At 69.3% G+C, this 230,686-nt stretch carries 191 protein-coding genes and 3 pseudogenes (2 of these 194 only partly in view); 84 read left to right on the forward strand and 110 right to left on the reverse strand.

The window, feature by feature from the left end:
* The 4 genes from CRP45_RS06130 to CRP45_RS06145 form a co-directional block, all read right to left on the reverse strand.
* Positions 1-48, reverse strand: partial view of a hypothetical protein gene (locus CRP45_RS06130; RefSeq protein ID WP_097244139.1) — the beginning only. The gene continues 180 nt to the left of window position 1, outside the view; the window shows 48 of its 228 coding nt (coding positions 1-48); its start codon is at positions 46-48; its stop codon lies beyond the left edge, outside the window.
* Complete coding sequence (locus tag CRP45_RS06135; protein WP_097244140.1) at positions 23-235, reverse strand: hypothetical protein; 213 nt, start codon at positions 233-235, stop codon at positions 23-25. The genes CRP45_RS06130 and CRP45_RS06135 overlap by 26 nt, the downstream gene beginning before the upstream one ends.
* 272 nt (positions 236-507) lie before the next feature.
* Entirely contained in the window at positions 508-792 is a 285-nt protein-coding gene (locus CRP45_RS06140) for a hypothetical protein (protein ID WP_097244141.1), read from the reverse strand.
* Positions 793-835: 43 nt separating this feature from the next.
* The gene (locus CRP45_RS06145; protein WP_097244606.1) at positions 836-1,255 is read right to left on the reverse strand and encodes an Hsp20/alpha crystallin family protein; all 420 of its coding nucleotides are present in this window, start codon (positions 1,253-1,255) and stop codon (positions 836-838) included.
* 149 nt (positions 1,256-1,404) lie between these two features.
* Here CRP45_RS06145 and CRP45_RS06150 point away from each other — a divergent pair, with 149 nt between their 5' ends.
* Positions 1,405-1,722 (forward strand): MerR family transcriptional regulator, encoded by a 318-nt coding sequence (locus CRP45_RS06150; RefSeq protein WP_067780335.1) that lies wholly within the window; start codon positions 1,405-1,407, stop codon positions 1,720-1,722.
* A 452-nt stretch (positions 1,723-2,174) separates the two neighbouring features.
* On the opposite strand, the gene CRP45_RS06155 is transcribed toward CRP45_RS06150, so the two are convergent.
* The 4 genes from CRP45_RS06155 to CRP45_RS06170 form a co-directional block, all read right to left on the reverse strand.
* On the reverse strand, positions 2,175-2,621 hold the full coding sequence (locus tag CRP45_RS06155) for a peptide deformylase (protein WP_097244143.1): 447 nt from the start codon (positions 2,619-2,621) through the stop codon (positions 2,175-2,177).
* A gap of 261 nt (positions 2,622-2,882) precedes the next feature.
* A complete protein-coding gene (locus tag CRP45_RS06160) occupies positions 2,883-4,910 on the reverse strand; it encodes a M13 family metallopeptidase (protein ID WP_245909943.1) in 2,028 nt (675 codons plus the stop codon).
* A 176-nt stretch (positions 4,911-5,086) separates the two neighbouring features.
* A complete protein-coding gene (locus CRP45_RS06165) occupies positions 5,087-5,464 on the reverse strand; it encodes a hypothetical protein (RefSeq protein ID WP_097244145.1) in 378 nt (125 codons plus the stop codon).
* Positions 5,461-6,045 (reverse strand): TetR/AcrR family transcriptional regulator, encoded by a 585-nt coding sequence (locus CRP45_RS06170; RefSeq protein WP_097244146.1) that lies wholly within the window; start codon positions 6,043-6,045, stop codon positions 5,461-5,463. The genes CRP45_RS06165 and CRP45_RS06170 overlap by 4 nt, the downstream gene beginning before the upstream one ends.
* Before the next feature lie 92 nt (positions 6,046-6,137).
* Between CRP45_RS06170 and CRP45_RS06175 the strand changes: the two genes are divergently transcribed.
* The gene (locus CRP45_RS06175) at positions 6,138-6,788 is read left to right on the forward strand and encodes a response regulator (RefSeq protein ID WP_097244147.1); all 651 of its coding nucleotides are present in this window, start codon (positions 6,138-6,140) and stop codon (positions 6,786-6,788) included.
* Between the two features lie 55 nt (positions 6,789-6,843).
* A complete protein-coding gene (locus CRP45_RS06180; RefSeq protein ID WP_097244607.1) occupies positions 6,844-8,595 on the forward strand; it encodes a sensor histidine kinase in 1,752 nt (583 codons plus the stop codon).
* Between the two features lie 185 nt (positions 8,596-8,780).
* Here CRP45_RS06180 and CRP45_RS06185 read toward each other — a convergent pair whose 3' ends face one another.
* Positions 8,781-9,434, reverse strand: a complete 654-nt coding sequence (locus CRP45_RS06185; RefSeq protein ID WP_097244148.1) for a PAS and ANTAR domain-containing protein — start codon at positions 9,432-9,434, stop codon at positions 8,781-8,783.
* Between the two features lie 248 nt (positions 9,435-9,682).
* Between CRP45_RS06185 and CRP45_RS06190 the strand changes: the two genes are divergently transcribed.
* Positions 9,683-9,988: a hypothetical protein gene (locus CRP45_RS06190; RefSeq protein WP_097244149.1), complete on the forward strand. Its 306-nt coding sequence runs from the start codon at positions 9,683-9,685 to the stop codon at positions 9,986-9,988.
* Between the two features lie 43 nt (positions 9,989-10,031).
* Here CRP45_RS06190 and CRP45_RS06195 read toward each other — a convergent pair.
* Positions 10,032-10,560, reverse strand: a pseudogene (locus CRP45_RS06195) (ferredoxin reductase domain-containing protein); the annotation flags it as partial.
* Positions 10,561-10,568: 8 nt separating this feature from the next.
* Between CRP45_RS06195 and CRP45_RS06200 the strand changes: the two are divergent.
* The 4 genes from CRP45_RS06200 to CRP45_RS06215 all read left to right on the forward strand — a co-directional run bounded on the left by CRP45_RS06200 (position 10,569) and on the right by CRP45_RS06215 (position 13,357).
* A complete protein-coding gene (locus CRP45_RS06200) occupies positions 10,569-10,943 on the forward strand; it encodes a hypothetical protein (RefSeq protein ID WP_097244608.1) in 375 nt (124 codons plus the stop codon).
* A gap of 105 nt (positions 10,944-11,048) precedes the next feature.
* Entirely contained in the window at positions 11,049-12,386 is a 1,338-nt protein-coding gene (locus tag CRP45_RS06205; protein WP_097244150.1) for a wax ester/triacylglycerol synthase family O-acyltransferase, read from the forward strand.
* Between the two features lie 81 nt (positions 12,387-12,467).
* Positions 12,468-13,049, forward strand: a complete 582-nt coding sequence (locus tag CRP45_RS06210) for a hypothetical protein (RefSeq protein ID WP_143861360.1) — start codon at positions 12,468-12,470, stop codon at positions 13,047-13,049.
* Complete coding sequence (locus CRP45_RS06215; protein ID WP_097244152.1) at positions 13,046-13,357, forward strand: transcriptional regulator; 312 nt, start codon at positions 13,046-13,048, stop codon at positions 13,355-13,357. Before CRP45_RS06210 ends, CRP45_RS06215 begins: the two co-directional genes overlap by 4 nt.
* A 38-nt stretch (positions 13,358-13,395) precedes the next feature.
* On the opposite strand, the gene CRP45_RS06220 is transcribed toward CRP45_RS06215, so the two are convergent.
* A complete protein-coding gene (locus CRP45_RS06220) occupies positions 13,396-14,166 on the reverse strand; it encodes an IclR family transcriptional regulator (RefSeq protein ID WP_097244153.1) in 771 nt (256 codons plus the stop codon).
* An 83-nt stretch (positions 14,167-14,249) separates the two neighbouring features.
* On the opposite strand from CRP45_RS06220, the gene CRP45_RS06225 reads away from it, so the two are divergent.
* The 4 genes from CRP45_RS06225 to CRP45_RS06240 all read left to right on the forward strand — a co-directional run bounded on the left by CRP45_RS06225 (position 14,250) and on the right by CRP45_RS06240 (position 18,076).
* Complete coding sequence (locus CRP45_RS06225; protein ID WP_281256165.1) at positions 14,250-15,128, forward strand: amidohydrolase family protein; 879 nt, start codon at positions 14,250-14,252, stop codon at positions 15,126-15,128.
* Positions 15,129-15,257: 129 nt separating this feature from the next.
* Positions 15,258-16,601 (forward strand): MFS transporter, encoded by a 1,344-nt coding sequence (locus CRP45_RS06230; RefSeq protein WP_097244154.1) that lies wholly within the window; start codon positions 15,258-15,260, stop codon positions 16,599-16,601.
* Between the two features lie 89 nt (positions 16,602-16,690).
* The gene (locus tag CRP45_RS06235; RefSeq protein WP_097244155.1) at positions 16,691-17,344 is read left to right on the forward strand and encodes an MspA family porin; all 654 of its coding nucleotides are present in this window, start codon (positions 16,691-16,693) and stop codon (positions 17,342-17,344) included.
* Positions 17,345-17,413: 69 nt separating this feature from the next.
* Positions 17,414-18,076: an MspA family porin gene (locus CRP45_RS06240; RefSeq protein ID WP_097244156.1), complete on the forward strand. Its 663-nt coding sequence runs from the start codon at positions 17,414-17,416 to the stop codon at positions 18,074-18,076.
* Between the two features lie 584 nt (positions 18,077-18,660).
* Here the strand turns inward: CRP45_RS06240 and CRP45_RS06245 are convergent.
* From CRP45_RS06245 to CRP45_RS06255, 3 genes are all read right to left on the reverse strand, one after another.
* Entirely contained in the window at positions 18,661-20,166 is a 1,506-nt protein-coding gene (locus CRP45_RS06245; protein ID WP_245909944.1) for an acyl-CoA synthetase, read from the reverse strand.
* A 14-nt stretch (positions 20,167-20,180) separates the two neighbouring features.
* Positions 20,181-21,023: a p-hydroxycinnamoyl CoA hydratase/lyase gene (locus CRP45_RS06250; RefSeq protein ID WP_067783033.1), complete on the reverse strand. Its 843-nt coding sequence runs from the start codon at positions 21,021-21,023 to the stop codon at positions 20,181-20,183.
* A gap of 106 nt (positions 21,024-21,129) precedes the next feature.
* Entirely contained in the window at positions 21,130-21,606 is a 477-nt protein-coding gene (locus CRP45_RS06255; RefSeq protein WP_245909945.1) for a MarR family winged helix-turn-helix transcriptional regulator, read from the reverse strand.
* Between the two features lie 109 nt (positions 21,607-21,715).
* Here CRP45_RS06255 and CRP45_RS06260 point away from each other — a divergent pair, with 109 nt between their 5' ends.
* The gene (locus tag CRP45_RS06260) at positions 21,716-23,176 is read left to right on the forward strand and encodes an aldehyde dehydrogenase family protein (RefSeq protein WP_097244157.1); all 1,461 of its coding nucleotides are present in this window, start codon (positions 21,716-21,718) and stop codon (positions 23,174-23,176) included.
* Between the two features lie 63 nt (positions 23,177-23,239).
* Here the strand turns inward: CRP45_RS06260 and pcaC are convergent, their stop codons facing one another.
* Genes pcaC through CRP45_RS06295 form a run of 7 tightly spaced genes read right to left on the reverse strand, consistent with a single transcriptional unit; the run spans position 23,240 to position 29,811 of the window.
* Positions 23,240-23,623 carry a 4-carboxymuconolactone decarboxylase gene (gene pcaC, locus CRP45_RS06265; protein ID WP_179830772.1) on the reverse strand — a complete coding sequence of 128 codons (384 nt, stop codon included), beginning with the start codon at positions 23,621-23,623 and terminating at the stop codon, positions 23,240-23,242.
* Positions 23,613-25,820, reverse strand: a complete 2,208-nt coding sequence (gene pcaD, locus CRP45_RS34475; RefSeq protein WP_097244158.1) for a 3-oxoadipate enol-lactonase — start codon at positions 25,818-25,820, stop codon at positions 23,613-23,615. Before pcaD ends, pcaC begins: the two co-directional genes overlap by 11 nt.
* The gene (gene pcaG, locus CRP45_RS06275) at positions 25,813-26,358 is read right to left on the reverse strand and encodes a protocatechuate 3,4-dioxygenase subunit alpha (RefSeq protein WP_097244159.1); all 546 of its coding nucleotides are present in this window, start codon (positions 26,356-26,358) and stop codon (positions 25,813-25,815) included. The genes pcaD and pcaG overlap by 8 nt, the downstream gene beginning before the upstream one ends.
* Positions 26,351-27,079: a protocatechuate 3,4-dioxygenase subunit beta gene (gene pcaH, locus CRP45_RS06280; RefSeq protein ID WP_097244160.1), complete on the reverse strand. Its 729-nt coding sequence runs from the start codon at positions 27,077-27,079 to the stop codon at positions 26,351-26,353. Before pcaH ends, pcaG begins: the two co-directional genes overlap by 8 nt.
* Entirely contained in the window at positions 27,079-27,831 is a 753-nt protein-coding gene (locus CRP45_RS06285) for a CoA-transferase subunit beta (RefSeq protein ID WP_097244161.1), read from the reverse strand. The genes pcaH and CRP45_RS06285 overlap by 1 nt, the downstream gene beginning before the upstream one ends.
* The gene (locus CRP45_RS06290; RefSeq protein WP_097244162.1) at positions 27,828-28,643 is read right to left on the reverse strand and encodes a CoA transferase subunit A; all 816 of its coding nucleotides are present in this window, start codon (positions 28,641-28,643) and stop codon (positions 27,828-27,830) included. Before CRP45_RS06290 ends, CRP45_RS06285 begins: the two co-directional genes overlap by 4 nt.
* A complete protein-coding gene (locus CRP45_RS06295) occupies positions 28,636-29,811 on the reverse strand; it encodes a 4-hydroxybenzoate 3-monooxygenase (protein ID WP_097244163.1) in 1,176 nt (391 codons plus the stop codon). The genes CRP45_RS06290 and CRP45_RS06295 overlap by 8 nt, the downstream gene beginning before the upstream one ends.
* A 164-nt stretch (positions 29,812-29,975) precedes the next feature.
* Between CRP45_RS06295 and CRP45_RS06300 the strand changes: the two genes are divergently transcribed.
* From CRP45_RS06300 to CRP45_RS06310, 3 genes are all read left to right on the forward strand, one after another.
* A complete protein-coding gene (locus CRP45_RS06300) occupies positions 29,976-31,199 on the forward strand; it encodes a lipase family protein (RefSeq protein WP_097244164.1) in 1,224 nt (407 codons plus the stop codon).
* 105 nt (positions 31,200-31,304) lie between these two features.
* Entirely contained in the window at positions 31,305-31,901 is a 597-nt protein-coding gene (locus CRP45_RS06305; protein WP_245909946.1) for a PadR family transcriptional regulator, read from the forward strand.
* Between the two features lie 3 nt (positions 31,902-31,904).
* Complete coding sequence (locus CRP45_RS06310) at positions 31,905-32,384, forward strand: nitroreductase/quinone reductase family protein (RefSeq protein WP_097244165.1); 480 nt, start codon at positions 31,905-31,907, stop codon at positions 32,382-32,384.
* Between the two features lie 6 nt (positions 32,385-32,390).
* Here the strand turns inward: CRP45_RS06310 and CRP45_RS06315 are convergent, their stop codons facing one another.
* The 3 genes from CRP45_RS06315 to CRP45_RS06325 form a co-directional block, all read right to left on the reverse strand.
* Entirely contained in the window at positions 32,391-33,404 is a 1,014-nt protein-coding gene (locus CRP45_RS06315) for an Acg family FMN-binding oxidoreductase (RefSeq protein ID WP_097244166.1), read from the reverse strand.
* Between the two features lie 136 nt (positions 33,405-33,540).
* The gene (locus tag CRP45_RS06320) at positions 33,541-34,425 is read right to left on the reverse strand and encodes a dihydrodipicolinate synthase family protein (RefSeq protein WP_097244167.1); all 885 of its coding nucleotides are present in this window, start codon (positions 34,423-34,425) and stop codon (positions 33,541-33,543) included.
* Entirely contained in the window at positions 34,422-35,222 is an 801-nt protein-coding gene (locus CRP45_RS06325) for an aldolase (RefSeq protein ID WP_097244168.1), read from the reverse strand. Before CRP45_RS06325 ends, CRP45_RS06320 begins: the two co-directional genes overlap by 4 nt.
* Before the next feature lie 101 nt (positions 35,223-35,323).
* Between CRP45_RS06325 and CRP45_RS06330 the strand changes: the two genes are divergently transcribed.
* The gene (locus CRP45_RS06330) at positions 35,324-35,866 is read left to right on the forward strand and encodes a helix-turn-helix domain-containing protein (RefSeq protein WP_097244169.1); all 543 of its coding nucleotides are present in this window, start codon (positions 35,324-35,326) and stop codon (positions 35,864-35,866) included.
* A gap of 28 nt (positions 35,867-35,894) precedes the next feature.
* Here the strand turns inward: CRP45_RS06330 and CRP45_RS06335 are convergent, their stop codons facing one another.
* Entirely contained in the window at positions 35,895-36,893 is a 999-nt protein-coding gene (locus CRP45_RS06335) for a zinc-binding alcohol dehydrogenase family protein (RefSeq protein ID WP_097244614.1), read from the reverse strand.
* A 251-nt stretch (positions 36,894-37,144) separates the two neighbouring features.
* Between CRP45_RS06335 and CRP45_RS06340 the strand changes: the two genes are divergently transcribed.
* Positions 37,145-37,594, forward strand: coding sequence for a pyridoxamine 5'-phosphate oxidase family protein (locus CRP45_RS06340; RefSeq protein ID WP_097244170.1), 450 nt, complete (start codon positions 37,145-37,147; stop codon positions 37,592-37,594).
* Positions 37,595-37,599: 5 nt separating this feature from the next.
* Here CRP45_RS06340 and CRP45_RS06345 read toward each other — a convergent pair whose 3' ends face one another.
* Positions 37,600-38,265 (reverse strand): maleylpyruvate isomerase family mycothiol-dependent enzyme, encoded by a 666-nt coding sequence (locus CRP45_RS06345; protein WP_097244615.1) that lies wholly within the window; start codon positions 38,263-38,265, stop codon positions 37,600-37,602.
* Between the two features lie 264 nt (positions 38,266-38,529).
* Between CRP45_RS06345 and CRP45_RS06350 the strand changes: the two genes are divergently transcribed.
* Entirely contained in the window at positions 38,530-39,450 is a 921-nt protein-coding gene (locus tag CRP45_RS06350) for a universal stress protein (protein WP_097244171.1), read from the forward strand.
* A gap of 27 nt (positions 39,451-39,477) precedes the next feature.
* Here CRP45_RS06350 and CRP45_RS06355 read toward each other — a convergent pair whose 3' ends face one another.
* The 6 genes and pseudogenes from CRP45_RS06355 to CRP45_RS06380 form a co-directional block, all read right to left on the reverse strand.
* Entirely contained in the window at positions 39,478-40,206 is a 729-nt protein-coding gene (locus tag CRP45_RS06355; RefSeq protein WP_245909947.1) for an SDR family oxidoreductase, read from the reverse strand.
* A gap of 40 nt (positions 40,207-40,246) precedes the next feature.
* Positions 40,247-41,962, reverse strand: a complete 1,716-nt coding sequence (locus CRP45_RS06360; protein WP_097244616.1) for an ABC transporter ATP-binding protein — start codon at positions 41,960-41,962, stop codon at positions 40,247-40,249.
* A complete protein-coding gene (locus tag CRP45_RS06365; protein ID WP_097244173.1) occupies positions 41,959-43,767 on the reverse strand; it encodes an ABC transporter ATP-binding protein in 1,809 nt (602 codons plus the stop codon). The genes CRP45_RS06360 and CRP45_RS06365 overlap by 4 nt, the downstream gene beginning before the upstream one ends.
* The gene (locus tag CRP45_RS06370; RefSeq protein ID WP_097244174.1) at positions 43,764-44,774 is read right to left on the reverse strand and encodes an alpha/beta hydrolase; all 1,011 of its coding nucleotides are present in this window, start codon (positions 44,772-44,774) and stop codon (positions 43,764-43,766) included. The genes CRP45_RS06365 and CRP45_RS06370 overlap by 4 nt, the downstream gene beginning before the upstream one ends.
* Before the next feature lie 123 nt (positions 44,775-44,897).
* Positions 44,898-45,764, reverse strand: a complete 867-nt coding sequence (locus CRP45_RS06375; protein ID WP_097244175.1) for an AraC family transcriptional regulator — start codon at positions 45,762-45,764, stop codon at positions 44,898-44,900.
* A gap of 80 nt (positions 45,765-45,844) precedes the next feature.
* A pseudogene (locus CRP45_RS06380) lies at positions 45,845-46,312 on the reverse strand (aldehyde dehydrogenase family protein); the annotation flags it as partial.
* Between CRP45_RS06380 and CRP45_RS33695 the strand changes: the two are divergent.
* The gene (locus tag CRP45_RS33695; RefSeq protein ID WP_179830713.1) at positions 46,244-46,390 is read left to right on the forward strand and encodes a hypothetical protein; all 147 of its coding nucleotides are present in this window, start codon (positions 46,244-46,246) and stop codon (positions 46,388-46,390) included. The pseudogene CRP45_RS06380 and the gene CRP45_RS33695 sit on opposite strands and share 69 nt — an antisense overlap.
* Here the strand turns inward: CRP45_RS33695 and CRP45_RS06385 are convergent.
* The 5 genes and pseudogenes from CRP45_RS06385 to CRP45_RS06400 form a co-directional block, all read right to left on the reverse strand.
* On the reverse strand, positions 46,387-47,088 hold the full coding sequence (locus CRP45_RS06385) for an alpha/beta fold hydrolase (protein WP_097244617.1): 702 nt from the start codon (positions 47,086-47,088) through the stop codon (positions 46,387-46,389). The genes CRP45_RS33695 and CRP45_RS06385 overlap by 4 nt on opposite strands.
* A gap of 104 nt (positions 47,089-47,192) precedes the next feature.
* The gene (locus CRP45_RS35250; RefSeq protein WP_425436922.1) at positions 47,193-47,924 is read right to left on the reverse strand and encodes a flavin reductase family protein; all 732 of its coding nucleotides are present in this window, start codon (positions 47,922-47,924) and stop codon (positions 47,193-47,195) included.
* Between the two features lie 45 nt (positions 47,925-47,969).
* Positions 47,970-48,329: pseudogene (locus CRP45_RS35255) on the reverse strand (FAD-binding oxidoreductase); the annotation flags it as partial.
* Between the two features lie 13 nt (positions 48,330-48,342).
* Entirely contained in the window at positions 48,343-49,830 is a 1,488-nt protein-coding gene (locus tag CRP45_RS06395) for a phytoene desaturase family protein (protein ID WP_097244177.1), read from the reverse strand.
* Positions 49,827-50,243, reverse strand: coding sequence for a nuclear transport factor 2 family protein (locus CRP45_RS06400; RefSeq protein WP_097244618.1), 417 nt, complete (start codon positions 50,241-50,243; stop codon positions 49,827-49,829). Before CRP45_RS06400 ends, CRP45_RS06395 begins: the two co-directional genes overlap by 4 nt.
* 125 nt (positions 50,244-50,368) lie before the next feature.
* On the opposite strand from CRP45_RS06400, the gene CRP45_RS06405 reads away from it, so the two are divergent.
* From CRP45_RS06405 to CRP45_RS06425, 5 genes are all read left to right on the forward strand, one after another.
* Positions 50,369-50,932 (forward strand): PadR family transcriptional regulator, encoded by a 564-nt coding sequence (locus CRP45_RS06405; protein ID WP_097244178.1) that lies wholly within the window; start codon positions 50,369-50,371, stop codon positions 50,930-50,932.
* Positions 50,933-51,021: 89 nt separating this feature from the next.
* A complete protein-coding gene (locus tag CRP45_RS06410) occupies positions 51,022-51,960 on the forward strand; it encodes a GlxA family transcriptional regulator (protein WP_097244179.1) in 939 nt (312 codons plus the stop codon).
* Positions 51,957-53,279 carry a DJ-1/PfpI family protein gene (locus tag CRP45_RS06415; protein WP_097244180.1) on the forward strand — a complete coding sequence of 441 codons (1,323 nt, stop codon included), beginning with the start codon at positions 51,957-51,959 and terminating at the stop codon, positions 53,277-53,279. Before CRP45_RS06410 ends, CRP45_RS06415 begins: the two co-directional genes overlap by 4 nt.
* Before the next feature lie 61 nt (positions 53,280-53,340).
* Entirely contained in the window at positions 53,341-53,781 is a 441-nt protein-coding gene (locus tag CRP45_RS06420; RefSeq protein WP_097244181.1) for a GNAT family N-acetyltransferase, read from the forward strand.
* Positions 53,782-53,847: 66 nt separating this feature from the next.
* Positions 53,848-54,603, forward strand: coding sequence for an ATP-grasp domain-containing protein (locus CRP45_RS06425; protein ID WP_179830773.1), 756 nt, complete (start codon positions 53,848-53,850; stop codon positions 54,601-54,603).
* A gap of 124 nt (positions 54,604-54,727) precedes the next feature.
* Here CRP45_RS06425 and CRP45_RS06430 read toward each other — a convergent pair whose 3' ends face one another.
* Complete coding sequence (locus CRP45_RS06430) at positions 54,728-55,066, reverse strand: histone-like nucleoid-structuring protein Lsr2 (RefSeq protein ID WP_067782923.1); 339 nt, start codon at positions 55,064-55,066, stop codon at positions 54,728-54,730.
* 1,179 nt (positions 55,067-56,245) lie between these two features.
* Here CRP45_RS06430 and CRP45_RS06435 point away from each other — a divergent pair.
* Together CRP45_RS06435 and CRP45_RS06440 are read left to right on the forward strand one after the other, a co-directional pair.
* On the forward strand, positions 56,246-80,683 hold the full coding sequence (locus tag CRP45_RS06435; RefSeq protein ID WP_097244183.1) for a non-ribosomal peptide synthetase: 24,438 nt from the start codon (positions 56,246-56,248) through the stop codon (positions 80,681-80,683).
* Positions 80,677-81,468 (forward strand): FkbM family methyltransferase, encoded by a 792-nt coding sequence (locus CRP45_RS06440; RefSeq protein WP_097244184.1) that lies wholly within the window; start codon positions 80,677-80,679, stop codon positions 81,466-81,468. The genes CRP45_RS06435 and CRP45_RS06440 overlap by 7 nt, the downstream gene beginning before the upstream one ends.
* 11 nt (positions 81,469-81,479) lie before the next feature.
* On the opposite strand, the gene CRP45_RS06445 is transcribed toward CRP45_RS06440, so the two are convergent.
* Positions 81,480-82,904, reverse strand: a complete 1,425-nt coding sequence (locus CRP45_RS06445) for an MFS transporter (RefSeq protein WP_179830774.1) — start codon at positions 82,902-82,904, stop codon at positions 81,480-81,482.
* 121 nt (positions 82,905-83,025) lie between these two features.
* Between CRP45_RS06445 and CRP45_RS06450 the strand changes: the two genes are divergently transcribed.
* Together CRP45_RS06450 and CRP45_RS06455 are read left to right on the forward strand one after the other, a co-directional pair.
* Positions 83,026-83,925, forward strand: a complete 900-nt coding sequence (locus CRP45_RS06450) for a LysR family transcriptional regulator (protein ID WP_097244185.1) — start codon at positions 83,026-83,028, stop codon at positions 83,923-83,925.
* A gap of 37 nt (positions 83,926-83,962) precedes the next feature.
* On the forward strand, positions 83,963-84,601 hold the full coding sequence (locus tag CRP45_RS06455) for a hypothetical protein (RefSeq protein ID WP_097244186.1): 639 nt from the start codon (positions 83,963-83,965) through the stop codon (positions 84,599-84,601).
* Between the two features lie 92 nt (positions 84,602-84,693).
* Here CRP45_RS06455 and CRP45_RS06460 read toward each other — a convergent pair whose 3' ends face one another.
* A complete protein-coding gene (locus CRP45_RS06460; RefSeq protein ID WP_097244187.1) occupies positions 84,694-85,374 on the reverse strand; it encodes a TetR/AcrR family transcriptional regulator in 681 nt (226 codons plus the stop codon).
* On the opposite strand from CRP45_RS06460, the gene CRP45_RS06465 reads away from it, so the two are divergent.
* Positions 85,373-85,780, forward strand: coding sequence for a DUF6463 family protein (locus CRP45_RS06465; RefSeq protein ID WP_097244620.1), 408 nt, complete (start codon positions 85,373-85,375; stop codon positions 85,778-85,780). The genes CRP45_RS06460 and CRP45_RS06465 overlap by 2 nt on opposite strands.
* A 9-nt stretch (positions 85,781-85,789) precedes the next feature.
* On the opposite strand, the gene CRP45_RS06470 is transcribed toward CRP45_RS06465, so the two are convergent.
* Complete coding sequence (locus tag CRP45_RS06470; RefSeq protein WP_245909948.1) at positions 85,790-87,166, reverse strand: aminotransferase-like domain-containing protein; 1,377 nt, start codon at positions 87,164-87,166, stop codon at positions 85,790-85,792.
* Positions 87,167-87,271: 105 nt separating this feature from the next.
* Here CRP45_RS06470 and CRP45_RS06475 point away from each other — a divergent pair, with 105 nt between their 5' ends.
* The 11 genes from CRP45_RS06475 (at position 87,272) to CRP45_RS06525 (ending at position 99,989) form a co-directional block, all read left to right on the forward strand.
* Complete coding sequence (locus tag CRP45_RS06475) at positions 87,272-88,120, forward strand: nitrilase-related carbon-nitrogen hydrolase (protein WP_097244189.1); 849 nt, start codon at positions 87,272-87,274, stop codon at positions 88,118-88,120.
* Positions 88,121-88,133: 13 nt separating this feature from the next.
* A complete protein-coding gene (gene hydA, locus CRP45_RS06480; RefSeq protein WP_097244190.1) occupies positions 88,134-89,555 on the forward strand; it encodes a dihydropyrimidinase in 1,422 nt (473 codons plus the stop codon).
* A gap of 9 nt (positions 89,556-89,564) precedes the next feature.
* Entirely contained in the window at positions 89,565-90,590 is a 1,026-nt protein-coding gene (locus CRP45_RS06485; protein WP_067782883.1) for a TIGR03842 family LLM class F420-dependent oxidoreductase, read from the forward strand.
* Complete coding sequence (locus CRP45_RS06490) at positions 90,587-91,915, forward strand: aspartate aminotransferase family protein (protein WP_097244191.1); 1,329 nt, start codon at positions 90,587-90,589, stop codon at positions 91,913-91,915. Before CRP45_RS06485 ends, CRP45_RS06490 begins: the two co-directional genes overlap by 4 nt.
* Positions 91,912-93,420, forward strand: coding sequence for a CoA-acylating methylmalonate-semialdehyde dehydrogenase (locus CRP45_RS06495; RefSeq protein ID WP_097244192.1), 1,509 nt, complete (start codon positions 91,912-91,914; stop codon positions 93,418-93,420). The genes CRP45_RS06490 and CRP45_RS06495 overlap by 4 nt, the downstream gene beginning before the upstream one ends.
* A 26-nt stretch (positions 93,421-93,446) precedes the next feature.
* Complete coding sequence (locus CRP45_RS06500; protein ID WP_097244193.1) at positions 93,447-94,904, forward strand: NCS1 family nucleobase:cation symporter-1; 1,458 nt, start codon at positions 93,447-93,449, stop codon at positions 94,902-94,904.
* 277 nt (positions 94,905-95,181) lie between these two features.
* Complete coding sequence (locus tag CRP45_RS06505) at positions 95,182-96,300, forward strand: alpha/beta hydrolase (protein ID WP_097244194.1); 1,119 nt, start codon at positions 95,182-95,184, stop codon at positions 96,298-96,300.
* Positions 96,301-96,426: 126 nt separating this feature from the next.
* A complete protein-coding gene (locus CRP45_RS06510; protein WP_097244195.1) occupies positions 96,427-97,077 on the forward strand; it encodes an ABC transporter permease in 651 nt (216 codons plus the stop codon).
* A complete protein-coding gene (locus tag CRP45_RS06515) occupies positions 97,070-98,257 on the forward strand; it encodes an ABC transporter ATP-binding protein (RefSeq protein WP_097244196.1) in 1,188 nt (395 codons plus the stop codon). Before CRP45_RS06510 ends, CRP45_RS06515 begins: the two co-directional genes overlap by 8 nt.
* On the forward strand, positions 98,254-99,027 hold the full coding sequence (locus CRP45_RS06520) for an ABC transporter permease (RefSeq protein ID WP_097244197.1): 774 nt from the start codon (positions 98,254-98,256) through the stop codon (positions 99,025-99,027). Before CRP45_RS06515 ends, CRP45_RS06520 begins: the two co-directional genes overlap by 4 nt.
* Positions 99,024-99,989, forward strand: a complete 966-nt coding sequence (locus CRP45_RS06525; RefSeq protein ID WP_097244198.1) for a glycine betaine ABC transporter substrate-binding protein — start codon at positions 99,024-99,026, stop codon at positions 99,987-99,989. The genes CRP45_RS06520 and CRP45_RS06525 overlap by 4 nt, the downstream gene beginning before the upstream one ends.
* A 74-nt stretch (positions 99,990-100,063) precedes the next feature.
* Here CRP45_RS06525 and CRP45_RS06530 read toward each other — a convergent pair whose 3' ends face one another.
* Positions 100,064-100,630 carry a DUF6968 family protein gene (locus CRP45_RS06530; protein WP_067791836.1) on the reverse strand — a complete coding sequence of 189 codons (567 nt, stop codon included), beginning with the start codon at positions 100,628-100,630 and terminating at the stop codon, positions 100,064-100,066.
* Between the two features lie 186 nt (positions 100,631-100,816).
* Here CRP45_RS06530 and CRP45_RS06535 point away from each other — a divergent pair, with 186 nt between their 5' ends.
* Positions 100,817-101,035, forward strand: a complete 219-nt coding sequence (locus CRP45_RS06535; RefSeq protein WP_143861361.1) for a hypothetical protein — start codon at positions 100,817-100,819, stop codon at positions 101,033-101,035.
* A 400-nt stretch (positions 101,036-101,435) separates the two neighbouring features.
* Here the strand turns inward: CRP45_RS06535 and CRP45_RS06540 are convergent, their stop codons facing one another.
* On the reverse strand, positions 101,436-102,659 hold the full coding sequence (locus CRP45_RS06540) for an alkane 1-monooxygenase (protein ID WP_097244199.1): 1,224 nt from the start codon (positions 102,657-102,659) through the stop codon (positions 101,436-101,438).
* A 528-nt stretch (positions 102,660-103,187) separates the two neighbouring features.
* On the reverse strand, positions 103,188-104,498 hold the full coding sequence (locus CRP45_RS06545) for a lipase family protein (RefSeq protein WP_143861362.1): 1,311 nt from the start codon (positions 104,496-104,498) through the stop codon (positions 103,188-103,190).
* Positions 104,499-104,771: 273 nt separating this feature from the next.
* Here CRP45_RS06545 and CRP45_RS06550 point away from each other — a divergent pair, with 273 nt between their 5' ends.
* Positions 104,772-105,377 carry a ClpP family protease gene (locus CRP45_RS06550; RefSeq protein ID WP_097244201.1) on the forward strand — a complete coding sequence of 202 codons (606 nt, stop codon included), beginning with the start codon at positions 104,772-104,774 and terminating at the stop codon, positions 105,375-105,377.
* Between the two features lie 73 nt (positions 105,378-105,450).
* Positions 105,451-106,044 (forward strand): ClpP family protease, encoded by a 594-nt coding sequence (locus tag CRP45_RS06555; protein WP_067791844.1) that lies wholly within the window; start codon positions 105,451-105,453, stop codon positions 106,042-106,044.
* A 5-nt stretch (positions 106,045-106,049) separates the two neighbouring features.
* On the opposite strand, the gene CRP45_RS06560 is transcribed toward CRP45_RS06555, so the two are convergent.
* Positions 106,050-106,418, reverse strand: a complete 369-nt coding sequence (locus CRP45_RS06560) for a helix-turn-helix domain-containing protein (RefSeq protein WP_097244202.1) — start codon at positions 106,416-106,418, stop codon at positions 106,050-106,052.
* A gap of 131 nt (positions 106,419-106,549) precedes the next feature.
* On the opposite strand from CRP45_RS06560, the gene CRP45_RS06565 reads away from it, so the two are divergent.
* Together CRP45_RS06565 and CRP45_RS06570 are read left to right on the forward strand one after the other, a co-directional pair.
* Positions 106,550-107,209 carry a class I SAM-dependent methyltransferase gene (locus tag CRP45_RS06565; RefSeq protein WP_097244203.1) on the forward strand — a complete coding sequence of 220 codons (660 nt, stop codon included), beginning with the start codon at positions 106,550-106,552 and terminating at the stop codon, positions 107,207-107,209.
* A gap of 121 nt (positions 107,210-107,330) precedes the next feature.
* On the forward strand, positions 107,331-110,660 hold the full coding sequence (locus CRP45_RS06570; RefSeq protein ID WP_097244204.1) for a serine/threonine-protein kinase: 3,330 nt from the start codon (positions 107,331-107,333) through the stop codon (positions 110,658-110,660).
* 13 nt (positions 110,661-110,673) lie between these two features.
* Here CRP45_RS06570 and CRP45_RS06575 read toward each other — a convergent pair whose 3' ends face one another.
* Positions 110,674-111,258: an HdeD family acid-resistance protein gene (locus CRP45_RS06575; RefSeq protein WP_097244205.1), complete on the reverse strand. Its 585-nt coding sequence runs from the start codon at positions 111,256-111,258 to the stop codon at positions 110,674-110,676.
* Positions 111,259-111,364: 106 nt separating this feature from the next.
* Positions 111,365-111,778, reverse strand: a complete 414-nt coding sequence (locus tag CRP45_RS06580; protein WP_067791859.1) for a VOC family protein — start codon at positions 111,776-111,778, stop codon at positions 111,365-111,367.
* A gap of 197 nt (positions 111,779-111,975) precedes the next feature.
* On the opposite strand from CRP45_RS06580, the gene CRP45_RS06585 reads away from it, so the two are divergent.
* Complete coding sequence (locus CRP45_RS06585) at positions 111,976-112,950, forward strand: glycosyltransferase family 9 protein (RefSeq protein WP_097244206.1); 975 nt, start codon at positions 111,976-111,978, stop codon at positions 112,948-112,950.
* A gap of 4 nt (positions 112,951-112,954) precedes the next feature.
* Here the strand turns inward: CRP45_RS06585 and CRP45_RS06590 are convergent, their stop codons facing one another.
* On the reverse strand, positions 112,955-113,272 hold the full coding sequence (locus CRP45_RS06590) for an ArsR/SmtB family transcription factor (RefSeq protein ID WP_084483433.1): 318 nt from the start codon (positions 113,270-113,272) through the stop codon (positions 112,955-112,957).
* Between the two features lie 183 nt (positions 113,273-113,455).
* Between CRP45_RS06590 and CRP45_RS06595 the strand changes: the two genes are divergently transcribed.
* Both CRP45_RS06595 and CRP45_RS06600 read left to right on the forward strand, forming a co-directional pair.
* Entirely contained in the window at positions 113,456-114,154 is a 699-nt protein-coding gene (locus CRP45_RS06595) for a M23 family metallopeptidase (protein WP_097244207.1), read from the forward strand.
* A gap of 223 nt (positions 114,155-114,377) precedes the next feature.
* Complete coding sequence (locus tag CRP45_RS06600) at positions 114,378-115,388, forward strand: class-II aminoacyl-tRNA synthetase family protein (RefSeq protein ID WP_179830775.1); 1,011 nt, start codon at positions 114,378-114,380, stop codon at positions 115,386-115,388.
* A gap of 72 nt (positions 115,389-115,460) precedes the next feature.
* On the opposite strand, the gene CRP45_RS06605 is transcribed toward CRP45_RS06600, so the two are convergent.
* On the reverse strand, positions 115,461-115,787 hold the full coding sequence (locus CRP45_RS06605) for a hypothetical protein (RefSeq protein WP_067791872.1): 327 nt from the start codon (positions 115,785-115,787) through the stop codon (positions 115,461-115,463).
* Between the two features lie 262 nt (positions 115,788-116,049).
* Between CRP45_RS06605 and CRP45_RS06610 the strand changes: the two genes are divergently transcribed.
* Positions 116,050-116,385, forward strand: coding sequence for an RNA polymerase-binding protein RbpA (locus CRP45_RS06610; protein WP_067791875.1), 336 nt, complete (start codon positions 116,050-116,052; stop codon positions 116,383-116,385).
* Between the two features lie 79 nt (positions 116,386-116,464).
* On the opposite strand, the gene CRP45_RS06615 is transcribed toward CRP45_RS06610, so the two are convergent.
* The 7 genes from CRP45_RS06615 to CRP45_RS06645 all read right to left on the reverse strand — a co-directional run bounded on the left by CRP45_RS06615 (position 116,465) and on the right by CRP45_RS06645 (position 137,142).
* Positions 116,465-117,247, reverse strand: coding sequence for an ABC transporter permease (locus tag CRP45_RS06615; protein ID WP_097244621.1), 783 nt, complete (start codon positions 117,245-117,247; stop codon positions 116,465-116,467).
* A gap of 172 nt (positions 117,248-117,419) precedes the next feature.
* Positions 117,420-118,412, reverse strand: coding sequence for an ATP-binding cassette domain-containing protein (locus CRP45_RS06620; protein WP_067791878.1), 993 nt, complete (start codon positions 118,410-118,412; stop codon positions 117,420-117,422).
* Between the two features lie 16 nt (positions 118,413-118,428).
* Positions 118,429-132,078: an amino acid adenylation domain-containing protein gene (locus tag CRP45_RS06625; protein ID WP_097244208.1), complete on the reverse strand. Its 13,650-nt coding sequence runs from the start codon at positions 132,076-132,078 to the stop codon at positions 118,429-118,431.
* Between the two features lie 377 nt (positions 132,079-132,455).
* Entirely contained in the window at positions 132,456-134,180 is a 1,725-nt protein-coding gene (gene lnt, locus CRP45_RS06630; protein WP_097244622.1) for an apolipoprotein N-acyltransferase, read from the reverse strand.
* A gap of 2 nt (positions 134,181-134,182) precedes the next feature.
* Positions 134,183-135,781: an amidohydrolase gene (locus CRP45_RS06635; RefSeq protein WP_179830776.1), complete on the reverse strand. Its 1,599-nt coding sequence runs from the start codon at positions 135,779-135,781 to the stop codon at positions 134,183-134,185.
* A gap of 135 nt (positions 135,782-135,916) precedes the next feature.
* Positions 135,917-136,399: an FxsA family protein gene (locus CRP45_RS06640; RefSeq protein WP_097244209.1), complete on the reverse strand. Its 483-nt coding sequence runs from the start codon at positions 136,397-136,399 to the stop codon at positions 135,917-135,919.
* An 83-nt stretch (positions 136,400-136,482) separates the two neighbouring features.
* Complete coding sequence (locus CRP45_RS06645) at positions 136,483-137,142, reverse strand: response regulator (protein WP_067791887.1); 660 nt, start codon at positions 137,140-137,142, stop codon at positions 136,483-136,485.
* 118 nt (positions 137,143-137,260) lie between these two features.
* Here CRP45_RS06645 and CRP45_RS06650 point away from each other — a divergent pair, with 118 nt between their 5' ends.
* Positions 137,261-137,962: a DUF4132 domain-containing protein gene (locus CRP45_RS06650; RefSeq protein ID WP_097244210.1), complete on the forward strand. Its 702-nt coding sequence runs from the start codon at positions 137,261-137,263 to the stop codon at positions 137,960-137,962.
* A gap of 72 nt (positions 137,963-138,034) precedes the next feature.
* Here the strand turns inward: CRP45_RS06650 and CRP45_RS06655 are convergent, their stop codons facing one another.
* Positions 138,035-139,213, reverse strand: a complete 1,179-nt coding sequence (locus CRP45_RS06655; RefSeq protein ID WP_097244211.1) for a sensor histidine kinase — start codon at positions 139,211-139,213, stop codon at positions 138,035-138,037.
* A 111-nt stretch (positions 139,214-139,324) separates the two neighbouring features.
* Between CRP45_RS06655 and CRP45_RS06660 the strand changes: the two genes are divergently transcribed.
* Entirely contained in the window at positions 139,325-140,092 is a 768-nt protein-coding gene (locus CRP45_RS06660) for a TSUP family transporter (RefSeq protein ID WP_097244212.1), read from the forward strand.
* A 9-nt stretch (positions 140,093-140,101) separates the two neighbouring features.
* Here CRP45_RS06660 and CRP45_RS06665 read toward each other — a convergent pair whose 3' ends face one another.
* On the reverse strand, positions 140,102-140,758 hold the full coding sequence (locus CRP45_RS06665) for a TetR/AcrR family transcriptional regulator (protein WP_245909949.1): 657 nt from the start codon (positions 140,756-140,758) through the stop codon (positions 140,102-140,104).
* Between the two features lie 198 nt (positions 140,759-140,956).
* Between CRP45_RS06665 and CRP45_RS06670 the strand changes: the two genes are divergently transcribed.
* Together CRP45_RS06670 and CRP45_RS06675 are read left to right on the forward strand one after the other, a co-directional pair.
* Positions 140,957-142,495, forward strand: coding sequence for a TldD/PmbA family protein (locus CRP45_RS06670; protein ID WP_097244213.1), 1,539 nt, complete (start codon positions 140,957-140,959; stop codon positions 142,493-142,495).
* Positions 142,496-142,530: 35 nt separating this feature from the next.
* Positions 142,531-143,907 (forward strand): metallopeptidase TldD-related protein, encoded by a 1,377-nt coding sequence (locus tag CRP45_RS06675; RefSeq protein ID WP_097244625.1) that lies wholly within the window; start codon positions 142,531-142,533, stop codon positions 143,905-143,907.
* A gap of 69 nt (positions 143,908-143,976) precedes the next feature.
* Here the strand turns inward: CRP45_RS06675 and CRP45_RS06680 are convergent, their stop codons facing one another.
* The 3 genes from CRP45_RS06680 to CRP45_RS06690 all read right to left on the reverse strand — a co-directional run bounded on the left by CRP45_RS06680 (position 143,977) and on the right by CRP45_RS06690 (position 145,670).
* Positions 143,977-144,477, reverse strand: a complete 501-nt coding sequence (locus CRP45_RS06680; protein WP_067791900.1) for a DUF4333 domain-containing protein — start codon at positions 144,475-144,477, stop codon at positions 143,977-143,979.
* A gap of 233 nt (positions 144,478-144,710) precedes the next feature.
* On the reverse strand, positions 144,711-145,097 hold the full coding sequence (locus CRP45_RS06685) for a PPOX class F420-dependent oxidoreductase (RefSeq protein ID WP_097244214.1): 387 nt from the start codon (positions 145,095-145,097) through the stop codon (positions 144,711-144,713).
* Positions 145,098-145,121: 24 nt separating this feature from the next.
* A complete protein-coding gene (locus CRP45_RS06690; RefSeq protein WP_097244215.1) occupies positions 145,122-145,670 on the reverse strand; it encodes a PadR family transcriptional regulator in 549 nt (182 codons plus the stop codon).
* Positions 145,671-145,786: 116 nt separating this feature from the next.
* On the opposite strand from CRP45_RS06690, the gene CRP45_RS06695 reads away from it, so the two are divergent.
* Positions 145,787-146,506, forward strand: a complete 720-nt coding sequence (locus CRP45_RS06695; protein ID WP_097244216.1) for a VOC family protein — start codon at positions 145,787-145,789, stop codon at positions 146,504-146,506.
* Positions 146,507-146,522: 16 nt separating this feature from the next.
* Here CRP45_RS06695 and map read toward each other — a convergent pair whose 3' ends face one another.
* Positions 146,523-147,290 (reverse strand): type I methionyl aminopeptidase, encoded by a 768-nt coding sequence (gene map, locus CRP45_RS06700; protein WP_097244217.1) that lies wholly within the window; start codon positions 147,288-147,290, stop codon positions 146,523-146,525.
* A gap of 196 nt (positions 147,291-147,486) precedes the next feature.
* Complete coding sequence (locus CRP45_RS33700; protein ID WP_157107980.1) at positions 147,487-147,648, reverse strand: hypothetical protein; 162 nt, start codon at positions 147,646-147,648, stop codon at positions 147,487-147,489.
* A 433-nt stretch (positions 147,649-148,081) separates the two neighbouring features.
* On the opposite strand from CRP45_RS33700, the gene CRP45_RS06705 reads away from it, so the two are divergent.
* The 5 genes from CRP45_RS06705 to CRP45_RS06725 are packed head-to-tail and all read left to right on the forward strand — an operon-like array spanning position 148,082 to position 152,083.
* A complete protein-coding gene (locus CRP45_RS06705; protein WP_245910009.1) occupies positions 148,082-149,857 on the forward strand; it encodes a hypothetical protein in 1,776 nt (591 codons plus the stop codon).
* Entirely contained in the window at positions 149,854-150,045 is a 192-nt protein-coding gene (locus CRP45_RS06710) for a hypothetical protein (protein WP_097244219.1), read from the forward strand. Before CRP45_RS06705 ends, CRP45_RS06710 begins: the two co-directional genes overlap by 4 nt.
* Positions 150,042-150,431 (forward strand): hypothetical protein, encoded by a 390-nt coding sequence (locus CRP45_RS06715; RefSeq protein WP_097244220.1) that lies wholly within the window; start codon positions 150,042-150,044, stop codon positions 150,429-150,431. Before CRP45_RS06710 ends, CRP45_RS06715 begins: the two co-directional genes overlap by 4 nt.
* A complete protein-coding gene (locus CRP45_RS06720) occupies positions 150,428-151,765 on the forward strand; it encodes a hypothetical protein (protein ID WP_097244221.1) in 1,338 nt (445 codons plus the stop codon). The genes CRP45_RS06715 and CRP45_RS06720 overlap by 4 nt, the downstream gene beginning before the upstream one ends.
* 54 nt (positions 151,766-151,819) lie before the next feature.
* Positions 151,820-152,083 carry a helix-turn-helix domain-containing protein gene (locus CRP45_RS06725; protein WP_067792792.1) on the forward strand — a complete coding sequence of 88 codons (264 nt, stop codon included), beginning with the start codon at positions 151,820-151,822 and terminating at the stop codon, positions 152,081-152,083.
* Positions 152,084-152,261: 178 nt separating this feature from the next.
* Here CRP45_RS06725 and CRP45_RS06730 read toward each other — a convergent pair whose 3' ends face one another.
* From CRP45_RS06730 to CRP45_RS06765, 8 genes are read right to left on the reverse strand one after another with little or no spacing between them, the layout of a single operon-like run.
* Positions 152,262-153,206, reverse strand: a complete 945-nt coding sequence (locus CRP45_RS06730) for an ABC transporter substrate-binding protein (protein ID WP_097244222.1) — start codon at positions 153,204-153,206, stop codon at positions 152,262-152,264.
* A 24-nt stretch (positions 153,207-153,230) separates the two neighbouring features.
* Positions 153,231-153,938, reverse strand: coding sequence for a class II aldolase/adducin family protein (locus CRP45_RS06735; RefSeq protein WP_097244223.1), 708 nt, complete (start codon positions 153,936-153,938; stop codon positions 153,231-153,233).
* A gap of 16 nt (positions 153,939-153,954) precedes the next feature.
* Positions 153,955-155,124 carry an LLM class flavin-dependent oxidoreductase gene (locus CRP45_RS06740; RefSeq protein ID WP_097244224.1) on the reverse strand — a complete coding sequence of 390 codons (1,170 nt, stop codon included), beginning with the start codon at positions 155,122-155,124 and terminating at the stop codon, positions 153,955-153,957.
* Complete coding sequence (locus CRP45_RS06745; protein WP_097244225.1) at positions 155,121-156,221, reverse strand: LLM class flavin-dependent oxidoreductase; 1,101 nt, start codon at positions 156,219-156,221, stop codon at positions 155,121-155,123. Before CRP45_RS06745 ends, CRP45_RS06740 begins: the two co-directional genes overlap by 4 nt.
* Entirely contained in the window at positions 156,218-157,243 is a 1,026-nt protein-coding gene (locus tag CRP45_RS06750; RefSeq protein WP_097244226.1) for an ABC transporter substrate-binding protein, read from the reverse strand. The genes CRP45_RS06745 and CRP45_RS06750 overlap by 4 nt, the downstream gene beginning before the upstream one ends.
* Positions 157,240-157,992: an ABC transporter ATP-binding protein gene (locus tag CRP45_RS06755; RefSeq protein ID WP_245909950.1), complete on the reverse strand. Its 753-nt coding sequence runs from the start codon at positions 157,990-157,992 to the stop codon at positions 157,240-157,242. The genes CRP45_RS06750 and CRP45_RS06755 overlap by 4 nt, the downstream gene beginning before the upstream one ends.
* A gap of 37 nt (positions 157,993-158,029) precedes the next feature.
* Positions 158,030-158,884, reverse strand: coding sequence for an ABC transporter permease (locus CRP45_RS06760; RefSeq protein WP_097244228.1), 855 nt, complete (start codon positions 158,882-158,884; stop codon positions 158,030-158,032).
* Position 158,885: 1 nt separating this feature from the next.
* Positions 158,886-159,923 carry an NrtA/SsuA/CpmA family ABC transporter substrate-binding protein gene (locus CRP45_RS06765; RefSeq protein ID WP_097244229.1) on the reverse strand — a complete coding sequence of 346 codons (1,038 nt, stop codon included), beginning with the start codon at positions 159,921-159,923 and terminating at the stop codon, positions 158,886-158,888.
* 255 nt (positions 159,924-160,178) lie between these two features.
* On the opposite strand from CRP45_RS06765, the gene CRP45_RS06770 reads away from it, so the two are divergent.
* Both CRP45_RS06770 and CRP45_RS06775 read left to right on the forward strand, forming a co-directional pair.
* Positions 160,179-160,925 (forward strand): IclR family transcriptional regulator, encoded by a 747-nt coding sequence (locus tag CRP45_RS06770; protein ID WP_097244230.1) that lies wholly within the window; start codon positions 160,179-160,181, stop codon positions 160,923-160,925.
* 99 nt (positions 160,926-161,024) lie between these two features.
* Complete coding sequence (locus CRP45_RS06775) at positions 161,025-161,474, forward strand: SgcJ/EcaC family oxidoreductase (protein WP_097244231.1); 450 nt, start codon at positions 161,025-161,027, stop codon at positions 161,472-161,474.
* Positions 161,475-161,895: 421 nt separating this feature from the next.
* On the opposite strand, the gene CRP45_RS06780 is transcribed toward CRP45_RS06775, so the two are convergent.
* Together CRP45_RS06780 and cobN are read right to left on the reverse strand one after the other, a co-directional pair.
* Positions 161,896-162,570 carry a DUF8020 domain-containing protein gene (locus CRP45_RS06780; RefSeq protein ID WP_245909951.1) on the reverse strand — a complete coding sequence of 225 codons (675 nt, stop codon included), beginning with the start codon at positions 162,568-162,570 and terminating at the stop codon, positions 161,896-161,898.
* 159 nt (positions 162,571-162,729) lie between these two features.
* The gene (gene cobN, locus CRP45_RS06785) at positions 162,730-166,386 is read right to left on the reverse strand and encodes a cobaltochelatase subunit CobN (protein WP_097244232.1); all 3,657 of its coding nucleotides are present in this window, start codon (positions 166,384-166,386) and stop codon (positions 162,730-162,732) included.
* A gap of 323 nt (positions 166,387-166,709) precedes the next feature.
* On the opposite strand from cobN, the gene cobG reads away from it, so the two are divergent.
* A complete protein-coding gene (gene cobG, locus CRP45_RS06790; protein WP_097244233.1) occupies positions 166,710-167,891 on the forward strand; it encodes a precorrin-3B synthase in 1,182 nt (393 codons plus the stop codon).
* A gap of 154 nt (positions 167,892-168,045) precedes the next feature.
* Here the strand turns inward: cobG and ddaH are convergent, their stop codons facing one another.
* Positions 168,046-168,888 (reverse strand): dimethylargininase, encoded by an 843-nt coding sequence (gene ddaH / locus CRP45_RS06795; RefSeq protein ID WP_179830777.1) that lies wholly within the window; start codon positions 168,886-168,888, stop codon positions 168,046-168,048.
* A gap of 134 nt (positions 168,889-169,022) precedes the next feature.
* Between ddaH and CRP45_RS06800 the strand changes: the two genes are divergently transcribed.
* The 4 genes from CRP45_RS06800 (at position 169,023) to CRP45_RS06815 (ending at position 172,620) form a co-directional block, all read left to right on the forward strand.
* Positions 169,023-169,460, forward strand: a complete 438-nt coding sequence (locus tag CRP45_RS06800) for an Lrp/AsnC family transcriptional regulator (protein ID WP_067792778.1) — start codon at positions 169,023-169,025, stop codon at positions 169,458-169,460.
* Between the two features lie 150 nt (positions 169,461-169,610).
* Positions 169,611-170,246, forward strand: coding sequence for a precorrin-8X methylmutase (locus CRP45_RS06805; protein ID WP_097244234.1), 636 nt, complete (start codon positions 169,611-169,613; stop codon positions 170,244-170,246).
* Entirely contained in the window at positions 170,243-171,994 is a 1,752-nt protein-coding gene (locus CRP45_RS06810; RefSeq protein ID WP_097244235.1) for a precorrin-2 C(20)-methyltransferase, read from the forward strand. Before CRP45_RS06805 ends, CRP45_RS06810 begins: the two co-directional genes overlap by 4 nt.
* Before the next feature lie 101 nt (positions 171,995-172,095).
* Positions 172,096-172,620, forward strand: coding sequence for a PadR family transcriptional regulator (locus CRP45_RS06815; RefSeq protein WP_097244236.1), 525 nt, complete (start codon positions 172,096-172,098; stop codon positions 172,618-172,620).
* Here CRP45_RS06815 and CRP45_RS06820 read toward each other — a convergent pair whose 3' ends face one another.
* The 4 genes from CRP45_RS06820 to dprE2 form a co-directional block, all read right to left on the reverse strand.
* Positions 172,621-173,370, reverse strand: coding sequence for a cobalt-precorrin-6A reductase (locus CRP45_RS06820; RefSeq protein WP_097244628.1), 750 nt, complete (start codon positions 173,368-173,370; stop codon positions 172,621-172,623).
* On the reverse strand, positions 173,367-173,972 hold the full coding sequence (locus CRP45_RS06825; RefSeq protein WP_097244237.1) for a DUF8020 domain-containing protein: 606 nt from the start codon (positions 173,970-173,972) through the stop codon (positions 173,367-173,369). The genes CRP45_RS06820 and CRP45_RS06825 overlap by 4 nt, the downstream gene beginning before the upstream one ends.
* A gap of 96 nt (positions 173,973-174,068) precedes the next feature.
* On the reverse strand, positions 174,069-175,316 hold the full coding sequence (cbiE, locus tag CRP45_RS06830) for a precorrin-6y C5,15-methyltransferase (decarboxylating) subunit CbiE (protein ID WP_097244238.1): 1,248 nt from the start codon (positions 175,314-175,316) through the stop codon (positions 174,069-174,071).
* Between the two features lie 22 nt (positions 175,317-175,338).
* Complete coding sequence (gene dprE2 / locus CRP45_RS06835; protein WP_097244239.1) at positions 175,339-176,094, reverse strand: decaprenylphospho-beta-D-erythro-pentofuranosid-2-ulose 2-reductase; 756 nt, start codon at positions 176,092-176,094, stop codon at positions 175,339-175,341.
* A gap of 106 nt (positions 176,095-176,200) precedes the next feature.
* On the opposite strand from dprE2, the gene CRP45_RS06840 reads away from it, so the two are divergent.
* On the forward strand, positions 176,201-176,599 hold the full coding sequence (locus tag CRP45_RS06840) for a PPOX class F420-dependent oxidoreductase (protein WP_067781235.1): 399 nt from the start codon (positions 176,201-176,203) through the stop codon (positions 176,597-176,599).
* A gap of 16 nt (positions 176,600-176,615) precedes the next feature.
* Here CRP45_RS06840 and CRP45_RS06845 read toward each other — a convergent pair whose 3' ends face one another.
* Entirely contained in the window at positions 176,616-177,743 is a 1,128-nt protein-coding gene (locus tag CRP45_RS06845) for a M24 family metallopeptidase (protein WP_097244240.1), read from the reverse strand.
* Between the two features lie 149 nt (positions 177,744-177,892).
* Here CRP45_RS06845 and CRP45_RS06850 point away from each other — a divergent pair, with 149 nt between their 5' ends.
* Positions 177,893-178,858, forward strand: a complete 966-nt coding sequence (locus CRP45_RS06850; protein WP_097244241.1) for a 5'-3' exonuclease — start codon at positions 177,893-177,895, stop codon at positions 178,856-178,858.
* Between the two features lie 222 nt (positions 178,859-179,080).
* On the opposite strand, the gene CRP45_RS06855 is transcribed toward CRP45_RS06850, so the two are convergent.
* The 7 genes from CRP45_RS06855 to CRP45_RS06885 form a co-directional block, all read right to left on the reverse strand.
* Positions 179,081-179,800: a DUF4333 domain-containing protein gene (locus tag CRP45_RS06855; protein WP_097244242.1), complete on the reverse strand. Its 720-nt coding sequence runs from the start codon at positions 179,798-179,800 to the stop codon at positions 179,081-179,083.
* 159 nt (positions 179,801-179,959) lie between these two features.
* Positions 179,960-182,656 (reverse strand): DEAD/DEAH box helicase, encoded by a 2,697-nt coding sequence (locus CRP45_RS06860; protein WP_097244243.1) that lies wholly within the window; start codon positions 182,654-182,656, stop codon positions 179,960-179,962.
* A 3-nt stretch (positions 182,657-182,659) separates the two neighbouring features.
* Positions 182,660-183,607, reverse strand: coding sequence for a twin-arginine translocase subunit TatC (tatC, locus tag CRP45_RS06865; protein WP_097244244.1), 948 nt, complete (start codon positions 183,605-183,607; stop codon positions 182,660-182,662).
* 238 nt (positions 183,608-183,845) lie between these two features.
* Positions 183,846-184,103, reverse strand: a complete 258-nt coding sequence (tatA, locus tag CRP45_RS06870) for a Sec-independent protein translocase subunit TatA (RefSeq protein WP_097244245.1) — start codon at positions 184,101-184,103, stop codon at positions 183,846-183,848.
* Positions 184,104-184,205: 102 nt separating this feature from the next.
* Positions 184,206-185,237, reverse strand: a complete 1,032-nt coding sequence (locus CRP45_RS06875) for a 2-dehydropantoate 2-reductase (RefSeq protein WP_097244629.1) — start codon at positions 185,235-185,237, stop codon at positions 184,206-184,208.
* A 19-nt stretch (positions 185,238-185,256) separates the two neighbouring features.
* Entirely contained in the window at positions 185,257-186,192 is a 936-nt protein-coding gene (locus CRP45_RS06880) for a helix-turn-helix transcriptional regulator (RefSeq protein ID WP_067781326.1), read from the reverse strand.
* Between the two features lie 41 nt (positions 186,193-186,233).
* Positions 186,234-187,229, reverse strand: a complete 996-nt coding sequence (locus tag CRP45_RS06885) for a helix-turn-helix transcriptional regulator (RefSeq protein WP_097244246.1) — start codon at positions 187,227-187,229, stop codon at positions 186,234-186,236.
* Between the two features lie 88 nt (positions 187,230-187,317).
* Here CRP45_RS06885 and CRP45_RS06890 point away from each other — a divergent pair, with 88 nt between their 5' ends.
* Entirely contained in the window at positions 187,318-187,614 is a 297-nt protein-coding gene (locus CRP45_RS06890; protein WP_097244247.1) for an MTH1187 family thiamine-binding protein, read from the forward strand.
* Between the two features lie 85 nt (positions 187,615-187,699).
* On the opposite strand, the gene pafA is transcribed toward CRP45_RS06890, so the two are convergent.
* The 5 genes from pafA to dop all read right to left on the reverse strand — a co-directional run bounded on the left by pafA (position 187,700) and on the right by dop (position 192,888).
* Entirely contained in the window at positions 187,700-189,058 is a 1,359-nt protein-coding gene (pafA, locus tag CRP45_RS06895) for a Pup--protein ligase (protein WP_185757090.1), read from the reverse strand.
* Between the two features lie 330 nt (positions 189,059-189,388).
* Positions 189,389-190,159, reverse strand: a complete 771-nt coding sequence (gene prcA, locus CRP45_RS06900) for a proteasome subunit alpha (protein WP_097244248.1) — start codon at positions 190,157-190,159, stop codon at positions 189,389-189,391.
* Positions 190,156-191,004 carry a proteasome subunit beta gene (gene prcB, locus CRP45_RS06905; RefSeq protein ID WP_097244249.1) on the reverse strand — a complete coding sequence of 283 codons (849 nt, stop codon included), beginning with the start codon at positions 191,002-191,004 and terminating at the stop codon, positions 190,156-190,158. The genes prcA and prcB overlap by 4 nt, the downstream gene beginning before the upstream one ends.
* 14 nt (positions 191,005-191,018) lie before the next feature.
* A complete protein-coding gene (locus tag CRP45_RS06910) occupies positions 191,019-191,213 on the reverse strand; it encodes a ubiquitin-like protein Pup (RefSeq protein ID WP_067781199.1) in 195 nt (64 codons plus the stop codon).
* A 175-nt stretch (positions 191,214-191,388) separates the two neighbouring features.
* The gene (dop, locus tag CRP45_RS06915; protein WP_067781196.1) at positions 191,389-192,888 is read right to left on the reverse strand and encodes a depupylase/deamidase Dop; all 1,500 of its coding nucleotides are present in this window, start codon (positions 192,886-192,888) and stop codon (positions 191,389-191,391) included.
* 92 nt (positions 192,889-192,980) lie between these two features.
* On the opposite strand from dop, the gene CRP45_RS06920 reads away from it, so the two are divergent.
* The 9 genes from CRP45_RS06920 to yidC all read left to right on the forward strand — a co-directional run bounded on the left by CRP45_RS06920 (position 192,981) and on the right by yidC (position 203,269).
* Positions 192,981-194,186, forward strand: a complete 1,206-nt coding sequence (locus tag CRP45_RS06920) for a DUF418 domain-containing protein (protein WP_097244250.1) — start codon at positions 192,981-192,983, stop codon at positions 194,184-194,186.
* 135 nt (positions 194,187-194,321) lie between these two features.
* On the forward strand, positions 194,322-195,035 hold the full coding sequence (locus CRP45_RS06925; RefSeq protein WP_097244251.1) for a hypothetical protein: 714 nt from the start codon (positions 194,322-194,324) through the stop codon (positions 195,033-195,035).
* The gene (locus CRP45_RS06930; RefSeq protein ID WP_218841090.1) at positions 195,032-195,568 is read left to right on the forward strand and encodes an NUDIX domain-containing protein; all 537 of its coding nucleotides are present in this window, start codon (positions 195,032-195,034) and stop codon (positions 195,566-195,568) included. Before CRP45_RS06925 ends, CRP45_RS06930 begins: the two co-directional genes overlap by 4 nt.
* A 157-nt stretch (positions 195,569-195,725) precedes the next feature.
* Entirely contained in the window at positions 195,726-197,540 is a 1,815-nt protein-coding gene (locus CRP45_RS06935; RefSeq protein WP_245909952.1) for an AMP-dependent synthetase/ligase, read from the forward strand.
* Positions 197,541-197,580: 40 nt separating this feature from the next.
* The gene (locus CRP45_RS06940) at positions 197,581-198,774 is read left to right on the forward strand and encodes a PucR family transcriptional regulator (RefSeq protein ID WP_097244253.1); all 1,194 of its coding nucleotides are present in this window, start codon (positions 197,581-197,583) and stop codon (positions 198,772-198,774) included.
* Positions 198,775-198,932: 158 nt separating this feature from the next.
* Complete coding sequence (locus CRP45_RS06945) at positions 198,933-200,990, forward strand: CocE/NonD family hydrolase (RefSeq protein WP_179830778.1); 2,058 nt, start codon at positions 198,933-198,935, stop codon at positions 200,988-200,990.
* A 187-nt stretch (positions 200,991-201,177) separates the two neighbouring features.
* The gene (locus CRP45_RS06950) at positions 201,178-201,954 is read left to right on the forward strand and encodes a helix-turn-helix transcriptional regulator (protein ID WP_097244255.1); all 777 of its coding nucleotides are present in this window, start codon (positions 201,178-201,180) and stop codon (positions 201,952-201,954) included.
* Between the two features lie 28 nt (positions 201,955-201,982).
* Positions 201,983-202,279: a DUF6412 domain-containing protein gene (locus CRP45_RS06955; protein ID WP_097244256.1), complete on the forward strand. Its 297-nt coding sequence runs from the start codon at positions 201,983-201,985 to the stop codon at positions 202,277-202,279.
* 102 nt (positions 202,280-202,381) lie between these two features.
* Positions 202,382-203,269 carry a membrane protein insertase YidC gene (gene yidC, locus CRP45_RS06960; RefSeq protein WP_097244257.1) on the forward strand — a complete coding sequence of 296 codons (888 nt, stop codon included), beginning with the start codon at positions 202,382-202,384 and terminating at the stop codon, positions 203,267-203,269.
* Positions 203,270-203,276: 7 nt separating this feature from the next.
* On the opposite strand, the gene CRP45_RS06965 is transcribed toward yidC, so the two are convergent.
* The gene (locus CRP45_RS06965; protein ID WP_097244631.1) at positions 203,277-203,657 is read right to left on the reverse strand and encodes a nitroreductase family deazaflavin-dependent oxidoreductase; all 381 of its coding nucleotides are present in this window, start codon (positions 203,655-203,657) and stop codon (positions 203,277-203,279) included.
* A 51-nt stretch (positions 203,658-203,708) separates the two neighbouring features.
* Between CRP45_RS06965 and CRP45_RS06970 the strand changes: the two genes are divergently transcribed.
* Positions 203,709-204,239 carry an NUDIX hydrolase gene (locus CRP45_RS06970; protein WP_245909953.1) on the forward strand — a complete coding sequence of 177 codons (531 nt, stop codon included), beginning with the start codon at positions 203,709-203,711 and terminating at the stop codon, positions 204,237-204,239.
* A 199-nt stretch (positions 204,240-204,438) separates the two neighbouring features.
* Here CRP45_RS06970 and CRP45_RS06975 read toward each other — a convergent pair whose 3' ends face one another.
* The 5 genes from CRP45_RS06975 to CRP45_RS34480 all read right to left on the reverse strand — a co-directional run bounded on the left by CRP45_RS06975 (position 204,439) and on the right by CRP45_RS34480 (position 209,368).
* Positions 204,439-205,119, reverse strand: a complete 681-nt coding sequence (locus CRP45_RS06975; protein ID WP_067781173.1) for a TIGR00266 family protein — start codon at positions 205,117-205,119, stop codon at positions 204,439-204,441.
* Between the two features lie 78 nt (positions 205,120-205,197).
* Positions 205,198-205,566, reverse strand: coding sequence for an arsenate reductase family protein (locus CRP45_RS06980; RefSeq protein ID WP_097244258.1), 369 nt, complete (start codon positions 205,564-205,566; stop codon positions 205,198-205,200).
* 22 nt (positions 205,567-205,588) lie between these two features.
* Positions 205,589-207,124, reverse strand: a complete 1,536-nt coding sequence (locus CRP45_RS06985) for a glycosyltransferase family 39 protein (protein WP_245909954.1) — start codon at positions 207,122-207,124, stop codon at positions 205,589-205,591.
* 138 nt (positions 207,125-207,262) lie between these two features.
* The gene (locus CRP45_RS06990) at positions 207,263-208,141 is read right to left on the reverse strand and encodes a bile acid:sodium symporter family protein (RefSeq protein ID WP_097244634.1); all 879 of its coding nucleotides are present in this window, start codon (positions 208,139-208,141) and stop codon (positions 207,263-207,265) included.
* An 84-nt stretch (positions 208,142-208,225) separates the two neighbouring features.
* On the reverse strand, positions 208,226-209,368 hold the full coding sequence (locus CRP45_RS34480; protein WP_097244259.1) for a PucR family transcriptional regulator: 1,143 nt from the start codon (positions 209,366-209,368) through the stop codon (positions 208,226-208,228).
* A gap of 142 nt (positions 209,369-209,510) precedes the next feature.
* Between CRP45_RS34480 and CRP45_RS07000 the strand changes: the two genes are divergently transcribed.
* A complete protein-coding gene (locus CRP45_RS07000) occupies positions 209,511-211,055 on the forward strand; it encodes an acyl-CoA synthetase (RefSeq protein ID WP_097244260.1) in 1,545 nt (514 codons plus the stop codon).
* 648 nt (positions 211,056-211,703) lie between these two features.
* Here CRP45_RS07000 and arc read toward each other — a convergent pair.
* Positions 211,704-213,464: a proteasome ATPase gene (gene arc / locus CRP45_RS07005; protein ID WP_067781312.1), complete on the reverse strand. Its 1,761-nt coding sequence runs from the start codon at positions 213,462-213,464 to the stop codon at positions 211,704-211,706.
* 181 nt (positions 213,465-213,645) lie between these two features.
* On the opposite strand from arc, the gene CRP45_RS07010 reads away from it, so the two are divergent.
* A complete protein-coding gene (locus tag CRP45_RS07010; protein ID WP_097244261.1) occupies positions 213,646-214,176 on the forward strand; it encodes a WKL family lipoprotein in 531 nt (176 codons plus the stop codon).
* 76 nt (positions 214,177-214,252) lie between these two features.
* Here the strand turns inward: CRP45_RS07010 and CRP45_RS07015 are convergent, their stop codons facing one another.
* Positions 214,253-215,086, reverse strand: a complete 834-nt coding sequence (locus tag CRP45_RS07015; protein WP_067781156.1) for a tRNA (adenine-N1)-methyltransferase — start codon at positions 215,084-215,086, stop codon at positions 214,253-214,255.
* A gap of 82 nt (positions 215,087-215,168) precedes the next feature.
* Between CRP45_RS07015 and CRP45_RS07020 the strand changes: the two genes are divergently transcribed.
* Positions 215,169-216,077 (forward strand): RecB family exonuclease, encoded by a 909-nt coding sequence (locus CRP45_RS07020; protein ID WP_097244635.1) that lies wholly within the window; start codon positions 215,169-215,171, stop codon positions 216,075-216,077.
* A 65-nt stretch (positions 216,078-216,142) separates the two neighbouring features.
* On the opposite strand, the gene CRP45_RS07025 is transcribed toward CRP45_RS07020, so the two are convergent.
* The 10 genes from CRP45_RS07025 to metH all read right to left on the reverse strand — a co-directional run bounded on the left by CRP45_RS07025 (position 216,143) and on the right by metH (position 229,189).
* A complete protein-coding gene (locus CRP45_RS07025) occupies positions 216,143-217,309 on the reverse strand; it encodes a YeiH family protein (RefSeq protein WP_245909955.1) in 1,167 nt (388 codons plus the stop codon).
* Positions 217,309-217,443, reverse strand: a complete 135-nt coding sequence (locus CRP45_RS34920) for a hypothetical protein (protein WP_281256167.1) — start codon at positions 217,441-217,443, stop codon at positions 217,309-217,311. The genes CRP45_RS07025 and CRP45_RS34920 overlap by 1 nt, the downstream gene beginning before the upstream one ends.
* A 148-nt stretch (positions 217,444-217,591) precedes the next feature.
* On the reverse strand, positions 217,592-218,443 hold the full coding sequence (gene hisG, locus CRP45_RS07030) for an ATP phosphoribosyltransferase (protein WP_067781152.1): 852 nt from the start codon (positions 218,441-218,443) through the stop codon (positions 217,592-217,594).
* A gap of 48 nt (positions 218,444-218,491) precedes the next feature.
* Positions 218,492-218,755, reverse strand: coding sequence for a phosphoribosyl-ATP diphosphatase (locus CRP45_RS07035; RefSeq protein WP_067781149.1), 264 nt, complete (start codon positions 218,753-218,755; stop codon positions 218,492-218,494).
* Between the two features lie 117 nt (positions 218,756-218,872).
* Positions 218,873-220,690: a choline/carnitine O-acyltransferase gene (locus CRP45_RS07040; protein ID WP_097244262.1), complete on the reverse strand. Its 1,818-nt coding sequence runs from the start codon at positions 220,688-220,690 to the stop codon at positions 218,873-218,875.
* 153 nt (positions 220,691-220,843) lie between these two features.
* Positions 220,844-221,665: a class I SAM-dependent methyltransferase gene (locus CRP45_RS07045; RefSeq protein WP_097244263.1), complete on the reverse strand. Its 822-nt coding sequence runs from the start codon at positions 221,663-221,665 to the stop codon at positions 220,844-220,846.
* Positions 221,666-221,692: 27 nt separating this feature from the next.
* Positions 221,693-222,553, reverse strand: a complete 861-nt coding sequence (locus tag CRP45_RS07050; protein ID WP_097244264.1) for a HalD/BesD family halogenase — start codon at positions 222,551-222,553, stop codon at positions 221,693-221,695.
* A gap of 191 nt (positions 222,554-222,744) precedes the next feature.
* A complete protein-coding gene (locus CRP45_RS07055) occupies positions 222,745-223,443 on the reverse strand; it encodes an HAD family hydrolase (protein WP_097244265.1) in 699 nt (232 codons plus the stop codon).
* Entirely contained in the window at positions 223,440-225,140 is a 1,701-nt protein-coding gene (locus CRP45_RS07060) for a serine/threonine-protein kinase (protein WP_097244266.1), read from the reverse strand. The genes CRP45_RS07055 and CRP45_RS07060 overlap by 4 nt, the downstream gene beginning before the upstream one ends.
* A 452-nt stretch (positions 225,141-225,592) precedes the next feature.
* Entirely contained in the window at positions 225,593-229,189 is a 3,597-nt protein-coding gene (gene metH, locus CRP45_RS07065) for a methionine synthase (RefSeq protein ID WP_097244267.1), read from the reverse strand.
* A gap of 396 nt (positions 229,190-229,585) precedes the next feature.
* Between metH and CRP45_RS07070 the strand changes: the two genes are divergently transcribed.
* Positions 229,586-230,470 carry a PAC2 family protein gene (locus tag CRP45_RS07070; RefSeq protein WP_067781127.1) on the forward strand — a complete coding sequence of 295 codons (885 nt, stop codon included), beginning with the start codon at positions 229,586-229,588 and terminating at the stop codon, positions 230,468-230,470.
* 144 nt (positions 230,471-230,614) lie between these two features.
* Here the strand turns inward: CRP45_RS07070 and CRP45_RS07075 are convergent, their stop codons facing one another.
* Positions 230,615-230,686, reverse strand: the 3' portion of a protein-coding gene (locus CRP45_RS07075) for a hypothetical protein (RefSeq protein WP_097244268.1). Its footprint extends 276 nt past the window's final position; 72 of the gene's 348 nt are visible here — the last part of the coding sequence; the start codon falls outside the window, past its right edge; the stop codon is at positions 230,615-230,617.

A 230,686-nucleotide genomic window follows, 5' to 3' on the forward strand; every position in this document is an offset into this window, starting at 1 on the left:
CCCGAGGAAGTCGGTGTCGGCGTCAGGCGAGGCGATAGTCGTCGTCATCGGGTAGCGGGGTGATGAAGGCTTGATCGATTCGGTCGGTGGCGTCGGCGGCGTCGAAGGCGGCGCGGACGCGTTCGGCCAACGGGTGCAGCGCGCGGGTGTCCAGGCCGGTGTGGCGGTCGGCGTCGTGGACGAGGGTGCGTTGCTCGGCGTAGTCGGCGTCGTCGCGGGCGGGGATCGCGGTCATGGCCAACCTCCTTACGTCGTGCACTGGACACTCGGATGCAGGTGGGGCGGGCCCTGGGTAATCGCTCCGGACCCGCCCCGGTGAAGGAAGACGTGACTTGCGAGAGGTTGATCCGCGGCGCGGCGGTGTCGTGCGTTCCGGCGTTGCCACACTGGCGATGCGCGAATGTTCGCGTGCTACGCGGTATTCGAACGCGCCTGGTTGCCGGACGGTCGACGGCATCAGCGCCGCGGGCCGCATCATGTCTATGACATCACCTCACTTCCACCTGTTCACCAACCCGTGTGTTCGGTCCGGCGCGGAGGGCCGCGTTGGGTCGCGCGCATCCTCGGCGGCGCTCGTCCTGTCAATCTCGGTGTCCGCCAACCCCAATCGACGTCGGCCGGTGGGCGGGGCGCTCGGGTGCGAAGCCGCACCCACTCCGAAACCCGCTCGGGGGCAAGGGCTTCGCACAGGATCTCCTCGACCTCGGCGAACAACGGCTCGAGGTCGGGATCCAGCGCCAGCAGCCGCGCATCGATCCGGTCGCGAACACCGAAACCATCGGTGTCGATCATGACCAATACACCTCCGACACATCCCAGTCGAAGCCGCCCGGGCTCAGGCGTCGATCACCTTGTGGCCGTCGCCGTGGGCGATCTCGATCCGGCGCGGCTTGGCCGCCTCGGCGACCGGGATCGTCAACCGCAGCACCCCATCGGTGTAATCGGCGCGGATGCGATCGACATCGAGGGTCTCGCCCAGGAACAACTGACGGCTGAACACACCACGCGAGCGTTCCGCGGCGATCACCTCCCGATCCCCCGCCAACTCCGGACGCACCGCCCGCACCGTGACCACGTTGCGTTCGACGTCCAGATCCAGCGAATCGGGATCCATCCCCGGCAGATCGAACTCGACAACGAACCGATCGCCCTCACGCCAGGCGTCCATCGGCATCGCCGCGGGATGAGCCGCTGTGCCGAACACCTGCTGCGCCAGACGGTCCAGATCCCGGAACGGATCGGTACGCATCAGCATGATCGTCACCTCCAACCAACCGTCTACCAGATAGTCGGACACCGGATAATCTATGCCATCCAGTACAGATTTCTTATAGCACCATCAACAGCCACACGCAAGGGGATACCATAGAAAACCTAGAGCAACAGCAGTACCGAGGAGCAGAGTTGGATCGCCAACAACACCAACAGCCGGACCCGGCACGCGCGGTATACGCGATATCGGTGGCCGCCGACCTGGCCGGCATCGGCATACAAACCCTGCGCCTCTACGAACGACACGGCCTGATCACCCCAGCCCGCAGCGACGGCGGCACCCGCCGCTACAGCGGCAACGACCTCACCCGCCTACACCGCATCACCACCCTCGCCGCCCAAGGCATCAACCTCGCAGGCATCGCCCGCATCCTCGACCTCGAAGACGCCAACGCCCAACTCCACGCCGACAACCACCGCCTACGAACCAACAAACAACGCCAACGCTGACCCAGGGGATCGATCCCAGAGGGCGTGCCGCTGCGGCTGCTGACGACCTCGGCCACGATGGCGTGGATCCGCACGATGCTGGGTCGAAACAGTCGCTGCACTAGACGGAATCGCAGACGGCGATCGCGCCGCGCGCCGCACCACCGCCGTGGTACGCGCCGAGCACCCCAACCTCCGAAGACCGACCGGTCCGGCCTTCTCTCGCGCGCCCAATGAGATAGAGCCACTCATCCCAGGGGAGGTCGCGATGAGCCCTTTCGACTACAACAACCGCGACACGACAGCCGGCGACGTCATCGTCGGCCTCGCGGTACTACTCGTAGTCGTGGTTGTGGTTCTGTTGCTCTGAGACAAGGGCACGGCTCCCGGCGCGGGCCGAATGCGCGGGTCGAGGGACTTCACCGGGTCCAATCGGCATCGATGCCCGGTTTCGCAATAGCGGCGCGAATGATTCAGTAGCTCCAGTTCTTACCGGTGGCCCGGTACTGCTCGACGGGGATCGGTTGGATTCCGGGGCGCATGTGATCGAGGTAGAGCCGCCCGTCCAGATGGTCGATCTCGTGTGCGACCAAACGCGCGACTCCGCGCTCGAACACCGTCATCCGGATGGTGCCGTCGATGTCGGTGTGCTCCACGGTGATTGTGAGCGGTCGCGGTACCCTGCCGCGGAGGTCGAAGAAGCTGAGGCATCCCTCGTACTGCTCGTCTTCGACCCCGCCGGATTCCACGATGCGGGGGTTGAACAGTGTGAGGGTATCGCCGTCGGGCGTGCGTACGATCGCGGCGGCTCTGCCTATTCCGATCTGAGGCGCCGCAATGCCCATTCCCTTGCCGAACACGTGGGCTTGGGCGACGCGTTCGGCGGCCGAATTCAGTTCGGCGACAACGCGGCGCGCGATGCTGCTCTGGCTGCACCCTCACCGAACGCGGAGCTCGATCTGGCGGTGCGGGTGTCGGATCTGGCGTGGGCACCGGTGCCGCGCGGGCCCGCGCGACGGGACGACGGACAGCATGCTGGCCGACACGCTCGCGCTGCGAGTGCCCGTCGAGCGTCTGGGGCAGTGATGCCCATCGACGCCGACAACGCCCCTCGCAAATCGGTTCCGTACGAGGAGGAGTGCGAGAACTGGTAGACCCCCTCACTATGTGGATCCCTTGTCTCACATGGTGACTCGCTTGCGGGCTTCCAGATACATGCGGTCGGCGGGCTGGACATCGAACGCGGTGTAGAACTCCGGCATGTTGCGCGCCACCTGGTTGACGCGGAATTCGGCGGGTGAGTGCGGGTCGAGGCCGAGCATCATGGCCTGGTATTCCGGGCTCGCGCAGTGCCGCCATATGCGCGCGTAGGCCTGGAAGAGCGGGCGGTAGTCCGGATTCGTCACGCCGCGACGCTGTTCGGCCAATCGGTAGGCCGCCAATGCCGTTGTCAGTCCGCGCAGGTCGGCGAGGTTCTCGGTGACGGTGAGAGCGCCGTCGACGTGCTGGTCGGGGCTCATGCCTTCCGGTACCAGCGGGTCGTACTGGTCAACGACCAATTGGGCCTTGGCCTCGAAGGCGGCCTTGTCCTCCGGTGTCCACCAGTCCCGTAGAACGCCGTTCGCGTCGTATTTGGAGCCGCCGGTGTCGAAACCGTGGCCCATCTCGTGGGCGATCACCATGCCGATACCGCCGTAGTTGACCGCCGCGTCGGCATCCGGGTCGAAGAACGGCGGTTGCAGAATGGCCGCGGGCAGGCAGATGTGGTTGAGCTCCCAGCTGTAGCTGGCGTTCACGTCGGCGGGCGTCATGAAATCCCACTCGCCGCGATCCACGGGTCGCTCCAATTTTCGTAACTGCCACTGGAATTCGAAGCGGTCGGCGGCGCGCAACGCGGCGACGAAGTCGCCTCCCGGAATGGCCAGCCCCGTATAGTCGCGGCCGCGTGATGGCGCGCCGACCATCGCAACCACCTTGTCCACCTTGGCCACCGCGGTCTGCCGAGTCGCCTCGGACATCCACGAAGCCTCACCCAGCGCAGTCCGGTAGGCGCGCAAGAGATCTGAGACCAGCTCGTCGGCAAGCTTCTTGGACTCGGCCGGGAAATGGCGCGCGGCATAGGCGCGACCGAGCGCGTCCCCGAGTCGCTCCCGGACCACCCGCACCGCCGTGCGCCACCGCTCCGGCGGCTGCTGGGTTCCCTGCAACGTCCGGTCGTTCCAATCGAAGTGGGCCTCGGCGAATGCGGTCGACAGCGCCGGTGCGTAACGGGAGATCACTCTCAGCCGCAGATAGTCCCGCCACACGGCGATGTCTGTCTCGGCCCACAGCCGGGCGGCAACGGGCAGGTATCCGGGCTGGTCGACCACCACCGTCTCGAATCGCTCGGGCCGGTCGGTCACACCCGCGAGCCACGCGTCCCAGTCGAATCCCGGTGCCAGCTCACGCAATCCACTCCACGAGTACGGGTTGTACGACGACATGGCTTCGATGAAGAGCGTGAGATCCACATGCCCACCGGCGATTCCGTTCTCCAGCTCGTAGGTCCGCGTGGCGAGCCCGGTCGGCTCCGGTAGGCCCGCCGCACGCCCGATGCGCTCGAGGTAGGTGCGGTAGGCGACCTGCTGATCGGCGTATCGCGTGTCGCGGTAGAAGGAACCGTCCGGCATTCCGAGCCCCGATTGTGACAGGTAGACCCGGTGCCGGGTCGGGTCCTTGCGATCGGGCTGCACCCGCACTCCGATCAGCCCCGGCACGCCGAGCGCGGTGAGACGGCCCATCACCCTCGCGAGCTCGGGTTTACCGGCGGCGTTGTCGATCTCGGCGAGCAGATCCGCCAGTGGGCTGATCCCCGCCCGCTCCCGCGCGGCGGTGTCGAGACAGCCGGTGTAGACAGCGTGCAGACGCTGTTCATCGGTGCCCGCGGCGGCTCCCGACATGCCCTCGAGTATCTCGCGGAGCCGCTCCTCGGTGCGATCGGTGAGCTCGTCGAACACCCCGTAGCTGGGCTTGTCCGCCGGTAGCCGGAATTCCCGCAGCCACGCCCCGTTGACATGGCGGTACAGGTCGTCCTGTGGCCGGACCGCCGCATCCACCCCGGACAGATCCGGTCCGGACGACCGCTTCGGGGCGCTGGCCGAGGAACAGGAGGCGATCGACACCAGCACCGGCACCGCCGCGGCGGCAGCGAGGAACCGCCGCCGATCCAACCGATGTCGCCGAGATGACCCCGAATTATTCTCGTGCCCAATCATATTCGTAAGGCTAGGCGCCGATCGACGCTTCCGGATCGGGCTGCCGGATGACCGTCGCTAAACCTCGCGATGGACTCCCACCCTGACCCAACCCCGAGGCGAGGCTGCTTCGAAGAGTCAGGCGGCGGCATTCACACGGCACCCGCCAAGGCCAGCACCGCGATCGGAGCCAACAGCATCCACTGCGGAAGGCGCAGCAGCCGCCGAGGTCCCGGCAGCGCGGTCGCGACGACCACGAAAACCACCGTGTAAGCGGCGAAATGGAGAGCGGTCAGCAGCGCGACCAGCTCGGTGCCCGTCGGCTCGGCAACCGCCAGCGCGATGAGGGTGAGCGCGCTGAGCACGAGATCGACACTGACCCAATGCCATACGACGTGCAGTGTCCGCTTCGGGACGTCCGGTAGCGCGCTGTCGAGCAACGGCCGCACCGGATCTATGTGTCCGGCGACCACATGCACCCCCGCCACGGCGGCCGCGGCGACGCCCGCGCTCAGCAACCAACCGTTCATCTCGCACCGATCCCGGCGGTCACGATGCGGCCGAGCCGGTCGGCCAACGTCTCGGTGACCGGCTCGCCCAGCAGGCCGAGGTGAAAGAACACCGCACCGGCCAACGTGTCGAGCACCAACTCCACATCGACCTCGCCATCGAGTTCCCCACGGCCCCTGGCGCGGTCGAAGATCTCCACCATGCGCGCCTTGGCCGGAGCCAGGAACGCGGTGCGTACCCGCGAACGCAGCTGCGGGTCGGCGGCGAAATCGGCCAGCAGCCCCGGCAGGGCGGCGACCGCGGCCGGTGTGCTGAACTCCGCGATCAACGCCGAGGTCACGGCCGTGACATCGCCGCCCAACGTCCCGGTGTCGGGCACCGGACCCGTGTCCACGGTGGTGAACAGCGCCTCGTAGACCAGTTCCGGTTTGCCCGACCAGCGGCGGTAAATCGCGTCCTTGCCGACTCCGGCGCGCGAGGCGATCGCGGTGACCGAGGCCGCCGCGTAACCGGCTTCGATCACCAGCCCTTCGGCGGCATCGAGGATGGCCCGGTGGGTGCGCTGGTCGCGGGGCCGCCCGGCGGGTGTCTGCGTGCTCATACAGATACCTTACGGGTCTACCCGTTTGGTAATCAACGGCAGGACCGAGCCGGTGGTTTCGTAAGCTGGGACTACGGAAAGGGGTCGAGACGATGGTTCGGGTTTTTCTGGTCGACGACCACGCGATCGTGCGCCGCGGTGTGAGTGATCTGCTCGAAGCCGAGGCCGATTTGGAGGTGGTCGGCGAGGCGGGCAGCGTCGAGCAGGCGATGGCGCGCATCCCGGCGGCGCGTCCGGAGGTCGTCGTGCTGGATGTGCGCCTGCCCGACGGCAACGGCATCGAGTTGTGCCGGGAATTGCTGTCCCGGCATGCCGATCTGCGGTGTTTGATCCTGACCTCGTTCACCGACGAGCAGGCCATGCTGGACGCGATCCTGGCCGGAGCCAGCGGTTACGTCGTCAAGGACATCGGCACCACCGATCTCGTCGACGCCATCCGCGCCATCGGGGCGGGCAAATCGCTGTTGGACAACCGGGCCGCGGCGGCGTTGATGGCCAAGCTCCGCGCCGAAGCCGAAGCCGAGTCCGGGCCGATGGCCACCCTGACCGAGCAGGAACGCACGCTGCTCGCGCTGCTGGGTGAGGGGCTGACCAATCGGCAGATCGCCGCGCGCATGTATCTGGCCGAGAAGACAGTCAAGAACTACGTGTCCAGGCTGCTGACCAAACTCGGCGTCGAACGCAGAACCCAAGCGGCGGTCCTGGCCTCGAAACTGAACCCGCAGCCGAAAACCGGCTTCTAGACCGCCGAACCCCGCTCGAGACCAGGTCCATCTCGCGAGTGCCACAATGACCGGTATGCACGGTCGATCGCCCGACTCCGACCCCGGTGACCCTCCCCCGGTCATCGGCACCCTTGCGCAGTCTCGGCTGCGGGAACTGCTGGGCGAGGTCCAGGACCGCATCGCGGAGATCGTCGGTGTGCGCGACCAGATGGACCGGCTCATCGAGGCGATGCTCGTCGTCACCGCGGGCCTGGACCTGGACAACACACTGCGCTCGATCGTGCACACCGCCATCGAGTTGGTCGACGCCCGCTACGGCGCCCTCGGCGTCCGCGAGACCGACACCGACTCCCACCGGCTGTCGGAGTTCGTCTACGAGGGCATCGATGACCGCACCCGCGTACTGATCGGCGATCTGCCGCGCGGCCACGGCGTGCTGGGGTTGTTGTTCGAACAGCCCAAGCCGATTCGGTTGGCGGACATGTCCACTCATCCGTCCTCGGTGGGCTTTCCCGCCCACCATCCGCCGATGAGAACCTTCCTCGGCGTCCCGGTCCAGGTCCGCGACGAGATCTTCGGCAACCTGTATCTCACCGAAAAGGCCGGGGGCCAAGAGTTCACGGAGGACGACGAGGTCGTGGTCCAAGCATTGGCCGCCGCGGCGGGCATCGCGATCGCCAATGCCCGCCTCTACGAACAGTCCCGCACCCGCCAGCAGTGGCTGCAAGCCACCCAGGATGTCGCCACCATCGTGCTGGCCGGTGGGGAACCCGCCGAAGTCCTCGAATTGATCACCGCACGCGCCCTGACGCTGACCCAGTCGGCCTGCGCCTTCCTCGCCCTGCCCGAGGATCCGGACACACCCGCCGCCGAAGTCGACGAACTCGTTGTGGTCTCCGCGGCGGGCGCCGATGCCGAACAGATCGTCCACACACGAATACCGGTGCACGGTTCCCGCGTCGGAGCCGTCTTCCGCGACGAACCGACAACCACCGCCGAACCGAGTTCGGCGCCGGGGCTGGATCCGGCGAAATACGGTGCGCCCGTTGTCGCTCCGCTGCGAGCGGGTCAGTCGGTCATCGGCGTGCTGACCACGGTGCGGCCTGCCGAGATGCCCGCACTCGACGCGGCCGGGCATTCGATGATGAGCGGCTTCGCCGACCAGGCGGCGCTGGCGTTGGAGCTGGCCAACACCCAACGCCGGATGCGTGAACTCGACGTGGTCTCCGAACGCGACCGCATCGCCCGCGACCTGCACGATCACGTCATTCAGCGGCTCTTCGCCGTCGGGCTTTCCTTGCAAGGCACCGTGGCTCGCGCCCGCACCCCCGAGATCAAAGCTCGCCTCACCGACACCATCAACGACGTCCAGACCATCGTCCAAGACATCCGCCACTCCATCTTCGACCTGCACTCCAGCACCGCCGCCGAAGCACCGGTCCTGCGCAAACGCCTGCACGCCGTGGTCGCGGAAATGACCGCGGACACCGACCTGCGCACCTCCGTCCGCCTCGCCGGACCGGTATCCGTCCTCAGTCCCGCCATGTTCGACGACCTCGAAGCAGTGCTGCGCGAAGCACTCAGCAACGTGGTCCGCCACGCGGGTGCCACCGCCGTCTCGGTCAAACTCACCATCGCCGACGACGTCACCCTCGAAATCACCGACAACGGCATCGGCCTACCCGAACAACCCACCCGCCGTAGCGGACTGGCCAACATGGCCGCACGCACCCGCGAAGGCGGCAGCTTCACCGCCGAAAAGGATTCCGCCGGAGGAACTGTCATCCGCTGGTCGGTGCCGCTGCCTGCCGTGTCGACGAACTGAGCCGCCCGGTATCTCTTCCGAAAGGGCGGGCGGATCGGCGCGGGTTTGCTACGAATATGGGTGCGGCGCTTCCGCTCACCGTTCAGCCAGCGGTCAGCGGGTGGGCGCCGCTCGGATACGGCGGCATCGCCGGGGGCGGTCGAACAGTCGGCCCCGCCCGGCGATGCCGCGCCGGAAGCAACGTGTCAGGGACGTTCGTGCACGGTGAGCAGCAAGTGATCGAACCGGGTGCGGGTGCTCACCGAACCGCCGCCGAAATCGCGCAGCGCGCTCACCAGCTTCTCGGCGATGGTGCGCAGCTTGGTGTTGGTCTCCTGTGAGCGCCAGGCCAACACGTTGAACGCCTGCTCGGCGCTGATCCCATACACCAGCATCAGCGCGCCCTTGGCCTGTTCGATCACCGCCCTGGCCTCCACCAGCTCCGGCAGCGCCTCGTTGAGGACCGCGCGCCGGGTCTGGTCCACGCTGTCGGTGACGTCGACGTAGAAGCCCGCGGTGCCGACCAGCGCGCCGGTGTGATCACGCAACTGGTCGCCGACCACCAAGACGTGGTGCTCGATCCCGGTGGTGTCGATGATCCGGTGACGACTACAGAACGGCTGACCGGTCTGCACCACCGTGACGAGGGTGTCGGCGACCTCGGCGCGGTCGTCGGGATGCTTGTGCGCCAACAGCAGTTCGGTGGTCGGGACGACGCTGCCCGGTGCGTACCCGTGCAGGGCGGCGACCTCGTCGGACCATTCCCAGCGTTGGTCGGTGAACCAGAAGCGGAAGCTCCCGGCAAGGGGCGGCTGATCTGGGCTGGTGTCCAGCGCGTGCAGCCCGGCTGTTTCTGTCACCCGGAAAGTATCGCTGTCGCCCGCCGGGAGCGGGTGGATCGGGCCGAACTTCCCGCGGCAACACGAACTCGATCGCCTTTCACGCGGCAATGGGTTTCGTCGTCCACGACCCGATCACCGACTACAACGGCCCGGGACGCGACATGGTGACGTTCGTCCGCACCCTCGACTGAGCACCGACTCGGTCTGCGCGCCGAGCACGCGGCGGCGACTCAACGCGCTCGGTGCCAATCGGTTTGACTGTCACTATGACGGACAAGTGGAAGCGATCGACGGGTTCGACCGTGCGCGCCACCACCCTGCTCGGGTTCCTGTGCGGGCTCGTGGCGGTGGCGGTGTTCGCCTTCTGGTGGCAGGTCGGGCCGAACTCGGTCAGCTGCTACTACGCGAGCTACGAACCGGGTGACGACTCGAGGTACGGCGAGATGGCCGCGAAGATGTGGCCGACCCGCTGGTTGTGGATCGGCCTGCTCGCGGCCCCGACCGTGGCCGGTGGCCTGCTCGGCTTCCTCGGCACGCGACTCGGTCTGCGCCTGGAACGGCGGGCGCGGTAATTCTCGACGCTCCGCCGGTCCAGGGCGCGGAACCGGGTGCGGGCTAGGCTGGGGTGGCGGCCCAGCTGTCGGGGCCGAAGACCTCGTAGTGAATGTGTTCGGCCGCTACGCCCTTGCCCAGCAGCGCCTCTCGCATGCCGAGCATGAAAGGCAGTGGCCCGCAGAGGTATACGTCGGTTCCTTCGGCGATGGTGATCTCGCCGAGGTCGGCGCGGCCTTCGCGGAGTCCGTTTTCGGGGCGGCGGGCGCCGAGGTCCTCGTACCACCGGTGCATGACGGCGAACGGCAGGCGGTCGACGAGTTCGGCCAGTTCGGCGCGGTGGGCATGGCTGGCGGGTGCGCGATCGGCGTGGACGACCGAGATCGAGCGGGGATCGGCGGTGTCGGCGAGGTGGCTGAGCATGCCCATCATCGGGGTGCATCCGATGCCGGCGGAGATCAGCAGCAGCGGCGCGTCGTCGGTACAGGAAGTTCGACACCTCTCCGGCCCGGGCGACCGAACCGTCGGGCAGGGTGTGGGCGTCGACCCGCTTGACGGTGATGCGCCAGTCCCCGCTCGACGGCGCAACGGAATCCGACCGTGCTGTCGATCGGATTGCATCCCAGCGCAGTCGACTACAGCCGTTATCCGGGGATCGACGAAGCGACCCTGACCGCACGCATCGAGGCGGGCGAGTCCGAGCTCCGCGCCGCCGGATTCGACATCGTCTCCTGTCAGGTACCCGCGGACCCCGACGCGGCCGAGGCGGCGCTGCGGGAATGCGCTTCGGCGGGGTCGTTCCGCATCGCCATGATCGGTGCGGGCGTACGCATGGCGGCCGAGCACACCTTGCTGTTCGAGCGTCTCGTGAACGTCGTCGCCGAGATCGCCCCGGGGATCCGATTCTGTTTCAACACCGCCCCAGAGACCACCGTCGACGCTCTGCGCCGCTGGGTCGAGCCAGCCGATCGCTGACGACCGCTCCGCGACAACGCCGATTCGCCGAAACCGGGTTGGATCGCGCCGAGCGGGTACGCCAGGCGTGAACAACGAGAGACCAGATCTAGATGGGATGATCGGATGAGTGAGCTCGGTCCGTTGGATTCGGGATTCATGGAACTCGAAGACATCGATCAACACGTCAACCTCGGCATCGGCGCGGTGGCGATCCTGCGCGGAAGTCCCGGCCCGCGTGCGGAATTCACCGACCGGATGACCGAGCGGATCGACGTCAACCCGCGACTGCGCCAGCGACTGCAACGGGCGCCCTTGGACCTGCGCGCCCCGCAGTGGGTCGACGACCCGCACTTCGATATCGGCCACCACCTGCGCTGGGCGGCGCTGCCGCAACCGTGCGACGAGGCGGCGCTGTGGGAGATGGTGGCCACCGTCATGGAGCAGCGCCTCGACCGCGATCACCCGCTGTGGCGCGCCACCGTTGTCGAGCACCTCGACGGGGACCGGTGGGCGTTGATCGTCACCGCCCACCACAGCATGCTCGACGGCGTCTCGGGCATCTCGCTGTTCCAACGCTTCTGCGATCCGACCTCCGCTACCCCGACGCCGAACCGCGAGAAGACAGACGGCAACGGTGGCCGGGACTGGTGGGCGATGCTCGCCGACGGCCTGCGGCTGCCGGTTCAGGCGCCGGCCGCGCTGCTGCGCACGGTGCGCGCGGCGGCTCCGCTGGCGTGGAACGCGATCGTGCCCGAAAGCGGGTCCTCACTGACCGGACCGATCGGCCGCCAACGCCGCTACAGCGTCGCGCGGGTATCGCTGGCACAGGTCAAACAGATCGGCGCCGCGTTCGATGTGACCGTCAACGACGTCGCGCTCGCCGCGGTGACCGCCGCATTCCGGGCGATGCTGCTCGCACGCGACGAGGAACCCGACACCGAGACCGTCCGGATCCTGGCACCGGTGTCGGTGCGCACCACCGACGCCGACGGCGTGCTCGACAATCGGGTCTCGGCGATGCTGCCGCAGCTGCCGATCGAACTCGACGACCCCCTCGACCAACTCCGCACCGTGCACCAACGCCTGAACAAGCACAAGGCCAGCGGCGAAGCGGGCGCGGCGAATTCGATTCTGTCGCTTGCCAAATGGGTGCCCTTCGCACCCCTGGCCTGGGCGGTGCGCACCGCACTGCGCTTTCCGCAACACAGCATCGCCGGACTGGCCACCAACGTCCCCGGCCCCACCCGCCCCCTGCGGCTACACGGCCACGAAGTCCTCGAGATGTTCCCCTACGCACCCATCGCGATGCGGCTGCGCACCGCCATCGCGATCCTGAGCTACCGCGACCACCTCGGCTTCGGCATCACCGGCGACTACGACACCACCCCCGACCTCGACCTCCTCGCCCACACCATCACCACCACCATCGACCACCTCCACCAAAGCTGCCCCACCAACTGACACCCCTCCACGCAAAGACGCGGCGGTCAAGCGGGGTTGAAAAGTCTTGCGGCGCCATACTTTGCGATGCAAAGTGGAGGCATGAACTCTGCATCACAAAGTAATTCGGCTGCCGGGGCCGCTCGGCTCCTCGGCGACATGGAGACGCTGACCAGGCGGGGTTGGGCGTTGGCCGCTCCCATGTGGTTTCCGCTGCTGTGGGTGACGGTGAGCGTGCTCGCCTCGGTGCCGGCGGCACTACTGCTCGATCGGCACAACGGCGCCCAGTGGTACTGGATCGTCGTCACACCGATAGGCGTGGTGGTCTGTGCGTGGTACTTCCTGCGCAGGCCGGTGCAAGTGCCGGACGGGCGCGGCATGGCCGTCGCGCTGACCTCGGTCGCGATGGCGGTGACCGCCACGGGCATCGGCTGGGTGTACCGCGGCGAATGGGCGATCGTCGCGCCATGGCTGACGGTCGGGGTCGGACTTGCCGTGTTCGCGGTGGCGTTGCGATCGGCGACGACGGCGGCGGTCGCGGCCGTCACGATGGCGGTCTCGCTCGCGGTCGGGCTGATCGACCCCGCGCACGGTTACGCCTGGCTCGCGCTGGTCGTCGGGCTCGCGGCCGCGCTGGCGGCCGGGGTCGAGCTGCTGCGCGCGGAGGCGGGGCCGCGCGCATGAGCGAGCCGCATCCCGTGCTCGGCCTGGATGACACCGTGCACCAGCGCATCCGGCTCGGCATCCTCGCGCTGCTGCGCTCGGGTGTTGCCATGGAATTCGGGGTGCTGCGCGAGCAATTGCGGCTCACCGACGGCAATCTGAACCGGCACCTCAAAGTCCTCGAGGACGCCGCACTGATCAGCGCACGCCGCAGCACGGGCGGCGGGCGCCCGAAAACCTGGATCACCATCACCGAGTCCGGTCGCGGCGCCTTCGATGCCGAGCTCGCGGCCCTGCGCGCCCTCATCGCGACCGCCGAGCAAACCTGAGCCCAGATCATGTGGCGTGTCGGCCGCCCGACGCCCTTTCAAACCACCATGCGCGCCGGAGCCGCGGTGCCGAACATGCGGGAGATCCCCCGACCTGCCGCATGGAGAGCCGGAACCGCGGTCCGGGCCGACGCGTCGTTAGGGACGACGACAGACAGCGCCGCGACGATCCGCCCGCCCCCCGCGCGGACCGGCACCGCGATACCCGTGGCACATTCGTCGACGAACCCGGGGCAATAGGCAAGGCCGGTGCGCCGGATCTCGCCGAGGGTCGCGCGTAGCAGATCGGGGCTGGTGATGGTGTGTGGCGTCAGCGCCCGCAGCGGGCTCGCCAGCACCGATTCCTGGAGCTCACGAGGTCCGTGCGCGAGCAAAACCAACCCGCTCGAGGTCGCGTGCAGCGGGAGCCGCCCGGCGACGCGGACCCGGTTGCGGACGGCACGCGGCGCGGAGAGCCTTTCGATGTAGAGCACCTCGCGGTCCTGCAGCACGCCCAGTTGAACGCTGTGCCCGACCACGGCATGCAGATCGGCCATGATCGGATAGGCAACGTCGCGCAGGCCGAGGGTCGGCGCGGCGCGGGAGGCGAGTTCCCACATCCGCACCCCGACGCACACCCGCCGCTGCGCATCCCGGCGCAGCCAGCCGTAGTCGATCAGCTCGTTGACCAGACGCGAGGCGGTCGCCAGCGGCAGATCACTGCGTTCGGCCAGTTCGGACAGGGTCACGGCCCGGTGATCGGGGCCGAACGCCTCGTAGATGCGCACCACACGCGACAGCAAGGACTCGCCGCTCGAGGATCGGGCCACGCTGCCGCCTCCGTTCGTTCAATCATCAGCTTTACTGATATAGATGAGATGTGTACCACTCCGAGACGACCGAGGTCAATGCTGTGACCACCGCCATCGACCTCGACGCGATCACCGCCATCGATGTCCACACGCACATCCACGCCGACGACTGCGGCAACCTGGCCCTCGACACCGAACTGATGACCGCGGCCGAGGCGTACTTCAAGACCGACACCCCGCCGCGACCGACGGTCGACGAACTCGCCGCCCGCTACCGCGCCGCGCGCATGGCCGCCGTCGTCTTCACCGTCGACGCCGAGGCCGCGACCGGGCACCCGGCGCTGCCGAACGAGGAACTCGCCGCGGCCGCCGCCGCCCACCGAGACGTGCTGATCCCGTTCGCCTCGATCGACCCCGCGCGCGGGATCGCCGGGGTGCGCGCGGCCCGCAGGCTGGTCACCGAATTCGGGGTGCGCGGATTCAAATTCCATCCGAGCCTGCAAGGCTTCGCGCCCAACGACCGCAGCGCCTATCCACTGTTCGCCGAAATCGAAAGTCTCGGCGTCCCAGCCCTTTTCCATACCGGCCAGACCGGTATCGGCGCTGGATTACCGGGCGGGCGCGGGATCAAACTGCGCTATTCCGACCCGATGCTGCTGGACGACGTCGCCGCCGATTTCCCCGGCCTCACCGTCATCATGGCCCACCCGTCGGTGCCGTGGCAGGACGCGGCCGTCTCGGTCGCGACCCACAAGGCCAATGTCTACATCGACCTGTCCGGCTGGTCGCCGAAGTACTTCCCGGCGCAACTGGTGCGCGCGATCCGCGGTCAGCTCGCACGCAAGGTGCTGTTCGGTTCCGACTTCCCGATGATCACCCCCGAGCGCTGGATCCGCGACTTCGCCCAGCTCGAGATCGATCCTGCGTTGCTACCGAACATCATGAAAGACAACGCGATCCGCGCGCTTCGCCTGCGTTGACCGCGGTTTCACAGCCACCGAGGTGGACTGTGACCCAGTTCTCATTGAATGAAAAGATCCGTTGAGCGTGCCCCCGCTGTCGCCTTTCCTGATCGGCATTCAGTCACCTTTTCGAACAGGAGCGGGTTGATGCCCAACCAGCCCACAGAAATCAGCAAGCCGATCACTCCGGCCGCGGCCAAGCAGGCCGCCACCGCGAGTTTCATCGGCACCGCGATCGAGTGGTACGACTTCTTTCTCTACGGAGCCGCGGCGGCGCTGATTTTCGGGCCGCAATTCTTCCCGTCGAGCAATCCGGCGATCAGCCAGCTCGGCGCGTTCGCCAGTTTCGCGGTCGGTTTCCTGACGCGCCCGCTCGGCGGTGTCATCGCGGGCCATTTCGGTGACCGGATCGGTCGCAAGCGGGTGCTGTTGATGTCGCTGCTGCTGATGGGCGGCTCGACGGTGTTGGTCGGTCTGCTGCCCAATTACGCCCAGATCGGTGTAGCCGCACCGATCCTGCTGTTCATCCTGCGCCTGCTGCAGGGGCTGGCGGTCGGCGCGGAATGGGGTGGGGCCGCGCTGATGTCGGTCGAGAACGCGCCCGCCGGACGCAAGACGTTCTACGGCGCGGCGACCCAGCTGGGCGTGCCCGCGGGCGCGATCATCGCCTACTCGACGATGCTGCTGCTCTCGGCGGTCACCGGTGACGCCTTCGACGACTGGGGCTGGCGGATCGCCTTCGTGGCCAGCATCGTGCTCGTCTTCTATGGTTTGCGGCTGCGTCGCCAGCTGGCCGAAAGCCCGCTGTTCGCCCAGGAATCCGCGCACGGCAAGACCGCGCGCGCACCGATCGTCGAGGTGCTGCGCCGCTATCCGCTCGGCGTGCTCGTCGCGCTCTTCGCCTCCGCCGCGAGTCCCGCCGTCGGCTACATCGTGCTGACGTTCATCCTGTCCTACGGCACGAAAGAGATCGGCTACTCCCGCAATTCGCTGCTGATCGTGGTGATCGTGGTCAGCGTCGTGCAATTCGTCGCGATGCTGGTGCTGTCGGCCATGGCCGATCGCTGGGGCCGGAACAGGCTGATGGTCGTCGGTTCGGTCTTCCAGGCCATCGCGGCGCTGATCTTCTTCCCGATCTTCGATTCCGGCGTCGTCGCGCTCGCGATTCTGGCCTGTTCGATCGCGTTGATCGCCCAGACGACGCAGTACGCGCCGCTGCCCGCGCTGATCGCCGACCTGTTCCCGACCCGAGTGCGCTACAGCGGTTCCTCGATCGGCTACCAGTTCGGCGCCATCCTCGGCGGCTCGCTCTCGCCGATCATCGCCACCGCCATCTTCACCGGTACGGGCAGTTCGCTGCTGATCGGCGTCTATCTGGCGGTCCTGACGGTGGTGTCGGGCATCGCGATCGCGATCGCACACCTGCCCGCGCTGCAGGTACCCGAGCCCGAAGCCGCGACCGAAGTCGCTTCGGCACCGGTCAATTCGTGAGATCGCGCCGCGCGAAGCGGCCGAGGCAGGCGCCACGGGAACAGCCCTCGGCGCCTCGATATCCCATCGGAACAGGAAGTTCGAGAACTGTGATTCGTAGTAAAGCTGTGCTCACCGGCGGCAGTGTCGCCGCCGCGGTCGCCGCCGGGCTGCTCGCCACCGGCCCTGCCGCCGCCGACACCTTCGTGCCGTTGCCGGATGGTTCGAAACAGGGGCCGGGCGTCACGGTGACGCGCACCGGGGAGCGTGCGGTGATCTCACCGTCGATGGCCGCCAACGGCGCGGGCCGGGTGGTCTGGGTGTCGGGCACTGCCACCGCGGACGTCTCGGTGACGCCCGAGGGCGAAGTCGGCCCGAACAACGGTCCCGCCAATATCCCCGGGTCGAACAATTCGTCCACCCACGGCGCGTCGCAGCTGAACACCGGATACCTCGTCGGATGCCAGGTGAGCATCGCCGACGACGCGATCGGTGCGGGCGTATCGGGTGGGATCAGCACCGGCGGAGTCAGCGCGGGCGGGTCCATCGGGGTCGACCTCGGTCCGGGTGAGGTGAAGTTCGTCCAGATCGACTACAAGGACATCCCGAAGCCGGGGGTGTACTCGGTGGAATACCAGGACGCCGAGATCGAGATCCAGGGCTGTGCGGGTTTCGCGCAGGCCCGCGCGTACACCGTGGTCGAGATCATCGGCGACCACTACTCCAAGACCACGCTGTACGGCGCGCCGTTCAGCATCGGCTGAGATGTCGACACTCCGTCCTGAATTCCCCTCTCGCATCAGCGAATTCGACATCGATCGAAGGTAATTGTGATGTCCAACCGTAAGAATCTGTTTCGCCTGAACATCGCCGCGGCGACGACGGTCGCGCTCGGCCTGCTCGCAACCGGTACAGCCGATGCCGACACGTTCGTTCCGCTCCCCGGCGGGGAATTGGTGAAGACCCTCTCCGACGGCACCGTCGTCACGGTGCGCCTGACCGGTGAGTCGGCGACCATCAGCCCCTCGCTCGGTTCCACGCCGCTACACCGCAATGCCTGGGTGTCCGGTAGCGCGCAGGTCGACGTGGCCGGTGCGGGCGCCGACGGTGGGCTCATCCTGCCCGGGTATGTGGTCGGTTGCCAGGTGAATATCGCCGGCGGCGGCGTATCCGGTGGCGTCGACGGTTCGGTGAGCGGCGAAGGCCAAGGGGCCGCCGGCGCGAATTCCGGTGGCGAACTGTCGCTCGGCCCGGGCCAGGCCACCTCGTTCTACATTCTCGATCGGGAGAAGGCGGACGATTTCGGCGCCGAATCCCACAAGCCCTACAACATCTTCGGCGGCACCAGCGGGTCGGTCACCTGGGCGGACCAGACGATCGGACTGTCCGGTTGCGGCGGGTACGCGCAGGCGCGCGCCTTCGTCAGCGTCGAGATCATCACCGAGAGCGTCACCAGCTGGGTGACCCTGTGGGGGCAGCCCTTCAGCCTCGGCTGAGGTCGATACCCACTCCCCCCGACCGCCCCGGATGCCCTCGCAGCCGGGGCGGTTTCGTCGCATCCAGCGGATGGTGCAGCTCGCCGAGCACAGGTCACCATTGGTCGCCCCACCGGACCGAAGGTCACCCTCGGTCGGTTCGCCTGTGCACCCAGGTCGGGTGAATGAAGGTGACATCCAGTCTGTCTGGCGGGATGAAGGCGGCCTTCGGTCGGTTACCGCGCCGACAATTCTGGACCCTGCACCAGCCCCGGCGTGTCCGCCCCGGGCGCCCGCGCGCCCACCCCAACGCCAGCCCCGGCGCGTCCGTCCAGTGCCAGCCTCGGCACACCCATCCCCAGCACCAGCGCCAACGCGTCCGTCCCAGTACCAGCCCCGGCGCGTCCGTCCCAGTACCAGCGGCGGTGCGCCCATTCTGGTGCCGGTGCGTCCTTCCCGGTTCCGTGCCGGGCGCAGCCGGTTCCGCGCCGGGCGCAGCCGGTTCCGCGCCGGGCGCAGCCGGTTCCGATGCCGGGCACAGCGCACGGCCCCTCGATCCCGGGTGCGGATCGAGGGGCCGTGGGGTGCGGCAGCGAGCGGGTGGCTCAGCCGTACTGCTTCTTGACTTCCGTCTTGCGGATCTTGCCCGAGCCGGTGGTCGGCAACTCGTCCACGAAGACGACCGAGCGGGGAATCTTGAACCCCGCCAAGCGTTCCCGCAGGAAGGCGAGCAGTTCGTCGGCGTCGGGCTGTGTCCCTTCCCGCGCGACGACGACCGCTCGGCCCACCTCACCCCACTTCTCGTCCGGGACACCGATCACCGCGCAGGCCGCGACCTGCGGGTGATGGGCGATCTCGTTCTCCACCTCGGCGGGATAGATGTTCTCCCCGCCGGAGATGATCACGTCCTTGACCCTATCGACGATGTAGGCGTAGCCGTCGGCATCGACGGTGGCCACATCGCCCGAGTGGAACCAGCCGTCGCGCAACGCCTCCGCGGTGGCATCGGGCCGGTTCCAGTACCCGCGCATCACGTTGGGCCCGCTGACGAGGACCTCGCCGCGTTCCCCCGGCGCCACCTGCGCGCCCTCGGCGTCGACGATGCGTACATCGGTGAAGAACGACGGCACACCCGCCGAGCCGAGCTTCGCTTCGGCGTGCGCCCGATCCAGGACGAGCACGCCCGGCGCGGCCTCGGTCATCCCGTAGCCCTGGACGAAGCCGAGGCCGCGTTCGACGTAGCGGGCGATGGTGGCATGCGGCACCGGGGCGCCACCACACAACAGGATTCGCAGGCTGGACAGATCGGCGTCGGCCCAGCCCGGCTGCGCGGCGAGCGCGTCGAACATCGTCGGCACGCCGAACATCCAGGTGACCCGCTCCCGCTCGATCAGCTCGAGCACCCGCGCCGGATCGAACTTGGCCAGCAGCACCACTCGCCCGCCCTTGAGCAGGGTCGGCAGGCAGATCATGCCGAGCGCGGCCGCGTGGAACAGCGGCGCGGCCACCAGCGACACCTCGGCACCGGTGACATCGCTCTCGACGAGCACGTTGAGCGCGTTCCAGGTGAGGTTGCCGTGGGTGAGCACGGCGCCCTTGGGCCGCCCGGTGCTGCCTGAGGTGTACATGATCAGGCAGTCGTCGTCGAGGCCGACCTCGACCTCGATCGGTTCGGCCGATGCGGCGGCCAGTAGGTCGTCGTAGCCGCCTGCGCCACCGACGCGCACGATGCCGAGGGCCGCGGCGCCGGGCAGGGCCGCGACCGCGGCATCGTGCTCGCAGTGGTGCACGAGCACGCGCGCACCCGAATCGGTGAGTGCGTACTCGATCTCCGCCACGGCCGACCGGTTGTTCAGCGGCACGAAGACCGCGCCGAGCCGACCGGCGGCGAAGAGTATCTCCAGGTAGACGGGATGATTCGGGCCGAGGTACGCGACACGGTCCCCGGCGCCTACGCCGAGCGCACGCAGGACTTGCGCGGCGCGGTCGACCCGCTCGCGCAGCTGCGCGTAGGTGATCTGCCGATCGTCCGCGGTGACGGCGACGGCCGTCGGTGTCATCCGGGCGCGGCGCGCGGGCCACGACCCGAGTCCCCGATTCCGCACGTTCATCCCTCTCCTCGCGGCTATTTGGACGGGTCGAAGGCGCCGAGGCCGGGACGGTAGGTCTTGTCGTCGAGGAACTGACTCAGACCCTTCTCCCGGCCGCCTTCGACATCGAGTGTCCGCGACTGGTCCAGCTTGGCGTACAGGTAGTCCTCGGACTGCGCCCAGGTCATCTCGGCGGCGAACTTGTAGCCGACCTTGGCGGTGTGCAGCACCACCTGGTTGAGGCCGGCCAGCTTCAGCGCCAGCTCGCGGGTCCGGCCGCGCAGCCGATCGGCGGGCACCGCCTCGTTGACCAGCCGCATCTCGGCGGCGCGCGCACCGTCGAAGGGCTCGCCGGTCATGATGTAGTACAGCGAGTCGCGCTGGTTCACGGTGGCGGCCATGGCCTTGGTGACCACCGACCCCGGCGGAATACCCCAGTTCACCTCCGACAGGCCGAACTGTGCCTTCTCGTCGGCGATGGCGAGGTCGCAGGCGACCAGCGGGCTGAAGGCGCCGCCGAAGCACCAGCCGTTGACCATCGCGATGGTGGGCTTGGCGAAGTAGGACAGCCGCCGCCACTGCCATTCGGTGCTGGCCCGGCGCGCGCGGTGCTGCGCCGCGACCGTGCCGGCGGCCTCGATCTGGCGGAAGTACTCCTTCAGATCCATTCCGGCGGAGAAGGATTCACCCGCACCGGTGAGGACGAGCACGCGGCAGCGGTCGTCGTACTCGAGCACGTCGAGGGTCGCGCACATCTCGTCGTTGAGAGTCGGGTTCATCGCATTGCGCTTCTCGGGCCGGTTGAGCGTCACCCACGCGATGCCCTCGTCGAACTGCACGTCGACGGTGTTGCCCCACGGTTCGGTGCTGGTGTCCATCGCACATCCTTTATCAGTATTGCTGATGATTGCGGGGACAGGTCTACCCCACCGGATCCGGTCCGTCAATACCTGTTTCCACTCCCGGTATCGACGCCGGAATCGTTCAGGCGGTGGGCATTTCACCCAGATCGCGAGCGCCCGCCTCGGCGGCGAGGGTGGCGGTGCCGTGCGCGAGCACCGCGCGGAATTCCGCGCGACGGCGCGGGCTCAGACCGTCGAGCAGCTTGCCTTCGATCGCGGTGACCAGCGGCCCGGCTTCGCGCAGGACCTCGCGCCCGTGGTCGGTCAGGGTGGCCACCAGGACCCGCCGATTGGCCGGGTCGCGGTGGCGCAGGATCAGGCCACGCTCCTCCATCGTCTGCACCATGACGTTCATGGTCTGCGGACGCAGGAACGACCGGCGCGCCAGTTGCGCCGAGGACAGGCCGCTGCGGCGCTCCAGCACGGTCAGCGCGGTGTATTGCAAGGTGGTCAGCCCCAGCGGGCGCAGCGCGTCGTCCATCAGCGCGCGCACCGCCAGTTCCAGTTGCTTGATCAAGTAGAGCGTCGATGGTGCTTCGGATTCCGGCCGATCGGTCACCGGGCCATCTTTACACCGCGCGACCGTCCGGCAGCGCGTCCGCGCCCTTGGCTTCCATTCAATGAAAGTGCCGTAGTGGCACCGGCCACAGAAGGCCGATCGTGGCGCCATGCCCATTTCTCGTGCTCTTCTGATCGGCGGCAAGGAGGTTCCGGCCACGTCGGCGCGGACCACGACCGTGACCGATCCCTGGTCGGCCACCGTCTACGCGACGGTCGCGGCCGCCGCACCCGCCGATGTCACCGCCGCCGTCGACGCCGCCGACTCGGCGTTCACCGTGTGGGCCGCCATGCCGGCGTTCGAGCGCCGCGCGATCTTCCTGCGCGCCGCCGACCTGCTGGACGCGCGCGCCGAACAGGCCATCGCGCATATGGCGGGCGAGGTCGGCGGCGCGGCGCCGTGGGCAGGCTTCAATGTCATGCTCGCCGCCAACGTCTTTCGCGAGGCCGCCGCGGCGCTCACCGCGCCGCGCGGCGACGTACTGACCTCGGGCGCGCCGGGTGTGCTGAGCATGGCCGTGCGCGAACCGCTGGGTGTCGTCGCGGCGTTCGCGCCGTGGAACGCGCCGATCATCCTGTCGGCGCGAGCCGTCGCCGCGCCGCTGGCCGCGGGCAACACCGTGGTGCTGCGGCCCAGCGAGGCCGCGCCGATCTCGAGCGGGTTGCTCGTCGCCGACGTGCTGCACGAGGCGGGGCTGCCCGCCGGTGTGCTCAATGTGGTCACCAACGATCCCGCGGACGCACCCGAGATCGCGCGCACGCTGATCGGCGACGAGCGGGTGCGCGCGGTGAACTTCACCGGTTCGACCGGGGTCGGCCGGATCATCGGCACCCTCGCGGCCGAGCACCTCAAGCCCGCCGTGCTGGAGTTGGGCGGCAAGAACTCGATCATCGTGCTCGACGACGCCGACGTGGACTACGCGGTCGGCGCCGCGGTGTTCGGCGCGTTCGCCAACTCGGGCCAGATCTGCATGTCGGCCGACCGGGTGCTGGTGCACGAGTCGCTGGCCGCGGAGTTCACCGCGAAGTTCGCCGACGCGGTGGCCGGACTGCCGACCGGCGATCCGTCCGATCCGCGGACCGTCATCGGCCCGCTGGTGAATCCCGCTGCCGCCCAGCGCATCGCGGGCCTGGTGGCCGACGCGGTCGCCAAGGGCGCGATGGTACTGGCCGGTGGCGGCGAGCCGGAGGGGGCGCTGCACCGCGCGACCGTGCTGACCGGTGTCACCCCCGCAGCGAACCTGCACCACGACGAGGCCTTCGGCCCGCTGTGCGTCATCGACACCTTCGCCACCGACGCCGAGGCGGTCGCCATGGCCAACGACACCGAGCACGGCCTGTCGGCGGGCATCATCACCGAGAACGCCACCCACGGCCTGCGTGTGGCGGCCGGCCTGCGCACCGGCATCGTGCACATCAACGACCAGTCCGTCGGCGACGAGCCGCAGGCGCCGTTCGGCGGTGTCCGCAACTCCGGTTACGGCCGTTTCGGCGGCCGTTGGGGCATCGACGCGTTCTCCAACACCCGCTGGGTCACGGTAGCCACCGAGCAGCTACCGTTCCCCGGCTGAACTCGGTCGGCAGCGCGCGAAAGCCCGGCTCCTCGTGAGAGCCGGGCTTTCTGCGTGCCTGCCCTATTCGGCGGCGGATTCGCGCAACACCCGGTCGGCGATGGCGAAAGCACTGTTGGCCTTGGGAATTCCCGAGTAGGGGGCGGTGTGCAGGAGCACCTCGCCGATCTCGGCTTCGGTGAGGCCGTTGCGCAACGCGGCCCGCACATGCATGGCGAGCTCGTCGTGACAGCCGAGTGCGGTCAGCACCGACAGCGTTATCGCACTGCGGGTGCGGCGGTCGAGACCGTCGCGCGTCCACACACCGCCCCACGCGGCCGCGGTCAGGTATTCCTGGAACGGCCTGGTGAATTCGGTGGTTCCGGCCTCCGCCCGGTCGACGTGCGCGTCCCCGAGGACGGCCCGTCGCACGGCCGTTGCGGCGTCGGTGTTCGGATCACTGGTCACGAGAACTCTCCTGGAGGTGGTCGGCGATGGCGGTCAGGAACGGGCCGGGTTGTTCGACGGTGCCCAGGTGCGCGGCGTTGTCGATGATCCGGAACCGGGCACCGGGGATGCGCTCGGCGATCGCCTTGCCGTCCTCCGGCGGGAACGCCGGGTCTCGCGCCGTCGACAACACGAGCGTCGGCGCCGTGATCGCGGGCAGTTCGTCGAGCAGGTCGATCTCGGCGATCGCCTCGCAGCAGGCGGCGTAGCCTTCGGCGGGCGTATCGGCGGTGAGCAGTCGTTTCCCTGCGACGAACACCGGGTGCGCCGCGGCGAACTCCGGCGTGAACCACCGGCTCACACTGGCGGTGGCGATGGCGGCCATCCCCTCGGCCCGCGCCTGCGCGGCCCGAGTGCGCCAACCCTGCGGATTCCCCGGTCGCGCCGAGGTGCAGCAGGCGACCAGCCGCCGCACCCGCCGGGGCCGGTGCCGCGCAAGCCACAGCCCGGTCATCGCACCGAGCGAGATCCCGACGACGTGCGCCGACTCCACCGCGTGCCGATCGAGAACCGCTTCGAGGTCACCGCCGAGATCGCCGAGCGAGTACGGCCCGAGTGGGACCGGCGAATCGCCGTGTCCCCTGGTGTCACATCGGATTACCCGAAAACCCTTGTCGGCCAACGGCCGCACGTAGTCGTCCCAGATCGACAGGTCGCTACCGAGCGCGTTGACTAGCAACACCGCCTCGCCCGAGCCATCCCCGTAGCTCTCGCTCCGCAGCTCGACCGGCCCGGTTGTGCGCGGTCGGGCGCTGACGGCCGGCTCGGCACGTCGGCGGGCGGCGCCAAGACGCGACAGGTCCGTGTCGAGGCTCGTGTTCCCGGCGCTCTGCCGACCCGCGTGTCCGGCCAGCGCTCGGCCGACGAAGATCGGTGTACTGCCGAGGTAGGTGGACGGTTCGAGAAGCGCCTCGATCTCGCCGCGATCGAGCAACCCGGCCAGTCTCGGGTGCGCCCGCAACGCGTCGGCGAAGGTGAGCCTCCCGTCGGCTCGGGCCACGCACTCCCCAACCACCTCGTGTGCTGGCAGCCTGCCCAGCTGGGGAATCAGCGCGGTACTCACCCGTTCGGCCAGCAGCGCACCGCCGGTTGCCGCCAGATTGCGGCGCATCCGCACCGGGTGTATCCGCAAGCGGGACAGGCTGGTCCGCAGCCACCACACCGCCGATCCGGTGCTTCGGAGCAGTTCGGTGAAGGGCTGCCATTCGGCATGCCACGACCCCGCGCCGCGTTGCAGGTCGGGAGCGGCGGCCAACAGGGTGGCGACGAGACCGGGCGCCTGCGCGGCGGCGGCCACGGCGCAGACCGCGGCGATCGGGTTCCGTTTGTGCGGCATGGTCGAGGAACCACCGTGGCCGGGCGCGTGTTCGGACACTTCGCCGATCTCGGTTTGCGACAGCAGCGTGAGGTCGCGGCCGATCTTGGCCACGGCGGCGGCGAGAGTGCCGAGCGCACCGGCGGTTTCGGTGATCCGGGTGCGGTCGGTGTGCCACGGCAGTTCGGGTTCGGCGAGGTTCAGACGCCGCGCGAAGGCGGACGACGTCGCCGGACCGTCCGCGCCGAGGGACGCGAGAGTGCCTACCGCACCGCCCAATTGGACGGCGAGCTGTTCCACCCGTACCTGGGTGAGACGGTCGGCCGCCGCGCCGAGTGCCGACAACCATCCCGCGGTGGTGAGCCCGAAGGTGATCGGCAGGGCCTGCTGGAGCAGGCTCCTGCCGACAGCGGGGGTCGCGGCATGCTGTTCGGTCAGCCGCGCCAGCTGCTCGGTACACGCGGCGAGATCCGCGAGCAAGGCGTCGATGGAGCGCGCGGCGATCAGCATCGCGGCGGTGTCCATGATGTCCTGGCTTGTCGCGCCGAGATGGACGACCCCTGCCGCGGCCGGATCCGCGACCCGCGCGGTCAACGCTCGCACCAATGACGCCGCAGGGTTGCCGACTCCTGTTGCCGCCGTGCCGATTTCGGACGCGACGTAGAGCTCCGGCTTGCAGGCGTCGGCGATCGCCTCGGCGTGCTCGGCTGCGATCACGCCCGCGTCGGCGAGTGCCCCCGCCAGGGCTGCCTCGGTGTCGAGCAGGGCAGTCAGCCAGGCGGCATCGCCGGTCTCCGCGGCCACCGGGCCCGCGGCACGCAGCGGCCCGAACAGCTCAGACATCGAAGAACACCGTCTCGAGCTCACCTTGGAGGCGGATGTCGAAGACATACCCGTCGTCGACCCGCCGCGCGAGCAACCGCTCCCGGCGGGCCGGTTCGATCGAATTCAGCACGGGATCGGCGGCATTGGCGGCGCCGAACTCCGGAAAGTAGATCCGGGTGACCACGCGGTGCAGAAGTCCGCGGGCGAAGACCGACACGTTCAGATGCGGCGCTTGCATCGCCGCGCCGCGAGCCGGAACTCGCGGCGGGACAACGGTATGAATGGCGTACTCGCCGTCGCGAGTGTCACTGCGTCCGAAACCCATACGCGCCGAACGAGCTCGATCGAGCTCGGCGCGCGCGGTGTGGTCGACCTGCCAGGTCTCCACCAGCGCGTCGGTGATCGGCTCGCCCGCGCCGTCGAACACCTCGCCGCGGATCCACACCGCGTCCTCGGTGCCCACGGGCGCCGCGAATGCGCCGTCGGGCCAGGTCAATCCGATGTGCAGATAGGGACCGACCGTTTGGGACGGGGTCGAGAGCAGGTGTTCAGTCATCGTGCGGCTCCTCGAACGGGGTGGCATCACGCCCACGCAGGACGATGTCGAACTCGAAGTTCATCGCCCATTCCGGCTGTGTCCCTTGGAGACTGAACCGGGATATCAGGCGGTTTCTCGCCGCTTCCGGTACCGCGTTGAAGATGGGGTCCTGGGCGAACAGCGGGTCGTCGGGGAAGTACATCTGGGTCACCAGTCGCTGGGTGAACGCGCGGCCGAACACCGAGAAATGGATGTGCGCGGGCCGCCAGGCGTTGTCGTGGTTGCGCCACGGGTAGGCGCCCGGCTTGATCGTGGTGAACGAATAGCGGCCCTGGTCGTCGGTGAGGGTCCGCCCCGCGCCGCTGAAGTTCGGATCGAGGGGGGCGGGCCAGCGATCACCGGTGTGCCGGTAGCGGCCCGCGGCATTGGCCTGCCAGATCTCGACGAGCGAGTGCGGAATCGGTTTGCCGTCGCCGTCGAGCAGCCTGCCCGTCACGATGATGCGCTGCCCCAGCGCCTCACCCGCGTGCTGCCGGGTGAGGTCGGCGTCGTTCGGGCCGAGGCGATCCTCCCCGAACACGGGGGCGCTCACCTCGGTGAGCAGATGCGGCAGCACGACGAGCGGCCGGGTGGGATGCCGCAGCGCGGTGGAGCGGTAGGCCCGCTCGTCCAGAACCGGGTGGGTGCCCGGCGGGTCGGGACGGTAGACGATGCCGTCCGGCGAATCCGATCGGTTCATCACGCCTCCCGCAGCGTCCGCAGGGCCGACAGCTCGGCCACGGTAGGCGGCGCGGTGACCGACAACTCCGCCGCCACGCGGAGTTCCCATCCGGTCGCGGCGGCCACCTGATCAACAGTCACGCCGGGGTGCAAGGCGGTCAGGATCAGCTCACCGGTCTCCGGATCAGGCCGCAGGACACCGAGATCGGTGATCACCGTGGTCGGGCCCGCACCGCGAAGGCCGAGTCTCGCCCGGTCGCCGAGGCCGCGACCGTGTCCGACCGAGGTGACGAAGTCGACCCGGTCGACGAAACTGCGCTTGCTCTGGCGGGTCACCACGAACACCTCGCCGCACGAGGCCGCGATCTCGGGTGCGCCGCCCGCGCCGGGCAGGCGGACGGCCGGATCGGCGTAGGCCCCGATCACCGTCGTGTTGATATTGCCGTACCGATCCAGTTGCGCCGCACCGAGAAAGCCGATGTCGATGCGCCCGGCTTGGAGCCAGTAGTTGAACATCTCCGGCACACCGACCACCGCGTCGGCGGTGTCGGCGAGAATCCCGTCACCGATGGAGGCGGGCAATCGGTCCGGCTTCGCGCCGATCGCGCCGGATTCGTAGATCAGGACGAGATCGGGTGCGTGCATACGCCGAGCCAGATTGGCTGCGGTAGAGGGCAAGCCGATGCCGACGAAGACACGCTGACCACCGCCGAGGGCGCGCGCCGCGGCGATCGACATCATCTCGTCCGCGCTGTATTCGAGCGTTGTCATGCCGTCGCCTCCGCATCGGTCAGTTCTTTCAGCCACCGCTGGAACGCTTCTCGGTCGCGTCCGATCGGGTCCCACTCGGCGTAGGCGGCGTTGTCTCGTTCGTAGTAGCCCTGCGCGTACGAAGGCCACGCGCCGCCTGGGACGACGGCCACCGCGCCGATGACCCAGTGCGGCAACACGATCGCACCGGACGTCGGGGTCAGCTCGTCGACCAGTTCCTCGACGGTCACCAGGGCGGCGCGCGCGGCGAGCACCGCTTCCTTCTGCACGCCGAGCAATCCCCACAGCTGCACGTTGCCGTTCCGATCCGCCCGTTGCGCGTGGATGATCGTGACGTCCGGGTTCAGCGCGGGCACCGCGGCAAGCCGCTCCCCGGTGAACGGGCAGTCGATGAACGCGACGGTCGGGGTGACCCGCGCGAGATCGGTTCCCGCGTACCCGCGCAGCACCGCGAACGGCAGCCCGGACGCACCCGCCACATAGCGGTTCGCCATGCCCGCATGACTGTGCTCCTCGATCTCGAGCGCGCGCGGCCACTGCTGCTGCACCGCCTCCCGGAACCGGTGCAGCGAGCCGACACCCGGATTCCCGCCCCACGAGAAGACGAGCTTGCGCGCGCAGCCTGCCCCGATCAGCTGGTCGTACACCAGGTCCGGGGTCATCCGCACCAGCGTCAGATCGCGACGGCCCTGCCGGATGATCTCCTGCCCCGCAGCCATCGGAATGAGATGGGTGAAACCTTCCAGCGCGACGGTGGCGCCGTCGTGCACCAGCGCGCGCACGGCATCGGCCAGCGACATGATCTCAGCCATGGACGCCTCCCGCGATCGGCAGGCCGGCGTAGTTCTCGGCCAGTTCCCTTGCCGCCGCGGCGGAGTCCGCGACCCGGCGCAGCTGTGCGAGCTGTAGTTGCGCGTCGAAGTCGTCGCCGTGGCGGTGCAGCATGCTGGTCATCCACCAGGAGAAGTGCGTGCAGCGCCAGACCCGGCGTAATGCGGTGTCGGAGTAGGCATCCGCGAGTTCCGGCGATGCGTCGACGAGCAGTGCGACGAGAGCGTCGGCCAGCACGGAGACATCGGCGACCGCGAGATTGAGCCCCTTCGCCCCGGTCGGCGGCACGATGTGGGCGGCATCGCCGGCCAGGAACAGCCTGCCGTGCCGCATCGGCGTGGTGACGAAGCTGCGCATCGGCAACACGCTCTTCTCCAGCACCGGACCGGTTTTCAGGTCCCAGCCGTCGAGGTGCAGCCGGGACGCCAGCTGCTCCCAGATCCGGTCGTCGGACCACTCCTCGATCCGCTCGGCCGGGTCGACCTGCAGGTAGAACCGGCTGACAGTGTCGGAACGCATGCTGTGCAACGCGAAACCGTCCTCGTGCCAGGCGTAGATCAGCTCGTCCGTCGACGGCGCGACCTCGGCGAGCACGCCGAGCCACGCGAACGGGTAGGCGCGCTCCCAGCTGCGGCGCCCCGGCATGGCCCGCTTGCTCGGTCCGTGGTAGCCGTCGCAGCCGACGACCACGTCCGCGTCGATCCGCTGCGCGACACCGTCGGCGTCACGGAAGGTGACATAGGGCCGGTCGGTCGTCAGGTCGTGCAGCGCGACGGCATCGGCTTGGTAGAACGCCTGTTGACCTGCCTTTTCACGGGCGGCGAGCAGATCCTTGGTGACCTCGGTCTGCCCGTAGACGTAGACGGCGCGATTGGCCGACTCGACGAAGTCCAGATGCCTGCGCTCCCCCGGCCACTGCAGATAGATTCCTCGGTGCTCGATAGCCTCGGCCGAGAGGCGTTCGCCCACACCCGCTTTCCTGAGCACGTCGACGGTGCCCGACTCGAGGATTCCCGCGCGGATGCGGGAACTCACATGGTCGGCGGTCTGTCGTTCCACGATCACCGAATCGATGCCCGACAGGTCGAGCAGCTGCGCAAGCAGCAGCCCGGCCGGACCGGATCCGATAATCGCGACTCGGGTTCGCATGATGGTTCGAACTCCTCATCTGGGCTGGTAGGTGGGCCAAGAATGTCCCCGTGACCAGCCGTGACACCATGTGGTCTTCCATTCAATGGAAACCGGGCGCCGCCGCACCGCGCACCGATGATGTGCTGTGACCCACACCATTCCCGCACCAGGAGGAGCATCAGATGACCGGCCACCGACGCGGCGCGTTTCGGATCGCGAGCACCGCGCTCGCCCTCGCCGCCGCATTCACCCTCACCGCATGCGGCAGCTCGAACGACGACGCGGCACCGGTCCAGCTGACGGCCGAGGCGGGCCCGGCGGGCACCACGTTCTGGGACGTCGCCGACCAGCCGCCCGCCGATGCCGAGCCGGGCCAGATCCACTGGGTGCAACCACGATCCGACGCACCGGCGGGCGCGCAGGGCTGGAATGTCGTCTACGTCTCCGAGATCAGCCCCGGCGTCAAGGCCTACGTTTCCGGCGAGATCTACGCGCCGGTCGGCGGCTCCGACGGTCCGCGCGACCTGGTCCTGTGGAACCACGAGACCACCGGACTGCCCGACAACTGCGCGCCGTCGCGCCGCAGCCTCGGCGCGGGTGCGGAGTCCAGGGTGCCCGGCATCGAAGCGCTGCTCGCCCAGGGCAATGTGGTCGCGATGAGCGACTACCCGGGCCAAGGCCTGCCCGGACCCGCGTACTACATGGTCGGCGAGGTGAATGCCCGCGCCTCCTTGGACATGCTGCGCGCGGTCCGCACGCTGCCCGAGCTGAACACCTCGAACCGATACGTCGAATACGGCTGGTCGCAGGGTGGCGGTACCACCATGCACGCCGAGTCGGTCGCCCGTAGCTACGCGCCGGAACTCGAAGGCATGGGCGCCGGCCTCATCGCCCCCGCGGTCCGGATTCGCGACCTGACCCTGAACTCGATGAAGGGCCCCGAGAACGCGGGCTATGTCATCGCGACGCTGCCCGGTATCAAGGCCGCCAACCCGGACCTGCGCTACGCCGACTTCCTCCAGCCCAATGCGATGGAGATGCTGCCGGTACTCGCCGACGGCTGCTACGACATGTGGACCGCCGCTCAGCCGCTGCGCGACTACTACAAGCCCGAGGCGATGGCGGCGGGCGCTCCCTGGTCGAACGCGATGGCCGAGGCCGACGACTTCCGTCCCGCGGGCACCATGCCGTTCACGATCTACCAGGGCGCCGAGGACATCACCACTCCCGTCGAGCTCACCACCCGCGAGCGCGCCGCGCTGTGCGCGGCCGGTTCGGCGGTCGAATACAACGAATACCCCGGCCTCGACCACGAAAGCGTCGTCGCTCGCGGCGCCGAGGGGTTCCCCGCGTGGGCAGCCGACCGCTTCGCGGGCAACCAGGCGCCGAGCAACTGCCCCGCCTGAGGTCGGCGCGGCGACAACCCGGCGTGGCGGCATTCGGGCTGGCGTACTGGCGACCGCTTCGCTTATAGTCGAATTCGACTAGACGAACTCGACTAAAGGATGTCGGTGGCCCGAGAACTGCGCGCGCTGCAAACGCCGCTGACGATGGTCGTGCTGACCATGCTGGCCGAGCGGCCGCGACATCCGTACGAGATGAAGGTCGCCATTCGCGAGCGGCACGTCGAGGACGTGGTGAAGATGCGCGGCGGCTCGCTCTACGACGCGATCGGCAGGCTCGAACGGGCGGGGCTGGTGCGGCAGGCCGGGACGGCGCGCGAGGGATCCCGACCGGAGCGGACGGTATACGAGATCACCGAGCCCGGACGGCAGACGTTGGACGAACTGCTTGAGCGGTTCCTCACCGAGCCGGTGAACGAATACCCGCGCTTCGTCGCCGCGCTGGCCCACCTGCCCGCGCTCACACCGCACACCGCGGCGCGGTTGCTGCGCCGACGCGCCGAACGACTGCGCGAGGATCACGCCGACACCGCCCGCATGCTCGACGAGCACTCGACCGGACTGCCGCGCGCGGTGCTGCTGGAGGCCGAGTACGTCCAGCATCTGCGTGCCGCGGAGATCGCCTGGCTGGACGGCGTCGCTCGCGATATCGACGACGGAATGCCTTGGCCGGACGACGAATTCACCGAGAGCGACGAGGAGTAGATCATGACCAGCGCGAACGATCGCATGCGGCGGCGCATGAAGCCGTTCAACCGGGTGGTTGTCGCCCTGCAAGGCGTCGGCTTGGCCCTGGGCACCATGCGGGTGCTCTCGGTTCCCGGCCGAAAGACCGGAACACTGCGCACCACCCCGGTCTCGCCGCTGACCGTCGACGGCGTGACGTACGTGGTCGCGGGATTCGACGACGCGGACTGGGTGCGCAACGCGCGCGCCGCCGGGTGGGGCATGCTCGCGAAAGGGCGACGGAGACAGCGGGTTTCGTTGATCGAGCTGCCGGTCTCCGAACGCGCCGCGGTGTTGCGCGAGTTCCCGAGGAAAGTGCCGCACGGGGTGCGGTTCATGCTGAACGCCGGCGCCGTCGAGTCCGCGGACCCGGAGGCGTTCGCCGCGGCCGCACCGCGCTGCCCGGTGTTCCGGGTCGAACCGACGCGCGCCGCCGCGGCGCCCGCCGATTCCGGGCGGTGACATCGGTCAGGTCGCGGCGGTGTCGCGGAGGGTGAGGATCTCCTCGACCGGCCGACGCGGCGTCGGCGCGGGTTCGGTGGTGTCGGCGGGGGCCGCGCCGACCCTGATGACGACCTGCGGTACGCCCCCGCTGGAGAGCACCGACTGGATCGATTCCCGCGCCGAGGCGAGTTCGGTGATGTGGGTCAGCGCGCAGCTCGCCAGCCCGGCCGAGGTGCATTCCAGCAGCAGCGCGGACAGGGCCTCGCCGACGTGCAGCCAGTCCGCGGGAGTGTGCCCTGGCGAGCTGAGCACCAGCAGAGCGGCCTGGTCGTCGAGGTCGCCGCGCCGCTCGGAATGCGATGCGGAGGGGAACTTGCGGGCGATCGGCACGTGCGAGGCTTCGGCATCGGAGGTGAGCGCTTCGGCGGGCACCCCTTCCCGCGTTCCGGAATGCCCGGTCCACCAATGCAATTCGGTTTGGTAGTCCATGTCGTAGCGGCGGTTGGCTCCGGCGTGCTCGGAGGCGGCCGTCAGTAGCGGGCGGGCGCTGTCGTCGAGGACGTCGAGCTCGACCTCGTGCGGGCTGAGCAGCATCCGGGCGGTGTGCACCAGGTCCCCGAAGCCCGGTGGCGGGGTCAGCGGCAGCCGGTCGGTGCGGCGTCGCTCGATGGCCGCGGCGCGGGTGAGGACCCCCGGCGGCGGGTCGGGCCAGGGCCGGAAGCTGATCGTGGCCAGCAGGTCCGGGCGGGCGAGCACCGGCACGCGCTGGGTGTCGGTGTGCCAGCCGCGCGCGGCCAGCGCGGTGCGCAGGTGGTGCAGGACGGCGCCGCAGCTGATGACCAGCTGGCGTCCCTGCGGGTCGGCGGCGGTCAACAGGCGGTCGTCGTCGCGGAACAGGTGCAGCCGGGTGCCGTCGAACTCCCAGCGCCAGGGCTGGGTGTTGTGCACCGAGGGCGCGCGGACGGCCAGTCGCAGCGCCGCCAGCAGGGTGGGCATATCCGGCACGGGGGGTGCGGGAGTCGCGGTGCTGTCGGTCATGACTCCAGTGTCGCCGCGTCGCGGGTGTCGCGGAGACGGGAATTGTGCCGCTCTTCGAGGGCCGATGGTCACATTCGCCGGGTGCGCCCGAAAGGCCCGTCGGAGGGCCCGGCCGGACCGTGGCCGGGCCCTCGTGTCAGGCGTTGACGGCGGCGACGAGCGCGTCGAGTTCGCGCGCGGGCTCGGGCTCCAACGGCAGCAGCGGCCTGCGCGGGTCACCGGCGTCCAAGCCGGTCGAACGCAACGCGGACTTCACCGTGGTCGGTAGACCTCGGCTGACGAGCGCGGTCAGCAGCGGCTCGAGCTTGTCGAAAAGCGCTGTGGCGCTGTCGGTCTCCCCCGCCCGCAGCAGGCGCCAGAACTCCACGACCCGCTCGGGCACCAGACACGGTGCGGCGGTGCACCATCCGGCCGCACCGGCGGCGAAGGCACGCAGCGCCAACGGATTGCTTCCGTTGAAGAACGGCACGCGTCCGCCGCCCAGTTCGACGATCCGGTGCATGCGCCCGATGTCGCCGCTGGATTCCTTGATCATGGTGATGTTCTCGACCTCGTGGACGAGGTCGACCAGGAACTCCGGCGGCATGTCGATGCCGGTGGTCGCCGGGTTGTTGTAGACCATCACCGGCAGCGCGGTCGACTCCGCCACAGCGGTGAAATGCGCGCGCAGCTCGGCCCGTGTGAGCGACCAGTACGAGATCGGCAGCACCATCACCGCGGTGGCGCCGCTGCGCTCGGCGAACCGCGCGCGGCGCGCGGTGGCCGCGGTGGTCAGATCCGAGACGCCGACCACCGTCGGCACTCGTCCCGCCGTGTGTTCGACGCAGGCGGCGGCGACCTGCTGCCATTCGCGCTCGTCGAGGTACGCGCTTTCGCCGGTGCTGCCCAACGGCGCGATCGCGTCCACGCCGGCGTCGATCATCCGGTCGAGCAACCGCGCGAGCGCTGACGTGTCGACCCGCCCGGCCGCGGCGAACGGCGTGACGGGGTAGGCGACGATGCCTTCGATGGCGCGAGTCATTCGGTGGCTCCTGATGTTTCGATGACGTCCGGGTGGTTGCGCAGCGCTTTGCGCGCGTAGTAGGCGAAGTTGGCCTGGCTGCGCCGCGGTGTCAGCGTCCAGTCGTGCGCCTCCTTGGCCAGGCGCGGCGGCAGCGGCTTGATCTCGCCGGCGGCCATCGCGAGCAGTTGCAGCCGTGCCGCGCGTTCGATGAGGTGCGCAAGCGAACAGGCTTCCTCGATCGTCGCACCGACGACGAGCTGTCCGTGGTGAGCGAGCAGGATCGCCCGCTTGTCACCGAGGGCGGCGGAGATGATCTCGCCCTCCTCGTTGCCCACCGGAACGCCCGGCCAGTCCGGCAGGAAGGCGCAGTCGTCATAGAGCGGGGCGATGTCCATCTGCGACACCTGAAGCGGCACTTCGAGCATGGACAGCGCCGCACAGTGCAGCGGGTGCGTGTGCACGATGCAGTTGACATCCGGGCGCGCGCGATAGATCCAGCTGTGGAAACGGTTGGCCGGGTTGGCCATTCCCGCGCCTTCCAGCACGGTCAGATCCTCGTCGACCAGCAGCAGGTTGGCCTCGGTGATCTCGTCGAAACCGAGGCCGAGCCGCTGGGTGAGGAAGGTGCCCGGTTCCGTGCCGCGCGCCGAGATCTGCCCGGCCAGACCGGAATCGTGGCCGGCGTCGTAGAGCGCGCGGCAGGTGAGGGCGAGTTTCTGGCGGTCGTTCCAGTCGCCGGGTGACAGTTCGGTCTGCATGGACCTGGTCGCCATGGTCATCAGCTCGGACTTTCCGAGATTCATGGTGGTGGCCATCGACTACCTCCTTTTCGAAGACACTCGTTGACGATAGGACACTTTGTGTCATTCCGCTAGTCTTGTGTCCTGTTGTGACCGTCACCAGGGAGAGGAGACCGGTGGCCGCGTACCTGAGGGCGCACCGCAAACGCGCCGACCTGACGCTGGACGCGCTCGCGGAGCGAACCGGGCTGACCAAGAGTTATCTGTCCAAAGTCGAACGCGGACTGAGCACCCCGTCCATCGCCGTGGCGTTGAAGATCGCTCGCGCGCTGAACACCGATGTGGGGCAACTCTTCTCGGACGATCCCGACCCCACGCTGATGCAGGTGGATCGCGCCGCCGACCGCACCGGCGAGCCCGCGACCACGACCGCGCACTACCTCGCGGTCGCCACCCGCGTCGGCCGGAAGACCATGCAGCCGTTCGTGGTTCGTCCCACCACCGAGCAGGACACCAAGTACCTGGAACACTCCGGCGACGAATTCGTGTTCGTGCACAGCGGCAGCGTCGAGATCTCGGTCCCCGGCGAACAGATCGTGCTGCACGCGGGCGACAGCCTCTACTTCGCCGCGACCACCCCGCACCGGATCAGGTCGATCTCCGCCGAACGCGCCGAGCTCATCGTCGTGGTCGGCGACCGAGATGCGGACACCGACTGAGACGCAGGCCCCCGTTGCCGGAACAGGCTTATGGAATAAGGACCGCTGCTCCGTCGAATCGGCCGTTGGCCAGGTCGTTCAGCGCGTGGTCGGCGCGGTCCAGTGCGTAGCGGTGGGTGGAAACGTGCAGCCGGTGGTGTTCGGCGAAGGTGAGGAATTCGCGCGCGTGGGTCCGCGTGTTGGAGGTGACGCTGCGCAGTTGGCGTTCCCGGAACAGGTGGCGCTGGTAGTTCAGCGGCGGGATGTCGCTGAGGTGGATTCCGGCCAGCGCCAGGGTGCCGCCCGCGTCGAGCGCTTCCAGCGCGACGGGGACCAGTTCGCCGGCGGGAGCGAACAGGATCGCCGAGTCCAGGGGTTCGGGCGGGGCGTCGGTCGCGCCCTGCACCGAGCTCGCACCGAGCGCGTCGGCGAGCTCCCGCGCCGCCGCGCCGCGGGTCATCACGTGCACTCGCACGCCCTGGGCGATCGCGACCTGCGCGGTGAGATGCGCGCTTCCGCCGAACCCGTAGATGCCGAGCACTCCGCCCGCGGGCAACGCCGCACGCAGCAACGCGTGGTACCCGATGATGCCCGCGCACAACAGCGGCGCGACCTGCTCGTCGGTATAGCCCGCCGGTAGGCGCAGCGCGAAATCAGCTGGGACCGTGGCGTATTCGGCGTATCCGCCGTCGGCGTCCCATCCGGTGTAGCACGAATCCGGGCACAGGTTCTCCGCGCCGCGACGGCAGTATCGGCACACCCCGCAGGTGTGGCGCAGCCAGGGGATGCCGACTCGGTCACCGATCGCGAAATCGTCGCGGCCCGCCGGAACCGTGAGCACTTCGGCGACGACTTCGTGCCCGGGGACCACACCGGCGCGATGGACGGCCAGGTCACCTTCGACCACATGCAGATCGGTGCGGCACACGCCGCAGGCCAGCACCCGCACCAGCAGCTCGTCCGGACCCGGTTCGGGGATGGGCTCGTGCGCCATTCCCAGGGGATGACCATCCAGTGCGCCCGGCGTGCTCACCCGCCACGCCCGCATCGAGTTCCGTGCTCCCATGACAGGCTCCGTCCGCTCCTCCCGGTTGTGCCCCGAAACCCTTGGTCCTCTCGGCCTGCGACCTTCGGCCCTAACGACTAGCTCGGTGGGCCTGGTGCCATGGAACGATCGAAGCACACTCGGGCACGGATAGGGCAGCACGTGGGATCTTGCGAACCGACCGCCACGGTGAGATTCGCCGAACGGCGTTCCCGCCCCGCCGGTCGCCACGACATCGGGCAAGGCGCGCGACGGTGAGCGGCTCCCGAACCGACTGCGACGTGGTCGAATTGGCGCGCGAGGAGGCGTTGACACTGCTCGCGCGGGCGCCGTTCGGCCGCGTGGTCTACACCCGCGACGCGTTACCCGCCATCCGCCCGGTCAACCATCTGCTCGACGACGGTCTTCTCATCGTGCGTACCCGGCTCGCCTCGCAATTCTCGGCCACCGTGCGGAGCCGATCCGAGGTCGTGGTGGCCTACGAGGCCGACGACATCGACATCGACCGCCGAACCGGCTGGTCGGTGGTGGTGACCGGGATCGCCCGTCCGGTGACCGATCCCGCCCGCACCGCCCGCTACCAGCGGATCCTGCGGCCGTGGATCGGCGCACCGATGGACGGCGTGATCGAGATCGAGCCCACGCTCGTCTCCGGCATCAGACTCGTCGACAACCGCACCGACAGCGCGACCGCCGACGGGTAGTCGACTCACGAGTCTTCGGCGGGCCGATGCGGTGCACAGCGGGCTCGCAGGGTGGGCAGGCCGGAACCGGCGAGGTCGTCGCAATACGCGTGCCTGCCCGCCATGGCCATGGTCAGCGCGAGAGTCGTTCCCTGGACCAGCGGGCCCGCGCCCACAGCGAAGGCACTGTCGGTCCCTTCGAGGCGAAGACCCTCGATGATGCTGCGACTCGGCACGGCGAAGTCGCGGGCGGCGAAGAAGCGGGCCACTTCGAGGCACGCCTCGATCGAGGGTGTGCGGGGCAGTCCGAGTGGACGCCGGATGTCCTGGGCGTGGACGATCACCTCGCCGAGCCAGGCAGCGGTATGCCCCGAGGGGCCCGTGGTGCTCGTGCGGATCGCGCGGAACCGTTCGAGGGTTTCGGCCGGGTTCGCGCCGCGGTGCTCGGCCAGTCGCCGAGCGTTGTGCCGATCGAAGTCGAAGCGGGCGCCGACAACACTGATCAGCCAGCGGATGCGGCCGATGCTCGCCACCGCGGTGAGGTGGGCGACGACCTCCTCGACCACCCACTCTCCGCACAGCGAGGGCTGGGCCCACTGCTCGTCGTCCAGTGCGGCGAGATCCTCGGCCAAGGCGGCGCGCTCGGCGTGCACCATGGCCCAAAGGTCCTCGCGAGACACAACTTTCGACACCGGTCTTCCCTTCGCGTGCGGCCGGCGGAGCCGGCGAGCTGGTCGATCCGCGTCCCGGTCGGCGCGGGTCGTCGTTCTCGGATGCAGACGATCCGGCTCGGGAGAATTCATCGGTCGACCGTGTGCCATTGAGCCTTTCGACCGGGGTCCATCGGCCCTGGGGTCGGCGGATCGAGCCGATCGATACTGACATCGGGACCGGCGCTTCCGCGACGGCCCGCCCCGATGTGCGGGGCACACGGACCTGACCGAAAGGCAGCAGCGATGACGGGCCAACACCGACACGACCTACTCGACACGGCCTCGGCGGCGGTGGTGGTCGGGACCGACGGCTCGCCCGCGAGTTCGCACGCCGTGGCGTGGGCGGCACAGACCGCGGCCGATCGGGGACGTCGTCTGCTCGTCGTGCACGGCTACGATCTCGCCGCCACCCGCGCGGTGCTCGGCTCCTACGAGGTGCTGGTGCCCTCGGTCGTCGAGCACCTCCGCGAGCACGGGCGTCAGGCTTTGGAGAGCGCGGAGCGGATCGCCCGCGAGGAGCACCCGGATCTCGAGGTCACCACCGAACTGTCCGACCGCAATCCCGCCGAATTGCTCATCGAGTTGTCGTCCACGGCGCATCTGGTCGTATTGGGCGCGACTCCCGGGGTCGGTTCCTTCGCCCATCTGGGCTCGACGCTGCTTGCGGTGGCCAGTCAGGGCTCAGGGCGCATCGTTGTGGCGCGCCACAACGGCGTGAAGCAGCAGGTCCGGCGCGGCGGCCCGGTGGTGGTCGGCGTGGACGGCAGCCCGATCGGCGAACCCGCGATCGAGGCCGCGTTCGACGAGGCGTGCGCGCGCGGCGCCGAACTGGTGGTCGTGCACGCCTGGAGCGATTTGTCGGAAGGACAGTTCGCCGGGACCTGCTACCTGCAGATCCCGATCGCCGAACTCGAAACCGCCGAACACGCGCTGCTGTCGGAACGGCTGGCGGGCTGGCAGGAGAAATACCCCACCGTCGCGGTCACCCGCCGTGTCCATCTGTCCGGGGCCCGCAAACAGCTGATCGAATGGTCCAAGAGCGCGCAGTTGGTCGTCGTCGGCAGCCGCGGACGCGGCGGATTCCGTGGACTGCTGCTCGGCTCGACCAGCAATCACCTCGTCCAGCATGCCCACTGCCCGGTGCTGGTCGCCCACTCGAACTGACACCCTGCTCGGGACGCGTGCCGGTTCTCAGCGCCCGCCCGCGAGATCGAGGAAACTGCCCGTCGTGTAGGAGGCGGCCGCCGACATCAGCCACGCGATCGCCTCCGCGACCTCGTGCGGGTCGCCGCCCCGGCCCATCGGCAGGGTCGGGGCGAGGCGGTCGACACGATCGGGGTCACCGCCGAGTGCGTGGATGTCGGTGCGAATGTAGCCGGGGCGGACCGCGTTGACGCGGATGCCTTCGCCCGCGACCTCGGCCGCCAAACCGCGCGTGAAGGTGTCGATCGCGCCCTTGCTCGCGGCGTAGTCGACGTATTCGCCGGGCGCGCCGAGCCGGGCGGCGACCGACGACACGTTGACGATCGCGCCACCCGCACCGCCGTAGCGGCGCGACATCCGCCGGACCGCCGCCGCCGCGCACAGCATCGGGCCGACGACGTTGACCGCCATCACGCGGTGCAGCCGGTCGGCATCGAGATCCCCCACGCGGCACTGGGTTTCGAGCATCCCCGCATTGTTCACCAAACCCACGAGCGGCTCGTGACCCGTGTCGACGGCGACGAAGAGCGCGTCGATATCGGCCGGGCTGCTCAGATCGGCGCGAGTCGCCCTGGCACGTCCGCCCTCGGCGACGATCGCGCCGACCACGTCGTCGGCGCCTTCGGCATCGGTGCGGTAGGTCAGGTGGATGGCATGACCCTCGCGGGCGAGTCTGCGCGCGGTGGCCGCGCCGATGCCGCGGCTTCCTCCAGTCACGATGATCGTCCCTCGCCCCACGGATACCTCCCAATCGGACTCAACCAGTCACCACCGGCGCCATCGACACTCCCCAGAAATCCGCGTAGCGCCCGCCCAGCCGCAGCAGTTCCTCGTGACTTCCGTCCTCCACGATCCGACCGCCGTCCAGGAAGACGATACGGTCCGCGCGTTGAACGGTCCGCAGGCGATGGGCGACCATCACCACCGTCCGCCCCGCCATCAGCCGCTCGATTCCCTCGTGGACGGCCGCCTCGTTCACCGGGTCCAGCGCGGAGGTGACCTCGTCCAGCAGGACGATGGGCGCGTTCTTCAGCAGGGCGCGGGCGATCGAGACCCGTTGGCGTTCACCGCCGGACAGGAGCGCGCCGCCTTCGCCGACGTTGGTGGCCCAGCCGTCGGGCAGTCGCTCGATGACGTCGTCGAGCCGCGCCGCGGACGCGGCCGCGCGCACCTCGGCGTCGTCGGCGTCGGGACGGGCCAGGCGCACGTTCTCCTCGATCGTGCCGTCGAAGAGGTACACGTCCTGGAAGACGATGGCGATCCGCGCCATCAGGTCCTCGGTGTCGATCGCGCGCACGTCCACCCCGCCGACGCGCACCGCACCGGCGTCCACGTCGTAGAACCGCGCGAGCAATTGCAGCAGCGTGCTCTTGCCCGCGCCCGACGGACCGACGACGGCGAGCCGCTGTCCCTCGGGCAGGGTCAACGACACGTCGTCGAATACGGTGCGGTCGCCGTGCCGGAAGGCGACGGAGTCGAACTCGAGGTCGTGGCGTCGCGGGCGAACGGGTTCGCCGGGTTCCGGCAGCGGCTCGGTGCGCAAGACCGTTTCGAGCCTGGTCAGTTCGGCGCGTGCGCTACGGAGTTGGCCGCCCATGTCGGCCAGCGACAGCAGCGGGTCCGCGCAGCGGGCGGCGAGCACCAGGATGGTCAAAACCTCTGCCGCGCCGATGTTTCCGCCGAGCGTGAGGTAGGCGCCGAGCACCAGCAGCGCGGTGAACATCGCCTGCACCACGAGTGCCATGCCCACGACGCCGGGCAGCGTCGCCAGCGTCTGCCTGCGGGACGCGCGCCCGACTTCCCGCAGCGAGTCGTCGAGCAGCGCGAAGCGTTCGACGGTCCGTCCGCCCGCGCGCAGAACCGGTTGGGCTTGGAGGTATTCGATGACGCGACCAGTCGCCTCTTTGTCGCGTTCGTGCCGCTCGGCATCGGCCGCGGCCGTCGAGCGGCCGGTCCAGACCTGAGTCGCCGCGACGATCGGTACGGCCGCCAACGCGGCCACTCCGAGACGCCAATCGAAGGCGAGCATCACGACGACGATCGTCAGCGGCGTCACCGCGGCGGAGACCAGCGGCGCCAGCAGATGCGCGATGACGCTCATCGCCTGCAGCACACCGCGACTGGCCAGGACCGACACCTCCCCGACGCGGCCCCCCGTGTACCAGCCGATCGGTAGCCGGGCCAGATGATCGCCGAGCCGGTGGTAGACGCCACGCAACAGCGTGGTCCCGCCGCGGAACCCGGACAGATCGCTGGCATAGCGCAGCACCGCGTACACCGCGACCACGCTGCCGAACGCGATCAGCCAGGGCCACGCGTCCGCCGGGGTGTCGCCGAACAGGGCCCGCAGCACCGGGACAAGCAGCGCGTAGGACAGACCCTCGACGATCGCGGTCGTCGTCATCAGGGCAACGGTGCGACGCACCGGCCGGGCGTACTCGGGTCCGAGTACCCGCAACAGCATTCGAATCATCGGGGCCACTCTCCTAGCGGTGTCTCGGCGGCGGAGTTCGCGTGCGCGGCGCTGCGCTGGGATTGCCAGAGCGCGGCGAACTTTCCGTCGCGCGCCAGCAGCTCGGCGGGTTCGCCGCGCTCGACGATCGATCCGTTCTCCAGCACCACGACGGCGTCGGCGTCGGCGACCGTCTCCAGACGATGCGCGATGACCAGGATCGTCCGGTCGCCGCGCCACGTCGAAAGGGCTTGGCGCACGGCTTGTTCGGTGTGCGGGTCGGCGAACGCGGTCGCCTCGTCGAGCACGAGGACCGGCGCGTCGGCGAGCAGCGCCCTGGCGATCGAGAGGCGTTGGGCCTCACCGCCGGACAGTGCGGCGTCTTCGCCGAGCACGGTTTCGTAGCCGCGCGGCAGCTCGAGAATCCGTTCGTGAATGTTCGCCAGCCGAGCGGCGCGCACCACGTCGTCGAGGTCGGCATGCGGCACGGCCAGCGCGATATTGTCCGCGACCGACGCGCGCAGCAGCCGAACGTCTTGGAAGACGAAGGAAACCGTCCGATAGAGCTCCCGGCTGCCGAGGTCGCGGAGATCGACGCCGCCGAGGCGGACCGAACCATGGGTCGGGTCGAAGAACCGCGGCAACAGTTGCACCAGCGTGGATTTCCCGCTTCCCGACGGCCCTACGAGCGCGGTGAGCGTCCCCGGCTCGAGCACCAGGTCGATCCCGCGCAGCACCTCGTGACCGTCTTCGTAGCCGAATCGAACGTCCCGCAGTTCCACCCGGTGCCCCTGCGGCGCGACGGGGTGCGGGGGCTCCGGTAGCGACGGCACAGCGAGGACGTCCCTGATCCGGTCGACCGCGCGCCGGGCGGCCTGTATGTCGTCGAAACCGTGACCGAGGGCGGCCACTGGGGCGGTCAGGCCTAGTCCGAGCAGCAGGAACGGCAGCAGATCGGCCGGGGCCATACCACCGGAGGTGATCAGTGCCGTCCCGCCGATCAGCACGACGAGCAGCACGAATGGCGGCGACAGCGCCACCTGCATCCCGGCGGCGACCCCGGCGAGCCCGCGCACCATTCGCAGGAAGATGTCGGCGAAATCGTCTGCGGCCGTGACGAATTTGCGGTGCGCGCGTCCGGATCCGCCGAACGCCTTGACCACCGCGATCCCCTGCACGAACTCGACGACCGAACTCGCGATCCGTCCCATCGCCGCGTCGAAATCCGCCTGCTCGCGCAGCCGGGTCGGGGTCATCATGAGCGGGACCAGCGCCACCGCGAGCAGCACCGGGACGAGCGTGATGAGCGTGAGCCGCCAGTCGACGGTGAACAAATAGATCAGCGACACCAGCGGCAACACGAAGGCCGAGACGAGTTCACCGGGGGTGTGGGCGATGAACGGGTGCACGGCGCTGACGTCCTCCCCCACCACCTTCGCCAGCTCACCGGTCCGGCGCCGGGCGAACCAGCCGAGCGGTACCCGGCCCAGCCGCTCGGCCAACTGCCTGCGAAATGACAGCTGCACCCGGTCGTCGAGCAGATGTCCGATTCCCGCCGACGCGGCCGTGCACAGCAGCCGAACAAGCAGACCGGCCGCGCCCGCGATCACCACCATCCAGACGTGGTCGTGATCGATCGGGCCGGGCGACAACAGGACTCGGCCCAGTTCCGCGACGGCGAGCAGCGGCGCCAACCCGGCGACGGCGCCGAGGACCTGAAGCACGACGACGGCGGCGAAACCGCCCAGGTACGGGCGTAGCAGCCGGACCATGCTCGGTCCCGCCACGGGTCTTTCCCGCGTCTCGACGACTTCGGTGGTGGTCATCGCTTGCCGGTCTTCCGCGACACGACCGGCCGAGATTCCGCGAGGCGACCGCGGAGGAACTCGAAGATCTCCGCACGCGCCGCCTTGGCCTGCGGCACCACACCCGGCATCGCGAGGAATCCGTGTGGCGCACCGGGATGTTCGACGAGCCGCGCCCGGGTGCCGGACTCGAGCAGCCGTTCGGTGTAGCGGCGGCCGTGGTCGGCCAACGGGTCGAGGGTCGGCACCACGACCAGCGCCGGAGCCAGCCCGCTCAGATCGTCGGCGCGCAACGGTGACACGGCGCGAGCATCCGTCCCCGGTGGCACGGCCAATCGGTGAAGCAGCCGCAGCCGCGCCATTGTCAGCGTCGGGCTGTCCGCGTACCGAGTCATCGACTCGTAGTCGAGCATCGTCTCGGTCATGTCGGTGACGGGATTGACCAACACCTGTGCCTGGAGTTCCAGGCCGGATTCTCTGGCCCGGATCGCGGCCAGCGCGGCGATCAGGCCACCGGTGCTATCACCGACGACCGCGGTCCGCGCGGGATCGACGCCCCACTCCGCGGCGTGCCGCACCACGTGCAGCAGCGCGTCCCAGCCGTCATCGACGGCGTCCGCCAGCGGCGTTCCCGGTGCGAGCAGCCGGTGCTCGACCGAGACGACGACCGCGGGCAATCGCGCCGCGAAATAGTTGTTCGCCCAGTCGCATTGGGCCGCCGTGCCGACGAAACCGCCGCCGTGCACGTGTAGCACGAGCGGCAGTGCGCCGTCCACGGACGACGGTCGGTACTCCCGGACGGGCAGCCTGCGATCGGGCAAGTGCACCTCGCGCCAGCGGATCGTGGCGCCGCGATCCGGAAATCCGGTGATCACCCGCGCGATTCGGGACGCCCGCTTACGGTTCTCCGCCTCGCGGAAGGCGGCCAGTTCCTCGGCCGTCATCGCCGACCAGTCGGGCGCCTTTCCCAGGGCGTGCAGCAGCCGGACACCCAGTGGCGGCCGTTCGGTGCCGGTGACGTCGTTCATGTTTCCTCCAAGTGGGCGGTCGCCTGCCGTGCCGGCGCGCGGCTCGACAGCACCCCGCGCCGGGTACGACTGCCAGCATCGCCGCCGCGCCGCCGCGTGTATTGGAGAAATGTTCCGCTCTGGTCAGCGCTTGGGAGCCGCGCCGCGCGTCCCGATCCGATCGGGGTCGGCCCACGCGACGTCGTCGACCGCGAGCCAGGGCGCGACCGCGACGGCCGTGGGCGTCACGCCGGTGAAGGCCATGACGTCCCGATGAAGGTGGGATTGATCGACGTAGCCGCTTTCCGCCGCCACCAGAGCGGCGCTGTGTCCCGCGGCGAGGCGATGCACCGCGTGGTCGAAACGCACCAGCTGGGCGGCGCGCTTGGGGGTGAGACCGACCTGGGACCGGAACCGCGACCACAACCGCTTACGGCTCCAACCGATCTCGTCCGCCAGCCGCTCGACCCGAACCCGGCCGCGGCTCGACACCATTTGTCGCCAGGCGAATTCGACCTGCGGGTCGACCACTCGGCCGAGCCCGTGTCGCCGTCGAAGGGCGGTCTCCGCGATCGCGAATCGCTCGTCCCACGACTTGGCCGCGTGCAGTTGCTCCAGGATTCGCCCGGCGTCGGGGCCCCACAGCTCTTCGAGACCGACCACCGTCCCGCTCAACTCCGAAGCGGCGCCCAGCACCGCGTGCGCGACCGAAGGCGACAGCCGTATCTGCAGACAGTCGATATCGCGCCCGCCCACTCGAACGCTGCCGGGCGCGAGGCCGGTGACGATACCGCCGCTGAACCGCCTGCCACTGACCTCGTCGATGAGCAAGCCGTCACCGAAGTCGATGGCCACCGTGAGCGACGGGTACGGGACCACCTGCATATCGACGGGGTTTTTGGTGCGGCCGCGGAAACCGGCCATGCTGACTCCCGCCATCCGGCCGCGCGGTGCCGGGATCGCGATGTCCCACAAGGCCGCGGCGTCACGAACGGGATCGACAGGGCGCATGCCGCCATGTTACGAGGGCGGCGGGACGAGACCGAGATAGTGGGCCTTGCGCGCGGCAGCGATAGCGACTCTGCCGGTACTCAACCGCGCAGCGCGGACGCGAAGATGCCGGGCAGGGCGGAGACCCGCGGCTTCTTGGCGAAGTCGGTCAACCGGCGCAGCGTCGTGGCGCCGGTGCGGTTCGTCACGAACCACGGGGGCTTCGGCGACAGCGTGAACTCACCGTGCAGCACCGAGCGCGGCGACGGCCGGAACGGTCCTCGGACCACGGTGCGTTCGGGGTCGGCGATGAGCAACGCGTTGTGCACCACGCCGATTCCGCTCTGCACGTCGTGGATGCTGTGCCCGGGGAAGGCGCCCCAGCTCGCCCGGGCCGTGAGATAGCCGAGGCCGGTCCAGGCGTTGATCGCCACGGTGCCGTAGCGCAGTGTCGCGACGGCGGTGTCGAACTCGGCGCCCAAGGACTTCATCGTCCGAGGATGGGCGATGATGTTGACCCCGAGCGTCCCCTCGAACTCGTCGTTGCACACCCGCACCGCCTCGGCGACCCCAAAGCGGCCGCCGAGCTGTACATCGCCCTCCGCGCGGCCCGCCTCATGAACCCCGACCTCACCGCGACCCCCTAGCGGAAGCCTTCCGCGCGACAGGCCCGCGTGACGGCATCGACCCACACGCCCGGATCGGTCGACCACAGGTTGTGCGCGACGCCCGGCAGTTCCTCGAACTTGCCGCGCGGGACCAAGGCGGCGAGTTGCCGCAGCGGCCACGACGGCCGGATGTCGTGCTGCGCGGCGATGAACGTCATGGCGACATCGGAGTCGGCCAGCCGACGCAGCAGATCGGGTTCGTGGATCCACTCCACGAACGACGCCCCCAGTGCGGCGTGGACGCCTGGTTCCCAGTCGATTTCGATGTCGTCTTCCACGTGTCGCAAGGACTCGTACACCTGGGACCAGGTGCGGTCCTTCTGCAATCCGCGCCCCGCGACGCCGACCACCCCCCGAACTCGCTCCGGATGATCCAGCGCGTAACGCACCGCCAGATCCGAGCCCCAGGAATGGCCGAGCACCACCCAACTTTCGGCACCGGCGGCCCGCCGCACCGCTTCGATATCCGCGACCGCCTGAGCGAGATCGTGCGGTCCGCCCTCGGAACGCCCAACCCCTCTGGGTTCCGGATACCACGCCCGCATCCCGCGCGGCGCCAGCGCGTCGTCCTCCAGGTAGTGGACGCAACCCGGCCCACCGGACAGCACCACGACATCCGGCCCACGCCCCGTGACCCCTACGTGCAGCAAGGCCCCGTCGTCCCCCGGCACCCTCATCGATCGCATTTCGCCCCCCTACAGCTGCATCGGCCTCGCGACCTTATCGCCGTCCGAGCGAGGCCGCCAGCGCGCACTAGCTCACCGAGCTCAGGCGGTGGAGGTTACAGGTCGAGTTCCACGTCGCTGATCGGGTAGGCGACGCAGGAGTGGGTGTAGTCGAACTGTGCGTCGGACAGGCGGAGTTCGGCTTCCTCCGCGGTGTGCACGCGACCTTTCACGACGCGCACCCGGCACAGGCTGCATTCGCCCGAGCGGCAGGCGGCCTCGGGACGGAGGTTGTTGTCCTCCAACGCATCCAGCAGCGGACGATTGCGGGGTGTACGGAAGGACACACTCCCGACGGTCACGGTGACCTCGCCAGTCGGATCCACCTCGGCGGGCCAATGGGGTTGCGCGGTCGGGTCGTTCGGGGCGCCGTTGGCCTCGAAGCGGATGCGCTTGCGCGGCTGACCGAGCGCGGTCAGCTGGGTGAGGGCATACGGGTAGAGGGCTTGCGGGCCACAGACATAGACCATGCGGTTGTCGAGTGGGCCCGCGAGGGCGCGGATGGTGTCCGCGGTGAGAAATCCGGTGGCGCCGGTCCACTCGGCATCCGGCTCGGCGATGACGTGGTCGACGTCGATGCCGGGATGCCCGGCGGCGAGCGCGTCGAGTTCGTCGCGGAAGATCACGTCGGAGGCGTCGCGAGAGCCGTAGATCAGGTGGAAGGTGCGGTCAAGGCCGAGTTCGGAGATCTCGCGGATCATGCTCATGGCGGGCGCGACACCGGAACCGCCCGCGAGGAATACCAGGTCGTCGCCGTGGAAGAGCGGGTTGTGGTGGAAGGTGCCCATCGGCCCTGTGGTGGTGAGAACCCGGCCGACGTCGACGGTGTCGACGAGCAGATTGCTGATGCGGCCGCCGGGGACGCGGCGGACCGTGAGGTCGTAGTGATCCAGCCGGGTCGGGCTGGAGGAGATGGCGAATGGGCGGCTGGTGCCATCGAAGAAGACGTTGACGTACTGACCGGCCAGAAACGGCGGCAGCGCGGCCCGATCGAGACTCGCCAGCCGGAAAGTCTTGGTGGTCGGGGTCTCGTCGATGATCTCGGTGACCGCGAGTCGCAGTCGCTTGGGGTGGTAGGCGTCGACGGTGGCGCGGGTTTCCGCGAGGTGATCGCGGGTGTCGGAGGTGCGGGAGTCGATTTCGGCGAGGATCTCGCTCGCGCCGTCGAATCGTTCTGCCAGAGGGTGTTTCACGAGGGTGCTCCGTTCAGGCGGCTTTGGTGCGCAGCAGGCGACGGGCGACGCGGGCGCCCGCCTCGAGTGTGGGTTGGAAACCGCCGATACCGGCCCAGGAACCGGCCAGATGCAGTCCGGGAACGTAGGTTCGGCGTTCGCTGTCGCGGAACAGCCAGCCTTCGGTGGCGTCCTGGTCGTAGCCGTAGATCGCGCCGCCGGGATGGCCGAGGTAGCGCATCATCGTCAACGGCGTCGCGACGTCGACTTCCTCGATGGCGTCGCGGATGCCGGGGGTGATGGTCTCGCACAGGTCGAGCAAAGTCTCGGCGTAGGCGAACTTGGTGCGCGCGTATTCCGAAGGGGCGACGTTCTTCCAGATGTCCGCGTATTGCAGCGTCATCAGGCTGACGTGGGTGGCGCCGGAGGGCGCGAAGCCGATCGGCGCGACATCGTAAGAGCTGACGCAGATTCCACGCGCGGGCTCGAACGACCGCCAGGCGTCGTAGGTGCGATCGTCGTCGGCGTCCCTGTTGACGAAGGTGGTGCTCGTGGTGAAGCCCAGCTCGGCGGGCGTGGCGTCCAGACCCATGTGCAGCACGAACCCGGAGACGCCGATTCGCCTGGTCGCCAGGTCTTCTCGGACCGCGGCGGGCACGTCGATGCCCTCGAGCATTCCGTACGTGGTGGGCAGCGAGGCATTCGAGACCACGTCGGGCGCGGTCACTTCGGTACCGTCGTCGAGCCGCACACCGAGCACCCGGCCGCCCGCGGTGAGAATCGCCGCCACACCGGTGTTGAACCGCACTTCGCCGCCCGCGGCGAGGAAGGTGTCCAGGATGGCGGTGGACATCGCTTGCGAGCCGCCGCGCACGTGCCACGGCTTGAACTCGAAGTAGGCGAACAGCGTCAGCGCCAGGTCCTGGAAGCGCAGTTTCGACGGCGGCTGGCCGAGGTAGGTCCAGTACATGCCGAGCGCGGCCTTGATGCGGTCGTCGTCGAAATGCTCGTCGAGCACGTCCTTCAGCGGACGCAAGCCGTACTCGAACAGCACCGGATCGATCTGCTCGACCGGCATGCCGCGCATGGCGGCTATCTGCCAGAAGGTCACCTGCTTCAGCAGTTCGAAGAACTTCGCCGTCCGATCGCGGTTGCCGGGGAACTCCGCCTCGATCGCGTCGATCGCGGCATCCCAGTCGGCGGGCAGGGTCAGATCCAGCTGCCCCGGAATCACCGCTCGGTAGAGGTCGTGTTCCTGAACGAACTCCAGCTTGTCGGCGATGCCGAGTTGCTGGAACAACCCCTCGCGCAACGAGATCGGCTGTCCCTCGACGCCGACGCCGGACAGCTGGTGCAGCGCCACCTCGAACTCGAACCGGCCGCGGCGGAACGATGTGCCGCAGCCGCCTGGAATGTTGTGACGTTCCAGCAGCAGGGTGCGCGCGCCCGCGCGTTGCAGTGTTGCCGCAGCGGTCAGACCGGCATTGCCCGCGCCGATGACGATGGCGTCGTAGTCGGTCATGCGCCGGTCGCCTCTCGCTGGATTTGCGCGGCGGCCTCGGACCGGATGCGCTCGAACTGCTCCCCCATCCGCGCGGCCAGGGCCTGCGCGGCGGAGAGCGGGCGCACCATGACCATGAAGTCGTCGATCTTTCCGTCGGCGTCGAAGTGCAGGAAGTCGCAGCCGGTCAGCTGCTTGCCGTCGACCGTGGCCTCGAACACGAAGGCGTGGTCGCGCCCGTCGGCGTCGGCGATCTCGCGGACGTAGCGGAAGTCCTCGAAGACTCGGATCACTGCGCGCAGGATGGCCGCGGTGATCGCCTTGCCCGGATACGGCTTGAACGCCACCGGACTGGTGAACACGACATTGTCGGCCAGCAGCGCCTCGATGGCGGCCTCGTCGCGGGCCTCCACGGCTGCCCGGAAGGGATGCATGTCCCCGCCTTTCATATGCAACTAGTTGAGTAATACGTCCAAGGACGATAGTGCTTCCGTGCGACATAGTCCATAGTTGCTTAGTAAATAAATTGCTTAGTCGCGTCTGCTGGTATCTTAGGCGGATGGCGCTACGACACGCGGTACTCGCGGCCCTGCTGGAAGGCGAGGCCTCCGGCTACGACCTGGCCAAGGGCTTCGATGCCTCGGTGGCCAACTTCTGGATGGCGACGCCGCAGCAGCTGTACAAGGAACTCGAGCGCATGGCGGCCGACGGCCTCATCGAAACCCGGGTCGTGCAGCAGGAACGCCGTCCCAACAAGCGCCTGCACGCCATCACCCCGGCCGGACGAGCGGTCTTGCGCGAATTCATCGCGGCGCCCGCCAAACCCACCGCCATTCGCGACGAGATGATGGTGAAGGTGCAGGGCATGGACGTCGAGGACGCCCCCGCCGTGCGCGCCGCCGTCCTGGACAAGCTGGAGTGGTCGAAAGCCAAGCTGGCCCGGTACGAGCGGCTGCGCACCCGCCTGCTGGACGGCCGCAGCGAGCAGGCGTACCTGGAGGAGGCCGAGCGGGTCGGGCCCTACCTCACGCTGTTGCGCGGAATCTCCTTCGAACAGGAGAACATTCGCTGGGGCGAGTTCGCGCTGTCCGTGATCGACAAGAGGATCGCCGCGCACGCGTAAGCGCGAGCCGGATCAGGAGTGCCAGATCCGTCCGCCGTCCGGCGTTCCACGCCCTCGTCAGCGCAGGTCGTCCCGCTTAAGTTGGGTGCGTGAGTCCAGCACGCAGAGTGGTCGTCGTCGTCCTACCCGAGGTGAATTTGCTAGACCTCGCCGGTCCGGTGCAGGTCTTCGACGCGGCGACGGCACTGGGCGGCGCGTACCGCATCGAGCACGTCGGCGCCGATTCGCGCGTGCGGTCCGCCCAGGGTGTGGTTCTGTCGGACCTGGCGCCGCTACCGAGCACCGCGCCGGGAGATCTGGTTCTGATTCCGGGCCCGCGCCTTCGAAGCGACCGGCTACCGGTTCCGCGCGAGGTCGTCGACTGGTTGCGTGTGCAGGCGGAGGCCGGTGTGCGGTTCGCTTCGGTGTGCAGCGGTGCGGTGGCGCTCGGTGACGCGGGATTGCTGAACGGGCGGCGGTGTACGACCCACTGGGAGCTGCTCGACGCGATGCGTGCGCGTTATCCCGCTGCACGCGTGGCGGATTCGGTGCTCTACGTGCACGACGGGCCGGTGAGCACGAGCGCGGGAATCGCTTCCGGGATCGATCTGGCTTTGTCCCTTGTCGAACGTGACCACGGCGCGGCGCTGGCGGCGGCCGTGGCACGCCAACTGGTTGTCTACCTTCGGCGCGACGGCGGTCACGCCCAGCTCAGCCCGTTTCTGCGGGATCGGGCACACCTGAACGAAGCCGTGCACCGCGTGCAGGATCATCTGGCCCAGAATCTCGACTCCCGCCACACTCTCGCCGAACTCGCTGCCATAGCCCACCTTTCGCCGCGCGGGCTCAGCCGTGCGTTCAAGTCCACCATCGGGATCACGCCGTTGGAATATCGGCAGCGGCTGCGGCTGGAACTGGCCGCGAACCTGCTCGAGCAGACGGATCTGACGGTGCAAGCCGTCGCCGCGCGGTGCGGGTTCGGCGACGCGCGGCACCTGCGCCGGTTGTACGCGGCCCGATTCGGCACTACTCCGGCGGCGCGGCGATGAGGAAGAGGCTGACGACCGTGCTCGGAATCGTGCTCGCCGCAGCGACATTCGCGGGTGTGTGCGCGATCGGCGTCGGTATCTCGATGTCCCGCAACTACACCGTCGCTCCCGGGCAGGTTCCACCGCCGCGCCCGCTCCCCGAGGGCCGGATCAATGTCGCGATCGTGCTGGGACACCGCGGTTCCGTCGCGGCCGACGCGCTGGCGCCGTTCGACGTGTTCGCGCGGTCGACGGGGTTCACCGTGTTCACCGTGGCGGCGCATCGCGCGCCGGTCGCGCTGTCCGGCGGGTTGACGATCGTGGCCGACCGCACGTTCGACGACGCACCGCCCGCCGATGTCGTCGTCGTGCCGGCCGTCGCCGACGACGAGGAATCCGCTGCGCGCCAATATATTTCGACTTCGGCCGGGCGGGGCGCGCTGGTGCTCAGTGTCTGCGCGGGCGCGAAGCTCGCCGCCGCGAGCGGGGTGCTGCGCGATCGCACCGCGACCTCGTTCTGGGACGCGATCGACGGCCTCGCCGACGCGTACCCCGACACTCGGTGGGTGGCGGGGAAACGCTATGTCGAGGACGCGAACATCATCAGCACCGCAGGCGTCACCTCCGGCGTCGTCGGCGCGCTGAAGGTCGTCGAACGTCTCGCGGGCCGCCCGGAGGCAGCTCGGATCGGGGCGGAGGTGGCCTACCCCGGCTGGACGCCGGACGGGACGACCGATATTCCGGCGCACGGCAGACAACCGTCCGACCTGCCCTATGTCCTCAATGCGGCGTTTCCGTACTTCCAACCGCGGATCGGGGTCCGTCTCGGCAACGGCGTCGGCGAACTGGACCTGGCGGCGGCGGTGGAGGTCTACGCGGGCAGCTCCTTCGCCGCGCACCTCGTCCCGGTGGGCGACACACCGCACGTCACCTCGCGACACGGTCTCACCCTCTTCGCGCAGACCGCCGCGCGAGTCGATAGGGAAATCCGCCCCGGAACGGGTCGCCGCCCGGGCGAATTCGCCTTCGACCCACCGCTACGGGACCTCGCGGCGCACACCGACCGCGCCACCGCCAGAGTCGCCGCGAAGTTCATCGAGTACCCCGCCGGTCACCTACGGCTCGACGGTGCCCTATGGCCCTGGCGCCCAACGGTTCTGGCCGCGTTTACGCTGTTGACGTCGATCACCGTCGGCTTCGTGCCCGCGTTGATACGTATCGCGATATGTCCGAAGGGCGACGTTCGCCCGGAAGGACGTTCCCGCGATCACCGACCTCGTGGATCGGCTGGAGATAGATCAGCGCGCCGGACACCTCGGGTGGTTCGCAAATTCCGTTGAATGCGCGTGCGTGGTCGGGTACGAAGGGCGGGTGAGTGCATCAGCTGTTGTCGAGCGAACCGTGGAACTGCGCCGAATTACCGCGGAGACCGTGTACGAAGTGTGCAAACTCAGTGAGACGCTGTCTCCGGAGCAGCGGAAGATGGTGGCCGACAACGGCATATCGATCGCCGAGGCGCACTTCGCGGATGCCGCTTGGTTTCGCGGTATCTACTTTGGCGACGAGCCCGTCGGCTTCCTGATGCTCGACCTCGGTATGGACCCGGACGAACCCGGTGTTTCGTTGTGGCGCTTCATGATCGCGGGGCCGCACCAGGGCAAAGGGTATGGCCGCCGTGCGATCGAGGGTTTGGTGGCGCACTTGAAAGCGCGCGGCACCCACACCCTCTACACCAGCTACGGCCTCGGCCCAGGCAGCCCGGAAGGCTTCTACCGCGCGCTCGGCTTCGAACCCACCGGCGAGTTGGTCGACGACGAAACCGAGGCCGTCCTGCGCTGGTGAGCGCGATTCGGGGAATCGGCACGCCGAGAAATCGGCATTGCGGCATCGCGCGCGATCGAGGAGATGATGTTCAGCGTCGCATTCCTGCAATACGCCGGATCGGGCCCGATGCGGCACGAGGAGAAGCTGCTCGAGGACGGGTTGCGCCGGCGAGGTATTCCGGTCCGGTACTACACCGCCAAACGCATCCATCGCAGGCAATTGCCGTTGGGACCGGAGACGTTCATCGCGGGCGATATGGACGCGATGCACGGCGCCATGCGGCAGTTGCGCATCCCGGTTCCGCAACCCGACGACTATCCGCAGAGCCTGCGGGAGTTCCTCCGGCGCAGGGTCTGGACATCGACGCTGGGCGAGATCGAGCGCGCGGTCGAGAACGGGTCCGCCCCAGCGGTGTTCGTGAAGCCGTCGGAACGGCGAAAGAGCTTCACCGGAGCGGTCTGCTACTCCGAGCGAGACTTCGCCGCGCTGGGAAATGTCAGCCGACGACAGCGGGTGTGGTGTTCCGAGGTGGTCGCCTGGGTCGCGGAATTCCGCGTCTACGTGATCGATCACCGTGTCGTCGGCGTGGACCGATACGACGGCGACGAACCGGCGCCACTGGACATGGACGTGGTCGAGTCCGCGGTCGCGGTATACCACCGTTCCGGGGCGGCGCCGAGCGCGTACGGCAACGACTTCGGCGTGCTGGCGAACGGCGAGACGGCGCTTGTCGAGGCCAACGACGGCTACGCGCTCGGCGCCTACGACATCGACGCGGACCGGTACACCGAGTTGGTGCTACGGCGGTGGAGTGAGTTGGTCGAAGCCGCGAGCGGCTGAATCTTGCGAACCCGGTCGACCAACGAAAGCCGCTGAGCGGGGACGTCACCGGCACCGGCCGCCCACCGCTGACGGGGCCTGCCCTCCGCAGCGACCCGCGGAGGGCGGACTCTCGCCTAGCGACCTATGAAGCGGCCTTCTCGTACGCCGCGACGACCTCCGACGGAACCCGGCCGCGGCTGGGGACCTCGAAACCATTCGCCCTGGCCCACTTCCGGACCACGCCCGCCTCCGGCTTACGGACACCGCTCGGCTCGACGGGCTTGCTGCGGCGACGCCCGACCCGGCCGACTTGCCTGCCGAACGGCGTCCATTCCGCGAACACCTCCCGCAGGCGGGCCGCGTTCTCCTCCGACAGGTCGATCTCGTAACCGACACCGTCCATGCCGAACGACACCGTCTCCACCGCGGGCGAGCGACCGTCGTAATCATCGACAACCGTGACTACCACTTTGCGTGCCACCGAACATCCACTCCCAACTCATTGAACCGACCGACCGTCCCCTGACGAATCGGGAAAGCAACGCAAACCAGACAGGACGTAACCGCCGCTGTTCCGGAACCCCTCATCCAGACGCAGGATGCTACGCGCGTTCTTCCGCTGCGCAGAATCGAGGCCGCACGCAGTGGCTCGGAGCCCGGCGGCACCGCTTCGCCGACGGGAAGGGGTGATAGAGCACGGGCGTGCGCGAGTCGGTGAACCACGTGACGGGAAGCGCGGGTGTAGACGGCTGGGCTCACCGGTCGGCCGCAGTGGGACAGCGGGTTTCGCGGGCGGCCCAGGACGAGCGCTGGGTCGGCCTGGGTGCAGCCGGTCCCAGGAGCGCGAGCGAGCCCGCAGAGCCGGGTCTCGATCGACGGTTCACCCTAGGAGGCGGGCGCGGCGGCCGATCGGCCGGGAAGCCACGCGCATGACCGCACTCCACCGTCTCGCCGGTAAAGGGACAGCCGAAATACCTCGTCTTTCACCGACTTCGACGCGCCGGTGTTCGACTCGCGCCCGCCCACCGTTCACCGCTCCGCGGGCATTCGGTCGACCGATCGATTCACAGGGAGCGCGAGACATTTAACCAGGTATTCAGTAGCATTAAAACGTACGGTGCAGCGGGTTTCCTACACCGCGGCCGCAGCAGGTTTCCTGCACCATACCGGCGCGGGGACGTTGTGAGCATGTTGTCTTTTCGAACGAACGAAGGGGCATAATTATGTTCGAAGCGGCAGCCGAGCGGGCCCGAGTCGAACTTCGGAGCGACCGGGTCCGGCATGAGGATCGGCCTGGTCGACAACACGAATCGCACTCGAATTCAGACAAAACGTACGTAGTTCGACACGCTTGACGAGATCCGCAACGACACGCGCGGGCAGGCGTTTTCGGTCGAAACGGGCGGTCTAGCGGTGGCATCGTCGTACCGTCGTCAAAAGTTGTTGGAGAAAGGGTCGGGGGACAGGGGGTCGAAATAACTTTGTAAGGCGCCGACGCCTGAAGCCGTATCCCGTCGAGGAGCGGCTGCGGATCCGTGCTGCCATTCGCACTGTAGGTGAAGTTCATATCGAAGCGCATCTGCACGTTCGGAAATACCGGTCACGAGCGGGAATTTGTTGTGCCTGTTCTCGTGTCCGGAATTCGAGGAGGGGTTAGACGATGAGTTCGAATTCAGCCACGCCCGCAGACCGAGATCCGGATCTGATTGCGCTTACAAGGGCGCAGTACGGAATGTGGCTCGCTAACAACCTGCCGGGCGGCCCGAACGTCAATATCGCGCACTACGTCGAGATCGAGGGACCGATAGACTACCCCACGTTCACCGAGGCGGTAAACGTCGCAGGCCACGAGACCGAGTCGCTCGTGGCCCGTGTTGTCGAATCAGGCGGTCATCCCTATCAATTCGTCGATCGCAGCATCGTTTACGACGATCCGATACTCGACCTCAGCGCCGAAGACGACCCCTATGCGGCGGCGATGGAATGGATGCGGCGGGACTACAACACCAAGGTCACCGATCTGGCCAGGGACCGGCTCGCCGTGACACGCCTGATCCAGCTGGGCGAGGACCGGTATCTGTGGTACGCGCGCGCCCACCACCTGGTGATCGATGGTTACGGCGCGTTCAACCTTTTGAACCGGGTGGCCGAGCACTACAACGCGATGCTCGAGGGTAGGCCGCCTGCCCGGCTGGTGGCGGCCCGGCTGGCCGACATCATCGCGATGGAGCAGGAGTACCGCGCCGGCACCCGATTCGACAAGGACAAGGCGTACTGGCTCGACAAGGTCGCCGATCTGCCGCCGGCCACGAGCTTGTCCGGTCGCACCGCCAAATGGAGCGAGGACGACCGTTTTGCCGGCCGGCGACTGCCGTCACAGCTGACCGCCGGGCTCGACCGTTTCGCCGAGGATCTGGATGCCTCGCCCGCACAGGTGCTCGGAGCCGCCTTCGCCGCCTTCCTGGCCCGCATGACCGACACCGACGACGTCGTCCTGTCACTGCCGGTGACCGGACGGGTGACCATGCGCCTGCGCAACGCCGCCGCGATGTTGGCGAACATGGTGCCGATCCGATTCACCGTGGACGCGACGACCACCGTGGAAGGGTTGATTCGCGCGTCGGTGTCCGAGTTCGTCCTGGCGATGCGTCATCAGCTCTACCGCTTCGAGGATCTTCGCCGCGATTCCGACGCGTTGGACTCGGCCGCGACCTCGTTCGGCCCGATCGTCAACATCCTGTTCTTCGATTCCGAGATCCGCCTCGGTTCGGCGGTGGGCCGCTACCGCGCCCTGACCTCCGGTGCACTGGACGATCTACAGCTGAACCTCTACCGCTCCGGAGCCGATGGGCCCCTGCTCATCGAATTGCACGGCAACGCCAACCTGTACAGCCAGGACGAACTCGACCTGCACACCAGCCGATTCGTCGACTTCCTCGCGCACATGATCGCCGCGCCCGTCGACACCCCCGTGGTCGACATCGCCCTCGCCGATTCCGCGGAGCGCCAACGCATCCTCGGTGACCTCGCGGGCCGCGACGGCGTGGCGACCAGCGCGACGCTCGTCGACATGCTGACCCGGCAGGCCGCGGCTACCCCGTCCTCGGTCGCCGTCACGGCGGGCACGACCGCCCTCACCTACCGCGAGCTGGACGAGCGTTCGAACCGGCTCGCCCGCACGCTGATCGCCCGCGGCGCCGGGCCCGAATCGCTGGTGGCGATCGCGATGCCGCGCGATGCCGACCTGATCGTCGTGGCGTTGGCCGTGTTGAAGTCGGGCGCCGGATATCTGCCGCTGGATCTCGCGCACCCGGTCGATCGACTCGACTACGTGCTCAGCGACGCCGATCCGGTCGCGGTCGTGACAAAGCGGAGTCTGCGCGAGCGGGTGCCTGGAGATCCGGGCCGAGTGGTGCTGTTCGACGACGACCGGGAAGTCGAGAACGCGGATCCGATCACCGACGCCGATCGCATCCGCCCGCTGCGTCCGGACAACATCGCCTACGTCATCTACACCTCCGGGTCGACGGGGCGGCCGAAAGGTGTGCCGATCACCCATCGCGCGGTGGCCACCTACTTGACCAACGCGTGTGCCGATATCGGAATCCGCCGCGACGATGTCTGGACGCTGTTCCATTCATTCGCCTTCGACTATTCGGTGTGGGAGATCTTCGGCGCTCTGACAACCGGCGGTCGCGTTGTCGTGGTGGACAGCCCGACCACGCGTTCGCCGGACGACGTGGTGCGGCTGATAGCCCGCGAACGGGTGAGCGTCTTCAGTCAAACCCCCTCGGCCTTCGATCAATTCGTCACCGCCCGGGCGCGCTACGCGGATGCGGGCGAGCCCGACGGTGCGCTCGGGCTGCGGCTGGTCGTGCTCTCCGGCGAAGCGCTCGATCCGGCCGGCTTGGCCACCTGGTACGGGCGGAATCCGAATCTGCCCGTGCTGGCCAACAGCTACGGCATCACCGAAACCACCGTCTTCGTCACCTATCTGGAGCTGACACCGGATGTCGCCGTGCCTGGCGCGCCGAGCACGATCGGACAGCCGCTGCCGGGGTTGCGCGTCTACATTCTCGACGAGCACCTGCGCCCGGTGCCACTCGGCGCCTGGGGACAGATCTATGTCGCGGGCGGTCAACTCGCCCGCGGCTATCACGACCGCCCCGGATTGACCGCGGGACGCTTCGTCGCCGATCCGTTCGGCCGCCCGGGCGAGCGGCTGTATCGCAGCGGCGACATCGCTCGCCGAAACGCGAAGGGCGAGTTGGAATATCGCGGCCGTGCCGACCAGCAGGTGCAGCTGCGCGGATTCCGGATCGAGCTGGACGAGATCCGCGGTGCGCTGCTGAGCCACAGTGCGGTCGCGGCGGCGGTGGTCATCGTGCACCTGCCGGGGACGGAAGCGGCTCGGCTGGTCGCCTATGTCGTGCCCGCCGACGAAGCGGTCGTCGAACCCGAGGCGTTGCGCGCGCACGTCGGGTCGTTGCTGCCGGAGTACATGGTCCCCGCACACATCGTGGTCTTGCCGGCGTTGCCATTGACCGTCAACGGCAAAGTGGACTATCGGGCGCTGCCCGAGCCGGTCATCGATTCGGTCGCGGCGTACGTCGCGCCGAGCACCGTCGTGGAGAAGACCATCACCGAGGTCTTCGGCGAAGTTCTCGGTATCACGCGGATCGGTGTGCTGGACGACTTCTTCGAACTGGGCGGAAATTCGCTCACCGCGACCAGCGCCACGGTGCGGATCGCCGAACTGACCCGCTGCGAGCTGTCGGTGCGCGACCTGTTCGGCAATCCCACCGCCGCCCGACTCGCCGCCCATATCGACGGCGGGCAGCACTACAGCCGCCCCGCCCTGCGGGCACAGCCACGCGTCGAGCCGATCCCGCTGGCGCCTGCCCAGAATCGAATCTGGCTGATCAATCAGGTGGATCCGACCTCGGCGGCCTACAATATTCCGCTGGTGTTGCGGCTGACCGGACAGCTCGACGCCACGGCGCTACGTTCGGCACTGACCGACCTGCTGCGACGACACGAATCCCTGCGCACCGTGTACCCGGCAGTGAATGGTCAAGGGACGCAGGTGATTCTGCCCGCCGAGCAGGTCGCCGCCGACCTCGATCCGACCCCGCGAGTCATCGAGCCGGACGAGCTGGAGCACCGAATCCGGGAGTTGGCCGCGATCGGCACCGACGTGCGCCGACGTCCGCCGATCCGGATCGCGCTGTTCGCATCCACCGACCATCGACGACACACCTTGGTCGTCGTCCTGCATCACATCTGCTGCGACGGCTCGTCGCTGCCACCGCTGGCAGCAGATTTCGCGGCCGCCTACCGAGCGCGGTCGCAGGGATACGCACCGGACTGGGAACCGCTGAGTGTGCAATACGCCGACTACAGCATCTGGCACCGCGACGTGCTCGGCGATGAAAACGATCCGGACTCGCTCGCGGCACGCCAACTTCGCTATTGGACCACACAATTGGCGGGAATGGCGGGACCGCTCGAACTGCCAGCCGACCGTCGGCGCCCGGCTCGCCGATCCATGCTCGCCGATGTCGTCGACACCGTGATCCCGGCCGAGACACGCGTCGGGATCGAGCAGTTGGCGCGCGCGGCGAACGCCACCAGATTCATGGTCGTCCACGCCGCGGTCGCGGCGGTGCTCGCCCGGCTGTCGGGCTCGGCGGACATCACTGTCGGGACGCCGGTCGCGGGCCGGGGTGAGCGCGCGCTGGAACCGCTGATCGGCATGTTCGTCAATACTGTCCCGCTGCGCACCCGGATCCGCGGCAACGAATCGTTCGCCAGGTTTCTGACCCGGGTCAAAGACATCGATCTCGCCGGCTTCGCCCACAGCGACCTGCCCTACGAGCGTGTCGCGGAGGTGGTCGACGCGATGCCGTCGGCGGCGCGCGACCCGCTGTGCTCGGTGTACCTGGCCTTCGACAACATGGACCACCCGCGTCTGGAGCTGCCCGAGCTCACCGTGGAGATCCTGGAACCGGGACCGCAACCGGCGAAGGTCGATCTCATCGTCACCGTCGCCGAGAACTCGAGCGCCGCAGGTGATCTCGGCCTGCGGATCAACTTCGCCACGGACCTGTTCGATCGGACGACCATAGAGGATTTCGCCGGGCGACTGAATCGGTTCCTCGCGTCGGTCGTGTCGAATCCGGAGGAGTGCGTCGGTGTGGTCGACGTGCTGTCGGCGCGTGAGCGAGCCGCGCTGGTGCCCGCGTCGGGCGGCGCTGCCGAGCAGCCGCGGGTGCTTGCGGAGTTACTGACGGTCGAGAATCCGGACGCCGTGGCGATCGTGGCCGCGGAACGCACCATGACGTATGGGGAATTGGGTGTCCGGTCGAATCGGATCGCTCGGTTGTTGATCGAGTGGGAGATCGGTCCGGAAGACCAGGTCGCGTTGGTACTGGGGCGGTCGGCGGACCTCGTGGTCGGGATCTGGGCGACGGTGAAGGCCGGTGCGGCATTCGTGCCAGTGGATCCGCGCAATCCCGCCGAGCGTGTCGCGCTCATGGTCGCGAAGGCGCGGGTGGTGCTCGCGACGCAAGCCACCCGGGATCTGTTGCCTCCCACGGTACCCCGGTTGCTGCTGGACGATCCGGACAGCGAGATCCGCATCGCCTCGCGATCTTCCGACGCCGTGACCGATGCCGATCGAATCCGGCCCTGCCGGGTCTCGAACTCGGCGTACGTGGTGTACACGTCGGGGTCGACCGGTGAGCCGAAGGGCGTCGCCGTGACGCACGCCGGCTTGGCGAATTTCGCTGCCGAACAACGACAACGCTATCGGATCGACAGTTCCGCACGGGTGTTGCAGGTGGCGGCTCCTGGCTTCGACGCGCTGGTCCTGGAGCTGCTGATGGCCCATCCGAACGGCGCCGCGCTCGTGGTGTCGCCGCCGGATGTCTTCGCCGGAGACCGGTTGGCGGAATGGATTCATACGCAGCGGGTTTCGCATGCTTTCATCACACCCAGCGTGCTCGCGACCATGTCTCCCGACGGTACGGACTCCTTGCGGGATCTGGTGGCCGGTGGCGAGGCGGTGTCAGCGGAGGTGGCGGCGGCGTGGAGCCCCGGCCGTCGGTTGTTCAATGGTTACGGGCCCACCGAGACCACGATCATGGTCGCGATCAGCGACCCGCTGCGCGCCGATGCCCGCGTCACGATCGGTGGCCCGATTCGCGGCGTCGCGGCCCTGGTATTGGACGAGAATCTGCAGCCTGCGCCGGTCGGGGTGACGGGACAGCTGTACATCTGCGGCATTCACCTCGCTCGCGGCTACCTCGATCGGCCAGCGGAGACCGCTTCGGCGTTCGTGGCCGATCCGTTCGGCAAGCCCGGTTCCCGCATGTACCGTACCGGTGACCTCGCCCGCTGGACGCCCGAGCACACGCTGGAATACCTCGGGCGCACCGACTTCCAGGTGAAGATCCGCGGCCAGCGCATCGAACTCGGCGAGATCGAAGCCGTTCTCGCCGGGCATCCGACCGTGGCGACAGCGGTGGCGGTAAGCGTGGCGACGGAGAGCGGGCCGAAACTCGCTGCCTACGTCACGCCGGCAGCCGATGCCGTCGACGCCGCGCAGTTGCGGGCCCACACCGCACAACACCTGCCGTCGCATATGGTTCCGGACGCGCTGACAATCCTCGACGCGCTGCCACTGACGTCGGTGGGCAAGGCCGACCGCGCGGCGTTGCCCGCGCCGATATTCACCACCGAGACCGAATTCGTCGCGCCTCGAGACGCGGCCGAGCAGATCGTCGCCGATGTGTGCGCCGCCGTGCTCGGCCTCGATCGCGTCGGCGTGCTCGACAACTTCTTCGACCTCGGCGGCAACTCGCTGTCGGCGACGCGGCTGGCGGCGCGGTTGAGCGCCGTGTTCGGCGTCGACGTTCCGCTGCACACCGTCTTCGACGCGTCGACCCTCGCGGAATTCGCGCAGACTCTGCAAGCCATCGATGCACCCGGGCGAGAAGCGCTGGTCGCGCGGGAGCGACCGACGCGGATTCCGCTCTCCCCCGCCCAGGCTCGGATGTGGTTCCTCAATCAGTTCGACACGAGCTCGGCGCTGTACAACATCGCGCTGGTCGTGGACATGTCGGGACCACTCGACGTGCGCGCCCTGCGCGCGGCGGTCGCCGATGTGCTCGACCGCCACGAAGCGCTGCGCACTATCTATCCGGACAGTGACGAGGGACCGCACCAGCTGATCGTGCCGGTTCGGGCCGAGATGTCCGTGCTCGAGCCGATCGAGGTGGCGGCCGACGACGTCGAGGCGCACATCGCCGCGGCCGCCGAGGCCGGCTTCGACGTCACCCGCGAGGTGCCGTTCCGAATCACGTTGCTGCGCACGACCTGCGAGCAGCACACGCTGGTCCTGATCGTCCATCACATCAGCTTCGACGGATCATCGCTCGCACCGCTGGCCGCGGACCTGGTGACCGCCTACAACGCCCGCCTGCGGCAGCGGCCGCCGCAGTGGCCACCGTTACCCGTGCAGTACGCCGATTACGCGCTGTGGCACCGCGAATGGCTCGGCACCGAAGACGAGCCGAACTCCCCCGCCGCCACCCAGATCGAATATTGGCGCACGACACTGGCCGATCTGCCCGAAGTGCTCGACCTGCCCACCGACCGCCCGCGCCCGGCTCGGCAATCGTTCCGCGGCGCGACGGTGTCGGCGACGCTGCCCGCCGACCTCGGTCGCGACATAGTCGCGCTGGCCCGTAGCCACGACGTGACCGTCTTCATGGTGCTGCACGCCGCGTATGCCGCCCTGCTGTCCCGGCTGTGCGGAACCGGCGACATCGCGGTCGGCACGCCGATAGCCGGTCGGACCGAGCCGGGACTCGAGCGCCTGATCGGCATGTTCGTCAACACCCTTGTGCTACGCACCCACATCGAGCCCGGCGCGTCCTTCCTCCAGGTCCTGGAGCAGGTGCGGGCGAGGGATCTGGCAGCCTTCGACCACGCCGACATTCCGTTCGAGCGGATCGTCGAGGTGCTGAATCCGCCTCGCACCACGGCGCACGCGCCGTTGACACAGGTCGGATTCTCGTTCCACAACATCGAGATTCCCACCGTGGAATTCGAGGGCATGACGGTGTCGGCGCGGGCCGCCGATCCGAGCGTGGCCAAATACGATCTGCATCTCAACCTCGTCGACATGGCGGCGCACGCCGGTGAGCCGGGCGAGATGGCCGTCGAATTCGGTTACGCGACGGATCTTTTCGACGAGGCGACGATCACCGCCATGTTCGAACGATTCGTGCTGCTGCTGCGGGCGATGGTCGCCGATCCCGGCAGGCCGATCGGCGACGTCGAGCTGCTGACCGCCCAGGAAGCGTATGAGCTCGTCGGGCGAGAGACCGGGCGCAGGACCCCACTGCCGTCGACGACAGTCGCGGAGCTGTTCGCCGAACAAGCCGCCGCGACTCCGGACAGCACCGCCGTGCTCGACGCCGAAAGCGGCGCGCGGCTCAGCTATCGTGAGTTCGCGGGGCGGGTGAACGCGCTGGCTCGCGCGTTGGTCGCACGCGGTATCGGCCCGGAAACCATTGTGGCCGTGGCAATGCGGCGCTCGGTCGATCTGCTGATCACGCTGTATGCCATCCACGCGGCAGGCGCGGCGTACCTGCCCCTCGACCAGGACCATCCGCGCGATCGCGTGCGCGCCGTGCTGACCGCGGCGCGGCCGAGGGCGGTGGTCACCCGTCCCGGCGACGACGCGAATCTGCCCGATCACGTTCCGGTATGGACGCTCGCGGATCTCGATGCCGCACACGAGGATCCGTCGCCGTTGACCGACGCCGACCGGCTCGGGCCGCTGCGACCAGAGAATCTGGCCTATGTCATCTACACCTCCGGTTCGACCGGCGTACCGAAGGGGGTGGCGATAGCGCATGTCGCGGTGGTCAATCAGCTGCGCTGGCTGCGTGAGCACTACCACCTCGGCGACGACGTCATGCTGTTGCGCACTCCCGTCACCTTCGATCTGTCGGTGTGGGAGTTGTTCAGCCCCTTGGTATCCGGCGCGACGTTGGTTGTCGCGGGACCCGACGGCAGCGGTGATCCACACGCGGTGGCCCGGCTGATCGCCGAACATCACGTGACGACAGCCGATTTCGTGCCGTCGCTGCTCTCGGTGTTCCGGGAGACGGCCGACGGCCGCGACTTCTCGGATCTGCGGCGAGTGCTGTGCATCGGCGAAGCGCTGCCCGCCGAAACCGTCAGGCGATTGCGAGAGGTCAGCAACGCGGGCATCGAGAATCTGTACGGGCCCACCGAAGCCGCGGTCAGCGTCACCGCGTACCACGTCGACGGGATCGACGGGGTGGACGGCGCCGCCGTTCCGATCGGTACTCCCGAGCCGAATGTGACCGTTCACGTGCTGGATTCGCGACTGCATCCGGTGCCGCCGGGCGTGACCGGCGAGCTGTATCTCGGCGGCGTCCAGCTGGCCCGCGGATACCACCGGCGCCCAGGGCTGACGGCGGCGACGTTCATCGCCGACCCGTTCGACGGCGCCGACGGAACCCGCCTGTACCGCACCGGCGACCTGGTTCACTGGGGCAAGGACGGCACACTGCGCTACGTCGGCCGCGCCGACGACCAAGTCAAGATTCGCGGACTGCGCATCGAACTGGGCGATATCGAGGCCGCCCTGCTCGCGCACGAACAGGTCGGCGCGGCCGTCGCCCGGGTCCATCCCGGCCGCGACGAGCAACGCCTGGTCGCCTATGTGGTCACCCAGGAAGCCCTGGACGCCAAACAAATTCGACGCTTCCTGCTGGAGCGACTGCCTGCTTACATGGTGCCTTCGGCGATCGTCCGGATCGACGCCGTGCCACTGACGGCCAACGGCAAGGTCGACTATCGGGCCTTGCCCGAACCGGAGCCGAGCGACCGCGAGGCCGGCTACCGGGCGCCGCGTTCGCTGGTGGAACAGGCCGTGGCCGAGGTCTTCGCCGAACTGCTCGGCCTGCCCACGGTCGGCGCGGACGACGACTTCTTCGACCTCGGCGGGAATTCGCTGGTGGCCACGCGCGCGCTGAGCAGGCTCGGGGCCGTCGTGGATGCGACCGTGCCGGTCCGGACGATCTTCGAGGCACCCACCGTCGCCGAGTTGGCCGAACGGATCGCACAGCTGCGTGGTGTGCCCGCGCTGCCCGCCCCGACGCCGAAGCCGAGACCAGCGCGCGTGCCGTTGTCGACGGCGCAGGCCCGAATGTGGTTCCTCAATCAGTTCGATCCGGCTATGCCCGGTTACATTGTGCCGCTGGCTATTCGGCTCGAGGGCACGCTCGATGTCGATGCGCTCGCCGCCGCCGTCGGGGATGTGGTCGCCCGTCACGAGAGCTTGCGGACCATGTATCCGCCCGTCGACGGCACGCCAACGCAGGTGGTGCTCGACGCGGCCGACGTCGTGGCGAGCTGGGATCTGACCCCGCGGCGGATCGCGGAGAGCGAGCTGGAAAACCGGCTGGCGGCGTTCTCTAGCCCCGGGTTCGATGTTTCGAAGGGCGTGCCGGTTCGGGTCACGCTGTATCAGCTGTCGGATACGGCCTGGGTGGTCGCGGTGGCCGTGCACCACATCAGTTGTGACGGCTATTCGGTGGCGCCGCTGGCGACCGACATCGTGACCGCGTATCGGGCACGAACCAGTGGAAACCTCCCGGATTGGGCGCCACTCACCGTCCAATTCGCCGATTACGCCCTGTGGCAGCGCGAGGTGCTCGGTGCGCCCGACACCACGGACTCGCCCGTGTTCCGCGATATCGCCTACTGGCGAACCCGATTGGCGGGTATCCCGGAACTGCTCGAGCTGCCGACCGATCGGCCGCGCCCGGTCGAGCAGACCCACCGCGGCGCGGTGCTGCGGGTCGAGATCTCGGCCGAGTTGCACGGCCGGGTGGAGGCATTGGCCCAGCGGGCCAAAGCCACGATGTTCATGGTGGTGCACACCGCACTCGCGGTGCTGCTGTCGCGGCTGTCCGGCAGCGACGACATCACGATCGGCGTGCCGCACGCTGGTCGCGGCCACCGCGCGCTCGACCATCTCGTCGGGATGTTGGTCAACACCTTGGTGCTGCGCACCCGTGTCGGGCTAGAGCGGACCTGCGTCGAACTGCTGGATACGGTGCGGCACAACGACATCGAGGATTTCGATCACGCCACCGCGCCGTTCGAGCAACTGGTCGAGGCGCTGAATCCGGCACGGTCGACGGCACACGCGCCGTTGTTCCAGGTGATGCTCGCCTACCAGAACATGGCGCGGGCGCACGTGGAACTTCCCGGTCTCACCATCGAGACCATCGACCCGGGTGACAGCGCCGCGATATACGACCTGCTGCTGATGATGACGGAAGAGCACGGGCCCGACAACGAGCCGATCGGCATGACGCTGCGCCTGACCTACGCCACCGACCTGTTCGATGCCGACTCCGCGCAGCGTTTCGCCGATCGGTTCGTGCGCTTGCTCGATGGTCTCGCGACCGACCCCGATTCGCCGGTCGGCGATATCGATCTGCTCGATGCCGGCGAGCGGCAGCTGGTGCTCGACCACTGGAACGACACCGGCGACCCCGCCTCGACGGGCCGGACCCTGGTCGACGCCTTCACCGACCAGGTCGAACGCACCCCCGATGCCCCGGCGATTCGGCTTCCGGACGGCGAGGCGCTGTCCTACCGGGAGTTCGTCGACCGCGTCAACCGGTTGGCGAGGTGGCTCATCTCCCGCGGCGCAGGACCGGAAACCATTGTGGCGGTCTGTGTTCGGCGTTCGGTCGAGCTGGTCACCGCGCTGTACGCCGTGGTCGAAGCGGGCGCTGCCTTCCTGCCGATAGACCCGGACCAACCGACTAGCCGCATCGCCGGTGTGCTGGGCACGGCACGCCCGCTGCTGGTGCTCACCACCTCGGCGGACGACCACGGCCTGCCCGCCGGATTCGACTCCGTTCGCCTCGATCGACTCGAGATGCCCGACGTGTCCGGCGCCCCGATCACGGACGCGGAACGGCTCGCGCCGCTGCGGCCGGACAACGTGGCGTACGTACTGTTCACCTCCGGCTCCACCGGCGTACCCAAAGGTGTGTCCCTGACACACGCCGCGACCATGAGCCAATTGGCCTGGGCGCAGCAGCAGTGGCCGCACACGGCCTCCGATACGGTGCTGCACAAGACGCCGATCACCTTCGACATCGCCGTGTGGGAGTTGTTCTGGCCGTTGCAGGTCGGTGCGCGGATCGAGATGGCCGAACCCGGCGGGCACCGGGACCCGGCCTACCTCGCAGGCCTGATCGCGAGCCGCGACGTCAGCACGGTGCACTTCGTGCCGTCGATGCTCGAGGTCCTGCTCGAATCCCATGGCGATGCCGAATTCCCCTCCATCCGACGAATTTTCGTCGCCGGTGAGGCGCTGGCACAGCACACGGTCGACGCCGCGCTGCGCGTATTCCCCGAGGCCGAGGTGGTGAACTGGTACGGCCCTGCCGAGGCTGAGGTGGTCACGGCCGCGCGCTGTCTGCCGGGTGCGCGGACGGCGACGGTCCCGATCGGCGCGCCCGTGGCGGGCATGCGGGTCTACGTGCTCGACAAGCGGCTGCGACCGGTACCCGTCGGTGTCGTCGGCGATCTGTATGTCTCGGGTGTGCAGGTGGCGCGCGGATATCACGCGCGCGCCGACCTCACCTGCGCGGCCTTCGTCGCGCACCCGCTCGGGGCGCCCGGGGAGCGGATGTACCGCACGGGTGACCTGGTGCGGTGGACGCGCGGCGGCGAGCTGGAATTCCTGGGCCGCAGCGATTTTCAGGTGAAGGTGCGCGGTCAGCGAGTGGAACCGGGCGATATCGAAGCCGCGGCGTGCGCGCTGCCGGAGGTGGCCCGTGCCGTGGCCGTGGCGACCTCCGAACGCATCGTCGCCTACGTGACGCTGGCGCCCGCGGCGGTGACCGATGGGCGCACGCTCCGCGAGCAGCTCGCACATCTGCTGCCGTCGTATCTGGTGCCTGCCCACGTCGAGGTGCTCGACGCCATGCCGCTCAGCGCGAACGGCAAACTCGACCGCGCCGCCTTGCCCGCACCCACCTTCGACGACGGCGCGGAATTCGTCCCCGCACGCACCGAAAGCGAAGCGGCACTTGCCGATATCGTCGCCACGGTCACTGGTAGCGAGCAGGTGAGCGTGCTGGCGAACCTTTTCGACATCGGTGTGGACTCCCTGTCGGCCGTTCGGATCGCCACGCGGGCCGAGACGGCGCTCGGTGTCGAAGTCGGCATCCGCGACATCTTCGCGGAACCGACGATCGCCGGCTTGGCGGCACGGCTGGCGCAGCGGCCGCGGACGGCGCTGATTCCGCTCGAACCCAAGCCGCGCCCGGCGACTGTCCCGCTGGCCATGGCGCAACGCAGGCTGTGGTTCGTCAACCAGTTCGACACCGCCTCGGCGGCCTACAACATCAGCTTCACGGCCCGGTTGACCGGCGCGCTCGACACCGAGGCGCTGCGCGCGGCATTCGGCGACGTGGTGGCTCGGCACGAACCGTTGCGGACGGTGTATCCGGCCGTCGGCGGCGAGCCGTGTCAGGTCGTGCGGGATGTGGTGGACGTGGTCGACGGCGCGGCCCTGGATCCGGAGCCGGTCGCCGACGAGACCATGCTGGCCGAGCGGATACGGCAGACCGTCGAGATGGGCTTCGACGTCGCGCACACCGTGCCCCTGCGAGCACGGCTGTATCGAACAGGCCCCGACACGCATGTCCTCGTGCTCGTCGTCCATCACATCGCTGCCGACGGCGCGTCGATGGCACCGTTGGCGCGCGATATCTTCGCCGCCTACCGTGCGCGGGTGAAAGGCGCGGCGCCGCAATGGAAACCCCTGCCGGTTCAGTACGCCGACTACGCGCTGTGGCAGCGGGAGGTCCTCGGCGCCGAGGACGATCCGTCATCGATGATCGCCCGGCAGATCCCCTATTGGATCGACACTCTCGCCGACGCCCCCGAGGTGCTCGACCTGCCGACCGACCACCCTCGGCCCGCGACCATGTCGATGGTCGGCGGCAGTGTCCGCTTCGACATCCCGCAGCGGCTGCACGAGGAGGTCGTTGGGCTGGCCCGTCGCGAGGGCGTCACCGTCTTCATGGTGCTGCACGCCGCCCTCGCGATCGTGCTGGCGCGCACCGCGCACACCGACGACGTGTCGATCGGTACACCGGTCGCGGGCCGGGGCATCCCGGCGCTGGAGGACCTCGTCGGCATGTTCGTCAACACGGTGGTGCTGCGCACGCCCGTCCGCGACGACCGGTCGTTCCGGCAGCTGGTGGCCGAGCTGCGCGGCATCGACCTCGAGGCGCTCGCGCACGCGGATCTACCCTACGAGCGATTGGTCGATGTGCTCGACCGGCCACGGTCGACGGCGTACACGCCGCTGTATCAGGTGCTGTTCGGGTTGCAGAACACCGCCGCTGCCCGGTTCCAGCTGTCCGACGTCGATGTCGAACTGCTCGATCCCCATGTCGCCCAAGCCAAGACCGACCTCACGGTGTTGCTGACCGAGCGCCTCGACGGTACTCGACCGGCCGGGCTCGATGGTGAAATCGTCTATGCGACAGATCTTTTCGTGGAGTCTTCGGCGGCGGCGCTGGCCGAGCGGTTCGTGCGTGTACTGGACGCGGTCGTCGCCGATCCGACCCGGCCGATAGGCGGTATGTCGCTGATCGGCGCCGTGGAGGCCGAACGGCTGCTCCCCGCGCGCGGCGGTGCGGCCCCAGCGCCGCGTCTGCTGCCCGATCTGCTTGCCTCGGCCGTGGCGACGTCTCCCGAGGCGATCGCACTGATAGACGGCACCCGCACGCTCAGCTACGGCGAGCTCGACCACCGCGCCAATCAGCTTGCGGCGCAGCTGCTTTCCCAGGGCGTTGGGCCAGGCATGTGTGCCGCACTTGTCGTGCCGCGGTCGGCCGACTACCACGTCGCGATGTGGGCGATCACGAAGACCGGGGCCACGTTCGTGCCGGTGGACCTGCGTTATCCGCCGGAGCGGATCGCCTATCTGCTGGACGATTCCGGTGCCGAGGTCGGCGTCACCGTCGCGGCGGCGCGGCCGTCGCTGCCGGATGGCGTCCGCTGGTTGGTGCTCGACGACCCGGGCACCGCCGCCGAGATCGCCGCGCGCCCCAGCCACGCCGTGTCGGACGCGAATCGCCCTCGCCCGCTTCGGATCAGGGATACGGCATACGTGATCTACACGTCGGGGTCGACCGGCACACCGAAGGGTGTGATGGTCACCCACGAGGGGCTGGCGGCCTTCGCGGCCGAGCAATGTGAGCGGTATCAGGTGACGGCCACGTCGCGCGTGCTGCAAGCCGCGGCACCAGCATTCGACGCGGTACTGCTCGAAGCCTTGATGGCGCACGCGGCTGGTGCGGCGTTGGTGGTGTCGCCGCCGGAGGTGCTCGGCGGCCCTGCCATGGCCGAACTGATCCGGACCCATCGGGTGACGCACGCGTTCCTGACACCGAGTGTGCTGGCGACGATGTCGCCCGGCGAGGTGGATTCGGTGCGGATGCTTGCGGTCGGCGGCGAAAAGGTGGCGCCGGATCTGCTCGCCGCCTGGGCGACAGGGCGGCGGCTGCACCACATCTACGGCCCGACCGAGACGACGATCGTGATCACGATGAGCGACCCGGTGCGACCGGGTGAGGTTCTCACCATCGGCGGACCGATTCGCGGTGCCGAGGCGGTGGTACTGGACGCGCGACTGCGACCGGTGCCGATCGGAGTGCCAGGGGAACTGTACTTCTCCGGAGCCGCGCTGGCCCGCGGCTATCTGAATCGGCCTGGGACAACGGCATCCTCGTTCGTGGCGAACCCGTACGGTGCGCCAGGTTCGCGGATGTACCGGACCGGCGACATCGTCCGCTGGACCGCGCACGGCACGCTGCAGTACGTCGGCCGCCTCGATTTCCAGATCAAGATTCGCGGCCAGCGCGTCGAGCTGGGCGAGATCGACGCCGCGTTGCTGACCCATCCGGCGGTCGCGACCGCGGTCACCGTGAGTCGCCGAGGCCCGGGTGGGCACCCGGTGCTTGCCGCGTACGTCACGGCCGAACCCGCGGCGGTCGTCGAACCGAGCGCGGTGCTCGATCACGTGGCCGCCGTCCTGCCCGCACACATGGTGCCCGCGACGATCGCCGTACTCGATCACCTGCCGCTCACCTCGTCCGGCAAGGTGGATCGGGAAGCATTGCCCGAGCCGGTGTTCCAGACCACCGAAGACGCCGCCGTCGCCGCGTCGAACCATCTGGAACGCACCATTGCCGACGCCTTCGCCGACGTCCTCGGCGTGTCCACGGTGGGCGCGACGACCTCCTTCTTCGCGCTCGGCGGCGACTCCATCATGTCGATTCAGCTGGCCGCGCGCCTGAAGTCGGCGGGGATCACCGTGACGGCCCGGGATATCTTCGAGCACAAGACGGTTCGCGGGCTGGCGCGGGTCGCGCAGGCCGCCGAACGGGCCAGTCTCGTCGAGCTGCCCGGCGGTGGAGTGGGCGATATTCCGCGGACGCCGATCGTGTCCTGGTTCGTCGAGCAACTAGGCGCACCGGCTCGATTCGCGCAGTCGATGCTGGTACGTCTGCCGCGTGACGCGCGTATCGATGACGTGGTCTCGACCGTGCGGGTGATCATCGAACTCCACGACGCACTGCGGTCACGGCTCGATGGGCAACGCTGGGAGGTGCCGCCGCCGAGCGCCGCCGACGCCACCGGTTCGGTCTCGGTGCGCACCTTCGGCGCCGACGAGGCTCCGGGCAGCGCCGGTTTCACCGCCGTGGTGGAAGCGGCGGCCGCTTCGGCCTACGACCGGCTCGATCCGGCGGCCGGCAGGCTGATACACGTCGTATGCCTGCTGCCCGAATCCGGTGTGGATGCCGAGGGCCGGGCACTGATCGTGATCCATCACCTGGCCGTCGACGCGGTGTCGTGGCGAATCCTGCTGCCCGACTTCGTGACCGCCTGGCAGCAGATCGTTCGGGGGCGGGCGGTCGAGCTGGTGGCACCGGGCACCTCCCTGCGTCGGTGGGCGCACGCCTTGACCGCCGCGGCGGCCGAGCGAGCCGGGGAACTCGAGCTCTGGCAGCGGATCGCTTCGGCACCGGATCCGCTCCTCGGTCGTGCGGAGCTGGATCCCGCGCGCGATACGCAGGCGACCGTGCGCGGGCTGACGGTGTCGCTCCCTGTCGAGGTGAGCGCGCCGTTGCTCGACGAGGTGCCCCGCGCCGTGCGCGGCAGCGTCGAGGAGGTGATGCTGGCCGCGCTCACCGTGGCGCTGACTCGCTGGCGTAGCCGTCGCGGCGACGCGCACGCGGGCATGAAGGTCCTGCTGGAAGGCCACGGCCGCGAGGAGCAGCTCGCCGCTGGCGCCGACATCTCGCGCACCGTCGGCTGGTTCACCAGCCGATATCCCGTCGTGCTCGACTCGAGCGGCATCGATCCGGCGGACCTGCGCGCGGTGGTGAAATCGGTCAAGGACCAGCTTCGCACCATCCCGGACAAGGGCATCGGCTACGGCCTGCTGCGCTATGCGAACCCCGGCACGGTCGACCGGCTCGCCGCGCTGCCCGAACCGCAGATCAGTTTCAACTATCTCGGCCGGGTCGGCGTCGATCTCGCGACACTGTCGGATCTGCCGTGGGTACCCACCGACGAACCCTTCGACCGCCGAGCCGCCTTCGATCCGGGTATGCCCGCGACGGCGGTGCTCACGATCGATGTGAACGTCGTCGACGGCGCTGCCGGGCCGCGGCTTTCGGCCTACGTCGGCTACGCCGCACGGCTGCTCGACCACGACGACGTGGCCGAACTCACCGACGAATGGGTCGGCGCCATGACCGCGATCGCGGCCATGGCGAGCGAGGATTGGGGGCTGTCGCGGGCCGATGTTCCGCTCGTCGACCTCACCCAGCGTGAACTGGACGAGTTCGCCGACCGGTACGGACCACTGAGCGAGGTATGGCCATTGGCGCCGCTGCAGGCGGGGCTGCTGTTCCACGCCGAGATCGCCGCGGGCGGGATCGACGTCTATCTCGCGCAATCGGCGCTCACCCTGACCGGCACGGTCGACGAGAACCGGCTCGAGCGCGCCGCGCGGGCTCTGCTCACCCGCCACCCCAACCTTCGGGCCGCCTTCGCGCGCACCGCGGAAGGTGTTGCGGTGCAAGTGATTCCTACGGATCCGGTGGTGTCGTGGCGCAGCGTCACGCTGTCCGGGGACGCGGTGGACCCGCAGCAGGTGATCGACGCGGAGCGGGCCACCGGATTCGATCCGGCCGATCCCCCGCTGCTGCGGTTCCTGCTGATCACGGTGCGCCCGCACGAGTTCCGGCTGTTGGTGACCGCGCATCACCTGCTGCTCGACGGCTGGTCGTTGCCGCTGCTGTGGCGTGAGCTCATCGGGTTGTACGCCGTGGACGCGCAGCCGCAGTCGCTGCCCGCTGCCGCGTCCTACCGTGACTACCTGGAATGGCTCGGCCGCCGCGATCGCACCGCGAGCATCGAGGTCTGGCGAGACGCGCTCCGCCATGTCACCGAGCCGACACTGATCGCCGGTGCGCACACCGAGACATCCGCGACCATCCCGACCGATCTGACGATCGATCTCGATCACGATACGGCCGCGGAGTTGGCGGACTTCGCCCGCGCGCACTCGGTCACGATGGCGACACTCGTGCAGTTCGCGTGGGCAGTGGTGGTGAGCGACTTGCTCGACACCGACACCGTGGTGTTCGGCACGACAGTGTCCGGCCGTCCCGCCGACGTGCCAGGGGTCGAGTCGATGATCGGTCTTCTCATCAACACGATTCCGGTCGCCGTCGACGTGCGCCGGGACCGGACCATCGCCGAAACGCTGACCCTGCTGCAGGCCGACAACACCCGGCTGGTCGACCACCACTATCTCGAACTGCCGCAGATCCTGGCGGCTGTGGATGCCGTCGCACTGTTCGACACCCTCGTCGTGTTCGAGTCCTACCCGGTCGACAGCAGTGGACTCGGCGACGCCGAGATCGACGGGATGCGAGTGATCGCGGCGGAGGGCCGTGACGCCGCGCACTACCCGATCACCGTGCAGGCACACCACACCGACACCCTGCGGGTGCGCCTGCGCTACCAGCCGGATCGCATCGACGACGAGACGGCATCCGGTCTCGCCGCCCGGTTCGACATCGTGCTGCGCGCGATCGCGGCCGATCCCTTCGCGCGGCTGGATTCGGTGGATCTGCTGTCGGCAGCCGAGCGACGGGAGTTGGTGCCCGCCACGGGCGGCAGTCCGGCGGCGCCGCAGCTCGCCGCCGAGTTGTTCGCCGCCGGCGCGCAGGTGAATCCCAATGCGGCAGCGCTACTTTCGGGTCAGCGCACGATGCCCTACGCCGAGTTGGACGCCCGGTCGAACCAGCTGGCGCGGCAATTGATCGAGTGGGGCGCCTGTCCTGGCGAACGGGTCGCGCTGGCGCTGGGGCGGTCGACCGAGTTCGTGACAGGCCTGTGGGCGGTGACCAAAACGGGTGCGGCGTTCCTGCCGATCGATCCGCGCAATCCGGCAGAGCGCGTCGCACATCTGATCGCGGACGCCCGCGTGCGAGTCGCGCTCACCGTCACGGCGTCGCGGGATCTGCTTCCCGACACGGTGCGCCCGCTGGTCCTCGACGATCCGGACACCGAGGCCGCCATCGCGGCGAAATCCGCGGCGGCCATTACCGATTCCGAGCGCTTGCGGACGCCACGGATACAGGACACGGCGTATGTGATCTATACCTCGGGGTCCACCGGGCTTCCGAAGGGCGTCGAGGTGCCCCACGCGGGGCTGGCGAATTTCGCCGCGGTCGTGCGTGATCGCTTCGGTGTGGATGCCCGGTCGCGTGTGCTGCATGCCGCGAGTGTCGGTTTCGATGCGATGTTGCTCGAAGTTCTGCTCGCACACACCAGCGGCGCAGCGCTGGTAGTCGCGGAACCGGACGTGTTCGCCGGGGACGAGTTGGCCGATCTCATTCGCACGCAACAGGTTTCGCATACGTTCCTCACCCCGAGTGTGCTGGCCACCATGACGCCTGCCGGGATGGATTCGTTGCGTGTGCTGATGGCGGGAGGCGAGGCGGTGACACCGGAGTTGGTCTCGGTGTGGGCGCCGGGCAGGCGGTTGTCGAACGGATACGGACCGACCGAAACCACGATGCTGGCCGTGATCGACGACGCCTTGCTTCCCGGTGATGTGGTGACGATCGGTGCACCGATTCGCGGTGTCGAGGCCGTCGTCCTCGATCGGTGGCTGCGGCCGGTACCGGTCGGGGTGGTCGGCGAGTTGTACCTCGCGGGCATCCAGTTGGCCCGCGGGTACCTGAACCGCCCCGGCGCCACCGCCGGGTCGTTCGTGGCGAATCCGTTCGGCGCCCCGGGCGCGCGCATGTACCGCACCGGCGATCTGGCCCGCTGGCGAGCCGACCACACCGTGGAGTATCTCGGCCGCCGCGATTTCCAGGTCAAGATCCGCGGTCAACGCATCGAACTCGGCGAGATCGAAGCCGTACTGTCCGAGTATCCCGGCGTCGACCGCGCGGCGGTCGTGCCGCGCACCGATGCGAGCGGCACCGACCGGCTCGTCGGCTATCTGGTCGGCGACAGCGGCATCGATGCGAGCGCCGTCAAGGCCGCGGCCCGACAGCACCTGCCCGCGCACATGGTGCCCGACCTGCTCGTGCCGCTGACCGAGCTCCCGCTCACCGCGACCGGCAAGCTCGATCGGGCGAAACTGCCCGCACCGCGGTTCCCGGACGCACGGGAACGGATCGCCCCGCGCACCGAGACCGAACAGCGCATCGCGGAGGTCTTCGGCGAAGTCCTCGGTATCGACGCGGTGGGCGCGACCGACAGCTTCTTCGACCTCGGTGGCAATTCGCTCTCGGCGACGCGGGCGGTCGCGCGATTGCGCACGGCACTCGAGGTGAGCCTCGGTATCCGCGACCTCTTCGACGCACCGACCGTCGCCGAACTGGCCGCGCACCTCGGCGAAGCCGAGCGCCGAACCGCGGTACCGCTGGCACCGCGCCCCCGCCCAGCGCGAGTGCCACTGTCCCCGGCTCAGCAGCGGATGTGGTTCCTCAACCAGTTCGACACCTCGGTCGGCGGCTACAACATTCCGCTGGTGATCCGGTTGCGCGGTGAACTAGACATCGATGCGTTGCGGCAGGCATGCGCGCTGGTCATCGACCGCCACGAGTCGTTGCGCACCAAATTCCCGCTGATCGACGCGATGCCAGGGCAGGTCGTGGTCGACGCCGCCGAGGTGGTGCCCGCGCTGAACCCGATCCGGGTCGACGAACGGCAGGTGCTCGAACGGGCTGCTGCGGTGGTCTCCGCGGGCTTCGATGTGACCGAGGCGCCGCCGATACGAGCCGAACTGTTCGCCATCGACGAACGCGATCACACGTTGGTGATCTGCGTGCACCACATCTGCGCCGACGGTCAGTCGATGATGCCGCTGGCACGGGATGTGGCAGTGGCCTACGAGGCGAGTCGGCAAGGTAGGCAACCGAACTGGCCACCATTGCGGATCCAGTACCCGGACTACGCGTTGTGGCAGCGCGAGGTGCTCGGTGACGACCACGATCCGGAGTCGCTGGTCTCCAGGCAGCTGCGATTCTGGACCGACAACCTCGCGGGGCTGCCCGAACTGCTCGAGCTGCCGACCGATCTGCCGCGGCCACCGGTGGCGTCCATGCGCGCCAGCACGGTGGACTTCGACCTGTCCGCCGACTTGCATGTCCGCATCGGCGCGCTCGCACGCGCGCACAACGCCACGGTGTTCATGGTCCTGCACACCGCGTTGAACGTACTGCTGGCACGGTTGGCCGGCGTGGACGACGTGGCGATCGGCACCCCGGTGTCCGGTCGTGGCGATCGCGAACTCGACGAGCTGATCGGGATGTTCGTCAACACGCTGGTACTGCGTTCCCGGGTGTCGGCCCGGCAGCCGTTCGAGGAGTTGCTCGCCGCCACTCGCGAGACGGATCTGGCCGCGTTCGCGCACGCCGACGTGCCGTTCGAGCAGGTCGTGGAGGTGTTGAATCCGCGAAGGTCGACCGCGCACATGCCGCTGTATCAGGTGACCCTCGACGTCCAGGATCTCAGCGCGGCCGCGTTGGAACTGGCGGGGCTCACGGTCGAGCCGATCGAAGCGGGCTTCGACCAGGCCCGCGCGGATCTGAACGTCAAACTCGTCGAACAGTTCGACGCCGGGGGCGCACCGAGCGGCATGGCCTGCCGCTTGACCTTCGCCGCCGATCTGTTCGTCGAGCAGACGATGTCTCGTTTCGCGCGCGCGTTCCGCCGAATCCTCGAGCAGGCGACCACGAATCCGGCTGTGGCGGTGGGCGATATCGACATCGTCGACCCCGACCAGCGCCGCGAAGTGCTCGCGGCCTCCGGAGTCGACGGCGGCCCGGTCGCGGAAGTGACTCTGGCCGAACTGTTCACCGCCAAGGTCTCGGCCCAGCCCGATGCGATCGCGGCCACCGACGGCGTGTCGCAGATGAGCTATGCGGAGTTGGATCGGCGCGCGACTCGGCTCGCGACTCGGCTCGCCGAGCACGGTGTCGGCCCGGAAACCCTGGTGGCGGTGGCATTGCCGCGCTCCCTCGATCTGGTCGTCGGGCTGCTCGCGGTGGTGCGCGCGGGAGCGGGATATCTGCCGCTGGATACGGCCAACCCACCGCAGCGCTTGCGGTTCATCCTCGATGACGCGCGTCCGGCCGCGATATTGACTTCGGCCGAGTCTGCGAGGGACGTACCGGAATACGCGGCACCGACGATCCTGGTCGAAGAGACCCCAGACCTGGTCTCGGACCGACCGCTACCCGCGGCAGCGCGGCCGGATAACGTCGCCTACGTGATCTACACCTCCGGGTCGACCGGTACGCCGAAGGGGGTGGCCGTCAGCCATCGCGAAGCTGTCACCCTGTTCACCCACGCGGCCGAGCGATTCGACCTGCGCGCCGACGACGTGTGGACGCTGTTCCATTCCTACGCCTTCGATTTCGCGGTGTGGGAGATGTGGGGCGCGCTGCTGAGCGGCGGCCGCGTTGTCGTCGCCGACTACGCCACATCACGGTCGCCGGAGGCGTTCGTGGAACTGGTGGCGCGGGAGCGCGTCACGGTGGTGAGCCAAACACCGTCGGCGTTCTACGGATTCGTCGACGCCGAGCGTCGCTACCGCGAATCCGGTAGCGGCTGCGGCGATCTCGCGTTGCGCTATGTCGTCTTCGGTGGCGAGGCATTGGATCCGGCGCGGTTGACCGAGTGGTTCGCCGCACACCGGCCCGGATCGCCGCGACTGGTCAACATGTACGGGATCACCGAGACGACCGTGCACGTGACCTTCGCCGAGGTCGACGGTCCGGACGCCGCGGGGATCGGCACGCCGCTGCCTGGGCTGCGGGTGTATGTGCTCGACGACCGGCTGCAACCGGTGCCAGTCGGCGTCCGTGGCGAAATCTATGTTGCCGGAGGGCAACTCGCGCGCGGTTACCTGCGAGCGCCCGCATCGACGGCGAGCCGCTTCGTGGCGAATCCCTTCGATACACACGGCGGCCGGTTGTACCGCACCGGCGATGTCGGGCGCTGGCACGAGACCACCGAAGGACTCGAATTGACCTACCTCGGCCGGACCGACGCGCAGGTGCAGTTGCGCGGGTACCGGATCGAACTGGGCGAGGTGGAGTCGGCACTCCTGCGCCATCCGGCGGTGTCGCGGGCCGCCGTGGCGGTGCACCGCCACGAGCGCGAAGTGGATCAGCTGGTCGGCTACGTCGTCGGCAGCGACGGGCAGCGGCCCGATCCGGGGCAGGTCCGCGCGGGCGCCGCCGAAGTGCTGACCAGTTACATGGTGCCGTCGGTGGTCATGGTCCTGCCCGATCTGCCACTGACGGTCAACGGCAAGCTGGATCGGAAAGCGTTGCCCGCGCCCGACTTCGAGGGATCGGCCCAGCGGTACGTCGCGCCGCGCACGCACACCGAGAAGGTGCTCACCGAGGTGTACGCGCAGGTCCTCGGGACGCCGCGGGTCGGGGTGACCGACGGGTTCTTCGATTTGGGCGGCAATTCGCTGCTGGCCACGATGGCGGTGGCCGAGTCGAGTGCTCGCGGGGTGACCATCGAGTTGCCCTGGATGTTCGAGGATGCCACGCCGAAAGCCTTGGCGCGCCGAGCCGACGACGCGGACGGCGACTCCGGGCAGCAGGTGCTGCTCGCGCTGCGTGGCGGCGGAGCGGGACCGGCGGTCTTCGCCGTGCACCCGGCGGGCGGTCTTGCATGGTTCTACGGTGGCCTCGTCGAACATCTGCATCCGGATCGCCCGGTGTTCGGGTTGCAGGATCCCCACGTCGTATCCGGCGAGCCGGATGCGCGGTCGGTCGTCGAATTGGCCGACCGGTATGTGGCCGAGATTCGCCGCGTGCAACCGACGGGTCCGTACCACCTGCTCGGCTGGTCGTTGGGTGGGCAGATCGCGCACGCCATGGCGGTCCGCTTGCAGCGCGACGGCGACTCGGTCGGCCTACTGGCCCTGCTCGACTGCGCGGCCGACGCGGGCCGGCACTCGGCGCCGCCGACCGACGGACAGGCACCGGGACAGCTGATGGGCGATCTGCTCGGTGGCTGGCGAGAGCTGTTCGGCCTCGACGACGACGTGCTGGCGAGCAGCCATGAACAGGCGTGGAGCATCATCCGCGAACAGATAGTCGCGACCGGCCTGTTCAGCGCCGAGCAGACCGATCGGGTGATGGAGAGCTTCCGGACCGCGAGCCAGATCTCCGCCGCGCACCGGCCGGACGTGTTCGACGGCGACCTGGTGTTCTTCACCGCCGGGAAAGACCATCCTGACCACGACGGGCTCGTCCACACGTGGCGGCCCTACGTCAGCGGAGAGGTGCACAACGTCGTCGTCGACGCCCGCCACCTCGAGCTGAGCCATCCGCATGCCCTGGCCCTCATCGGCCCCGTCCTGGAAAGGTTCATGGAACGATGCTGACCACACCTTTGCAGCAACTGCGGCTCGACGACGGCAGAACGGTGACCTGCACCAGCCCGGCCGAGGCCCACATGTTGTGGGGCGAGACGACGTCGGCACGCGGGTTCTACCGGCGGGCAGCCGAACGCCTTCGACCCGGCGATATCGCCGTGGACATCGGCGCGAATATCGGCCTGACCGCGATGATGTTCGCCGACGTCTGCCCCGGGGTCCAGGTCGTCGCCGTCGAGCCCGTGCCGATGACCTATCGCTGCCTCGAGCGCAACATCGCAGCGCATGTCCCGGCCGGGATCCCCCTGGAGTCGGCGGTCGGCGCCACCCCGGGTACGCGGGCGTTCACCTGGTACCCGCGCGCTTCGGCGAACTCCGGCTTCTTCGCCGACCGCGAGGCGGACGACCAAGCCACCCGGATCTATTTGCGCAACTGTGGCCTCGACGACAAGGCCATCGCGCTCATCACCAAGGGGCTGCACGACGGCGTGCCGTTGGAGGTCGAGGTCACCACCGTCTCGGCCATACTCGACGAACACTGCCGCGACCGGGAGATCGGCCTGCTCAAAGTCGATGTCGAGCGCGCGGAGTTGGATGTCTTGCGCGGCATCACCGACACGGACTGGCGACGTATTCATGCCGTGGTCGCCGAGATCCACGACATCGAGAACCGCGTGCGAGAAGTCCGCGAACTGTTCGACCAGTACGGCATGTCGGTGCAAGTCCAGCAGGACCCACGGTTGATCGGAACCGAAATATTCGAGGTATTCGCGACCAGGCCGCGCGCCGACTGACGCCGGTCGCGTCAGACCGCCGGGTTGGTCCGCGGCCTGCGCAGCAGCAGGGCCGGCGCCAGGCCGGCACCGACCAGCAGCGCCGCGACCGCGAAGGTCCAGTGCGTTCCCCGCGCGATCTCCGCTGGCGTGCTGGCGGTGAGGTCCCGCGTCCCCGCGGCGCGCGCGAAGACCGCGCCCATGACCGACGCACCGGTCGTCAAGCCGAGGTTGCGGGAGAGGTTCAGCATCCCGGATACCAAGCCGCGCTGTTGTGCGGCAACGTCTTTCATGACCGCGGTGTTGTTGGCCGCTTGGAATGTCGCGTAGCTCGCGGTGCAGACGACCAACGGCAGCAGGTAACCGAGGACGCCCGCCGCGACGGGCATCACCGACAGGGTCAGCGCGGCCGCGATGACGCCGACGAGCCCGACGATCACCATCGTTCTCGACCCGAAGCGATCCGTGGCGCGCCCGGCGGGGACGCCGGTGAGCGCCGACACCGCCGGGCCCGCCGACATCACGAGCCCCACCGCGGCGGTGCCGAGACCGAGCGCACCGCCCAGGTGGAACGGGCCGACGACCAGAGTCGTCATCATGACGGCCGAGACAAGCGTGCTCGTCGTCAGCCCGACGGCGAGCACCGGATCGCGCAACATGCCGAGGGTCAGCAGCGGGAACGAGACTTTGCTCTCGGTGACCACGAACAGAGCGAGACCCGCACCGGCGACGCCGAGCAAACCGAGGGAGAGCAGCCCGAAGGACCCGGCGGTCACGGCGAGCGCATAAGCACCCAGCGTCACGGCCAGCAGGACGGTGCCCAGCGTGTCGAAACGCCGTGCCGAGGTTCCGGCCGCAGCATCGGCAGGCAACCGGAGGGTGAGCGCCAGCACGAGCAGCCCTACCGGAACGACGGCGAAAAATATTGCACGCCAGCCGAATACGTCGATCAGAACACCGCCAAGGGACGGTCCGAGCGCCGTACCGACGGCCGACATCGTGCCGAGCAACCCCATCGCGCTACCCGTGCGGTGTGCGGGCACCACCGCGCCGACCGAGGCCATCGCCAGCGCCATCATGCACGCCGCGCCGACCCCTTGCAGCGCCCGCGCGGCGATCAGCAGCGGCAGATTCGGGGCGAGCCCGCACAGCAGCGTCGCGACGGTGAACACCGCGATACCCAGCACCAGCAACCGACGGCGGCCGATCAGGTCGCCGAGCCGGCCGACCCCGACGATCAGCGTCGTGATGGCCAGCAGGTAGGCGATCACGATCCACTGAACCTCGGGGAAGGTCGCGTCGAGCGCCACCGCCATCGACGGCAGGCCCACGTTGGCGATGCTGATGCTCAGCGAAGGCAGCAGCATCGACAGCGAGAGCGCGGTGAGCACCAAGGCCTGTCCTCGACGGCCCACCGGCTCGTGCCGGACAACGGGAGGCGTTGCTGATCTGGACATGAAGGTGTTCCTCCTGGTTTCGACGGTGTTCCTCGAACGTAAGTTCCGTTCCAACCTGGCGGAAGACGCAAAGAAGTAAAGGCAACTGTGCACCGGACGCCAGGTATGCGATCCTGTTCGCATGGCGCGTCCCGATCTGAACCTGCTCGTCACCCTGGACGTTCTGCTCGAGGAGGGCAGCGTCACGCGGGCGGGTGAACGGCTCGCGCTGAGCCCGTCCGCGATGAGTCGCGCGCTCGCCCGGCTCCGGCGTGCGACCGGGGACCCGCTGCTGGTGCGCGCGGGGCGCGGCCTGGTGCCCACTCCCCGCGCCGTGGAATTGCGCGAACGTGTGCGCGGGCTCGTCCGGGAAGCCGAAGCGGTGTTGCGGCCGGTCGAGCGACTCGATTTGGCCACGCTGCACAGGACTTTCGCGCTGCGCGCCAGCGATGGGTTCGTGGAGAGATTCGGCCCCGCGCTGGTGGCCGAGGTCGCCGAAGCGGCGCCGGGCGTGCGCTTGCGGTTCCTTCAAAAGACGAAGAAGGACACCGCCCCCTTGCGCGAGGGCGCCGTCGACCTGGAAACCGGCGTCGTCGAGAGCGCCCCGCCGCCGGACGTGGTCAGCAAGCCGCTGTTCACCGACCGCTTCATCGGAGTTGTCCGCGCCGAGCATCCCCTCGACACCGGGAAGGTGACCGCCGCACGGTACGCCGCGGCGCGCCACGTGCACGTCTCCCGTCGCGGACTGACCGCCGGGCTCGTCGACGAGGCGCTGGAACCGACCGGCCACCGCCGCGACATCGTCACCGTCGTGGACGGCTTCGGCGCGGCGCTCGCGCTCGCGCGGGCCACCGACCTCGTCGCCACGGTCCCGGAGCGGCACACGGCGAACCTGCGGCAGGGGCTGCGCTCGTTCGAATTGCCGTTTCGCGCACCGGAAGTGACGATCTCGCTGCTGTGGCACGTCCGGCTCGACGCGGACCCGGCGCACCGGTGGTTGCGTGATCGCGTCTCGGCGGTGTGCCATTTCGAGGACGACTGACCCACCGATGTCGGCGCGACCTGCTACCTTCCGCGGCATGGTGATCGACGGAAGCTCCGCGCACGGAGCGGCCTTGACGGAGCGGGTGATCGAGGCGGTGCGGCGGGACCCCGGAGCTTCCGCGCTCTCGCACCAGCAGGTGCCGTGGGTGGTCGGCACGCCGCGACCGGTGGCGTCGGATGTGTTGGCGGAAATGGTTTTTCCCTCCGGGCGGCCGCTGCCGCCGAGCCTGCGGGCGTGGCTGGCCTTCGACGTCGGCTTGCTGGAGCGCTACGACTGGTTCGACGAGGACGGCGGCTTCGCACCACGGCGGCTCGACGAACTGGTGCTCGCCGAGCTCGGCGAGCCATGGGCCGAGTGCTACGCCCCGCTCGCCGAGCGTTTCGACGAGTGCTTCCTGCTGCCGGGCGGCTCGGATTCGCGCCGGTTCCTCGCCGTCGGCGAACCGGATTCGGAGGGCGAATATCCCGTCCTCGCCCTGGACGTCGACGACCTGCCGTTCGTCGGCCTGATGTATCCCGGCTTCGATGTCTACCTGGCCGATAGGGTTGGGCTCCTCCGAACGGAATTCCCTACCTACACGGCGCTTTTCGATCACGCCGTCTACAGCAGGCGGTTGCGTCAGCACGCGCGCACGTGGTTCGCGGGAGAAGCGTACGCCGAGTATCCGTTCTGAGTCGCCGTGCCGAATGTGTCGCAACGGCTCCGCGGCCGCCGACGCTACGTCGACGTGAATCCGCGGAAGGAACCCGACAGACCCGCGCGGCACTACGGACGCAAAAGGTACTCCCCCGCAAGCTGAATCGCTTCGAGCTTCGTGTATCCGGGATGGTCCGCGACGATGAAGTGGCGGCCGATGGCCAGCGCGAAGGTCAGCATGCACCGCGCCTCGATCTCGTCGGGATCGTCGAGGAACTCGCCGAACATCGTGCGCAGGAAATCCATTCGCCGGTTGTCGATGCGCCGCAGCCGCGCGGCGACGGACTCGTCGCGGTTGGCCCAAGCCCGGATCGCCAGGTCGATCCGATGCAGATCCTCGGAGAACGTCAGTTGACCGACGCGCCGAATACGGTCGGCCGCGTCACCGCCCTCGGCGTCGGCTTCGGCGATGACCTCCGTGGTGCAGCGGCGTTCCCACTCGTCGAGCATCTCCGCGATAAACGCGGCACGGCCGTCGAAGTGCCCGTAGAACCCGCCCTTCGTCACTCCCAGTGCGGCGGCGAGCGTTTCGACGCGGACCGCGTCGGGTCCCCCTTCGGCGAGCGCGTCGAGACCCGCCGCTATCCAGCGGGCACGGGGCGTGCGGGGCACAGCGGGAATCAGGTCACCTCCATTGATCGCTACTCGTTTATACGGTACCGTACAAACGAACTGTACGGGGCCGTATAAACGAGAGGTCGAACCTGTGAACGCCGGAAAGTCGTTGCTCCGCTGGGCGAGCGGGATCATGATCGTCCTCGGCACCGGTCATCTCATCTTGTTGACACTCTCCGCATGGAGCGACATCACCGGCTGGGTGGATCGCGGAGTGTGGGCGGCCGTCCCGCTCGGACTCAGCGACGAGGAGGAGACGGTCGAGTCCGCGCAGAACGCGCTGACCTTTTGGGCCGGCCCCGGCAGCTTCGCCGTACCGCTGATTCTGTTGGGCTGTCTCACTTGGCATCTCACGGGGCGCGGGGTGCCTGTTCCGGCTTGGGTCGGCTGGAGTCTTGCGGCCTGGTCCTTACTCGGCGGCATCCTGCTTGTACCCTCCCCGTACTTCGCGGGAACCGTCGCCGGGGCGCTCGTGGTCCTCGCGGCGCGCAAGCGAGATCTGTCGAGCGCGAAGCGAGATCGGGTGCCGGACCCGGCCTGAGCCTCGGCGCTATCCACCGTTCCGCGATCCCGGATCGAGCGAGAAGTACTCCGACTGCCGGGGGCGGGCGGCCAAGGCGAGGGCGGCGGCCACCTCGTCGATGCCGCCGGAGAGCGGCGCGATGGTGACGCGCACCGCCTCCGGGTGACCGCGATCGGCCACGAAGAACGGACCTCCGGGTGCGACGCGTATTCCGTTGGCCGCCAAGTGGATCAGGGCCGTGCGCTCGTCGGCGACCGGCAACCAGGCGTTGAGGCCCTGCCCTTTGGCGAGCCGTGCGCCGTGGCGCCGCAGCGCGTCGGCGAGGGCGCGGCGGCGGACTTGATACTGCTCGCGCGCGTGGTCGACCGTGCGGGTGACCGTGTCGTCGCGCAGCATCTCGTGCAGCAGACGCTGCAGGATGCGCGGTGTCCAGCCCGGCCCGAGGACGCGGGTGGCGACGATGCGGTCGATGATCTCCTCCGGGCCGGACAGCGCCGCGATCCGCAGGTCGGGACCGTGCGATTTCGAGTAGCTGCGCACGTGCAGCACGCGGTCGGGCAGCCAGCGGCCGAGGCTGATGTCCTCGGCGGGGACGACGGCGCCGGAGTGGTCGTCCTCGATGATCATGCAGCGGTGCTCGCCGCGGCGCAGGATCGCGACGAGTTCCTCGGCGCGCTCGGTGCTCATCGACGCGCCGGTGGGGTTCTGCGCGCGCGGTTGCAGGACCGCCGCGGTCGCGCCGGTCGCCACCGCCCGCGCGAATTCGTCGGGCAGCACCCCTTCCGCGTCCATTCGCACCGGAATGATCTGCGCGCCAATGGATTCCAGATAGTCGAGGATGTGCGGGAAGGTGGGGTCCTCGACGATCACCCGATCACCGAATCGGACGACGGCCTGCAGGCTGCGGGCGACCGCGTCCATGGCGCCGTCGACGACGGTCAGCGCGCCGGACCCGGTGGGCCAGTCCGCCTGCAACAACCGCCCGAGCTCGGGAACCACCGGCGCCTGGTGGTAGTCGGTGGTCTCGGCGTTGAGGGCCAGCCGGGACAAAATCGATCCGATCTCGGGCAGCAACGCCGGATCGGGTGTGCCGAGCGAGAGGTCCAGCCGGGCGGAGCTCGCGCCACGGGTCATGCTGTCGGTCCGGGACGACGCGGGCCGTGCCCCGCCGTCGGCGACGAACGTCCCGCTCCGACCGCGGGACACCACCAGCCCGGCCTGCGCCAGGGCCCGCCAGCCGTGACTCACGGTCGCGGGACTGACCCCGAGGCGGCTCGACAGCTCCCGCACCGTCGGCAGCCGGTCACCCGCGCGGAGCTCGCCGCTGGTGATCAGGCGGGCGATGGCGCCCGCGATCCCCGCGGGAGTCGGGTCATCGATCTGGATTCGGTCGTTCGTTTCCACGCCTCGATCACCTCGCGAGATTTACACTTTCGGCACCGACTGAAATATTCAGGAAATGTTTACCTTCGAAGATAACATAACCAACTTCGGTAGGGAGATCGACAGGTGACGACAATCAAGGCCGCCATCACCCAGGCGACGTGGACCGGCGACAAGAAGTCGATGCTGGCCAAGCACGAGGGTTTCGTCGAGCAGGCCGCCGCCGCGGGCGTGCAGGTCATCTGCTTCCAAGAACTGTTCTACGGACCGTATTTCGGCAACGTGCAGGACAAGAAGTACTACGAGTACGCCGAATCCGTGCCGGGACCGACGACGGAACGGTTCGCGGAGCTCGCCAAGGAGCACCGGATGGTGATGGTGCTTCCGGTGTACGAGGAAGACCAGCCCGGCGTGCTCTACAACACCGCCGCGGTAATCGACGCCGACGGCAGCTACCTGGGCAAATACCGCAAGCACCACATCCCTCAGCTGTCTGGATTCTGGGAGAAGTTCTACTTCCGGCCTGGCAATCTGGGCTATCCCGTTTTCGACACCGCCGTGGGCAAGGTCGGCGTCTACATCTGCTACGACCGGCACTTCCCGGAGGGCTGGCGCGCCTACGGATTGGCGGGGGCGGAGCTGGTTTTCAATCCATCGGCCACCAAACCGGGCTTGTCCGAACGGCTTTGGGAGCTGGAGCAGCCCGCCGCGGCGGCCGCGAACCAGTACTTCATCGGCGCGAACAACCGGATCGGCACGGAGACCGAGGAGTTCGGCGACGACGCCGTGACCTTCTACGGCAGTTCGTATTTCGTCGACCCGCGCGGCGTCTACGTCGGCGAACGGGCCTCCACCGACACCGACGAACTGCTGATCCGAGACCTCGATCTGGACCTGGTGCGCGAAGTACGCGGCGACTGGCAGTTCTATCGGGATCGGCGACCGGATTCCTACGACGCCATCGTGGCGCCCTGAACCAGGAGGGATCATGGCTACCACACTGATCACCGGAGGAACGGTCGTCTCGGCGACCGGGCGCGGCGCGGCCGACATCCTGGTCGACGGCGAACGCATCGTCGCACTGCTGGAGCCGGGCACGACGGCGCTCGGCGCGAACCTGGCCGAAACGGTGGACACCGTCGTCGACGCGACCGGCAAATACGTCATTCCGGGCGGCATCGACGCGCACACCCACATGTCGATGCCGTTCGGCGGCACAACGGCTTCCGACGATTTCGAGAGCGGCACCAGGGCCGCCGCGTGGGGCGGCACCACCACCATCATCGACTTCGCGGTGCAGAAGTTCGGTGAGCGCGTGCAGGATTCGTTGGACACCTGGCACAAGATGGCGTCGGGCCAGTGCGCGGTCGACTATTCGTTCCACCAGATCATCGGTGACGTCAACGACGAGTCACTGGCCGCGCTGCGCAGGCTGCCGGACGAGGGCATCACCAGTTTCAAGCTCTTCATGGCCTACCCCGGCGTCTTCTACAGCGACGACGCGCAGATCCTGCGCGCCATGCAGATCGGCGCGAACACCGGTCTGCTCACCATGATGCACGCCGAGAACGGGCCCGCCATCGACGTTCTCGTCGAGCAACTGCTGGCCGAGGGCAAGACCGACCCCTACTACCACGGCATCGCGCGCGCCTGGCAGCTGGAGGAGGAGGCGACGCACCGCGCGATCATGCTCGCCGATCTCACCGGCGCGCCGCTGTACGTGGTGCACGTGTCGGCGAAACAGGCCGTCGCCCAGCTGGCCGCGGCTCGGGACCGTGGCCGCAACGTCTTCGGCGAAACCTGCCCGCAGTACCTGTACCTGTCCCTGGAGGACAACCTCGGCGCGCCCGGCTTCGAGGGCGCGAAGTGGGTGTGCTCGACGCCGCTGCGCTCCCACCGCGAAGAGCATCAGGATCAGGTGTGGCAGGCGTTGCGCACCAACGATCTTCAAATGGTGTCCACCGACCACTGCCCCTTCTGCATGAAGGGCCAGAAGGACATGGGGATCGGCGATTTCTCCAAGATTCCCAACGGCATCGGCACGGTCGAGCACCGCATGGATCTGATGTACCAGGGCGTCGTCGAGGGCCGGATCACCCTGGAGCGCTGGGTGGAGATCACCTCGACCACCCCGGCCCGCATGTTCGGCCTCTACGGGCGCAAGGGCGTGCTCGCCCCTGGCGCGGACGCCGACATCGTGGTCTACGACCCCGACGGCCACACCTCCATCGGCCTCGGCAAGACCCACCACATGAACATGGACCACTCGGCGTGGGAGGGCTACGAGATCGACGGCCGCGTCGCCACCGTGCTCTCGCGCGGCAAGGTCGTGGTCGCGGACGGCGAGTATCGCGGCCGCAAGGGGGACGGGCAGTTCGTGCGGCGCGATCCCTGCCAGTACTTGATCTGAGGAGACGCCATGCAATTCGGAGCGGTACTACAGTGCGATCCCCCGGCGGCGCGCACGGTCCAATTGGCGAAACTGGCCGAGGCGCACGGGTTCAGCCACCTGTGGACCTTCGACTCGCACCTGCTGTGGCAGGAGCCGTACGTGCTCTACAGCCAGATCCTGCACGAGACCAAGCGAATCATGGTCGGCCCCATGGTGACCAATCCGGCGACCAGGGACTGGACGGTCACGGCGTCGCTGTACGCCACGCTCAACGAGGCCTACGGCAACCGGACCATCTGCGGTATCGGGCGCGGCGATTCGGCCGTGCGCGTCGGTGGCGGCAAACCAACCACGCTGCGCACACTGCGCGAATCGATCCACGTCATCAGGGAGCTCGCCAATTCGCGCGCCGTCGAATACGGCGGCAGCACCGTGCGGTTCCCGTGGAGTGTCGGCTCGACACTGGACGTCTGGGTGGCCGCCTACGGGCCGAAGGCGCTGGCGTTGACCGGCGAGGTGGCCGACGGTTACATCCTGCAACTCGCCGACCTCGACATCGCCGAATGGATGATCGGCGCCGTCCGGAAAGCGGCGCAGGCGGCGGGCCGCGACCCGGCTTCCATCAAAATCTGTGTTGCCGCACCGATGTACATCGGCACCGACCGCAAGCACATGCGCGACCAGTGCCGCTGGTTCGGCGGGATGGTCGGCAACCACGTCGCCGACATCGTCGCGCGCTACGGCACCAGCGGTGCGGTGCCGCTCGCGTTCACCGAATACATCGCGGACCGAACCGGTTACGACTACAACCAGCACGGCCGGGCGGGAAACGTACACGCCGACTTCGTCTCCGACGACATCGTCGAACGGTTCTGCGTGCTCGGCACCGCCGACGAGCACATCGCCAAACTCCGGCGGCTCGCCGACCTCGGCGTCGATCAGTTCGCGGGCTACCTGCAACACGACAACAAAGAGGAAACCATGCGCGTCTACGGTGAGACCGTCATTCCGCAACTGCGGCAAGCCATTACCGCGACGAAGGTGACGGCATGACCGCCGTGCGCGTCGACTTGGACGCGCGCGCCTACGAACTCGACCGCAGCCATGTGTTCCACTCCTGGTCGGCGCAGGCCGCGCTGCACCCGGTGGTGCTCGCGGGCGGGCGCGGCTGCCGGGTGTGGGACCACGCGGGCCGGGAGTACCTGGATTTCGCCAGCCAGATGGTCAATGTGAACATCGGCCACCAGCATCCGGTGGTCACGGCCGCGATCGCCGACCAAGCCGCGCGCCTGGCGACCATCGGACCGGCCACCGCGAATCTGCGACGCGGCGAGGCGGCCCAGCGGATCACGGCGCTGGCGCCGGACGGTATGGACAAGGTGTTCTTCACCAACGGCGGCGCGGACGCCAACGAGAACGCCATCCGGATGGCGCGCCTGCACACCGGCCGCGACAAGGTGCTCTCCACCTACCGCTCCTATCACGGCAACACCGGCGCGGCCGTCGTCGCGACCGGCGACTGGCGGCGGATGCCGAACGAATACGCCCGCGGCCATGTGCATTTCTTCGGCCCCTACCTGTATCGCAGCGAGTTCTGGGCGAGCACCCCCGAGGAGGAGAGCGAACGGGCGCTGCGGCACCTGGAGCGGGTCGTGCAGTGCGAAGGCCCCTCGACCATCGCGGCGATCCTGCTGGAGACCGTGCCGGGCACCGCGGGCATCCTGGTGCCGCCGCCGGGCTACCTGGCCGGCGTGCGCGCCATCGCCGACCGGTACGGCATCGTGCTGATCCTCGACGAGGTGATGTGCGGATTCGGCCGCACCGGACGGTGGTTCGCGTTCGACGGCTACGACGTGACACCCGATCTGATCACCTTCGCCAAGGGCGTCAACTCCGGCTACGTTCCCGTGGGCGGCGTCGTCATCTCCGACGCGATCGCCCGGACCTTCGACAACGTCGTCTTCCCCGGCGGCCTCACCTACAGCGGGCACCCGCTTGCCGCGGCGTCGATCGTGGCCGCCCTCGACGTGATGGCCGACGAGGGCATCGTCGCCCATGCCGAACGCATCGGCCGCACGGTGCTCGGTCCGGCGCTCGCGGAACTGGCCGACGACTGCCCGGTGATCGGCGAGGTGCGCGGCGAAGGCGTGTTCTGGGCCCTCGAACTCGTCGCCGATCGCGCCACCCGCGAACCCGTGTCGGCGGCCACCATCGCGCGCGTCAAATCCGACCTGATCGCCAGGGGCTACCTGCCGTTCATGGCCGACAACCGCATTCACGTCGCGCCGCCCTGCGTGGTCACCGAGGCCGAAATCGCCGAGGGCGCTGCGATTTTGCGTGACGTACTGACCGCCCTGCCAGCCGAGGAGATCCGATGACGAATCCCGCGACCGCCGATATCGTCGACCACTGGGTCGACGGCAAGCCGTGGACCGGCGAATCCGACCGCACCGCACCGGTTTTCGATCCGGCGCTCGGGGTCGCGCAGCGCAGCGTCCGGATGGCGACCGCCGAGGACGTCGGTGTCGCCGTCGCCGCCGCCGCGGCGGCGCTGCCAGGCTGGTCCGATTCCTCCGTAGCCACCCGGCACCGGTTCCTGCTGAACTTCCGCGAACTGCTCAACGCCCGCAAGGACGAACTGGCGAGCATCCTGACCGCCGAGCACGGCAAGGTGCTCGCCGACGCGGCGGGCGAGGTCGCCCGCGGGCTCGAGGTCGTCGAGTTCGCGCTGTCCATGCCGCATCTGCTCAAGGGCGAGTTCAGCCAGAACGCCTCGACCGGGATCGACGTGTACTCGGTGCGCGAACCGGTCGGCGTCGTCGGCATCATCAGCCCGTTCAACTTCCCGGCCATGGTGCCGCTGTGGTTCTTCCCGATCGCGATCGCCGCGGGAAACACGGTGGTGCTCAAGCCGAGCGAGAAGGATCCATCCGCCGCGAACTGGCTCGCCGAACTCGCGGCCGACGCCGGGCTTCCCTCGGGCGTGCTCAATGTCGTACACGGCGACAAGGAGGCGGTGGACGCGCTGCTCACCCACCCTCGGGTCGCGGCGATCTCGTTCGTCGGCTCCACCCCGATCGCCGACTACGTCTACCGGACCGCGGGCGCGCACGGCAAACGGGTGCAGGCGCTCGGCGGCGCCAAGAACCACATGCTCGTCCTGCCGGACGCCGACCTGGACCTGGCCGCGGACGCGGCGGTCAACGCGGGCTTCGGATCGGCGGGCGAACGGTGCATGGCGGTGAGCGTGGTGCTCGCGGTCGACACCATCGCCGACGACCTGGTGTCGCGCGTCGCATCGCGAATGACCGGCCTGCGCACCGGAGACGGCCGCCGCGGCTGCGACATGGGACCGCTGATCACCCGCGAGCACCGCGACCGCGTCGCCGCGTACCTCGACACCGCGGTCGCCGATCAGGCGCGGGTGGTGGTCGACGGCCGCGACAGCGCCATCGACGGTGACCCCAACGGGTTCTGGCTGGGACCGAGCCTGATCGACCGGGTTCCGGTGACCTCGGCGGTCTATCGCGACGAGATCTTCGGGCCCGTGCTCTCGGTGGTGCGGGTCGAAGGCTTCGAGCAGGCCGTCGAGATCGTCAACGCCTCGCCCTACGGCAACGGCGTCGCGATCTTCACCAACGACGGCGGCGCGGCGCGGCGCTTCCAGCGGCAGGTGAACGTCGGCATGATCGGCGTCAACGTACCCATCCCGGTCCCGGTGGCCTACCACAGCTTCGGCGGCTGGAAGGCATCGCTGTTCGGCGATGCGAAAGCCTACGGCCCCAACGGATTCGCGTTCTTCACCAGGGAGAAGGCGATCACCTCCCGCTGGCTCGATCCCAGCCACGGCGGCATAGACCTCGGTTTTCCGCGGAACAGTTAGCACCACCGAAGTACGAAGGACATCCGATGACAGACACTCGGGTACGGCCGCCCGCCGGCGCGCCGGGCAGTTCCACGCTGGTCAACGACGACTTGGCGCCGACCACCAAGGAGACAGCGACCTGGCGTACCTGGGACATCTTCTGTCTCTGGATGACCTCGGCGCACAGCATCGCCAGCTACGGGTTCGCCGTCGGCATGCTCGCACTCGGCATGACCGGGTGGCAGACCATGCTCGCCCTGTTCACCGGTGTGCTCGTGCTGTGGTTGGGCAGCAATCTGGTCGGCGTCGCGGGTCAGAAGGTCGGGGTGCCGTTCCCGGTCTTCGCCCGCGCCGCGTTCGGCGTGTTCGGCGCCAACGTCCCTGCCCTGCTGCGCGCGATCGTCGCGGTGTTCTGGTACGGGATCCAGACCTATCTGGCGTCGACCGCGCTGATGGTGCTGATACTCCGGGTGGCACCGGGATTGGCGTCGTGGACGGAGGCCGGTTTCCTCGGGTTGTCCACGCTGGGTTGGATCGCGTTCCTCGTGCTGTGGACGGTGCAGTTGGCGATCATCAACTACGGCATGGAAGTCGTGCGCAAGGCCTCGGACTTCGCGGGTCCCGCGGTGTGGATCGGCATGATCGCGCTGGCCATCTGGATTCTCGGAAAGGCCGAGTGGAGCATCGATTTCAACGCCCGCGCGGGTGCGCCGCTGTCGGGCGGTGCGACGGTGGCCGCGTTCGTGGGTGTCGCCTTCCTCATGGTGTCGTTCATGGCGGGTCCGCTCGTCAACTACGCCGACTTCGCGCGGTTCTCGCCGAGCAGGAAGGCGGTGCTACGCGGCAACGCGTGGGGAATTCCGTTCAACGAGACCGCGTTCGTCGTCCTGTCCATCATCATCTCGCTGGCCACGCTGAAGGTGTACGGGAAGGTGCTGACCGACCCGGTGCAGCTGGTCGCCGACATCGACAGCGATGTCGTGGTGGTCGTGGCCGCGGTATTGTTCGCGACGGCGACCGTCGGCATCAACGTCGTCCTCAACTTCGTCTCCCCGGCCTACGACATCTCCAATGCCGCACCGAGATACATCTCGTTCCGCACCGGCGGCATCATCACCGCCGTGCTCTCCATCCTGGTGATGCCGTGGAAGCTCTGGGAGAACCAGGATTTCATCATCTACTTCCTCGGCGGCGTCGGCGCGCTGATGGGTCCGGTGTTCGGCATCTTGATCGTCGACTACTACCTGGTGCGTCGGCAGCGCACGGCGGTCGCCGAGCTGTACTCCGACACGGCGGACGGGCGCTACTACTTCTCCCGCGGGTTCAACCCGAAAGCATTGACGGCTCTGGGCATTTCGGGGACGGTAGCGGTGATCGTCGCGCTGGCGCCGGATTCGCAGGAGGTGACGGCGCTGTCGTGGCCGGTGGGTGCGGCGCTGGGAGCGGTGCTCATGTACGCGTTCACTCGGGTCCGCCCGTCCGTGCCCGCGACCGCGGAGTGACCGGGTCCGCCGGGCCGCGGCAAGATCGTGCCGCACCGCACGGACGAATTCGTCACCGAGCACACGCGGTGACCGACACCGTCCGCCGGACGGCGGCGCAAGGCAGTCGGGTACCGGCGCGAGGCGGGCGGCGCGCATTCGCGGGCAATCGCCACCCTTCCGCGTTTCGAGTGGCAGCATCGATGGGACAGGTCATGAACCCTTCGGGTCGACCAACACCGGACCGCCGCGACGAGCCCGTCGCCCCGGACCAGAACCACGCGAAAGAGGTGCTCCCGTGCCGGTCGATCCCGTCAACCCGGTACCCGCCGTGCCGCGGGCCACGCGGATGGCTGCCGCGGCGGTCCGCGGCTTGCTCCGATTGCCGCATCGCACCAAGCGCGCACTCGCCGGTCCCGCGATTCACCGCGACGGCAACGAGCTCGACCTCGACGCGCAGCTGCTCCTGCGCATCACCCGCGCGCTGCCGAGGCCCGAGCCGGACCCGGTGCGGCTGCGGACCCAAGCGCGGCGGATGGCGGCGATCGGCGCGGGGCGGCGCGCTCCCGTTCGTGTCGACGACACCACCGTCGCCGGTTTCGCCGGGCCGCTGCGGGCGCGGTTCTACGACCCCGGCGCGGCGGACGCCCTGCTCGTCTACTTTCACGGCGGCGGCTGGGTCATCGGCGATCTCGACACCCACGACGGGCTGTGCCGGACGTTGGCGCACACGGCCGGGATTCGGGTCGTCGCAGTCGACTACCGGCTGGCGCCCGAGCATCCCTATCCCGCGGCCATCGACGACGCGGCGGCCGCGTTCCGCGACATCGTCGGCCGCGCGGACGAATTCGGCGTCGCACCGGAACGCGTCGGGGTGGGCGGCGACAGCGCGGGCGGGCACCTGGCGGCGGTGCTGTGCCAACGGATGCGCCGGGAAGGCGGGCCCGCTCCCCTGCTCCAGCTGCTGATCTATCCGCCCACCGACTTGACCGGAAAAGCGGAGTCCCGCAAGACATTCGCGGAGGGCTTCGCGCTGACCAAGGCCGACATCGACTTCTTCGACCGCTGTTTCCTGCCACCCGACCTCGACCGCACCCAACCGGATGTGTCACCCCTGCGCGCCGAAACCACGGCCGGACTCCCCCGGGCCGTCGTGATCACGGCGGGCTTCGATCCGCTGCGCGACGAAGGCGAAGCGTACGCGCACCGGCTGCGAACCGACGGTGTACCCGTCGTACTGCGCCGATTCGACGGCTACATGCACGGTTTCGTCAACAACGCGCTCGCCTTCGGCCCGGCAGTGCACGAGGTCGCGGCTCTGCTCGCCGACGACCTCCCCAGGGCAAGCGACATCTCGACCGACCCCGGAACGGGCGGCGGGCGAGACCGGGCGGCCATGGGTCCCTCCAGTTCGTGAAGTGCCGAGAAGTCCTCTCTGCAACGAATATGCCTTTCGCGCCGGGCGTTTCGGCCGTGCGGACCCACCGCGCCGGGTTAGGGTGCGAGATAGACTCCGGCACAACGCTGTACGGGAGGTTCGGCCCTGGAAGCACTGTGGACGTTCGTCGTCGATCGGCGACATCAGCTGCTCGTCGACTCGTATCTGCATGTCTCGGCGGTGATCCAGTCGCTGCTCGTGGCGGCGGTGATCGCCGTGGTGGTCGGCGTGCTCGTCTACCGCAGCCCGTTCGGTTCGGCGGCGGCGGCGGCCGCGGCGAGCGCGATCCTCACGGTGCCCTCGTTCGCGCTGCTCGGCCTGCTGATCCCGGTGCTTGGGCTCGGCGTCGGTCCGACGGTCACCGCGCTCGTGCTCTACGCGCTGCTGCCCATCCTGCGCAACACCATCGTCGGCCTCGCCGCGGTGGATCCGTCGGTGGTCGACGCGGCACGCGGTGTGGGGATGAACCGGATGCGCGTCCTCGCCGCCATCGAACTCCCGCTGGCATGGCCGTCCATCCTGACCGGGATGCGGGTCAGCACGCAGATGATCATGGGCATCCTCGCGCTCGCCGCGTACGCCAAGGGGCCCGGGCTGGGCAATCTGATCTTCTCCGGGCTGTCCCGGCTCGGCAGTCCCAATGCCGTACCGCAGGCGTTGACCGGCACGGTGCTGATCGTCGTGCTCGCGCTGCTGCTGGACGGCCTCTTCGTCCTCGTGGGACGACTGACCACCTCGAGGGGGGTTCGTGACTGACACCGAGACTGGCGCCAGCGCGGTGTCCGGCGTGCGGATCGTGCTCGACGCGGTCACCAAACAGTATCCGGGACAGCGTGATCCGGCCGTGGACGCGGTGTCGCTGACCATTCCGGCCGGTGAGATCGTCGTCCTCGTCGGACCGTCGGGATGCGGCAAGACAACGACCATGCGGATGATCAACCGGCTGATCGAACCGACCTCCGGCACCATCACCATCGGCGGACGCGACGCCGCGGGGATGAATCCCGATCAGCTGCGCCGCGGCATCGGGTACTCGATCCAGCAGGCCGGGCTCTTCCCGCACATGACGGTGGCCAAGAACATCGCGACCGTCCCCGGGCTGCTCGGCTGGGACCGCGCGCGGATCGCGGCGCGGGTCGACGCGATGCTCGACCTCGTCGGCCTCGATCCGGACACCTTCCGCGGGCGGTATCCGCGCCAGCTCTCCGGCGGGCAACAGCAGCGCGTCGGGGTGGCGCGCGCACTCGCCGCCGACCCGCCGGTGCTGCTCATGGACGAACCGTTCGGCGCGGTCGACCCGATCACCCGAGGGCTGTTGCAGGACGAATTGCTGCGTCTGCAAGCGGAACTCGGCAAGACCATCGTCTTCGTGACCCACGATTTCTCCGAGGCGGTGAAGCTTGGCGACCGGATCGCGGTGCTCGGCGACCGGTCCCGGATTCTCCAGTACGACACCCCCGCCGCGATCCTCGCCGATCCCGCGGACGAGACCGTTGCGGGGTTCGTCGGCGCCGACGCCTCGCTCAAGCAGTTGACGTTGACCCGGGTCGGCGACGTGGAACTGGGCGACTGCCCGACGGCCGGGCAGGACGAACCGGTGGAGACGTTGCGCGCGGCGCTGGCGGGCCGGGAGTGGCCGTGGGCGCTGCTTCTCGACGGGCGCCGACGGCCGGTGCGCTGGGTGTCGGCCGAGCAGCTGACGCACGCGCGGGCGCTGGGCGAGGTGGGCAGCCCGATCGGTCAGACGCTGTCGCTGCGGTCGACCCTGCAGGACGCGCTGGAGGCCCTGCTCGCCGAGCAGACCGCGACCGCGGTCGTCACCGACGCGCGCGGCGAGTACGCGGGACTGATCACGATCGACACGCTGGTCGGGCACCTGTCCGCGTTGCGGGCGCGGCACGGCGGGGATCGGTCCGCGGCCGAGGCGACGCCGTGACCGCCACCGTCACCGCCGCGTCCGCCCCCGCCGCCGCACGCCGAGCCGAGCGGCTGCGACTGCTCGTGCAGCCCGCGCTGGTCCTGGTGCTGGCCGTCGGCGTGCTGGTGTGGGCGTTCCGCAGGGACCTCACCGCCACCCAGCGCGCGAGCATCAACGCGAGCAATATCGCGACCGTCACCTGGCAGCACGTACTGCTCACCGCGACAGTGGTGCTGATCGTGGTGGCGGTGGCGGTGCCGCTCGGCACGCTGCTCACCAGGCCCGGATATCGCCGTCTCGCACCAATTTTCATCGGCGTCGCCAATATCGGCGCGGCCGCGCCCGCCATCGGTCTGATCGTGCTGTGCTACCTGGTGACACGCACCACCGGGTTCTGGATCGGGGTCGCGCCGATCGCCTTCTACACACTGCTTCCGGTGCTGCGCAATACGATACTCGGCTATCAGCAGGTGGATCGGACGCTCGTAGACGCGGGACGCGGCCAGGGCATGTCGGCGGCGACGGTCTTGCGGCGCATCGAGTTTCCGCTGGCCGTGCCGTACATCCTTGCGGGACTGCGCACTTCGCTCGTGTTGGCGGTCGGCACCGTCACGCTGTCGTTCCTGGTCAGTGCGGGCGGGTTGGGGATTCTCATCGACACCGGATACAAGTTGCGCGACAACGTCACCCTGGTGGTCGGCGCGGTGCTCGCGGTGGCGTTGGCCCTGCTCGTCGACTGGCTCGGCGCGCTGGCAGAACGCTTTCTCGGACCGAGGGGCCTGCGATGAGGTGGCTGAGTGTGCTCGCGGTGGCGGCGCTGACGCTTGCCGGATGCGGTCTGGAGTCGGGTGGCGCCGTACCGCTGCGCGTCGGACCCGGCAGCATCCAGCCGGTACCGGAACTCGAGGGGGTCACGATCACCGTGGGTTCCAAGGACTTCAGCGAGCAGAACATCCTCGGCTATCTCATCGAGTTCGCCATGGTGGCGGCGGGCGCCAATGTGCGCGACCTGACCAATATCCAGGGCTCCAACAGCCTTCGGGACGCGCAATTGCACGGCCAGGTCGACGTGGCCTACGACTACACCGGCACCGGCTGGATCAATTACCTCGGCAACGAGATTCCGGAGCCGAGCGAACTCGGGCAGTTCGAGGCGGTCCGGGACGCCGACCGCGCGGAACACGGGATGGTGTGGACGGCGATGGCGCCGATGAACAACACCTACGCCCTGGTGACCAGCAGTCGCACCGCCGAGCAGACCGGCGTCCGGACGCTGTCGGACTACGCGCGGCTGATCGAGACCGACCCCGCCGCGGCCGCCACCTGCGTCGGCACCGAATTCAACGTCCGGCAGGACGGTTATCCGGGAATGGCGCGCAAATACGACATCGACGTCGGCAAGGTGCGCAAGCAGATCATGCAGGACGCCCTCGTCTACCAGGCCACCGCCGACGCCGGCCAGTGCCGCTTCGGCTCGGTCGCCGCGACCGACGGACGCATACCCGCACTGAACCTCGTTCTCCTCCAGGATGATCGAGCGTTCTTCCCGAAGTACAACGCCGCGTTGGTGCTGCGCGCCGACTTCCACGAAGCACATCCGCGGATCGCCGAGATCATGACTCCCATCTCCGCACTGCTCACCAACGAGGTGATCACCGAACTGAACCGCCAGGTCGACGTCGACGGCCGCGAACCCGCCGAGGTCGCGCGCGACTGGCTGGTCGAGCAGGGCTTCGTCACCGCCGAGTAGCGCTGGGTGCTCGAGCCGCTGCTCCTGTGCAGTCGATCGGTCGAAAACCGGTGAGTGCCCGCCACATCGGGGCTCTACGAGAGGCGGCTGATCGGCCAGTCGCCGGGTAGGTCGAGCCAGGCGGCGATCATGCGGATCGCGGTGAGCAGCGCTTGGATTTCGTCGAGGCCGGAGGCTACGGCGTGGCGGCTGCCGTCGATGCGGAACGGGCACACGTAGAACTGGCTGTCGGAGGAGGAGACCGGGCGGCCGATGGTGATGGTGTGTGGGCCGTCGGCGGCGATCAAGGTGCGGATCGCGAGCAGATCGCCCAGCTCGTACTCCATTCCGGGGTCGTGGGTGATGTCGCTTCGGGTGGGTGGCGCGGGGAAGCCGAGTTCGGCGGGTCCGGCGACGGTGAATTGCGCGCCCGCCTCGTTCGCTTGCGTCAGCTGCGCGCCGATCTCCACCAGCGCGCGATACAACGCCGCCAACGCGTCCACCCCGGTGGCCCGCGACTCACCCCAGCCCTGAATTCGGAAGCCGCACACGTCACCTCCGGCGCCCGCGGCCGGGCGCGGCCTGCCGACTTCGATCAGAACCGACCGATCACCGTCTGCGACCATGCGTTTGGCAATCACCTCACCCAGGCGATCGATCACCGGTACACCTCCCGCCTTCCGGCCGATCCGCCGGACATGTTGCGCCCGTTCGTTCCACAGCGACGGTCCTCGTGATACCCGGCCAAAAGCGGGATTAACCGGCCGCCGCCCTTGTGATACGGAACCAGAAGCGCCAGTCACGTTTTGGTCACGGCCAGGAGGGGTACCACAACCGGCATGACTCCGATGAACGATCGACCTGCACAGATCGTCGGCATCGAACGCGGAACCGCCGTGCTCGGCGGCATCATCGCGCTGGCTCTCGGCTGCGGAGTAGCGGTCATGACCGGGTCCCTATCCGCGGCACTCGGTTCCTTCGCCGCCGTCTGCATCGGCATGATCGTGCTGGTGCCCCCGATCGGCCGACCATCCCGCCGACCAACCAATTCCGTTCGCTTTTCCTGACTTTCACCGGCGGTGCTCCGCGCTGACGAAACCCCGCAGTGCGCACCTCACCTGACGGCCCACCGCCGTCCTACCGGTCGAAGTCACGGGAACAGACCGAACCCCACCACGAACCGCCGACCACCATTCGACCACCGTCGACAGAGGATTCGACGGTGGTCGAATGGTGGCCCGAGCACTCCGATTCAGCTCCCCCAACCGCCGGCCGCCGATCCGTCGGTCGGCACGCGGCCCGTCCGAGCCGGACTTCGCGTGACCCGACTCGCTCAGAACCAGCCGCGGCTGAACCGATCCGGCATCGAGATCGCACCGCGCCGGTGATCGGTCAATGCCAGGAGCACGTCCCACGCCGGACCGATGGCAAGACAGTTGTCACGTGGCGCAGCACCGCATGCGCTTGTCACAGGCCCGACTGGTCATCGTCCTCGACGTCGACCGTGAGGGTACGTGCCGGGGTCAGCGGTGCGCGTAGCTGCGAGGACTCGGGTTTGGGGGTGCGTTTGGCGGGGCGTTTGCAGTTGACGAGACTTATATCGCCGTTGTAGTGGGCGAGGACCCGGTGGTCCATGACGGCGCGCCAGAGTGGGGGTATCGCGGCGAGGACGACCATGGTGGCGTAGCCAGCGGGTAGCTGGGGGGCCTGTTGCGAACTGCGCAGCGTTTGATAGCGGCGGCCCGGGTTCGCGTGATGGTCGCTGTGGCGCTGCAGGTGGAACAGGAAGATGTTGGTGACGAGGCGGTCGCTGTTCCAGCTGTCGCGCGGCGAGCAGCGCACGTAGTTGCCGTTCGGGCGGCGGGCGCGCAGCAGACCGTAGTGCTCGACGTAGTTCACCGTCTCCAGCAGGCAGGCGCCGATCAGCGCCTGCAGCGCAAGGAAGGGGATCACCATCGGGCCGAAGAGCACGATCATCGTCCCGAACAGCGCGAAGCTCATCGCCCATGCGTGCAGCAGATGGTTCTCCAGGGTGAACCACCGTTTGCCCTTGCGGGACAGGCGTTCCCGCTCCAAGGCCAACGCCGAGCGGAACCCACCGAACATACTGCGCGGCAGGAACTCCCACAGGGACTCGCCGAACCGGCCGCTCGCCGGGTCCTCCGGCGTCGCGACGCGCACGTGGTGGCCGCGGGTGTGCTCGACGAAGAAGTGACCGTAACCGGACTGCGCGAGAGCGATTTTCGCCAGCCACCGCTCCAGGTTCTCGACCCGGTGACCGAGCTCGTGCGCGGCGTTGATGCCGATACCGGACACCACGCCGAGGGTCACGGCAAGCCCGAGCTTGTCCGCGAGGCTCAATTCCGTTCTGGACCACAGGTATCCCGCGATCATCAGTCCGATGAACTGCATCGGCAGGAAAAGGTATGTGCACCAACGATAATAACGATCGTTGGACAATGCCTCGTAGTCCTCGTCACGTGGATTGCTTCCGTCGTCACCCACCGCCCAGTCGAGCAGTGGAATGGCCACGAACACGATGATCGGACCGATCCACCAAAACAGTTCCAGCCCAGTATGAGCCACCAATTGTGAGGGAAGTAGTGCGCACCCCGGTGCGATCAATCCGAATACCCAGAGGTACCGCTTGGGGTCGCGTGCTTGCGTATTTTTGAAGACAGTCATAGCCATCCCGCTGATCCAACAGAACAACACCCGACAGAGTGTGCCGCAGAAAACGGTTACGCTAAACTCGTCGCTCCAGGATAGCGGTTTTCCAGCAGCAATCCAGCAAACCGGAAAAATCGTCCCCTGACCGGGTGGTTTCGCAACCGATATCGCGCACCGGCGATCGGTCGCGGCGGACAGACCCGAGATCGGTATGCCGGACGACTTCTCGACCCGCGAACCGCGTGACGTACTGGGAAAACCCCGCATACGGCCAGCCGACCGGGAACGAGATCGACGAACTCGCCCCGAGCTCGAGCCGCTGTCAACGGCCACTGGAAGATGCGGGCGCGCGCAATCGTCGCGATATCGCAACGAAATGACGACTTTCCGTACACCGCGATAACCTCCCCCACGCGAAATCTCGGCAACCATGCCGCGCAGCCGATTCGCGCCGTTCTCCCCCGAACACGAACGAATGCGCGGCACAAACAGGACACCGTCCGCCCCAGCGGGATACGTCCGGTGCCCGAATGTGCCGCGCATCCGCTGCTACGGCAGCGCCCCGCAGTTGGTCGGGGCCGGAGCATCCGAGAGCCGATCCATGATCCACTGCTGGGAGGCGATCAGCGCCGGGAAGAACGCGAGCACGTGGGTGCCGACAATCCCGGACATGCTGGGGATCTGACCGTTCGCCTCCAGCTGAACCGGCACGCCGCGGCTGCACCAGCCGGCCGCCATGGCGTGGATGGGCGGGAACGGCGCGCCCTCGTCGTTCACCGCCGAGGCGACGAGCACGGGCACCTGCGGGGTGAGTCCGCCGACGATCTGCTCGTCGAATACCTGCTTCAACGCCGGGTTCTGGTCGATCACGGCGGTCAGCGGCTGCCCGCTCGCGGTCCACTGGGACGTGTGCCCGTGCAACTGGGCCAGACCCATGGGGACGGCGCACTTGCCGAGCGATTCGTTCAGAATCGCCTTGCCGGTGTCGTTGAGCTCGGCGTCGAGCACCGGACGGACCGACGGGTAGTTGGCGGCCATGCCGTTGAGGATCCAGGCGTATGTCGGCCCCATGGCGGCCCGGCCGTCGTTGTACCCGATGAAGAACTGGTCGTCCACGACAGGGCCGCCGACGTAGGCGCCGCGGACGTTCAGCTCAGGCGCGTAGTCCGGCTGGAGTTCGGCCGCGCCCGCGGAGGCCATGCCGCCCTGGGAGTATCCGTAGAGGATGACCGGCGCGTTCGGGCCGAGGCCGCTGCCCGGCAGCTGCAGCGCCGCGCGCGCGGAGTCCAGCAAGGCGTGCGCTTGCGACTTGCGGTTGAGGAAGTCGTGCACCGCGGGCGTGCCGAGGCCGTGGTAATCGGTGATCACCACCGACATGCCGCGCGACAGCAGCGTGGTGATTGCGAGCAGGTCGTACTCGAAGATCACGTCACCGGGCGGCTGGTAGGAGACGACCTGCGACAGCAGCTTCGAGGGCGCGCACTGATCGCCCTGCCCCTTGGTGCCGCCCGCGTACGCGACCAGCGGACGCTCGCCAGGACCGAGCCACGGCACCGCGGGCTCGAGATACGTGCCCACCACGGCGGTCGGCGCGTCTTGGGCATCGTTGCTGACGTACATCAGTCGGGTCGCGCGCGCCGGGACCATTCCGGGTTGTCCGGGAGCCGACAGCGCCACCACCGATGGTTCCGCGCGCAGGATATTGCCCGGTGCACCGCCGACCGGCGGCGGAACATAGAAATCGGCGACGGCTTCCGCCGCCGGATTCGTCCACGCGGGTGGTGCGGAAATCGCCCCGCCGCCGACCACGGTGAGGGTTCCCGTCAAAACTGCGGCCAAGCTGAGTATTCGACTCCTCACGATCCGATCCTTCCTTCGATTGGGAAGAGCCCTGGCATCTAGAATCGGATATCGAGATTATCCGTACTGCGGCCTTCAGGCAGGCACAACGCGCGCCGTATTTCCGTGAAAGGCGGTTCCGAGCGCCGATTTCCCGGCACGGCGCCGACAATCCCGCCGAAATCACATGTTTCGTGGCGTCATCCGAATACCCGCCTTCCGCGCTGCTGTGAGCAGATCCGCCCAGGGCAGCGACGGCGGATTTCCACCGTCCGGCTGGGGCACGGTGGACGCATGGCTCACGACGACAAGACCCCGCTGTTCAGCTGGCGCGCCAGAGAGCAACTGCTCGGCCGCCGCATCCTGGTGCTCGACGGACCCCTCGACGACGACAACGGAACGCTGCTTGCCACGCAGTTGCTGACCCTCGCCGCCGAGAACGACGAAGCGGGCATCTCGCTGTGGATCCACTCGCCGGGCGGCTCGGTGCCCGCCATGCTCGCGATCCGCGACGTCATGCGGCTCGTGCCGTGCGAGGTGTCCACGCTCGCTCTCGGATTGGCGTGCAGTGCAGGACAATTCCTGCTCTCGTCGGGCAGCCGAGGCAAGCGCTTCGCGCTGCCGCACGCCAGGATCCTGATGCACCAGGGTTCGGCGGGGATCGCGGGCACGGCCGTCGACGTGGAGGTCCAGGCCGACGACCTGCGCCACACCGTGGAAACGGTGCTGGGCCTGATCGCCGCCGACACCGGCCAGCCCTACGAACGGATCTACGAGGACTCCCTGCACGACCGGTGGTTCACCGCGGCGCAGGCCAAGGAGTACGGATTCGTCGACCACATCGTCGACAACTTCGGACAGGTCGTCCCCCAACGTCAGCGAATCGGGATCACGGCATGAGCGAACGAAGTGAGCGAATCATGTGCCAGCGTGCCGTGCACATGCCGGAGCCGAGCGCCAGCGAGGCGCAGGCATGAGCACCTACACCATTCCCAATGTCATCGCCCAGCATCCGCGCGGCGGCGAGCGCATCACCGACATCTACTCGCACCTGCTCGCCGAACGCATCGTCTACCTGGGCACGCCGATCGACTCCGGCGTCGCCAACGCGCTGATCGCCCAGCTGCTGCACCTGGAATCGGAGAGTCCCGAACAGGAGATCCAGTTCTACATCAACTGCGAGGGCGGCGACCTGACCTCCATGCTCGCGATCTACGACACCATCCAGCACATCGGCGCGCCCGTGCACACCACCTGCGTCGGCCAAGCCATCGCCGTCGGCGCGGTGCTGCTCGCGGGCGGTGCGCCGGGGCGCCGCGCGATGCTCCCGCACGCCAGGGTGGTGCTGCATCAGCCCGCGGCGCGCGGCCAGGGCGCGATTCCGGACCTGATCCTGCAGGCCGACGAACTCGTGCGGATGCGGGCCGAGATCGAGTCGATCCTGGCCAGGCACACCGGGCAATCGGTGGAGCGGCTGCGCCACGACACCGACCGGGACCGCGTCTTCACCGCGCAGGCGGCCATCGACTACGGACTGGTCGACACCGTGCTGCAGCCGCGGGGATGACCGGCTCAGGCCGCGCGGACCAGCAGGGTCGGCGCGGCCTCGGACCGCCGCTGGTAGGCGCGCTGCCGCCCGAGCAGTTCGTCGGCGACCTGCTCGGTCAGCCCGCCGAGGGTGGTGCCGAGCGCACCGGCCAACGCCGCGATCATCTCGCTGGACGGCTCCTTGCGCCCCCGCTCGATCTCCGAAAGGTACTGCGGCGAGATGCCCGCCCGGCCCGCGGTTTCCACGAGCGTCTCGCGCTGTTCCTGCCGCAGCGCGCGCAACCGTTCGCCGAGCGCCTCGCGCCACAGCGGTTCCGGAGCGGACGGCGCGGGTCGGCGAGTTCGGTCGTCGCGGCCACCGGGGATCGAGTGCAGTCTCGGATGCTCGGTCATGGGAGGAAGCGTACGTTTCGCACCACGGTGTTCGGCTAGTCATTACGCTGTGGGCGTACGGGATCGGCGCGGTCGCCGCCACCGCACCGGACCCTTGACCTCAACCCCGGTTCAGGGTGCACGCTGGGAGCATGACTCAGGCTCCGGAATTCTGGAACACCGTCTACGACAACGACACCGCCCCCTGGGTGATCGGGGAACCGCAACCGGCGATCCTCGCCCTCGAACGGGACGGCTTGATCAGCGGCCGGGTGCTCGATCCCGGCACCGGCGCGGGCGAGCACACCATCGCGCTGACGAAACTGGGCTACGACGTGCTCGGCGTGGATCTGTCACCGAGCGCGATCGCCTACGCCCGGCGCAACGCCGCGGACAAGGGCGTCCCGAATGCCCGGTTCGAGGTGGTCGACGTGCTCACGCTCGCCGATTCGGACGACGATCGGCTCGGCGTCTTCGACACGGTGGTCGACAGCGCCCTTTTCCATGTCTTCGGCACCGAACCCGACGCGCGTGGCGCCTATGTGCGCGGTTTGCACCGGGTGTGCAAGCCAGGCGGACTCGTGCACGTCCTCGCGCTGTCGGACACCGAGGAGGGTTTCGGCCCGCGCATCAGCGATTCGGTGATCCGGGAATCGTTCGCGGGCGAGGGCTGGGAACTCGAAGACCTCGTCCCCTCCACCTATCGCGGGCGGGTCACCGAAGTGGTGGCCGAGGACGCGGCCCGCCTCGACCTGCCCACCGAGGGCCCGGTCGACGTGGTCGCGTGGCTGGCGCGTATCCGGCGGATCTGAGCGGAGCCGGTCCGATGCGGTCCGCGGCCGTGGTCGCGGACCGATCCGGAGTTATCCTCGGGAAGCAGGAACCGACCCGTAGCGCCGGGTCACCAGAGCTCGCCCGGAATCGAGGCCGACGATGGCCGACATGCAGCCGACACAGCGCAGTCCGTCCTCCGGCGTCGTCGCGGACTTGAACACCGAAGGGTTCGAGGAGGCGGAGGAGATCGGGCGCGGCGGCTTCGGCGTCGTATACCGCTGCAGGCAACCCGACCTGGACCGGATCGTGGCCGTGAAGGTGCTGACCTCGGATCTCGACGCGGAGAGCATGCAGCGGTTCATCCGGGAACAGCAGGCCATGGGACGGCTGTCCGGCCACCCGCACATCGCGGACGTCTTCCAGGTCGGCACCACCGGCGACGGGCACCCGTACCTGGTCATGCCGTACCACGCGCGCGGCTCGCTGGAGCAGCGGATCAGGAACTTCGGCCCGCTCGATTGGACCGCGACGCTACGACTCGGCGTCAAGATGGCCGGGGCGCTCGAGGCCGCGCACCGGGTCGGCACCCTGCATCGCGACGTGAAGCCCGGCAACATCCTGATCACCGACTACGGCGAGCCGCAGCTGACCGACTTCGGCATCGCGCGCATCACCGGCGGCTTTCGGACGACGACCGGAATCATCACGGGCTCACCGGCTTTCACCGCCCCGGAAGTGCTGCGCGGTGAGCCGTCGACGCCCGCCTCCGATGTGTACAGCCTCGGCGCGACGCTGTTCTGCGCGCTGACCGGCCACGTCGCGTACGAGCGCCGCACCGGCGAACAGGTACTCGCCCATTTCCTCCGGGTCGCCGCGCAGCCGGTCCCCGATCTGCGCGCGGAGGGCATGCCCGACGATGTCTGCGCCGCCATCGAGCACGCCATGGCGGGCGACCCGGCGCAGCGACCGGAGTCGGCGCTCGCCCTCGGCGACGAACTGCGCTCGGTGCAGCAGCACCGCGGGGTGCCGGTCGACGTGATGGTGCTACCGATCGGTCCCGGCCCGCGGAAGACGCCGCCCGCCCCGATGGTTCACCACCGGGAACGACCCACCGCTCCCCCGACCCCGGCGACGAAGTATCGCCCGCCGACCCCGGCCCGGACGCCCATCATCAGGAAACGCCTGCTCGATCTGCTTCGCTCGGGTTCGCGCAAGCGGCTGACGTTCATCCACGCGCCGAGCGGCTTCGGCAAGACCACGCTCGCGGCCCAATGGCGCGACGAGCTCGCGAACGCGGGCACGCCGGTCGCCTGGCTGACCGTCGACGAGGACGACAACAACGCCGCCTGGTTCCTCGCACACCTGGTGGAGGCCATTCGCGGCCCGCGCCCCAACCTCGCCGACGACCTCGATCGCGTGCTCGAGGCCCATCCCGACGACGCCGAGCGGTACGTGCTCACCGCGCTGATCGATGATCTGCACTCGCACGACGACCGGATCACCGTCGTGCTGGACGACTGGCAACGGGTGACCGACGAATCCTCGCTGGCGGCCATCCGTTTCCTGGTCGAGCACGGTTGCCACCACCTGCCGATCATCGTCACGAGCACGTCCCGCTCCGGAGTTCCGTTGAGCCGGCTGCGCATCGACGGTGAGCTGGAGGAAATCGATTCGGGCGCACTGCGTTTCGATGTCGACGAGGTGCGGCACTTCCTGGCGGAGGCAGGGCTGCGCTTGTCGGACGCCGATGTCGAAGCACTGACGGAGACAACGGACGGCTGGGCCGCCGCGCTGCAATTGGCGGTGTTGTCGCTGCGCGCGGGCGACGATCCGGCGCACCTGGTCGACAGCTTGTCCGCCCACGCCGACATCGCCGAGTTCCTCGCGGAGAACGTGCTGAACGCGCTGGAACCGGACCTCCTCGAATTCCTCACCAGGACTTCGATATGCGGGCGAATCTGCGGGCCGCTCGCGTCCGCGGTCACGGGTGACGAGCACGGACGCGCGCTGCTGGAGGACGTCGAGGACCGCGGGTTGTTCCTGCAACGCATCGACCCGAATCGCGAATGGTTCCGCTACCACCAGCTTTTCGCGGGATATCTGCGACGCCGCCTGGAACGGGATCGTCCCGAGGAGATCGAAGCGCTGCACTATCGGGCGTCGGAGTGGTTCGCGCGGCACGAGTTGCTCAACGAGGCGGTCGATCACGCGTTGGCCGCAGGAAACCCGGACCGCGCCGCCGATCTCATCGAGCAAGGCGGCGGGTACCTGCTGGAGCGATCCAGGATGACGACACTGGTGGGCATCGTGGCCAAGCTGCCAGCACGGTCGATCCAGTCGCGGCCCCGTATCCAACTGTTCCTCGCCTGGGTGAATCTCGTCCTGCGCAAAACGGAACCCGGCGTCGCGGCGCTTGCCCGCTTCTCGGCCGCGCTCGACGAGGCCGAGTTGACCGACGCCGAACGAGCGGACCTGCACGCCGAGGCCGATGTGCTCGCGGGCACCAGGGAGATGTTCGCCGATCGAATCGAGGAGGGCGACCGCCTGATCCGCGCCGTGCTTGCACGCCTCGACGACTTCTCACCGCGGGTGGCCGGAGTGGCGGTCAACATCGCCGCCATCGCCGCGATCCACCGCTTCGACTTCGACGCCGCGCGCCGATGGCAGCAGCGGGCCGTGCCGTATCACGATGCGACGGGCCCCTTCCTCCGGGTGTACGGCCGCTGCTTCGCGGGCATCGCCGAGCGGGAGCAACTGCTGATCCCGGCGGCCGACGAGGCGTTCCGCGAGGCGGTGGAATTCGCGGCGACGACCATGGGCCCGCACTCGCACGCGGCGCGGCTCGCGAGCGCGCTGCTCGGCGAATTACGTTACGAGACAGGCGATGTGGACACGGCGGCGGAATTGCTTCTGGAGAGTCTCGGCTTGGCGGACGAAGGCGGCGGCGGCGTCGATTTCATGATCGCCACCTATGCGACGGGAGCGCGGGTCGAAGCCGCCCGTGGCGATCTCCGGGCGGCCGCGAATCGGTTGGCCGACGGTATGGCGAGCGCCGAGCGGATGGCGCTGCCGCGCCTCGCGGCCCGGTTGCGCAACGAGCGAATTCGATTGGGACTCGGCCTCACCCGCGGCGAGATCGAGCGCCTCGTTGGTCCGCGAGAACTCCGGCACGACGACGGCATCGCCACGCTCATCGCCGAGATCGACGAAGACTCGGCGGTTCGGCTGCTGCTCACGGCCTACCCGCCGGACCGGTACGACGAGGCGTGCGAGCGAGCGCGCGCCCTGCTGACGAGCATCGAGTCCGCACCTCGCCCGCTCGCCGCGGTGCGCGCCCGATTGCTGCTCGGCACCGCGCTACGCCGCGCGGGCCGGACGGAGGAGGCGGAGCGGGAGCTGTCCGCCGCGGTGTCGAGGTGTGACGAGGCGGGGCTCGTTCGTCTGCCGATCGATGCGACGCGTGACCTGCCCGGTCCCGACGCCCGCTGACCGCTTCAAGCGATCAAGCGGTGGCTTCGGTCAGACGCCCGAAGTCCTTGCGGACACCGAAGGCGGTGACGATCTCCATGATGCCGAGCACGATCAGCCAGATGCCCGCGACCAGAGTCAGGGTGGCCACCGAACTGACCGGCCAGATGATCAGCACGACACCGGCGATCGCGGTGATCACGCCGAAGAAGCCCTGCCAGCCGCGTCCTGGCATGCCGGGATCGGAGGCGGCGGCCACCAGCATGGCCACGCCGCGGAACAGCCAGCCGATACCGATCCACAGCCCGAGCAGCAGGATCGAGGCGAGTTCGTCGCGGAAGCAGAACACGCCGATGATGATCGACAGCACGCCGCTGAGGAAGTACAGCACCCGCATGCCCGCGCTCTTAGTCGCGCCGAAGGCGGCCACCAGCTGCAGTACACCGGAGATCACCAGGTAGATGCCGAAGAGGATGCCCGCGACCAGCAGGGTCTTGTCCGGCCACACCAGAATCAATACACCGATGATCACCGTGAGGACACCGGTGACCAGAACGGCTTGCCAGGCGCTCTTCGCGAGCGTCTGAACAGGTCCATCGACCACGCTGTTTGTCGTCATGACCAGATGTTATGCCGTGCGGCACAGGTTTTCTGGACATTTGCTACACACCGCACGGCGGATACTTCCCGCCGCCGACTCGCTCGAGCCCGCGGCGCGACGTCGATCAGTCCCCTGGCGCGACGATGTTCACCATCCACGCGACGCCGAACTTGTCGCGGCACATGCCGAATTCGTCGCCCCACATCTGCTTCTCCAGCGGAACGGTGACCACGCCGCCCGCGGTCAGCTTGTCCCAGTAGCCGCGCAGCTCGTCGGCGTCGTCGCCGCTGAGGCTGATCGAGATGCTGCTGCCCGGCTGGTATTCCATGCCGGGCGGGGTGTCCGACGCCATCAGCGTGAACCCGCTCGGCGTCTCCAACTGGCCGTGCATGACCAGTTCGGCGCCTGGCGATTCCTTGTCGCCGAACTCGCCGAAGGTGTTCACGGCAAGGGTGCCGCCGAACACTTCGCGATAGAACTCGAGGGCCGGGCGCGCGTTGTCGCCGAAGCCGAGGTACGGGTTGAGCTTGGAGACCATGGGATGCTCCTTAGCTGTAGTTGCCGCCACGTGCGAGGGTACTGCCGCACCGCCGAGAGTGGCGTGGATAACGCTCGACGGGCTTCACGTTTACCGCCCGAGCGCCATGGGAAGTCATCCGTAAGTGGCTCTCGTCGTTTGGACAGTTGCGGGGTGGGGGTCGCATTTCGTGAGTCTCGGGTGGCTAGGAGAAGAGGGTGGCGGTTGTACTCGTGCTACAGGCACGCGGACTCGGTGATCTGCTCACCGCGGTCCCGGCGCTGCGCGCGCTGCGTCGAGCCAAGCCGAGCGACCAGATCGTTCTCGCCGCGCCGCACCGGCTCAAGCCGATCGTCGACCTGATCACCTCGGTGGACTCCATGGTCCCCACCCCCGACGTGAGCGCGCTGCGCTGGGACGGACCGCCGCCGCAGCTGGCGGTGAACCTGCACGGGCCGAGCGCCGAGAGCGTCGTCGAGCTGGTCAAGACCGACCCGGCGCGGATACTGACCTACCGCAACCCGGCCTTCCCCGAACTCGAGGGCCCGATCTGGCAGCCGGACATGCACGACGTGGAGCGGTGGTGTCACCTGCTCGAATCCGACGGCATCGTGGCCGACCGGCGCAACCTGGGTCTCGTGCCGCCCGTGTCCACCAACAGCCGCCGCGACTGCGTCGTCGTGCACGTCGGAGCGGGCGCTCCCGCGCGGCGCTGGCCACCGGACCGGTTCGCCGCGGTCGTGCGGCACCTGCTTGTGCTCGGCCGCGAGGTGGTGCTCACCGGCGACGAGTTCGAGCGGGACATCGCGCTGAACGTCGCCGCACGGGCCGGACTCTCCCAGGCGAACGTGCTCGCGGGCGAGCAGAACCTCATCGACCTCGCGGCCACGGTCGCCGAGGCCGCGCTGGTCCTCAGCGGTGACACGGGCGTCGCGCGGCTGGCCACGGCCTTCGGCACCCGCACCGTCCTGTTGTTCGGTCCGACGCCGCCGCGCTGGGGCGGACCGCCCCCGCACCTGCTTGCCAGGCACATCGTGCTGTGGTCGGGTCAGATGGGCGATCGGTATGCCGATACGCCGGATCCCGGTCTGTTGCGTATCGGGGTGGGCGAGGTCGTCGGCGCGGTCGAGAAGCAGCTCAATCAGCGCAACTCCGCCGCGGCGCGCCGCCCGACCTACCGCAGGGTGGGCTGAGGACTCACCGCTCGGCGCGCGCTTCGCTCAGCGCGGCCGCGTACGCCGCCAGCGCGCTCGGCCAGAACTGTTCGAGGTAGTCGCGCGCGTCGCCGAGTCCGCGCGGATCGAGCGTGTACACCCGGCGGGTCCCCTCCGCACGCACCATGACCAGCCGTGCCGCCCGCAGCACCTTCAGGTGCTGGGAGACCGCCGAGCTGCTCACGCCGACCAGGTCGGCCAGCTCCCCCACCGACCTCGGCGCATGCGGCAGCGCCTCGAAAATCGCCCGCCTCGTCGGCTCGGCCAGCGCCTCCAGTGCCCGAACTCCGTTAGTCGCCACTTAAACATTGTGATCAACTAGCAATTAGCTGGTCAAGATCGCCTATTACCCAATATTCCCAGGTCGATAACGCAGGCTCGCTCTTCAGTTATCTCTTCGTGACACACGAGCTGGGCTTTTACCGATCTGTGACTGTAGCCACAAGATAACGATTCGACTATCACGGTCCGTTAGCTTCGAGTCATGCCCGTGACCGATCTGTTATCTGCTCTTCGGCCCGGCGCGACTCGCTCTCGCCGGCACCGTGTCGCCACCCGTGCGGTGGCCGTCTCCGCCGCCGTAGGCGCCTCTCTCGGCGTCCTCGCCGCGGCCAACCCCGATGAGGCGTCCGCACCCGCGGCCGCCGAGACCTCCGCGAGCTCGAGCGCCATCCAGTACGCCGCGTTCGACCCGGCTCCGGCGCCCGAGGCCGTGGCCTGGGGCGAGCACCGCGCCGCTCAGGAAGCTGTTCCGCCGCCGCCCGCTCCCGAACCCGTCCGCCCGCACACCGTCCGCCCCGTCGAAGGCCGGCTGACCTCCACCTTCGGCGCCCGCTGGGGCGCACAGCACAACGGGCTCGACTTCGGCGACCCGATCGGCGCCCCGATCTTCTCCGTCACCGACGGCATCGTGATCGAGACCGGTCCCGCCTCCGGCTTCGGCCTGTGGGTGCGAGTCCAGCAGGACGACGGCACCGTCGGAGTCTACGGACACGTCAACGACATCCTCGTCGAGGTCGGCCAGCAGGTCAGCGCGGGCGACGTGATCGCCACCGTCGGTAACCGTGGCCAGTCCACCGGACCGCACCTGCACTACGAAGTGCACGATCCCGCTCTCGGCCCGATCGACCCGATGCCGTGGCTCGCCGCCCGAGGCATCCACGTGGGGTTCGCCGAGGAGTGATCCTCCCTCGGGTTCGCGAGCCCGATGAGGGGCTCGCGAATCCCCGCCGGTCGTCACTCCCGGCAGCCATGCCCGCGAACAGCGCCGTTCGCGGGCATGTGCGTTCTCCCGCCGCTCCCCCCGCCCCGGGGTGGGCGGCGGAGTCGTCTGATACTCCGGTACGAGACGCGAATAGCGCTGCGGCGGGACGTGTTCCGGTGTCCGCGATTCCTACCTTCGGGACATGTCGACGACCGAACTCGCCGCCGTCAGCGGAGACGACCAGCCCGATCTCGCCCGCGACGCCCGGCGCCTGCACCGTCCCCTGCTCTGGTCCTCGGCCGCCATGGCCGCGCTCGTCCTGTTCTCGCTCGGCGGGATGATCGTCGACGACCGCACGCTGCTCGGGGAGTCCGTGTGGTTGAAGACCTTCAAGTTCGGGGTGGCGTTCGCGGTATACGAGATCACGCTCGCCTGGTTGTTGTCCTTGCCGCACAAAGGTTCTCGCGCCACCTGGTGGCTCGGCACCGTGTTCGCGATGACCGGAGTGCTCGATGTGGGATTCATCGTTGTCCAGGCCGCGCGCGGCACCTTCAGCCATTTCAACTCCTCCGACGACCCGGTCAACTCCATCGGCCAGATGGTGTTCGCCACCGGCGTGCCCGGCCTGTTCTTCGCGAACCTGCTCATCGTGCTGATCCTGTCCTGGCAGCGGCTGGTCGACCGGCCCACCGCCCGGGCCGTCCACGCCGGACTCGCGCTGGCCGTGGCGGGCATGGCGCTCGGGTACCTGATGGGGTTCACCGGCGAACAGCTCGTCCGTGACGCCGACGGGCAGGTCGTGGAGCTGGTCGCCGGCCACACCGTGCTACCGGAGGACGCCCCCGCCGCCGAACGCGCGATCCGCGACACCGCAGAAGGCATGCCGCTCACCCACTGGAGCACCATCGGCGGCGACCTCCGCGTCCCCCACTTCGTCGGCCTGCACGGCATCCAAGTCCTGCTGCTGGCCACCTTCCTGCTCACCCACCTGGCCCGCAGGCACCGCTGGCTCCGCCCCGAACCCACCCGCGCCGCCCTGATGGCCGTCCTCGCCCTCACCTACACCGGCGTGCTCGCCATCACCTTCTGGCAAGCCATGCGCGCCCAACCCCTCATCCATCCCGACCCCCAAACCCTCACGGCCTACGCCGCCCTCTTCAGCGCCGCCGCAGCCACCACCTTCACCATCTACCACCGCAGCCACAGGGCCTGAGGTGCTGGAACGGCGGTCGCTGATCACGGCCACGACATAGCGAGTGCCGCCGGTACGGAATCGGCGGTGGCGCTAGCGCAGGCGTTCGGCTTCTCTGGCCAAGGTGACGAGGGTGGCGCTGAGGGAGGCGAGTTCGGCGGTGTCGGCGCCTTCGACGATGGCGGTGGCGATGTCCTCGGCGGCGCAGCGGGCCGCGAACCAGCGGTCCGCGAGGTCGGCGGCCTCCTGGGCGCTGAGCACGACGGAGTCTTCCGGAATCCCGGTGCCTTTGAGGCTGTTGCGGTGTTCGTAGGCCCGTTGGCGGCAGGACTGGCGGCAGTACCGGCGACGGCGTCCGGCCTCCGACTCCACGATCTCCCGACCACACCACAGGCAGCAGGACAGCAAGCGGCGCGACATGAGGCAGAACACTAGTGCGTCGCGCGGCGAGATGGCCCGCAGACCCCCCGCCGTCGCAGGACCGCAACACAGGAAACCGCAGGACGCCCGCGTGGCGTGGCACGGCAGAGCCACCGACTACAATGGAACGGTTCACCGTCGCCGTGTCGGGAACTATTGACGCAGGCCCGTTCGTTGCACTAGAGGTCCAGCGAGCGCAGGACGCGTTCGCCGGGCACGGTCGCAGCGCAACAAGACTCGAGCACACAGGGAGAGGCACACCATGGCAGATCGCGTACTCCGGGGCAGTCGGCTCGGAGCGGTGAGCTACGAGACCGATCGCGACCACGACCTGGCCCCGCGTCGGATCGCCCGGTACCGCACCGACAACGGCGAAGAGTTCGACGTGCCCTTCGCCGACGACGCCGAGATCCCCCCGACCTGGCTGTGCCGCAATGGTCAGGAGGGCATCCTGGTCGAGGGCACCACGCAGGAGACCAAGAAGGTCAAGCCGCCGCGTACCCACTGGGACATGCTGCTGGAGCGTCGCAGCAAGGAAGAGCTCGAGGAGCTGCTCAAGGAGCGCCTCGAACTGCTCAAGACCCGCCGCCGCGCCTGACGCAGCCGAACGAAAAGGCCGCCTCCCGATCGGGAGGCGGCCTTCGTCGTGTTCGGTGACTTCGGTCTTGTTCGGTGACTCAGTGGCTGGCGACCTTGCGGTAGCGCAGCAGCGCCAACGGCATCGCCACGGCCAGGATCGCGACCGAGCAGATGATGGCGTACTCGACGCAGTGCTCGGCCGCCCACCCCGAGGGCGGTACGAACGAGGGCGGGGAATCGTTCTCGAACAACTTGCGACCCGACGCCGAGACCGCGGTGATCGGATTCCACTCCGCGATGGTCCGCAGCGGCCCAGGCAGCGTCTCGGCGGAGATGAAGGCCGACGAGATGAAGCTGAGCGGGAACAACCAGATCAGGCCCGCGGACTGGGCGACCTCGACGGTCGGTGAGAACAGACCGGTGACCGCCCCGACCCACGACATCGCGAACGCGAACAGCAGGATGATCCCGAAGGCCAGTGCGGCGTCGGCGATTCCGCCGTTGATCCGCCAGCCGACGATGTAGCCGCAGACGACCATGACGACCAGGCTCAGGATGTTCACGGCAAGGTCGGAGAGCGTGCGACCCATGAGCACCGCGAGCCGCGACATCGGCAGCGTGCGCATCCGATCGATGATGCCCTTGTGCAGGTCGCCCGCAAGGCCGACGGTGGTGAAGGCGGCATTGAAAGCGACCGTCTGGGCGAAGATTCCGGCCAGCAGGAACTCGCGGTACTGGCTGCCGCCCAGCGAGGCGCCGAAGATGTAGGCGAACAGGAACACGAACATCAACGGCTGGATCGTCGCGGTCACCAGCAGCGTCGGCACCCGGAGGATGGTCAGCAGATTGCGCCAGGCGACGATCGCGCTGTCCCGGAAGATCCGTAGTTTGGGTGGCGTGATCTCTTGGGACACAGGCTCTTTCGGTTTCGTCTGCGCGGTTTCCTCGGCTTTGTCGAGCTCGTCGCATACCACGGTGGAGGCACTCGTCACGGGGCCACCTCGCTGACGCGGGGCGCTGCCGCGGTAGTGGTTGTCGGTTCGCGTCGCTGAATCACGACATGATCTCCTCGGGTACGTCGTCGGTTTCCGATTCGGCGCTCGGCGTCGGCGCCGGTGTGCCGGTGAGGGACAGGAATACGTCGTCGAGACTTGGCCGGTGCACGCTCGCGTCCACCACGCACACCCCGGCGTCGTCGAGCCTGCGCAACGCCTCGACCATGGTGCGCGAGCCGTCGCCGACCACGACCGTCACCTCGTCGGTGCCGGTCTCGTGGTTCGGCTCGCCGACGCCGATCTGGGCGAGCACCGTCATCGCGGGCTTGGCCTCCTGGCCGGGCGCCAGGGTGACGGTGAGCCGGTCGCCGCCGATGGAGGTCTTCAGCTCGTCGGCCGAACCGCGCGCGATGACTCGCCCTCGGTCGATGACGGTGATGCGGTCGGCGAGCAGATCGGCCTCTTCCAGGTACTGGGTGGTGAGCAGCACGGTGGTGCCGTCGTCGACGAGATCGCCGATGACCCGCCACATGTCGAGCCTGCCGCGCGGATCCAGACCGGTGGTCGGCTCGTCGAGCACCACCACCGCGGGCCGGGCGACGAGCGCGCCCGCCAGGTCGAGGCGGCGCGCCATGCCGCCGGAGTAGGTGCCCGCGCGGCGGTGCGCGGCATGGTCGAGACCGAGCGCGCCGAGCAGTTCGGCCGCCCGGTTGGTGGCTTGGCGCGGTGACATGCCGTAGAGCCGGGCCACCATGCGTAGGTTCTCGTAGCCGGAGAGGTTGGCGTCGACCGCCGCGTACTGACCGGAAAGGCCGATCCGCCGCCGCGCGTCCGCCGGGTCGCGGAGCACGTCGATGCCGGCCACCCGCACCGAACCCGCGCACGGCTTCAGCAGGGTCGTGACGATCCGGACGGTGGTGGTCTTGCCCGCGCCGTTGGGCCCGAGCAGTCCCATCACCGTGCCCGCCGGAATCTCCAGGTCGATGTCGTCGAGCACCCGAATTTTGCCGTAGTTCTTGACGAGACCGCGCACCTCCACCGCGAGAGTCATGACCGCACCTCACTCACTAGGCATCCTCCTTCGTTGTGCCCGCGCCGCCGTCGAGCCGCCGGTTCAGTACCGGTCCGATCACGGCGAGCGACTCGGGTGCGGTCATGGCCGAATGGCGGCAGGGCAGTTCGTGGTCGTGGACGGTTCCGGTGACGAACGGCTCCCACGCCGCCGCGCACCGTGCCGGATCGGCCTGGTTGACCTCGTCGGCCGCGGCGGTGAAGAACAGCACGTCGCCGTCGAAGGTGCGCGGCTGGAAGCCGTGCGCCAGCACCGTGCCGTTGGTGTAGCCCTCGTACAGTCGCTCCAGGTGCTCGATGGTGAGCGCCGCGAACGCGCCGGGGCGCGAGCGCAGCAGTTCCGCCGCGTCGAGCAGGCTCATCGTGGGATCGAGTTCGTCGTCGTCCAGATCGCTGCCGAACTCCGCGATGATGTCGGCGACGCCGGGGATGGCGTGTTCGAGCAATTCGTCGGAGAGCTGGTAGCTGTCCATCATCGCCAGCAGCGCCACCTCGTCGCCGGATTCCTGCAGCCGCACCGCGATCTCGTGCGCGATGAGACCGCCGAGCGACCAGCCGAGCAGGTGGTACGGACCTTCGGCCTGCACCGACTTGATGTGCGCCACGTAGTAGTCGGCGGCCTCGCCGATAGTGGAAAAGCCCTCCTCCCCCGCGACGTGCGGTGATTGCAGCCCGTACAGCGGTCGGTCCGGCGACAGGTGCGCGAGCAGACCCGAGTAGCACCAGGACAGCCCGATCGCCGGGTGGACGCAGAACAGCGGAGCCTTGCGTCCGGGAGCGGTCGGCCGGATCGGCAGCACCGCACCGAGCGCACCGGCCATGGCCGTCGCCGCGCCGTCGGAACCGGCCAGCCGCGCGGCGATGGCGGCGGGTGTCGCCTCGCCGAACATCACCTGCACCGGCAGGTCGATGCCCTCGGCCCGCACCTGCGCGACGACCTTCGTGGCAAGCAGCGAGTTGCCGCCGAGCTCGAAGAAGGCGTCGTCCGCGCCGACCCGCTCCACCCCGAGCACCGACTCGAACGCCGCGCACAGCGCCGCCTCGATCGGGTTGCTCGGCGCCCGGTATCCGCCGGACGCGCTGAACACCGGTTCCGGCAGCGCCTTGCGGTCGAGCTTGCCGACCGGGCTCAGCGGGACCTCGTCGATGAGCATGATCGATTGCGGCACCATGTAATTCGGCACCAGCCCGGCCACGTGCTCGGTCAACTCGGCCGCGGTGAGCTCGGTTCCGTTGCGCGGCTTCACATACGACACCAGCGCCGTGCTGCCCGCGGGCGTGCGGTAGCCGATGGTGGTGGCGAACTCGACCGCGCGGTGGCGGGCCAGCGCGATGTCGATCTCGCCGAGTTCGATACGGAAGCCGCGGATCTTGACCTGGTGGTCGGTGCGGCCGACGTACTCGATCTCGTGTTCGCCCTCCGCCGCGCCGGACCACCAGCGCACCAGGTCGCCGGTGCGGTACATGCGCTCGCCCGGCTTGCCGTACGGGTTCGCGACGAACCGCTGCGCGGTCAGCCCGGGCCGGTTCAGGTAGCCGCGGGCCAGCGCGCTGCCCGCCAGGTGCAGCTCACCGGTGACGCCGACCGGCGAGGGATGCAGCCTGGCGTCCAGCACGGTCGCGGCGACGCCGCGGATCGGACCGCCGATGGTGATCGGCCCGCCGGGCTCCATGGGCTGGGAGATCACCGTGACGATGGTGGTCTCGGTGGGCCCGTACACGTTGTACAGGTTGCGACCCGGCGCCCACCTGGCGACCAGATCGGGCGGCAGCGCCTCGCCGCCGACCAGCACGTGCGCCAGATCGGTGACACCGGTCGGGTCGACCGTGCCAAGCGCCGAGGTCGTGATGAACGCGTGGGTGATCCGTTCCTCGATGAACACCTGTGCCAGCTCCGCGCCGCCGACCACTCCTGGCGGGGTGATCACCAGCGTCGCCGCGCCGCCGAGGGCGAGCAGCAGATCAAGCATCGCGGCGTCGAAGCTCGGCGTCGCGAAATGCAGGACGCGGCAACCGGGTTGGACGTCGAAGCGCTCCGCGGTCTCGGCGGCGAAATTGGACAGGCCGCCGTGGGTGACCATCACGCCCTTCGGGGTGCCGGTCGAACCGGACGTGTAGATCACGTACGCCGGGTTGTCGACCCGCAGCGGGCGCACCCGCTCCTTCTGCACGATCGCCTTGTCCGACGCCGCGAGCACGCCCGCGCGGAACCGCGGATCGTCCAGCACGATCCACTCGACGCCGTCGGGCAGCTCGTCGCGGTACTCGGCGAGCGTGATACCCATCGCCGCACCGGAATCGGTGAGCATGTGGGAGATGCGCCCGGCCGGGTACAGGGGGTCGACCGGCACGAACGCCGCGCCGGCCTTGGCGACCGCGAGCACCGAGGCGACCGACTCGACCGAGCGCGGAATGCCCAGCGCCACCAGGGTTTCCGGGCCGACGCCGTGTCCGATGAGCACGCGGGCCAGCCGGTTGGTCCAGCGATCAAGCGCGTCGTAGGTGACGTGGGTGCCGTCCGAGGACAGCGCCACGGCGGTGCGGTCGACGTTCGCCGCGGCCTCGAACACCTCCGGGAAGACGATCGGGCGGTCGGCTTCGATGCCGCGCACCGGAGCCAGCCCGGTCCACTCCTCGGGGGCGAGCAATCCCAGATCGCCGACGGCGGCGGTCGGCGTCGCCGCGATCGCGTGGAGCAGCCGCACCAGGCGCTTGCCGAGTCCGTGCGCGGTCCGCTCGTCGAACAGATCGCTCGCGTAGTTCACCGCGAGGGAGATACCGCCTGGCTCGCGCTGAGCGGTCTGCTCCTCGGTGAGGGTGAACTGCAGGTCGAACTTGGCGATGCCGGTGTCGCCGTCCTCGGCCTCGATGCGCAGACCGGGCAGTTCCAGGCTGCGCAGCGGCCGGTTCCGCACCGAGAGCATCACCTGGAACAGCGGGTGGTGCGCCTGCGAACGGGCCGGGTTGAGCACCTCGACGAGGCGTTCGAACGGCAGGTCGGCGTGCGCGAACGCGTCCAGATCGGTGTCGCGCACGCTGTGCAGCAGGTCGGTGAACCGCGCGTCCGGATCGAGGCGGGTGCGCAGTACAAGCGTGTTGACGAACATGCCGATCATCCGGTCCAGCGCCGGATGGCCGCGGCCCGCGATCGCGGTGCCGACCGCGATGTCGTCGGTGGCGGTCATCCGGTGCAGCAGCACCGCGAGCGCGGCGTGCAGCACCATGAACATGCTGACGTTGTTGGTGGTGGCCACCGCCTGCAGCTCCCGGTGGGTGACCGCGTCGATCGCGCATTCCACCGTGCCGCCGCGATAGGACGGCACCGGCGGCCGCGGCCGGTCCGCGGGCACGTTCAGCAGTTCGGGAACACCGTCGAGGGTGGCTCGCCAGTAGTCGAGCTGGTGGCGAAGCACCGAGTCGGGATCGTCCTCGGTGCCGAGCGTATCCCGTTGCCACAGCGTGTAATCCGCGTACTGCAGGGTGAGCTCGTCCCAGTCCGGCTGCTGTCCGGCGCAGGCGGCGCGGTAGGCAACGGCCACGTCCGCCGCCAGCGGCTCCAGCGACCAACCGTCCATGGCGATGTGGTGCACGACGAGGACGAGGACGTTGTCGGTCGAGGCGGCGGGCGGTGCCGTGCCGTCCGGATCGGGTTCGTCCGACACGGTGATCAGGGCCGCGCGCAGCGGCACGGACTCGCCGAGGTCGAAGCCCGGTGCGGCGAAGCTCCGGACCGCGTCGTCGACGCCGTCGGGGGTGACCGTCGCGACGAACAGCGTCACCGCCGCGTCGGCGGGATCCAGGACGACCTGGGCCGGTTCGCCGTCCACCTCGGGGAACACCGTGCGCAGCGACTCGTGCCTGGCCTGCACGTCGTGCAGCGCCCGCACCAGCGCGTCGACATCCAGCTCGCCGTGCATGCGCAGCACGACCGGGATGTTGTAGGCGCCCGCGCTGCGGTTCGGCCCGTCGGCGGCCGGGCCGACTTCGTTGAACCGGTTGAGGAACCACAGCCGCTGCTGCGCCGCGGACAGCGGAATACGGTCGGGCCGCTCGCGGCGCACCGGCTCGGGGCGCGCGTCCGCGCCGGACGGCCCGGACTCGAGCATGGCGGCGAGCTCGGCGACGGTCGGCGCGGAGAAGACGCTGCGCACCTCGAGCCGGGTGTTCGTCGCCGCCTCCAGTCGCGCGACGAGCTGGGTGGCCAGCAGCGAGTTTCCGCCGATGTCGAAGAAGCTGTCGCCCGCGCCGACCGTTTCCGCGCCGACCAGCTCGGCCATCACGGCGGCGACCAGCTTCTCCAGTTCGGTCTCCGGCGCGCGACCGTCGGACACGGCGGCGAACTGCGGCTCGGGCAGCGCCGCGGTGTCCAGCTTGCCCACCGGGGTGAGCGGGATCCGGTCGAGCACCGTGATGCTCACCGGAACCATGTGCGCCGGAAGCTGTTCGGCGACATGCGCGCGCAAGGCCTCGGTGTTCACGCCGGCGCGCCCATCGAGCGGCTGGACGAAGGCGACGATCCGATCGGCGCCCGCGATGTGGCGGACGTCGGTGTGCGCGAACCGCACGCTCGGGTGCCCGCCGAGCGCGGCGGTGATTTCGCCGAGCTCGATGCGGAACCCGCGCACCTTCACCTGGTGGTCGCTGCGGCCGAGGTAGACCAGCTCGTTCGCGGCGTTCCAGCGGACAACGTCACCCGTGCGGTACATGCGGGCGCCCGCCGGCCCGAACGGGTCGGCGACGAACCGGGCCGCGGTCAGTCCGAGGCGGTCGAAATAGCCTCGCGCCACGCCGAATCCGCCGAGGTACAGGTCGCCGGGCACGCCGACGGGCACCGGCCGCAGCCGGTCGTCGAGCACCGTGGCCCGCGCGCCGCGCACCAGCGTGCCGATGGTGATCGGCGCGCCGACGGTCACCTCGGCGGCGGTGACGACGACGGTGGTCTCGGTCGGGCCGTACCCGTTGAACATCAGCCGTCCCGGCGCCCAGCGGGCCGCCAGCTCCGGCCCCCACGCTTCGCCGCCGATCATGAGCGAACGCAGGTGCGGCAGCGGCCAACGTTCGTTGTCGATGGTGGACAGCGCCGCGGGCGTCATGAACGTGTGGGTGATCCGCTCGCGGTCCATCAGCGCGGCCAGCTCGTCGCCGCCGTAGATGTCCGGCGGGCAGATCACCATGGTCCCGCCCGAACCCACCGCGAGCAGCAGATCGAACACGGCGGCGTCGAAGCTCGGCGAGGAGAAGTGCAGCGTCCGCGCGTCCGGGTCGACCCGCATCCGGTCGCGGATCTCGTCGGCGAAGTTCGACAGCCCGCTGTGGGTGACCGCGACGCCCTTCGGCTTACCGGTCGAGCCCGAGGTGTAGATGATGTAGGCCAGGTCGGCGATCCGCACGGGCCGCGACAGTTCCGCGTCGTCGATCGGTCCGTCGTCCAACCTGTCGAGCTCGGCCGTCGTGGCCGGTTCGTCGAGCAACAGCCAGTCGGTCGATGCTTCGTCGCCCGCCGCGCGCAGCCGCCCGGCGTATTCGGACACGGTGACGCCGAACCGGCAGCCGGAGTCGGTCAGCATGTGCCGGACGCGATCGGCCGGGTAGTTCGGGTCCACCGGCACGAAGGCCGCGCCGGACTTGGCGACCGCGAGCACGGTGAGCACCGAGTCGATGGAGCGGGTCAGGCCGAGCGCGACCCGATCGCCGACGCCGATGCCGCGCCCGACGAGGGCACGGGCCAGGCGGTTCGAGCGGCGGTCGAGTTCGGCGTAGGTCATCGAGACATCGCCGGACCGCACCGCGTCGTGCCGCGCGTGCCTGCGCGCCGTCGCGGTGAAGTACGCCGCCAAGGTGAGCTGCGGCGTGGTCTGTCCGCCGGTCGCCGGGCTGAGCAGCCTGCGCTCGTTCTCGGTGCGCGCGTCGATCTCGCGGACAAGCGCACGCGGGTCAGCGGTGACCGCGTCCAGCACGCGCAGGAACCGATCGGCAAGGGTCTCGACCGTCTCGGCGTCGAAAAGTTCCGCCGCGTAGACGAACTCGAAGTCGCTCGCGCCGGTGTCGCGGGCCGCGACCCGCAGTTCCAGATCGAACTTGGCGCGCGCGATGTCGAGTTCCTCGGCGCTCAGCGCCAGCTCCGGCAGCTCCAGGGTCGGCGCGGGTCCGTCCTGAACGGTCAGCGCCACCTGGAACAGCGGTCGGTTCGCCCCGACGCCCATGACCCGGCCCAGTTCCTCGACGACGCGCTCGAAGGGCACGTCTGCGTTGGCCATGGCGGTCAGCTCGGTGTCGCGGTCGGCACGCAGCTGGTCGGTGAACGGCCGGTCCGGGTCCACGTCGGAGCGCAGCATCATGGTGTTCACGAACATGCCGACCAGTTCGTCGAGCTTGGTGTCCGTGCGGCCCGCGACCGGAGTGCCGATCACGATGTCGCGGCCGCCGGTGACGAACCGAAGCAGGACGGCGAGCGCCGAGCGCAGCACCATGAACATGCTGACGCCCTGCTCGCGGGCGAGTTCGGCGAGCGCGCGCTGGAGCGGTTCCGGCACGGCGAACCGCACGGTGCCCGCCTGCTGGGTCGGATCGAGCGGCCGTTGCCGGTCGTACGGGAGCGGCAACTCCGCGGGCAGGTCGGCCAGCTCGGTGCGCCAGTAGGCCAGCTGCGCGCCGGCGACGCTGTCCGGATCGCTCTCGTCGCCGAGGCAGGCCCGCTGCCACAGCCCGAAGTCGGCGTACTGCACCGGAAGTGGCGTCCACGCAGGCGCGTGGCCCGCGCGGCGCGCCGCGTAGGCCAGCGCGAGGTCGCGGGTCAACGGGCCGAGGGACCAGCCGTCTGCCGCGATGTGGTGCAGCACGATGCCGAGCTGGTAGCGCTGAGTACCGGTGCGCAGCAATGCGATTCGCAGCGGAGTGTCCCTGGTCAGATCGAAGCCGCCGCGCGCGAGTACACGCAGCGCGTCCTTCGCGCCCGCCTCGTCGACCTCGATCGGCTCCACCGAGGGCAGCGACCTGCCGATCGGCAGCACCAGCTGCTGGGCTCCCGCGCTGTCCTCCGGGTACACGGTGCGCAGCACCTCGTGCCGCTCCACCACATCGGTGAGCGCTGCGCGCAGCGCGGGAACGTCCAGATCGCCGTCGATTCGAATGACGAAAGCGATGTTGTAGGCGCTGGATTCGGGCGAGAATCGATTGAGGAACCACAGTCGCTGCTGCGGCAGCGACAGCGGGATGCGTCCCGGACGCGGGGTGTGCACAGCCAGCGCCACCCGTTGCGTCCGGGGCGCTTCCGCCAACTGCTCGGCCACGGCGGCGACCGTCGGCTCCTCGAACAGCGTCCGCACCGGCAGATCCACGCCGAACTCGGCGTGCAGCGCGGCCGCCAACCTGGTCGCCAGCAGCGAGGTGCCGCCGATGTCGAAGAAGCTGTCCTCGGCGCCCTCGACCGGGTGTCCGAGCACGGCGCCGAACACGCCGGCCACCCGGATCTCGGCCTCGGTGCGCGGCGCGCGCGACGGACCGGCGGCCGCGAACACCGGCTGCGGCAAGGCCTTTCGGTCCAGCTTGCCGGACGGGGCGACGGGCAGCCGGTCGAGCACCATCACCGAGGCGGGCACCATGTAGCCGGGCAGCTGCTGTCGCGCCGTCTCCAGGATCGCGGCGGGCGTCACGCCCTGCGCGCCGTGTTCGGCCGTCACGTACGACACCAGCCGCGGGTCGCCGTGATCGCCGGAATGCACGATCGTCAGCGCGAAACTCACGCCGGGGTGCGTGCGCAGCGCGTGGTCGATCTCGCTGAGCTCGACGCGGAAGCCGCGGATCTTGATCTGGTCGTCGGCCCTGCCGAGGAAGCGCAGCCGCCCTGCCGGATCGGCGACCACCAGATCGCCGGTGCGGTACATCCTTTCGCCGCGCCTTCCGTGCGGATTCGCCGGGAAGCGTTGCGCCGTCAGGCTGTAACGGCCGAGATAGCCGCGGGCCAGACCGGGACCGGACAGGTACAGCTCGCCGGGCGTGCCCGGCGGCACCGGGTGCAGGCGCCGGTCGAGCACGAACAGGCGCATGCCGCGCACCGGCATGCCGAGCGGCACCGGACTTCCCGCCGCCATCGGTCCCGACGCCGTCGCGGCGACGGTGGCCTCGGACGGCCCGTACATGTTGTGCATGCGGTGCCGCGCCGACCAGGTCGCCACGAGCTCCTCGGAGCACGCCTCGCCACCGACGATCACGGCCTCGAGCTCGTCGAGACCCTCGTCGGGCACGGTCGCCAGCGCGGCGGGGGTGATGAACGCGTGCGTGACGTGTTCGGTGCGCAGCAGATCCGCCAGTTCGGCGCCGCCGTACATCCCGGCCGGAGCGATCACGATGGTCGCGCCCGCCGCGAAGCCGAGCAGCAGTTCGAGCACCGACGCGTCGAAGCTCGGCGACGAGAAGTGCAGCGTGCGTGCGGAATCCGTGACGCCGAACTTGTGCATCTGCTCGCTGGCCAGCGAGGCGATACCGGCGTGGGTCACCACGACGGCCTTCGGAATGCCGGTCGATCCCGAGGTGTAGATCAGGTAGGCCGGGTGGCTGGTCCGTAGCGGGTAGTGCCGGTCTGCGTCGGTGATCGGCGCGGTGGAGTGGTGGTCGCATTCGGCGGCCAGCTCGGTCGACCCGAGCACCAGCCAGTCCACGTAGGACTTGCGGTGCCGCCCGCGCGGCGCGGGCCATTCGGGCATGGCGGCCAAGCACTCCGGAATGGTGAGGCCGAGAAACGCGCCGGAGTCGGCGATCATGTGCCCGATCCGCTCGGCCGGGTAACCGGGGTCGATCGGCACATACGCCGCACCGGTTTTCGCGACCGCCCAGACCGCGGCGATCGAGTCGAGGCTGCGCGGCAGTGCGATCGCCACCACGACCTCGGGACCCGCGCCGTGCTCGATCAGCACCCGCGCCAAGCGGTTCGACCGCTCGTCGAGCTCGCGGTAGGTGGTGTCCTGTCCGAGGTAGCGCACCGCGACGGCGTCGGGCAGCCGCTCGGCGGTGGCGGTGAGCAGGCGGGCCAGCGAGACCGACGGCTCGGCGGGTGCGGCCGAGATGGGCACCAGGTTGGCCGCTTCCTTGCGGTCGAGGATGTCGATGTCGCCGACCGGCACCTCCGGCGCGGCGACGGCGGCGGTGAGCAGGGCGACGAAGCGACGCGCGAACGACTCGACCGTTCGCTCGTCGAAAACGTCTACCGCGTAGCCGAATTCGGCGGTGAGCGGACCGTCGCCGAAGTTGTCGTGCACCTCGAGCTGCAGGTCGAACTTGGCGACGTCGGCCGCGAGCGGCAGCACCTGCGCCGTCACGTTCGGCAGCTCGATGCCGAGTTCCGGCGCGCGGTCGTAGGACAGCATCACCTGGAACAGCGGGTGCCGGGCGGCCGAGCGCTCCGGGTTGACCACCTCGACCAGCCGCTCGAACGGCACGTCGGCGTTGGCGAACGCGTTCAGGTCGGTCTCCCGGGCCACGTCGAGCATCCGGTCGAAGCCTGCTGCCGCGTCGACCTCGGTGCGCAGCACCAGCGTGTTGACGAACATGCCGACCAGGTCGTCGAGCGCCGGATCGGAGCGACCGGCGATCGGGGTGCCGACCGCGATGTCGGAGCTCGCGCACAGCCTGGCCAGCAGGGTGGCCAGCGCCGCGTGCAGCACCATGAACATGCTGACGCCGTGGCTGGCGGCGAGTTCGGCTGCGGCGCGGCGGGTTTCGGCCGAGATCGTGAACGCGACCCGGCCGCCGGCGGTGGAGCGGCGCATCGGGCGCGGACGATCCAGCGGCAGGTCGAGCTGATCGGGCAGGCCGGCCAGCGCCGAACGCCAGTAGGTCAGCTGGCGGCTCAGCGCGCTGGCCGGATCGTTCTCGTCGCCGAGCAGCTCGCGCTGCCAGAGGGCGAAATCGGCGTACTGCACCGGCAGCGGCGTCCACCGCGGCGCGGCGCCCTCCGCCCGCGCGGCCACCGCCGCCATCAGATCCTTGGCCAGCGGCGTCACCGACCAGCCGTCACCGCAGATGTGGTGCAGCACGATCAGGAACACGTGCTGCTGCGGGCCGGTCTTCCACAGGGCGACCCGGATCGGCGCCTGGCTGCGCAGATCGAAGCCGTACCCGGCGAACTCGGTGGCCAGCTCGGCCACGTCGGCGCCGATGGCGTCGATCGGGTCGAGGGTCAGTGGGATCTCGGTGGCCGGGTGGATCAGCTGGTAGGGACCGTCGGCGGCCTCCGGGAAGGTGGTGCGCAGGCTCTCGTGGCGATCGATCACGTCGACGAGTCCGGCGCGCAGCGCCGCGTGGTCGAGCGGTCCGTCGAGACGGACGGCCAGCGGCATGTTGTACGCGGCGGCGTGCTCGGCGAAACGGTTCAGGATCCACAACCGCTGCTGGGCCAGCGAGAGCGGAATCCGTTCCGGCCGTTCGGCGGGCAGCAACCGCGGCGAGGTGGTGTCGGGGGTGTGCGAGGCGAAGCGCTGGGTGAGCGCGGCCACCGTGGACGCCTCGAACAAGTCGCGGATGGTCAGCGCGGTACCCAGCGCGACGTTGATGCGCGCGACGGCGCGTGCGGCGATCAGCGAGTTGCCGCCGAGGTCGAAGAAGCCGTCCTCGAGCCCGATCGCGTCGATGCCGAGCACCTCGCTGAAGATCGCGGCGAGCGCCCGCTCCACCTCGGTGCGCGGCGCGGCGGTCACCGGCATCGTCCTGGCGACCAGCGTCGGCATCGGCAGCGCCTTGCGGTCGATCTTGCCGTTGGCGCTGAGCGGTAGCTCGTCGAGTTCGATGAGCGCCGAGGGGACCATGTAGGCCGGCAGCGTCCGGCGCAGCGCGGCCAGCAGGGTCTGGGTGTCCATGCGCTCGTCGTCGGCGCCCGGCGCGGCGACCACGTAGGCCACCAGTTCGTCGCCGGTGCGCCCGGCGTGCGCCACGCAGACCGCCCTGGTGACGCGCTCGTCGTCCAGCAGCGCGGCCTCGATCTCGCCGAGCTCGATGCGCAGGCCGCGGATCTTCACCTGGAAGTCGGTGCGGCCCAGGTACTCCAGCACGCCGCGGCCCTCGGCCGTCGGCTCCAGCTGCCAGCGGGCGAGATCGCCGGTGCGGTACATGCGCGCGCCGGGGGTGAACGGATTGGCCACGAACCGGTCGGCGGTCAGCCGCGGCTGGCCGAGGTACCCGCGGGCCAGCTGCACACCGGCCAGGTACAACTCGCCGACGACGCCGGGCGGCACCGGTCGCAGCTGCTCGTCGAGCACGTAGGTCTGGGTGTTCCAGACCGGCGAGCCGATCGGCACGGTCTCCGGCGCGCTCGGGCACGGCCAGTAGGTGACGTCGACGGCGGCCTCGGTGGGCCCGTACAGGTTGTGCAGCTGGGTCCCGCGCTGCACCGCGTGGAAATCGCGGACGGTGGCGGCGGGCAACGCCTCACCGCTGCAGAACACCCTGCGCAGGCAGGCGCATCCGCGGACGTCGGTATCGGTGACGAACACCGAAAGCATGGACGGCACGAAATGCGCCGTGGTGATGTGCTTCTCGGCGATGACGCGCGCCAGGTAGGCCGGGTCGCGGTGACCGTCGGGTGCCGCGACCACCAGCCGCGCGCCGATCTGCAAGGGCCAGAAGAACTCCCAGACCGAGACGTCGAAGGTGGCCGGGGTCTTCTGCAGGACCGCGTCGGTAGGGTCGAGCGGGTACTCGTGCTGCATCCAGTGCAGCCGATTCACGATGGCCTCGTGAGATACGCCGACGCCCTTGGGTTTTCCGGTCGAGCCCGAGGTGAAGATGACGTAAGCGAGGTGCTCGGGACGCAGCGGCGCCAACCGGTCGGCGTCGGTGATCGGGGCGGCGTCGTAGCCGGACGTGTCCAAGGTGTCGAGCATGAGCACCGGCGTGCGCACCGGAAGGGCGAGCCCGTCGCGCTCGGCGCCGAGCAGGCACACCGGGGCGGCCTGGCCGAGGATGCCGTCGATGCGGTCGGCCGGGTGGTCGGGGTCGAGCGGCAGGTAGGCCGCGCCTGCCTTGACGATCGCGTACATGCCGACGACCAGTTCGATGCTGCGCCGCAGGCAGAGACCGACGACCGTGTCCGGTCCCGCGCCGCGCGCGATGAGCAGCCGCGCCAGCCGGTTGGCCCGCTCGTCGAGCTCGCGGTAGGTCAGCGCGTGTCCCTCGAACTCGAGCGCGGTCGCATCCGGGGAGATCGTGACGCGGTCGGCGAAGAGCTCCGCCAGCGTGCCTTCCCGGACGGGCGTCTCGGTGGCGTTCCATTCGCGAAGCACCAGATCGCGCTCGGCGTCGGTGATCGCGCACAGCGACTCCGCGGGGGTCTCCGGCTCGGACTCCAGGAAGGTGCCGAGGAAGTCGAGGAAGCGGCCGTGGTGCATGGCGACCTCGCGGTCGGCGTACAGCCTCGGGTTGGCCTCGAAGTCGACGTGGATGTGGTCCGCTTCGCCGTTGTAGAGGTTGATCGAGAGGTCTTCCACCGGACCGGTGGCGAGCACGTGCAGCGAGCCGGTCAGCTCGCCGAACTTCAGCTCGTTGTGGAACAGCATGATGTTGACCATCGGCCCGAAGAAGCCGCGCGCGTCCCTGGAGTAGCCGCAGTCGCGCCGGATGTCGTCGTGGCGGTAGCGCTGGTGCCGCAGCGCGCCGGTGATCTGGAGTTCCGTCGAGCGCACCACGTCACCGACGGTGGTGCCCGCGTCGAAGCGCAGGCGAATCGGCACCACGTTCGACAGCACGCCCGCCGAACGGCGCAGCGCGACGGTGGTCCGCGCCGCGACGGGCAGGCTAAGCACCACGTCCGAATCGCCGGTCACCGAGCGCACGTAGCAGGCGAGCGCCGCGACGAACAGCGTCGAGTTGTTCGTGTCGAACGCCGCCATCGCGGCGGTCATGGCGGCGTCGGCGCGGTCGTCGAGCATGCCCTTGGCCAGGTGCCTACCCGGGTCCGGCGTCGAGGAGGTCACCGCGACGGTGGACAGGCTGAGTGGTCCGCCCGCGCCCGAGAGTTGCTCGAGCCAGTACTCGCGGTCGGTGCGGAACCGGTTGGACTCGCGGTAGGCCGACTCGTCGGCGTAGATCTGCGCCAGACCGGTCGCGCGCGAGACCGACGGCTCCGTGTGGTTCTGCACCGCGGTGTAGATCTCGGCCGTTCGGGTCAGCGCGTTCATCGCGCCGTAGCCGTCGATCACGATGTGGTGGCCGCGCGAGTACCAGAAGTACTCGGAGTCGCCGACGCGCAGCACCACGTTGGTTGTGAGCGGATCACGTTCCAGATCGATCGGAGAGCTGGCGTGCTCGTTCATCCAGCGCAGTGCGGCGCCGCGCGGATCGGGTTCGTCGCGCAGGTCGATGCGGCCCCAGCCGGGGCGGCGGGACCAGTCCACCAGCTGATGCGGAACACCGTCGATCTCTACCATTCGGACGTGCCCGACCTCGGTCTCGGCACCGAAACGCTCGATCGCGTAGAGCAGGCACCCGACATCGAGATCGCCGTGGATCTCGACGTACTGGGCGATTGTCAAGGGTACGTCGGGCCGAATCCGCTGGGCATACCACAGGGCCGTCTGCGCTGGGGAGAGAGCGAAGGGTTGTGCCGAAAATTCACCCGAAGTGCATTGGTCGACGCGATCGGTGGCCAATGAACTCATTCATCACTCCGTTCTGCCGCAACTGACGCAACTCCCCGACCCCCCTACGGCGGCCACGCATGCGCGAGCCGTAGGACGTGTGATCCACGCCCTATGATTCGGAGCACCCCAGATGCCGGATGGCCGACGTATTGGATTTGTTTCACATCGAACGACGTTGGCAGAACGCCCTTTTGGCCAGCTACATTTCCGCAAACTTTCGCGTCGAGCGGCGTCGCGGACCACAAACACCGAGGTCCGACGGCTGACGCCGCGGACGGAATCGACCCCACTGCCCGCCTCAGCAAACGCTTGGCAACATCACAAACAGGCTACGGAGGCCTCGCCCGTCCCGGAAGAGACCGGATGTTCGGTTGTCGAGGAGATCGTGATCCAGGTCAGCCGACCGATTGGTCGACCGAAAAGCCCTGGTCGGTCGCGTGAACAGACCGCGACCTCCGCCGGTGGGACAACGCGACAACGACGGCGGCAGCGGTCAGGATAGCCGAGACCCATTCGGGTGCGGCGCCGATTCGAGTAGCCAAAGTGATGCTGTTTCGCAATGGCAGGTCCGCGACGAGGGCCGCGGGCACGAACAACTCGGTCTGTTGCGGCACCGCTCCGTCGGCGGTGACGATCGCGCTGACACCCGAGGTGGCCGCCACCACCAGCGCCCTGCCGTGCTCCACCGCGCGCACCCGCGACATCGCCAGTTGCTGGTAGGTCATCTCGCTGTCGCCGAAGGTCGCGTTGTTGGTCGGCACGGTGAGCAGCTGCGCGCCCGACCGCAGCGAATCGCGAAACGCCCGATCGAACGCGACCTCGTAGCAGGTCGCCACGCCGATGTCGACGCCTGCGGCGCGCACCGTGCCGTCACCGTCGCCCGGCACGAAATAGCCTGCGCGGTCGGCGTATTCGGAGAACAGCCGGAAGAAGGAACGCAGCGGCAGGTATTCGCCGAACGGCTGGATGATCTTCTTGTCGTGCCGGTCTGCAGGACCTTCCGCGCCGTTCCACACCATCACCGAATTCGTCGTGGTGCGATCGCCGTTCACGAGGACGGCGCCCACCAGGATCGGCGCGTCGATCGCCTCGGAGGCCCGGGTGATCAGGGCAGCGGCGTCGGCGTTGCGCAGCGGATCGATGTCGGAGGAGTTCTCGGGCCAGATCACCACATCCGGCTTGCGCGCACGGCCCGCGGCGACGTCCTCGGCCAGCTGCTCGGTGCGGCGGACGTGGTTGTCCAGCACCGCGCGTCGCTGCGCGTTGAAGTCGAGACCGAGGCGCGGCACGCTGCCCTGAATCGCGGCGACCGTGATCGTCCCGTCCCCCTCGTCCGGGGCGGGCAGTGCGGACCGGAGGAGCACACCGGCGATGGGCATGATGACCAGAGTCGCTGCCGCGGTGATGATTCCGGCCCGAGACGCGGCGCCGACGCGAGGTTTCGTCGCGACCGCCGAACCACCTCCGGACAGCTCGTCCGCCGAGTTCCGCGCGCCCGCAGCGTCCTTCGACTCGTCGTCGGCGACGACGCCTCCCGGGGCGCCGGTCGTGCGCAGTGCCGCCAGCCGTTCGACCAAGGCCGCGAGTCCGGTGCCGGTCAACGCCACCGCGAACCCGATCAGCGGCGCGCCGCCCACCGCGGCCAGCGACAGGAACCAGCCGTCCGCCTGACCGAAAGCCAGCCGACCCCAAGGGAATCCGCCGAACGGGAAGCTCGATCGAATCCATTCCGTGGTCACCCAGGCCAGCGCCACCCACAGCGGCCACCAGGGCAGCCGCCCGATCAGGTTGGCAAGCAGGCCGAACAGCCCGAGGTAGAGCGCGCACGTGGTGGAGAGCGCCAGCCAGGGCAGCGGACCGACGTAGATTCCGGTCCACGGCAGCAGCGGCACGAAAAAGCCCAGCCCGGCCAGCATTCCGTAGCCGAAGCCGCCGCGCAGGCCGTCCGCGCCGCGCACCGTCGCGGTGAGTACGGCGATGCCGACCGGCGCGAGGAACCAGAACGGCCGCGGCGGAAAGCTGCCGAACAGAAGCAGTCCCGCGACCAGCGCGGCCATCGATCGCGCCGCCACGCCACGCAGCCGATCCGGTGCGCGGCGGGTGCGCGTCAGGCCGGGCATCGTCATGCCTCGAAAAGGGTGACGCCGCGGTGCACGGTGCGCAGGCACCGCGGCGGGGCCGAATCCGGTTCCAGCGGCGGCAGTCCCGGCACACGGGACCGCGGATCGGTGGACCAGCGCTGGACCGAGTCGGCGGCGGCCGCGACGACGAGATCGCCCGCCTCCCATACGGCGTACGAGGCGGGCGCGCCGGGCACGAGGGTCCCGGCGATGCCGTCGCGCACGCCGCCCGCGCGCCAGGCCCCGCGCGTCGCCGCCGCGAACGCCGCGCGCGGCGAGATGCCGTTGCCCGGCGTCCGGTGGTTCGCCGCGGCGCGCACGGCCAGCCACGGATTCAGTTCGGTGACCGGCGCGTCCGAGCCGATGGCCAGCGACACACCCGCGGCGGCCATGGCCGCGAACGGATTCAGCGCGGCCGCGCGCTCGGCGCCGAGCCGGGCCGCGTACATGCCGCCCGCGCCGCCCCATGTCGCGTCGAAAACCGGTTGCACACTGGCGATCACGCCCCAGGAGGCGAGCTTGCCGATCTGCTCGGCGTCGAGCATCTCGGCGTGCTCGACGCGGTGTCCGCGCGCCGCGACGGCCGGGCCGCCGAGCTCGTCGACGACCCGCTGGAAGCCCGCGACCACCGCGTCCATGGCGGCGTCGCCGATCACGTGGAAGCCGGCCTGGATGCCCGTCGCGGTGCACGCCCGCAGGTGCGCGGCGATGGCCTCGGCGTCCAGATATCCGTTTCCCGTCCCGGGCGTGTCGGCATAGGGTTCGCGCAGCCACGCGGTGTGCGAACCGAGCGAGCCGTCCACGAACAGGTCGCCGCCGAGCGCGTGCACGCCGAGTTCGGCGACCAGCGCCTTGGCCTCCTCGGCGCTGGTCACGGCCTCGCCCCAGTAGGCGCGGACCTCGACGCCGTGCTCGAATTCCAGCAGTTCGCGCACGTCGTCGCGGCCCGCGATGTCGGGTCCCGAGCATTCGTGGACGGCCACGATGCCGCTGGCGGCGGCCGCGTCCAGCGCGGCGCGGCGCGCGTCGTCGCGCCTGGCGCGGTCCAGGCCGCCCAGCACCGCGGAACGCGCGCGGTGGTGCGCAGCGGCGCGCAGCGGCTCGCCCCTGGTGAACCCGGCCGTCGAGGTCACCTCGGGCACGGCGTCCAGCAGTGCCGAGGACACTGCGGCCGAATGCCCGTCCACCCGGGCCAGATACACCTGCCGGCCGGGGCCCGCGGCGGCGTCGATCTCCTCGACCGTCGGCGGGCGGCCCTCCGGCCAGCGGGTCTCGTCCCAGCCGTCGCCGAGGATCGCGCCCCGGGGCTGGGCCGCGGCATGAGCGCGCAGCGCGGCGAGGCATTCGGCGAGCGAGCGCGTTCCGGACAGGTCGAGTCCGGTGAGTTTCAGGCCGAGCGCCGTCACGTGGACGTGCGGCTCGACGAACGCGGGCGCTACGAACGCGCCGTCCAGGTCGATGATCTCGGCGTCCGGATGCAGGGCCCGGCCGGGTTGTTCGGCGCCGAGCCACACCACCGTGCCGTCGGTGACCGCCATCGCGGTCGCGTCCGGTGAACTAGAGCTGTAGAAACGACCGCCGAGCAGCAACTGGGTACCCACGGGTCACCAGTCTGCCGTATCCCGGATTCGGTCGATCACCGTGGACGGGCGCCCATGCCCTGTCTCGAAGTCCGGCCGGAGGCAGCCGTGGCGATTCGGGCCGCGGCGACAGCGGATGGGACTTCGAGGCAGCATCTAAGCGGGGCCGACCGCGCGGCGAGCGTTGCCCTGGCCGTCGTCGTAGAACTGCTGGACGACCACGCCGTCGATCACCTCGTCGCCGTCGATGACGACGCCGCGGTACGGCGCACCGCCCACCAGGCGGCCGAAGCGGCGCGCGGCCAGCGCGGTGACGACCGGACGCACCAGCGTCCTGGTCGGCGGCAGCAGCAACAGCAGGCCGAACAGCGAGGTCACCAGGCCGGGCACGAACATGAGGACGCCGCCGGTCGCGACCAGCGCGCCGTCGGCGACGGCGGTGCCGGGGGCGATCTCACCGCGTCCGGCGCGACGGAACTGTTCGAACACCCGCCTGCCCTGCGAGCCGATCAACAGCATGCCCGCGGCGGAGCCCGCGATGAGCAGCAGGATGGTGGGCGCGACGCCGATCAGCTGACCGACGGCGAACAGCGCGGCGATCTCGACGACCACGTAGAGCACGAACAGCAGAGCGGGCATGGCGTTCCTTCCGGACGATCTACCCCTACCAACGCCCGCCCGCGCCGTTTTTCTCCCGCGGGCGGCTGATAGCTCGCTGAGATTCAGCCGCCGGGCCGCACCAGCCCGGTCTCGTAGGCGAGCACAACGGCCTGCACCCGGTCGCGCAGACCGAGTTTGGTGAGCACCCGGCCGACGTGCGTCTTCACGGTGGCCTCGGAGAGATAGAGCTGTTCGGCGATCTCGGCGTTGGAGCGGCCCGCGGCGATCTGCTCGAGCACCTCGCGCTCGCGCGCGGTGAGCACGTCGAGCACCGAGGGGTCGCGCATGCCTGCGGGATCGTCGGCGATGAGCCGGTCGAGCAGCCGTTTGGTGACCTTCGGTGAGACCACCGCGTCGCCCGCCGCCACGCTGCGGATGGCCGAGACCAGGTCTTCGGGCGGGGTGTCCTTGAGCAGGAAGCCGCTGGCGCCCGCACGCAGCGCGCCGAGTGCGTGTTCGTCGAGATCGAAGGTGGTCATCACCAGGACGCGGCAGCCGTCGCCCGCCTCCACGATGCGGCCGGTCGCCGTCACGCCGTCGACGACGGGCATCCGGACATCCATCAGCACCACGTCGGGGCGCAGTTCCTTGGCCTTGCCGACGGCGGCGGCCCCGTTCTCGGCTTCGCCGATCACCTCGATGTCGGGGTGCGCGCCGAGGACCATCTTCAGCCCCATGCGCATCAATTCTTGGTCGTCGACTACGAGAACGGTGATCGGCACCGCTCCAATCTAGCGGTGCCCGGCGACGATTCGGTTACCCTCCCGCGCGTCTCACGGGATTGTCGGCGCGCGTCGCTATTCTCTTGCGTTCCCTGTAATCGACTCTCGTGGTGGAGAGATGTGCGAACAGATTCGGCTTCTGGAGATCGCGATGATCCAGCAGCGCAAATGGACCGGCGGGCAACACCGCGTCGCGGTCCTGGACCATCCGTTCTTGCGCCACCCGGCGCAACGGCTGGTGTGGCTGGGCTTCGACGAGCGGGCCAACCCCGAGATCTCCTTTCGGGTCGGGGCGGACGGCACCGCCACCGACCGTGACGGGCGAACGATCGGCGTCGACTCGGCGCGCATCGCCGTCGCCCATCCGCTACAGCTCGCCGAGGAGCTGCCGTACTGGGTCAGCCAGTTCACCGATCACGAACTGCGCCAACCGTTTCCGCAACTCGCCAGAGAAGTGCACGCACTGACCGAGCGGGAACGGACGGCGACCTCGCTGGAACGCTTCGCGCACCGCATGGTGCCAACGCACGCGCTGCTGCGGCTGGAGAAATTCGGCTGGCGCCGCGGCGCTCCGGTCGACGGCCTGCACGACCACTTCTACCGGCCGGTCGAGGGCGATCTCCAGGTGCTGCTGCACTTGGACGACGGCATCGCCGTCGACGACCCCGCGCCGGAGGGCGAGCGGGTCATCGAGGCGGTCGAGCTGAGTTCACCGCCCGTGTCGCCGTGGTGGAGGCGGTGCGGGGACACGTCCTTCGGCGAGCTGGATGCGATCACCGCCAGCGAGGTGCTTCGCGAACTAGCGGCGGTCTTCGACTGATCGAGGCGTAGATCGTCGCAGCCGGAAGCGGTCCGACGTGTGTACGGCTCGTAGCTGAGGCGGACGTACGCCTCAGCAGTCCGCCCCGTCGGGCTCGAGCGGGATGGTCGCGCGCACCCGCCATGCGCCGTCGGCGGCGCGCCCGACGTCCAGGGTCCCGCCGAGCACCGCGATGCGTTCGCGCATGCCGACCAGCCCGAGGCCGCTGCCCTTGATCGGGTTGGCGTCGGGCCCGTGCACCGGGACGCCGCCGGAATCGGTGACCTCGACAAGGACGTCGCTGTCGCGCCGCTGCACGCGCACCCACGCCTTCGGGTGGGCGCCCGCGTGGCGCAGCGTGTTCGTCAGCGACTCCTGCACGATCCGGTGCACGCCGAGACTCACCTCAGGGGCGACGTCGTCGATGTCGCCGGTCAGCTCGAGTTCGACGGCGAGGCCGGTGCCGCGCATCATCTCGACCACCCTGGCGATGCCCGCCGTGCCGTGCTGCGGCAGCTGGTCCGGTGCGTGCTCGGTGCGCAGCAGCGCGACCGTGCGGCGCAGCTCGCGCAGCGCTTCGCGGCCGGTGCTCGCGATGGTCGTGACGGCCTGTTCGGCGCTGTCCGGGTCACGGCGCAGCGCGTACTTGGCGCCGTCGGCCTGCACGATGATGACGCTCACCGCGTGTGCGACGACATCGTGCAGTTCGCGCGCGATGCGGGTGCGTTCCAGCGCGACCGCCTCGTGGGTGCGCCGCTCCCTGTCGTAGTCGGCGACCGCGAGCCGGGCCGCGACCTCCGCGTCGTAGGCGTGCCGCGCGCCGTTGAACTCAGCCAGTGTCCAGCACAGCGCGTAGTACAGCGTGATGAACGCGATCGTCGACCACACCGGCTGGTCGAGCAGCAGGGTGGACGACACGGTGTCGACCACCAGACCGGCGAGCAGCAGCATGCCCTCGCGCCTGCCGACGTAGGCGACCAGCGTGTACAGCATGATCCCGAGCGCGAGCAGCGCCGGGTGCACGGCCTTGTCGTCGAGCACGTAGCTCAGCAAGGTGGTGGACAGGGCGAGGGCGAGCATGGTGGCGGCCATGGCCCTCGGGTAGGCCCGGCGAAACGCGACCGGGATCGGCAGCAGCCCGCCGACCACCAGGTACACGGCTTTCTGGTCGGTGTCGCCGATGGCCGTGAGGTCCAGCAGCAGCAGCCCGAACGCCAGGATGGAATCCGCAACGAGGGGCTTGCCGCGAAGCCACAGACTGAACCGGCGCATGACGGCCAGACTAGGGGGCGTACCTCCGCATACGCTGCGGCCATCTCCCGGCGGGCTCGGTCCGACCGTCTCAGGCACCGGGAAACATGGGACGTCTGGTTGTCTTGCGGCGTGGATCTCGCAGACTGGGCGGCGCTGGTGGCGGCCGCGACCGCCGCCGGATGGGTCGATGCCGTGGTCGGCGGCGGTGGCCTGATCATCCTGCCGACGCTGTTCCTGGTGGCGCCGGGCATCGCGCCGCAGACCGCGCTCGGCACCAACAAGCTGGCGGCGGTCGCGGGCACCACCGCGTCCGTGGTGACCTTCGCCAAGAAGGTGCCGATGCAGTGGCGGGTGCTGCTGCCCGCGGCCTGCCTCGCCGCTGTGACCGCGGCCGTCGGCGCCGCGGCGGTCTCGCTCATCGACCGCGACCTGTTCATCCCGATCGTCATGGTGGTGCTGGTGGCGGTCGCGATCTTCGTGACGCTGCGCCCGTCGATCGGCGTCACCTTGGCCACGCATCCGCCGAGCCGCCGCAAGGTGGTGCTGGTGGTGGCGCTGGCCGCCGGACTGATCGGGCTCTACGACGGCTTGCTGGGTCCGGGTACCGGCACCTTCCTGATCATCACCTTCGCCACCCTGCTCGGCACCGAGTTCGTGCGGGCCGCCGCGATGGCGAAGGTGATCAACTGCGGATCCAATGTCGGCGCGCTGATCTTCTTCGGCCTCACCGGCCACATTCTCTTCGCGCTCGGCGCGGCCATGGCGGTGGCCAACGTCGCGGGTGCGATCGCCGGGTCGCGGATGGCGCTGAGCCGCGGCGCGGAATTCGTCCGGATCGTGCTGCTCGTCGTGGTCGTGGCGATGGTGATTCGCCTCGGCTGGCAGCAGTTCGGCTGAGCAGCGCGCTCAGCCGACCGGTTCGGCGTGGGCCGTGCAGGTCGAGGCGAGCCAGGGCCGCAGGACCTTCGAGGTCGTCTCGTGGATCTTCCGGTGCAGCCGCTCGCCGTCCTCGGGTCCCGAATGCGGTTGCTGGAAGAGCACGGTGAGCGCGCCGGAGACCGCGCCGACCACCGCACCGACCAGCGCCGCCGCGCCGACCTCGTCGAGTTCGTCAGGGAACGCGGCGTGCAGCTGCCTGCCGATCTCGCGCTGCGCCACCAGCTGGGCGTGCGCGGCTCGCCCGCTCACCGCGGGCACGGTCCGCGAGACCTGGGCGCGGACCGCGGCGATGCGGGCGCCCAGATCGTCGACGAGATGTTCGCCCGGGTTGTCGCCCGCCGCACGCAACGCGCGCAGCAGCACCTCGACCGGACGTTCGCCGACGCGGCGGCTGGCGATCGCGGCCACCGCGAGCCGGACCCGCTCGTCCGGCTCGGGGAAGAGCAGTTCTTCCTTGCTGGCGAAGTAGTTGAAGAAGGTGCGCGTGCCCACCTCCGCCGCGGCGGCGATGTCGGCCACCGTGGTCTCGTCGTAGCCTCTGGTCTCGAAGAGCTCGACGGCGGCCTCGAGCAGAGCGCGGCGGGTACGTTCACGTTTGCGGTCACGGAGGGCGGATGGCGGCACGCGGGCACAGTACGGCATTCCGCAGCGCCGATGCGGTAACCCGGGTCTCGCGCGTGCCGTTCGCGTCGGCGCGATCGCGCACGTCAGGCCGGGCGTCGGCCGGATCTTCGCTGTGCCGCTTGGCATTTCACGCGACATCGCGGACCGCCGCGGGCCGGCGCGCGGACCGGTCGACGAGTAGACGGTAGCGTTGCCGGGGTGAGCATCGCGACTTCCGAGGACGGTTCGGCGATCGACGCCGAATTCCGCGCGCTACCACTGTCCGCGCTGACCGACGCCGCGCTCGCCGCGGCCACCACCGCGGGCGCCGAACACGCCGACCTACGCGTGCACCGTTTGGTCACCCAGTCGATCCGGCTGCGCGACGGGCGGGTCGAGGCGATCAGCAACGCCACCGATCTCGGCTTCGCCGTCCGCGTGATCGTCGACGGCACCTGGGGTTTCGCCTCGCACGCCGCGCTCACCGCCGATACCGCCGCCGAGGTGGCGCGCCGCGCGGTCACCGTGGCCAAGGCGTTGCGCGAGCTGAACCGGGAGCGCGTCGAGCTGGCCGACGAGCCGCGCTACGCGGGCGCGCACTGGGTTTCGGCCTACGATCTCGACCCGTTCACCGTACCGACCGCCGAGAAGGTCGCGCTGCTGCAAGACTATTCGGGCAGGCTGGCCGCCGCCGACGGCGTCGACCACGTCACCGCCTCGGTGTTGCAGGTCAAAGAGCAGACGTATTACGCCGACACCGCGGGTTCCTCGATCACCCAGCAGCGGGTCCGGCTGCACCCGCAGTTGGAGGCGATCACCGTCGACTCGGCCGCTGGCGTCTTCGAGACCATGCGCACCCTCGCCGCACCCGCTGGGCGCGGCTGGGAGTACGTCACCGGCGCGGACGGAATCTGGGACTGGGACGACGAACTCGCGCGAATCCCCGGCTGGCTCGCCGAGAAGGTGAAGGCGCCCAGCGTCACCGCGGGCCCGACCGATCTGGTCATCGATCCCAGCAATCTGTGGCTGACCATCCACGAATCCATCGGGCACGCCACCGAATACGATCGCGCCATCGGCTACGAATCCGCTTACGCGGGCACCTCGTTCGCGACACCGGACAAGCTCGGCACGTTGCGTTACGGCACGCCGATCATGCACGTCACCGGCGACCGAACCGAGCGCAACGGCCTGGCCACCGTCGGCTACGACGACGAGGGCGTGGCCGGGCAGCGCTGGGATCTGGTGCGCGACGGCGTGCTCGTCGGCTACCAGCTGGACCGGGCGTTCGCACCGCGGCTCGGCCTTGCGCGCTCCAATGGCTGTTCGTACGCCGATTCCGCGCACCACGTGCCGATCCAGCGGATGGCCAACGTCTCGCTGCGTCCCGATCCGGAGCGCGACACCAGCACCGAGGAACTGATCTCGCGGGTCGAGGACGGGCTGTACATCGTCGGCGACAAGTCGTGGTCGATCGACATGCAGCGCTACAACTTCCAGTTCACCGGGCAGCGCTTCTTCCGCATCCGCAACGGCGCGCTGGACGGGCAGGTGCGCGACGTCGCCTACCAGGCCACCACCACCGACTTCTGGGGCGCGATGGAGGCCGTCGGCGGCCCGTCCACCTGGCAGCTCGGCGGCGCGTTCAACTGCGGTAAGGCACAGCCCGGTCAGGTGGCCGCGGTCAGCCACGGCTGTCCGTCGATCCTGGTGCGCGGCATCAACGTTCTCAACACCAGGACGGAGGCGGGCCGGTGAGCGAGCCGGGAATCGACACGGTGCACGCGCGCGGCGTGGTGCCCGCGGGCGAGGTCGTCGAGCGGGCGCTCGCGCTCTCCCGCGCCGACGAGGCGATGGTGATCGTCACCGACGCGCACGAGGCCTCGCTGCGCTGGGCGGGCAATTCGATGACGACCAACGGCTCCTCGGTGTCGCGGGACTGGGCCGTGGTCTCGATCTTCCGCGACGGACCGCACGTGGCGCGAGTCGGCAGCGTCAGCTCCACGAGCGTCGACTCGTCCGAGATCGAGGCGGTCGTGCGGGCCAGCGAGGCCGCGGCGCGCACCGCCGAACCCGCGAAAGACGCCATGCCGCTGCTGGAATCGGACGCGCGCGCCCCGGATTGGGCTGACGCGCCCGGCAGCACGGGCATCGAGGTGTTCGCGGATCTGGCGCGTGACCTGTCGGCCGGTTTCGACGGTGCCGACCAGCTCTACGGCTTCGCCCACCACCAGATGCACACCACTTGGCTCGGCACCTCCACCGGCATCCGCCGCCGCTTCGTGCAGCCGACCGGTTCGGTGGAGATCAACGGCAAACGCGGCGCGGGCGCGGAGCTGGCCAGCGCCTGGGTCGGCGTCGGCACAGCGGATTTCACCGATGTCGACACACCGGGCTTGCTCGCCGAGCTGAACCGCCGCCTGGACTGGGCGGGCCGCCGCGTCGAGCTGCCCGCGGGCCGCTACGAGACGCTGCTGCCGCCCTCGGCGGTCGCGGACCTGATGATCTACCTGGCGTGGTCGATGGAGGGCCGCGGCGCGCAGGAGGGACACAACGCCTTCGCCCGCGCGGGCGGCACCCGAATCGGCGAGCGGCTCACCGACATTCCGCTCACGCTGTACTCCGATCCCGCCGCGACAGGGCTGGAGTATCGGCCATTCGTCGCGACGTCCGCCTCGTCGGAGACGCTGTCGGTCTTCGACAACGGGCTGCCCGCCGAGCGGGTGGACTGGTTGCGCGAGGGCGTCGTGGAATCGCTGGTCTATCCGCGCGCCACGGCGATGGAGTTCGACGTGCCCGCGACCGTGCCAGGCGAGAACCTTTTGCTCACCGGCGGTTCCGGGGCCAGCCTGGACGAGATGATCGCGCGCACCGAACGCGGTCTGCTGCTCACCACGCTCTGGTACATCCGCGAGGTGGATCCGGCCAGTCTGCTGCTGACCGGCCTCACCAGGGATGGTGTGTATCTGGTGGAGAACGGAGCGGTCACCGCGGCGGTGAACAACTTCCGTTTCAACGAGAGCCCGATCGATCTGTTGCGCAGGACCACCGAGGCGGGCGCCACCCAGGCCGCGCTGCCCAGGGAGTGGAAGGACTGGTTCACCCGAACCGCCATGCCGCCGTTGCGGATTCCGGACTTCCACATGTCCTCGGTCAGCCAGGCGACCTGACACACGACGCCGGGCCGCCCGCGTGCTCGCGGCGGCCCGGTCGGGGTGGGATTGTTGCGGCGACCGGCCTCAGTACGGGCGGCCGACCTCGTAGGTGCCGTCGGTGTCGGTGATGGTGACCGACACGGACTTCTGTGTGCTGCCGACCTTCACGAGGCAGTCGAAGGTCGCGTCGACCGTGACGGTCTGACCCGAGGGGCAGCGGACGTCGCGGACGTCGTCCATGCCGTAGGAGTCGATGAGGACCAGTTGCACGCCCCGCTGGAGGTCCACCTGGTCCAGCAGCTGGGGCGCGGGCTCGACGGCGCGAACCGGCGCGACCGGCGCCGGGGACTGCGCCATCGGCGCCGAGGCCGCCGGAGTCCGCACGGGGTTGTCGGCCACCGCGCTCTCACGGATGTTGACCACCACGAGTCCGGCGATGACACCGGCGATCGCGATGGCGACGGCGCCGACCAAGGCGGCGACGAGCACGGGAAGCCAGCCGCTGTCGGTGAATTCGCCGGTATCCGGATGTTCGGCGACCGGATAGGGCTGTGAGGCCCGCGGCGGCCGAGTCGGTGCTGTCATGAACGATCCCTCCCCCCGGGGCAGGGTCGAGACATCGTGTCCGCCTGGGGACTACCCCGGTATGCCCGACGAACAATAGCCGAGCCGCGATCGCCGCACCGCCGGTCCCCCGGAATCTCCGTGTCCGCCTTGCCTATTCCGGACTTTCCGGGCGTTCGGCCCGGGTTACGCGTACCTCCGCATTCGCTCCGGCCATGCGCGGGCTGAAGACGGACTTCGTCCGACAGCGCCCGTTAGGCGTCCGGGGTGAACTCGATGCCGATCGTGCCCGCTTTGCCCCTGCGCAGGTTGCTCGCCAGGATGGTGATCGGCCCGAGCAACCAGTACTTCTTCCGCAGCAGCTTGCGCACGCGTTCGGTGCCCTCGGTGTCCAGCACCCGGCCCGAGCCCGCGATCACGGCCCCGTGCACGCGCTTGCCGCTGAAGTCACACGCCTGCACGGTGCAGGCGGGATTCCGGCGCAGCCGCTTGACCTTCCAGCTGTCGGTGACCGTCCAGACATACAGCTTGTCGCCGTCGGCGACCGCCCACACCGGCGTGGCGACGGGCGTGCCGTCCTTGCGGTAGGTGGTCAGCTGCACGTAGTCGGCGGAGCCTGCCGCACCGAGCGAGTTCGTCATGATCGCAGCGTATCCGCAATCCGATCACTCGGGCATGCGGTACTCACCCGACTCGAGACGCTCCAGCAGACCGTCGGTCCACCGGGTCAGGTTGTCGAAGACGCCGCTCCAGAGCTCCAGCAGGTCGGGCATGTGCGGCGCCTCGTAGCGGCGGGGGTAGGTCGGAATCATGGCCAGCAGGTCGTCGCGGACGGCGGCCGCGTTGCGCCGCTGCTCCCCAAGTTTCGCGATGACGTGCGCGCGTGGCAATGCGTCCATGAAGGCGATGGCCGCGCCGAGCTCTTCCATGTCGATGCTGACCAGCGCGGCGTCCATGAGCCCGCGGAACTCGGCCTCGCCCGCCTCGGTGAGTTCGAACAGCGTACGGCCCGGCCCTTGATCGCTGCTCTCGGTGCCGAGCGCGCGCAGCTTCCCTTCCTGCGTCAGCTGTTTGAGCGCGTGGTAGATCGAGCCGGGCTTGACGTTGGTCCAGGTTTCGGCGCGCCAGGACAGCAACTCGCGCCGCACGGCGTAACCGTGGGCCGGTTGCCGCGTGCGGATGACCCCGAGGACGAGCAGACGGACGGCCGCCACGCGTTGCTCCTTTCTCCGTGCCGCGACGAACGACCCATGCTACTCAAATTTGACTTCCGCGAGCGAACGCCCCTAGGCTTCGGTAGTCAAGTTTGACTAGTTCGGAGGAACGACTCATGGACGACTTCCCTGTTCCGCTGCTGTGGACCTCGTCGCCGACCACCACCCTCGACTTCTACCGGGCCATCGGGTACACGGTGACCCACGAACAGACCCGGCCCTACGTCTATCTCGCGCTCGAATCACACGGCTGCCCAATGCATTTCAACTCGCCGCCCAAGGGCTTCGAGATACCGGCCGAGCGGGTCGGCTGCCTGGTGATGGTCGACGACGTCGCCGCCCGCCACCGCGAGTTCACCACCGCGTTGCGCGCCGCTTTCGGCAAGGTGCCCGCCAAGGGCCGCCCGCGCATCACCCGCTTCCGCCCGGGACAGAGCCGTTTCACCCTCGTCGACCCCGACGGCAACACCCTGTTGTTCATCCAGCGCGGCGAACCCAGGAAACTCGAGTACGGCGGTTCGCCCGAGCTGGCGGATCTGGCGAAGGTTCTCGACAACGCGCGGATCCTGCGCGATTTCAAGAACGACGACGAGGCAGCCGCGCGAGTGCTCGAAGTCGGGCTCGGCCGCTTCGCGGCCACGGCCGCCCCGGTGGAGCGTGCGCGGGCGCTGGCCATGCTCGCCGAGATCGCCGTCGCCGCGGAAGACCCCGAGCGCGCCGCACGGTACCGCGACGAAGTGCGCGCGCTGAACCTGTCGACCGAGGATCGTGCGGCGGTGGCCGCGGAGCTCGGCGCCGGTGTCGATCTGGAGCGTTGGCTGTCCGAAACGCGGTGAACAGGAACGGGTCTCGTCAGGCGGCGCGGGTGAGCACCTGCGGTCCGTCGGCGGTGATGGCGACGGTGTGCTCGGAGTGCGCGGTGCGCGAGCCGTCGGCGGAGCGGATGGTCCAGCCGTCGGCGTCGGTGTAGATGCGGTCGGTGGTGCGGGCGAACCACGGTTCGATGGCGAGGGTGAGCCCGGGTCGCAGCCGATACCCGCGACCGGCGCGGCCCGCGTTCGGCACGTGCGGGTCCTCGTGCATGGTGCGCCCGAGACCGTGTCCGCCGAACTCGGTATTGACCGGGAAGCCGTAGGAGCGGGCCACCTCCTCGATGGCCGCGGAGAGATCGCCGATGCGGTTGCCGGGCAAGGCGACCGCGATGGCGGCGGCGAGCGCCTCCTCGGTGGCGCGCACCAGCTTCCGGTCCTCCTCCGCCGCCGTGCCGACGATGACCGTGATGGCCGAATCGGCCACCCACCCGTCGACGCCGACCGCGAGGTCGATGCTCAGCACATCACCGTCGCGCAGGGCGTAGTCGAACGGAAGACCGTGCAGCACGGCGTCGTTCACCGACAAGCACACCGTGTTGCGAAAGGGGCCGCGCCCGAAGGACGGCGCGTAATCCCAATAGCACGACACCGCGCCACGCTCCCGGATACGTTCGCGCACATAGGCTTCCAGGTCGAGCAGATTGACCCCGACCCGCGCCCTTGTGCGCAGCTCGGCGAGCACGTCCGCGACGAACTCCCCCGCCACGCGCATCCGCGCGATCTCCGCGGGCGACTTCAACTCCACCATTCCCGACCTCCACTGCGCCGATGTCCGGCGCCCGGCCGGAGCATCGGCCGAGCACCACCGGCGGGCCGTCCATGCGGCGCGACCGGTATTTTTATACCAGCCTAGCGTCGATGGTATTTAAATACCAACCGGACGCGAGAAGGCCGCGCCCGGCGATGTCCGGGCGCGGCAGAGTTCAGCGGACGGACGCGCTGGATCACCCGACAGGCGGCCACTCCGCGTCGTCGTCACCTCGCTCCTTGGCGCGCAGGGCCTCCGCCAGCTCGGCGCGCAGCCGTTCGGCCGCCTGGCGATCGTTGCAATCCTCGGCCGTGGTGATGTCCTGACGAAGCTGCGCGATCGTGTCGCGGGAAACCATGAATCCTCCCTCTCGCTCTCGCGGTCATTCCACACAGGGGTTGTCCGGTTTTCCCGCGCGGAAACCACCGCCCCTACCGCGAGATTTCGGGGTGCGACCGGGTAATCGGCCCGTGAACGGCGCCACACAGAGCGAGTGAACAGTCGTACTCTGACAGTGGATGGACGACGCCGCGCGCGGCACCCCTGCCGACGCTCGAGACGCCTCGGTTCCGCACTGGCGGAATGGGCTACCAGCTGCTCATCCTCTACACAGCGAAGGAAGCACACCACCCCTCGACAGTATGTGCTACGTTTCGTAACATTAATAGGCGACGAGTGTAAACTCAGTGCGGTTGGAGGTTTTCGTGTCCGGCACGATCCACGAAGCGATAGGACGAATCGCCGCGCAAGGGACCGAGGGCGGCGGCGCCGCACTGGACCAGGTGGCGATCATGACCGGCTCCGCGGGCCTGATCGCGCTGGTTCTGCTGTGGGTCGGCTATCTGCACCGGACGCGGCGCATCACCTGGCTCGGCGCCGCGGCCGACCGGATCGGCGCGATCTTCAACCGGCCCGGCTGGGTGGCACTACCCATCGTGATGTTCCTGGCCACCATCCTCACCGCGCTGCTCGGCTTCATCTGGGACGTCAGCCTGCACGTCGGCAACGGCCGCGACGAAGGCCCGCTCGCCAACCCGGCGCACTACTTCATCCTGGCCGGGCTGTTCTTCCTGTTCACGGCCGGAATGCTGGCGACCGTGCTGCCGTTGGACGACAAGCCGGGCCCGGCGGCGGTGCGGATCACCCGCACCTGGTACGCGCCCGTCGGCGGCATCCTCATCGCGGGCGCGGGCCTCTACGCGCTCATCGGCTTTCCGCTCGACGACATCTGGCACCGGATGTTCGGCCAGGACGTCACGCTCTGGGGACCCACGCACCTGATGCTCATCGGCGGCGCCGGGCTTTCCCTTGTCGGCGTGCTGCTGCTGGAATTCGAGGGCAGTCACAACCGGCCCGATCCGGACCGCGCCGACGGAAGGCTGATCTGGACGCTGCGCGCTTTCGCGTTCGGCGGACTGATCATCGGCCTCTCGGTGTTCCAGGTGGAGTTCGATTTCGGCGTCGAGCAGTTCCGGCTGGTCCTGCAGCCGATGCTGATCGTGGCGGCGGCCACCGTCACGCTGGTCGCCGCGCGCGCGACGCTCGGCGCGTTCAGCACCTTCGTCGTGGTCGGCTTCGCGGCGGTGGTGCGCGGGGTGGTGGCCTTCCTGGTCGGCGGTCCGATCATCGACGCGCCGCGCAACGTCTTCCCGCTCTACCTCGGCGCCGCGGTGGTCGTCGAACTGCTTGCCCTGCTCCCCTTGGCGCGCAAGCCGCTGTGGTGGGGTGCGGTGGCCGGCTTCGCGGTGGCGACCGTCGGCGTCTGGCTCGAATCCCTCTGGGTCGACGCGATGTTCGTCGATCCGTGGCCAGCGGCGATGTGGCCGGAACTGCTGGCGATGACGGTGCCGACCGGCATCGCGGGCGGTATCGTCGGCGCGCTGCTCGGCATGGTGCTGCGCGGTGAGCCGCTGCCGCGTCCGCCGGTGCGCCGCGCCATGGTCGTCGCCGCGGTGCTGGTGGTCGCGGCCGCCACCACGAACGGCCTGCTGATCCGGATTCCGGAGCAGGCGAGCGCGACCGTCGCACTGCGGGAGGCCGAGCCCGTCGACGGTGGCCGCATGGTGACCGCCGACGTGCGGCTCGATCCGGTCGATCTGGTCGGCTCCGATCCCGAATGGGTGCAGATCCTGGCCTGGCAGGGCGGCGTCGGGTCGGACAGCCCCGGTCGCGGGCTGGTCGTCGACCAGCTGCGGCGCGTCGGCGACGGCCACTACGTCTCGACGAAACCGGTTCCTGCGCACGGCACCTGGAAGACCGTGCTGCGTCTGCAGGACGGCCGCGTGCAGACCGCGTTGCCGGTCTTCATGCCCGACGACCCCGGCATCGGCGCCGCGGGTGTCGCCGCGCCGCCGGAGTTCACCCGCCAGTTCGTCGCCGAGATCACGGTGCTGCAGCGGGAGCGCTCGTTCGACCATCCTGCCTGGCTGTTCGGCGCGGCCTCGCTGGTCGTTCTGGTGTGCAGCCTGATCCTGATCGGCGCGCTGTCCTGGGGCGCGGCGCGGATCAACGACCGCTACCCGACCACCGCGCGGACGGACGCGACCGAGCCCGTCGCGGCCGGATGACCGGCGCCGCCGACGGCGTGGACCTGCTGGCGGATCATTCCGTCCTGCTGGCGATCCCCGCCTTCCTTCCCGCGTTCGCCGTGGTGGGCATCATCGTGCTCATCGCGGTGCGCGACCGCCGCGCCGAGCGGCGCGAGAGCGAGCAGAACGACCGAGCCCCTTCGAACACCGACGAGGAGACCCGATGACCCGCACGTGGCGCTACGCCGCGCTCGCCTGCGCGGTGGCGGCCGCCGCGCTGGGTTGCGCCACCGAGGACGCCTCGAGTCCGCCGCCGCCCGGCGCGAGTTCGCCCGCCGAAGCCGACGCCGTCGTCGTGCGGTTCCGCATCGCGAACGGGTCGGTGAGCCCCGTGAACGAGCGCAGGGAGGCCAAGATCGGGCAGCCGATCGAGCTGGTGGTCGACAGCGACGCCGAGGACGAACTACACGTGCACGCCACACCGGAGCACACCTTCACGGTCCGCCCCGAGGCCGGTCAGCGCTTCCAGTTCACGGTGGACGTGCCGGGGCGGGTCGAGATCGAGTTGCACCGCGCGCACAAGACCGTCGCCACGGTGGTCGTGCGCCCGTGACCGAGGTCCTCGCGCACGGGATCTCCGGTGCGACCGATCTGCCGATTCCGTTGTCCTACGCGCTGATCGGCGCCGCGTGGGCGCTGACGTTCTCCTTCGCCGTGCTGGCCTTCGCGTGGCGCGAGCCGCGACTCGATCCGGACTCGCCGGGCGTCGCGTTGCCCGCGTTCGCGCGCGCCGTTGTCGATTCCACGGTGGTGCGGACGGTACTCGCGGGGCTGGGGCTGCTCGGGGCGATCGCGGTTCTCGCCGTCGGCTTCTTCGGCGCGGCCGAGTCGGCGGACAATCCGGTGCCGGGGATCGTCTACATCTATCTGTGGGTCGGTGTGATGGTGGCCTCGCTGATGCTCGGGCCGGTATGGAAGATCGTCTCCCCCGTGCGGGCGCTGCACCGCCTCGGCTGCCGGGTGGCAGGGCGGGCGCCGGAGCGCGGGCTGCTGCCCTACCCGGCATCGTGGGGCTACCTGCCCGCGGCGCTGGGCCTGTTCTCCTTCGTGTGGCTGGAATTGGCTTATCCCGAACCGAGTTCGGTGCTCGCCGTGACGCTGTGGTTTCTCGGTTATCTCGTCGTGGGGACGGTCGGCCTGGTGGTGTTCGGTACGGCGTGGGCCGAACACGGCGATCCGCTGGAGGTGTACAGCAGTCTGCTGGCGCGACTGAGTCCGTACGCGCGGCGCGACACCGGTATCCCGGTGCTGCGTTGGCCGCTGCACAATCTCGCGGGCACGCCCGCGCTCGTCGGCTCGGTCGCGGTGGCGGCGACGCTGCTGGGATCGACGGCGTTCGACAGCTTTTCGATGTTCGCGAGTTGGCGTGACTTCCTCGACCGCGTGGGCGGTGACTCCACTGTGCTGACGACCCTGCTGCGCACCGCGGGGTTGCTCGGGTTCATCGCCGTCGTCGGCGGCGTCTTCCGGCTGGCCGCCCGCGCGACCGGCGGCGTCACGAAGGCGGAGCGGGCGCTGCTGCCGATTCGGCTCGCGCACAGCCTCACCCCGATCGTTGCGGGCTACCTGGTCGCGCACTACCTGAGCTTTCTGGTGGAGAAGGGGCAGGCGACGCTGATCCTGTGCGCCGACCCGTTCCAGCGCGGCTGGAACATCCTGTGGCTGAACGACTTCGACGTGCACTACATCCTCTCCACCCATCCCGCCGTGCTGGCCAGCATCAAAGTGCTCGCCGTCCTCACCGGTCACATCCTCGGCGTCACCGCGGCACACGACCGCTGCCTGCGCCTGCTCCCGCCCGCGCACCGACTGACCGGCCAGCTGGCGCTGATGTTGACGATGGTCGGCTACACCTTCACCGGGCTGTACCTGTTGTTCGAGGCTTGATCGGTCTCGTCCGGCCGCTTGCGGTATTTAAATACCACCCCTACCCTGGGGCGCATGGTTCGTCTGCCGCTGACACCCGCCCAGATCGAGGCGGGTCGCCGCCTGGGCGCTCGACTGCGCGCGGCGCGCGGCGAGCGCGACCTCACCGAAGTCGCCACCGCTGCCGGGATCTCGCCGGAGACGCTGCGCAAGATCGAGACCGGCCGCCTGCCGTCGCCCGCCTTCGGCACGGTCGTGGCGCTGAGCCAGGCGCTCGACCTCCCGCTCCAGGAACTGGCCGACACCTGGCGCTCCGCCGGGCTCGCCGAATCCGCCTGAACCGCCGCCGCCCGGATTCGCCGTCCCGCCCGCACCGGGCGTGACCGTGAAAGCGTTCGCGGCGCGGCGCGGAGGGTGGACAGGAACGGCGCGTCGAGCACGACCGGGGCCGCGGCGGCGACGGTCAGCGGCGATCGGCTCGAAGGCCCGCTCCCCGGAGCCGATCGACCGCGACAACTCAGACCGCGGCGGCCTCGGTCTCGGCGACGACCTCCCCGATCCACGGCAGCACCGCGTCTCGCACCCGCACCGTGCGCGGCAGCAGCCCGTTGGCCGCGAGCAGGTCTGCCGCGCGCTGCTGTTCGTCGAGGAACGCGTCGGTGACCGGCCGTACCCCGAACGGCCTGCCGCGCAGCGCCGCCTCCCACGCGTCGAGGTCGGCGGATCCACCGCGGGCGATCGCGTCGTCGACGAAGTACTGCGCCGCCGCCCGCGGATTGGCGGTGATCCACGCGTCGGATTCCTGAAGTGCCGCGACGATGGCCTCCAGTGCGGCCCGGTTGCGCTCGGCGAAGTCGCGGCGGGTGAACCACAGCGACGGGTGGCTGAACAGCGGTTCGGTGTCGACCAATGTGTGCAGTTCAGTGGCGGTCTCAACGGCGGTGAGACCGGGATACGCGCCCACCCACGCGTCGAGCGAGCCGTCCAGCAGCGCGGCCCCGCCGTCGCGGACGTCGGTATCGATCGGCTCGACGTCCGACCAGCGCAGACCCGCTCGGTCCAGCGCGAACAGCAGCAGCGTGGTCTGCCAGGAGCCGTGCGCGATGCCGACGCGTTTGCCCTTCAGGTCGGCGGGCGTGCGAATGCCGCTGTCCGCCTTGGCCACCAGCCTGCCGTTCTCCACGCGCGGACCGGAGATGCCGACGTAGACCAGGTCGCGCCCGTTGGCGAGCCCGGTGACGGGCGGGGTGAAACCGGTGCCGATGAAGTCGTAGCCGCCCTCGGTGAACAGCCAGTCCGAGTGCAGCGACGGCAGCCCGGTCGTCGGGTCGACGCGCTCGGGCTGCGGCAGGTCGCGCAGGTCCACCCATTCCACCTCGGGCACGCGACGTTCGAGTATGCCGCGGTGCCGCAGCACGAACAGGGAATTGTTGTGCGGGAAGTAACCGACACGAATGGTCACGGGAGTACTCCTGGTCGGGGACGGTCAGATCAGGCCGCGGCGGCGCGCCTCGTCGGCCAGTCCGCTGCGACCCCACTGCGCGGCGAGGTTGGAAGGATCGAATTCGACGGAGCCGCCGAGGGTTTCGGCGATCGCCTGGTACTGTGCGCCCTCTTCGAGCAGTACGACGAACTTGGCGAGCTCGAGCAGACCGGCGCGGCCGATGACGTTGGCGCCGCCGTTGGCCTCGAAGATCGCGACAAGGTGCGGGTCGTCGACGAGACGTCGCAGGATGAACTCGCCCGCGCCGATGCTCCGGTCGATGTGCGGCGGGATCTCGCGCGAGAGGGTCAGCCGCTGGGACGCCGCGTAGCGGATCGGCAGGGTGCGGTGGGTCTGGGCCCAGCCGCCGAGCCACGGGGTGTGGATGTGCACCACGGACGTGATCTCCGGGTGCTCGCGGAAGACCTTCGCGTAGCCGGTGACGAATCCCGCGGATCCGGTCCCGCCGAGCACCTCGCCGTCGAAGGTGGCGACGACCGGCGCGACGGCGCGATCGTCGACCCACGGGCCCGGTTCGTTGAGCGCGACGGCGATCTCCTCGCCCGGCACCCGCTCCACGAAGTTGACGGTGCCGTTGCCGGTGACGGTGCCGGTCTCGCGGAACACGCGGAACGCCTTCTCGGCGTCCTTGGTCGCGGCCGCCACGAACTCGGTGACGGTCTCGGACAGCCGAGTTTCGGTGGTTGTCATGGATCTTCTCCCTGTGTTATCTGACGACAGTGAGCGAGGTCGCCGGGCTGGGTGCGGTGAGCCGGGAGCGGCCGAGCCGCGGCAACACCTCCTCGCCGACCCGGTAGGCCTCTTCGAGATGCGGGTTGCCCGCGAGGATGAAGGCGTCGACGCCGAGCTCGACGAGCTCGCCGAGGCGCTCGGCCACCTGCTCGTAGCTGCCGACCAGGCCGAACGCGGGACCGCCGCGGATCAGGCTGAAGCCGCACCACACGTTCGGCTGCACCTCGAGATCGCGGTAGCCGGTGATGGTTTCGGGCACCCAGCCGGCGATCCGAGCCGCGCCGACCGAGTCGCCCTGTGCCGCCCGGTTGGCTGCCGCGCGGTCGACGAATGCCCAGCCCCGCTCGATCTCGGCCCAGGCCGCCTCCTCGGTGTGCCGGGCGACGATGTCGATGCGCACCGCGAATTTCGGTACACGGCCGAGCTTTTCGGCATGCGCACGAACGCCTTCGAACTTGGCCCGCAAGTCGGCGAAGGGCTCGAGCCAGGACAGGTAGTAATCGGCGTGACGGCCCGCGGCCTGCACCGCGGCGCCGGAGGATCCGGAGAAGTAGACCTCCGGGAACGGCTGCCCGGCCAGCCCGGGCGGCAGCGCGGCGCCCGCGGTGCGGAAGAAGCGGCCGTCGTGGTCGTAGGGCTCGCCGTCCCACACTCCGCGCAACACGTCGAGGAATTCGCTGGTGCGCGCATAGCGATCGTCGTGGGCGACCTTGTCGCCCCACCACAACTGGGCGGGACCGCCACCGCCGCTGATGATGTTGTAGACCAGTCGCCCGCCGGTGGCTCGTTGCAGGCTCGCCGACATCCTTGCCGCCTGCACCGGATGCAGGAAGCCGGGCTGAAAAGCCACCATGAACCGGTAGGTGGTGGTCTCGCGGGCCAGCGCCGCCGACACCGCCCACGGATCGTCGGTCACCGGGAACGAGGGCAGCAGCCCACCGAGGAAGCCCGCCGATTCCGAAGCGCGCGCCACCGCGGCCATGTGGTCGATGTAGCCGTAGTCGTCGAGTTCGCCGTGGCGCACGGCAGGGGCGATATTGCCAGGGCCGTAACCGTTGGCGTGGCCGCGGTTGTAGCGGCGCGGTGTACGCAACGAGGCATGATCGCCTTCCATGCCGATGCGCCAATAGATATCGATGGTCATGCCGTGACCTCCTCGACGGCGAGCGTGCGTCCGGCCGGATCCGCGAGGTGCAGCAGGTGTTCGCCCGCGCGGTGCAGTTCCTCGATGTGTGGGTGCCCGGCGAGCACCACGGTGTCCACGCCGACGGCGATGTAGGTGGACAGCTGCCGTGCCACCTGCTCGTAGCTGCCGACCAGGCCGATCGGCTGCGGATAACCGAACGCGCCGAAGCCCGCCCAACGTCCGTCGCCGAGGTTCAGCGCCGTCGCCTCGTCGGCGTCACGACCTGTCTCTGCCCACTGCCGGTGCACCCTGGCCCACGCCTCGTCCTCGGACTCCCTGGCGATCACCGGAATCTCCACGCCGACCCGCACCCTCCGGCCCGCGGCCGCCGCGCGGGCGCGCAGGTCCGCGATCGCGGTGCCGGGCCCGTCGGGCGTTTCCGTGAAGATGTGCACGTCGCCGTGCCGGGCCGAGAGCTCCAACGCCGCCGCGGAGGTGCCGGACAGGTGGACCGCCGGGAACGGCAGGCCGGACAGAATGCCGCGGAATCCGCCGTCGATCACGTCGTAGTACGCGCCGTCGAACTCGAATCCGGTACCCGCGAATCCAGCGCCCGGCACGGTGTTCTCGTTCCAGACGCCGCGCGCCACGGTCAGGAATTCGGCCGCCCGGGCGTACCGCTCGTCGCCGGTCACGCCGTCCCCGCGCGCCGCGGCGTCGGCCGCGTCGGTGTCCACGGCGATCCGCCACGCCAGCCTGCCGCGCGAAAGGCGTTGCAGCGTCGCCGACATCTTCGCGGCGTAGACGGGAGTGCCGAAGGCGGGTTGGAATTCCACAACGACCGTGGCGTATTTGGTGGCGCGCAACGCCCCTGCCGCGACGATCCAGGACTCCTCGCCGAGCGGATCGTAGGGCGCGAGCACTCCGTCCAGTCCGGCGAGTTCGGCGGCGTGCACGATCTGGGTCAGGTCGTCGAAGGGCCCGTAGCGGCCGGGCCGGGCGTCGGTCGCGGGGGTGGACGGCGGCGGACCGGCGAAGCCGCCACGGCTACGCAATTCGGGCAGCGCGCGCCGGCCGTCGCCGCGGGTCGGCAGCCGCCACAGGAACTCGGTCATGCGGCTACCCGCTCGGCGGCCACGAGGTCGCGCGCCCGCTGCAACGGCTCCCTGGCCACCCAGGATTCGAGGTCGAAGTCGGCGGCGAGGAATCCGTGGGTGTAGAGGAACTGCTTCTGGATGCCGAGCAGTTCGACGCGTTCGTCCGACAGCGACGGGTGCAGGTCTTTGTGGAAGTCGGCGCCGTAGGCCGCGACGACCCCTTCGGGTCCGGACAGCGTTTCCCGCTGGAGCACCGCGCGAACGCCGTCCAGGTTGTCCTTGGCCCATTCGGCCGCGCGCAAGCTCTGCGCCAGGAACCCGACAACCACCTCGGGGCGCGACTCGAGCAGATCCGCGTGCACCGTGATGGGCCGAGGCGTGCCGTTGTTGACACGCAGCCGCTTGCTCTCGGTGGCGTCCAGGTCCACCGCGATGCGCAATCCGTGCTCCCGCGCGACCTCTCGAGCCCTGGCTCCCTTGACATAGATGGCGTCCACTTCGCCGCGCAGCAGCTCCGCGACGCCCCACGTGGTGCCGCGCTGCTCGGCCTGAATCGCGGCGCGCACCTGTGGATCCCGTTCGATATGTAGTTCGACGACGGTGACATCGGCAAGGCTCAGTCCGGCGAGCCGCAGGGCGTTGACGAAGCCATGCAGCGCCATGGCGCGGGAAAAGCTGCGCGGCTGGTCCGCGGCCCAGGCGGGGATGCCGACCCGCAAACCGGCGAGCTCGGCCGGACCGGCGACGGTCGAGTCCGGTCCGACCAGAACGGCCTGCGCCTCGTCGATCCAGGTGAGGCCGATCAGCCGGGTGGGCGAGCCGTTGGCGCGCGCCGCGATCGCGGGCACATTGCCGCCTTCGCGCACCAGCCCGGACAGATCGTGCAGGAAGTGGTGGCCCGCGAGTTCGGGTCCGGCGTCTTGGAGCACGCCGAACTCCAGGCCCGCCGCGGCGGCGGTCTCACCGAGCCAGCCGAGACTGTGCGCGAGTCCGCTCGCGGTGGGCACGGGGCAGCGGGTGTACCAAAGGGTTTCGGTCATGAGGCACTCCTGATGGGGCGGCGGTCGGCGCCGCCGACGCCGAGCTCGGTGAGGAATTCGGTCTGGTAACGGAGGGTTTCGGGATCCGAGCGCTCGCGCGGGCGCGGCAGGTCGATGTCGGTGTCGACCGCGAAGCGGCCGTTGTTCAGGATGAGGACGCGGTCGGCGAGCCGGACCGCCTCGTCGACGTCGTGGGTCACCATCAGCACCGCGGGCCGATGCTTGGCCACCAGATCGCCGACCAAGTCCTGCATCTGCAATCGGGTCAGCGCGTCGAGGGCGGCGAACGGCTCGTCGAGCAGCAGCAGTTCCGGTTCCCGCACCAGTGCCCTGGCCAGTGCGGCGCGCTGCGCTTCGCCACCGGAGAGGGTGGCGGGCCACTGCCCGGCCTTGCCGTCCAGATGCACCTCGGCGAGAGCGCGCAGCCCCGCCTCCCGGTTCTGCCTGGTGCGACGCTGCCCGACGATCACGTTGGCCAGCACCCGCTTCGACGGGATCAGCCTCGGCTCCTGGTACACCGTGGTGCGGCGGCGCGGCACAAGCACCTTGCCGCCGTCGGGGATCTCGAGTCCGGTGAGCAGGCGCAGTAGCGTGGTCTTCCCGGTGCCGCTCGGCCCGAGCAGCACCACGAACTCGCCGCGGCGGATGGTCAGGTCGACGCCCTCGAGGACGGTCTTGTCGCCGAACGACTTTCGCAGACCGCTGATCGACACCGCGATCGGATCGCCGCCTCCGCTGAGATCGCTCATGCCCGCACCTCGCTGACGCTCGGCTTCCATATGCGGCTCATCGGATCGCCACCTGCTTGCGCCACGGCATCGCGAACCGCTCCACGATCCGCACGATGCCGTCGAAGATCAGGCCGAGCAGCGCGTAGAGCACGACGCACAGCACCATGTAATCGGTGCGGTTGTATTCCTGCGCCAGCGTCACCAGGTATCCGACGCCCTCACGTGTCCCCACCTGTTCGGCCGCGATCAGGCCGGTGATGCTGATCGACAGGCAGACCCGCAGCGCCATCAGCACGCCGGGCAGCGCCGACGGCAGCACCACCTCGAGCACCAGCCGCGGGCCGGTCAGCCCGAAACCGCGCGCCGCCTCGACCATCTTGCGGTCCACGTTGCGCACGCCCAGGTAGGTGTACGCGTACATCGGCGCCACCGTCGCGATGGCGATGAGCAGCACCTTGTACAGCTCATCGATGCCGAACCAGGCGATGAACAGCGGCACCAGCGCGAGGAACGGCACGGCGCGCAGGATCTGCATGGTCGAGTCGACCAGTTCCTCGCCGAGCGCGGAGAGCCCGGACAGCAAGCCGAGCACCAGGCCCACCGAGACGCCGAGGGCGACGCCCAGCGCTGCGCGAACGAACGAGGCCGCGGCGAAATCGACCAGCTGTCCGGTCGACAGCAGCTCGGTGAACGCGGTCCAGACCGCGGGCGGTCCGGCGATCACCCGTTCGGAGATCGCGCCGGTCGCCGAGCCGAGCCACCATGCCGCGACGATGAGCGCGGGAAGCAGAAACCGTAGTGGCACCGAAACCCAGGAGGGCCTGTGTCTTTCGACGCGGCCTCGGGGCGCGGTCAGCGCGGTGGCGGATGCGGGCGCCTGCGCGGTGAGGGGCGGGGTGAGAAGGGCCATCTCAGCTGCCCGCCCGCACGGCCGCCAGCTGGTCCGGGGTCAGCTTCGACTTCAGGTCGTAGAAGATGTCGGCCGCGGTGATCCTGCGGCTGATCACGCCGTTGGCCACGAAGGCGTCGACCACGTCGGCCAGCGCCGCGGCGTCGGCTTCGTTCGGCAGATGCGGGACGGTGACCTCACCGCCGACGCGCAACGCGTCCGCCAGTCGCGGGCCCGAGAGCGCCCGCGGGCCGGTCTGCTCGAAGACGTTCTCGAACTGGCCGGGATCGGTGCGCTGCCGCGCTGTCAGCTCTTGCAGCACTTCGAGATACTTCGCCGCGATGTCGGGGCGCTCCTCGAGTACCTCGGTGCGGAAGACGACCACCGAGTTGTCCTTGGAGCCGATGCTCTGCTCGGTGGCGATCTCGATGCCGCCGTTGGCCTTGGCCTCCTGGTACGGGATCAGGAACGAGGCCCACGCATCGACTTTGCCGGTGGCGAAGGCCGACGCTGCCTCCTTCTGCTGCAACGGCACCCGGGTCACCTTGTCGGCGGGAACGCCCGCCAGGGCCAGCGCGCGCAGCAAGATGTACTCGCCCTTGCCCGCGGGATTCACCGCGACGCGCTTGCCGACCAGGTCCTGCACCGACCGGATACCCGAACCCGGGGCGGCGATGATGCCGCTCTGGTCCTTGCCCGCCGGGTCCTGCACCGCCACGATCCGCACGCCGACGTCCTTGGACAGCGCGCCGACGACGGGGCTGAAGGCGGCGCCGGACACATCCAGTTCCTTGGTGTTGAACAGCTTCAGGTTGGAGCTGAATCCCGGTGTGGTGCCGACCCATTCGATCTTCGCGCCCAGCGGAGCCAGCGCGGCGTCGAAGGTGCCGTCGCGCTTGCCGACCGCCAGCGGGCCTGAGTTGCCCGGATCGGTGACCTTCAGCACGTACGACGCGCCGGACCCCGCGTCGGTGCCGGAGTCGGAGCCACACGCCGCGACGAGAGCGACGACGGGGGCGATCGCGAATGCGATACGCAAGAGGGCGCGCCTGCGGGACATCGTGGGTGACTCCTGTTCGAGAGTGTCGATCACTGCACTCGCAGAGTAGAGAGGGGCGCGGTGCGCTACGAGGTAATCCTTTCCGTAGATCGGAGAGCTTGACATCGCGGCCGTGATAGGCCGTCGACGAGATGGCGATGGTATCCGGCTGTTTCGACCGACTCGGTGGATCAGCACTCAGACCGTTCGGTTGCCTTTTCCATTTATCGGAAATATCTGCGGTTATCCACAACTCCGCTGTGCTACCGTCGCCTGGTGGAACCCTCCGGTGTACAGACCGTCACGCGCGCCCTGTCCGTACTGGACTGCTTCCGCGGCGGCGAGGAGCGCGGAGTCTCGGAGGTGGCGCGCACCCAGGGGCTCGCGGTCAGCACCACACACCGGCTGCTCAGCGCGCTCGTGCAGGCCGGCTTCCTCGAGAAGGACGCGGAATCCAGCCGCTACCGGATGGGCCGCGCGCTCGCCGAGTACGGGCAGATCGCCTACCGCCAGCACCGGATCTACTTGGCCGAGCCGCATCTCGAGCAGCTCGCCAACACCACCGGCGCCAGCGCCTCGGTCGCCACCCGCCACGACATCCACGCGGTACTGCTCGGCACCAGCCGGTGGCGGGAATCCGAGGGCCACCGCCTCCAGGGCGTGCGACTACCGCTGCACGCGAGCGCGCTCGGCAAGGCGCTGCTGGCGTGGTCGGCGGTCTCCGACGACGAATTGCGTTCCCTCCCTTACGAAGAGGGCACCGAACGGTCCGTATCGAACCCCGCCGAACTGCGCGCCGAGCTGACCCGCACCCGAGAGCGTGGCTACGCCTACAACGACGAGGAACTCGACCCCGGTTTCCGCACCATCGGCCTGCCGATCCTCGACCCCGACGGCGGCTGCCGCTTCGCCCTCGGCCTGCGCGGCACGACGACGCTCATGATCCCGGAACGGGTGCCGTTCTTCGTCGAGCTCGCGAAGGTCACCGCACAAGAAATCGCGGCCAAGTTCGCCACACCCTGATCGGTTTTCGGGACCGATCGGCTCGGCCCACGCGGCCGCCAGGCGACGCGCACCTCGATACTTGACCTGAATCTTTGTTCAGGTACAAAGCTGTCGGTCATGGATGCAACGACAAACGAATCGCCGGTGGTCGAGGACACGACCGTGGACCACACCGATGACATCGCCGCGATCAAGCGGCTGGTGGCCGATGTGGAGGAGGGCTTCAACAACAAGGACGCGGAGCTGATGGTCAGCGGCTTCACCGCGAACGCGTCGGCGGGGAACGCGATGGGCATGGTGATCACCGGGCGGGACGCGCTGCTGGAGGCGGGCCGCAAGGGGCTGGCGGGTTTCCTGAAGGACGAGTACGCGCGGTACGAGGTGACCGACATCGTCTTCCTGCGGCCGAATGTGGCCGTCGCGCACAAGGCGGCGCGGGCGATCACCGCGGAAGGCGACCCCATCGATGTGGATCCGGCGATGGTCGCGCTGTACGTCCTGGTGAAGGAGGACGGGCGCTGGTGGACGGCGGCGCGGCACAACACGCTCGTTCCGAAGGCAGGGTGAGGCATCACCGCAGGTCGGACGGCTGAGAGCGGAAGAACTACCCCCGAACAGAACAGTCCCCGGTAGTCTCCATCGAATCCTTGGGTCTCAGTCGTCGCTGATAACCCTGGTCTTCGACTGGCTTGCCGGGGGCCTAGCCGGATCTTGGAAGAGTTACCAGTACTTTCTTTGGACGTCTCCGCCGATTGTGTGGCACTCTCCGGTGTTCCGGTGTACAGACTAGTGTCCTCGGTTTTCGCCGCTAGTCAATACCCGGAGACCACCATTTTCGAGGTATTTTCCCTGCTCATCGCGGCATCGGGAACCGCAATTGAAATGCGCTGTGTCCGGAATTTCCCGGCGTACGAGTGCGGCCCGCCCGGTTGTTTTCCGGACGGGCCGCGGGTGTTCACGGGGTATGTTCACCCCTCGATTGCTCGCCTCAGGCGTTCGCGCCGATGATCCCGCCGATCACCGCTCCGATGATGCAGCCGGGAATGGCCGGGAGGATGAAGAAGATCGCCCCGATCAATGCACCGATCACACAGCCGATCGCGATACCCGCGATCGTCGTTCCCGCATCGCCGATGAACCCCAGTTCCGGCTGGGCAGGAGCGGTCACCGGGGTGAGCGTCAATTGCGTTGCGCTCGCGTCGATCACCGGCGCGACGCGCACCAGCTGACCCGTCGCCGAGTGCAGGGTGGTCGGCACGCTGCCGATCACCGTGCCGTCGGGCGCGTGCACCAGCACCGCGTCCGGCGCGACCTCGAAGGTCCCGGCCGCCAAGGTGAGCGTCGCGCCCGAGCGGTCCGGCGCCACCGAAGCGGTGTACTCGACACCGCGGTCCACCCCCGCCACCACGCCGCCCGGCGAGCCGTTGGCGGTCGCGGTGGCGATTCCGGTGGTCGCGGCAATGGTCAGCACCGCGGCCGCTATCAGTTTTTTGATCATGATGAAATTCCCATCATCCTGCCGATCCGAATAGTGTGTGCCCCGAGAATCGGCTTTCAGGACATCGATATGATGCGCCTCCGGCACTCTCGGTGTCGGCAGAATGACGAAACCGAAACACCTTGCAAGATCAGCGAATCGGCCCAGGAATTGGGGGGTTGCCAAACCGGCCTTTGCATTTCCGCCGCCGAATCCGGCGATATCCGGAAAACGAAACTACATGCGACGCAATGAAAACCGAGGCGTCGTTTTGCGAAGGCCTACCAATGGAATTGGGGGACGGGCGGACCCGAGCATAACCGGATCCGCCCGCGCGCCGCGGTACTACTCGAGTTCCCCTTCGGTTTCCAGGTACACCTGACGCAACCGGTCCAGCGTCTCGGCCTCGGGGGCGGACCACATCCCGCGCTCGGCCGCCTCCAGCAGCCGTTCGGTGATGCCGTGCAGCGCCCACGGGTTGGACTGCTCCATGAACTTGCGGTTCACGTCGTCGAAAACATAACTCTCGGTGAGCTTTTCGTACATCCAGTCGGCGACAACATCGGTGGTGGCGTCGTAGCCGAACAGGTAGTCCACGGTGGCGGCCATCTCGAACGCGCCCTTGTAGCCGTGCCTGCGCATCGCCTCCAGCCAGCGCGGGTTCACCACCCGCGCGCGGAACACGCGCGAGGTCTCCTCGGAGAGGGTCCTGGTGCGCACCGCGTCGGGCCGGGTGCTGTCGCCGATGTAGGCCTCCGGATTCTTGCCGGTGAGCGCGCGCACGGTGGCGACCATGCCGCCGTGGTACTGGAAATAGTCGTCGGAGTCGGCGATGTCGTGCTCGCGGGTGTCGGTGTTCTTGGCCGCCACCGCGATTCGGCGGTAGGCCGAACGCATGTCGTCGGCCGCGGGCGCGCCGTCCAGATCGCGGCCGTAGGCGTAGCCGCCCCACGCGGTGTAGACCTGCGCGAGGTCGTCGTCGGTGCGCCAGCTCTTGGAATCGATGAGCTGAAGCAGACCGGCGCCGTAGGTGCCCGGCTTGGAACCGAAGATGCGGGTGGTGGCGCGGCGGGCGTCGCCGTGCTCGGCCAGGTCCGCTTCCGCGTGCGCGCGAACGTAATTCGACTCCGCGGGCTCGTCCAGCTCGGCCACCAGCCGGACCGCGTCGTCGAGCAGGGCGAGCACGTGCGGGAAGGCGTCGCGGAAGAAGCCGCTGATGCGCACGGTCACGTCGATGCGCGGCCTGCCGAGTTCGTCCAGTGGGATCGCTTCGAGGGTGGTGACGCGTCGGCTTGCCTCATCCCACACCGGGCGAACACCGAGCAGCGCGAAGACCTCGGCGATGTCGTCGCCGGAGGTGCGCATGGCCGAGGTGCCCCACACCGAAAGCCCCACGGAGCGCGGGTATTCGCCGTGGTCGGCGCGATACCGTTCGACCAGCGATTCGGCCATCGCCTGACCGGTCTCCCAGGCCAGCCGCGACGGCACCGCCTTCGGGTCGACCGAGTAGAAGTTGCGGCCGGTCGGCAGCACGTTGATCAGGCCGCGCAGCGGCGAACCGCTCGGGCCTGCCGGGACGAACCCGCCGTTCAGCGCGTGCAGCACCCGCTCGATCTCGACGCCGGTCTGGCGCAGGCGCGGCACCACTTCGGTGGCGGCGAAACGCAATACGGCGCGCACCGCACCGGCCGTGCCGGGTTCCGCGCCGCCGACGGCCGCCGCCCCGGAGGGAACGAGGGTGTCGGCGAATTCCGCGACCAGCCCGTCGATCGCGTCCACCGACCAGTCGGCGGCTTGCAGCGCGGCGAGCAACTCGCGTGCCCGGCCCTCGATCACGTCGACCCGCTCGCGCGCCTCGCCGCCGGATTCGTTCAGCCCCAGGGCCTCTCGCAGGCCGGGCACCGACACCTCGCCGCCCCACAGCTGCCGGGCGCGCAGCATCGCGAGCACCAGATCGAGTTCGCCGTCGCCCGCGGGCGCTTGGCCGAGGACGTGCAGACCGTCGCGGATCTGCACGTCCTTGATCTCGCAGAGCCAGCCGTCGACGTGCAGCAGCATGTCGTCGAAGGACTCCTCGTCCGGCCGTTCGGTGAGCCCGAGGTCGTGGTCCATCTTGGCCGCGCGCATCAGCGTCCAGATCTGCTGGCGGATGGCGGGCAACTTGGCCGGGTCGAGCGCGGAGATGTTGGCGTGCTCGTCGAGCAGCTGCTCCAATCGCGAGATGTCGCCGTAGCTTTCGGCCCGCGCCATCGGCGGGATGAGGTGGTCGACCAGGGTGGCGTGCGCGCGGCGCTTGGCCTGGGTGCCCTCACCGGGATCGTTGACGAGGAACGGGTAGATCAGCGGCAGGTCGCCGAGCGCGGCGTCGGTGCCACACGAGGCCGACATACCCAGCGTCTTGCCGGGCAGCCACTCCAGATTGCCGTGCTTGCCCAGATGCACCATGGCGTCGGCGCCGAAACCGCCCGCCGTCTCCGGCGCGGCCAGCCAGCGGTAGGCGGCCAGGTAGTGGTGGCTGGGCGGCAGGTCGGGATCGTGGTAGATGGCGACCGGGTTCTCGCCGAAGCCGCGCGGCGGCTGCACCATCAGCACCACGTTGCCGAAACGCAGTGCGGCGATGACGATCTCGCCCTTCGGGTCGGCAGAGCGGTCGACGTACAGCTCGCCGGGCGGCGGACCCCACGCCTCGACGACGGCTTCGCGCAGGTCTTCCGGGAGGGTGTCGAACCACGCGGTGTAGGTGGCGGCGCCGATGCGGATCGGGTTGCCCTCCAACTGTTCGGCGGTGAGCCAGTCCGGGTCCTGGCCGCCCGCCGCGATGAGCGCGTGGATCAGGGCGTCGCCGTCCCGCTGGTCCAACCCGGGAACCTCGGTAGAGTCACCGAGATCGTAACCGGCGGAACGCAATTCGGTGAGCAGCCGAATCGCGCTCGCGGGAGTGTCCAGGCCGACGGCGTTGCCGATGCGGGCGTGCTTGGTCGGATAGGCGGACAGCATCACGGCCAGTCGCTTCTCGGCGGCCGGAATATGGCGCAGCCGTGCGTAGCGCGTCGCGATGCCCGCGACCCGGCCGGCCCGCTCCGGATCGGGGACGTACGTGGACAGCCCGTCGGCGTCGAATTCCTTGAACGAGAACGGCACCGTGATGATGCGGCCGTCGAACTCCGGCACCGCCACCTGGGTCGCCACGTCCAACGGCGAGAGGCCGTCGTCGTTGTCCTCCCACTGGGCGCGGCCGCTGGTCAGGCAGAGGCCCTGCAGGATCGGCACGTCCAGCTCGGCGAGCGCGCCGACGTCCCATGCCTCGTCGTCGCCGCCCGCCGACGCGGTCGCGGGCTTGGTGCCGCCCGCCGCGAGCACGGTGACGACCAGAGCGTCGGCCTGGCGCAGGGTGGTCAACAGCTCGGGTTCGGCGGTGCGCAGCGAGGCGCAATACAGCGGCAGCGGTCGCGCGCCCGCGTCCTCGATCGCCGCGCACAGCGCGTCGACATAGCCGGTGTTGCCCGCCAGATGCTGGGCGCGGTAGTAGATCACCGCGACGGTCGGAACGCCCGCGACGGGCGCCGGGTGGCGGGCGTCGCGCTCGAGCTCGCCCCAGCTGGGCAGCTGCACCGGCGGCGCGAAGCCGTGGCCGGTGAGCAGGACCGTGTCGGACAGGAAGTTGTGCAGCTGCCGCAGATTCTCCGGACCGCCCGCGGCCAGGTAGTTGTGCGCGTCGGCCGCGACGCCGCCCGGCACCGTGGAGCATTCCATGAGCTCGGCGTCCGGGGCGATCTCGCCGCCGAGCGCGACCATCGGCACACCGCTGTCGCGGAGCGCCGCGAGCCCGTCCTCCCAGGCGCGCTTGCCGCCGAGGATGCGGACGACCACCAGATCGGCCCCGTCCAGCAGCCCGGGCAGGTCGTCGACCAGCAGGCGGGCGGGGTTGCCGAGCCGGTAGTCCGCGCCGCTGGCGCGCGCGCTGAGCAGATCGGTGTCGGACGTGGACAGCAGCAGGATCACGGGTGACCTTCCTCGGGTGACGCGCCCATCGGGGTGTGGTGCTCGCCGGAGAGGGTCTGGCTGTTCACAGTGGCGCGACCGCACCGGAATTGCACCGGTTTCCTCGTCGCCCGCCGAGCACGCCGATGCTACCCGGCGCGGTGTGGCCCGCCGCACCCCCGGTTCGGGAGAGGTCGGCGTTGCCTTCACGACCCGCGTCGACGATTGCCGAACGATGCCCGGCATCGGAGAAGTCGGTCATGTCGATGGGGCTCGGCGCTCGGCGAACTCCGGTAGCGCGCGCGGGGTCCTGCCGAGCCGGCGCACGTAGGCTGAAAGGCGCTATGACTCGAACCGCCCCCGATTCCTGCCCCGGCGTGCTGCGCCTGCATCAGGCCGCCGACGGACCGCTCGCGCGCGTCCGAGTGCCGGGCGGCCTGCTCACTTCGGACCAGGTGCTCGTCTTGGCGGCCGCGGCGAGCGAGCTCGGTGACGGCGCGATCGAACTGACCTCGCGCGGCAATCTGCAGCTGCGGCAGGTGCGCGACGCCGCCGAACTCACCGCGCGCTTGACCGCCGCCGGACTGCTGCCGAGCCGGACCCACGAGCGCGTGCGGAACATCGTCGCCTCGCCGCTGTCCGGGCGGGTCGGCGGGCTGGCGGACGTGCGCGGGCTGGTGGGCGAACTCGATGCCCGGCTGTGCGCGACGCCCCGGCTGGCGGACTTGCCGGGGCGGGTGCTGTTCACGCTCGACGACGGGCGCGGCGATGTCAGCGGTCTGGACGGGGACATCGGCGTCCAGGCGGTCGGTGCCGACGAGTTCGCGCTGCTGCTGGCCGGGGTCGATACCGGCGTTCGCGTGACCGGAGCCGAGGCGGTCGATATCGCGCTGGCCGCCGCGGAGGGTTTTCTCGCTGTGAGCTCGGGACAGTGGCGGCTGCACGAGGTCGCGGACGGTCCCGCCAGAATCCTCGATTCGCTCGGTCTGACTCCCGGCACGCAACGCGTGGAAGTCGCTGCGGCCCAGGATGTTCCGATCGGCTGGCTGGACCAGGACGACGGTTTGGTCGCACTCGGCGCTGGTGTCCGGCTGGGCGCGCTCGACGCGCGGCTCGCCGAGTTCGTCGCTGCGGTGGAACGCCCGGTGATCGTCACGCCGTGGCGCAGCCTGGTGATCGCCGACCTCGAGGAGTGGGCCGCCGAGCAGGTGGTTCGGGTGCTCGCTCCGATGGGCTTGATCTTCGACGCCGCCTCACCATGGCTGCATGTCAGCGCGTGCGCCGGGCAGCCCGGCTGCGCGAAGTCGCTGACCGACGTGCGCGCCGACGTCACGGCCGCCGTCGAGTCCGGTCGCGTGCTGTCCGAGGACGCGTCGACCGAAACAGCTCCCGAGCGGGTCGTTCCCGCCGAGGAAGTCTCGGTGGCCGGCCGCCAGCACTGGTCCGGTTGCGAGCGCCGCTGCGGAAGGCCGCGCGGCGAGGTCACCGACGTGGTCGCCACGCCCGACGGTTATCGCGTCGACTGATAGGTCGCGACGACCGGGAGCGCGAGCCTGTCTCCCGCTGCTTCTACGCAAATCAGCGCAGGCCCTCGGCGGGGGCAGCGCGGCACCGGCGGGCGGCGATCCACGCGGCAGGCGGTGGCCGACTGCCGCGTCGCCGCTCCGAGGCGCGGCTCGGTCAATGCAGCTCGAGGGTGCAGCACTTGATCCCGCCGCCTGCCTTCAGCAGCTCCGAGACGTCCACCGGAACCGGGAGGTAGCCGCGGGCGCGGAGGGCGGCGGCGAGGTCGGTGGCCTGCGGGCTGAGGAAGACGTGATACCCGTCGGACACCCCGTTGAGGCCGAGGACCGCGGCGTCGGCGTCGGTCGCCTCGACCGCGTCCGGGAACAGGGCCGCCAGGACAGCGCGGCTGGTCTCGGCGAAGGCGGGCGGGTAATAGGCGATGGTGGTGTCGTCGAGGACCATCAGGACGGTGTCGAGGTGGTAGAACCGCGGGTCCACCAGTTCCAGTGAGACGACCGGGATTCCGAAGTACAGCTCGACCTCGCGGTGGGCCGCCGCGGAACTACGGAAGCCGGTGCCCGCCAGGAATCGGCCCCCGATCAACGCGAAATCGCCCTCGCCCTCGTTGAATTCCGCAGCCGCAGCGATCTCGACGCCGCGTCCGGCGAACCAGCGGTGGAAGGCGGGGCCCTCGGCGGTGCGTTCGGCGTGGGTGAAGCGCGCGGACAGGATCCGGTCGCCGACGGCCAGTCCACCGTTGGCGGCGAACACCATGTCGGGCAGACCGGGTTCGCCGGGCACCACGTCGACCTGGTGGCCGTAGCGCTCGAAGGTCGCGCGCAGGTCGTCCCACTGGGCGAGCGCCAGCGCGCGGTTCACCGGCGTGTCCGGATTCATCCACGGATTGATCGAGTACCGGACGTCGAAATGGTCCGGGCGACACATCACGAACCGGCGCGGCACGGGTCGGCGTGCGGGGGTGGGTTCGGTGGTCTGGAGGGTAGCTACTGAGGTCATCGTGGCTCCCGGTGAGGCGCGGTGAATACGGCTGCCACGAAGGTAATGGGCCTACCATTGCGTCAGGAACGCCGAATCGTTGCGCAAATCGCCTCGGGAACGACGAATCATTGCGTCACGGAAGAAGGGCTGTGATGGACGAGACAGACCGCCAGATCCTCGGCCACCTGCTGCGCTCGGCGCGCGCCTCGTTCCAGGAGATCGGCTCCGCGGTGGGTCTTTCCGCGCCCGCGGTCAAGCGCCGGGTGGACCGCATGGTCGCCAGCGGTCAGATCACCGGCTTCACGGCCCTGGTGAATCCGGCGGCGCTCGGCTGGACCACCGAGGCCTACGTCGAGGTGTACTACCGCGACAACATCACCCCGGCCGAACTGCGCCGGAGCCTGGAACCGATCCCGCAGGTGGTGGGCGTGTGGACGATCGCGGGCGAGGCCGACGCGCTGGTGCACGTGATGGCCACCGACATGGCCGAGATCGAGTCGACAGTGGAGCGAATCAGGGAGAACGCGCGCGTCGGGCGCACCCGCAGTTCGATCGTCATGTCCCGCATCCTCGAACGACCACGCACCTGAGCCACCATCGTCTCCCGCGTACTTCCGCGTTCGCTCCGGCCACGGGCTGACCTCTCGGCGGCGTGCGCCCGGTGGGCGCACCTGCGCCCTCGCTCGGACATCCCGGGGCGGGAGGCGGTCGCCGCCCTGCCGCGTCCTAGGGTGGACCCCATGTCCGACGTGCGCACCAGCTACCTCACCGACGGGGCCGAGATCTATCGGCAGTCGTTCGCGACGATCCGAGCCGAGGCGGATCTGAGCGCGTTCCCGCCGGACGTGGCGCGGGTGGTCGTCCGGATGATCCACGGCTGCGGACAGGTGGACCTGACCGAGGACATCGCCTTCTCCCCCGGCGTCGTCGCGGCCGCCCGTGCGGCGTTGCACGCGGGGGCGCCGATCCTCTGCGACGCGCAGATGGTCGCCTCCGGTGTGACGCGCAAACGGCTCCCCGCGGACAATGCGGTGATCTGCACCCTCGGCGACCCCCGCGTCCCGGAACTGGCTGCGACACTGGGCAATACGCGATCGGCGGCGGCACTGGAGCTGTGGCGGGACCGGCTGGACGGCGCGGTCGTCGCCATCGGCAACGCGCCGACCGCGCTGTTCCACCTGCTGGACATGCTCGACGCGGGCGCCCCGCGACCGGCCGCGATCCTCGGCATCCCCGTCGGTTTCGTCGGCGCCGCCGAGTCCAAGGACGCGCTGGCGGCCTACGGCGGCGTCGAATACCTGACCGTGCGCGGCAGGCGCGGCGGCAGCGCCATCACCGCGTCGGCACTGAACGCGATTGCGAGCGAAGCGGAATGACCACACCGGGCAAACTCTGGGGTATCGGACTCGGGCCGGGCGATCCCGAACTGGTGACGGTCAAGGCGGCGCGAATCATCGCGGCGGCCGACGTGATCGCCTTCCACAGCGCGCGGCACGGGCGCAGCATCTCGCGCGGTATCGCCGCGCCCTACATGCGACCGGGCCAGCTCGAAGAACACCTGGTCTACCCGGTGACGACCGAGACCACCGACCATCCCGGCGGCTACCAGGGCGCGATCGACGAGTTCTACGAACAGGCCGCCGAGCGACTTGCCGCGCATTTGGCGGCGGGCCGCTCCGTCGCCTTGCTCGCCGCCGGTGATCCGCTGTTCTACAGCTCCTACATGCACATGCACCGCCGGTTGGCGGACCGCTTCGAGGCCGAGATCGTTCCCGGCATCACCTCGGTGAGCGCGGCGTCGGCGGCGCTCGGCACCCCGCTGGTGGAGGGCGAGCAGGTGCTGACCGTGCTGCCGGGCACCATGCCGACCGAGGAGCTGACCCGCCGCCTGCGCGACACCGACGCCGCCGCCATCATGAAGCTCGGCCGCACGTATCCCGGTGTGCGGCAGGCACTCTCGGACGCGGGACGGCTCGACGACGCCTACTATGTGGAACGGGCGAGCACCGACCGAGAGCGGGTGCGAACCGCCGCCGAGGCGAACGACGCCGACGTGCCGTACTTCTCGATCACGCTGGTGCCGGGTCCGCGGCCGACCACGCCGTTGCCGAGGATTGCCGCCGCGACGGCCGAAGCACACTTCGCCGGAGCGACGGCCGCCTCGACCGGCGTATCGACTGCGGCGAGCGCCCCTGCCTCGCCCGCCGAGGACCCTCTCGCGCAAGGTGATTCGGTTTCGACGGGCGCGGCCTCCGATGTTCCGTCGGCGCACGCGGATTCGATTTCGGCAGGCGCGGCCTCCGATGCTCTGTCGGCGCACGCGGATTCGATCTCGACAGCCGCGGCCTCCGATGTTCCGTCGGCGCAGCCGGATTCGATCGGCGAGGTCGTGGTCGTCGGCCTCGGCCCCGGCTCGCCGGACTGGACGACCCCCGAGGTACGGGAGGCACTCGATGCCGCCACCGATCTCGTCGGCTACACCACCTACATCGACCGCGTGCCGCAGCGCCCCGGCCAGCGCAGGCACGCCAGCGACAATCGCGTGGAGTCCGAACGCGCCGCCATGGCTTTGGATCTGGCCAAGCGCGGCGCCAAGGTCGCGGTGGTCTCCTCCGGCGATCCCGGGGTGTTCGCGATGGCGGCGGCGGTGCTGGAGGAATCCGCCGACCCGCAGTGGCAGGATGTGCCGGTGCGGGTGCTGCCCGGCCTCACCGCGGCCAATGCCGTGGCCAGCCGGGTCGGCGCTCCCCTCGGCCACGACTACGCCATGATCTCGCTCTCCGACCGGCTCAAGCCGTGGGAGGTCGTGGCGCAACGACTTTCGGCCGTCGCGGCGGCCGACATGGCGATCGCGATCTACAACCCGGCGTCCTCGCAGCGCACCTGGCAGGTCGGCGCGATGCGCGATCTGCTGCTGGAGCATCGCAAGCCGGACACCCCGGTGGTGCTCGGCCGCGATGTCGGCGGACCCACCGAGTCGGTCCGGGTGGTGTCGCTCGTCGATCTCGACCCGGCCGACGTGGATATGCGTACCCTGCTGATCATCGGCGCGTCCACCACCGCGGCGGTCGACACCCCGCACGGCACCCGCGTCTACACCTCGCGGCGCTACCACCGTCCCTGACTCGCGAAGACCTACCATGAGGCTCCTCGCGAGGACGGACCCCACGCGGCGAAGCGAGTGAGCTAACATTCCACTATGGAACGTCGAGAAGGGAGCGGCCGATGACGACGACCCGGCGCAAACCGCTGAATTCGACGGCCGCCTCGCTGCTCGGTTTCCTGCACGAGGGGCCGATGTCCGGCTGGGATCTGGTGACGCTTGCCCAGGATCGGATCGGCGATTTCTGGACGATCACCCAGAGCCAGGTGTATCGCGAGTTGGCCGCGATGGACACCGCCGGGCTGGTCGCCAAGGGCGAGACCGGGGCGCGGGAGCGCACGCCCTATCGGATCACCGACGCGGGCCGCGAGGCGTTTCTGGAATGGGTCACCCGCGATCCCGGCGCGGAAACGATCCGGGTGCCGTTGCTGCTCACCATGTCGTTCGGCGACCACCTCGACTCCGAGCACCTCGATCGGATCATCGCCGCGAATCGCGAAGTGCACCAGCGGCGCCTCGATCGCTACCTGAAGGACGAGTGCGACACCCTGCGGCCGCACCAGCGGGCCACCCTGGAGTTCGGCATCGGCTACGAGCGCGCGGTGCTCGCCTGGTTCGATCGGCTGCCCGAGTTGCTCAGGCGCTGATCAGCGAAGGCCGGATGCCTTGGCCCGCAACCATTCCCACGCTTCAGCCACCGTTTCGACGATCTCCGCTCCTGCGGGCAGGGGCGGCCGGTCGACCATCACGACGGGCAGCTCGGCCGCGCGGGCTGCGGCCAGTTTGGCATAGGTGCGGTCACCGCCGCTGTCCTTGGTGACCAGCACGTCGATGCGGTGCCGCGCCAGCAGCCGGGATTCCTCGTCCACCGTGAAAGGCCCGCGGGCGAGCAGCACTTCGTGGTTCGGCGGCAGTTCGGTTTCCGGCGGGTCGATGGCGCGGATCAGGAACCACCGGTCGGTGAGCCCGGCGAACGCGCCGACGCCCTGCCTGCCGATGGTGAGGAAGACGCGCTCGCCCAGTTCCGGGAGCGCGTTCGCCGCGGCCGCGAGATCGGGCACGCGAATCCATCGATCGCCCGGCGCCTCGGTCCAGCCCGGCCGCCGCACATGCACCAGCGGTATACCCGAGTCCCGCACGGCCGCGGCGGCATTCGCGCTGATCGTGCCCGCGAACGGGTGGGTGGCGTCGATGACGGCGTCGATCCCGTTGTCCCCCAACCACTCGCGCAGACCCGCGACGCCGCCGAAGCCGCCGATTCTGACCGAGCCCTCCGGCAGCCGCGGGTCGCGAACACGACCGGCGAGCGAGGAGACGATCTCGAATCCTCGCTCGCCGGAAGCGATGTGGGCCAGCTGCCGCGCTTCGGCGGTGCCGCCCAGGATCAGCGTTCTCAGGGCTGACCGCTGAAGTACGCGATGCCCGCGTTCAGCAGCGAGGGGCCGCCCGCGACGAGCAGGCCGATCACGCCCCCGATGATGGCGCCGGGGATGACGCCGACCACGAGACCGAGCAGACCGATCAGGCCGCCGATCACGGCGCCGACGGCGGCGCCGAGCGAGGCGCGCTGCAATTCGGCGAAGAACCACTCCTGCGCGCCGATGTCCTGCACGGCGACCACGTCGGCCTTCGGGGTCAGGGTGAGGGACTTGCCGTCCGCGTCGATCGCGGCGGCGATCTCCACCGGCGCGCCGTTGCTCGCTTCCCGCGCGGCGAGCGGAATGGTCGTGACGACCTCGCCCGCGTCGTTCTTCAGCGTGACGGCCTTGCCGTCCGCGTCCAGGGTGAACGCGCCGCCCGTCACGGTGGTGAGGATGGACTTGCCCGCGTCGGCCAGCCGCGCGGTGTAGCCGACGCCCTGGTCCTCGCCCTGCGCCGCGAGTGCGGTCTGCTCCTGGGCGGCCGGGGGTTCGGCCGGCGCGGCGTAGGTGGTGCCCGCGGTGACACCGGTGGCGGCGATGGCCAGGAGAGCGGTAGCGGCGAACTTCTTGTACTTCATGTATCTCCCCATGGAATCGGTTTTCCGATAACGAGTGGATCTCGCGCCCGACCCTACCCGCTGACACGCGCGTGTTTCACCCTCGCAGCGAGGATTTCAGGGTGAACCCTGATCCGATTTGACGACTGTCCACTGCGCGACGGGCAGCTGGGGACGCCACGCGGTGAAGCCGCCGAGCGGCTCGGCCCGATAGATCTGGAACTTTCGCAGCTCACCGCCCCGCGCGGCGGCCATGGCGACCAGCAGCGCTTCCGATTCCGCGGTGACGGCGTTCGCGACCAGCCTGCCGCCCTGGCGCAGATGGGCGAAGCATGTCTCGAGCAGGCCAGGCTGGGTGACACCGCCGCCGACGAAAATCGCGTCGGGCGCGGGCATTTCGCGGTCGGCGGCCAGTTCGGCGAGCACCTCCCCGCGCACCAGCACCTGCGGGACCCCCAGCGCGGTGGCGTTGACGGTGATCTGCTCCCTGCGGCGCTCCAGCCGCTCGAAAGTCACCGCGCGGCAGGCGGGATGCGTGCGGCACCATTCGATGGCGATGCTGCCCGAACCACCGCCGACGTCCCACAGCAGTTCACCCGGCGCGGGGGCGAGCGCGGCCAGGGTCAACGTCCGCACCTCGGCCTTGGTGAGCTGGCCGTCGCCGCCGTAGACGGTGTCGGGCAGGCCGGGCAGGCGGGTGACGCGGGTGTGAGCCGGATCGGCGACGCAGTCGACGGCGACGATGTTCAGCGGGTCGCCCGCGTCGGGATCCCAGGATGCCGCGGTGGCGGTTCGCAGACGTTCCGACGGCCCGCCGAGCTGCTCGAGCACCGTGACGGCCGATCCGCCGAATCCGTTGTCTCGCAAGAGTTTCGCGACCTCGGCCGGGGTGCTCTCGTCGGCGCTGAGCACCAGCAGCCGTCTGCCGTCGACCAAGTCGGGCAGGACGGTCGCCACGGGGCGGCCCACCGCGCTGACGACCGGCGTCTCGGCCAGCGCCCAGCCGAGGCGCGCGCAGGCCAGCGAAGCGGAAGACGGTTGCGGCAGCACCCGCAGGGACGCGGGCCCGAACAGCCGGGCCAGCGTGACGCCGATGCCGTAGAACATCGGGTCGCCGCTGGCGAGCACACAGATCCGGCGCGCGGCGTGCTGCGTGAGCAATCCGGGCAGCGCGGGCAGCAGTGGTGATGGCCATGCGCACCGTTCGCCGCCGAGATCGCTTGGCACGAGCGCCAATTGCCGCTCGGAACCGAAGATCACCTCGGCCGCTGCGACCGCTTCCCGCGCCGCGGCGCCGAGGCCGTCCCATCCGTCGGCGCCGATGCCGACGACCGCGATCGGGGGACCCTGCCAAGCGTCGGTCACCGCCGCGGTCCTCCTGCCGCGCTCATCGAGGCATCCGGCGCCACAGGAACTGCGGCACCATCCGCGCCACCGCGGCGGCCGGTCCGAGGGCGCGGGGCACCCAGATCTTGCCCGCGCGGCGGCGCAGCCCGGCGACGACGGCGTCCGCCACCTGACCGGGCGTACTCGACAACGGCGCGGGTTCCATGCCCTCGGTCATCCTGCCGATGACGAAACCGGGGCGAACCAGCAGCAGATGGACGCCGCTGCCGTGCAGTGCGTCGGCGAGGCCGCTGGCGAATCCGTCCAAACCGGCCTTGGCCGAGCCGTAGACGTAATTGGCGCGGCGCACCCGCGCACCCGCGATCGAACTGAACACGACGATCTGGCCGTGCCCTTGGGCGCGAAGCAGATTCGCGAGGGTGGTGAGCACGCTGACCTGGGCCACGTAGTCGGTGTGCACGACGGCGACAGCGTGCTCGGGTTCGCGCTCGGCGCGGGCTTGGTCGCCGAGAATGCCGAAGGCCAGCACGGCGACTCCGATGGGTCCGTAGTCGGCGGCGATCTTCTCCAGCAGTGCGGCGTGACCGCGGGTGTCGTCGGCGTCGAACTCCACGGCGTGCACGGCCGACGCTCCGGCCTGTTCGACGGTCGCGATCTGCGCCGCCAAATCGTCGCTGCGCCGCGCCGCGAGGATCACCACCCGGCCGGGCACCAGGCGCTCGGCGATCTCGAGACCCATTTCGCTGCGTCCGCCGAGCACCAGTACCGAACCCTCGGCGATCCCTCGCTTTCCCATGCGCTCAGTCTGTCATCCTCGACTGGCCGTCTCGCCGATCCCCTCGCGCGGCGAAAACGCCCGCACCCTGGCGGCCACCGCCAGACCAAGGGTCTACGGTCGAGGGATGCCGACCACTACCGCGCCGCTGTCCCCCGCCGCCCTCGACTTCGTCGCCGAGCGCCATCTCGCGACACTGACCACGCTGCGCGCCGACGGCACGCCGCACGTGGTCGCGGTCGGATTCACCTGGGACGCGGAGGCGGGCATCGCGCGGGTCATCACCAACGACGGGTCGGTGAAGGTGCGCAATGTGCGCCGAACCGGATACGCGGCGGTCAGTCAGGTGGACGGCATCCGGTGGCTGACCCTGGAGGGCCCCGCGGTGGTGCTCGACGATCCGGCCAGTGTCGCCGACGCGGTCGAGCGCTACGCGGGCCGCTACCGGGTGCCGCGCGAGAACCCGACCCGCGTGGTGATCGCGATCGAGGTGCGCCGCGTGCTCTCGTCGAGCACGCTGCGCTGACAACGCATTCGGTCGGTCACAGCACGGTCAGGCCGTGCGGGCGTGCGTTCATGGACTCGCAGCCGTCTGCGGTGACCACGACGATGTCCTCGATGCGGGCGCCCCACTCGCCGCGGAAGTAGATGCCCGGTTCGACGCTGAAGGCCATGCCCGGCTGCAGAACCAGGTCGTTGCCCGCGACGATGTAGGGCTCCTCGTGCACGGACAGGCCGATGCCGTGTCCGGTCCGGTGCACGAACGCCTCGCCGAAACCCGCCTCGGTCAAGGGTTTCCGCGCGGCGGCGTCGACGGAGGCGGCGGTGACGCCGGGGCGGACGGCGGCGACGGCCGCGGCCTGGGCCCGTTCCAGCTCGGCGTAGCGCGCGGCGATGTCGGGGCTCGGCTCGCCGAGCACGTAGGTGCGGGTGCAGTCGGAGTAGTAGCCGGGCTCGACGGGGCCGCCGATGTCGACGACCACCACGTCGCCCTGCTCGATGCGCCGGTCGGACACCCCGTGGTGCGGGTCGGCGCCGTGCGGTCCGCTGCCGACGATGACGAACGCGGCCTCGGTGTGGCCTTCGGCGACGATCGCCGCGGCGATGTCGGCGCCGACCTCGGCCTCGGTGCGTCCGGCCTGGAGGAACTCGCCCATCCGCGCGTGCACCCGGTCGATCGCGGCGCCCGCCCTGCGCAGCGCGTCGATCTCTGCGTCGTCCTTGCGCATACGCAACTCCCGCAGCACCGGCGTGGCCGAGACGGGAAGACCGCTGAACGAGACCGCCAGCGGCAGCAGGTGCAGCGCGGGCATCGCATCGGCGACCGCGACCCGGGAACCGACGTGCAGCGTCGACTTCACCACCTGGTACGGGTCGACGCCGTCGACCCAGTCCAGCACCTGCAGGCCCAGCTCCCCCGCCGCCGACCCGGCCAGCGAGGCGAGTTCGAGCTTGGGGATGATCACCGACGGCGTCGCGCCGTCGGCCGGGATCACCAGGCAGGTCAACCGCTCGAAGGATTCGGCCGCCGAACCGATCAGGTAGCGCAGATCCGGCCCCGGCGTGATGAGCAGGGCGTCGAGGTGCGCCGCGCGCATCGACTCCACCGCCCGCTCGAGCCGGTCTCCGTAGACATCCGCCGCGAACCTGGACTCTGTGTGCCCACTCATACCGATCGACGTTACCCGTCCGCGGCGCGCGGCGAACCCGAACACCGGGGCGGCCGAACGGACAGGCCCCACTCAGCCTCCGTGCCGGATCGGCCGAGCGCCCGTCGGATCGGGTCCGGCCTGTCGGAGCGGGCGGGTAGCCTCAGCGCGTGACCTCTGCTGCGACATCAGGCCCGCTGCTGCTGCTCGACGGGGCCAGCCTGTGGTTCCGCGCGTTCTACGCGATTCCGGACAAGATCACCGCGCCGGACGGGCGTTCGGTGAACGCGCTGCGCGGTTTCACCGACATGGTCGCCTCGTTGATCACCAAGCACGCGCCGAGCAGGTTGGTCGTGTGCCTCGACCTGGACTGGCGGCCGCGGTTCCGCGTCGACCTCGTGCCGTCCTACAAGACGCACCGGCTCGACACCTCGGCCGAGGCCGCGCCGGGCGAGGAGGAGGTGCCCGACAAGCTGACCCCGCAGGTCGACATGATCCTCGAGGTCCTCGACGCGGCCGGGATCGCGACGGGCGGCGCGACGGGTCTGGAGGCCGACGACGTGCTCGGCACGCTGGCGAGCAGGGAGCGCACCGACGAGGTGATCGTGGTCAGCGGCGATCGTGACCTGTTGCAGCTGGTGCGCGACGAGCCCGCGCCGACCGTTCGGGTGCTCTACGCCGGGCGCGGGCTGGCCAAGGCCGAGCTCTTCGGTCCCGCCGAGGTGGCCGCGAAGTACGGCGTGCCGGTGCGCAATGCCGGACCCGCTTACGCCGATCTGGCCACGTTGCGCGGCGACTCCTCCGACGGCTTGCCCGGCGTGGCGGGCATCGGCGAGAAGTCCGCGGCGACGCTCATCTCCCGGTTCGGTTCGCTCGACGCGCTGGTCGCCGCCGTGGACGATCCGGACTCCGAACTGGCCCCCGGCGTGCGCGCGAAACTGCGGGCCGCGGAGGACTACTTGAAGGCGGCGGCGCCCGTGGTGCGCGTGGTGTGCGACGCCGACGTCGACCTGTCGCGCCCCGACACGCTACCGACCGCACCTGCCGACCCGGACCGCCTGCGCGAACTCGCGGTCGCCTACAACGCGGAAAGCCCGGTCACCCGGCTCACCGCCGCCCTCGCCTCGCGCGCCTGAGACCCCCGCGACGGCAGTCGGCGCGAAGGTGCACCGAATGCAACCATGCACCGCCCGCGTATGTGCGGCCGTCGCAGCCGCTCGGCCGCGGCCGGGTGACGTGATCGTTCCTCGGACGGGCTGAAACGGCAACGAGCCCACGAACATCCGTTCGTGGGCTCGCTTCGGTTCTCCACCCCGCCGGACGCCCGCGGCACGGGCCATCCGGCTCCGGGATCACGTTCAGCTCGGGCGGCCGACCTCGTAGGTGCCGTCGTCCTTGGTGATCTTGATGTTGACCGTCTTCTGCTCGCCGCTCACCTTGAGGGTGCACTGGAAGCTGGCGTCCACCTCGACCTTCTGGCCCGATGGGCAGGAGACGTCGGTGACGTCCTGGATGCCGTAGGAATCGGTGAGCACCTTCTTGACGCCGTCCTGCACGGCGGCCTGGTCCAGCTTGTCCGTGGAGGTGAGCACCAGCACGAGCGCGACGACCGCGCCGATCACCAGCACGCCGAGCGCGGCGAGACCGATGATCAGGCCCTTCTTGCCGCCACCGCCGCCGCTCTGCGGCGGCTGCTGCTGCCCCTGGCTCCACTGCTGCTGGGGCTGCTGACCCCACTGCTGCTGCGGCTGCTGTTGCTGGCCCCAATCCTGTTGCTGCGGCTGACCCCACTGCTGCTGCGGTTGACCGGGCGTCTGGCCCCACTGCTGCTGCGGCTGTTGGGGCTGCTGGGGCTGACCCCACTGCTGCTGCGGCTGGCCGGGTGTCTGGCCCCACTGCTGCTGCGGCTGGTTCTGGTCGCCACCCCAGTGCTGGGTGGGCTGCGCCTGCGACGGAGTCTGCTGGCCACCCCAGTGCTGGGTCGGTCCGGCGCCGCCGGGCGCCTGCTGTCCGCCCCACTGCTGGGTGGGATCGTTGCGTCCCTCCCCGGGGTCGTTCGGTCCGTACGGGCCGCTCATCTGCTTGCCTCCACTCGCATCGTTATTCATACGGTAGCCCCCCGCCGGCGACTCGTCGTCGCACTTCTTTCCTCGGTCTCGCTCAACGCTCGGCCGAGAAACGCGCGACTGCTCCGCCACGGTCGGTACGCGAAAGAAATCAAATCACAATCGAATCCGCTACGCGGCGTCCACCGCCACGACACCCCGCCGGATCGCCCGGACCGCCTTCGCCGCCGTCCCCGCGATTTCCGGGTCGTCGGCCGTGCCGTGGATCTGGTCGAGCAGGTCGATCACCTGCCTGCACCACCGGACGAAATCGCCCGCGGACAGCGGCGCGCCCTGGTCGCCGCTGGCCAGCAACGACTCGGCCAATCCGTCGCCGCGCGCCCACTTGTAGACGCCGGTGACGAATCCGAGATCGGGTTCCCTTGTCGGCGCCAGCTTGTGCCGCGCCTCGTCGGAACGCAACTCGCTCCACACACCGATGGTCGAGGCGACCGCGCGCCGGATCGGCGCCGTAGGACCCGTCGCGCCGAGAATGCCGCCCTCCTGGCGGGATTCGTAGACCAGCGTGGACACCACACCGGCCAGTTCGGCAGGACCGAGGCCGCGCCAGAGGCCGTGCCGCAGGCATTCGGCGACCAACAGGTCGCTCTCCGCGTAGATGCGGGCCAGCCTGCGCCCGTCCGCGGTAACCTCGCCGTCGCGCACGAATCCGCGCTCCTCCAGCAGTCCCACGATGCGATCGAAGGTGCGCGCCAACGAGTTCGTCGTGGCGGCAACCTTCTGGCGCATGCTCTCGGTCTCGCGAAGCAGCCGGTTGTAGCGCTCGCCGATCCGGGCCATCTGCTCGCGGTCGGGCCTGGTGTGCGCGGGATGGGCGCGCAGGCTGCGCCGCAGCGTGGCGAGTTCGCGGTCGTCGACCGCTTCGGAACGCTTGCCGCGGCGTGGCCGACCTGGCGCGCTGATGCCGGTGCTGCGCAGCGCCGAGGCGAGGTCGCTGCGGGCGCGGGCGGTGCGATGGTCGACGCGTCGGGGCAGCCGCATGTGGCCGAGCGGCTCCGCGGGCACCGGGAAGTCGGCGACCGAGACCCGGCCAGCCCACTTGTCCGCGGTGAGCACGAGCGGACGCGGGTCGTTCGGGGTGGTGTCCGGCTCCAGGATGACGGCCAGACCCGCGCGACGCCCCGACGGAATCGCCACCACGTCGCCACGGCGCAGCGCGGTCAACGCGCTGACCGCCGCGCCGCGCCGGTCGGTCCGGCTCTGCTGGGCCAGCTGACGTTCCCGCTGCTTGATCCGCTCGCGCAGCGAAATGTACTCCAGGAAGCCGCCTTCCGCGCCGCCGAGTTGGTCGCGCAGCTTGCGCAGCGCGCCCTCGTTGCGTTCGATGCCGCGCACCAGCCCGACGACCGAACGGTCGGCCTGGAACTGCGCGAACGAGCGCTCCAGCAGGGCGCGCGATTCGTCGGCGCCCATCCGGTCGATCAGGTTGATCGACATGTTGTAGCCGGGCCGGAAGGAGCTGCGCAGCGGATAGGTGCGGGTGGACGCCAGACCCGCCACCGCGCTGGTGTCGACCTCCGGCTGCCAGAGCACCACCGCGTGGCCCTCGATGTCGATGCCGCGGCGGCCCGCGCGACCGGTCAGCTGCGTGTACTCACCGGGCGTGAGCTCGGCGTGCGTCTCGCCGTTGAACTTGACCAGACGTTCCAGCACCACGGTGCGCGCGGGCATGTTGATGCCGAGCGCGAGCGTCTCGGTGGCGAAGACGGCCCGCACCAGTCCGCGCACGAACAGGTCTTCCACGGTGTGCCGGAAAGCGGGCAGCATGCCCGCGTGGTGGGCGGCGAGCCCGCGGTGCAGCGCCTCGCGCCATTCCCAGTAGCCGAGCACCTCGAGATCGGTTTTCGGCAGATCACCGGTGTGCTTCTCGATGATCGCGTCGATCTCGGCGGCCTCGCCCTCCCTGCTCAGATCCAGCCGCGAGCGCAGGCACTGGGCGAGCGCGCCGTCGCAGCCCGCGCGGCTGAAGATGAAGGTGATCGCGGGCAGCAGCCCCTCCTCGTCGAGGCGGGCGAGCACCTCGGGGCGGGGCAGCGGACGGAAGTCGCGGCGCATGCCGCCACGTCCGCGCGGCACACCCCAGTTGTTCATCCGGTCGGCGGACTCGCGATGCCGGATGTAGCGCACCAGGTCCTCGTCGACGAGCACCTTCTGGTCGCTGGACTTGGTGTCGAACAGATCGAACATCCGCTTGCCAACCATCACGTGCTGCCACAGCGGCACCGGGCGCGTCTCGTCCACCACCACCGAGGTGTCGCCGCGCACGGTCTCCATCCATGCGCCGAATTCCTCGGCATTGCTGACCGTGGCAGACAGGCTGACCAGTCGCACGTCGGCGGGCAGGTGCAGGATGACCTCCTCCCACACCGCGCCGCGGAACCGGTCGGCCAGGTAGTGCACCTCGTCCATGACCACGTACGACAGTCCGCGCAGCGCGTCCGAGGACGCGTAGAGCATGTTGCGCAGCACCTCGGTGGTCATCACCACCACGGGCGCGTCGGGGTTGATCGTCTGGTCGCCGGTGAGCAGGCCGACGCTGTCGCGCCCGTACCGCTCGGTGAGGTCGGCGAACTTTTGATTCGAGAGCGCCTTGATCGGTGTGGTGTAGAAGCATTTGCCGCCGGACGCCAACGCCAGGTGGACGGCGAACTCGCCGACCACGGTTTTGCCCGCTCCGGTCGGCGCGCACACCAGCACGCCGTGGCCGTCCTCGAGCGCACGGCAAGCGTCGCGCTGGAAGGGATCGAGGGTGAATTTCAGCTCGGCGGAGAACCTGGCCAGCTCGGTGCGGGACCGGTGATCTGTCACCGTTCAGAGGGTATCGGAGTAGTCCGACACCGGTCGCGTGGATTTCGCCGACGGATCCATGATCGACTCCGCCGTCCCGATCGGCTCGGGCGCGGCGATCGAGGAGGCCTCGTCGTCGGCCAACGCCGCGAGCGCGTCCTTGCGCGCCTTGCGCTTGTCGTTGAGCCTGGCGATCTGCACGGCGAACTCGAAGAGCACCGTCAGCGCGCAGGCGAGCGCCAGCATCGAGAACGGGTCCTGCGGGGTGACGACGGCCGCGAAGACGAACAGGCCGAAGATGATCCCGCGCCGCCATGCCTTGAGTTTCACGTAGGTGAGCACGCCGACCAGGTTCAGGCCGATGATCAGCAGCGGCGTCTCGAAGCTGACCCCGAAGATGATCAGCAGCTGGATGATGAAGCCGAAGTATTGGGAACCGCTCAACGCGGTGATCTGCACGTTGTCGCCGATGGTGAGCAGGAAGCTCAACGCGTGCGCCACCACGACGTAGGCGAGCACGGCGCCCAGCGCGAACAGCACGGTGCCCGAGGTGACGAAGCCGACCGCGACCTTGCGTTCCTTCGCGTACAGGCCCGGGGTGATGAACGCCCAGATCTGATAGAGCCAGATCGGCGCGGCCAGCACGACGCCCGCGGTGAAACCGACCTTCAACCGGAGCATGAACTGCTCGAACGGCGCGGTCGCCAGGAGGCGGCACGACCCGTCGGGTGTCAGCGCGGCCCTGGACTCGGGGGGCAGCGAACAGTACGGTCCGCGCAGGATCTCGCCGAGGCTCTCGAGGCCGAGGAACGAATGCGAGTACCAGAGGAAGCCGACCACGGTGGTCAACAGCACCGCGGAGATCGACTTCAGCAACCGGCTGCGCAGTTCCTGCAGGTGCTCGACCAACGACATGGTGCCGTCGGGGTTCGTCCTGCGCCTGCTGCGCCGGGGATCGAACGGGATTCGCATATCTGTGGTTGCCCCTGTGCTCGAGTGCCGCGCCTGGCGCGGCGGTATCGCGTCCCGTGCGGTGTCAGGGACCGACGAACGCCTTCACGGACCGCCGAACAGCGGGGGCAGGTCTACCTGCCCACGGTGCGGTTCTCCGCACGAGTGCCTGGCAACGGGAAGACACGGGCTACTCGTGCGCCCTACCCGACATCAGGACGTGCCTGAGAACGTCCTCACCTCGGCGGGAGCATTCGACTCAGACCGACTTCGTCTCGGTCTGCGGCGTGGTCGCCTGGTTCGAGGGCTGCGCGGGCGGCAGCTGCTGCGCGGGCTGCTGAGCGGGCGCGGCGCCTGCGGCGGGGCTCTCGTTCTGCATCTGGCTGACCTCGCTCTTGAAGATGCGCAAGGACCGGCCGAGGCCGCGCGCGGCGTCCGGCAGCCGTTTCGCACCGAACAACACCACGAACAGCAGCGCGATGATCAGCAGGTGCGACCAGCTGAACGTGCCTAACATCTGTACCTCCCAAGACTGTGGTAGCTCCGATGCTACCGGACCCCACGACACCCGAACTCCCCCGACTTCGGCCGTTCGCCGTGCGTTCAACCTCGACTTTTGCTATACGGGCGGTTCGGTCGCGGCCGCGGCGCGCAGTTGGGCGAGCAATTCCTGGCCGGTCCAGGTCCTCCGGTCGCCCTGCTCGGCGGCGACGATGAGCTCGATGAGCCGCTGGTTCACCGGCGTGGGCGCGCCGACCATCGCGCCGAGTCCGACGATTTCGCCGCAGAGCCAAGAGATTTCAGTCTTGCGCCCGGCCGCGAGGTCGTCGGCCATCGAGGACCGCGCCACCGGATCGATGGCGAGCACCTTCCCCGCCACCCGGCGGAACACCCCGTCGGGCACGGTCAGCAGCCGGGTCATCAGCTCCGGCGGCAGCGGGGTGAGCCGGGCAGGGCGGATTCGCGCCTTGTTCATCGCGGCGAGCGCCTCGCGCTGGGCGAGCGCGAGGCAGCGGCGGTAGTCGCGGTCGGCGAGTTCCTCGCGCAGCGGGCGGCCGGACAGCGCGTTGATCGGGTTGTTCAGATTGAGCAGCAGCTTGGCCCACTGCACGGGCCGCAGGTCCGCGTAGCGGCGCAGCGGCAGCCCGGCCCGCTGGAAGAGCTCGACGTAGTCGGCGAGCGCCGGGTCGTCCTGCACCGCGAGCCCGCCCTCGGTGCCGCGGTGGAAGCGACCTTCGGTGTGGTGCACGACGTTGAACATCACCATCCCGGCGAGCACCACGCAGGTGGGCAAGATCTCCCGGATCACCGTGTCGTTGCCGATGCCGTTCTGCAAACTGAGCACGACCGTGCCGGGACGGATCTTGCCGGTGAGCTCGCGCACGGCGGCGGCGGTCGCGCCGGATTTCACCGCGACGAGCACCAGGTCGGCGGAGCCGACATCCTCGGGGCCGGTCGCGAGCGAGAGCCGGTCCGGGGAGACGAGCACCTCGCCGCCGTCGAGGTCGGTCAGGCGCAGACCCGCGGCGCCGACCTCGTCGAGCAACCACTGCCTGCCGACGAACGCGACGTCCGCACCGGCCGCCGCCAGCTTGCCGCCGACGAAGACACCGATGCTGCCCGCGCCGAGCACCATGACACGCCGCGGCATGTTGTCGAGCTCCGTCACCTCACTCCAATTCCTCTAGTCCCGCGTCCCGGTACGCGGCGAGCGCCGCGTTGGATCGCTCGCGCACCGCGGCGATCAACTCCGGCGGACCGAGCACCGTGACGCCCGATCCGAAGCCGAGCAGCAGCCGCGCCATCCAGTCCAGGGTGGCGAAGCGCATGGTCGCCTCGAGACTGCCGTCCGGGTGCACGGCCAGTCGGTGCATCGGGTACTGGTCGAGCACCCAGCCGTAGTCGGCGCGGATGCGCAGCCGCGCCAGCGGGACCGCGGGATCGTCCTGGAACAGGTCGAGCGAGGCGGCCGCCTCGGTGGCGGCGTGGCTGGGCGGCCGGGCGGGCTCGGTGAGTTCGGTGGCGGCCTCGATCCGGTCGAAGCGGAACAGCCGCACGCCCTCGGCCTCCCGGCACCACCCCTGCAGGTAACTGTTGTCGTCGACGAGCACGATCCGGATCGGATCGACGACGCGCTCGGAGACCACGTCGCGGCTGGCCGAGTAGTAGATGATGCGCAACGCGTGCTGGCGGGCCAAGCCCGAACGCACGGTCGCCACCGCGGGCGCCTCCACCGGCGTGACCCGCGCGTCGTCGGCGGCCCGCGGCGCGCCGCCGGAGATGGCGGACTCGATCTTGGCGATGGCCGCGTGCGCGGCGGTCGGGTCCACCATGCCCGGCATGTCCACGATCGAGCGCAGGGCGACCAGCAGCGCGGTGGCCTCGGTGGAGGTCAGCCGCAGCGGCCGGTCGATACCCGCGGAGAAGGTGACCTCGATGCTCTCCTCGGAGAACGACAGATCGATGAGATCGCCGGGCCCGTAGCCGGGCAGGCCGCACATCCACAGCTGGTTCAGGTCGCTCATCAGCTGTTTGGTCGTGACGCCGAGGTCGGCGGCGGCGTCCGCGGCGCTGATGCCCGGATTGGCGATGAAGTACGGAATCATGTTGAGCAGCCGGGAAAGCCGCACGGAGAGCCGGCTGGTCGTCACGCCCGTACCTCCGTCGTGTCGAACACCGAGCGCAGCCGGGCGACCACGTCGGCGCGCAGGTCGTCGGGGGCGAGCACGAGGGCGTCCGGGCCGAGGCCGGTGATGAGCCTGGCCAGCCAGTCGCGCGACCGGATCGGTACCTCGACCACCATGCCGCCGCGCCCGCCGACGGCCCTTTCCTCGACAACCTGGCCGAGTCTGCGGATCTCTTGGCCGCGCCCGTCGGCGATCCACACCGTGGCCGAGCCGCTGACCGGCGCGCTGGTGGTAACCCGCGCGACGATCTCGCGCAGGTCGACGTCCTCGGGCTTGTGCACCGCGTTGACCGGGCCGTACGGCGTCACGTCGTCGCCGATGCGGGACAGGCGGAAGCTGCGCACCGCGTCGCGGTCGCGGTCGTGGCCGACCAGGTACCAGCGCCCGTGGTGGGTCACCACGCCCCAGGGTTCGACATCGCGCATGAGATAGGGCGCGTTGACCGCGCCGCGATGCTCGAAGCGCACGGCCTGCCCGGCGTCGACGGCCGCGAGCAGCTTGCCGAGCACCGGCTCCGAGCCACGGGTGCGGGCGGGCACGGCGGGCACCGAGGCGACGGCCACGTCCGTTTCGACGTGGATGCCCGCGGCCCGCAGCTTCAGCAGGGCGCCTTCGGCGGCGGCCGCCAGCTCGGGCGACTCCCACATCTGCACCGCGACCGCGACCGCTGCGGCTTCCTCGTCGCTCAGATCGATGTCGGGCAGCTCGTAGGCGTCGCGGTTGATCCGGTACCCCTCCAGCGTCGAATACCGGTTCACCGGCCCGACTTCCAGCGGAATGCCCAGGTCGCGCAGCTCGTTCTTGTCTCGCTCGAACATGCGGCTGAACGCCTCGTCGCTGGCCGAGTCCTCATAGCCCGCGACGCTTTCCCTGATCCGCTCCGCGCTCAAGAACTGCCGGGTCGACAGCAGCGCGATGACCAGATTCATCAGCCGCTCGACCTTGGATATCGCCACCCGTAAGAGGGTAATCGCCACCGTCGGATCACCGCGCGGCGGCGCGCGATAACCTCGCGCGCCAGCCCCGGCGGAGGAGAATGGTCCGGTGATCGTTGCCTTCTCAGTGACTCCGCTCGGCGCGGGCGTCGACGTCGGTCCCGCGGTGGCCGAGGCGGTGCGCGTCGTCCGGGCCAGTGGACTCCCCAACCGCACCGACGCCATGTTCACCACGCTCGAAGGTGAATGGGACGAGGTGATGCGCGTGGTCAAGGACGCCACCGACGCCATCCTCGCCGTCGCCCCGCGTTGCAGCCTCGTCCTGAAAGCCGACATCCGGCCCGGCGTCACCGACGCGATGACCGCCAAGGTGGAGTCGGTCGAGCGCTATCTCGCCGAGAACTGACCAGCTCGCTGCACGCTGAACGGAATGGGCGGGACGAGACCGAGCTGACACGCGCGGCCTTCGTCCCGCCCATTCGTGGACCTGACTACATCGAGGCGATCAACCGGTCGACGCGCTCGTCGACCGAGCGGAACGGGTCCTTGCACAGCACGGTCCGCTGCGCCTGGTCGTTCAGCTTGAGGTGCACCCAGTCGACCGTGAAGTCGCGACCGGCCTCCTGGGCGGCGGTGATGAAATCGCCGCGCAGCTTGGCGCGGGTGGTCTGCGGCGGGGTGTCGACCGCGGCGTCCACCGCGTCGTCCTCGGTGACGCGCTTGGCCAGACCCTTGCGCTGCAGCAGGTCGAAGACGCCGCGACCGCGCTTGATGTCGTGATAGGCCAGGTCCAGCTGCGCGATCTTGGGATCGGACAGCTCCATGTTGTAGCGGTCCTGGTAGCGCTGGAACAGCTTGCGCTTGATCACCCAGTCGATCTCGGTGTCGACCTTGGCGAAGTCCTGCGCCTCGACCGCGTCCAGCGTCCGGCCCCACAGGTCGACGACCTGGTCGATCTGCGGATCGCGGTCCCGGTTGCGCAGGTGCTCGACGGCGCGGGCGTAGTACTCGCGCTGGATGTCGAGCGCGCTGGCCTGCCGCCCGCCCGCGAGCCGCACGGGACGGCGGCCGGTGAGATCGTGGCTGACCTCGCGGATGGCGCGGATCGGGTTGTCCAGCGCGAAGTCGCGGAAGGAAACGCCCGCCTCGATCATCTCCAGGACCAGCGCTGCCGTGCCGACCTTGAGCATGGTCGTGGTCTCGGACATGTTCGAGTCGCCGACGATCACGTGCAGGCGCCGGTACTTCTCGGCGTCGGCGTGCGGCTCGTCGCGGGTGTTGATGATCGGGCGCGACCGGGTGGTCGCCGAGGAGACGCCCTCCCAGATGTGCTCGGCCCGCTGCGACAGGCAGAACGTGGCCGCCTTCGGCGTCTGCAGCACCTTGCCCGCTCCGCAGATCAGCTGCCTGGTCACGAGGAACGGCAGCAGCACGTCGGAGATGCGGGAGAACTCGCCGGCGCGCACCACGAGGAAGTTCTCGTGACAGCCGTAGGAATTGCCCGCGGAATCGGTGTTGTTCTTGAACAGGTAGATGTCGCCGCCGATGCCCTCTTCGGCCAAGCGTTGCTCGGCATCGATCAGCAACTCCTCGAGCACCCGCTCGCCCGCCCTGTCATGGGTGACCAACTGATGCAGACTGTCGCATTCGGCCGTGGCGTACTCCGGATGCGAGCCGACGTCGAGATACAGCCGAGCGCCGTTGCGAAGGAACACGTTAGAGCTACGGCCCCAGGACACCACCCGGCGGAACAGGTACCGGGCTACCTCGTCGGGGGACAGCCGACGGTGACCGTGGAAGGTGCATGTCACACCGAACTCGGTCTCGATCCCCATGATTCGTCGCTGCACACCATCGACATTACAGCCATGTCAGGTAGTCGCGTGGCGCTGCGGACAACACGGACGCATACGTCTTCACAACGATTCGGCACCGTATGCCCGGCGCACTCGGCCGGTCAGACGCGGATTTCGCGCCAAGGGCCTCGGCGAAACCCGTGCGCCGAGCGGACGGCGAGCGCACAGATTCGTCGGCTCGATCGCCGCGCCGCGACAGATTTTCCGACGGGGCACTGCCGCGTGACCGGCCGCTGGAACTTTGCGCGGCACGATGGCGACGCCATGCGAAAGGCCCGCGCGGGATCGCCATCGAGGCGGTCCCGCGCGGGCCTTCGTCTTCGACTACTCCGAGTCCGAGGATTCCTCGGGAAGCTCCACCACGGTGGTGGTCTTCGCCGCGCCCGCGGGCTGAAGCAGCTTCTCCAACGCGGTGTCGGAGATCCTGCGGAACGCCCGGCGCGGCCGCGACTGTTCCAGCGTGGCCACCTCGAGCGAGCTCACCCCGAGCGCTCGCTTCTCCTTGTCGGCGCCCTCCGGAATCCCGGCCTGCAGCGCCTTGACCGCGACGTCGATCGCGGCGGCCAGGTCGAGACCCGGCTTGTAGGACCCCTTCAGCGCGGAGACGATGGGCTCGGTCGTGCCGCCCATCACCACGAACTCGCGCTCGTCCACGATCGAGCCGTCGAAGGTGATCCGGTACAGCACCGACTGCTGCGCCTGCTCCGGATAGCCCACCTCCGCCACGCAGATCTCCACCTCGTACGGCTTGAGCTGATCGGTGAAGATCGTGCCGAGGGTCTGCGCGTAGGCGTTGGCCAGCGCCCTGCCCGTTACGTCGCGCCGGTCGAACTGGTAACCGCGCAGGTCGGCCTGCAGGATGCCGCCGCGGCGCAGGTTCTCAAACTCGTTGTACTTGCCGACGGCCGCGAACCCGACGCGGTCGTACAGCTCACTCACCTTGTGCAGCGTCGCGGAGGGGTTCTCCGCCACGAACAGCACACCCTTGTCGTACGCCAGAACGATGACACTGCGACCACGAGCGATGCCTTTGCGCGCGAGCTCGGTCTTGTCGCGCATGATCTGCTCGGCCGACGCGTAGTACGGCAGTGTCATGCGTTGGCGCTCCCTTCCTGTGCCGCCGCGCGGTCGGCGACGATGCCGCGGGCGATCTCCTCCACACGCTCATCGGGCACTTCCACCGCACCGTCCTCGTCGATCGTGATGATCGTCGGGTAGATGCCGCGCGCCAGATCCGGTCCACCGGTCGCGGTGTCGTCGTCGGAGGCGTCGAACAGCGCCTCGACCGCGATGCGCAACGCCCGGTTCGCGTCGATTCCCTTGGCGTACAGCTTCTTCAGCGACGTCTTGGCGAACATCGAACCGGAACCGACTGCGGTGTAACCGAATCGCTCCTCGCTGCGCCCGCCGACCACGTCGTAGGACACGATGCGGCCGGTTCGGTCGGGGTCGGTGGCCTGCTGGTCGTATCCGACCAGCACCGGCACCACCGCCAGACCCTGCAGCGCGGCGGGGAGGTTGTCGCGCACCATCTTCGACAGCTTGTTGGCCTTGCCGTCGAAGGTGAGCGGAACGCCTTCGATCTTCTCGTAGTACTCCAGCTCCACCGCGAAAAGGCGCACCATCTCGACGGCCATGCCCGCGGTGCCCGCGATGCCCGCCGCCGAATAGGTATCGGTGATGTACACCTTCTCCATGTCCCTGCTCGCCACCAGGTTTCCCTGCGTGGCGCGCCGGTCGCCGGCGATCAGCACGCCGCCGCGGTAGGTCACCGCGACGATGGTGGTGCCGTGCGGGGCGACGTCCTTCGCGACGGCGCCACCGGAGTGTCCGGTGGCGCCGTCGATCGCGGCGAATCTGTTGCCGGGCAACAGCTCCGGTGCGTGTGCGCGCAGGTGTTCGGTGAACGAGGAGAGGGCGTACCCCGGGTGGAGACGCATGGGGTCACCTGCTGTCACTGGCCGCCCTTCTGCACATAGGCGCGGACGAAGTCTTCCGCGTTCTCCTCGAGCACGTCATCGATCTCGTCGAGCAGGTCGTCGGTATCCTCCGCCAGCTTCTCGCGGCGCTCCTGACCGGCGGCATCGACGCCGTCGGGACCCTCGTCCTCGTCGCCGCCCCCGGTGCGCTTGGTCTGCTCTTGTGCCATGGCAGCCGACCTCCTCTGTCCTCATCATGAACGGACCCAAAGTATGAGCACGGTTCCGATCATGAGCAATGTGCGTGCTCGTACAACAACACTACCCAGCCGAACCGACACGATGTCGGATCTGTGCCCAATTCGCCGCGCGGACAGCGCCCGATTCGCGACCTGGCGGGCGCCGTCAGGTGGTGAGTTGCTGGACCAGCTCGGCGGCGGTGTCCACGCCGTCGAGCAGCTTGCCGACATGCGATTTGGTGCCGCGGCGCGGTTCGAGGGTCGGGATGCGCACCAGCGAATCGCCGCCCAGATCGAAGATCACCGAGTCCCAGCTCGCGGCGGCGATATCGGCGCCGAACCGGCGCAGGCATTCGCCGCGGAAGTAGGCGCGGGTGTCGGTGGGCGGCTTGGTCATCGCGTCGAGCACCTGCTGCTCGGAGACCAGCCGCTTCATCGAGCCGCGCGCCACAAGGCGGTTGTACAGACCCTTGTCCAGGCGCACGTCGGAGTACTGCAGGTCCATCAGGTGCAGCTTCGGCGCGGCCCAGCTCAGGCCCTCGCGCTGGCGCATGCCCTCGAGCAGCCGCAGTTTGGCGGGCCAGTCGAGCAGGTTCGCGCATTCCATCGGGTCGCGCTCGAGCAGGTCCAGGACCATCGCCCAGTTGTCCAGGATGTCCTGCACGCGGGCGTCCTCGTTGCCCTCGCGGTCCATGAACTTGGCGACCCGCTCGTGGTAGAGCCGCTGCAGCGCCAGGCCGGTGAGCTCGCGGCCGTCGGCGAGCGCGACGGTGGCGCGCAGGCTCGGGTCGTGGCTGATCTGGTGCACGGCGGTGACCGGGCGGGCCAGTTGCAGGTCGGACAGGTCCTCGCCCGCCTCGATCAGGTCGAGCACCAGCGCGGTGGTGCCGACCTTGAGGTAGGTCGACATCTCGGCCAGGTTCGCGTCGCCGATGATGACGTGCAGCCTGCGGTACTTGTCGGCGTCGGCGTGCGGCTCGTCGCGGGTGTTGATGATGCCGCGCTTGAGGGTGGTCTCCAGGCCGACCTCGACCTCGATGTAGTCCGAGCGCTGGGACAGCTGGAACCCGGCGTGGTCGCCGGACTGGCCGATGCCGACCCGGCCGGAACCGCAGATCACCTGGCGGGAGACGAAGAAGGGCGTCAGCCCGACGATGATCTGGTTGAACGGGGTGTCCCGGTTCATCAGGTAGTTCTCGTGGGTGCCGTACGAGGCGCCCTTTCCGTCGACGTTGTTCTTGTACAGCTGCAGCCGCGGTGCGCCGGGCACGCTGGAGGCGTGCCGTGCGGCGGCCTCCATCACCCGCTCGCCCGCCTTGTCCCAGATCACCGCGTCCATCGGGTCGGTGACCTCGGGCGCGGAGTACTCCGGGTGCGCGTGGTCGACGTAGAGGCGCGCGCCGTTGGTGAGGATCATGTTCGCCGCGCCGACCTCGTCGGCGTCGATCACCGGCGCCGGGCCGTTCATCCGGCTCAGGTCGAAACCGCGCGCGTCGCGCAGCGGCGACTCCACCTCGTAATCCCAGCGCGTCCGCTTGGCCCGCGGCACGCCCTCGGCCGCCGCGTAGGCGAGGACCGCCTGGGTAGAGGTGAGGATCGGGTTGGCCGACGGCTCGGTGGGGGTGGAAATGCCGTATTCGACCTCGATACCGATGATGCGCTGCATACCTCGAGCCTAGGCGACACCGGCCAATGTCATACCTAGGGTGGTACTTCCGGAGGATCACGCTCCCCGCTCCTGGGCCGGATAGTCGACGCATGACCGAATCCATCGCCGAAACCGGGGCGCAAGCCGCCGAACGGGACCGTCCCGAGCGGCCGGAACGGCCCGCGCGGGTCGTCGCGCTCGACGTGCTGCGCGGCATCGCGATCCTCGGCACGCTCGGCACCAATATCTGGATCCTGACCAACCCCGAGGGCCTGATCGGCTACATCGACGAACTGGGCGCCGCGACCGACGGCGGCTGGATGTGGACCGAGCGGATACTGCAACAGCTGGCGCAGGGCAAGTTCCTCGGCCTGCTGACCATCATGTTCGGCATCGGCCTCGCCATCCAGCAGGCCTCCGCCGTGCGGCGCGGCCGCGCGTGGCCGGGCAGTTACCCGTGGCGGGCCGGGCTGCTGTTCCTGGACGGCCTGCTCAACTTCGTCTTGGTCGCCGAGTTCGACGTGCTGATGGGCTACGCGGTGACCGGGTTGGTCGTCGCCTTCGTGCTCGCCACCGGCGAGCGCGCGCAACGCCGCTGGCTGACGATCGCGGCGTCCGTCCACGTGGCGATGCTGACGCTCATCGCACTCGCGATGGCCTTCGCGCCGCAGCAGGATTCGGCGCCGCGTGCGCCGCTGGACCCGAATCCCTATGCGGACGGCTCGTTCTGGGACCTGGTCGTGTTCCGCTTGGACAACGCGCTCGCGTTCCGCCTCGAGGCCGTCTTCGTCTTCGCCATGTCGGTCGCGCTGTTCCTCGCGGGCGCCCGGCTCTACCGCGCCGGCCTGTTCGGTCCGGAGGGCGCGCGAATCCGCAAGCGGCTCATGGTGATCGGCGCGATCGCCGCGCCGATCGACTTCCTCGTCGGCGTGTTCGTCGGCGGTGATCTGGTGTTGCTGACCCGCTACGGCAGCGCGCCGTTCGTCGCCTTCGGCATCCTCGCGCTGGTCGCCGAGTTCTACCTGCGCCGTCCGCGGCTCGGTTTCGCGGGCCGACGACTCACCGAGGTCGGCCGGACCGCGCTGTCCTGCTACATCCTGCAGAACCTGGTGGCCTCGGCGCTGTGCTACGGCTGGGGTCTCGGCCTGGCCGCGCGGGTCTCCCCCGACGCGCGCGTCCCGTTCACCATCGCGATCTACCTGGTGGTCTCGGTGATCATCGTGACGGCCGCGCACCTGTGGCTGCGGCGCTTCGAGCGCGGGCCGGTCGAATGGGCATGGCACGCGTCCTACCGGGTGCTGGCCCGCGAGCGCTGACCGGGGCGGCCAGTTCGGCGCCATCGCACAGAACCGCGGCGGCGAACACGAGTAGTAAGCTACTCGTGTTCGCCGCCGCTTCTCGTCCCATGCTGAAACGACACCTTTCCGCACTATCGACGAGGGGAATCGTCCATGAAGGCCGCGGTGCGCCGTGTGTGGCTGCCGTTCAACGAACCGTTGGAGGGCCGGGTGCCCTGGATGTACCTGGATTCCGAAGGCTTCGTGAGCACCGGTGTCGGCAACAAGCTCGACGTCACCGCACGGGTGCGCGCCGCTCCCACTCCGGCCGAACGGGCCGCCTCGCTCATCGCCGCCCGCAGGCTGCCGTGGCACCACCCCGACGGCTCGCCCGCCACCGACGCGGAGATCAACGCGGCCTGGGACGCGGTGAAGAGCCGGATGGATCTCGTCGCGGGCGGCTACCGCCGTTTCGCCGACGTCACCGAGCTGCGGCTGACCGACGAGCACATCGACCGCCTCGTCTTCGCCAGGCTGGACGAGCTGGAGACGCTGCTGCGCGGCCGGATGGTGCGGCACGGCTCCGGCGCGGCGGTGATGCCGTTCGCCGCCTTCGACTCCTGGCCCGCCGACGCGCAACTCGGCGCGCTCAGCATGTGCTGGGCCATGGGTCCGAAGTTCAGCTTCCCCGCCTTCCAGGACGCGGCCTTCGCGCGCGACTGGTTGCGGTGCGCCGCCGCCTGCCGGGTCAATCCCGAGATCGGCACCGTGATCCGACGCAACGATCGCGATCAGGACTTGTTCCGCAACGCTTTTCGGGTGGAGGCCGAGGGCCTCGATCCGGAGGTGCTGCTGTTCAGGCTTCCTGAACTACCGTTGGGCGAGTGAGTTTCGCCGAGCGCTATCCGCTGCTGCACACACCCGCCCGCTGGGAGTGGGGCGGCCTGGACGTCCGCTTCTCCACCGAGCTGCCTGCCGACGAGCTGGTGACCAACGTGCACGTGGTGTGTTTCGTCGGCGAGCGGATCGTGCTGTGCCGCGACGACCGCGACTTCTGGCTGCTGCCCGGCGGGACAAGGGAGGCGGGCGAATCGGTGGACGAGTGTCTGCGCCGCGAGTTGCGCGAGGAGGCGGGCGCGCGCCCGGTCGGCCCGGTGCGGTGGCTCGGCGCGCACCACGCGACCAGCGACGCGCCGGAACCGTACCGGCCGTGGCAGCCGCACCCGCACAAAGCGTGGCTGTGGTGCGCCGCCGACGTCGTCGTGGACGCCTCCCCCAGCAATCCCGCCGACGCCGAGCAGATCGTCGAGGTCCGCGCCTTCGCGTTCGAGGACGCGCTCGCCCACGTCACCACCGACGGCGCCTATCTGCCTGAACTGCTCACGCTGGCAAGGGAATTGCACCGGCCCACCGCGCGCTAGAGTTTGGTCCGGTGCACAAATCGGGACGGCACAGTCTTGTCCTTTGCCCCTGGCGACGGGTCCGCGCGATGCGCTGAGCTTGAACGGACGACGAGGTCGACGCCACCGCCGGTGACGCGGAGTCGCCTCGACCATGCTCCAGCAGAAGGTTTCGGTCTTGGTTTCCTCCACAACTCCGGCGGTCGACCGGGTGCGCCCGGACACCCTGTGCGCGGCGTTCCAGGCGAACGCGGCCCGCCACGCCGACGCGGTCGCGCTGCGCACCCTCGGCGGCGGGCAGACGATCACCTGGCGCGAGTACGGCGCGCGGGTCCGCGCCATCGCGACGGGCCTTGCCGCGCTCGGTGTGCGCCCGGGCGACACCGTCGCGCTGATGCTGACCAACCGGCCGGAGTTCCACCTGTGCGACACCGCCGTGCTGCACGCGGGCGCCACGCCCTTCTCGGTCTACAACACCAATCCGGTCGAGCTGCTCGCCTACCAGTTCGGCAACGCGAGGAATCGGGCGGTCGTCTGCGAAAGCCAATTCGCGCCAAGGATTCTGGAAGCGGTCGCGGCGGCGGCCGAGCGGGGACATCGCGTCGAGCACGTGATCGTGGTGGACGACGCACCCGCGGGCACCGTGGCGCTCACCGCGATCGAATCCGCCTCGGCGCCGGAGGGTTTCGATTTCGAGGCGACATGGCGCGCGGTGCGTCCCGACGACCTGCTCACCATCGTCTACACCTCCGGAACCACCGGCCCGCCGAAGGGCGTCGAGCTCACGCACACCAATTTCCTGGAGAACGCGCGCGTCATCGACCAATTCGGCGGCGGAGGTCCGGACGACCGGGTCATCTCGTACCTGCCCGACGCGCACGCGGCCAACCGCTGGTTCGCGCACTACCTGACCATGCTCGAAGGCGGGCAGATCACCACCGTCCCGGACGTCAAACAGGTGGCCGCGGCGATGACGGAGGTACACCCCACGGTATTCCTCGGCGTTCCGCGCGTGTGGGTGAAAGTCAAAGGGGCGCTGGAGGAACGGTTCGCCGCCGAGCCGCCACCGCGCCGCGCGCTGGCCCGATGGGCGGTCGGCGTCGGCCGCGATCGTGCGCGCGCCGCGTCGGACGGACGCGCACTCGGAGTCACCGGCCGCGTCCAGCACGCCGTCGCCGAGCGCTTGGTCCTCCGTCCGCTGCGCGCCAAGCTCGGCCTGGACCGAGTGCGCGTCGCGGTGACGGGGTCGGTCGCCATCCCGCCGGACGTGCACGAGTTCTTCCTCGGCCTCGGCCTGCCGTTGTGCGAGGGGTACGGCATGACCGAGTGCACCGCGGGCGCGACGCTGAACGGGCCGGCGCGGATCAAGATCGGCACGGTCGGCACGCCGCTGCCCGGCGCCGAGGTCCGCCTCGCGGCGGACGGCGAGGTGCTGATCCGGGGAAAGATGGTGATGCGCGGGTACCGCGACGACCCGGTCAAGACCGCCGAGACGGTCGACGCCGACGGCTGGCTGCACACCGGCGACATCGGCTCCTTCGACGCCGACGGCTACCTGTCGATCGTGGACCGCAAGAAGGAGCTCATCATCAACGCCGCGGGCAAGAACATGTCCCCGGCCAACATCGAGAACACGATCACCGAGAACTGCCCGCTGGCGGGCACGGTCGTGGTGATCGGCGAACAGCGCCCGTACAACACCGCGCTGATCTGTCTCGACCCCGATCTGGCCGCCGCCTTCGGCAAGCGGAACGGTCTCGCGGCGACCTCGATCACCGACCTCGCCGCAAGCCCCGAGGTACTCGCCGAGATCGAGCGCGGGGTGAGGGCGTCGAACGGCAAACTCTCCCGCGTCGAGCAGATCAAGAAGTATCGGGTGCTCGGCGAGGTGTGGGAGCCGGGCGGCGACTGCCTGACGGCCACCGGCAAACTTCGACGCGCGCCGATCGCGACCCGCTACACCGATACCATCGAGGCCCTGTACTCGGCGTGAGCCGGGGCGGAGGACGGCACTGAGGCACACGGAGGCGCCGATGACCGATCCGGGCGAAACTCCCGGTGACGGCCAGCGATCCGCGCGGATCGACGGCCTGCACCGCAACGCGGCCGCGCTGCTCGAGGGGTTCTACGGCACGCTGCCGCCCTACGCGCAGCTGCCCTTCTCGCTGGTCGAAACCGATTTCGCCCGCGGCGCGAAGCTCAACGTCGATCTGTTCTTCCAGTACCTGCGCCGCGGCGTCGAGCCGTCCGAGGCCGACACCAGGGAGCTGGTGGACCTGGCGATGGACCGGCTGCGCGACGGCACGCCGCTGGCCGAGGTGCTGGAGCGGTATCGGCTGGGCGCGGCCTTCCTCTGGGACCGGCTGCGCGATTCGGCGGGCGCCGACGATGCCCTGTTGCTGGACGCCTCCCCCGCGCTGCTGAAATACATCACGCTGGTCAGCTCGCGTATCGCGACGGCGGCCATCCAGCTCGCCCACGATCCGCGCTGGGAGTTGCTGGAGCGCCGCCGCGGTATCGCCGAGGCGCTGCTGGCCGGGCGCGATCCGGTGGAGTGGGCCGACGACCCGGTCATCCCGGTGGCCGACGCCTTCCTGGTCGCGGTGTTCCGGCTGTGCGGCAGCGGCGGTGGTCCCGCGGCGGCCCTGCGGCATCGGGTCGAGGCCATCCCCGGCGTCTTCCTGCGTTTGGACACCGGGGGCTGGACCGCGCTTGTTCCCTTGGCCTCCGGCGACGACGGCTCGGCCGCGCTGGCCGGATTGACCGCGCGCCTTCCCGCGCACGCGCCCGGCCGGGTTCCCCCGTACTGGGTGGGCGTGGGAGCGACCTCGACGAGGGCCGAAATCCCCGCGCTCGACGGCGAGGCGCGCGTGCTCGCCGAGCTCGGACGATGCCTTGCGCGACGCGAGATCGTCTGTCGCCGAACGGATCTGCACTTCGAATACACCGTGGCGGTGAGCGACGCGGCCCGGCCGGGACTTGCCGCCCTGCTCGCACCGCTGGACGCCCAGCCGATGCTGGCCGAGACGCTGGAGACGTTCGTCGACACCGGCTTCAACCAGCTCGCCACGGCGCGGCAGCTGATGGTGCACCGCAACACGGTGACCTATCGCCTCTCGCGCGTGCACGAACTCACCGGGCTGGATCCGCACCGCCCCGCCGACGCCATGACGCTGTCCGCGGCGCGGCTGGCCAGACGGCTCGAAGCCGCCTCGTTCGCGCCCTAGGACTCGGTTCCACCGCTTTGGTCGGGCGCACAAATCGCCGGCTCGCGGTCTTGGGAACTGCCGGTGGTGCGGCACCGGGACCGTGCGGTCTGCTGTATCGGACAGCGAGGTCCCCGGGTGCCGCCGGACTCGGCACCGCGAGCAGAGAGTTCAGGTACTTGACGATTTCGAGCCGGGCGCGGTTCCGCCGCCGTGCCGCCACGGTCGCCCTCGCGGCGATCACCGCCCTCGGGCCGACCGTTCAGCTCGCGCCCGGTGCGAGCGCCGTCCCCGCCGCAGGCCCGGTGCCGTCCGCGCCCGCCAATTTCGGCCTGCCAGCGGACTACGCGCCGACGCCGGAGCGGTACGGCATCGAATATCAACTGGGACAGATCATTCCGCTCTCGGACGGCACGAAGTTGCAGGCCGAGGTGCGGTATCCGACCGACCCGGCGACCGGGCGACGGGCCGAGGGCGAGTTCCCCGTCGTCGTCAACTTCACGACCTACGGCGCGCTGTCCAGTGCGCTGACCGCCGCGGTCACCGGCGTCATCGATCAACTACGCATTCCGCTGCCCGACCATTTGCGCGACGCGCGCCGCATCATCAACCAGGCCACCAGCGCCCAGGACATGCTGGTGCGGCGCGGCTACATCGAGGTGATCGCCGACGTGCGCGGCACCGGCGGGTCCACCGGCGCCTGGAATCCGGCGTCCAAACAGGACGGCATGGACGGCGCGCAGGTGGTGGACTGGGCGGCCCGGCTGCCGGGTTCCAGCGGCAAGGTCGGCATGTACGGGTACTCGTTCCCTGCGCTGTCGGCCATGCGGACCGCCGAATCCGTCGGTCCCGGTTCGCCGTTGAAGGCGATCGTGCCGATGGCCATGCCCAACAACATCTTCAACGAGGTGCTCGGCCACGACGGGTTGATGAGCCCGCTGCTGCTCACCGTCATCTCGGTGATGGTGCCGTACCTGAGTCTCATCGGCCCGTTCATGACCGCGGTGGTGACACCGCAGACCTTCGTGCGGGCGCTCGGCGATCACCTCGCGGCACTGGTGTCGACCGACAGCACCCTCGTCAAGTTGGTGGAGGCGTACGCGGGCGGCCCGCTGGCCTACGACGGCGCGTGGTGGCAGGAGCGCCGGTTCGAGACCGAACTGAAAGCGTTGGTGGACAACGACATCGCCATGTACCAGGTCGGCGGCCTGTGGGATCTGTACCAGGAAGGGCCGTGGCGCAACTACTCCCAGTTGCAGAACCTGGCGGCCGGGCGAGACCAGTTCGCGCCGATGGCGCCGGGACAGCCGACCGACGGGCGGTTCCAGCTGCTGATGGGCCCGTGGTACCACGTCGGCCTCGGCTTCGGGCCCGGCTCGCGGCTGGACACCGACATGATCACGCTGGCCTGGTTCGACCGCTTCCTCAAGGGCATCGACAACGGCGTCGACGAGACCGAGCGCACGCTGCACGTCATCGACGCAAACAACAATGCCGTCGCAACCTCGCGATACCCGTTCGAGCATGCCGAGATTCAGCGCCGCTACTTCGACGGCGACCGACTCGTGGCCGAGCAGCCCACGATCGCGGACGCCGCCGACCAGCTCGACTACACCGGCTTGGACAACATCTGCAACCGGCAGACCCTGGGCCAGTACTCCGGCGGGCTGCTCGACTTCGTCTTCCGGATCTTCAACGCCTACAACCCGTGTACCGAATGGGTGCAGGGCCCGACCGCAGGGCGCGTGTACACGATGGATCCGGTGACCGAACCGACGGTGCTGGCGGGCCCGAGCAGTCTCACCCTGTTCGCCTCGTCGACCAGTACCGACGCGGCTTTCCAGGTGTGGCTCGACGATGTGGCGCCGGACGGCACCTCGGTGAACATCACCGGCGGCTCGCAGCTGGCCAGCATGCGCGTCCTCGACGAGGAGAAGACCTGGCGAGCGGCGGACGGCGCCGTCTACGGGCCCGAGCACGTAGTGCGCAAGGAGGCCGAGCAACTGCTCGTCCCCGGCGAGGTGACCCGGATGGAGATCAAACTGCGCCCTGCGTTCCATCGGCTCGAGCCGGGACACGCGCTGCGCGTGCGGATCACCAGCGGCACCTTCCCCTCCACGATCCCGGTGCCCACCGATCTGCCCCGGCTGATCGGCTCGTCGCAGCGCATCCACCGGGACGCGAACGGGCCGTCCAGCCTGGTCGTCCCGCTGGCGCCCGCCGGCGCGTTCGACTAGATCGACCCGCGAACGCCGCGCCGGGTCCCTCGCGAACCGGCGCGGCGTTCGAGCTGTGACCCCGCGACCGATCGTGGGTGAATTCCTGGATCACCTGACCGAAACGCTCACCGCCGCCGTGCGACCCGGATAGTCTCGGCGATGGATCCGAAACCCGGATCCATGCGTCACCTGCCGGGAGCGTCCGATGGAGAAGGCTCTGGTCACCGAAACGCCCGACGAATCCGACCGGCGGGCAACGGCTTTGCTGCGGCCCGGGATTCTCGCCTTCGGCGGCGCGATCCGCCCGACCGCGCTGCACGCCCACCACACCGTCCAAGTGCTCGCCGCCCGCACGCCGATCACGGTGATGGACGCGGGCGGGGTGCGCCACCGCGGCACCACGATCATCGTGCCCGCCGACGCGCCGCACCGGATCGAGACCGCCGCCGAAGGCGCCGCGCTCTACCTGGATCCGGAGACCGCGGCGGGCGCCGCCGCCGATCGTCGCGCGCACGCGGGCGGCTGGGCCGACGATCAGCAGGCGCTGCCCGCGACGCTCGCCGGTGCGCCGATCGCCGAACAGGTCGCCGCCATCGTGCGCGAATTGCGCGGCGCCCCAACGGCTGCCAACGGCGCGCAGCGGCACGGCGCGGTGACCGAGGCGCTGCGGCTGCTGCCGAGCCTGGTCCCTGATCATTCGATCCGCGGGTCCGACGTGGCGAAGCGGGTCGGGCTCTCCCCCGCCCGGCTCTCGCACCTGTTCGCCGAGCAGGTCGGAATGCCGTTGCGTCCCTACATGCTGTGGTTGCGGCTGCGGGTGGCGATCGGCCGGTTCCGTTCCGGCGACGACCTCGCCGCCGCCGCGCACGCCGCCGGTTTCGACGACAGCACCCAGCTCACTCGCACCTGTCGTCGCACCTTCGGACTGACGCCCGCCGCCCTGCACCGCGCCGAACAGTGGGATCTCGGCGACGGAGCCTGACCCGACGGCGCCAGGTACGCTCGATCCCATGTTCTCGCGGGTTCAGCTGACGGCGTTCGCGGTATTCGCCTGCCTGGCATCCGCGTTCGCGCTGCTGGCCACGCCCCTGCCCGAGCACGCCTCGCTGGCCGCGCTCGGCGTGCTCGCCGCCGCGGTGTTCGCGATGGTGGCACTGCGCGGTGCGGCGGTCGCGCCGGTCGTCGTCCCGCGCTGCGGACCGCCGCCGTCCGCGCAGCGCCGCAGGCGCGGTTCGTATCTGCGCCAGAGCAATCCCGACACGGCGGGCCGTCCGCGGCCGCGAGCTCCGGGACCGGTCACGGGCTGATCGACGGCCCGCGCCACGGCGCGGGTGTGGTCGGCCCTTCGCCGTGACCATCTCCCGTTTTCCGTGCGTGCGCGCACATCTCACCGAATCAGGTGTTCCCCCATGCTCGATGTCGTCTACTACCCTGTCTCCGCCGTGCTCTGGCTCTGGCACACCGCCTTCGCCGCGCTGCTCGGGCCCGGCAGCGGTCTGGCCTGGGTGCTGGCCGTGGTGTTTCTCGTCGCCACCCTCCGCGCGGCCATGTACCCGCTGTTCCTGAAACAAGTCCGAACCCAAGCCGTCGTGCGGCGCCTGCAACCCCAGATCGAGGCGCTGCGCAAGCGCTACCCGGACGACCGGCAGCGCCAGGCCGCCGAAATCCAGCAGCTGCACCGGAAGCACGGTGTGCGCGTACTGGCGGGCTGTCTGCCGATGCTCGGCCAGGGTCTGGTGTTCCTGGCGCTGTTCCACGTGCTTCGGTCGTTCGACCGCACCGGCACGCTGAGTCACCTGCCCTTCCAGTCGACGCCGACCCCGATGACGCCCGAACAGAACGCGCAGACCCCGAACTACGTCTTCGACGCGGCCGACGTCCAGTCGTTCCTGCGGGCCGACCTCTTCGGGGCGCCGCTGTCGAACACCCTGGCCGGGCAACCGAGCGTCGCGATCGCCGCGGTCGCGGGCACGCTGATGGTGCTGGCGGCCCTCGCGACACATTTCACGGCCCGGGCCTCTATCGCCCGCCAGGACCCGGCGGTGGCGCAGGTCCCGATGCTGAACACACTGACGCTGTGGGTGTTTCCCGCGGGCGTGTTCGTCGGCGGCGCGGTGCTGCCGGTCGCGATCCTGCTGTACTGGGTGTCGAACAACGCGTGGACGCTGGCCCAGCAGCACTTCACGTACCGGTGGATCGACACCGAAACCCGTTCCACCGCAACGGTTTCAGCTACGTCGGCGACGGCGAACACCCCACGACCTGGCGTGAAACCGAAACCACGCCGCCGCCGCTGACCCACGATCAGCCGACAGGACCGGCCTGCAGGTAGTACTTGGCGGCGATGCTCCGCAGCACCTGCCGGATACCGATCGGCGCCCAGCGCGCGGACCGGTCCTCCAGCACCACCGGATCCGTGAGTTCGAGGGTGCGGCCCCGCGCCTCGAGCTGGAAACCGCCCGCGGCGACGACGTTCTTCACCCACTCCGCGTCGCGACCGTAGGTCAGCGCGATGCGGTAGACGCCGTCGTCCTCGAACACCCACACCGGAGTTCGATAGGCGCGCCCGGATTTTCGCCCCTTGTGCACGACGACACCGAACGGCGGCACCGTGCCCGCGATCAGTCCGGCCACCGGATTGGTCACGTGCCGGTTGAATCTCGCCACCGCTCGCGGAAGCACCATCGGACGGTCCTCTCTCCAGGTCGCGTGCACCACTCAGGCTACCCTCGAGCGGTGTCAGCGCAGCCGAACGAGGTGATCGCGGTCTACGACCGGCAGGGGCGAGAGGTCGGCGCTGCCGATCGGGCCGAGGTCTATCGCGAGGGGCTGTGGCACGCCAGTTCGGGGGTGCTGGTGCGGTCGATGGACGGCGAGCGGGTCTACGTGCACCGCCGCACCGACACGAAGATGGTGTTCGCCGGAATGCACGACTGCCTCGCGGGCGGTGTCGTCGCGCCGGGTGAGGATCCGGCGCGGACCGCGATCCGGGAACTCGGCGAAGAGCTCGGCATCGTGCTCGGCCCGGACGCGACGCCGCCACTGCCGATGGCGAGCGCCTCGTGGGACGGAGAATGGGAGGGCAGGCCGATGCGCTGCCATCTGTTCGCCTATGAGCTGCGTTACGACGGACCCCTCCGTCACCAGCCCGAGGAGATCGCCGACGGCTGGTGGTGGACCGACGCGGAATTGCGCGCCCACCTCGCCGACCCGGACTGGCCGTTCGTGCCGGACACCCGGGTGCTTGTCGGCGATCTCCTGGCCTGATTCGTTACGCCGCGCTGCCGCTGCCCAGGGCCAAGAAGGTCTGGAAGATGGTGGCGACGACTTCGAGCAGCTCCATGAAAGGCATCCTTCGTGTTGTTCATCGAATGAAGGGGCCAGCATCACGGACCCGGGTGTCCGGGAGGTTACCCGGACGTGACGGGCTCGGAGGGAAATCCTCGCCGTGCGACACTCGCCTCGGTCAGCTCGACGAGGCGCCGGTGCTGGCCCAGGACAGGAACGCGCCGGGGTTACGCGTCTGCAGCAGCACCCGCCCCGGTCCGACGAAGTCGAAGACGAATCCCTCGCCCGACTTCAGCGACTGGATGGAGCGGCCGGAGACGGCGCGGCGGATGGTGAAGTTCATGGCCAGGTCGTAGGCGACCACGTGCCCGGTGTCGATGGTGATCGGTTCGCCGGGCTGCAGGTCGATCACGTCGATCGCGCCGAAGACGCCGACAACGATCTCGCCGTCGCCGTGCGCGCGCAGCCCGAAACCGCCCTCGCCGCCGAACAGGTTCGCGAAGCCGCCCCACTTGCTCTCCACCTGCACGCCGTGCGAGTTGGCGATCCAGCCGCCGCGGCTGATGAAGAACGGCCGGTCCGGGGTGATCTGCAGGTTCAGCATGTCGCCGGGCAGCGCGGGCGCGACGTCGACCCAGCCGCCCTGCTGCGGGGCGGTGAAGGTGGAGACGAAAAACGACTCCCCGGCGAGTACCGAGCGCTTGAGACCGGCCAAGATGCCGCCTTCGGCCTTGGCCTGCAACGTGATTCCCGCCGAATGGGCGACCATGGCGCCGCTCTCGACCCGCATCGGCTCGCCACCCGCGAGGAAGCACCGCGCGACGGTGGAGGCGGGGTTGTGGCGCAGTTGTACCTTCATGACGCCGACCCTACCGCCTGTGCGCGGCGGTAGGGATCGACGAATACCGCCCGGGGAGTCCGGTTTTCGCGCGCCGGTTCAGCCGAGGGTGCGCAGGGCGTCCTCGGAGCGGGCGACCACGGCGCCGCCGTTCGCCGTGAGCACGATGGGACGCTGAATCAGCTGCGGGTTGGCGGCCAGCGCCTCGATCCACCGGTCGCGGTCGGCGGGCGTGCGGCCCCAGCCGGCCATGCCGAGGTCCTTGGCGGTCTGCTCGCCGGTGCGGGTGATGTCCCACGGTTGCGCGTCGAGCCGCCGCAGCACCTCGCGCAACTCGTCCGCGGTGGGCGGGTCGTCCAGGTAGCGGCGCACGGAGTAGGCCACGCCCGTCTCGTCGAGGTGCGCCGTCGCGGTGCGGCTCTTCGAGCACCGCGGGTTGTGCCAGATCTCGGTTTGCCCTGATGTCATGCCTTCAGATAACCACGCCGCGCTAGAGGTGCATCAAGTCCGGCCAGGTCTCGGCCCACGGATGGCGCGACCCGGTGCACGCCCACACGGTGACGTCCTGGGTGTTGCCGGGAAAGCCGAGCCTGCTGTCCACCTTGCCGACCGGTTCCACGCTGTCGAAGTTCCAGCGCAGGAAGCTCTCGGGCACGCCGACCGCGAGCACGGTGCCCGTCCGCTCGTCCGGCCTGCCGAAGTAGCCGTAGCCGCGGCTCGGGCTGTAGATCGGCGGCAGTTCGTCGCGCGCGAACTGGTCGAGTGCGCTGGCCTGCCAGTAGGTGTCGGTGAGCACGACGGTGGTCGCGCGTTCGGCAGGGGCGAGCGCGGCATAGGCCTCGGTCACGGCGGCGGTCAGCTCGGGCCAGCCGAATTCGCCGTAGACGCCGATGTTGATCGCGGCCTCGGCGTCGTCGGCGGGTGGCGCGATGTGGTCGGGGTGCTGCCACGGCGTCGACCACAGGACGAGAGCCGTGGAACACAGCACCACCGCCGCGCCGCCCGCGGCGGCCAGCCTGCGCGGCGACGGGCGCAGTCCGGCGGTCAGCTCGACCAACCCGACCGCGCCCGCGGCGAGCACCACCGCGTACATGCCCGCCATGTAGTAGATGCGTCCGCCCATCACCAGGAAGATCGCGACCAGCACAAGCAGCGTCGCGCCGAGGAAGCGATACGGGCGCAGCGCGGGATTGCGCAGCAGCGCCCACACGCCGTACACCAGCACGACCGCGCCGAGCAGACCCGCGGTGAGCAGCGCGAGCGGCACGAACAGCAGTCGCCCGCCGAGAACGCCCTGCTCGCCGCTGATCACCTCCCCCATGCGCAGCTGCGGCCAGCCGTTGCCCGCCTGCCAGATCAGCGTCGGCACCGTGGCCAGCACGACGATCGCACCGCCGAGCCACAGCAGCGGTCGCCGCACCAGCTCGCGCGGACCGAGGGCCAGCGACGTCACCGCGATCGCGATCCAGAAGAGCGGGATCAGCCACTTCACCTGCATGTCCACCGCCGTCACGAGCGCGGCGCACAGCAGAAGTGCGTCGCGGCGGGTACGCACCCAGCGCACCACGAGCCAGGTGACGATCACCCACAGCACGGTGTCGATCGCGTTGGTGGTGAGCATCTTGCCCTGCAACAGCAGGAACGGCGAGGTCGCGTAGGCGATGGCCGCGAGCAACTGGGCGCGGCGTCCGCCGCCGAATTCCCTGGCGAGCAGCGCGGTGAGCACCACGGCCAGCGTGGTCAGCGCGACCGCGGGCAGCCGGAGCGCGAAGAACGAGCCGGGGGCGAGGGTGTCCATCAGCCGAGCCAGCATCGGAAGCACCGGACCCTGATCGGCGTAGCCGAAGGACGGGTGGCGCCCCGCGGCGAGGAAGTACAGCTCGTCGCCGAAGTAGTCGTAGCGGCTCGCCGAGAACAGCAGCACCGCAAGGGAAATGCCCGCGACGACGGCGATGCCCGTGGACGCCACCGGAGGACGATCCGTTTCCGCGAGGTTCCGCTGCTGACGCTCCACCGTTTCGATCACGCCGCTCCTCGACGATTCGGACTCCGACCGGGTCGAATCTAACGGGAAACGCCCGCTCGCCCATCCACCCTCGGGGCGAGTCGAGATCAACATTTCGGCGTAGTCCACTGCGAATCGGCATGAGCCCGACAGCAGGGCTCAGACCGCGGCTGTCACCTGCGCGGACTTGCGGCGGCGCGCGAGGAGGTAGGCCGCGGCGGCGGCCGGGATGTTCATCAGCACGCCGTACACCGCGCCCGGCACGGCCATCGTGTCGTTGTGCAGCACGGAGACCGCGACGGCGATGGCGATCGCGCCGTTGTGGATGCCGATCTCCATCGCCGAGGCGACGGCCTGGTCCTCGTCGACGCCGAACAGCCGCGGCGCCAGGTACCCGACCGTCAGGCTGAGCACCGCGAACACCAGGCACAGCGCGGCCAGCTCGCCGAGGTGCTCGGTGAGCGTCTCGAAGTTCTTCGCCACGGCGGCCGCGACCACCAGCGCGAGCACCACGATCGACAGCACCTTCACCGCCCCGCGCATCCGCCGCGCCCAGTCGGTGAATCGCCGGTGCACCCACATCCCGACCGCGACCGGCACCAGCACGATCGCGAAGACCTGCGCGAATTTGTCCGGCCGCAACCCGATCGACCCCTCGCCGTCCAGGAACACCGCGTAGGACAGCGCGACGACCAGCGGCATGGTGAACACCGCCAGCACCGAATTCACCGCCGTGAGCGTGATGTTCAGCGCGACGTGCCCACCGGCGATGTGGCTGAACAGGTTCGCCGACGGCCCGCCTGGCGAGGCGGCGAGCAATATCATCCCCACCGCGAGCGCGCCTTCCACGCCGAACAGCAAGATGAGCCCGAAGCACGCGGCGGGCAGCAGCACCATCTGGCAGACCAGCGCGATCGCCGCCGCGGCGGGATAGCGCAGCACCCTGGCGAAATCGTCGACGGTGAGGGTCAGGCCGAGCCCGAACATCACCAAGGCCAGCGCCAGCGGCAGGAAAACGGCGAAAGCCGTTGAACCCATGCGGATCTCCTCTCGAACCGTCATCCACCGGAGTCGACCGTATCGGTGGAAAGGCACGGGAGGAAAGCCCGCGCGGCGAAAGTCTCACCCGCGCGACGAGCGGCGCTCCCCCGGGTGTTGGCTCTTGCGGAATTGGATCGCCCACCAGACTTCCAGCGCCGTGTGCGCGGCGCGCAGGTCCGCGCCGGTGAGTTCCTCGAAGCGGCTCAGTCGATAGCGAACGGTGTTGGGGTGCACCACGAGCCGCTCGGCGGTGGCCTCGACGCGCAGACCGGTGTCGAGGTAGGACTCGACCGTGTCGATGATGGTGCGCGCGGATTCGCCGCCGCCGAGGGACGCCAGATAGCGCCGGACGAGTTCCGCGCCGAGATCGGTGTCGGCGGCGATCGCGGGCAGCACGCCGACGCTGTCCAAGTCGACGGTTCCGGTGCGGCCGAACATCTGCGCCGTGGTCAGCACCCGACCGGCCAAACGGAACGAGCGCGCCAGGTCCTCCAGCCGGGTCGGCGGACCGAGCCCGACGACGCCGCCCACCACCGGGCTTCTGGACTTTTCCACAAACCCGGCGATGTCGCCGTCTACCGTGGTCACGAACCCGCTCGTGGGGAGCGACGCGGCGGAATCGAGCGGTGTTTCCGCCCTGGCGCGGTACGCGCGGTACTCGGCTTCGGGATCGACGCCGAGTTGCTGCGCGCGGATTCGCAGGTCCCCTGGACCGAGGGTGCCGAGGAGCGCGGCCCTGGTGAACTCGGCGCGGAACTGTTCGTCGTGCCGTGCCGCGGCGATCTCCACGTCGCGGTGCCCGACGCTGTACGGGACGACGGCGGCGTCGACGAGGTCGAGCAGTGCGGGGGTCAAGCGCAGCAGCGTGCGATCCGCGACGCCGGTCACGGCGGCCGCCTCGGTCAGCTCGGCGAAGATCTCGCGGACCGCGATGCGCCATCCGTTCTGGATGTCGGCCAGCGAAATACCTTGGCGGGCACGGGTTTCGCCGAACTCGCGCACCGCGGCGAGATCGCAGGAGGTGAGCGGATGGCCGTCGTGCAGCGCGTCGAGCAGGCGGACGACGACCGAGGAGGTCGACGCGGCGATGGTCGCGGCGGGCAGCGACGCGTAGGCCGCCATCTCCGCCCTTGCTCGCGCGACGACGCGGTCGACGAGTTCGGGCGCGCGCTGCCGCACGCGCGCGACCACCAGGCGTTCGGCGGAGGTCGGGCGGCTGCTCATGGTGGAGCGAGCCTACGGGCGGGCGTTTGGAGAAAGCAACAAGCCGGCGACCGATAGTTCGACACGCTTTCCATGGCGCAGATCACACTCCCCGCCGAATACTCGTCGAGACCGACCACCGCCGTTCGACGAGGAATCGACGATGTATCTGACTCAGGGCCTGCACCGCGCCGCCCAGCACAATCCCGACGGCCTGATGACCATCTGCGGTTCCCGCACCCGAACCAACCGGGAGGCGCTCGACCGGGTCGCCCGATTGGCGGGGGCGCTGCGCGGTCTGGGCGTCGGCGCGGGTGACCGGGTGGCGATGCTGTCGTTGAATTCCGACCGCTACCACGAGTACCTGCTCGCGGTGCCGTGGGCGGACGCCGTCCTCAACCCGGTGAACATCCGGTGGAGTCCCGCCGAAATCGCCTACTCCCTCGCCGATTCCGACAGCCGGGTGCTCTTCGTCGACGACGCGTTCGCCCCGATGGTTCCGGCGCTGCGGGCGCAGTATCCCGAACTCCGCGCGGTGATCCACTGTGGCGACGGCCCGACTCCCGAAGGCGCGCTCGACTACGAACGGATCCTCGCGGACGCCGCACCGATCCCGGACGCGCGCCGCGGCGGCGACGCGCCCGCGGGCATCTTCTACACCGGCGGCACCACCGGATTCCCCAAGGGCGTGGTGCTCAGCCACGCCAATCTGCTGACCTCCGCGCTCGGCGGCGTCGCCACCGGGTATCTGATGACTCCCGGCGCGGTCTTCCTGCACGCGGCGCCGATGTTCCACCTCGCCGATCTGGCCGGGTGGCAGGGCGTGCTGATGCTGGGCGGCACCCACGTGATGATCCCGGCGTTCGACCCGGTGGCCACCCTGACCGCGATTCAGCAGCACAAGGTGAGTTCTTCCGTACTGGTGCCGGTGATGATCCAGATGCTCGTCGACCATCCGCGCGCGGCCGAGTTCGACCTGTCCAGCGTCGAACACATCATGTACGGCGCGTCGCCGATCTCGCAGGCGGTGCTCGAGCGCGCGATGGCCGCCTTCGGCAACGCCGGTTTCGCCCAGGCCTACGGCATGACCGAAGTCGCGCCGATCGCCACCCTGCTCGGTCCGGCGGATCACCTGGCCGGCCGGTTGCGCTCGGCGGGACGGGCCGCGCCGCACAGCGAGATCCGGATCGTGGATGCCGACGGCGCGGAGGTGCCGCGCGGCACCGTCGGCGAGGTGACGGTGCGCGGCGGCCACGTGATGCTCGGCTACTGGAACAAGCCCGCCGAGACCGCGGAGGCCGTGCGGGACGGCTGGATGCACACCGGGGACGGCGGCTACATGGACGAGGACGGTTACGTCTACATCGTGGACCGGATCAAGGACATGATCGTCTCCGGCGGCGAGAACGTGTACTCCGCCGAGGTGGAGAACGCCGTCGCCGCGCACCCTGCGGTCGCCGCGGTGGCGGTCATCGGCGTGCCGGACGCCGAATGGGGCGAGCGGGTGCACGCGGTCATCGTCTGCAAGCCCGGACAGCAGGTGACAACGGAGGAGATCCGCGGCCACGCCAAGGAGCTGATCGCCGGGTACAAGGCGCCGCGCAGCATCGAGATCGTGGACGCGCTGCCGGTGTCGGGCGCCGGGAAGATCCTGAAACGCGATCTGCGGCAGAAGTATTGGGATGCCAACGCACGACAGGTCAACTGAGCGCTTCGCTCAGATCGGGGCGTCGCGCCACCAGCGGTCGAACAGGTCCCTGCCGGAGTCGCTCCCGCTCGCACAGACGAAAGGGCCGAGCCACCAAGGCGGCTCGGCCCTTCGACGCGGCGGTTCGCTCAGCTCGCGCTGCCCGAACCGAGCAGCTGCTGGATGGTCTTGATCAGAACTTCGGCCAGGAAATCCGACGCAGATCCGGACATGGGGTGCTCCTCATCTCGATGCGGCGCGCACGGTCGGCGCTCCGTTAATCTGAAGCATGAATGATTCAGATGCTTGCCGGAGGCGTTTTCGGTCCACAAAGTACCGGCGAGGTGCGGCGCGGATACCGAAACAGGGCCTCTAGCTGGCGTTAGCTTCCCAGACAAGCGTCCAGTGGGTTGCGTCACATTCCACTGAGTGGGATGCGGAGCCCGGTGGCCCGAACACGGCGAGGGCCGCGCCACCCATCGGAGACGCGGCCCACACCGAACTCAGACCTACAGGTACTGACCCGTGTTCGACTCCGTGTCGATCGCACGGCTGGCACTGGCGTTCTTGCCAGTGCATCCAGCGCAGCCGGATGTAGACAATGCGCTCGCCCGAACACGGCGAGGGCCGCGCCACCCATCGGAGACGCGGCCCACACCGAACTCACACCTACAGGTACTGACCCGTGTTCGACTCCGTGTCGATCGCACGGCTGGCACTGGCGTTCTTGCCAGTCACCAGGGTGCGGATGTACACGATGCGCTCGCCCTTCTTACCCGAGATGCGGGCCCAGTCATCGGGATTCGTGGTGTTGGGCAGGTCCTCGTTCTCGGAGAACTCGTCCACGATCGAATCGTAGAGATGCTGGATGCGCAGACCCGGGTTGCCGGTGTCGAGCACCGCCTTGATGGCGTACTTCTTGGAGCGGTCCACGATGTTCTGGATCATGGCGCCGGAGTTGAAGTCCTTGAAGTACAGGACTTCCTTGTCACCGTTGGCGTAGGTGACCTCCAGGAAGCGGTTGTCCTCGCTCTCGGCGTACATCCGGTCGACGACCCGTTCGATCATCGCGCGGATGCAGGCGCCCTTGTCGCCGCCGAACTCCTCGAGATCGTCGGCGTGCAGCGGCAGCTCCTCGGTCAGGTACTTGGAGAAGATGTCCTGCGCCGATTCGGCGTCCGGCCGCTCGATCTTGATCTTGACGTCCAGGCGGCCCGGCCGCAGGATCGCGGGGTCGATCATGTCCTCGCGGTTGGAGGCGCCGATGACGATGACGTTCTCCAGGCCCTCGACACCGTCGATCTCCGAAAGCAGCTGCGGCACAACGGTTGTCTCCACATCGGAGGAGACACCCGAGCCGCGGGTGCGGAAGATCGAGTCCATCTCGTCGAAGAACACGATCACCGGCGTGCCCTCGGAGGCCTTCTCGCGCGCCCGCTGGAAGATGATCCGGATGTGGCGCTCGGTCTCGCCGACGAACTTGTTGAGCAGCTCGGGGCCCTTGATGTTCAGGAAGAACGACTTGGCTTCCTTGGCGTCCTCACCGCGCGCCTCGGCGATCTTCTTGGCCAGCGAGTTGGCCACCGCCTTGGCGATCAGCGTCTTACCGCAACCGGGCGGACCGTAGAGCAGCACGCCCTTGGGCGGGCGCAGCGCGTACTCCCGGAACAGATCCTTGTGCAGGAACGGCAGTTCCACCGCGTCGCGGATCTGCTCGATCTGGCGTCCGAGACCACCGATGTCGTTGTAGTCGACGTCCGGGACTTCCTCGAGCACGAGGTCTTCCACCTCGGCCTTGGGGATGCGCTCGAAGGCGAAGCCCGCCTTGGTGTCGACCAGCAGGGAATCACCGGGCCGCAGCTTGCGAATGGGCGCATCGGGATCGTCCAGATCGTCGACCTCGGCCACCTTGGCCAGCGGACCCGCCAGCCAGACCACCCGCTCCTCGTCGGCGTGGCCGACGACCAGCGCGCGGCGACCGTCGTCGAGGATCTCGCGCAGGGTGCCGATCTCACCGACCGAATCGAACGAACTCGCCTCGACCACCGTCAGCGCCTCGTTGAGACGCACGGTCTGGCCGTACTCGAGGGTCGAGGTGTCGATGTTCGGTGAACACGTCAACCGCATCTTGCGACCCGAAGTGAACACGTCGACCGTCTGATCGTCGTACACGCCGATCAGAACGCCGTATCCGCTCGGCGGCTGACCCAGCCGATCGACCTCCTCGCGCAGCGCGACCAGTTGCTGGCGCGCCTCCTTGAGTGTGTCCATCAGCTTCGTGTTGCGAATGGTCAGCGAATCGATGCGGGCTTCCAATTCCCGTGTGCGATCCGGCGAATCGGCGAGTTGCCTTCGGAGTGCAGCCGCCTCGGCGCGTATCGCCTCGAGCTCTCTCCAGGCCGCCGAATCCGAATTCTCGATGGGGCTCATGTGCTGCTCCTCCCAGTCCCGGTCTATCAACGCTACCGGGCGCGAACCGTTCTCGCTTTCCGACATGGTTTCGTCGTGATCACATCTGCGCTGCGATCGGCGGCCGAGCAACCATGTTAGCCTGCCCTAACCCGACAAGGCGCGAGGTTCCTCGACGCCCAAGCCGAAAGGTTGCTAGAGAATGCTCCTTCCCGCCAAGACCCTGCGTGTTTCCGTGGCTACCGCCGCGGCGGCCCTCGCCGTTACGGTCGGGCTGACCGCCTGCGGCTCGGACGACTCGTCCGACACCGCCGCGACCACCACCTCGGCGGTGGCCACCAGCGCGGCCGCGACCACCGGCGCCGCGGGCGGCCACGACCACGCGGGCGCCGACGCGCCCAAGGCCGAGGAACTGCAGGCCACCCTGGCGCTGGTCGCCGACCCGAGCAAGCCGACGGCCGAGAAGACCGCGGTCATCGTGGACGGCGAGAAGCGCACCGCCAACATCGACCAGATGAACCAGCTGCTCGCGGGCTACGGCCAGCTCACCTTCGCGGTGACCGACGTCAAGACCGAGGGCGAGACCGCGACCGCGCAGGTCGTCATCACCTCGCCGCACGGCTCGGCCCCTGCCATGCCGATGACCTGGCAGCACGTCGACGGCAAGTGGAAGCTCTCGGACGCCACCGCCTGCACCCTGCTCGGCTTCGCGCAGGCGCCCTGCACGCCCTGACCGTACCGCCGCACGCGCGCGAGCCGTACGCGGTCCTTCGATGGACCGCGTACGGCAGGGCGGGCGTCGCGACGCCTCAGCCCTTCGAGGGGCGGCGTTGCGGCTTGGGGGTGACCACTCCCTCGGCCAGCCTGCGCGCGCTCACCAGGAACGCCGTGTGGCCCTGCATGCGGTGTTCGGGGCGCACGGCGAGGCCGACGACGTGCCAGCCGCGGACCATCGACTCCCAGGACCGCGGCTCGGTCCAGCATTCCTGCTCGCGTAGCGCCTCGACCACCTTGGACAACTGGGTGACGGTCGCGACGTAGACGATGAGGACGCCGCCGGGCACCAGCGCCTTGGACACCGCGGGCAGCGCGTCCCACGGCGCCAGCATGTCGAGCACCACCCGGTCCACCGGATCGCCGGTGTAGTCGGCGACGTCGCCGACGGTCAGACTCCAGTTAGCTGGACGTTCGCCGAAGAACCGTTCGACATTGCGGACGGCGTGCTCGGCGTGGTCATCGCGGATCTCGTAGGACACGACTTCGCCCTCCGGGCCAACGGCGCGCAACAGCGAACACGTCAGCGCGCCGGAGCCCGCGCCTGCCTCCAGAACGCGCGCGCCGGGGAACACATCGCCCTCGTGCACGATCTGCGCGGCGTCCTTCGGGTAGATCACGGCGGCGCCGCGCGGCATGGACAGCACGTAGTCGACGAGCAGCGGCCGCAGCGCGAGGTACGGGGTGCCGTTGGTGGAGTGCACGAGGCTGCCTTCGTCGGCGCCGATCAGATCGTCGTGCTTGATCCCGCCCCGGTGGGTGTGGAACTCCTTGCCCGGCTCCAAGATCACCGTGTAGAGGCGTCCCTTGGCATCGGTCAGCTGCACCCGGTCCCCGGTGGTGAATGGCCCGGTCCGTCTGGCCGTCATGAATCTCCGTTCGCTGCTCGTCGTCGCGCTGTCGTCGCGGTTCGGCACCGGCGTGTCGGTGCCGCCGGATAGCCTGCCAGGTATGCCAGCGCCCGTGTCCACGCCCCCTGCCGACGCCGCCTCCGCCGGGCCGCCCGCGCCCGCCGAAGCACGCCGCAGGCCCGCGCTGTCGCCTTCGCGGGCAATGGATTTCAAGCAGTGCCCGCTGAAGTACCGCTTGCGTGCGATCGACCGGATCCCGGAGCCGCCCTCGCGCCACGCGGTGCGCGGCACGGTGGTGCACGCGGTGCTGGAGGACCTGTACGGACTGCCCGCGGCGGAGCGCGGACCCGAGCGGGCCGACGCGCTGGTGGAGCCGGCCTGGGCGCGGGTGCTCGCGGCGCAGCCGGAGGTGGCGGAGCTGATCGCGGCCGACGGGCTCGGGCCGTTCCTCGACGAGGTCCGCGCGCTGGTCGAGAGCTACTACCAGCTGGAGGACCCGACCCGGTTCGAGCCGGAGTCGCGCGAGGCGCGGGTGGAGGTCGAACTGGACGACGGCGTGCTGCTGCGCGGATACGTCGACCGGATCGACGTGGCCCCGACCGGCGAGCTGCGGGTGGTCGACTACAAGACCGGCCGCGCGCCCGGTCTCGCGCAGGAGACCAAGGCGCTGTTCCAGCTGAAGTTCTACGCGCTGGTGGTGCTGCGCACCCGCGGCGTGCTGCCCGCTCAGCTGCGCCTGATCTACCTGGCCGACCGGCAGATCCTCACCTACGCGCCCGACGCCGAGGAACTGGGACGCTTCGAGCGCACCCTGTCCGCGCTCTGGACGGCTGTGCGCGAGGCGGGCCGCACCGGGGAGTTCCCGCCGACCACCAGCTGGCTGTGCGACTACTGCGACTACAAACCGCTGTGCCCGGAGTTCGGCGGCACCCCGCCGCCGTACCCCGGCTGGCCGGAGAACGACGGCGAGTCGCCGGACGAGACGCTGGCCGAGGCCGTCGCCGACTGACGGCCCGCCCGACCCGCCACCGCGCGAAGGACGCCTCGCATAGTGGCGTGCGGGCCGCGTGCGGGTCAGACCGTGAAATCGCGGAACAACAGCACCGAGAGCCCAAGGCCCACAACCAGATTCACCGCGACGGCGGAGCCGAAGACGGCGATCGGACGCCATCCCGCCTCCCGCAGCCCGCGCGACGAGAACTCCAGGCCGATCGAGACGAACGCCAGGATCAGGAACCAGGTGCGCAGATCGTTGACGATCGCGATGTGCGCGGAGCCCGTCTTCTTGTCCACCGAGGCGAGATAGATCGTGCCGATCGCCGACGCCGCGACGAAACCGAGCACGAACTTCGGGAACCGGTCCCAGAACTGCCGCGCCGACGGCCGCGCCGTGCCCGGCGTCCGCTCGACGCGCAGGGTGAAGTACGCGGTCAGCGCGATGGCGACCAGCCCGATGAGGGCGTTCTGGGTGGTCTTGACGATCGTGGCGATCTGCAGCGTCTGCTCACCGGCGATGGCGCCCGACGCGGCGACGGCCGCCGTCGTGTCGATATTTCCGCCGATCCACGCGCCCGCCACCGCGTCGGAGAGCCCGAGCGCGCCGGCCAGCCAGGGCAGCAGGAAGATCGAGGGCAGGGCGAAGATGATGACCAGCGAGGCCGCATAGGCGATCTGCTCGCGCCGGGCCTGTACCGCGCCCGCCGCCGCGATCGCCGCGCTGACACCGCAGATCGACACCGCCGAGGAGAGCAGCGCGCGCAGTTTGTCGTCGAGGCCGAGCCGCCCGCCGAACCACCAGGTGAAGCCGAAAACGGCGGTGATCAGCAGCAGCGCCTGCAGGATCGCCGGGCCCGCCGCGGTCGCCAGGATCCTCAGGTTGATCGACGCGCCGAGCAGTACCACGCCGGTCTTGATGAAGAACTCGGTGCGAAAACCGGCCGAAAGTCGTTCGCGCAGATCAAGTTTCGCCAGAATCACATTGCCGAGGAGGCCGAGCGCGATGGCGTAGACCGGGTATTCGATCGATTTGGCCACCCGCTGGAACGGGGTGTCCACCGCCCACCGCGGCACGTGCGTCTCGAAAAACCTGGTGAGCGCGCCGAGGACGAGCACGACGGCGATGCCTGCCGCGATCTGGGCCGCCGTGGGACGCGGGATCGCTTGCAGCGCCGCGGTTTCCGAGCGCACCGGCGGATCGGCGGGCGGCGCGGCAGCGACCTTGGGAGCTTCGGTGTCCGACATCAGGGCACCAGCCAATCCGGGATCGCGCCGAGCAGGACGAGCGCGATCAGCGCCAGCCCGACGATGGCCGCGAGCCAATCCTCGTTCCAGGGGAAGGTGCTGCCCGGACGTTCATCGGGCGGTATCTGCGACACGGTGGTGCTCCTTGCGTTCCTCATCGAGAGGCCGCACCGTAGCAACGCGCCGCCACCGGGCGCAGCGGTTGGATTCCGCGTGAATCGATCGGTGGGAACGGACGGCCCTGGCGGATACACTCCGGTATCCGCCCGGCGTCCGGCGTGGTCAGAAGGCTCGGCAGGAGCGGATGTCGGTGGCCAGGATGGCCTTGGCGCCGAGGTCGGCCAGCTCGTCCATCACCGCGTTGCCCTTGCCGCGCGGCACCAGCGCCCGCACCGCGACCCAGTCGGCGTCGGCGAGCGGGGAGACGGTCGGCGATTCCAGGCCCGGCGTGATCCGCACGGCCTGCTCGAGCAGCTCCTTCGGACAGTCGTAGTCCAACATCAGGTACTGCTGGGCGAACACCACGCCCTGGACACGGGCGATGAGCTGGTTGCGGGCCCGATCGTTCTGGTCCGAGCCGACCGCCTCGATGAGCACGCCCTCCGAATCGCAGAGGGTCTCGCCGAAGGCGACCAGGTTGTGCTGGCGCAGCGTGCGCCCCGAGCCGACCACGTCGGCGATGGCGTCGGCGACGCCGAGCTGGATCGAGATCTCCACCGCGCCGTCGAGGCGGATCACCTCGGCCTCGATGCCGCGACGCCGCAGATCCGCGAGCACCAGGTTCGGGTAGGAGGTGGCGATGCGCTTGTCGTGCAGGTCCTCGACCTTCCACTCCCTGCCCGCGGGGGCGGCGTAGCGGAAGGTGGAGCGGCCGAAACCGAGCGCGAGCCGCTCCTGCACCGGCGCGCCGGAGTCCAGCGCGAGATCGCGGCCGGTGATGCCGAGGTCGAGTTCACCGGAACCGACGTAGACCGCGATGTCCTTGGGACGCAGGAAGTAGAACTCGACCTGGTTCGCGGGATCGAGGACGCTCAGGTCGCGGGAATCGGTGCGCTTGCGGTATCCGGCCTCGGCCAGGATGGAGGTCGCGGATTCGGACAGGGCGCCTTTGTTGGGGACTGCGACGCGCAGCATGGGGTGGGCTTCCTTTCGGGGAACGAAACTACGGAATAGACGCGACCGTCACAGATGTCGGTACACGTCGTCGAGCTTCAGTCCCCGGCCCACCATGAGCACCTGGACCCAGTAGAGCAGCTGCGAGATCTCCTCGGCCAGCGATTCGTCGCTCTCGTGTTCGGCGGCGAGCCAGACCTCGCCAGCCTCCTCGAGCACCTTCTTACCCTGGGCATGCACACCGGCGTCCAGCGCGGCCACGGTGCCGGAACCCTCGGGGCGGGTGATGGCACGATCCTGCAGCTCGGCGAACAGGGTTTCGAAAGTCTTCACGGCTGGTCATTCTCTCAGACGCGCGTTCCCAGCTACCGCCCCGGTCCACCACGGGACCGGGACGGCCCGCGCGCTCATCGCGCGGACGCTGGGCTCAGCGCGGCCGGTCGACGCCGGTCACTCCCCCGACGCCAACAGCTCCGCCAGTTCGCGCACCGCCTCGCGCAGGTGATCGGCGAACGCGTACATCTGGTCGGCCACCGCCTTCGGTGTGGCCAGGTAGAGGTTCCAGCGGTCGGGTAGCAGCACGTAGGCGACGCCGATGCAGCGCGGGCTCGTCGAGCCGAAGCCGAAGTACTGGATGTTGACCGAGGGCGCGGAGCTGGTGCTGAGGTAGTCGTCGCGCATGATCGTCCAGCCGGGGCTGGTGTAGAGCGGAATCGGTTCGGTGACACCGAGTTCCGCGCCGCGGCGGCGCTGGATCCACTCCAGCTCCCACAGGTGCTGTTCCGGCGCTTCACCGGCCTGGCACTGCTTGGCCCGTTCGACGTGCTTGGCCGCGGCGGTGCGCGCGGCCGCGAGCCGGGCGGCGGTGTCGGCGGCCGGATCCTGCATGGTGTCGACGAAGGCGATCATCTCCGGCGTCACCACCCGCATGGCCTCGGTGCGGCCGTTGCGGTACTGGCGGGTCGCGATGGATTCGTAGGTGGCGCCGGTGATGCCCTTGCTTCGCCGGTGCGCGAGCTGGTAGCTCAACTGGGCGAAGGCGTCCGGCGAGATGCCGAGCTGCTTGGCCCGCGCGGTGCCGAAGTCCTCGAAAGAGACCGTCTGCGTGGCGTTTTCGGCCGCGTAGCCGGCGAAGGCCGCACCCGCCGCCGCGATGTCGGTCCGCAAGGCGGCGTCGAGGGTGAACTCGATCGGCTCCACGGCGGGCAGCCCCTGCGCCTGGGCGCCCGAGCGCCGCGCGTGTTCGGCCGCGGGCGTCTCCAGCAGCGTGTCCACGAACGACAGGATGGTGGTGCCGTCCAGTCCGCAGTGCTCGACGTTGATGCCCGCCTGGCCGTCGCCGAAGACGATGAACGAGACCGCCTTGTCGAACCAGCGATTGGCGCTGTCACCGTGCAGCAGTTGGTCGCAGGCGTGCAGGGCGTCGCGCGGGGTGAAGTCCTCCAGGCACAGACAGAACAGTGCCGTCTCGATGGTGTCGAGCGCCGCGACGTTGGCGGGTTCGGCGCGCAGCGCGGCCCGGCTCGCCGCCCATTCGGCGCGCGCCTTGGTGGTGAGATGCCCGACGGCGGTGTCGGTGCGCGCCGAGCGCGATCCGGCCTTGAGCACCGCGCGCAGACCGTCGGCGAGATCGTCGAGGGAGTACGGCGCGCCGCCCGTGCCGATCACGTCCATCCGGAACATGCTGCCGCGGTAGAACACCACGATGTGCCGCTCCCGCGAGGGGCCTGGCCACTCGGGGCTGTACGGCACCCGCACCGTGTCCTGCTGCTCGCCGGGAATCCTGGTCTCGGAGAACAGGTACTTGTTCTGCCACATGGACAGTTGCTGCCCGCGCTGGGTGACCGGCGGGATGGCTTCCTCGTCGAGGGCCAGCTTGTAGTCCACGGCCGCCGAGACGATGGCCGCCGCGCGCTCGACCTGATCGGCCGCGGTCGACGCGGACAGCGGCGTGTCGTCGCGGAAGAGGAAGAAGAAGTTGGCGTTCAACGCGATTCGGTCGCGTCGGCCGAGGTAGCGCGACGGCCAGAACAGGTCGAGCCAGCTGCCGACACCGGGGGTGGCGTCGTACTCCGCCAGCGCCGCGTGCAGCGTCCGGCCGGGACCGTCCGGCCGGAGCAGGTCGGCGACCGCCGCCTCGGTGGTGGCGAGTTCGTCGTCGCTGAGCAGCGGGGTGCACCATTCCAGGAACCTGGCGCAGCTGTCCTCCAGTGTCGGCAGCGGTACCCGGGGCAGGTGGTCTTCGGCGGCGAAGGTGCGGTCGGTCAAGTCGGAGTCCTCGGGGTTCGGGTGCGGTGGGTGAGACGCGCACGGCGAGACAGCGTCCGTGCGTGCGGGGGTGGAGTGCGTCGCTCCACTACAGATCCTCGGCGACGATGCCGAGTTTCGACAAGAGGCTGCCGGTGTTTTCGGGCGAAACCTTCAGGCGTGGCCTTTGGGACCGGGCCGCGACAGGTACAGATGCGCGTACAGCCAGCCGTCGGCTTCCCGGTCTCTGGTGTCGATTCCCTTGTCGGACAGCGTGTTCAGCACGCGCTGTTGTTCGTCGGCGGAGGCGAACCTGCGCTGCTGGAACAGACCGGGCGCCCGCTCGGTGCGGTAGCCGAGCGCGGCGAGTTCCTCGGCCATCGGGTCGAAGTCGAACATGCGCAGCACGAAGTGGGCCATCCACGGCCTGCGCCGCGGGTGCGCGGTGGCGATCCGCAGCAGGGTCTTCTCGGTGACGTACCCGATGCAGCCGGTCGACAGCACGATGTCGGCGGCGGCGAGCACCTCGCGCTGTTCGTCGGTGGGATCGGCGGATTCGAGGTCGGCGTGCACGGTGTCGTGCAGCAATCCCGCGGCCAGCGCGTAGTCGAGCGCGGGACGGGCGGCGTCGATGCCGACGAAGCGCACGTCGGGGTAATGATCGTGCTCGGCGAGGCGGGCGCGATCGCGGGCGATCAGGCCGTCGCGGTCGGCGTCCGCGGCGTCGCGGTAGTGCGCGGCGAGCTCGCCGATGCCGGCGTCGAAGCGCAGCAGCGCCGCGTTCACGCCGTAGGAGCAGCCGATGTCCAGCACGGTCGGCGCCGCGACGCGGGCGGAGGCGCGATATTCCCGGATCTGCTGCTCGAAGAACGGCTTTGCCAGTTCGGGTATGCGGTAGTCCAGCTCGGACATCCGTGCGTAGTACTCGCGAGGATCGGGACGGTCGTAGATGTCGTCGAAGGAGGCTTTCCCGGTCGTGTCTAGGGGTACTGGCACGTGTGTTCCTCTCGGGTCGAGCTGGGCTCAGTCGAGTAGTCGGTCGCCGCGAACCAGGCGGTCCTCGGCGACGTGTTCGGGCAAAACGCGACCGAACAGCTGGCGGGTCCGCTCCACGGTGCCGATGACACCCGGCCGGTCGGTATAGGCGAAGATCGCCGAATGTCGTTGCCTGCCACCGGAAACCGGCGACACGCGGTGCAGCGAGAAGCGTCCTTGGAACAGTTGCAGGTCGCCGGGGCGCAGCTCGAGCTTGCGGATCAGGCGCTCGCCGGAACCGGTCAGCACGTCGCGCACGTCGGCGAGGTTCTCGGCGTGCGGCGAGCGGATGCCTGGGCAGTATTCGAAGACCCCACCCGCTTCGGGCAACTGGGTGAGCATGCTGACGGTGAACTCGTTGGTGTCGAAGTGCCACGGGTGCGACATGCCGGGGGCGACCACGTTCAGGCACAGCCCGGCCAGCGGGTCGGCGTATTCGTGCAACTCGGGCAGATCGAAGCAGTCCGCGACGAAGCGCTGGAACGCGGCGCTGGTGTAGAGCCGGTGGATCAGCGCGTCGACGGGAATGCGGTCGCGCGGCACGAAGGCGTTGCCGCGTTCCAGCACGATGCGGCCCGGATGATCCTGGGGCAGTTCGGTATCCAGCGGGATGTTGTAGGCGTTGACCCGCTCGACCTCGTAGTGCGCGTGCGGCGCCATGTCTTCGCCCTGCGCGCGCAGCGTCTCGACGAGCTCGGGCCGGATGAACTCACGCAACACCGTGCAGCCGCTCTCGGCCAGGTCGGCCCGCGCCGCGTCGACCGCCGTCCGCCATCCCACCGAGTCCGGCGATTCGAGCGGATACCTTGCGGTGTCGACGATTTCGTCCAACACACCCGTCGCAGCCATGGCGTCATTTTGGTGCAGCGCCCGACGACACGCCCGGGGATTCGGAAAAGTTGCCGGTGAGTGCGGTCACACTTACTATCTGCGCGCATTTGCGTTGCAGCACAGTAACTCCCGCGCGTTTTCAGGTGCTCGGAACACCATTGGACCGACCAGTCTTGTGCCGGACGACAACCCGAAAATGTGAAGCGGCGTCAGGTGCGGAAAGTCTGTTCCAGGTCGGTCAGGGTGAGGCCGACCAACGTGTCGCGGAAGACGAGGCCGGGGGCGCGCGGGACCGGGATCTCACAGGGGACGACGAGGACCGCGCAGCCCGCGGCCGCTGCGGCACGAGCGCCGGTCGGCGAATCCTCGATCGCCACGCAGTCGCGCGGGTGCACGCCGAGCAGGTCGGCGGCGCGCAGGTAGACGTCCGGCTCGGGTTTACCCTCGGGCACCTCGTCGCCGCAGACGGAGACGTCGAAGAAGTCACGGCCGAGGGTGTCCAGACCGTACTCGGTCAGCGAGCGCTTGGTGTTGGTGACGAGCGCCGAGGCCAGGCCCGCGTCGCGGACCAAGCCGAGCGCGTCCTTGGCGCCGGGCCGCCACGGGATCGGGCCGGTCATCAACTCGGTGACGCGCTGCTCCAGGAAGCCCGCCGCGTCGCGCAGCGCCTCCGGCGTCGGATCGAGTCCAAGGCCGTTGAACAGGATGCGCAGGGCGTTCGGGCCGGACGCGCCGATGAGCGCGTGCCGGATCTCGTCGGTCATCGCGCTGCCGAGTCGCACCGCGAGCTCGCGAACGGCCATGTCCCAGAGCTTCTCCGAGTCCAGCAGCGTCCCGTCCATGTCCCACAGCACCGCGGCGAGTCGCGCTGTCACGTGCGGTATGTCTCCTCGTGTTCCCCGGCTCATACGCCGGAACCGGTGATGACCATCCGGCCGCCGTCCTGGCGGACCTGGATCCAGCGGTTCTCCCGGTCCACCGCGCCGTTGGTCTTCACGTAGGTCAGGGAGACGGTCGCGCCGTCGTTGCCGCGCGGCGTGATGCCGTTGACCTGGACCGAGCGGATGGTGGACCAGAACGAGGCGTAGGAGTTGTAGCCGCCGGTCTGGGCCTGGTAGCCGGGCGAGAGCTGCGACCACGCGCCGGACACGTTGCCGGGCAGCATGCCGTAGTAGCCCTGGATGAACTGGGCGACCCGGTCCGGTGTCGGCGGCCCGAACGGCGTCGTGGTGATCGTGGTCGTCGGCGGCCGCGTTGTGCCGCTCGGGCTGGTCGACGGCGCGGCGCTGCTGGATGGCGTGGCGGGCACGGTCGTCGGGGTCTCGGTGTTCTGCGGTGCGGCGGTGGGCACTTGGGCCTGGGGCTCCACGGTTTGATCCCCGCCGGTGCCGGGCGGCGGCTGCAGCGCCTCGCTCGTCCCCGGCTGCGGGGCCGCGGTCTGGCCGTCCGATCCGCCTCGGTCCCCGCCGGAGGACAGCGCGAACGCCACCACAACGACCAGCACGACCACCGCGGCGGCGGCCAGCACGGCGAGGGTCTGTTTGTTCGGCCCGGCGCCGCCACCGGTCGCGCCGGGCAGCGTGCCGCCGCCGGACGGTCCCGCCGTGCCCGGCCTCGGCGGCGAAGGCGGCGCGGCGGCGAGCGCCGCGCTCGGCACGAATTCGGTGGCGTCGGAGGCGTTCCCGGTGCTCGCGGTGGCGGCGGAGGTGGCGAGCACGGTGGTCGCGTCGGCCCCTGGCGCTGGCAGCACCTTGGTCACCACCGGTGCGGCCGCCAGTGCCGGAACCCGGCCCGCCGCAACGGCTTCCAGCGCCTCCTTCGCCTCGCGCATGCTCGGGCGCGCGTCGATGCTCGCGGCGAGCAGGTGCATCAGCACCGGCGCGAGCCCGTCGGCGCGACGCGGCTCGGGCACGTCGGCCCGCGCGACCGCGTGTAGCACCGCGAGCGCGTTGTCGCCCTCGCCGAACGGCGGCGCGCCCTCCACCGCGGCGTACAGCGTGGAGCCGAGCGCGAACACATCGGACGCCGGTTCCGGGTTCTCGCCGCGCGCCACCTCCGGCGCGAGATAGGCGGGGGTGCCCGCGAGGAATCCGGTCGCGGTGACGGTCACGTCGCCGACCGCGCGGGAGATGCCGAAGTCGGTGATTTTCACGGTGCCGTCGTCGGCGACGAGCAGGTTGGCCGGTTTCACGTCGCGGTGCATGATGCCCGCGTCGTGCGCGGCGGCCAGCGCGGCGGCGGCCTGCGCGCCGATCTTGGCCACCTCGATCGGCGACAGGGTGCGGTGCCCGGACAGCTTGGCCGCCAGGCTCGGCGCGTTCATGTACTCCATGACGAGCCACGGCTGGCCGTCCTCTTCGGCGACGTCGAAGACGGTGATCGCGTTCGGGTGGTGCAGCCGCGCGGCGATCCGCCCCTCGCGCATCGCGCGCAGTTTCGACTCCAGCGCCTGCTCCTTGGAGAGCCCGGGGCCGAGCAGCAGCTGTTTCACCGCCACGGTGCGGCGCAGTCGCACGTCGGTCGCCCGCCACACCACACCCATCGCGCCGGTGCCGATCGGATCCGTCAGCCGATACCGTCCAGCGATCAACCGGTCCGCCGTCATGTGGTCGTGCCCCTCCTGCTGTGCGCCGAGCCGTCGAGCACTCCGGCGCGCCCAGCGGGTTTCCGGCGAAATCCCTACGCGCCGAAGTGCTTCGCACCCGTCAGCAGCGAGACGAACGGCATCCGCCGACTGCTCCGGATGCAGTTGCAACTCTTCGACAATGGCATACCCATCCGACAGACTCCAGCCGCCTCGACGCGATGGCGCGGACCGGACGGTCGAATACCCGTACAGCCTCGAACCTTAGAGCGTACCCGCCGGTACCGGGTATTCGCGCCGCAGCCGTTCGGTGGTCGGTCACTTCCCGCCGATCCGCAGGTCAGCGGCAGGAAAAGCGGGCCGAGCCAGCCGACAAGCACCTCCCGACGCCCGGTGAGCACCATCACATCGCTCAGGTCACGAGGGCGCCGCCCCCAGCGGAAACAGCGGCGCCGACATCCTCGCCGGACGGATCAGGCGTTGAAGTACTTCGCCTCGGGGTGCAGCAGGACGAAGGCGTCGGTGGACTGCTCGGGGTGCAGCTGGAGTTCCTCGGAGAGCACGACGCCGATGCGGTCGGCTTCGAGCAGGTCGACGAGCTTGGCGCGGTCCTCGAGGTCGGGGCAGGCGCCGTAGCCGAAGGAGTAGCGCGCGCCGCGGTAGCCGAGCTTGAAGTAGTCCTGCACGTCCTCGGGGTCGGATTCGGCCACCGAATGCCCTTCCAGGACCAGTTCTTCACGGACGCGGCGGTGCCAGTACTCGGCGAGCGCCTCGGTGAGCTGGACACCGATGCCGTGCACCTCGAGGTAGTCGCGATAGTTGTCGGCGGCGAACAGTTCGTTGGCGAAGTCGGCGATGGGCTGGCCCATGGTCACCAACTGGAACGGCAGCACGTCGACCTGGCCGGTCTCGCGGGCCTTGTCCCGCGAGCGGATGAAGTCGGCGATGCACAGGAACCGGTCGCGCTGCTGGCGCGGGAAGGTGAACCGATACCGCTCCGGCGCGTCCGGCTCGGGCTCGGTCAGCACGACGACCTCGTCGCCCTCCGACACCGCGGGGAAGTAGCCGTAGACCACCGCCGCGTGCTGCAGCACGCCCTCGGTGGAGAGCCGATCCAGCCAGGCCCGCAGCCGGGGGCGGCCTTCGGTTTCCACCAGTTCCTCGTAGGAGGGTCCGTCACCGCCGCGCTGGCCGCGCAGACCCCACTGACCCAAGAACAGCGCGCGTTCGTCGAGCAGACCCGAGTAGTCGTGCAGCGACAGGCCTTTGATCACCCGCGTGCCCCAGAACGGCGGCACCGGCACCGGCAGGTCGGCGGCGACGTCGGAGCGCTCGGGCACCACCACGGGGGTCTCGGCGGCCTTGCGCTGGGCGGCGATCCGCTTGGACCGTTCGTGGCGGGCCTTGCGTTCGGCGGCCTTCTCGCGCTCGGCCACGGCCTCGGGGCTGTCGGGGTCCGGGCCGCCGCCGCGCTTGCGGGTCATGATGTCGTCCATCAACCGCAGGCCCTCGAACGCGTCGCGTGCGTAGTGCACGTCGCCCTCGTAGACCTCGGTCAGGTCGTTCTCGACGTAGGCGCGGGTCAGCGCGGCCCCGCCCAACAGCACCGGGAACTGCTCGGCCACACCGCGGGCGTTGAGCTCCTCGAGGTTCTCTTTCATCACCACGGTCGACTTCACCAGCAGCCCGGACATGCCGATGACGTCGGCCTTCTTGTCCACCGCGGCATCGAGGATGGTCGCGATCGGCTGTTTGATGCCGAGGTTGACCACCTCGTAGCCGTTGTTGGACAGGATGATGTCGACCAGGTTCTTGCCGATGTCGTGCACATCGCCCTTCACGGTGGCCAGCACGATCCGGCCCTTGCCGGAGTCGTCGGTGGCCTCCATGTGCGGCTCCAGGTAGGCGACCGCGGCCTTCATCACCTCCGCGGACTGCAACACGAACGGCAGCTGCATCTGACCGGACCCGAACAGCTCGCCGACGGTCTTCATGCCCGCGAGCAGCGTCTCGTTGATGATCCGCAGCGGCGGCACCTCGGTCATCGCCGCGTCCAGGTCGGCCTCCATGCCCGCCTTCTCGCCGTCGACGATGCGCCGCTCGAGCCGCTCGAACAGCGGCAACGCCGCCAGCTCCTCGGCGCGCGACGCCTTCGACGACGACGCCGAGACACCTTCGAACAACTCCATCAGCTTCTGCAGCGGGTCGTAGTCTTCGGTGCGCCGGTCGTAGACCAGGTCGAGCGCGGTCTCGCGCTGCTCGTCCGGGATCCGGCTCATCGGCAGGATCTTGGAGGCGTGCACGATCGCCGAATCCAGACCCGCCTGCACGCACTCGTGCATGAACACCGAGTTCAGCACCTGCCGCGCGGCCGCGTTCAAACCGAAGGAGATATTCGACAGACCCAGGGTCGTCTGCACCCGCGGGTGACGGCGCTTGAGTTCCCGGATGGCCTCGATGGTCTCCAGGCCGTCGCGGCGCGACTCCTCCTGGCCGGTGCCCAGGGTGAAGGTCAGGGTGTCGATGATGATGTCGGACTCGGCCAGACCCCAGTTGCCGGTGATGTCGGCGATCAGACGCTCGGCGATCTCCACCTTCTTCTCGGCGGTGCGAGCTTGGCCCTCTTCGTCGATGGTCAACGCGACCACCGCGGCGCCGTGCTCGGCCACCAACCGCATGGTCTGCTGGAACCGGGACTCCGGTCCGTCACCGTCCTCGTAGTTCACCGAGTTCACCGCGCAGCGGCCGCCCAAGTGCTCGAGCCCGGCTTGCAGCACCGGGGTCTCGGTGGAGTCCAGCATGATCGGCAGGGTCGATGCGGTCGCCAGGCGCGAGGCCAGCGCCTCCATGTCCTTGCTTCCGTCGCGGCCGACGTAGTCGACGCACAGATCCAGCATGTGCGCGCCGTCCCGCGTCTGGTCCTTGGCGATGTCGAGGCACTTCTGCCAGTCCTCGGCCAGCATCGCCTCGCGGAAAGCCTTGGAGCCGTTGGCATTCGTGCGCTCGCCGATCATCATCACCGAGGCGTCCTGCTCGAACGGCACCGCGGTGTACATGCTCGACACGCTCGGCTCGTGCACGGGCGAGCGGCGCTGCGCGATCGGCGCCAGCGTCGGCTCGACCTCGCGCACCGCCTCGCGGACCTGACGGATGTGCTCGGGCGTGGTGCCGCAGCACCCGCCGACCAGCGCCAACCCGAACTCGCTGACGAACTGGCGCATGGAAACGGCCAGCTCCTCCGGCGTCAACGGGTACTCGGCGCCCTTGGCGCCGAGCACCGGCAGACCTGCGTTCGGCATCACCGACACCGGCACCCGCGAGTGCCGCGACAGATGCCGCAGGTGCTCGCTCATCTCGTCCGGGCCGGTCGCGCAGTTCAACCCGATCATGTCGATGCCGAGCGGCTCGATCGCGGTCAACGCCGCGCCGATCTCACTGCCGACCAGCATCGTGCCGGTCGTCTCCACCGTCACGTGGGTGATGATCGGAATCCGGCGGCCCGCACGCTCCATCGCTCGCTTGCTGCCCGTCACCGCCGCCTTGACCTGCAACAGGTCCTGGCAGGTCTCGATCAGGATCGCGTCCGCGCCACCCTCCAACATGCCGAGCGCGGCCTCGACGTACGCGTCGCGCAACACCGTGTACGGCGCGTGCCCCAGCGTCGGCAACTTCGTGCCAGGGCCCATCGAGCCGAGCACGTACCGCGGCGTGCCGTCCTCGCTCGGCCCCATCTCGTCGGCCACTTCACGCGCCAGACGGGTGCCGCGCTCGGACAGATCGCGAATCCGATCCGCGATGTCGTAATCGGCCAGGTTCGGCAGGTTGCAGCCGAAGGTGTTGGTCTCGACCGCGTCCGCGCCCGCCTCGAAGTACGCCCGATGGATGGCGCGCAGCACGTCGGGCCGGGTCTCGTTGAGGATCTCGTTACAGCCTTCGAGCCCACGGAAATCGTCCAGCGTCAGATCCGCCGCCTGCAACATCGTGCCCATCGCGCCGTCACCGATGACGACACGCCGGGCGAGCGTGTCGAGAAGCGTGGTATCGAACCCGGCGGAATTGGACACAGACATGGGTACAAGCGTAAAGGCCGGGTACGACCGCCAACCAACAGCCTGCGGATGGCCCTGGTGAGCGTGTGCCGCGCCACATTCGGCCGAGGGGCGTCCACCGGTCGACGGCGAGCGTCACGACGGGTCGGCGGCCCTGGCGCGAACAACACCGGCATCGGCCCACTACCCAACAGGGGCGCAAAGACACCGAAGCGCCGTCCCCACCCTCCCGACCACCTCGAGGGCGAGTCTTACGAGCCCGTTCGCGGCCCGTCTCGCGTCCGAGACCGCGTGGCGCATGCGACGCAGTCGCGAGACGCGCGGTCTCGGACGCGAGACACCAGGGGGCCGCGAACACGCGCGCGCCAGCGCGCAATAGATACAGCACCGGGCGAGCGCACACCGTAGGCTGACCGGGTGAACCCCAGTGAAACTTCCGATTCGGAACTGCCGACGTTGCGGGATCCGGTGCTGGTTGCCGCCTTCGAGGGCTGGAACGACGCCGGTGACGCGGCGAGCGGCGCCGTGGAGCATCTGGAACTGATCTGGGACGCCGAGCCGCTGGCCGAACTCGATTCCGAGGACTACTACGACTATCAGGTGAATCGGCCGACGGTGCGTCAGGTCGACGGCGTGACCAGGGAAATCCAGTGGCCCGCCACCATGCTCTCGGTGTGTTCCCCGCCGGGCAGCGACCGGGATGTGGTGTTGCTGCGCGGGATCGAGCCGAACATGCGGTGGCGCAGCTTCTGCGCGGACCTGCTCGAGTTCATCGAACAGTTGGGCGTGCAGACCGTGGTGATACTGGGCGCGTTGCTCGCCGACACCCCGCACACCAGGCCCGTCCCGGTCACCGGTTCCGCCTACAGCAAGGAAGCGGCCGAGCGTTTCAGCTTGGAACAGACCCGCTACGAAGGCCCGACCGGCATCACCGGCGTGCTGCAGGACCAGTGCGTCAAGGCCGGGGTGCCCGCCGTGTCGTTCTGGGCGGCGGTGCCGCACTACGTGTCGCAGCCGCCGAATCCCAAGGCGACGATCGCGTTGCTACATCGGGTCGAGGACGTGCTCGACATCGAGGTGCCGCTCGGCGAGTTGCCCAAGCAGGCCGAGGAGTGGGAGGCCGCGGTCAACGAGATGACGGTGGGCGACGAGGAGATCACCGAGTACGTGCGTTCGCTGGAGGAGCGCGGTGACGCGGCGGTCGATCTGAACGACGCGATGGCCAAGATCGATGGCGACGCGATCGCGGCGGAGTTCGAAAAGTACTTGCGCAGAAGGGGTCCCGGTAGTTTCGGGTTGTGATCGACTGCCCCGCGGCGCGATTCCGCGACGGCTCTGTCTCCTGGTGGAGCAGTACGACAGCCCGCGAGCGAGCAGGACAGCAGCTCGGTCCCCCGTGCGAGCAACACCGTCAGGTGTTGCTCGCATCCTTCGGTTCCGGGGTGGTCACGAGACGGTCGGTGGCGGGGCGGCGACGCTCGTCGCCCGCACCTCCTCGACGGTCCAGACCTGGGCCGC

Origin of the sequence: Nocardia amikacinitolerans (assembly GCF_900215415.1) — a bacterium.
Lineage (GTDB): Bacteria > Actinomycetota > Actinomycetes > Mycobacteriales > Mycobacteriaceae > Nocardia > Nocardia amikacinitolerans.

Bases quoted from the DNA above. Each gene is read 5' to 3' on its own strand.
- CRP45_RS06135 (WP_097244140.1), bottom strand. From the start codon at position 235: ATGACCGCGATCCCCGCCCGCGACGACGCCGACTACGCCGAGCAACGC.
- CRP45_RS06140 (WP_097244141.1), bottom strand. From the start codon at position 792: ATGATCGACACCGATGGTTTCGGTGTTCGCGACCGGATCGATGCGCGG.
- CRP45_RS06145 (WP_097244606.1), bottom strand. From the start codon at position 1,255: ATGCTGATGCGTACCGATCCGTTCCGGGATCTGGACCGTCTGGCGCAG.
- CRP45_RS06165 (WP_097244145.1), bottom strand. From the start codon at position 5,464: ATGAACGGTTGGTTGCTGAGCGCGGGCGTCGCCGCGGCCGCCGTGGCG.
- CRP45_RS06170 (WP_097244146.1), bottom strand. From the start codon at position 6,045: ATGAGCACGCAGACACCCGCCGGGCGGCCCCGCGACCAGCGCACCCAC.
- CRP45_RS06175 (WP_097244147.1), top strand. From the start codon at position 6,138: ATGGTTCGGGTTTTTCTGGTCGACGACCACGCGATCGTGCGCCGCGGT.
- CRP45_RS06180 (WP_097244607.1), top strand. From the start codon at position 6,844: ATGCACGGTCGATCGCCCGACTCCGACCCCGGTGACCCTCCCCCGGTC.
- CRP45_RS06190 (WP_097244149.1), top strand. From the start codon at position 9,683: ATGACGGACAAGTGGAAGCGATCGACGGGTTCGACCGTGCGCGCCACC.
- CRP45_RS06205 (WP_097244150.1), top strand. From the start codon at position 11,049: ATGAGTGAGCTCGGTCCGTTGGATTCGGGATTCATGGAACTCGAAGAC.
- CRP45_RS06210 (WP_143861360.1), top strand. From the start codon at position 12,468: ATGAACTCTGCATCACAAAGTAATTCGGCTGCCGGGGCCGCTCGGCTC.
- CRP45_RS06215 (WP_097244152.1), top strand. From the start codon at position 13,046: ATGAGCGAGCCGCATCCCGTGCTCGGCCTGGATGACACCGTGCACCAG.
- CRP45_RS06230 (WP_097244154.1), top strand. From the start codon at position 15,258: ATGCCCAACCAGCCCACAGAAATCAGCAAGCCGATCACTCCGGCCGCG.
- CRP45_RS06240 (WP_097244156.1), top strand. From the start codon at position 17,414: ATGTCCAACCGTAAGAATCTGTTTCGCCTGAACATCGCCGCGGCGACG.
- CRP45_RS06245 (WP_245909944.1), bottom strand. From the start codon at position 20,166: ATGAACGTGCGGAATCGGGGACTCGGGTCGTGGCCCGCGCGCCGCGCC.
- CRP45_RS06250 (WP_067783033.1), bottom strand. From the start codon at position 21,023: ATGGACACCAGCACCGAACCGTGGGGCAACACCGTCGACGTGCAGTTC.
- CRP45_RS06260 (WP_097244157.1), top strand. From the start codon at position 21,716: ATGCCCATTTCTCGTGCTCTTCTGATCGGCGGCAAGGAGGTTCCGGCC.
- pcaD (WP_097244158.1), bottom strand. From the start codon at position 25,820: ATGTCTGAGCTGTTCGGGCCGCTGCGTGCCGCGGGCCCGGTGGCCGCG.
- pcaG (WP_097244159.1), bottom strand. From the start codon at position 26,358: ATGACTGAACACCTGCTCTCGACCCCGTCCCAAACGGTCGGTCCCTAT.
- pcaH (WP_097244160.1), bottom strand. From the start codon at position 27,079: ATGAACCGATCGGATTCGCCGGACGGCATCGTCTACCGTCCCGACCCG.
- CRP45_RS06285 (WP_097244161.1), bottom strand. From the start codon at position 27,831: ATGACAACGCTCGAATACAGCGCGGACGAGATGATGTCGATCGCCGCG.
- CRP45_RS06290 (WP_097244162.1), bottom strand. From the start codon at position 28,643: ATGGCTGAGATCATGTCGCTGGCCGATGCCGTGCGCGCGCTGGTGCAC.
- CRP45_RS06295 (WP_097244163.1), bottom strand. From the start codon at position 29,811: ATGCGAACCCGAGTCGCGATTATCGGATCCGGTCCGGCCGGGCTGCTG.
- CRP45_RS06300 (WP_097244164.1), top strand. From the start codon at position 29,976: ATGACCGGCCACCGACGCGGCGCGTTTCGGATCGCGAGCACCGCGCTC.
- CRP45_RS06310 (WP_097244165.1), top strand. From the start codon at position 31,905: ATGACCAGCGCGAACGATCGCATGCGGCGGCGCATGAAGCCGTTCAAC.
- CRP45_RS06315 (WP_097244166.1), bottom strand. From the start codon at position 33,404: ATGACCGACAGCACCGCGACTCCCGCACCCCCCGTGCCGGATATGCCC.
- CRP45_RS06320 (WP_097244167.1), bottom strand. From the start codon at position 34,425: ATGACTCGCGCCATCGAAGGCATCGTCGCCTACCCCGTCACGCCGTTC.
- CRP45_RS06325 (WP_097244168.1), bottom strand. From the start codon at position 35,222: ATGGCCACCACCATGAATCTCGGAAAGTCCGAGCTGATGACCATGGCG.
- CRP45_RS06335 (WP_097244614.1), bottom strand. From the start codon at position 36,893: ATGCGGGCGTGGCGGGTGAGCACGCCGGGCGCACTGGATGGTCATCCC.
- CRP45_RS06350 (WP_097244171.1), top strand. From the start codon at position 38,530: ATGACGGGCCAACACCGACACGACCTACTCGACACGGCCTCGGCGGCG.
- CRP45_RS06360 (WP_097244616.1), bottom strand. From the start codon at position 41,962: ATGATTCGAATGCTGTTGCGGGTACTCGGACCCGAGTACGCCCGGCCG.
- CRP45_RS06365 (WP_097244173.1), bottom strand. From the start codon at position 43,767: ATGACCACCACCGAAGTCGTCGAGACGCGGGAAAGACCCGTGGCGGGA.
- CRP45_RS06370 (WP_097244174.1), bottom strand. From the start codon at position 44,774: ATGAACGACGTCACCGGCACCGAACGGCCGCCACTGGGTGTCCGGCTG.
- CRP45_RS06375 (WP_097244175.1), bottom strand. From the start codon at position 45,764: ATGCGCCCTGTCGATCCCGTTCGTGACGCCGCGGCCTTGTGGGACATC.
- CRP45_RS33695 (WP_179830713.1), top strand. From the start codon at position 46,244: ATGGGCGATGATGTTGACCCCGAGCGTCCCCTCGAACTCGTCGTTGCA.
- CRP45_RS06385 (WP_097244617.1), bottom strand. From the start codon at position 47,088: ATGAGGGTGCCGGGGGACGACGGGGCCTTGCTGCACGTAGGGGTCACG.
- CRP45_RS35250 (WP_425436922.1), bottom strand. From the start codon at position 47,924: ATGGGCACCTTCCACCACAACCCGCTCTTCCACGGCGACGACCTGGTA.
- CRP45_RS06395 (WP_097244177.1), bottom strand. From the start codon at position 49,830: ATGACCGACTACGACGCCATCGTCATCGGCGCGGGCAATGCCGGTCTG.
- CRP45_RS06400 (WP_097244618.1), bottom strand. From the start codon at position 50,243: ATGCATCCCTTCCGGGCAGCCGTGGAGGCCCGCGACGAGGCCGCCATC.
- CRP45_RS06405 (WP_097244178.1), top strand. From the start codon at position 50,369: ATGGCGCTACGACACGCGGTACTCGCGGCCCTGCTGGAAGGCGAGGCC.
- CRP45_RS06415 (WP_097244180.1), top strand. From the start codon at position 51,957: ATGAGGAAGAGGCTGACGACCGTGCTCGGAATCGTGCTCGCCGCAGCG.
- CRP45_RS06425 (WP_179830773.1), top strand. From the start codon at position 53,848: ATGTTCAGCGTCGCATTCCTGCAATACGCCGGATCGGGCCCGATGCGG.
- CRP45_RS06435 (WP_097244183.1), top strand. From the start codon at position 56,246: ATGAGTTCGAATTCAGCCACGCCCGCAGACCGAGATCCGGATCTGATT.
- CRP45_RS06440 (WP_097244184.1), top strand. From the start codon at position 80,677: ATGCTGACCACACCTTTGCAGCAACTGCGGCTCGACGACGGCAGAACG.
- CRP45_RS06445 (WP_179830774.1), bottom strand. From the start codon at position 82,904: ATGTCCAGATCAGCAACGCCTCCCGTTGTCCGGCACGAGCCGGTGGGC.
- CRP45_RS06450 (WP_097244185.1), top strand. From the start codon at position 83,026: ATGGCGCGTCCCGATCTGAACCTGCTCGTCACCCTGGACGTTCTGCTC.
- CRP45_RS06455 (WP_097244186.1), top strand. From the start codon at position 83,963: ATGGTGATCGACGGAAGCTCCGCGCACGGAGCGGCCTTGACGGAGCGG.
- CRP45_RS06465 (WP_097244620.1), top strand. From the start codon at position 85,373: ATGATCGTCCTCGGCACCGGTCATCTCATCTTGTTGACACTCTCCGCA.
- CRP45_RS06460 (WP_097244187.1), bottom strand. From the start codon at position 85,374: ATGATCCCGCTCGCCCAGCGGAGCAACGACTTTCCGGCGTTCACAGGT.
- hydA (WP_097244190.1), top strand. From the start codon at position 88,134: ATGGCTACCACACTGATCACCGGAGGAACGGTCGTCTCGGCGACCGGG.
- CRP45_RS06485 (WP_067782883.1), top strand. From the start codon at position 89,565: ATGCAATTCGGAGCGGTACTACAGTGCGATCCCCCGGCGGCGCGCACG.
- CRP45_RS06490 (WP_097244191.1), top strand. From the start codon at position 90,587: ATGACCGCCGTGCGCGTCGACTTGGACGCGCGCGCCTACGAACTCGAC.
- CRP45_RS06495 (WP_097244192.1), top strand. From the start codon at position 91,912: ATGACGAATCCCGCGACCGCCGATATCGTCGACCACTGGGTCGACGGC.
- CRP45_RS06500 (WP_097244193.1), top strand. From the start codon at position 93,447: ATGACAGACACTCGGGTACGGCCGCCCGCCGGCGCGCCGGGCAGTTCC.
- CRP45_RS06525 (WP_097244198.1), top strand. From the start codon at position 99,024: ATGAGGTGGCTGAGTGTGCTCGCGGTGGCGGCGCTGACGCTTGCCGGA.
- CRP45_RS06535 (WP_143861361.1), top strand. From the start codon at position 100,817: ATGAACGATCGACCTGCACAGATCGTCGGCATCGAACGCGGAACCGCC.
- CRP45_RS06540 (WP_097244199.1), bottom strand. From the start codon at position 102,659: ATGGCTATGACTGTCTTCAAAAATACGCAAGCACGCGACCCCAAGCGG.
- CRP45_RS06550 (WP_097244201.1), top strand. From the start codon at position 104,772: ATGGCTCACGACGACAAGACCCCGCTGTTCAGCTGGCGCGCCAGAGAG.
- CRP45_RS06555 (WP_067791844.1), top strand. From the start codon at position 105,451: ATGAGCACCTACACCATTCCCAATGTCATCGCCCAGCATCCGCGCGGC.
- CRP45_RS06560 (WP_097244202.1), bottom strand. From the start codon at position 106,418: ATGACCGAGCATCCGAGACTGCACTCGATCCCCGGTGGCCGCGACGAC.
- CRP45_RS06565 (WP_097244203.1), top strand. From the start codon at position 106,550: ATGACTCAGGCTCCGGAATTCTGGAACACCGTCTACGACAACGACACC.
- CRP45_RS06570 (WP_097244204.1), top strand. From the start codon at position 107,331: ATGGCCGACATGCAGCCGACACAGCGCAGTCCGTCCTCCGGCGTCGTC.
- CRP45_RS06575 (WP_097244205.1), bottom strand. From the start codon at position 111,258: ATGACGACAAACAGCGTGGTCGATGGACCTGTTCAGACGCTCGCGAAG.
- CRP45_RS06580 (WP_067791859.1), bottom strand. From the start codon at position 111,778: ATGGTCTCCAAGCTCAACCCGTACCTCGGCTTCGGCGACAACGCGCGC.
- CRP45_RS06595 (WP_097244207.1), top strand. From the start codon at position 113,456: ATGCCCGTGACCGATCTGTTATCTGCTCTTCGGCCCGGCGCGACTCGC.
- CRP45_RS06600 (WP_179830775.1), top strand. From the start codon at position 114,378: ATGTCGACGACCGAACTCGCCGCCGTCAGCGGAGACGACCAGCCCGAT.
- CRP45_RS06605 (WP_067791872.1), bottom strand. From the start codon at position 115,787: ATGTCGCGCCGCTTGCTGTCCTGCTGCCTGTGGTGTGGTCGGGAGATC.
- CRP45_RS06610 (WP_067791875.1), top strand. From the start codon at position 116,050: ATGGCAGATCGCGTACTCCGGGGCAGTCGGCTCGGAGCGGTGAGCTAC.
- CRP45_RS06620 (WP_067791878.1), bottom strand. From the start codon at position 118,412: ATGACTCTCGCGGTGGAGGTGCGCGGTCTCGTCAAGAACTACGGCAAA.
- CRP45_RS06625 (WP_097244208.1), bottom strand. From the start codon at position 132,078: ATGAGTTCATTGGCCACCGATCGCGTCGACCAATGCACTTCGGGTGAA.
- lnt (WP_097244622.1), bottom strand. From the start codon at position 134,180: ATGCCCGGCCTGACGCGCACCCGCCGCGCACCGGATCGGCTGCGTGGC.
- CRP45_RS06640 (WP_097244209.1), bottom strand. From the start codon at position 136,399: ATGCCCGCTCTGCTGTTCGTGCTCTACGTGGTCGTCGAGATCGCCGCG.
- CRP45_RS06650 (WP_097244210.1), top strand. From the start codon at position 137,261: ATGTGCGAACAGATTCGGCTTCTGGAGATCGCGATGATCCAGCAGCGC.
- CRP45_RS06655 (WP_097244211.1), bottom strand. From the start codon at position 139,213: ATGCGCCGGTTCAGTCTGTGGCTTCGCGGCAAGCCCCTCGTTGCGGAT.
- CRP45_RS06680 (WP_067791900.1), bottom strand. From the start codon at position 144,477: ATGACAGCACCGACTCGGCCGCCGCGGGCCTCACAGCCCTATCCGGTC.
- CRP45_RS06685 (WP_097244214.1), bottom strand. From the start codon at position 145,097: ATGACGAACTCGCTCGGTGCGGCAGGCTCCGCCGACTACGTGCAGCTG.
- CRP45_RS06695 (WP_097244216.1), top strand. From the start codon at position 145,787: ATGGACGACTTCCCTGTTCCGCTGCTGTGGACCTCGTCGCCGACCACC.
- map (WP_097244217.1), bottom strand. From the start codon at position 147,290: ATGGTGGAGTTGAAGTCGCCCGCGGAGATCGCGCGGATGCGCGTGGCG.
- CRP45_RS33700 (WP_157107980.1), bottom strand. From the start codon at position 147,648: ATGGTTTCCCGCGACACGATCGCGCAGCTTCGTCAGGACATCACCACG.
- CRP45_RS06705 (WP_245910009.1), top strand. From the start codon at position 148,082: ATGACCGGCTCCGCGGGCCTGATCGCGCTGGTTCTGCTGTGGGTCGGC.
- CRP45_RS06710 (WP_097244219.1), top strand. From the start codon at position 149,854: ATGACCGGCGCCGCCGACGGCGTGGACCTGCTGGCGGATCATTCCGTC.
- CRP45_RS06715 (WP_097244220.1), top strand. From the start codon at position 150,042: ATGACCCGCACGTGGCGCTACGCCGCGCTCGCCTGCGCGGTGGCGGCC.
- CRP45_RS06725 (WP_067792792.1), top strand. From the start codon at position 151,820: ATGGTTCGTCTGCCGCTGACACCCGCCCAGATCGAGGCGGGTCGCCGC.
- CRP45_RS06735 (WP_097244223.1), bottom strand. From the start codon at position 153,938: ATGACAACCACCGAAACTCGGCTGTCCGAGACCGTCACCGAGTTCGTG.
- CRP45_RS06740 (WP_097244224.1), bottom strand. From the start codon at position 155,124: ATGACCATCGATATCTATTGGCGCATCGGCATGGAAGGCGATCATGCC.
- CRP45_RS06745 (WP_097244225.1), bottom strand. From the start codon at position 156,221: ATGACCGAGTTCCTGTGGCGGCTGCCGACCCGCGGCGACGGCCGGCGC.
- CRP45_RS06750 (WP_097244226.1), bottom strand. From the start codon at position 157,243: ATGACCGAAACCCTTTGGTACACCCGCTGCCCCGTGCCCACCGCGAGC.
- CRP45_RS06755 (WP_245909950.1), bottom strand. From the start codon at position 157,992: ATGAGCGATCTCAGCGGAGGCGGCGATCCGATCGCGGTGTCGATCAGC.
- CRP45_RS06760 (WP_097244228.1), bottom strand. From the start codon at position 158,884: ATGGCCCTTCTCACCCCGCCCCTCACCGCGCAGGCGCCCGCATCCGCC.
- CRP45_RS06765 (WP_097244229.1), bottom strand. From the start codon at position 159,923: ATGTCCCGCAGGCGCGCCCTCTTGCGTATCGCATTCGCGATCGCCCCC.
- CRP45_RS06775 (WP_097244231.1), top strand. From the start codon at position 161,025: ATGGATGCAACGACAAACGAATCGCCGGTGGTCGAGGACACGACCGTG.
- cobG (WP_097244233.1), top strand. From the start codon at position 166,710: ATGACTCGAACCGCCCCCGATTCCTGCCCCGGCGTGCTGCGCCTGCAT.
- ddaH (WP_179830777.1), bottom strand. From the start codon at position 168,888: ATGACCTCAGTAGCTACCCTCCAGACCACCGAACCCACCCCCGCACGC.
- CRP45_RS06800 (WP_067792778.1), top strand. From the start codon at position 169,023: ATGGACGAGACAGACCGCCAGATCCTCGGCCACCTGCTGCGCTCGGCG.
- CRP45_RS06805 (WP_097244234.1), top strand. From the start codon at position 169,611: ATGTCCGACGTGCGCACCAGCTACCTCACCGACGGGGCCGAGATCTAT.
- CRP45_RS06810 (WP_097244235.1), top strand. From the start codon at position 170,243: ATGACCACACCGGGCAAACTCTGGGGTATCGGACTCGGGCCGGGCGAT.
- CRP45_RS06815 (WP_097244236.1), top strand. From the start codon at position 172,096: ATGACGACGACCCGGCGCAAACCGCTGAATTCGACGGCCGCCTCGCTG.
- CRP45_RS06825 (WP_097244237.1), bottom strand. From the start codon at position 173,972: ATGAAGTACAAGAAGTTCGCCGCTACCGCTCTCCTGGCCATCGCCGCC.
- dprE2 (WP_097244239.1), bottom strand. From the start codon at position 176,094: ATGGGAAAGCGAGGGATCGCCGAGGGTTCGGTACTGGTGCTCGGCGGA.
- CRP45_RS06840 (WP_067781235.1), top strand. From the start codon at position 176,201: ATGCCGACCACTACCGCGCCGCTGTCCCCCGCCGCCCTCGACTTCGTC.
- CRP45_RS06845 (WP_097244240.1), bottom strand. From the start codon at position 177,743: ATGAGTGGGCACACAGAGTCCAGGTTCGCGGCGGATGTCTACGGAGAC.
- CRP45_RS06855 (WP_097244242.1), bottom strand. From the start codon at position 179,800: ATGAGCGGCCCGTACGGACCGAACGACCCCGGGGAGGGACGCAACGAT.
- tatC (WP_097244244.1), bottom strand. From the start codon at position 183,607: ATGCGAATCCCGTTCGATCCCCGGCGCAGCAGGCGCAGGACGAACCCC.
- tatA (WP_097244245.1), bottom strand. From the start codon at position 184,103: ATGTTAGGCACGTTCAGCTGGTCGCACCTGCTGATCATCGCGCTGCTG.
- CRP45_RS06875 (WP_097244629.1), bottom strand. From the start codon at position 185,237: ATGCCGCGGCGTGTCATGGTGCTCGGCGCGGGCAGCATCGGTGTCTTC.
- CRP45_RS06880 (WP_067781326.1), bottom strand. From the start codon at position 186,192: ATGATTCCGTACTTCATCGCCAATCCGGGCATCAGCGCCGCGGACGCC.
- prcA (WP_097244248.1), bottom strand. From the start codon at position 190,159: ATGACACTGCCGTACTACGCGTCGGCCGAGCAGATCATGCGCGACAAG.
- prcB (WP_097244249.1), bottom strand. From the start codon at position 191,004: ATGCGTCTCCACCCGGGGTACGCCCTCTCCTCGTTCACCGAACACCTG.
- CRP45_RS06910 (WP_067781199.1), bottom strand. From the start codon at position 191,213: ATGGCACAAGAGCAGACCAAGCGCACCGGGGGCGGCGACGAGGACGAG.
- dop (WP_067781196.1), bottom strand. From the start codon at position 192,888: ATGCAGCGCATCATCGGTATCGAGGTCGAATACGGCATTTCCACCCCC.
- CRP45_RS06920 (WP_097244250.1), top strand. From the start codon at position 192,981: ATGACCGAATCCATCGCCGAAACCGGGGCGCAAGCCGCCGAACGGGAC.
- CRP45_RS06925 (WP_097244251.1), top strand. From the start codon at position 194,322: ATGAAGGCCGCGGTGCGCCGTGTGTGGCTGCCGTTCAACGAACCGTTG.
- CRP45_RS06940 (WP_097244253.1), top strand. From the start codon at position 197,581: ATGACCGATCCGGGCGAAACTCCCGGTGACGGCCAGCGATCCGCGCGG.
- CRP45_RS06950 (WP_097244255.1), top strand. From the start codon at position 201,178: ATGGAGAAGGCTCTGGTCACCGAAACGCCCGACGAATCCGACCGGCGG.
- CRP45_RS06955 (WP_097244256.1), top strand. From the start codon at position 201,983: ATGTTCTCGCGGGTTCAGCTGACGGCGTTCGCGGTATTCGCCTGCCTG.
- yidC (WP_097244257.1), top strand. From the start codon at position 202,382: ATGCTCGATGTCGTCTACTACCCTGTCTCCGCCGTGCTCTGGCTCTGG.
- CRP45_RS06965 (WP_097244631.1), bottom strand. From the start codon at position 203,657: ATGGTGCTTCCGCGAGCGGTGGCGAGATTCAACCGGCACGTGACCAAT.
- CRP45_RS06975 (WP_067781173.1), bottom strand. From the start codon at position 205,119: ATGAAGGTACAACTGCGCCACAACCCCGCCTCCACCGTCGCGCGGTGC.
- CRP45_RS06980 (WP_097244258.1), bottom strand. From the start codon at position 205,566: ATGACATCAGGGCAAACCGAGATCTGGCACAACCCGCGGTGCTCGAAG.
- CRP45_RS06990 (WP_097244634.1), bottom strand. From the start codon at position 208,141: ATGGGTTCAACGGCTTTCGCCGTTTTCCTGCCGCTGGCGCTGGCCTTG.
- CRP45_RS34480 (WP_097244259.1), bottom strand. From the start codon at position 209,368: ATGAGCAGCCGCCCGACCTCCGCCGAACGCCTGGTGGTCGCGCGCGTG.
- CRP45_RS07000 (WP_097244260.1), top strand. From the start codon at position 209,511: ATGTATCTGACTCAGGGCCTGCACCGCGCCGCCCAGCACAATCCCGAC.
- arc (WP_067781312.1), bottom strand. From the start codon at position 213,464: ATGAGCCCCATCGAGAATTCGGATTCGGCGGCCTGGAGAGAGCTCGAG.
- CRP45_RS07010 (WP_097244261.1), top strand. From the start codon at position 213,646: ATGCTCCTTCCCGCCAAGACCCTGCGTGTTTCCGTGGCTACCGCCGCG.
- CRP45_RS07015 (WP_067781156.1), bottom strand. From the start codon at position 215,086: ATGACGGCCAGACGGACCGGGCCATTCACCACCGGGGACCGGGTGCAG.
- CRP45_RS07020 (WP_097244635.1), top strand. From the start codon at position 215,169: ATGCCAGCGCCCGTGTCCACGCCCCCTGCCGACGCCGCCTCCGCCGGG.
- CRP45_RS07025 (WP_245909955.1), bottom strand. From the start codon at position 217,309: ATGTCGGACACCGAAGCTCCCAAGGTCGCTGCCGCGCCGCCCGCCGAT.
- hisG (WP_067781152.1), bottom strand. From the start codon at position 218,443: ATGCTGCGCGTCGCAGTCCCCAACAAAGGCGCCCTGTCCGAATCCGCG.
- CRP45_RS07050 (WP_097244264.1), bottom strand. From the start codon at position 222,553: ATGGCTGCGACGGGTGTGTTGGACGAAATCGTCGACACCGCAAGGTAT.
- CRP45_RS07055 (WP_097244265.1), bottom strand. From the start codon at position 223,443: ATGAGCCGGGGAACACGAGGAGACATACCGCACGTGACAGCGCGACTC.
- CRP45_RS07060 (WP_097244266.1), bottom strand. From the start codon at position 225,140: ATGACGGCGGACCGGTTGATCGCTGGACGGTATCGGCTGACGGATCCG.
- metH (WP_097244267.1), bottom strand. From the start codon at position 229,189: ATGTCTGTGTCCAATTCCGCCGGGTTCGATACCACGCTTCTCGACACG.